We start from the raw sequence: 230,686 nt of genomic DNA on the forward strand, positions 1-230,686 counted from the left end.
TACTCTATCTTCAGGCCTTAACCGCTCGAGTCATCATAAGACAGGACGTTTTGGTCACAAAGACGTGGCCACACAACGTGGCGTTCTTAGTCTTTGTTCCTCAACCAATCGTCTCAACTTTTTAGTCAATCCAGCTTCGACGGCTAGAAGCTCAGGACATAAGCATGACCTCTACAGGAGGAAAGAACACCTCCTTCCGAGCCCCTGTCTTATGCTCCTCGCGGGCCTACAGGATGTAGGTCATGAAGACGTTTCCACAGGACGTGGCGCTTTTAGTCTTCGTTCCTTTTACAGCCCTTCAGCCTTTTATGTAATCCAGCTTCAGGGCCTAACCGCTCGAGTCATAAGTGTAGCTGCTGCGGGAGAAAAAAGCGTTCTCCCTACGCACCTCCTCTTATGCATCCCCTACGTGCCTTTGTCTTATGCTCCTCGCTCCTGAGCAAGGCCCTTCAGCTTTTTATTTAATCTAGCTTCGACTCCTAGTCCCTCGAGTCATAAGGATAGCCTCTGCGGGGGAGGAACATCCCCTCCGAGCCTCTCTCTTATGCTTTTCAGGCCTGGACAGTCGTCTCAGCCTTTTAGTCAATCCAGCTTCGACGGCTAGAAGCTCAGGACATAAGCATGACCTCTACAGGAGGAAAGAACACCTCCTTCCGAGCCCCTGTCTTATGCTCCTCGCTTCTGGGCAAGCCGCCTCAGCTTTTTAGATTACCTGGAATGGATTTGTGTCTATTTCTGATGCGATAAATTCTACCTCATAGCCAGCGTTTTTGCATAGGGAGGTCATTTTTTTAGCGACGCCCTGTTTCATAATTTTTTCAACATTATGGCCAGGGTCAATGATATTCATGCCTTCTTGTTTAAAATCAACGGCTGTATGGTAATAAATATCTCCAGTAATAAATACGTCAGCACCAGCAAATTGAGCTGTTCTTACAAATTTATCACCGTCTCCACCTAAAACAGCTACCTTCTTCACTATCGCGTCCAGATTCCCGATTACACGAACAGAAGTTACATCCAGTGCCTGTTTGACATGCTCTGCATATTCTCTTAAAGACATAGCCTCTGAGATAGCACCTACTCGACCTAAACCAAATTCCTTACCTGACTCGTTTTCAAGAACATACAAATCGTAAGCGACTTCTTCGTAAGGATGAGCTTTGAGCATTGCTTTTACGACTTTGTTTGTAATAGATTCCGGAACAATTACTTCTATTTTTACTTCTTCTACGTGTTCAAACTCGCCAGAAGACCCAATATACGGATCTGCCTCTTGATTTGGCTTAAATCTACCCGTGCCTGATAGGGTAAAACTGCAATGACTGTAATTGCCCAAATTGCCTGCACCAGCTTTTCCTAATGCTTCACGCACTTCAGTTTCAGCTGAAGTAGGCGTATATACGGCTAATTTGTAAAGTTTTTCTCGATGGGTAACCTTCAAAACAGAAGTATTCTCTAGTCCCAATGCATCAGCAAGCATATCATTGACCCCGCCCTCCGCGATGTCAAGATTCGTATGCGCTGCATACAGAGCAATATCATTTTTAATTAATTTTTCAATCGTTCTCCCTGCAGGCTGATCAGGGATGATTTTTTTTAATGGCCGAAAAATTAACGGGTGATGTGCAATTATTAAATCTACACCTTGATTTACAGCTTCATCAACCACTTCTTCCGTTACATCCAATGCCACAATAACTTTCTTTACTTTTTTAGCAAGACTACCTACCTGCAATCCAATTGGATCTCCATCCTCAGCTAAATATTTGGGAGAAAAGCTTTCAAAAAGCTGGATGACTTCATAACCATTCGGTGTTTTCATTATTGAAGCGCCTCCTCTACCAACTCTATGGATTTTTGGATTTCTTCTTTCTTTTCCTGAGTCCGTTCGTTTTCACTGGACTCTATTTGTTTCAAAATCTTATTCCAATGCTTTAACTCCATTGTCCACTTTTTCATAAAGATAGGATTCTTTTCTTTCAATAAAAATGGCCCCATTAATTCTGCTGCTTCAAAAGGTAATTCTCGATAAGACTTCAATGGCTCTCCTTTTTCCGCTACTAAAATTTCATATATTTTTTCGTCCTCTTCCAGGATTTCTTCCGCTTTCAATTCCCAACCCTCGGCAATCAGCCATTTCCGGATAAACTGAGCACCAATATTGGGTTGAAGAATTAAGGTCTCCCGTCCTGATAGTTTAGATTTTCCGTTTTCTAAAATACTCGTTATTAAAGACCCACCCATACCGCATATTGTAATGGATGTTACTTCTCCATGAGATATGACTTCCAGCCCATTTCCTTTACGAACGGATATAGAGTCTTCTAGCTTAGATTCCCTCACCTGGCTTAACGCAGATTGAAACGGACCTTCCACTACTTCTCCTGCAATAGCTTTTTGCACGATGCCTTCTTTAACTGCATAGCAAGGCAAATAAGCATGGTCAGATCCAATATCAGCCAAAACACTGCCCTTTGGCACATAGGAGGTTACTCGCGTTAATCTTTTTGATAATTTATCTACATTCATTACTTCATACTCCACTCTTAATAGGAATTCATTTATTTCTTTAGTATAAGAAAACTCATCCCCTATTGCAAAGGACTTTCTTCAGAACATATTTTTCAGCCAAAATATTCCTCCTTGTTTCAATATTTTGGTTTAATAGAGATAGGAACGTGAAAACTGAAACTATATCAACATCCAAACTATAGTAAAGCAGGTGCGTAAATGAGAAAAAGGTGGGTAACCGGTACAATCCTTATCATTAGTTTACTGACAGCGTTTCTATTACTCGTTGGCTTTATTCAGGGTACCAGGGCAGTTATAAACCCTAAGGAGATTAATCAGTATAAAACGGTAAAAGAGAAAGAGCCGCTTACTAAAAAAGACACCACAAAATTGTCTATTGTTGCTCTTGGCGATTCTTTAACTCGAGGTGTTGGCGATGATAGCGGAGATGGATATGTAAAAAGATTAAGCACCAAATTAACAGAGGACTATAATCAGAAGATTAGCTTGTCCAACCTCTCAATCAGCGGAGCTAAAACAACCGATTTACTAACCCTTCTTGATACTTCAGGCACCAAGCATACTCTTAAGAATGCTGATTTAATAGTTATGACAATTGGAGGAAATGATCTCTTTCCCGGTGTCGAAACATTAACAACCAACCTCGCTGAATATATACCAGATACAAATACTTTTGTTAATAACAGCAAGAAAATTATCGAGATAATCCGGTCAAATAATGCGGATGCACCTATCTATTGGATCAGCCTGTACAATCCCTTTGAAGAATTCAAGGAATTAGGGGACACGTCTAAGTTTGTTATTGACTGGAATCACCAGCTGCAAACATTAGCTACCCAATACCCCGAATTACATATCATTCCGGTATTTGACTTATTTCAGGGTCAAGGAAAAAACTTTTTGTACACGGATCATTTTCATCCAAATAAAAAAGGCTACGAGGCTATATCAGAACGATTAATCCAGTCCATCGCAAGCCAACAACAGTTGGGAGGGGATTGATTAATGAGTCAATCTGTATTAAAAGTAGATCATTTAACCAAAGTCATTAAGGGAAATCACCTTGTTGAAGATATCAGCTTTGAAGTGAAGCATGGAGAAGTTTTTGGTTTTTTAGGGCCTAACGGTGCAGGTAAGACAACTACCATCCGAATGCTGGTCGGTTTAATTAAACCAACAAAAGGAACCATTACAATTGCTGGTTACAACCTGCGAACATCATTTAAGCAAGCCATGCGCCAGGTAGGCTCGATTGTAGAAAACCCCGAGCTCTATACGTATCTGACAGGCTGGGAAAATCTCAAACAGTTTGCCCGGATGCTCGGAGATGTCCCGGATAACAGAATCGAGGATATTATAAGGCAGGTAAATCTTGAAAGCAGAATACACGACAAAGTTAAAACTTATTCTCTTGGGATGAAGCAACGCCTTGGAATTGCCCAAGCGTTACTAGGAAATCCGCAATTATTAATATTAGATGAACCTACTAATGGCCTTGATCCATCGGGAATACGGGAATTACGTGAATTTGTCCGTTATTTAGTTGAAACAGAAGGTATCAGCGTATTTATATCCAGTCACTTATTAAGTGAAATCCAATTAATGTGTGACCGGGTAGCCATTATCAATAAAGGAAAAATGATTACCGTTTCTACGGTTAAGGATTTACTTGATCATTCCAGAGACAGGGTCGAGTGGAAGGTCACTCCTATAAGAGAAGCATATGACCTATTGAAAACAAAAGAAAACATACAAGATCTACAAATAAAAGATAATCTGCTGATTTGCAGTTTACAATCGGATTTAATCAGTACATACAATCGATTATTGATTGAAAATGGGATTAACGTACATTCTGTTTATGAAAAGACATTAACCTTAGAGGATCTATTTATGGAGCTGACAGGGGGAATCAATCATGATTGAGTTCGGTAAACTCGTATTTAACGAAGCAGAAAAAATAATTAAAAAGCGGCGTATTGCCGTTATCATCCTAATCCTGTTAGTTCTGATTCCAATTTTCCTTTATGCTCAAAACCAACAGACAAAAGAAACTGAGAAACGGATGGGTACAGATGACTGGCGCGTTGTTCTTCAGCAGAGAATTGTCGAAGGTCAGAACCGCCTTAGCAGTACCGGGATATCAGAAGAGTGGAAACATTATTTAAGCATTCAGGTTAAACAGCAACAATACTATTTGGAGCATGATATTAATCCAAGCTCTCCGGGTGCTCCAACATTTGTAAGGGAGTTCCTAAAGCAGGGAATCGGCATGTTTATACCTTTACTCGTGATGATAGTGGCGATTGATATAATCAGCGGAGAGCGCAGTGACGGCACAATAAAATTATTACTAACCCGACCTGTGAAAAGGTGGAAGATTCTTTTAAGCAAATATGTGACACTGCTCCTATTTATTTCATTAATTGTTTTAATTGTTATAGCTATGGCTTATTTGTTAGCTGGAATATTCTTTAATTTTTCGGGCTGGAAATTACCGATAGCGACAGGGTTCGAATATGCTAATGGCAACTTGATTACTGATTCCATCCGGCTCATTCCACAGTGGCAATATATTTTAATGTCAGCAGGACTCGTTTGGTATGTCAGCGTTATCGTAGGTACAATCGCTCTTATGGTCTCTATACTGATTCGTAACACGCCTGGTGGTATGGGGGTTATGTTTGCTTCCCTTATTGCAGGCGCTATTTTAAAAGGATTTGCAACGGCCTGGGATGGGGCAAAATATATTTACAGTGTGAATATGGAATTAATCGACTATCTATCAGGTAGTATGCCCATGGTTGATGGAATGACTTTACCTTTCTCCTTGTCCATTTTAGCAATATGGGGACTTGGCGCCCTGCTTGTTTCCTTTATTGTATTTACCCGACAGGATATGCTTAGCTAATGTAAAGAACTTTCCACTTAAGCAAGCTTATTCTCAAATAACAGAAAAAGACAAAAACAGGCTAAGGAAAACGAAATCGTTTCCTTAACCTGTTTTTAAAATAGGGAACCTCTTTTAGAGTCCCGCTCGTATACTTATTTTAAGCCAGCTATAAACTCAACCATATCGTCAACTTTGTCTTCTGGGACAAGTCCGCCAGGCATCATGCCTTTACCATTTACGATACGATCTTTAATAAGCTCTTTATCCGTAACCCCAGTTAGCTTCGGACCTGCTCCACCTTCATAATTACCGCCATGACAAGATAAGCATTGTGCTTTATAAATGTCTTCAGGTTTATCAGCACTTGCTGTTTCTTCTGTTTTTCCACCTTCTTCTTTCTCCTTGGCCATTTTATCAGCATCCCCAAGGCCCTTAATGGATAAGAAAAAGACTAGTGTAAGACCAATCACCATAATTAAAATGTATGGCATAAATGCATTGTTTTTCATAGTAGTTCCCCTCCCCTATGTAAATACTAATTAACCATCAACTTACATTTACCCTTCTTTATTTTACTGTAAAAACCAATTTTGGAAAAGTTATAACTTGCATTTTCTTCAAAGTTTTCTACAATTCAAATCAATTTTCGGGATAACATTCCCAGTCAATGACATGGTATTTCTCTATATTCCACCCCACTGAAAACTCTTTACATACACTCCCCTAAGCCAGTTTATTGATTTCAAACAACATTAATATGTACTGATAAACCGAACCACTCAAGGTCAAAATGAATAGGTCTACTTTATTACAATAAAAAAACAGCTCTACTTAGAAAATCCAGTAGAGCTGTTTTATTTTCAAACCAATTTATGGTATATTCTATTCTAAGAAATCCTTAAGACGTTTACTGCGACTCGGATGGCGTAATTTACGAAGAGCTTTCGCTTCGATTTGTCGAATACGCTCACGTGTTACACCAAATACTTTACCAACCTCTTCCAATGTACGGGTTCTGCCATCATCTAACCCAAAACGTAAACGAAGAACATTCTCTTCACGGTCTGTTAAAGTATCCAATACATCTTCCAGCTGTTCTTTCAATAATTCATATGCTGCATGATCAGAAGGAGATGTGGCATCCTGGTCTTCAATGAAATCTCCCAGGTGAGAGTCATCTTCTTCACCAATTGGTGTTTCTAATGATACAGGTTCTTGAGCAATTTTTAAAATCTCGCGAACTTTTTCCGGTGTTAAGTCCATTTCTTCAGCTATCTCTTCTGGAGAAGGCTCGCGTCCTAAATCTTGAAGGAGCTGTCTTTGGACCCGGATTAGTTTATTAATGGTTTCTACCATATGCACCGGAATACGGATTGTTCTGGCTTGGTCAGCAATAGCACGAGTGATAGCTTGTCTGATCCACCATGTTGCATACGTACTGAATTTGAAACCTTTACGGTAGTCAAATTTCTCAACTGCTTTAATTAACCCCATATTACCTTCCTGAATCAAATCAAGGAACAACATGCCGCGTCCTACGTATCTTTTCGCAATGCTGACAACGAGACGAAGGTTAGCTTCCGCCAGACGTCTTTTCGCTTCTTCATCGCCTTCTTCTATACGCTCTGCCAAAACAATTTCTTCTTCAGCAGATAATAGATCAACACGACCAATTTCCTTTAGGTACATGCGTACAGGGTCATTAATTTTTACACCTGGAGGAACACTTAGATCATTTAAATCAAACTCTTCTTCTTTTTCAAGTTCCTGAGTCCCTGGATTATCATCAGCATCACTTTCATTCACTATATCAATACCCTGTTCTCCAAGATATTCATAAAATTCATCCATTTGTTCTGAATCAAGCACGAAGCTGGAAAGTCTCTCTGCTACATCCTCATAGGTAAGGCGGTTTCGCTTTTTCCCTAGCTCTGTAATAAATTCTTTTACCTGATCTAATGTCATTTCTGTGTTGTTATCTACTTCTTTTTCTTTGGAACGTGCTGACTTTTCAGCCATTTGTTCCCCTCCTTCTCAATCCACTTCTTATTTAAAGTCATAAAGAATTTCTTAACGAGATGAGCTCGATTCCTAATTCGACAGCACGGCTTGTGTCCTGTCTTCTTGTGGCCTCAAGTAGCTCTGCCTCTTTTTCCTTAATGACTAATAATTTTTGATATTTAGTGATTTGGTGGACATAATCATTTAATTCCTGTTCACTCGGATCGTGATTATAGGTCATCATTTCGATTTCTGTTACAATCTTACGTAAATTTGGATCCGGAAGAAAATGCAGAAACAAACTTGTATCAGCTTCGTGGTCTTCTTCATAAAAAGCAAATAAATACGTAATAATGGCCTGGTGATCATCCACTATCATCTGATTTTCTCCAAGCATTTTTTGAATACGAAATGCAAGTTCACGATCATGGAGCATTAAAGCCAGCAAAGTCTCCTCTGCTTTTATATAAGCAGGTTTCATCCGATTATCCCTACGCACAGTAGCAAATGCTTGCATTTGGTTATTCGGATTAGGAGAGTTTTTTGCCTTCTTATTATGTTTACCCACTTTGCTCTGTTGATTAAGCAAAGAATCAAGAGAAAGTGTGAATTCTGTAGCAATTTGCCTCAAATAAAATTCTCTTTCCACTTCACTATCAAGCTTTGCTGTTTCACGAAGGACTTGATCGATGTAGTCCATCTTATCTCCTTCGTTTGCAAAGTTCTTCCCTCTTTTATGGTAAATCATTTTAAAAGAGATATACGTATGAGCGGCCCCTATTATATCATTTTGGAATTTTTCTTCTCCAAATTCCTTGATATAGTCATCGGGATCATACCCATTAGGCATGACTGCAATTTTCACCTGACAGCCGCTCTCCCGAATCAAATCAGCCGTTTTATTTGCTGCCTCTATCCCCGGGGCATCCGAATCATAACAGATGATAATGGTATCTGTACTTCGTTTAAGCAATTGAAGGTGCTGTTCCGTTAATGCTGTACCCATCGTTGCAACACCATTGTGTACCTCTGCACGATCTGCAGATATACAATCAGCAAATCCTTCAAACAAGATAGCTGCGCCTTTTTTTCTTATAAACGGGCGAGCCAGATGATAGTTATATACTATTTTGCTCTTGTTAAATAGAGGTGTCTCAGGACTATTTAAATACTTTGGTTCATCACCGGCTGCAAGCGCTCTTCCAGAAAAAGCAATTGTTTTACCTTGCCTGTCAAAGATCGGAAACATAATTCTATTTCGGAATCGATCGAAATAATTCTGTCCGTCTTCCCGTTTAACCAGCAAACCTGCTTTTTCCATACGTTCGATTGAAAAGTTTCGCTTCTTTAGGAAATTATGCACATAATCCCAGGAATCCAATGAGTACCCTATCTGAAATTTTTCTATGGATTCCATTGTAAATCCACGACTCAGCAGATATTCCAGGGCGTCCTGACCCTGTTTTGTATTTACAAGCAAATGATGGTAAAATTTCCTTAACAGCTCATGTGCTTCCTTCATATCATCGAGTTCATGACGGGGCTTTGTCCCATCCGAAGATTCATTTTCATGAATATCTAATGGTATATTGGCCCTCTCAGCCAAACTTTTTGCAGCTTCTGTGAAGGAATATCCTTCTATGTCCATTAAAAATGTAAATACATTCCCTCCGGCACCACATCCAAAACAATGGAAGATTTGTTTATCAGGGGCTACAGAAAATGATGGACTGTTTTCATTATGAAATGGACATAGACCAAAGTAATTTCGACCTTGTTTTTTTAGCTGAACATATTCACCAACGACATCAGCGATATCATTTTTATTGCGAATTGCGTTCACTGTTTCTTCTGGTATTAATTGGTTTTTCAAATTTTAACACCTGTTTCATAATAAGCATGAATAACTTAATTCTATATCGGTCCCTGAAATCCTTCAATTTTCGACAATATTTTTTGTAATGCTTCCGAAAATTTATTTTTATCAAGGTCCTTTATTTTCCTTGGCCCTTTTTCATACTTGCCGGATCTCCTTGCTTTTGCATTCAAATGCCTGGTTTCAAGAAATGAATCAATTTCATTATCTGTTATCTCTTTACCTCTTGATGTTAAGACGTAAGCATGTTTAGCAAGACATCCTGCAGCCAATCCTATATCTTCAGTAATTACAATATCATGCCGCTTTAAATGATTTAATATATATAAATCTGCCGCATCTCTTCCCGGTTCTACCCATTTCCAGGTAACATCAGGATAACGGTCGGTAGTATTGGTATAGGCTGCCACAAAGTTAATATCTACTTCATATGGTTTGCATACGCTCAAAACCTCTTCTTTAACCGGGCAGGCATCCGCATCTACAAAAACCGTTAAACGACTCTTCCTTTGTATTTCTACATCTCTCATCTTAATCCTTCTTTTTTCCAGGCTGATTATCCATTTGTCGAATTATTTTTTTTAGGACTTCTTGACTTTTTGTTTTTTAAAAGCTTATTCTAGTTTATTCCTTTATAAATAACTCTAAACCTGATGAAAGGTATTTTATCACGATTTTTTATTATAAAATAAATCTTGTCAAATTGCCACACTTTTCACTCGTATAACATAATCCTATATTTTACATGTAAAAAACATGCTTCCGCATGCCTTTTTTATTGTTGTTTATTTACGATATTAACAATAATATTTGCAGTTTCTTCTACGGCCTTATTAGTTACATCAATAACTGGGCAATTTAATTTATTAACAATTGCTTCAAAGTAAGCTAATTCTTCTTTTATGCGATCCATATTTGCATAAACCGCACTATCATTCAATCCAAGAGACTTTAAACGTTCTTTTCTGATATTGTTTAATTTTTCACTGCTAATCGCCAATCCAATGCACTTATTAGGATTTATCTTGAATAATTCTTCAGGAGGTTCAACTTCTGGAACAAGCGGGACATTCGCCACCTTAAATCGTTTATGTGCCAAAAATTGAGATAAAGGAGTTTTTGAGGTACGTGATACACCCAATAGTACAATATCAGCCTTGACAATTCCTTTTGGATCTCTTCCATCATCATATTTCACTGCAAATTCAATTGCCTCAACACGCTTAAAATAATTTTCATCCAGCTTTCTAACCAATCCAGGTTCATTTAAAGCTTGTTCTCCAAACTTATTTTCAAGCGTATCGATGAAAGGTCCAATTATATCAAAGGATACGATCTCTTTTTCTGCAGCTTTTTTAGCCATATACTCGCGTATTTCCGGCTTTACCAATGTATAAGCAATAATTGCATTATCCATTTCAGCTAAGCTCAATACCTCATCAATGGTCGATATATCTTCCACGAATGGTATTCGCTTAAGCGTGATATTATGATTACTAAATTGACTCACTGCTGCCTTTGTCACAAGGTCAGCTGTTTCACCCACTGAATCCGAAACCACATATATGATAGATTGATTCATTGTCTCCTCCAGTAATGAATAATTTCTCTTTTATCTAAAATTGGTTAATGGTCGTCTCTCGCCAAACCAACAAACGCCTTTGTAATGTTTGTTTTAGTTAACCGGCCTGTGACTTCAAAGCCTTTTGGACTCTTTTTAACAACCGGTAGGGCATCAATCTGCTTATCGATTAATTTCTCTGCCACATCAATCAGCAAATCTTCTTTCGTACATATCGTAATATTAGGCATCCTTGTCATAATAATATGTACCGGAATACTGCTTAATTCCTGTTGACCGAGACTAGCTCTTAACAGATCTTTCCTGGAAAGAACACCAACAAGAAGCGACTCTTTATCCACAACAAATAAAGTACCCACATCTTCCAAAAACATGGTGCATATTGCATCATAAACAGATACACCTTCACTGACAACAATCGGTATAGACTGATAATCTCCGACCAATAGCTTTTTAAGATTATCCGTGAGCAATTGGGTTTCCGTCCTGCCTGTGTAGAAATACCCTACACGCGGCCTTGCATCCAAATAACCAGCCATTGTCAGAATCGCTAAGTCTGGGCGCAATGTTGCACGTGTTAAATTTAATTGTTCGGCAATATTTTCGCCTGTAATCGGCCCATTATCTTTAACAATTTGAAGGATCTGTTCTTGTCTTTTGCTTAGTTCGATCTTACTCACCACCCTAAAGTGCCCATATACTTAAATTATATAATTTAATTATAAACTATTTATCCATGAAGTGTAATAAATCCACTTAATTTAAAATAAGCCTGCCCAATAAGGGGACATCGCATTCCTTATTGAGCAAGCTTTACCTTAAAATTTAATTTTTGCTTGTAAAAAGGCTGGAAGTTCTTCGATACTGATACGAGTTTGCTCCATTGTATCACGGTCACGTACAGTTACTTGCTTATCCTCAACTGAATCAAAATCATATGTGATACAGAAAGGTGTTCCAATTTCATCATGACGACGATATCGTTTACCGATAGAACCAGCTTCATCATAGTCTACCATAAAGTCCTCTGACAGTTTGGCAAATACTTCTTTTGCCCCCTCAGAAAGCTTTTTGGACAACGGCAATACTGCAGCTTTGTATGGCGCCAGTGCCGGATGAAGATGCATTACCGTACGGGAAGTACCATCTTCAAGCTGTTCTTCTTCATATGCATCAATTAAGTAAGCCAATGTAACGCGGTCTGCTCCCAGAGATGGCTCAATACAATAAGGAATATACTTTTCGTTTGTCTCAGGATCCAAGTAGTTGAAGTCTTCTCCTGAATACTCCATATGTCTCTTTAAATCAAAGTCTGTACGAGAAGCAATCCCCCAAAGCTCTCCCCAGCCAAATGGGAATTTATATTCAAAATCAGTGGTTGCATTACTGTAATGAGATAGTTCTTCCTCCTCATGGTCACGAAGGCGGAAGTTTTCCTTTTTCATACCTAATGATAACAGCCAGTTTTCAGCATAATCTTTCCAATATTGGAACCATTCCAGTTCAGAACCTGGTTTGCAGAAGAATTCCAATTCCATTTGTTCAAATTCACGTGTACGGAATGTAAAGTTACCTGGTGTAATCTCGTTACGGAAGCTCTTACCAACCTGAGCAATACCAAAAGGCAATTTCTTTCTCATTGTACGCTGTACGTTTTTAAAATTAACAAAAATACCTTGTGCTGTTTCAGGACGAAGGAAGATTTCATTTGTACTTGTTTCAGTAACACCCTGGAATGTTTTAAACATTAGGTTAAATTGTCTAATTTCCGTAAAATCCTTTGCTCCACAATCTGGACATGCAATATCATTCTCTTGAATCAATTCTTGCATTTTATCAAAAGATAAGCCATCCACGATCATTTCTGTACCTTTAGCTTGCAATGCATCCTCAATCAATTTATCCGCACGATGACGAGCTTTACATTTCTTACAATCAATCATTGGATCATTAAAGTTTCCGATATGACCGGAAGCCTCCCACGTACGTGGATTCATTAATATTGCAGAATCAAGGCCCACATTGTATGGTGATTCTTGAATAAACTTCTTCCACCATGCTTTTTTAATATTGTTTTTTACCTCTACGCCAAGAGGGCCATAATCCCACGTATTCGCAAGTCCTCCGTAGATTTCGGAGCCGGGAAAAATAAATCCTCTATGTTTCGCGTGTGACACAATTTGATCCATTGATACTGTCATATTCGTTCTCTCCTTTGTACAAATTAAAAAAACTCTCGTCTCTATGCTTTTTAAGAGCATAGGGACGAGAGTTAACCCGCGGTTCCACCCTATTTGCCGGTTTTCCGGCCACTTTGTATGCGTTACTCCAGACTGCCTTCTTTGGTTGATATGTTCCGGCTTACACCAGCCCCGGACTCGCTTGGCATATCGTAATCCAAATACTACTTTCCTTCGCTGTAACTACATATTAATTTATCTCACATTCTATACAATAACGACCTACATTGTCAATACAATCATATAAAGGAAATGATTAAAAATTCCCTTTAAATTTATTCATTTGATTTAAAAAACGCTTTGCCTTTAATTCTACACCTAAGTACTCGCCATAGTACGCATCCAGGACTTTTCGGATTTCCTGTTTGGTCTCATCTTTAATAGATATGGTACCAAGGCGATTTAAGTCCATGTAATACAAGATACGCAAAATCCTAACGACAGCCGGTGATATCTTAATTTTATAAGGATCAATATGCTCGCATCGATGACATAATAACCCGCCTTCTCTTACAGAAAAGGAAAATGTACCGTCCTGTGCTCCACAATTCACGCATCGGCTTAACTCAGGTCCGAATCCAAAAACGTTTAACATCTTCAATTCGACTATATTCATAATGACTTCCGGATCATATTCCTCATTGATATAATGGAGCGATAAATAAATTAGGTCATATAAGGATGGGTGAGGTTTTCTCTCCTCTGTTCCTTTATCCAGTAATTCAGCGATAAAGGCAGCATAGGCAGTTAAGAAAATATCCTCACGAATGGAACGGAAGGATTCTTTGGTCTCCGCTTGCTGTAATTGACCCAGCCCACGGCTCGCCTGAAATAAATATGTACCATAATGAAACAACTGAGTGACAGCTGAGAAGCGGCTGTTTGGCTTTTTCGCTCCTCTAGCCATCACTCCAATTTTTCCAAATTCTCTGGTATATAACGTAATAATTTTATTTGTTTCACCATAGTCAGTACTGCGAATGACAATTCCTTCGCACTTTGTTAGCACGTCACTCACTCCAATATGACGGCAAGATTATTAAATTATAGGGATTTCCATTTCTTCGTGATCCTCTTTAATCACATCAGGTTGGCCTTCATTCTGTCTTTCAAGTTCCTTAAAAAGAAGATAAGTATCCACACTGCCGGTTTGTCTAAAAACATTCCAGGTAAAGCTAATCATACTTATTCCACCTTTCGTTCATAGAAACGCTAATTGTCTCCCCTTACCTAACATTAGCTTCACCAACCTGAAAAAAATCATGTGATTAAAAATTTACTAATTCCGTTTCCCTATATTGCCGAATAAAATTATTTTTTTTAGTAAAGGCCTACAGGAAGTAGGCCATGAAGACGTTTGCCACAGTCTTTGATCCTTAATTCAGTCCCTACGTCCTTTTATGTAATCGAGCTTCGGCTCCTAGTCCCTCGAGGTCATAAGGATAGCCACTGCGGGGAATAACACCCCTACGTGCCTCTCCTTATGCTTGTCGGGCCTGGGCAGTCGCCTCAGCATCTTGGTTTAATCGAGCTTCAGGGCCTAGGAGCTCGAGTCATAAGCAAATACTCTACGGGAGAAAAATCCTTCCTCCGAGTATTCGTCTTATGCTTGTCGCGGGCCTATAGGAAGTAGGTCATGAAGACGTTGCCACAGGACGTGGCGTTTTTAGTCTTCGTTCCTTAATTGAGCCCTTCAGCATCTTGGTTAAAATCGAGCTTCGACGGCTAGGAGCTCAGGACATAAGCATAGCCACTGCGGGGGAGAACCTTCCCCTTCGTGCCTCTGTCTTATGCTCCTCGCTCCTGACCAAGCCGTCTCAGCATCTTAATAATCATCTTCCCTAAATCCAATGTCCCTTAGGTGGGAGGCTTTGTTTCTCCAGTCTTTTTGGACTTTTACCCATAGTTCTAGGAATACTTTGGAGCCTAGTAGGTTTTCGATGTCTGTGCGGGCGCGCTGTCCTATTTCTTTTAGCATCGCGCCTTTTTTTCCAATAATGATTCCTTTTTGGGAATCACGTTCTACAATCACCGTTGCCATAATGTGGACGGTCTCTGATTTTTCTTTTCGCTCAATTTTATCAATCACTACTGCAAGGGAATGTGGGACTTCTTCTCTTGTTAAATGCAGCGCTTTTTCACGAATCATCTCTGAAATAATAAAACGTTCTGGGTGATCTGTTATTTGATCAGCTGGATAATATTGCGGCCCCTCTGGCAAATAAGCATTAATTTGCTTTAATAAAGTTTCTATGTTATTTCCTTCAAGAGCAGAAATAGGAACAATTTCAGCAAAATCGTATTTCTCTTTATACGTATCTATGATGCTGAATAATTCATCGGGATGAATCTGGTCAATTTTATTAATGACAAGGAAAACAGGTGTCTTACATGTTTTTAACTTTTCAACAATAAATTCCTCACCGCGCCCAAAGCCCTCCTCGGCGTTTACCATAAAGAGAATAGCATCAACTTCCTGCAACGCAGTTGAAGCCACTTTCATCATAAAATCACCAAGCTTGTGCTTTGGTTTATGAATTCCCGGTGTATCAATAAAAATGATTTGACTTTCATTTGTTGTTAATACGCCTTGAACTTTATTACGTGTGGTTTGCGGTTTATCGCTCATAATGGCAATTTTTTGCCCAATAACTCGGTTGATAAAAGTCGATTTACCCACATTTGGTCTTCCAATAATAGATACAAATCCTGATTTAAATGGTTTATTAGTTTGATTAGTCATGCATTTCCTCCGGTGTAAGGCTCCGGATAACAGCTCCTGATCTTTCGAATCCTCTTTTGTCACACCTTGTATTAGCTTAAAATTACCTACCGGCAGCTCCACAAGAAGTAACAGGATGATCAGTATCAGCTGCTATCGCCAATTTTTTTATATTTGGTTAATCCATGAGAAAAAGACTGAAAAAATGCTTCTTGCACAGCCATACATAGAATAAGCTGCACTTTTATGTAACAGCAATGAATCAGTCACCTTTTCCGGCATCTGCTTCCAATAGGGTTAGTGCATATATCTTACCGCGCTTTTTACTCAATAATTAAACCTTGATTATCCATATCTTACTTTCTCTTCTTCAATTAAACAAGCATGCTCCAGATCTTAGGCAGAAAAATTATAAAACCGATAATAGCCGAAAGAATAGCATACACCAATACTGCTCCGGCAGCTAAATCTTTTGCTGCCTTTGCTAGCGGATGATATTCTCCTGTTACTAGATCCACCACTTTTTCTATCGCTGAATTAATAAGCTCTAACGTCAGCATACCGCCAATCGCAATAAGGACAAATAACCATTCTATTTTTGTAATAGAGAAGTAAGAAGCCGCTATACAAACAACTATAGCGGCAGTCAAATGGAACTTGAAATTTGCTTCTTTTTTTGCTCCATAGAGGATTCCCTGCCAAGCATAATAAAATCCTTTAAAAAAACGGTACAATGGTTTCTTATCTTGTGAGTCCATACTGTTCCAACAATTCTCTTTGTCGTGAAAACATTACTTTTTCGTCCTCTTCATTTATATGGTCATAGCCCAGCAAGTGAAGGAATCCGTGGATTGCTAAAAAACCAAGTTCACGTTCATAAGAATGGCCATATTCTTCAGCCTGTTCCTTCGTACGGTCAATAGAAATAATAATATCCCCTAAGACTGCCGGAACGTCCTCTCCGATAATTTCAATTTCTCCCTCTCCCATTTCTTCCATAGCAAATGAGATAACATCGGTTGGCGCATCTTTTTGACGGTACTCTTTATTAATTTCATGAATACGTTCGTTATTTACAAAAGTTAGAGAAACTTCGCTGCCTTCTGTCACCTTTTCCTGAATAGCTGCAAATTCAAGCAATTTTGTGACGAGCTCCTGTTGTTCTGGAGTTACTTGCTCCGTTTCATCTAAGATATCAATGGTTAAACTCATTTCTTTCACCTACTCTATTCTTTTTCTAATTCTGGATATTCAATGCGATTATGAAATATACCAGCTAACGTTTCACACAAAGACTGACTTACTTTATTCAATTCCTTAAACGTTAAATCGCACTCATTCAACTGTCCATCATTTAGTCTATCAGCAATTATGGACTTTACAAGCTTTTCGATTGTAGCCTGCGTAGGAGACTTTAAGGATCGCACAGCTGCTTCTACACTATCCGCTATCCCAATAATTGCTGCTTCCTTCGTTTGTGCTTTCGGCCCTGGATATCGGAAGTTTTCTTCCTTAACCTCGCCCCCTGCTTCACATGCTTTGTGGTAAAAGAACTTTAGCAGGGTTGTCCCGTGATGCTGCTCAACAATATCGACAATCTCTTTCGGCATTTTATATTTTTTCACCAACTCAGCACCATCAGTCACATGGGAAACAATAATTTTTGTACTTTTCTCCGGTGATAGATGATCATGCGGATTTTCAATATTGACCTGATTCTCGATAAAATAATACGGTCTCTTCGTTTTCCCTATATCATGATAGTAACATCCAACCCTCGCAAGCAATCCATTGGCTCCAATCGCTTCACAAGCTGCTTCAGCAAGATTAGCAACCATCACACTATGATGATAGGTACCGGGAGCCTCCGTTAATATTTTTCGCAAAAGCGGATGATTCGGATTTGATAATTCAATCATCCTCATAGAAGAGAAAATACCAAACCCTGTTTCAATAAAAGGAAGAATTCCAATCGTAAAGACAGCAGAGATGACCCCTGAGGCAATCGCCGCGACAAGAATCATAATGTGATTAATACCGTTTCCGCCGATCCAGATCAGGCCTAATACCACTATCAAATTAATGATTGCATTAATCATACCTGCTCTTAATATGCTAGTACGCGCTATCCCTTGTTTTAATAGAAGGATTCCCGAGATGCCGCTTACAAGAATATAAATCCCCATCGTCACATGTACAGTTCCCGCTAATTCCTCTTTAAACATTATACTGCCGATAACGGAAAGGACAATAGTTATTCCCACAGCATAGCGCTCTCTCATGAGGATTGTTACAAGCATTGCCGCCATCGCTGCGGGAAAGAAATAAGCGATTGATTCCTGGCTTAACCCAACAAATATATGAATTATCTTCATAAGTAGTAATGCCAGCAGATAAACAATACTGAAGATGAATAGATTATCCCGATAGTCTTCATGTTCTTCGTTTCTGATTGTATTACCAAACATTACATAGACACCAGCAAAAACTAACACAATGACTGCAGCCAATCCAACATACGGAAGAAGGGAATCCTCACTATTCAGAAGACCAACCAGCTTTAATTGGCGATAAACATCTGCGTCAATTAAATATCCTTCCTCGGCAATGATCTGTCCCTGAAGAATCCTGACAGGTTCAACGGATTCACTTGCATTTTCCCTTGCTCTCTCTGTTGACTCAGGATCAAAAAACACGTTTTGAATGATTGCATACCTTCCTAAATCAATCGATGCAGATTTTAATCGAACAGGGAGACTTGAGTATTTTATCCCCTCTTCGACCTTCATCTTGGCATTTTCCACCTCATTTGCCCTTATGCCATCCTTCATGGTTTCATTAATGCTGGTCATCGTAATATCCTTAGCTATCGATAAGTCAGATAAGGATGATCCCAGTAGATTAATCAATGTTTCATCAGTTAGATCTTTATTAACATTATCAGATAATTTCCCTCTTAAATCAGATACATAATCTGATGGCTTCAAGAGTGTTTGTGCCGTATTTTTCTCATCTTTCTCCACCTCTTGATTTTTCAAACCGGCACTAACCACACTCTCTGCCGATGTATAGATTTCATTTATTAAATTAACTCTCTTTTTCACATATTCTTTATTAACTGTATAAACATCCTCAACACTATTAACTGCTTTTTGCTGCTTTTCTTTTGTTTCGACTGGATCTTCTATTGTCTTCGGAGACCGAATTGTCGTTTCAGCAACATTGTAAAGTTCAACATTAAGTTTTTCCGGTTTAACACTGTCAAACAAAAAAATAAAGGAAATGAACGCCATTAATAAAAGAACACCTATCTGCGAAACTGGTTTGGATACCCAATTTTTAAAAGAGCTGCCTATGGTTTTGAATTTCATACGTTTCCCTTTCCGGCGGAGGATTTTATTTATATATAATTTTCTAACACTTTCTGTAATAATAACAGGTTTTATTGTTCCTTTCACTTACAATTGTAAGAATAACAAATTTATAATAAAAAAAGCCACAGTTGATTCTGTGGCATGTTTCTTAACTTTATTATCACTGTTGAGTTGGTCCAAAATTTTCATATGCCTGAATGATTTTTGCAACAAGCGGATGCCTGACCACATCAGTTTGATCTAGGTGGATAAACTTAATGCCTGAAACATCTTTTAATATTCGTTCAGCTGCCCTTAACCCTGATTGGACACCACGCGGAAGATCTATTTGTGAAGTATCACCCGTAACAACTATTTTAGAGCCAAATCCCAGTCGAGTTAAAAACATTTTCATTTGGGCCTGTGTTGTATTTTGAGCTTCGTCCAGGATTACAAATGCATCATCAAGCGTTCTTCCCCGCATATAGGCTAAGGGAGCTATTTCGATTGTGCCACGCTCAATCAGCCTGGTTGTTTGTTCTAATCCTAAGATGTCATGAAGAGCATCATAAAGAGGTCGTAAATATGGATCCACTTTTTCTTTTAGATCTCCCGGTAAAAAGCCCAAGCTTTCACCTGCTTCGACAGCTGGCCTTGTTAAAATAATTCGTTTAACATGTCCATTTTTCAACGCAGTCACAGCCATAACAACAGCTAAATACGTTTTTCCTGTTCCGGCAGGTCCAATTCCAAATACTAGATCTTTTGCTCTAATAGCAGAGATGTATTCTTTCTGGCCCAATGTTTTTACACGAATTGATTTACCTTTAGCGCTTCTGGCAATTTCCTCATCATATAAATCAGAAAAATACTCCAATGTACCGCTATTGGATAAATTTATGGCATAAACAACCTCACGAGGTCCGATTTTAATTCCTTTTCGTATAATGACTAAAAGCGTTTGCAGAATCTCATCCGCTTTTTCTAAGTTCTCAGGATTACCGGACACACTTATTGTTTCGCCCCTGGAAACAATACTGACTCCAAGCTCGCTTTCCAATATCTTCAGATTACTATCATGTACACCAAATAGTTCAACTGCCTCATTTGGTGATTCCAATTGTAAATTAATCAATTTAGACTTCTCTGACATTCCTTAGTCTCCTTGAATCATCGGTTGTCCGATTGCAATATTTTCTAAAACTTTATAATGTATAGTCATTTTAACTTTACCATTGTCAAGCTGGTTTTTCAAAATTTTTTCATTCAAAATAGTTGCATCATCAGGGGCATTCTTTAGAACATCCTTTTTCCCCATATTCATCGCCTGCTTCTCCGCCTCGATTTTTGTATAGATCCGTGTCACCTTTTCTTTACTGCGATAGATCTTTTTATGAAAGGCAATAGGAACCTCCCACTTCAAAAATTTAAATGTTTTTTCATCCTCTTCCACTTCATATTCTTTGAAGTTATGTTCACCAAATCCCCATATCGGCACATGGGCATTTCCAAAGCTTAGACTGTATTTATTTTTAGCATCACCATTAAACACATATAAATTCGTTTCGAGCGGAACCTCCACGCTTGTTTTATACCAGGCTTCACCCATGACCTTTCCTTTAGCTCCTACAAATTTTTGATTATCCTCTTTACCAATAAAACCGCTGACCAGGATTTGCCCCTTGCTGACAACCTGATGCTTTTCTACTAAGCCTTGTCCTCTTTCAACCATCGTTTGGACAATGGTCGCTTTTTTTGCGGAAATGAGATTCACATATAAATCAGCAGAATTCTTTTTAGGCTGCTTTTTTTCAACAACCTGAAAATGAAAGGTCGTCCCTTCCAGCTGTACGCCAATCCAGGTAATGGACGGTACCCGTTCACTGAGCTCCTTTTGTATATCTTCCATATCCCCAACAGCAAACTGGAGCTTCCCAACTTTTATATTCATATCATCCAATTCTTTACTGATTTGATGTTCAATTGCCGGACTGGCTCCTTCTATTTTTATCCCCCAAATCATATTGGATAGAATAAAAATGATCATAAAAAACATCATCACACCGACCACGAGACCACTGTACCTTTTCAGCTTTAAGGCAAAAAAAGGCCCTCCTCTTCTTTCTAAAAAAGAGACCTTACAGCCGCTGTTTCTTACTGCCTTCCTCAATTGAGGAACGTCAGATAGCTTCATATAAAAAACAACTGTTTCTGTGCCCATATTTTTCGCATCCCAAACTTGAATACCCTCTTTAAGCATTCTGTTTATAAATCGTTCTGTACCTTGTCCCTTTATTTTCACTTTAATATAGCCAGTAATAGTATTCGTCCATTGGTTTTTCATAAGAACCTCCTATTAGGTTATTCTTCGAGGAATATAACTTGATCAATTTTCCCTTCAAGTAAGATTTCTTCCGGAAGAATAGTTTTTAATACAAAAGCCTGACCTTTGACAAGGAGTTGTCCGTTCTTAAGCAGCAATCTTAATTCCTGGTCTGAAAATGTAAGTAAGCCTTTATGATTCTCTATGTAAATATGAATTTGACCCACCATCGTAATCCTTGGCAAATCCATCATGATATCCTGGGGCAGGTCCATTGCGGCCGTGACCCACCTCTTCAAACGATACCCCCATGCACGAGCCATAAGGAAACCTCCCTTTCCGCCGGTTAATATCTTCGTAATCGTTACAGGCTGTTCTGTAAAATCACCTCATAATCATACTTATTCGTTAAGAGGTCATTAAATGCTTAATTAAAACGTTCCGTTATCAATAATCTGACGGAGAGAAGACGTTGTTATCATTTATAATCCGATGTACATTCTAACGTTTACTTGATTAGCAAATAGTGTTGTAGAGTTTGATTGGTCAGATTTCATCTGTTTAAATCAATCAAGTAAAAGCTATGACCAATTACCATAGAAAGAATTGGGATTAAATGTTAAAATATTTTGTGGAAGTTAATTCAGACTATTCAATTAAATAACCTAAATCATGTAAAAGTGGACTTTCAACTATATAATTGAGGGTAAATAAAGGAGCTGACCGGAATGCCAAAATCTAATGCAAGACCTAAAATACACATACCGAAAACAAAAAGTGAGAGGATATGGGATACTATTGGTTATTCATGTTATATTGGATCTTTACTTTTTTTAATCTATATTTGGGGTGAACTTCCAGATAAAGTACCAGCTCATTTTAATGCTAAGGGCGAAGTTGATCGTTGGGGTTCAAAACTAGAACTTCTTATTTTGCCTATTATAGGTGCATTTCTTGCTGTATCAATGCATTTTGTCGAGAAATTTCCAGAATCACATAATTATCCTCAACGATTAAACAAAGAGAACGCTAAAGAATTTTATTTAAATAGCAGAAAAATAACAAATCAATTAAAAGCTATTTGTCTCATTATTTTTACATTAATTATTATTGAATCCGTTTCAATCGCGTTAGAATGGGGCGGCGGACTTGGAGCATGGTTCTTACCAGTATTAATAGTGGGTGTTTCTATCCCCATCATATTAGGCATAATTAAACAAAGTAAGATTAGATAGCCAAATTCTCGATTTCCCTTATTCTTGATAGACGCCAAACTCTCTGCGTTGATCTATGTAATTCTGGAAAAATTTCATTTTTAACAATAAAAAAACTGCAGACGAAAACTTCAAAAAGTTTCTGTCTGCAGGCACTATAAGTAACTTTTATCTAATCTGTTTCCTTTTTGAACGGGGAGGACCCAATATTTCTGACATAACAAACGCTTCCTGCAGGTTGATATTCCGTACATCAAATCCCTGTTTAGAAGGCTTTACATGTCTTTCTGTTGCTTGTTTTACTGCTTTTTGAACTATTGGCTTGAATTCCCTCGGGACAATTACATCAACCGGGGTTTCCTTTATAACAACCGGCTTCTCAGCTTGCTGTACTTTCTTCTTCTGAGCTTCGTACTGCTCCTTTATTGTTTGAGCAAGAGAGGTTGCTTCTCTTTGCAAATCAGGATGCCCGCTTAATTTCTTTTTAATTTCTCTTTCGCGTTCCTGGATTTTTTTCCGGATATCATCATCCTGTTTCCCCCCAATAGGTTGTGATTGTCCCTTAACAGGTTCACTTTTGTTTATTGGAGGAGATGTATATTTTCTATTTTGCGTTTCATCAGGCTTCTCTGTACCTTTATCCCTTTGAAAGAACCAGCTTATTAAAGTTATAATCAAAAACAGGATAATGGGATTATCCCATATAGCTCCCATACTCATGGGCAGGACCTCCTTTCCCAGCAATCAGATAGGGAAATTATTCATCATCTGTATTTCGATCATCCTTGTTGGCTTTGCTTATGGATTCTCTCATATGTGTATCAGATGCAAGGTTTTGATAGTTCATATAATCCATAACGCCCATATTCCCCGCTTTGAAAGCTTGAGCCATTGCAAGTGGTACTTCGGCTTCAGACTCAACAACTTTTGCACGCATTTCTTCTACTCTTGCTTTCATCTCTTGTTCTTGTGCAATCGCCATAGCACGGCGCTCTTCAGCTTTTGCTTGCGCAATTTTTTTATCTGCTTCTGCTTGTTCTGTTTGCAGCTCTGCACCAATATTTTTGCCGATATCCACATCAGCTATATCAATAGATAAAATCTCAAATGCTGTTCCGGCATCTAGACCTTTACTTAAGACAGTTTGAGAGATACGTTCCGGATTTTCCAACACAGTTGTATGACTTTCACTGGAACCAATGGTGGAGATTACACCCTCACCAACCCTCGCGATAACAGTCTCTTCACCTGCACCCCCAACCAAACGCTCAATATTGGCACGTACAGTGATTCTAGCCTTTGCTTTAACCTCAATCCCATTAATAGCAACACCCGCAATAAACGGCGTTTCTATGACTTTAGGGTTAACACTCATTTGTACAGCTTCCAGCACATCACGTCCTGCAAGGTCAATAGCTGCACAACGTTCAAATGTCAAATCAATATTGGCACGATGAGCCGCAATTAGCGCATTAACAACCCGATCTACATTACCACCGGCTAGATAATGACTTTCCAGTTGATTCGTTGTTACATTTAGACCTGCTTTTGACGCTTTAATTAAAGGATTGATAACACGGCTTGGAGATACTCGACGCAATCTCATCCCAATCAATGTAAAGATGCTTACTCTCACTCCTGAAGCGATCGCTGAAATCCAAAGCATAACTGGTACAAAAGTGAATAGTACTGCCAATAAAATGATAACTAAAGCAATGCCCACAAGAGCAAAAATAGATGCTGATGTTAATACCATTTGTTTATAACTCCCTTCATACTTCTAATTATTATGAATCTAATGGTCGTACTACTATACGGGAACCTTCTGTTTTAATTACTTTGACATGCGTTCCCTTCGTTACAAAACTACCTTCACTTACCACGTCAATTCTTTCCCCTTCAAGCGAGAGTGTTCCAGAAGGACGCAGGTCAGTGACAAGAACACCTACTTTTCCAACTAAATCATGACGATTAATATTGGAAACATATCCACTCTCCGTATTCGTAGAATCTGTGAGTATAATCCTATTAAAGGCTGTCATTTTCTTTCCAAATACTTTAATTAATATCACACTTGCTATAAATCCTGCAATCAATGCAATTAATATTGCGATTGCCATATGCTCCACATCCCCCGCAGCAAGAAAGAAGCTTGCTATAATTGCCATAAAACCAATAATTCCTACAATACCGCCAGGAAGGAATAATTCCAGTAATAGGAATGCTATTCCAACTATAAATAAGATTAACGGTTCATATCCGGCCAGACCTGATACCATATGTCCATAAAAAAACAATAACAGAGACGTAATACCGGCAAAACCAGGTAAGCCAAAACCAGGTGAATAAAGCTCAACGACAAGACCTATTGTGCCAATCGACAATAAAATAGGAATCACAATAGGATTCGTAAGGAAACGGGCTACTTTATCAGCAAAGCTTTCACCAAATTGAATTAATTCAGCTTTTTCATATCCCAGCGTTTTTAATAATTCCTTTTGATTTTCAACTGTACCTTCACTATAACCAACCTTTACAGCCTGGTTTGCTGTCAGCGTAAGCAGCTCTCCTTTTTCCGCTCCATACTCTGGCAAATCAATATCCTCATCAGCCATTGCTTTAGCATATAACGGATCTCTTCCACTTGATTCAGCAGCCTTTTGCATATTTGCAAGCCAATAGGATTGCGCTTTTTTATCAGCTGCATTACCATCAGATGTTATGACAGCAGCTGCACCCATTGTTGCACCGGGTACCATATAGATCTCATCAGCATTTAAAGAAATAAATGCACCGGCAGATAGGGCTCGGTTATTAACAAAGGCTATTGTTTTTAATTTAGTATTTGCAAATGTTTCACCGATCTCATCTGCTGCATCTACCGCCCCGCCAGGTGTATTAATATCGAATATAATCGCTTCTGCCCCATCTTTCTCAGCGGTTGCTATTGCTCTTTTCAGGAAGTTAGATAGACCTTTTTCCACCTCATTTTGCAGAGGGACTATGTATACTTTATCAGTATTCGCATTTCCTGACGGCGGACCTGCAATTCCAATTAAAAAAAATGCAAAGATGATCATAATTGACCACCATCTTTTCCTCATACCTGTTCACCCCTCCTTTCTTCTCCATTTTTGACGTCTTAATTCATTATACGTTATTTACATGCATAAGTTTCACAATACTTTGATATTCATCATATAATTAATTTACCGGATATAAAAAACCCGCAATTAAAATTGCGGGTTTTAAACGTCTTATTTTGTAAGATTTTGCAGTACAAGTTTATTGACTAAAGATCCATCAGCTTTACCCTTCACTTTTGGCATGACTGCGGACATTACTTTGCCCATGTCAGCCTTGGAAGTGGCATTCGTCTCGGCAATCGCTTGAGTAACAATCGCATTTAACTCATCCTCGGATAATTGCTGTGGCAAATATGCCTCGACAATCTCGATTTCTGATTGAAGCTTTTCGACCAAATCTTGGCGTCCTGCTTTATCAAATTCCTGGAGGGAGTCTTTGCGTTGCTTTAATTCGCGAGAAAGTACGGTTAACTCTTCATCTTCGGATAATTCTTGTTTACCAAGCTTTATTCCTTCATTTTGAAGAGAAGCCTTCACCATTCGGATGACGGAGAGCTTGTCTTTTTCTCTGTTCTTCATAGCTTGTTTCATATCGCTGTTTAAACGCTCAACAAGACTCATTTAAGGGCACCTCTTTTAGAACTTGCGTTTTCTCGCAGCTTCAGACTTTTTCTTACGTTTTACACTAGGTTTTTCATAGAATTCGCGCTTTCTTACTTCCTGCATAGTACCTTGCTTGGAAACTGTGCGTTTGAAGCGTCGAAGAGCATCTTCAAGCGATTCGTTTTTCTTAACGACTGTTTTAGACATCTCTTTCCCTCCCTCCGAGCACAACAACTCTAATTTCCTACACATAGAAGGAAACCATGTACCTTCAAATTATAATATATGTGTCGTTCAAGGTCAACTGTTATTCCTATAATCGTGTAGGTTAATTGAATGATATTTATAATTGAGATTTAAACTCTCCAATCTTCCTATCTATATATACCTCATTTTAAAAAAATAAAAACGGGCTGACGCAATCTGCACCAGCCCCACTGCCTAATATTATGAATTAACTACAGCTTGTTCGACCATATCATCCATCACACGGACAAATTGTCCTTCATTGTATGGATATCCGGCTTTTGTAATTTTTACTTTCACAATCTTTCCAACCATATCTTCCGTTGCAGGGAACACGACTTTCAAATAGTTATCTGAATATCCTTGATAGAGTCCTTTTGTCTTTCCATCTTCATATAGTTCCTCTGGAATCACTTCTAGAACTTCATTTTCATAGCTGGAAGCATATTCTTTCGCAATTTGCTCAGATAGTGAAATCAAGCGATGCACTCGATCGTTTTTAACATCCTCATCCACTTGATCTTCCATGCGGGCAGCTGGTGTACCAGTACGTTTGGAATAAGGGAATACATGCAGTTCAGAGAAACGATGATCTTTAATGAAATTATATGTTTCCATAAACTCTTCCTCTGTTTCACCAGGGAACCCAACAATCACATCTGATGTAACCGCTAAGTCAGGAAGTACTTCACGCAATCTTTCCAGTCTTTCTGCAAAGAATTCAGTAGAATACTTACGACGCATACGTTTAAGGACCGTATTAGAAGCTGATTGTATCGGAATATGCAAGTGAGGCACTACTTTATCAGACTCACGCAATACTTCAATCACTTCATCTGTTATTTGAGAGGCTTCAATGGATGAAATACGAATTCGTTTCAAACCTGCCACTTTTTGATCGAGTTCTCTCAATAGCATAGCGAGATTATAATCCTTCAAGTCTTCACCATAACCACCTGTATGAATACCTGTCAGGACAATTTCTTTATAGCCCGCTGCGACAAGCTGCTGAGCTTGACGAATAACTTCCTGCGGATCACGGGAGCGCAGCAATCCGCGCGCCCAAGGAATAATACAGAATGTACAGAAGTTATTACATCCTTCCTGAATTTTCAGGGAAGCACGCGTACGATCTGTAAAAGCAGGTACATCCATTTCTTCATAAACTCTCGTTTTCATGATATTTCTTACGCCATTAATAGGCTGTCTTTCAGTTAAATACGTATCGATATAACCTATTAATTTATCACGGTCCTGCGTTCCAACAACTATGTCCACTCCTGGAATTGCCATGATTTCTGCCGGTGAGGTTTGTGCATAACAACCCGTTACACAAATAACAGCATCAGGATTCTTACGCACTGCCCTGCGAATAATCTGCCGGCTTTTTTTATCTCCTGTATTCGTAACAGTACACGTATTAATAACATAAACATCCGAGCGTTGTTCAAAATCGACTCTTTCATATCCTGAAGCTTGAAACAGCTGCCATATCGCTTCTGTCTCATAATGATTCACTTTACATCCTAATGTATGGAACGCTACAGTTGCCATTCCCTTCACCTCGCTAATTCTAATTGATAAGATATGGCTGACAATGCGTATAAAGGAGCAGTCTCTGTACGTAAAATACGCGGTCCAAGACTGCATGTTTGAAAGCCATTTTCTAAAAGTTGATTCACTTCCGCGGTATCCAAGCCGCCTTCAGGGCCAAATACCATTAAAAGAGACTGCCCTGGTACCATCCCTCTAATTGTTTTCGCCAATTGCGAAGATTCCCCTTGCTTAGCGTCTTCTTCATAAGCAACTAGCTTATAATCATAGCTTTCAGCAAGATCTAACAATCTGCGAATATCTACAGGATCGTAAACACTGGGTATTTCAGTCCGATGGGATTGTTCTGCAGCTTCCTTCGCTATTTTCCGAAGCCGTTCTGTTTTCTTTGCAGCTTTTTTAGAATCCCATTTTACAATAGAACGAGTTGCATTAAAAGGGATAAAGGTATTTGCACCCAATTCTGTCCCTTTTTGGATAATCAATTCTAGTTTATCCCCTTTAGGCAAACCGTTCACAATGGTAACTTGAATGGGCAGTTCTTTTGTTCCTTCTATCCAATCAATAATGCGGCCAGTCAGAGCTTTATCTTGAATGGATTCAATTTTGACGATTGCCGTTTTTTTATCAATAACTCCATAAAATGTATCACCTGGATTCATTCGCATGACCCGGGTCATATGGTGAAAATCATCTCCGGTTATCGTTACTTCAAATTGATTTTCTAATTTCTCAATAAAATATCTCTGCATGGCCTGCACCTTTCTATCCTTAAAATCAATAACGACTAAAGCATTATTGCGGCGGAAAAACGTTTAGGCGTCTGCCTAATAATCCCTCACGAAATTCCTGCCGTCCGCTAGAGTCCTTAACTTAAGTATAGTGGGAGTTTGAACTCCCACTATACTCTAACATCCACCTTGATGTGGTGATTTCACTTAAAACAAGTAATACTTATAATTTACGAGCTGTAATGGAGACCCAGTCTTCCATTGTCATGACATCCTCAATTACAAGTCCGGCTTTCTGAATAGCTTCTTCCACTTCCCGGCGTTTTTGCTGGATGATGCCGGAAGATATAAAGGTTCCGCCTGGTTTAAGCACTCTGGCTACATCTTCTGTACAACGTACAATAATTTCAGCCAATATATTAGCTACCACTATATCTGCTTCAAATTCAATTCCTTTTAAAAGGTCATTTTGTTTAATTGTAACTTTATCATGTACCTTATTTAATTTACAATTCACCCTGGCACTGTTCACAGCTACCTCATCCAGATCAAGCGCCAAAATAGACTCGGCGCCAAATTTAGCAGCAGTGATTGTAAGTACCCCTGAACCAGTCCCTACATCAATGACCTTCATCCCAGGTTTGACTGTTTTCTCAAGTGCTTGAATACAAAGTACAGTTGTAGGATGTGTACCTGTGCCGAATGCCATGCCTGGATCCAATTCAATAATTTTTTCGTCTGTATGAACCGGAGTGTATTCCTCCCACGTCGGAACGATTGTGACTTGTTCCGAAATCTTGACTGGATGGTAATACTTTTTCCATGCAGTGGACCATTCTTCCTCATTAACCTCACTGATGGTTACTTTATTATGACCTAGATCGATATCATATTTTATTAGATTATTGATAAGGTCCTTAATGCCATCTACTGTGTCACCAAGGAAACTTGTGACAGGGAGATAAGCTTTAATAAGTACGCCTTCTTCAGGAAAATCAGCAGGATTAAGTTGATAGATTTCTCCGAATACATTCTCCCTTTCACGAACCAATTCAAGCGGATCTTCAATCACTACCCCGCTTGCACCAGCCTCATGTAATATATTCGATATTGGTTCGATCGCTTCATTCGTTGTATGAATACATAATTCGGACCATTTCATTTTCTACCAACTCCTACCTGTTTATTCACCTTTGATTGCTCTTTTAACTTTCGAAAAAAAACCTTCATCATGTTCATCTAATTGTCCTTGACCACTGATTTCAGCAAATTCGCGAATTAATTCTTTTTGTTTATCGGATAATTTGGTTGGCGTTACAACTAAAATACGGATGTGCTGATCACCTTGACCATATCCTCTAACGTTAGGAACACCTTTTCCTTTTAAGCGGAAGCGAGTACCTGTTTGTGTTCCAGCCGGCACTTTCAGTTTCACTTTACCATGCATGGTTGGAACTTCAATTTCATCACCCAATGCAGCCTGTGCAAAGGTAATAGGCATTTCACAGTAAATATCGTCACCATCACGCTCAAAGAATTCATGCGGTCTGATTTGGAACACAACAAACAAGTCTCCCGGAGGGCCGCCATTAATACCAGGTTCACCTTTACCAGGAACACGTAATTGTTGACCATCATCAACACCTGCAGGTACTTTGATTTGAATTTTATTCCGTTTTTTCACAGAACCTTTACCGTGACAGGTAGCACATTTCTGCTTAATAATTTTTCCTGTACCACTGCAATGTTGACATACTCTGCGGTTCACAATTCGTCCGAATGGAGTATTTTGTTCTACATTTAATTGGCCTGTACCATTACAGTGAGAACATGTTTCCGGTTTTGTGCCAGGTTTTGCTCCTGACCCTTTACATGTATCACACTCTTCCTCTTTCGGTATTTCAATGGTCGTTTCTGTACCAAATACAGCTTCATCAAATGATAATGTCATTGTATATTGCAGGTCTGCACCTTGACGGGGAGCATTTGGATCTCTTCTTCCCCCTCCGCCAAAGAAAGAATTGAATATATCTTCAAAACCACCGAAGCCTTCGAAACCAGCTCCGCCTCCACCAAATCCCTGTGTTGGATCTTCGTGGCCAAATCGATCATATCTCGCTTTCTTTTGATCATCGCTTAACACTTCATAAGCTTCCTGGATCTCTTTAAATTTTTCCGTAGCATCTGCTGCTTTATTGAGGTCAGGATGATATTGCTTGGAAAGGCGGCGATATGCTTTTTTTATCTCATCCTTCGAGGCATTTTTGCCAACCCCCAACACCTCATAATAATCCCGTTTGCTCATTCCTCACACTCCTGATTCTATATAATCCGTCGTTTCACATAAAAATCATTGTACCACTTGACTAAGCTGCGGCGCAATATAAACAGAAAATGTCCAATTTGTTAAAAAAAGTCAAAGTCAAGGAGATCCTGACTTTGACTTTTTTACGTTCAATCATTATTTTTTGTCGTCGTCAACTTCAGTAAATTCTGCATCTACGACATCATCAGCCTTGCCCGCACCATCTTGACCTGGTTGTTGTTGCGCAGCTTGAGCAGCTTGCTCATAAAGTTTCACGCTAAGAGCTTGCACAATTTCCTGCAATGCTTCTTTTTTCTCTTTCATTTCAGCAAGATCATTCTTCTCAATTGCTGCTTTTAAAGCATCTTTAGCTTCTGTTGCTTTTTGAACTTCAGCTTCTTCTACTTTACCTTCAAGATCTTTTAATGTTTTTTCTGTTTGGAATACTAAAGCATCAGATTCGTTACGTAATTCAGCTTCTTCCTTACGTTTTTTATCTGCTTCTGCATTTTCTTCCGCTTCTTTAACCATGCGATCGATTTCTTCATCGCTTAAGCTTGTAGCTGATTGAATCGTAATCGCCTGCTCTTTATTTGTACCAAGATCTTTTGCACGTACATTAACGATACCGTTATTATCAATATCGAACGTTACTTCAATTTGCGGGATTCCGCGTGGTGCCGGTGGAATATCAGTCAATTGGAAGCGACCAAGCGTTTTGTTATCTGCTGCCATTTGACGTTCCCCTTGAAGAACATGGATATCTACTGCTGTTTGGTTATCAGCTGCTGTAGAGAAAATTTGAGATTTGCTAGTTGGGATTGTTGTATTACGGTCGATTAAACGAGTAAATACTCCACCCATTGTTTCAATACCAAGAGATAAAGAAGTTACATCAAGTAATACAACATCTTTAACGTCACCGGAGATAACTCCACCTTGGATTGCTGCACCCATAGCAACAACTTCATCAGGGTTTACCCCTTTATGAGGCTCTTTACCAGTTTCTTTTTTAATTGCTTCCTGAACAGCAGGAATACGAGTAGAACCACCAACTAAGATAACTTTATCAATCTCAGCCGGAGACAAGCCTGCATCACGAAGAGCTTGGCGAGTAGGTCCCATTGTTCTTTCTACTAAAGAAGCAGTGATTTCATCGAATTTCGCGCGTGTTAATGTTAAATCCATGTGCAATGGACCTGCTTCACCCGCAGTGATGAACGGCAAGGAAATTTGTGTAGATGTTACACCTGACAAATCTTTTTTCGCTTTTTCAGCAGCGTCTTTCAAACGTTGAAGAGCCATTTTATCTTTAGATAGATCGATTCCATTTTCTTTGCGGAATTCTTCGATTAAATATTCCATTACTGCGTTATCGAAGTCATCTCCACCCAAACGTGCGTCACCAGCTGTTGAGCGTACTTCGAATACACCGTCACCTAGCTCAAGGATGGATACGTCAAATGTACCGCCGCCAAGGTCGAATACAAGGATTTTTTGATCTTCTTCAGTTTTATCCAAACCATACGCTAATGCAGCAGCAGTTGGTTCGTTGATAATACGTTCTACTTCTAAACCAGCGATACGGCCAGCATCTTTTGTTGCTTGACGTTCAGCATCGTTAAAGTAAGCAGGTACTGTAATAACAGCTTTTGTTACTTTTTCTCCCAGGTATTCTTCAGCATAGGATTTTAAATATTGAAGAATAATCGCAGATACTTCTTGTGGAGAGTAATCTTTTCCTTCGATATTTACTGAGTAATCTGTACCCATATGGCGTTTGATGGAGCTGATCGTATTCAGGTTTGTGATAGCTTGGCGTTTCGCTACTTCCCCAACTTGACGTTCTCCGTTTTTAAATGCAACAACAGATGGAGTGGTTCTATTACCTTCTGGATTTGGAATAACTTTTGGTTCTCCGCCTTCTAATACGGATACACAAGAGTTGGTAGTTCCTAAGTCAATACCAATAATTTTACTCATTTACTTTTTACCTCCCATTAATTATGTAGCCTATGTGTTTGATTACTGATTCACTTTAACCATTGATGGTCGAATAACCCGGTCTTTTAATTTATAACCCTTTTGGAATTCTTCCACAATGATATTTGAACCGTATTCTTCGTTATTGTCCTGCATAATCGCTTGATGAACATGAGGGTCGAATTCTTGACCTACTGATTCGATTACCTCTACACCTTCTTCTTTCAAGGCAGATAAAATACTTGTTAAAACCATATTCATTCCTTGAAGAAGCGGTTTTGTTTCATCTGTTTCAGTTGTACTATTTATCGCCCTATCAAAATTATCTAAAGCAGGCAAAAGATTTGTTACAAGAGATTGAGCTCTATATTTTTGCGCTGCTTCAGCATCCAATTTAACACGGCGGCGATAGTTATCAAAATCTGCATAAAGACGAACATATTTTGCTTCAGCTTCCTGCAATTTCTTTTCTAGTTCAGCTACTTTGCTATCCCCATCATTTTCGGAAGCTTCCTCAACAGGTTCACTTGTTTCAGTGGTTTCCTCAGAGGCTGTATCATTCATTTTATTTTCTTCTGCTTCATCAAATATTTCTTCAATATTATCTTGATTTTTTTCAGACACTGCTTCTCACCTCCCTGAAAGTGTTGTTCTATATACGTTAAAGCAGTATTACTACTATTACCGTTACTTTTTATTTTGATACTGTTTTGTCAGCATCTCAGTTAAGTCATTCGCAAAAAATGACAATAAACTCATCACTCTGGAATAATCCATCCGAGTAGGTCCAAGAATAGCTATAGTTCCAAGATTCTCGTCTCCAATGGAGTAGGTAGTGCTGATAATACTGCAGTTTTCAAGCGCCATATTATTATTTTCGGTGCCTATTTTCACATTGATTCCTTCATGTGTTTTACTGACCAACTCATACAAGTCTCTTCCCTGTTCCATGATTTTAAAAATTGCCTTTACTTTTTCAATATCATGAAATTCAGGCTGGCTTAGCATATTCGCCTTACCGCCAAAGAAAAGTTTCTCGTTCTCCGGCAATTGCAGAGATGTTGCTAGCATTTGCAGAACCATATCATAATTTGTAATATGCTGTTTTAATAATACAGCTACTTCCCTGAAAATCTTATCTTTAAGCTGCACCAATGGTACACCGCTCAAGCGATCATTCAGGATATTTACCACTCTCTCCATTTCATTCATATCAAATCCTGGAGGAAGATAAATCATTTTATTTTCAACATGACCAGTATCCGTCACGATGATAGCAATTGCCTTATTTGTATCAAGCGGTACAATTTGGATTCGACGTAAGTGATTTTCTAAAACAGCAGGTCCAAGCATAATCGCCGTATAATTCGTAATTTCGGATAGTATGCCGGCAGAACGTTGCACTATCTTCTCTAACTCAAATAATCTCTCTTTAAAAACAGATTTAAGCTTAAGAACATCATCCTTTTGCAGCTGCTGAGGTGAAACAAGATGATCCACATAGTACCGATACCCTTTTTCAGAGGGAATACGCCCTGAAGAGGTATGTGTTTTTTCGAGATACCCCATTTCCTCTAAATCAGCCATTTCATTTCTGATTGTGGCAGAACTTAGCGAAATGCCTTCTTTTTTGGAAATATTTCTGGACCCCACAGGTTGGGCGGTAGAAATAAAATCATCGATGATCACCTGTAAAATTGCCAGTTGTCTATTTGTTAACATCGATAATCACCCCTGTTAGCACTCTTTACTACTGAGTGCTAAGTCTATAAATAAAGTAACAAAACCGTCGTTATGTGTCAACGGTTATGATTATGTTTTCTCTCTCATTTTTAAACTATAATAAAAATGCCTGGAACACTTCGTTCCCCATTAATTTACCCGGATGTGTCAGTCGGACTCTTCCGTTTACCAACTCCAATAACCCCTCTGAAACCATTCTTTTTATTGTTTCCCCAAATACGTCATTTATGTTTACAGAAAATCTCTTTTGGAAATGTTCCAGAGAAACTCCCTCCATTTTTCTAAGCCCCAAAAACATCTCTTCTTCCATTTGTTCCTTTCGCGTAACGGTTGCTTGCTCAACGATCGGCTTCCTGCCATCCTGAATAGCATTCATATATTTCTTCAAGGGTCCATGATTATGATAACGGACAGCATCGAGGTATCCATGAGCACCAGCACCAAGACCATAGTATTCTTCATTGTTCCAATATACGAGGTTATGCCTGCTTTCAAATCCTTTTTTTGCAAAATTTGAAATCTCATATTGATTGTAGCCCACTTCTACTAAACGTTCCATGACATATTCATACATAGTAGCCTCAGCATCCTCACCCGGTAAGGATAATTTACCTTTATTGAGCATGATATAAAACACAGTCTTCGGTTCAATAATTAAAGAGTAAGCTGAAAAATGCGGAAGATTTAATTGTAAAGCGCGATCTACTGTATCCTCTAAATCACTGAGTGTTTGACCGGGCAAGGAATAAATCAAGTCAATGCTAATGTTGTCAAAACCTTCTTCTCTTGCCATATCAATGGTCTCATACACATCTTTGACATTGTGCGCACGGCCAATCTTTTTCAATAGTTCTTCGTTGAATGATTGAACACCCAGACTTAATCGGTTGACGCCTGCTTCCTTCATAATTCTCAATTTATCCTTTGACAAATCACCTGGATTGGCCTCAACTGTGTATTCATACCCTGGCGCAAGCGTAACTTTTTCTTTCATGGAAAATAACAATTGTTCCAGCTGCAGAGGTTCTAAAGCAGATGGAGTACCTCCCCCAATAAAAACAGTGGATAAGGGTTCATTTTGAGACAGATTATATAAATCCATCTCAGTCAATAATGTTTGGATATATTCATCCACCGGCTGGTTCTGAATAAAAAATTTATTAAAATCACAGTAGTGACATATTTGTGTACAAAATGGAATGTGGATATATAAACTTTTAACCAATTCCAACACCCCTTTCTAAGATCGAAAAAAAACGTTATATCTATCATAATAAAATAGAGGCCAGAACAAAAATGTCTGGCCTGCTTTTCTTACTATTTTATTTTTTTGAATTGGAGTCATCCATCTTCAGAACTGCCATAAACGCTTCTTGCGGAACTTCTACAGAACCAACTTGTTTCATGCGTTTTTTACCTTCTTTTTGTTTCTCTAATAGTTTACGTTTACGTGAAATATCTCCACCGTAACATTTTGCAAGTACATTCTTCCTCATTGCTTTAATCGAAGAACGTGCAATGATTTTATTGCCGATTGCTGCCTGTATAGGCACCTCAAATTGTTGTCGAGGAATAAGCTCCTTCAACTTTTCTACAATAATTTTTCCACGCTCATATGCAAAGTCTCTATGAACGATAAAGCTCAATGCATCAACGGTTTCACCGTTTAATAAGATGTCCATTTTAACCAGTTTAGATTCTTGGTAGCCAATTAACTCATAGTCAAAAGATGCATATCCTTTTGTATTTGATTTTAATTGGTCAAAGAAATCATAAACAATTTCGGATAATGGCAGTTCATAAATGATAGTTACGCGGTTCTCATCAGCATATTGCATATCGATGAAATTCCCACGCTTCATTTGACAAAGCTCCATAATTGCACCGACAAAATCATTTGGTGCCATCAAGGTAGCTTTTACATATGGCTCCTCAATACTTTCAATCTTTTGCGGGTCAGGCATGTTAGATGGATTATCGATATTAATCTCACTGCCATCTGTCATCTTAACCTTATAAATTACGCTTGGTGCCGTTGTAATCAAATCAATATTAAATTCACGTTCAATTCTTTCCTGGATAATTTCCATATGCAATAATCCAAGGAATCCGCAACGGAAACCAAATCCAAGCGCCTGAGAGGTTTCTGGTTCATATTGCAAGGAAGAATCGTTTAGCTCCAGTTTTTCAAGTGCTTCACGTAAATCGTTAAATTTTGCTGTATCAATTGGATATAGACCGCAATAAACCATCGGATTCATACGGCGATACCCCGGTAATGGTTCTGTTGCTCCATTTTTAGCATTGGTGATTGTGTCCCCGACTTGTGTATCGCCGACATTTTTAATGGCAGCTGTCAGGAATCCAACATCTCCTACTGTTAGTTCATCGCATAGAGTTGCTTTTGGAGTATGGACACCCACCTCGAGAACTTCAAATTCCTTACCTGTCGCCATCATTCTGATCTTATCACCCGGTTTTACCGTACCCTCCATCACTCGAATGGATACGATGACTCCACGATATGCATCATAGATTGAATCAAAAATCAATGCTTTCAGAGGAGCTTCGGGATCTCCAGTTGGAGCAGGTACTTTTTCCGCAATTTGTTCGAGGATTTCTTCAATCCCGATACCAGCTTTAGCAGAGGCAAGAACAGCTTCAGATGCATCCAGCCCAATTACATCTTCAATCTCACCACGAACGCGTTCCGGGTCAGCACTAGGCAAATCTATTTTATTAATGATTGGCAAGATCTCCAAATCATTGTCTAATGCCAAATAAACATTGGCCAAAGTTTGCGCTTCGATTCCCTGTGCAGCATCGACCACTAGCACAGCACCTTCACAAGCTGCCAAACTTCTGGATACTTCATACGTGAAATCCACGTGTCCCGGAGTATCAATTAAATGGAAAATATATTCCTCGCCGTCTTTCGCCTTATATTTCAATTGAACAGCATTCAATTTGATTGTTATTCCGCGCTCTCTTTCCAAATCCATGGAATCAAGAAGCTGGTCTTTCATCTCTCTGGAAGTAAGAGCATTCGTTTTTTCTAATATTCTGTCCGCTAATGTCGATTTCCCATGGTCAATATGAGCAATAATCGAAAAGTTACGGATTTTACTTTGTCGTTTTAGCCGTTCCTGATTATTCATTCTGTTCACTCCTGTTACTTTCAAAACACAGATATTACTGATTATAGCAGAAATAAATTCAAACCGTAAACGGTTTAGGAGAAATGAGGGAATTAAATAGATAAATAAAGAAAGCTCGCGGAGTTTTAATCAGCTCCGTACGAGCTCGCTTGGATTATATTATTCATCTGAAATCATTCCTGCCATCCCTTTAAATAAACTTGTTAAGGTATCAGATATGCCTTTCCCTGCACTGGATAAAACATTAAATGCCTTCCATTCTTCCATTTCCTTTTTCTTTTCCTCCAGGTCAGTTGTCGAAACCTGATTTCCGAGAACCGTAGCGTTAATGTCTCCGTCATCCTGTTTATCAATTGTAAAGGCTTCATACATTTTTGGATCATCATATCCCTGCATTTTTTTCATATTTTGATTGGCCAGCTGCATTCCCAGGATGACCCCAAAGAGAAGGAGGAAAAGAAGCATACTTATTTTTAAAATAAATTTACCCATCTTGGCATTCTCCTTTATTTATTTCTCACTCTGCAGCATTTCCCTGTACTGGCTCGGCATCCCAATAATGCTCAGCTAATACATCAGCTAACACTTCCATTGAAGCATTTAATTCGTCCAATGTATTATCCACACCGCCAGCTTCAACTAACATGGCATTTCCGGATAAATCTTGATTAAACTTCCCATTCGTCCCCGCACCTCTTTTTTCAAAGACACCGCGACTTAAACCAGGATATTTTTCTGAAATTTTCTTGTGCATCTCCTCTGCCAACTTTAAGTTCTGTTCATAATTTGGATTTTCACCACCAATAATGAAGCATAATCTAGCATAAGCTTTTCCGTTAATTGAAATAGTCGTCACTTTTTTTCGCTGCGAATCACGGTGAACATCAATAAAATATTTCAAGTTTTTGTCGTTAGCCATAACCTCTTGGACAAGACTTCGCGATTGGCTGTATGAACTGCCATATTGCAGCCCTTTCTTGTTCAATATGGCATTAACATCTGTTTTATCTACCTTTGTCCCAATGCCTTTCGCTTCAAGCGACTTCTTGAGCTTCTCACCGACAAGCGTGACATTTGCTTTTGAATGAAAGGCAGAATTAGGATTTGTCACACCTTTTAATAAAGGAAGATACGATTCCCTTGTATGTGAGAAATAGATGTACATCACTTCTTCTTTCGTTTTCTGAGTACCAGCCTGTTCTGGTTTAACAGGTTCTTTTTCATCCACGATTTCCTCAGTCTCTGTATCTTTTTCCATAGCTTCCTCTGATGGAGGAGACTCAATTGGCATATTTGTGTAATTAGTACCCTCACCTGCCACTAAAATCTCCCCATCAAACAAGGAATATCCCGGTAGCTCATGTCCCAATAAACTCCGTGGATCATTTAATGAGATATTTGTCAGTGATTGGAAAATCTGCCTCGAAACAGACTCTGTCTCCTCTTCGGGGAATGATTGCAAAAAGTACTTATTCCCTTGCCCTAAATACTTATATAAAATTTTACCGGGAACTTGTCCAGTCGCTTCATTCACCGAATCTGAACTTGGTCGAAATTCTGGTTTAAGCGATGTCAATAATCCGGTTATCAAAAATATAAAAACCATCGTAACAAGTATAATCAGTATGAAACGAATGATGGTGGCTGCTTGAAGTGCAACTACAACAAAACTAGGTTTTTTTGCTTTCATGGTTCCACCCTTTCAGAAGCATTCTAGTAAAATGTATGCTTTGATAGAGTAACTAGAACCATACTCGGAGATTAATGTGTGTAATAGCCTGTATTATCTTGATTTATGGCCTCATGCAGAGCTGCATTCATACCATTGGCTATCAAGTTTGCCATTTCCTCTATGAATACATCCACTTCCTTAGGCGTAACCATTAAATTATGTCCCAAAGGAGCGAGCACTTCACGAATCAGCATTCTCTTTTCCTCATCGGATAGTGTGCCTACAATACCAAGAAATGTCTTTTTGTGCTCTTCTTCCGGTAAGTCTTCTTCTGTTAATTTACGTTTCTTTCCAAATGTCATCCCGGCCGGAGCAAGAGCTCGGCGAGGACGGTCTCCCTCTTTTAATTCACGTCCAAAATGCTTCAATATATAATCAATTGTATCAGAGGTAATCGATACAGCATCCACCACTGTTGGTACACCAATCGAGATAACTGGCACTCCCAATGTTTCCTTACTAAGTTCTTTCCGTTTATTGCCCACACCAGATCCAGGATGAATTCCGGTATCTGTAATTTGAATGGTAGTATTTACACGTTCAATAGAACGAGCTGCCAGTGCATCAATAGCAATGATGAAATCAGGATGAATATTGTCTACGATTCCTTTAATAATATCGCTGGTTTCAATTCCCGTCACACCCATAACCCCTGGTGAGATGGCACTGACCGGACGAAATCCTTCAGAAACAGATTCAGGCTGAAATTTAAACAGATGCCTAGTTACGATTAAATTATCCGTTACCGTAGGACCAAGAGCATCCGGTGTTACATGCCAATTTCCCAATCCTACAACAAGACAATGTGCATCTTTTTTTAATCCAACTCGGTCTATTAGATAGGCCAGTTGTTTAGCAAACACAACCTCGACTTTTTTTTGCAGCTCAGAATCCTGCTCACGAATTCCTTGAACTTCCAGTGTTATGTAAAAGCCAGGCTTTTTTCCTACCTGTTTTTCGCCTTCTTTCGTTATTTCAACATGCGATAATTTAATCCCATCCATCTCTCGCTCTTTAAAAATTACACCTTCGATATTCGATGTGTCCGGTGCGTCAGATAGCGGAATAGCCAGTTCCCTAGCCTCAATAGCCAAATCAGTCCTTATTTGATACTGACTCATATCTAAATCTTTATTCAAATGATTACCCCCATGAAATGATCTTTAGGAGCTATTTTCCCCGTATTTCTTTCTTCTCATTCTTTTAATATGTAAAGAGCTTTGTTTAAACAGAAAAAACTACTTATCACTATGGTTTTTTTTGATTTGATGCATCTGAGTATTGCATAAAGACATACATTTTGATAGAATATCATATGTTGTGAATGTTATTTGATTAGAATATCGAGTTGACATAATCTCGGTTCTTCTGGAGGTGAAAAGAATGGCTAATATCAAATCAGCTATTAAACGCGTTAAAACTAACGAAACTGCTAGAGCTAACAATATTGCTCAAAAATCTGCTGTACGTACAAACGTTAAAAAAGTAGAATCTGCAATTGCTCTTAACGATGCTACTGCTGCTAACGAATCTATCGTTGCTGCTGTTAAAGGACTAGATAAAGCTGCAACTAAAGGCTTAATCAGCAAAAATGCTGCTGCTCGTAAAAAATCTCGTCTTATGAAAAAAGTAAACAAGTTGAACGCTTAATGAAACGTACCCTCTAGAGGGTCGTTTTTTTTTGTGTGATTTATTATGAGAATATGGATTCTTTCATTGATGGGAAATCACTTTAGAGATGATTACCAGTTGAATTTTGGGAGCTTGAACGAAATTAGTACACAACAGAAAGCTGCAGGAGCAGCATTGCAGCTTCCATTTTAACTTTTATAAAGACGAACCCTGTATAACACCCTCACTTTTTCAGGCCTAAAAAAAAGGAGCCTGATAGCTCCTTCCGATAAAAACTCTATTTAGCCTTCAACACTGTCTTCTACAGTATCTGTTTCCGGTTGCTTTGCCTGCATATATATTACTGTTGCACAAACTAGTAATAAGATTCCAATTAAGCTAAATTGCGTGGATATAGAAGCTGGTATTAATCCGAGACCTGATGATCCGGCAACAACCCCTAATGAAAATAACGCATAAAAATATCCATATGCCTTCCCGCGCATCCTTTTAGTAGTCGATTGAACCAATAATGAATTTACGGCAGGAAATAAGAAAGCAAACCCAATCCCGTATAAAACCATTATAGAATAAAGAACCATTAGCTCACTTGATTGCCCCAGTAAAACTTGGCTGATCCCCATACATGCTAATCCAATCGAAAAGCTAACCAAGGGCGGAATTCGATCAAAATATTTATTCGTCGGCAGAATAAATATAGCAACAGCAACCAATCCAAATATACTCATTAAAGTACCGCTTAATCTTGAACTATAACCTAATACATCAATGTGCAAGGGCAGCAAATACGCAAGTGCCCCTTGTGAAAACATTAAAAAGAATGCTCCGGTGTAGGCTTGGAGTATCCCTTTATTAAAGATAAGTTTTCCCCTCTTCTCCGTCTTATGCTGTTTCGATTCAGAATGAGTTCTCAAAAACAACAATGTTGCAAGCAAAAGAATAATTCCACACGCAGCAATGGTCGTAAAAACAAATGGCACAGATGTCCTGCTAGCCATAATACCGCCATATGCAGGACCGCAAATAGCTGCGATTCCAATAAATGAACCTGTCACAGCACTTTGGCTGCCTTGCTTCTTACTATCCATTTGGTTAGCTAAGTACGTAAAAGCAGCAGGTACAATTAATCCACCAAGGAAGCCATGGAGGAAACGTACGATGATCAGTTCAGGTACATCATTTACAAAATTATAAAGCAGTAAAGAAATGCTCGTCATAAGCAAGCCTGTACAAAGTACAATAAAAGATCCATATTTATCCGTAAAAATCCCAGACAATATATTCCCAAAAGTATTCGTCAATGAATACATTCCCACAACAACCCCTGCAATCATTACACTTGCGCCAAGCGAAGTAGCATATGTACTCATAACTGGTAGCTGTGTAAATAAATCGATAAACGTAAACATGATAATGGCATATACAATCCACAGCTTCGGTAAGGGTTTTACATCGTACAATGATTGATGCTTTTTCAGCCACACATCAAAACAAAAATTACCGAATGGGATGAAAGCAACAAGGAAGGCTAACAGAGACCAGCCTATTTTCCACTGTATTCGAATTTGAGTATAAATAATGGAAGCTATATATCCAATAAATATCCCACCGTGGATTGAACCCGCAAGAGTAACGGCAAAGGGTAAATCTGCCCAGTATTTAAGCGGCATGGCTATGCCCAATAATAAAAGCAGTGAGATACCATCCAGTATTCCCGTAATCCGTAGTATGGTAATGGGATGCAATCCCTTATACTTCTTATTTAACACAATTTCACTCCTCTATGATGCAACAAACTTCACATTTAAATTATAGTCTATTTTTTATACCAAATTAATTCGAATAGCAAACTTCCATGTTCTAAATATGAACAAATAAAGAACTTTCTATTTTATCCTCTTGCATAGACCAATATCCATTTTGGTTATTCTTATTCCTTCCTCTACATACATTTAATATAATTAGCCACCGAAAGGAGAAAAGAAATGCAAATACATGTTGTCAGACAAGGAGAGAGTATCTATTCCATTGCGCAGACCTTTAATACTACTCCTGAACAAATTATCTCTTCAAATCAATTAGAAAATCCAAATGATTTGGTTATAGGTCAGGCACTTGTTATTCCGATTACAGGGAGCTATTACTTTGTGCAACCAGGAGATAGCCTATATACAATTGCCCGGAGGTTTGGAAGAACTGCTCAAGAAATTGCAGAAGTAAATAATATTTCATTAAACACACCATTAACTGTAGGATTAAGGCTGTATATCCCTCCAATCCCTAGACGTGAAGCTGAATTTAATGCCTATGTGGAACCAAGAGGAAATACTGTTTCTCCCAATCTGGAACGAGAAGCAAGGATTGCGGCACCTTACCTTACATACTTATCACCATTCAGTTATCAGGTTCAGCGCGACGGCACGTTAAAAGCCCCTCCCTTGGGTGAACTTCCGTCCATAGCTAACAATGCAAATAATGTGCTGGTCATGGTCGTGACCAATTTAGAGAATGATGCGTTCAGCAGTGAACTCGGGGAGGTTATTTTAAACAATACGGATATTCAAAATAAATTACTCTCCACGATTGAGGAAACAGCCCGAGCCCAAGGATTCAGAGACATTCATTTTGATTTTGAAAGCCTCCGAGGTGAGGATCGGGAAGCATATACGAATTTTTTAAGAAGGGCAAAGGAAAGATTTTCACCGCAAGGCTGGCAGGTTTCAATTGCGCTGGCGCCAAAAACAAGCGCCACTCAAACAGGCAAGTGGTATGAGGCACATGACTACAAAGCACAAGGTGCAGTGGTAGATTGGGTGCTCATAATGACGTACGAATGGGGCTACAGCGGTGGGCCGGCTCAGGCTGTATCTCCTATAGGACCTGTTCGGCAGGTGCTTACCTATGCGATTTCAGAGATTCCTTCACGTAAAATTATGATGGGGCAAAATCTGTATGGCTATGATTGGACACTCCCCTTCGTACAGGGAACTACGGCCAGAGCGCTCTCCCCTCAGCAGGCCATTGACCTGGCACGACGTAATAACGTACCAATTCTTTATGACAATAATGCTCAGGCACCTTATTTTAGATACAGGGATGCCGAAGGAAGAGAACACGAGGTATGGTTTGAGGATGCTCGCTCCATACAGGCAAAATTTAATCTACTAAAGGAATTAAATCTTCGGGGGATGAGTTATTGGAAATTAGGATTATCGTTTCCGCAGAACTGGCTCCTAATAGAAAACAACTTCACAACCATTAAAAGATAGGATTACAAAAAAGGTATCATGCACTCGCCATGATACCTTTCGTTTTACCAGGTACTGTTATGATTTTAATATAAATAGCTCTAAAAGGATTTCTTTGTCTCCGGCACCGCTCTTCATTTTATAGTCCAGCTCTGCCAATTCAGAGAGAGCACGCATCAATTTCATTTCTGTAAAATCATTCACACGCTTCAGTGCAAGTTTTACCGGATAAGGGCTCATTTTTAATTTAGATGCTATTTGCTGGGCATTGTAGCCCTGTCCTGATAGTTTTTTAACCTGAAGTATAATCCTGTATTGCCGTGCAATGGCTGCTAATATACGAATTGGCTCTTCCTTTAAAATCAGAAGCTCTTTATATAACTGGATAGCTTCTTTTTTTTGGCCATTCATAATATAATCGACCAAATCAAATACATTTTGGTCAAAGGTCTTGGGAACAAGTTTATTTACCATTGCCTTGTCAATTTCCTGTTCGACCGTCGCATACAAAGCGAGCTTTTCTAACTCACTTGCAGCCATCATTAAGTGATTCCCCGTCAGAGATAATAAAGTTTCTACCGCCTCAGGTGTAATTTTCACTCCTAAGGATTTAGCGTTGGCAGTGATCCATTTAGATAATTCCTTTTCGTATAGCGGTTTCGCTTCCAAGACTGCAGAATTTCTCTTTAATTCCTTCGTTATTTTCTTACGCTCGTCCAGCTTTGGATATGGAGCTATAAAGATGGCAATTGATGTCGGTGAAGGATTAGCCAGATAGCTTTCCAATCTTTTTAGATCATGCTCAACCTTTTCCTTCTTTCTTTCGGCTGTCAAAAATATGGGATTATGTAATATAACAACCCTGCGCTCCCCGATAAACGGTAAGGTTTCCAATTCCTCGATTGCCAACTCTACAGGTGTTTCCTCCAGATCAATAGTAGCCAAATTAAACTCTGCTTCATCCTCTGATAAAGCATGCTCGCAGATTAAAGCCTTTGTTTTTTTTATAAAATACTCTTCTTCGCCAAATAAAAGGTAGACAGGACTAAACCGTTTACTTTTAATTGTATTCCATAAATCCATTACCAATATAATCGCCTCTGTTTATAAATTCCTTCTTTCATCCTAATCCCCACCATCAATTTTGACAAGTCTTTCAAGAGGAACCGGAAAAAATAACCGGTTCCCAGAATCTATATCAACGCCTTCTTGCCGGACCCGGGATACCTAACAAAAAAGCGAAAAAGCGCTATAGATCAGTTACCATTTAAATGACTCTTTCATGTACTGAAATGTTTATTTGGAAAATAGCAGGATAATAATTATATAAATTTGGAGATTGTGGATTTTTTTTACTAAATGTTCTATGATAAAAGAGGTCGGGGGGTGGATTAATGAACGAGTTTGAAAAGAATGTACAATCAAAAACAAATGACGTATCAGATTCCATCATGGGATTTGTTGTATCATTTGGTTTTTTCGCTACCATGTTTATTATTGCCATGGTCATCCAATTAATCGGTGCATAGTTCATTTTTTCAAGCGGCCTCATGGCCGTTTTTCATTTCTTACACATACTATGGACTTTGAATAGAAATCGTTCCATCTTTTTTGTTCGTATACGTATATTGAATACTGCCCTGTAAATCTGTTCTGTAAATAATAATATTTTCTTTATCAAGCAAATGAATGACTTCCTCATGCGGGTGGCCAAAACGATTATCTCTTCCCGATGAAATGACAGCTATTTTAGGATCTACCTCTCTTATAAAATCTATTTGGGAAGAGTTTCTGCTGCCATGGTGTCCCACTTTTAAAATATCAGCCCTTAGGTTCATTTTATTTTGCAAAAGCTTGTCTTCTCCGAGTTCACCTAAATCTCCAACAAATAACCAATCTACCTGATTAATACTTGCTTTTATAACAATTGAAGACTCATTCTTTTCCTCCACTTTCTCTACTGGCGATAAAATGGTAAATTTAGCATCTCCCGCAGTCCACCCCATTCCTGCTTGAACCTCTTTAACGGGGATTTTCTGATCAATCGCTTCCTTTATTACTTCCGTCTCTCTAAACTCCTTACGCTGTTCAAATGGTATCAATATCTCACCAATCTTCAATTCCTCAACAATGGCTCTTGCTCCTCCGACATGGTCCTGATCAGCATGCGTAAGGATTAGTTTATCAATGACTTTAATTCCTTTACTTTTTAAAAATGGTAATATAGTATCTTTTCCAGGATCGAACTGGCTATTATGTACTGCCCACTCCTCCTTTCCAAACAGAGTGGCTCCACCTGTATCAATAAGATATGTTCCATTATCACCAGGTAATTGAATGAACGTTGAATCCCCCTGCCCTACATCTATAAAGGTTATCTCTCCATTTCCTGAAAAAAACTGACTGTTATATTGATAAAAGAGCATTAAAATCGTGATTAGACACGTATTAAACAGGTGTTTCGAGCGGATTTCTATTCCATTAAGAATAGAGATAAAACAAACCACAATACATACCATTACCAGTTTGGATGGCTTACCAAATATAAGAGTGGAGGAGGGCAAGGCAGACATAAGCTCTGTAGATTTCTCCAATAAAGAATAAATAAAATTGAGCATCAGCAATCCCGGCTCAACAAGAATTTCAAGGATTATCAGCAAATAAACACCAATGGTTAAAGGAAATAATAAATAAGTAAACAACGGTACATAAAGTAAGTTAGAAATAAAACTAATGAGGGAAATTTCATAAAAATGATAGATGATGATTGGCGTGGAGATGATTTGGCATATTGCCGTCATAATAAAAAGACTGAAAACAGGTGAATGCGGCGATTTTTGAAGGATTTTTGTTGAAAGTATTAACCCATAAGTCAGCAAAAAGGATAACTGAAAACCGATATGGAAAATTTGATACGGATTAATAAGTAGATATCCCATTAGACAAATCGTTATTGTTTTAAAAGCTGTCAACCGCAGTCCGATAAACTGACCAAACATAAATATGGAAGCCATCATGCATGCTCTGACAATCGAAGCAGACAATCCGGTGATGACCGCATAAAAAGGAAGTAAACAAGCTAGCAGCAAAAAGGTTTGCCTCCGAGTAAAGCCGATTCTTAAGAATCCATAAAATAAAATAGCAGCCACTAATGCAACTTGCATCCCTGACAAAGCCAAGATATGGACAATCCCCAGTTTCTTAAATTGGTTATACATATCCTCTGATATACCACTTTGTTCACCAAATATGAGTGCTTTAGTAAAGCTGCCAGCGGTTCCTAAGTATAAATGATCAATCCGCTTAATTTCCCGCTCTCTCATTTGTGCCAGTTTTACAAACAAATTGCGGCTATCTTTGGATATATCTTCTTTATTTTCGATTTCCAAAATCCAATGCGCTCTATTAAACCTTAGATAGGTTCGAAAATCAAATCCATTCTCGACCGTTGCACGAGTTGGTTTTGTCAGATTTCCGTTTACGCGAAAGGACTTTCCCGTTAGAATCGTATTTTTTAAGACATTTGCCTCCTCTTCATTGTTAATCCGGTAAGTAATCCATATTTTCTCGTTATCTGAGAGTTCAGCAAGACCACTAACCCGGTCCCCTTTAATCTGGGGATAGGATGTAAAATGGATTAAAAGCTGAGTTTCAGCCCCGGTCAACTGGCTGGTATTTGAACGATCCCAAAAAAAGCTATGGACACAAAATATTGAAAAGATAATATACAGGAGAATCGATTGCTTAATTGGAAATTTGTTTAGAATGTAACAAAATACGAGGACTATTAGCAGAAGAAAAGTTTTACTTAAGTAAATGGGTGCTGTAATCCCTGAAATAGCAATTACAGCACTATAAAATAAAAATCGGTTGCTCATATCAGTCAAATTGCGGAAATAAACTTGCTGCATCTTTCAGATAGCGTGCAAGATCAGATTCAGAAGCTCCTCTTTCTTTTAGCTCATTAATAAGCTCCATGACAAAATTCATTTTCTTTTCATCATGGAAATCAACCCACTTTTCATCAACAATCACCTGTTTAACACGCACACCTGCCTGTTCAAATAATTCTTCAGCATATGGATGATTCTTATAGGATTCGGCATAATAGATTGTTTTAATTCCTGCTTGAATTAAGGCTTTACAGCATTGCAAGCAAGGGAAATGAGTAACATAAATCTCAGCCCCCTCAGTTGGTACACCAAATTTAGCACATTGCAACAAGGCATTCATTTCAGCATGGATGGTTCGAACGCAATGGTTATCAATAACATAGCATCCTTCGTCCACACAATGCACACCTCCAGCAATTGATCCGTTATACCCGCCGGCAATAATGCGATTATCCCTTACGACTGTCGCTCCAACCATTAACCTTGTACATGTGCTTCTTAATGCAAGTAAGTGGCTTTGCGCCATAAAATACTGATCCCATGAAATACGTTCCATTTCTCTCTCCTCTTTCAATGAACTTTCCTTCACTTTAACAAGAATTGTATCCTTCCTACAACTATTCTTTTCTTACTTAACAGTTATTAATTCCCTGAGCTTTTCAAATGTTTTATCACCTATGCCTGTAACTTCCTTCAAATCTTCAATCGTTTTGAATGATCCAAGTTCTTCCCGTTTTTGTAAAATCGCTGTCGCTTTACTCGGACCGATTCCCGGAAGTTCCTGTAGTTCTTCAGATGTTGCTTTATTCAAATTAATTGTACCATCCCCCTTGGCCGCTGAGACTGTATTCCCTGAACTTTCCCCAGCTGTATGATTAGAAGCCTCTGCTGTCTCACCCTTGATTGGGATATAGATGACCATTTCATCCTCTACTAATTGCGCCATATTCACTTGCTTACTATCAGCCCCATTTTTCAATCCACCTGCTTTTTGAATGACATCCGTTACTCGATCCCCCTTCAAAAATTCATATACACCAGGTTTTTGAACGGCACCCTTCACATCAACCTTATAAGTAGCACTCACCTCAGGTTCTGCCACCAGTTTTTCCGTATCTTCATTCTTTTTTTCTATTGCACTCTCCTCCGTCCAATTTATTTCACTTTGTTCGATTTGCCCATCTTCAGATTGCATATTCCAAAAGAAGAGTGCAGCACAGGCTACGCCTGCACCTGCTAGTAGGATTCCATTTCGCCTGATAAACTGTACGATTTTCTCATTCATTTAATTTACGCTCCTCTTCATATTTGATATTTACTTGCATAAATTTGTTATAAGGAATAGTGGATATCGTGATATTTATCCAATAAGGAGGATTTATAATGATTACCGGCATAATTGGCACAGGTAATATGGGAACCATCTTAATTCAAAGTTTAATTGAGTCTTCGGCCGTTGCAGCAAAGGATGTAATCATCATGAACAGGACTAAACACAAAGCCCAATCCCTGGCTGTTGAATTACCAGGAATCCATACAGCACACACAAGTATTGAACTTGCAAAACAAGCGGATTTAATCTTTTTATGTGTAAAGCCGCATGAAATGTATCCATTAATTGAAATTCTTGAACCTCATCTAAGTTCGGATAATTGCATTGTTTCCATCACAAGTCCAATCTCCATCAAACAATTGGAAGCTGTCGTCCCCTGCTCATGCGCTAGATTTATTCCATCTATTACCAATCGCGCCTTGGCAGGCGCAACACTGCTGACATTTGGTGAATCCTGCAGTCCATATTGGCGGAACCAACTTCAGCAGATGGCAGCAGCAATTTCAAAGCCGCTCGAAATCGACAACAAATATACCAGAGTATCCTCAGATATTGTTAGCTGCGGTCCGGCTTTTTTTAGTTTTATTGCAAGAAACTTTATCGAAGCTGCGGTTGATCATACGGGAATAAGCACTGAAGAAGCCACCCAGCTAACCGAATCAATGCTGATTGGGCTCGGTGAATTATTACGTCAGCAGCATTTTTCATTGCCTGCTTTGCAAGAAAAGGTGTGTGTGAAAGGCGGTATTACAGGTGAAGGTATCAAAGTGCTGGAAAGTGAATTAGGTGAGGTTTTTAGTCATGTTTTTCAGGCTACGCATCGAAAATTTGAAGAGGATTTAAAGGGAATTGAAAATCAGTTTGGGGTTTCATATCATTAATTCTAATCATATTATAAAAGTCCTTTACGAAAACAAAGGTATTTATGAAAACATTGTGTCAATATAACTAAAAAACCAGGAACATCACGTTTCCTGGTTTTTTTACATTATTTCCTTTTACAAACAAAGAAGATTCGATCGGCCTCATCAAGGGAATTTCCTCCGAAGTCACCCATCAGTTCCACAAGCTCAAATCCACTCTCATCAAGCCAAGTTTTATACATATCGATCGGGTATGTACGTTGAAAATGATCTTCATCAAACCGGTTATACGCATCAAGCTCATGATCATAAACATAGAAAGTCAACTCATGTACGACACTGTAAGGAATATCTGTCCCTTTCCACGCATTCCAGATATAGGAAATATCATCTCCATTATCTGCATAGGTTTGATCACTAAAAAAAGTGGACATTTTTTTCACAGAATGAACATCAAAGATAAATAAACCATCCTCTTTCATATGGTTCAAAACACCTTTAAAAGTATCCTTTACATCATTCTCATCACCAAGATAATTTAATGAGTCACAAAAGATGACAACTATATCATATAGATTCAATCCTTCTAAAGCTCGCATGTCCTGGTGATAAAACGGGATGTCATGCTGATTCTCGCTTGCTTTTTGAATTGCCACAGCCAGCATTTCTTCTGATAAATCAACGCCGGTTGGCTGGAAGCCTGCTTCTTTCAAACGAATAGCAAGCTCACCAGTCCCACATCCAATATCAAGAATTGATTTTTCATTTAATTGATATTTTCGGGCAATTTTTTTTAAAAACTCAACCCATTCCTGATAGGGAGCATCTTTCATTAAGTAATCATAAACATAAGCAAAGTTTTGATAACTTACATTCATATATTAAGTTCCTGCAATGATACTTCTGGGGCATCTCCCCATAATCTTTCCAATTTATAGTATGAACGATCATCTTTATGGAAAATATGCGCTACAACATCGCCCATATCAACTAGAACCCAACGCGCTTCATCAAAGCCTTCCATTCGGCGGACTGTCGCTCCGTTTTCTTCGACTTTTTCCTTCATTTCGCGTGCAATTGCTTGTACTTGTTTGTCTGAGTTACCGTGGCAAATAATGAAGTAATCAGAAATCAACGAAATTCCCTTCATATCCAAAACGAGTATCTCTTCTGCTCTTTTGTCATCAGCTGCTTTTGCAGCTACCTCTAATAATTCTTTACCATTCATTTAATTGTTCCTCCCTATCTGCTTTGCAAGATCGTTATAGGCATGGAAGGTATCCGGATAGATTGTTTGATTTTTTTTAATCAAAAATGTGATTGTATTTCCCATTGCCTGAAGCACAGCTTTATCCAGGCTTAGTAAGGACAACGCTCTCACTTCATCTACTCCAGGGAAACTTCTCCCAGGCTCTATATAATCAGCCAAATAAATGATCTTATCAAGCATACTCATTCCGACACAGCCCGAAGTATGGTTTTTGATTGCTGAAAGGATTTCTTCATCACGAAGATTTGCTTCTTTCTTAACTAAAACCGCTCCAACCGGTGCATGCCATAATTCAGTATTATATTCCAATAAATCCTGGGGTAATTGCTCATTCTTAATGATTTGTTCCATCTCATCCAGAGGACGATATTTGGCATAATCATGAAAGATTGCTGCCAATTTAGCTTTTTCTATATCTGCACCGTACCGTTCTGCCAATTCCTGAGCACTTTCCAATACACCCAATGTATGAATATATCGTTTATCAGGTAATTGCTGCCTAACGATTTCCAATGCTTTTTGTTGATCCATATAACTGATTCTCCTCAATATATATCTTTACCGCATCAGGAACCAAATATTTGATTGTCTTTCCATTGCTTATTTTTTCACGAATCCACGAAGAGGAAACAGCGATTTCCGGAATATCCACCAATGTGACAGGATAGGATGTCTCAGTACTGTAACCAGGGCGTTTAACACCTGTAAAGCGGACTAATTCACTCAATTCATCTATTTGTTTCCACTTCGGTAAATATTCAATCATATCAGCACCGATAATGAAATAAATTTCTGAGTTTGTATCCCGTTCTTTCAGGAGTTTAATGGTATCTATCGTATATGATGGCCCATTTCTTTCCCATTCTATTGTATCAATCATAAAACATGGATTACTACCGATTGCTAATGTAAGCATATCCAAGCGCTCTTGATTAGACGTTGAAGTTTTGGTTTTATGCGGGGGCACATTATTAGGCATAAAACGTACCTCATCCAAATCTAATTGCTCCCTAACCTCATTTGCAATAATTAAATGACCGATATGAGGGGGATCGAATGTTCCGCCTAAAATACCAATTTTTTTCATATAGTGTGCCCCCTTCCCTAAATAGGAATTTAATTATGATGGAAGAATAATTTGTTTGTTTTCTCTTGATTCTTTATATAAAACAATCGTATTACCAATGACTTGAACCAATTCCGCACGTGCACCTTTTGAAAGCTGTTCAGCCACCGTATCACGGTCCTCTTCGCAGTTTTGCAAGATGCTGACCTTGATAAGCTCACGAACTTCAAGAGCCTCACCAATTTGTTTAATCATATTTTCATTCACTCCGCCTTTTCCAACCTGGAATATCGGTTGAAGGGAATGTGCCTTCGAACGCAAAAATCTTTTTTGTTTACCTTTTAACATTTATGATCCTCCTAATTGTTGTAAAACTAATTGTTTCATTCTTTCTGTATCCGGCATAACACCTGTCCATAACTCGAAAGCCAGTGCTCCCTGGTTTACAAACATATCCACACCGTTTTGAACCTTATTACCACGGTCTTTTGCCTCTTTTAAAATTTTGGTTTCAAGAGGGTTATAAATAATATCACACACAACCGCATTTTGATTTAGTTCTGTCAGAGAAAGTGGTGATGCATGTACGTCTGCTAACCCAACCGAGGTTGTCTGAATAATAATATCATATTGGCCGAGAGAGCTCTCTGCTTCTTTCAGGCTAATTGCTCTCGAATTTATATTCCCATGATAATCTGCCAGCAACTGTTCTGCTGAAATATAAGTCCGATTGGCGAGATCGATTTTTGCTACACCTGTTTTAGCCAGTGCAAAATAAATTCCTCTTGCCGCACCGCCTGCACCAATAATCAAGACATTTTGACCATCTATACGATCGGTTATAGTCAGCAGTCCTTTAATAAACCCAGGACCATCCGTATTGTACCCATATAACAGTCCATCCTTTATGACAACAGTGTTAACAGCACCAACTTCATTTGCAAATTCGTCTAAGACATCGATATAAGGAATAATGCGACTTTTAAAAGGTACCGTTACATTAAATCCGCCGGCCCCCAAAGCTTTCATTCCCTCGACTGCCTGTTGTAGCTCATTATCCTCAACATAAAACGGCAAATATACTCCATCTACAGAATATTTATCAAATGCGTCATTATGAATAAGCGGAGACATTGAATGCTCAATTGGATTCCCTAATACCCCGAACAGCTTCTTCATTTTACTCTCCTTTAAATCAATGATTTACGGATCGTCACTTGCACTCCTTTAGGAACATGTGCGGAAATCACTGCTCCCGGCTTGTTAATCGTTACCCAGCCCAGGCCAGAAAATACGATGTCTGTCTTCCCTTCTTTTATAGAGAATTGGTGAGCTACTAGCGGTGGAAAATCATCTAATTCAGAAGGATGCGGCGGTACCAATAATTCGCCTACATGTGTTTTGTACAGCTCGTCTGCTTTTTCTAATTTCGTCCGGTGGATATTTAACTCATTGGACAAATAACAAGTAAATGAATTCCGTTCACCCTGAATAAAGTCAAATCGAGCCAAGCCACCGAAAAAGAGAGTTTGGCCAGCATTCAATTGAAAAACTCTTGGTTTAATCTCTTTCTTTGGAGTAATCACTTTTAAATCTTCTTTACCCACAAAGTGAGCCATTTGATGGTGATTAATGATTCCAGGCGTGTCTATTAACGCTCTTTCATCATCCAGTGGAATTTCGATAATATCCAGAGTTGTTCCTGGGAAGTATGAAGTCGTAATCACATTTTCTTCACCACTGCCCTGTTTAATAATACGGTTGATAAAAGTGGATTTACCGACGTTTGTACAGCCCACGACATATACATCACGTCCCTCACGCAATTCCTCTATACGCTCCATTGCTTCTTCAATTCCATGTCCTTTAGCACCGCTGACAAGCATAATATCAACAGGATGTAAGCCAAGTTCAACCGACATGTGCTTCATCCAGGTAATCAGCTTATTAGGCTTGACTGATTTCGGTAATAAATCACTCTTATTACCGATTAAAACAACTGGATTATGGCCGACAAATCGTTGAATTCCCGGCAGCCAGCTTCCATTAAAATCAAAGATATCCACTAATTTGACGATTAAAGCATCCTTACTTCCAATTCCATTCAGAATTTTTAAAAAGTCGTCATCCGTTAGGGATACATCTTGTACCTCATTATAGTGTTTAAGTCGGAAACATCTTTGGCAAATGATTTGTTCTTTTTGAAGTGAGGAAGATGGTGCATATCCTATTTTTTCAGGATGCTCCGTTTGAATAGTCACACCGCATCCCACACAGCTAATTTGTTCTTTTTCCAAGTCTAGTCCTCCCATGTTATCTGTCCTTTTTTACGGAACCATGTTAATATTCTGCGTTCAATTTTACGATTTATTTTAGTTGTCCAGCCATCTGTTTGAGCAACAGGAACGACAAGGATTGTTTGAAACCCGTTACGATTGCCGCCCAACACATCGGTTAAAAGCTGGTCACCGATCACGACTGCTTCTTCTCTTTTAATACCCATAATCTCTACAGCTCTTCTGAATGCAGCTCCCATAGGTTTTTTCGCTCTAAAAATAAAGGGGATTTGAAGTGGATCAGCAAAGGACTTTACACGTAGTTCACTGTTATTGGACACAATTGTCACTTTAATACCATGTTGCTTCATCATTTCAAACCAAGCAATCAGTTCTGGCGTGGCAAGAGGACGATCCCATTCCACAAGGGTATTATCAAGGTCTGTAATAATCCCCTTTATACCATTATCTTTTAATTCCTGAGGTTTGATTTCATAAATACTTTTAACATGCTTGGAAGGTAAAAATGCTTTTATCACTCTATACACCTCTATTAATTCTTTTTCACCGCTATCCATCATAACGGATATTTTAATTTATGTCATAGCCAAATAGCTAAATTTGATGAAAAGTGCAGTCGAAATATAAAACCTTTCGACACATTGCGCCATTATTTAAATCTGTGGATAAGTTTATGCACATCACTAACAGATCATTTACCTTTTTATACGATACGTTTTCCCGATAAAAATTATAGATACACACAATTTACCCACAAGTTATACACCTATCCCTGTGGATAACAGAACGGTTGTTCCATCCTCTTGATTCTGTTAAATTAAGGGTACACCAAGGCAAACTACTAATATATTGTCGTTGCCACCCATTTAGAACAGTAAATTGGAGGTGAAGCCGCAAGGCAAAATAATGCAAAAACTACCAGATGATCTTTTAATTGAATCATATTACAAAGCCAGGCATTTAAACTTAAGCCAAGAATTTATCCGTCTAATTGAAAGAGAAATTGACAGGAGATCCTTATCTTATAAAATATTTTAAGCAGAGCCAAACTCATTTGTATCATGCGCCCTGGTTAAGATCCAGGGCAATTTTTTTGTATTATTATTTTATATACCCTATTGTCTCACCGACATGTACTGGTTGCGGCAAAGCACCTGTTATGTATGGAGTAAAGGTTTCCTTCTCAAATAATAGAACCACGGTTGAACCGAAAGAAAAATACCCGATTTCTTCCCCTTTATGTAGAGTATCCCCCGAATGTGTTCTCTCTATTGAATTAACAAACATGGCACCAACCTTTACAACAGATAGAAATCCTCCGGCATGCTGGATTTCTGTGATTTCACGGTAATTTTTTGATAGAGGGTATTTACCTAATGTCATCCCCCACTTGTTGACTGGATATGACTTTCGTCCAAGAGTACTTTTCCGTGTAACCAATCCCTCAACTGGAGAGTGAATACGATGATAATGGCTTGGACTTAAATATAGTACCATATATCTGCCGCCTAGATATTTTTCTGTATCTTTTGTGTTCCCAAGCATTTCCTCAACTGAATATACCTTCCCTTTCACCTGGAAAGAAGAATCTTCATGGATGGGCCCACTATCCTCCAATACGGCATCTACAGGACTGACAACAGTCCCCTCCTCATGATTAATTTCGCGCGCTCCATTTATTAAAGCCCTTGTAAAAAAGTCATGCAGGGATGTGTATTCCTGAATGGGACGATCCATCTCAGTCAAATTAATTTTGTATTGCTTTGCAAAAGATGGGATTATCCGCCTGCTTGCTTTAGAGTTTGCAAATTTTCTTAAAAGGGAAGAAGTCCATCTGCCATTGGTTAATTCGATTAATAATTGATATACCTTTTCCTTCACTTTCTTCACCTATTTTCTTGTTATATAGCTACTCACATTTAGCTATCTTTCGATTGGATATAAAATTAACAAAAACACCCATGACGATTGAGGGTGTTTGTCTCTACTTAGTTTACTATTCCTTTAAAGGAAGGGAAAGATTTTTCTTACTGATACAGTCAAGTATATCATCATTTCAATTTAAATCGTCTCTTCATACTCGGAAACCACCAATTCCATTTTCCCATCATTTTCAAGAGGATTGGAACAAGGATTAACCTAATAATCGTCGCATCCAATAAAACAGCAATCGCTAAAGTAAAGCCCAGCTGTTTAATTTCTAATACTCGTGTCAGGATAAATGAAATAAAAACAATGATCATAATTAAGGCAGCCTGGGTAATAAAAGGACCTGTAGATTCGATTCCCCTTGCTATTGATTCTTCATTATCGTGGGATGATTCCCATTCTTCTTTAATCCTTCCGACTAAAAATACCTCATAGTCCATAGAAAGTCCGAACAAAATTGCGAAGGTTAATACAGGCAAATAAGACTGTATAAATCCTGGAGAAGTAAATTGAAGATACTCTTCTCCCCATCCAAATTGAAAGACTAAGACTGTCATTCCGCATGCTGCTGTTACACAAATAATATTTAATAGAATTGCTTTTATTGGAATAAAAATGCTCTTAAAAGCAATTACCAAGAAACAATAGGAAATCATTAAAACAACCACAATGACGATGGGTGTTTTTTTTGCTGTTTCTTCATGCAAATCATTCACTTGAGCTGTAAGCCCTCCAATATAAAGGCTCCCTTCATTCACCTGTTTCTCAAACCGCTCATTTAGCTTAGAGACAAAAGTTTTTGCTTCAGTAGAATCTGGGGCATATTTCAACGTAATCATTACAGGGGCTACATTAAAATCGTCATTAATCAAAAAACTGGTATATTCCTTAAGTTCAGGTAGTTTTATTAATTCTGCTACCTCATTGTATGTATCATCATCACCTAAAAGATTGTCAGTCAATTCTGTAATGGATGAAACCATTTGGACCTCATCAAAGGTTTTGAGGATATCTCCAACAGTCGAAATTTCCTTAAGCTCTTCCATACTGAACCGACTACCTGAAGCCTTCTTTACCAGGAGAACCGGTGAGTATAGACCGGACACAAACTTATCCTCTAAAAGCGTATTTCCTCTTCCAGATGGATAATCCTTTAAGGCATCTTGATTAAGCCCTATTCCCAAATGCATCTGCAATAATGGAGCGGTCAATGCTGCTAGAATAAGCAAACTCCCAATTAAATAAGGAAGTGAGTACTTCATGATATGCTTTGTCCATCGATACAGATATTTTCTCTGATTAGTCTTCTTTTTATATGGTATGGAGAAACTGTTCAGACGATGTCCAAGCAAACATAATAATGAAGGTAAAAAGGTAAGTGTCAGCAACAATAATATAAATAAAACAGCAAATGTGCCCACTGTTAAATTAAGAAATAATTTTGCATGAACAAGAGGGAGTCCGATTAATGAAATCATAACCGTCAACCCAGATAAAAATATAGACTTTCCGCTTGTGGCAATGGCTATGGCGATTGCCTGATGAGAATCATTTTGTTGAAGTTCCTCCCTATATCTAATAATCAAAAATAAAGAATAATCAATTCCTATTCCCAGTCCAATCATCGTGACTACACTTGGTACAATAATGTCAAAATCCTGATATCCCGAAAGACTTAAACATGCAAAGGTAAGAACTACCGCCATTCCTCCTAACATAATCGGGATTAAAGCCGCTGTAAGAGAACCAAATGCAAATAAAAGAACCACAAGAACAAAAGGCATGCCCAATTTTTCCGCAAAGGTAAGATCCCGCTTTTCCATATGGGTCAAATCCTTTATTGTCGGAGTGGCCCCTGTCAAATATAGTTCAAGCCCACCCTTCTGCGCATCCAAATATTCACTAAGTACATCAATCGTTTCTAAAACCCGACCTTTATTCCCTTCAATAAAAAGTAACGCGTAACAAGTGTGCAAATCCTTTGAAACTTGATTCTCCCCCTCCAGCAGAGGGTTCTCCATCGGATTTGCAACTACAGTTACCCCTTCTATCTTTTGGATTTCAGCCAGAACATTATCTACCGGTTCGTAAAATTTTTGTTCATTTACTTTCCATTGATTCGAATGAAAAACAAGAAAATTTTGTTCACCCATATCATCTGCAAAGTTATGCTCCATTAATTTTTGAGTTAGTTCTGATTGTGAACCTTTTACATTTAATTGCGGTGGTGAAAGATGGTTAAAAAAAGATGGTATTAGCATTATTCCGCCAAGAAACAGTAATCCCCAAACTAGCAGGATAACTTTATAATATTGAATGACCTTACAGCCAAAACGGTAAAAATAAGAAGAATTATGTTGGGGTTTAGATTCGTGCATATTGACACCTCAATTTTTTGAGCGTGACAATATTATTTCCTTTTAACGAAAAAAACGGACAAGTATCTTTTGCCCGTTTTGACTATTTTTTCTTCCTTTTTTCTTTCTCTGCTCGATAAAATTCATGGAACATTTTCATTAATGCTCTCTTTTCAATTCTTGAAACATAGCTGCGAGATATACCCAGTTCTTTCGCTATCTCTCTTTGTGTCTTTTCCTTTTTTAGATCTAGGCCAAACCTGCCAACAATAACCTCCTTTTCACGGTCCTCAAGCACATCAATATACTTCTTCACTTTTTCAAGTTCCATATTAAGCTGAATTGTGTCAATTACATCCTCAGACTCAGACTTCAATATATCAAGCAATGAAATTTCATTTCCCTCTTTATCCTGGCCAATCGGGTCATGCAACGAAACATCTTTTTTTGTTTTTTTTATCACTCTTAGATGCATCAAAATTTCATTTTCTATACAGCGGGCCGCGTATGTAGCAAGTTTCGTGCCTTTACCTGAGGAATAAGATTCGATTCCCTTGATTAAGCCAATCGTTCCGATTGAAATGAGATCCTCAGTATCTTCCCCAGTATTTTCAAACTTCTTTACAATGTGAGCTACAAGCCTTAGGTTATGTTCAATTAATAAATTCCTTGCTTCCGCATCTCCTTCCGCCATTCTTTCAATACATTCCCTTTCTTCCTTTGCTGATAATGGTTGAGGAAATGCATTGTTTTTAACATAGGAGACGAGAAAAACCAATTCTTTAATAAAATAGCCAAACGTTGCTAAAACTCCTGCCAATTAAATCAGCTCCTCACTGTTTCCAACCAGTTAGACTATTAGATATGTATGACAGCAGCCTCTATCCCTTGCCTGTCCTTCTGAAAATAAGATATTTGATTTATGCCCAACCATATAAGCAATCATCCCATATTATAATAATAATCTACGGTATATAAGGAGGTGCACCTATGTATCCTTATCATTTTGGAGGACCCAGTTGCGGTTGGGGCTATCCTCCTCCACCATGCCGAAATGGGTATGGCGCCGGATTTGCGATCTTAATTATTCTATTCATTTTATTATTCCTCTTTGGCTTTTGGGGTTTCTGGAGCGGGGGATACCTTGGTCCTAAATAAAGAAAAAAACTTATGCTCTGCATAAGTTTTTTTCTTCTTTTTATAATTCTATAGTTGTGATATCAGCTACAATGACAAATGTGATTGTAACGGCAGTAGCAACCCCCATTACGAATAATAACATGGTAACCAACCCCTTATTCTTCCCATTTACCTAAATTTAACATAATAAAGGGGTGTCCCAAGCGACGGGATGTGAAGAATAATTGACTAATTCTTTACAGGAATGTGAACAGTTCGTTATGCACTATCCTTATTAATCCAGAAAAATTTTGATGTCTTTACTATCATATTGCTAGTCATATCTATCGCCTTCCTTCCGATTGAGCAAATTTTTTTGGACCGGTCAACCTTCGCATACTCGAGTATGGAATATAATTAATAGAATTTATTAATTATAGTTGTTTTTCGATCAAGTATTTCATTTTCCGCCTGACGTATTGAAACGTATTCAGACCTGCCCAATTTATTTGACTTGATTGTAACCGTGAACAGAATCATATTAAAGGTCATGCAATTACCTCCTTAAGCTTCAAATCATCGGTGTTTTTAGCACACTTTATCAATATATTCATCACACCACCAATATAGAACTAAAATTGTATAAAAATCCTATAGTTTAATTTACTATTTTTCACCAAAATATAGACCATTACAGACCTTTAGAAAACCAGAATGGGTAAGTATCTACATATCATAAATTTTAAACAAAGCAAAAAGCCGCAGAAAATTATTCTGCAGCTCTAATGCCAGGCTTATATCATGTTTTGTCCAAGTTGTTCATGAACCGACAAGTGTTTAAGTGTGTCTTGATATCATCCCACTGCCTATATTACACATTCTTACAATGCTGGCATTCCATTTCGTTTATTTGTCCATTGCTCACTTCAAAAATACGGTCTGCCATAGCCAGTACCTCCGGATGATGGCTGATGAGAATAACAAGTTTATCTCCCGCATGGGCTTTAATGGCCTGAAGAATGGAGGATTCATTCAACGCATCAAGATTGGTCGTAGGTTCATCCAGGATGAAAACCGAGGCATCATCCAGGAATAATCTGGCCAACGCTAATCGTTGGAGCTGTCCACTTGAAAGATTTTCACCAAATTCCTGAAGATGTGTATCCAATCCTTCTGGAAGACTTTTTATAAATTGATACAATCCTGCTTTCTCACAAGCATCCCAAATTTCTTCATCCTTATATTTTTTATACATCGTCAGATTCCGGCGCAATGTATCCGAAAATACAATTGTATGAGCATCAACCATACTGAAATGATTCCGGTAAGAATCGGCATCATACTCCTCGGCTGGCACTCCATTTAATAGTATGGTACCTTTCGTAACTGGAATATCCCGCAGCAGTAATGAAATCAATGTTGATTTTCCCGTACCATTATCTCCCCTGATGCCAATAATTTCTCCTATTCTCCATTCAAAATTAACGTTTTTATATAAATGTTTGCCTTTTTCATACTCAAATTGAACATCTTTATATTTAATATTACCAATATGGACGAGTTCACGACTGCCTCCCTCATTTACCTCAGGAGTAATATTCATGATTCCTAAGACACGTTTAGCACTGGAAAATGTATGAACAAGGCTCGAGCTAAGCTGCGATAAAGCTAGTGCAGGACCAAAGGAAGAATAAAGCAGCAGCATAGCTAAAAGCCCTGTACCTGCATCCACTTTACCAATTCCGTATAAATAAATAGATATACCAATTTGTATAAACACTGAAAGGTATAATGCCCCATCCGTCAATGCCTTGAGTAGACCTTCATGTTTCTTAAGGGACAAAGTAGAATTATTTAATTCCTCACTATATTCGTCAATTTGATTAATTGTCTGTTGCTCCTGTCCAAAAATGTACAGTTCCTTCAACCCTTTTAATCGATCAAGGATATATTGACTTTGCATGCCAAATTGAACACGATAAGCTTCTCCTGCTTCTTGTCCGCTTCTGTACACACTTTTCGGAACAACATAGCTTATTAACAAATATGAGAACAACGCTGCAACAGCATAAAATGGATGAAAAGACCAAAAAATCGCCAGATAAACAATTCCTGTGATAAAGCTAATACAAACAGGAGCTACTGTGTGCGCATAAAACACTTCAAGCATTTCTACATCCTTAGTAATAACATTCATAAGCTCCCCTTTTTGAAAGCTCATTAATTGCCTATTCCCAAGCTTTCCAAGGGATCTAAAGATATGAAACCGGATAGTAGCCAGAAGCCTAAATGCAATGTAATGGGTCATATATTGCTCGCACAGACGAAAAACAGCACGCATTATACCTGCTGTAATAATCATAATCAGCAACAGTCTTCCATTTCCAAAGTCCTTAAGGCCCATTACATCCAAGAAAGCCATCCCTCCTATAAGACTTATGGCTGAAACCGCCAAATAACCTAATGTACCAAGAAGGATTGTCAGCATCATATGTGGAATAAGCGGCTTTAATATTTTCATTAATTGAATCAAATTCTTTCCGCTGCTAATCATACTGCACACCTTCCGATTGATTGTTGTTCTTCAAATAGCTCTGCATAAATGTTCCCATTGTTCATAAGTGTTTGATGATTGCCTTGTTCAGCTATTTTTCCATTGGAGAATACATAGATTTGATTTGCATCTACTAAACGCTGCAAGTGATGGGTAATCATGATAACCATTTTTCCCTGACGGCTGATTCTTTGAATAATATCAAGAATATCATCTTCACTACTACGGTCGATATTGGCAGTAGCTTCATCAAAAATAAACACTTTAGGATTCTTTAACAGCACTCGGGCAATTGCTAATTTTTGGCGCTGTCCGCTTGAAAGATTCGTCCCTCCGCTTTGAATTTTATAATGAAGGTTAGCAGCAAATTGATCTAGCTTCACAAACCTAATAATCTCTTCTGCCTCTTCTACCTCCAAAGTTGGTTTAGCCATCATTAAATTAGAAAAAATCGTACCTTCAAAAATATAGGAACGGTTACTGACACAGCCAATCAATCGATGCACCTGATCAATAGGCAGTTCCGCTAAAGATGTCCCACCGATTTCAATTGTTCCATTTTCCGGTTCAATGAAACGTTGCAGAATATGTGTAATAGTCGTTTTTCCTGCACCAGAAGCACCTGCAATTCCCGTCACCTCGCTTTGCTTGATGACAAGATTGCAATCCTGCAAAGCCGGTTTTTCAGCATATGGATAAGTATAGGTTATATTTTTAATGCATAAATCTCCTGTGATATCCTTATGAACAGCTGGTTCTTCTTTTTGCGAGTCAATTTTTAAAATGGAGGATAATAAATTCAAGGCACTCGTACCATTCATACCTACATGAAAATAGGATCCCAACAGTCGAAATGGTACAAAAAATTCAATCGCCAGCAGAGAAAAACAGATAAAGCCAGTTAAACTTAAGTTTCCATTTTTATAGGCAATCACTGAGCAGACCATTCCCAAAGCTGCTCCTAAATAGGCGATTAAATCCATAATGGTGATAGATTGCAATTGCATCCTAAGCACCTTCATCGTCATATAGCGGAATTCCTCTGCTTCCTTATTCATAATCTCTCCGTATGCCTTTTCTCCGTTATAAATTTTTAAGGTGCGCAGTCCCTCTACACCTTCAACGAACTTTTTACCAACATCCAAGTATTTATTCCAATATGTTTTAAAAATTCTCTTTCCAATTTTTACGCCGGCCACAATGGCAACCGGAATTAAAAAACCACTGATTAACAACATAAGCGCAATTTTCCAATTCAATTTTGCCATTACCACAAATAGCAGGACAGGAGTCAACAGGCTATAAAAAAATTGCGGCAGATAACGACTGTAATAAACATCAATATTCTCGATACCTTCTACCGCGAGCTGGCTAATTTTACTAATTTCCAGTTTGGTAATCTCTTGAGGGGTCAGTGAAAGAAGCTTTTCAAACAGTTCTCTCCGCACCTTATGCTTTAGCTCAAATGATGTATAATGTGTGAGCTTTGTCGAGTAATAATGACAGCCGAACTTTATAGCTATAATCAATCCAATATATAAAATGTAGTACATATCCATAACGATATTATGAACATAGAACAAGGCAGAAAATAATTCCGCAATCTCAAATACAATCACTATATTTATAACAACATTCAATAATTGCAATAATGTAACTTGAACCAAAACAGGGATGATTCCATACTTTTTTGCATAAATCATCATTTCTTTTTGAATCATATTTGTTGCACTTCCTCTTGATTATTAATCGTAGGAATTTTTATAAAAACAATCAATTTAACAACTGCCAACACGCATAGAACAATGCGAACGTGCAAATGATTGACCATTAAACCGCTGATTAGAAGTAATAAATACACGGTTAGTAAAATCGTTAATTTTCTTCTTAAAGTAAGACCACCATCCCTTTGGTAGCTCACTACATATTTTTCGTAAAATGACTGTTTCTTCAGCCAGTTTTCACATTTAACTGAATTACCAGCGAATAAAATTGCTGTCAGTAATAGTAAAGGTGTCGTTGGTAAAATAGGAACTGCGATTCCAATTAAACCAAACAATAGAGATATCCATCCCAATCCCAGTAAAATTAGTTTTTTCATCTGTCTTCCCCCACTAAATATGTATCAATACAAGCCATACTATAGAGCCTAACCCTCCAACTATATGAACGGCCGTACAATTTTTTTGTTTCTTTAAAAAAGGAATTATTGCTGTCAGAGCAATGATAAGCATATAAATGATATAACCAAATAAATTAGAACTCATTTGAAATAAATATATAAATATACTTATCAAGGCTATACAACCACTCCATCTATGAGTAAGTTTTATCGGTCTATTCTTTTTAAACAGGTGTAAAACCCCAAAGAATAAGCAAATAAAAAAAGAAAGTTTATGTAATGTCAACAATATCATTAGAAACCACCCGTACATTATTATTTTGATATATTAATATTATTGATAATGATTATCAATGTCAATGATAAATTTATCAAGTACCTGTAAAGATTCTTGATTAAAAGATTATAAAAAAAAGCCAACTCATTAAATGAGTTGACCTGTATTTTATAGAATCTATTCTTCGTCTTGTATTAACTTCCCGTATTTCTTGGATAAAGCAAAAAACAATGCGGATAACGCCAATACTCCGGCAGTAGCAAAAGTTAAGTATTCCTTTACTACTTCACTCATACCTTCCTTTGGCAATATGGATCCTAAAAAAAGAAATACAGCAAACATAAGGAGAGTTGTACCAAAACGTTTATAATCTATCATTTTCTCTTTCAAGGAAACTACCACCTTTCAAATAAACTAGTAATACAGTAACACGATATTCCTCCCTATGCTAATGTAAATAGTGGCAGGCGAACCACTAAAATAGATGGACAAAATGGTAGTAATATTTATGAACAATCTTATTATTTTTTAAAGAAAACAAAAAAAGTTCTGTCTCAGTATTTCGACAGAACTTCAAAATTTTATTTTAATTCTTTTACAATTCCCATTGCCAGTTGAGCTGAATGCAACGCAGCCTTTTCCAGGAATTGATCAAATGATAAATCTGACTCTTTGCCAGCAATATCACTTAATGCGCGCGTAACTACAAATGGAACACTAAACTGATAAGCCACCTGAGCAATAGCGGCTGCTTCCATTTCAACTGCCTGAAGCTGTGGAAACTTCTCTCTTACAAATCGAACACGTTCAGGATCAGACATAAATACGTCACCGGTTGCGATTAACCCTTTTCCAACTCCAACCCCGTCTATACCTGCAGCCACTTTCTCTGCAAGTGATACAAGCTTTTCATCAGCAATAAATGCTGCAGGTAATTGTGGAACCTGTCCGTATTCATAATCAAACGCCGTAACATCCACATCATGGTGACGTACCTCAGTTGAAATGACCATATCTCCTACATTTAATTCTGGGTTATAGCCACCTGCTGAGCCAGTGTTGATGATAAAATCAGGCTTGAACTTTTCAAGAAGGACAGTTGTTCCCATGGCAGCATTCACTTTGCCAATACCGGATTTTAACAAAATAACATCCACACCAAACATCTGTCCAGTTGTATATTCTGTATTAGCAATGACAACAGACTCGGCACTTTCTATATTCTCACGCAAATAAGCAACTTCTTCTTCCATTGCGCCAATAATAGCAATTTTCATCAGTATAACTCCTTTATTACAAAAATTAAAATGACATGTACCATTTTACCATAAATCATCTGCATAAACAGACCACTAATCCTTTATTGGAACTAGAGTATTCCAGGCATTTTTGGTAGACTTAGTTTGAAAATGAAGGAGGCAAAAAAAGTGGAATTTAAATTAGAACTAATTGAAGACAAAGTTGAATTTTTCGAGGCATCCTCAATTCAAAACCTTGAAAAACAAATCCAACAAAAAATAGATCAAAACAAAGCAATCATGCTATCCGTACACCACATATCCCACCAAATCCACACCACCCCCGAAGGCAAACCCATATACACAGCCGTAGTACACTATAAACTAAAAAGCTGAAGGGCCTTGTTCAGGAGTGAGGAGCATAAGACATAGGCTCGAAGGGGATGTTTCTCCCCCGTAGAGGCTATGCTTATGTCCCGAACTCCTAGGCCCTGAAGCTGGATTAACTAAAAAGCTGAGACGACTGTTCAGACCCGAAAAGCATAAGACGAATACTCGGAGGGAGACGTTTTTCCCTCCCGCAGAGTATTTGCTTATGGCTCGAGGGACTAGGAGTCGAAGCTGGATTAACTAAAAAGCTGAGACGACTGTTCAGGCCCGAAAAGCATAAGACGAATACTCAGAGGGAGACGTTCTTCCCTCCCGCAGAGTATTTGCTTATGACTCGAGGGACTAGGAGTCGAAGCTGGATTGAATAAAAAGCTGAAACGGCTCATGTTAAGGAACGAAGACTAAAGGCGCCACGTCCTGTGGCAACGTCTTCATGACCAACATCCTGTTGGCCCGCATAAGACATAGGCTCGAAGGGGATGTTTCTCCCCCATAGAGGCTATGCTTATGTCCCGAACTCCTAGGCCCTGAAGCTGGATTAGATAAAAAGCTGAAGGGCCTTGCTCAGCCGCGACAAGCATAAGAGGAGTTGCGTAGGGAGAACGCTTTTTTCTCCCGCAGCAGCTACACTTATGACTCGAGCGGTTAGGCCCTGAAGCTAGATTAACTAAAAAGCTAAGACGACTGTTCAGGCCCGAAAAGCATAAGACGAATACTCGGAGGGAGACGCTCTTCCCTCCCGCAGAGTATTTGCTTGTGTCTCGAGGGACTAGGAGTCGATGCTGGATTGAATAAAAAGCTGAAGGGCCTTGCCCTAGATTAACTAAAAACCCAAAAACGGGTATATTAAGGAACAAAGACTAAAATCGGCACGTCCTGTGGCAACATCTTTATGACCTACATCTTTTAGGCCTCTGAAGCATAAGAGGAGGCACCGTAGGGAGCTTATTAGGGATTAAAGGCCTAAGTACACTACTTGGTGCGGCAACGCCATGATGACCTACAGAAATGAATAATAGGAGGTGCTATATATGGGGAGAGAAATAAAGTTTGATGACGATAAGCAGGAACTGGTTTTAACTCTTACAGGTTTGACAACTTTTTTTGCTTTAAAACAAAAGATTCAAATGCCCTACCCTCTAATAAAAAATGTTTTAGTAGATTATTTCGATGCTCCTACATGGATGATACGGATGCCTGGTTCTTCTATTTCATTCTTAAATATTTATGAAGGAAGTTATAAATATCAGAATGAATGGTATTTTCTTTCATACAGCGGTAGGATACCGTTGGTCATCATAGAATTGCAAGGACATAAAAAGTATAGATATATTATTTTCCAATGTGAAAATCCCACAAAAACCGCATCCGAGATTCGAACACATTTAAGAGATATTGACTGACATGATACATCCTTTTTGAAATGGCTACGATTACCTCTTTGTATTTCCACTCTTCAAATTATCTGGATTTCCCTTAAAAGTAACAATCAAAAAAGCTGCCAAACACGGCAGCTTTAAAAGTATTTTTATTTGGTTAACTAGCTTTGTCATTCTTTATAAGTTTTTCTACCTTTGTCGGTTTCCATCCTTCACCATCAACCCATTCGATATATACACGATACGTGCTTGATCCATCTTTAGGTGATACAGTACCAATTGCCTTATTCGGTTCACCGCCATTTTGTAAATACCATAAGGTCATATTACTTTGATCTATGCCAGCTCCATAGGCAATGGCTTGCTCCATTTCATTCCAATCAGTGGAACCTTTCTCGTATTGTGTAACATGCTCTCCACTTTGTTCCGTACCTACTGGCTTCCATGAAGGATCAGAATACGCTTCTTCCACATTTCCATCAGAAGCTGTTTCTTCAACTTTCTCAGACTCTACTGCATCTTCAGATTCAGAGGAATCTTGATCAGCGTTTTGGTCTTGATCTTGGCCCTCTTCGTCCTCATTCTCAGATGCTTGCTCATCTTCATTCATTGCAGTTTCTTCTTTGTCAGCTTCCTCTTTGTCAGCTTCGTCTTCTTTATTGGTTGCCGATTGATTACTTTCAGGATTGGTATCAGCCTTCTGACTTGCCGGTTCATCATTATTACCTAAAAATATAGTAGCTCCCACAACGACAATAAGGAGAACGACAACTGTAATCAGTATATTGTAGACTTTGTTTACCTTTTTATCCTGACGTTTATCCATACGCGAAGGATATTTATCTTGCCTATCCATATACACTTCCTCCTCAAATTTATAATAAAGATTATTTTAACATGGATAGGTAATCACTAAAAGTTATTCAATTTTTCGTCATATTTTTTATTCCAGGCCTCTTTTTTGATTAATTGCATGTATCCCATTGACCATTTGTAAGTATAAAGGAGTTACCGCACCCGACTTGCTCGCTGTATCCAGATTTACAATCACCATCGCATATTTAGGTTTTTGAAAAGGAAAATAACCTGCAAACCATTTATTGTACATCTGTTTTGTTTTATCTTCCTTGGCCCCAATTTCTGCTGTTCCTGACTTACCAGCAACATCGTACTTGGCTGTATGTAGATTACCCGCAGTGGCATATTTCCCTGTTGTTGTTACTACTCCTCTTAATAATTGCTGTAGCTTGCTGGCTGTTATTTTTGAAATGGCTTTACCTTCTATAGGCTGCTCTTTGAAGGTGGCAATGGTTAATCCGTCATCATCGACCGCTTTAGTGGCAGCTCTAGCCATCATTCTTTCACCGCCTCTGGCAATCGTGGCCATCATATTGGCGATGGCAAGCGGAGTTACTTTTACATTTAGTTGACCAATCGATGTATTCGCCACAAAATTCTCATCCTTCTTCATGGAGGATTCTGTCCATATGACCCCAGATTTTTCTTCCGGCAGTTGTTTAATGAGAGATGTATGGAATACACTTCCATTCCACCCAATTGGTTGAATTAAGCCAAGCCGCTCAGCATACTCTTCAATAAGATTCGGATTTTTATCTGCCAATTCCTTTCCCAGAACTCCAAAAACTTGGTTGCTGCTTAATGCAAACCCTCGCTTAAAATCAACCATTCCTAGCAATCTTCCTGTATTTTTATCAACAGGTCGCCCTAAATGATCCAAATTACCGTTAAATTCTCTTCCATTCAGGTTTAGGCCTTCTTCTATGGCAGCAGCTGCTATAACCGTTTTAAATACGGAACCAGGAGTCTGTGGAGTAATCATTTGATTATGGTTACCCTCATTGTTTACATCTTTATTTACAAGCGGTGTGGAAAACATAGTCAGAATATCATTAGTCTCAACATCTAAAATGATGATTCCGCCTTTTTTCAGCCCACTATCATCAGCAACTTGTTCTGCAAGTTTTTGATAGTCCTGATCCAAAGTAGTCTGTATATTAATTCTTTCACCAGATTGACCTTCGTCCAAATAACGGATATCCACTCCAAACATTGGCAGTCCATTGGCTGCTTTGTGATAAACTAGTTTTTTACTGCCATTACCCTGCAGGAAGATCTGAAAGGCTTTTTGCAATCCTGTTTTCCCTACTTTTGTTTGATAATCAACCGGTGTATAGCCTATTTTATTAGCTTCATCTATTTCATTCTTATTTAATGTCAGGGACCCTAGAAGATGGCTTGCTGAAGGATTTGCTATAACCTCTCTCTTCTTTACACCTATAATACCTGGAATATGAAGATTGTTAATTTGCGCAATTTGGCTATCTGTTAATTCTGTTATACCTTTATTTTCATAAATAAATGGTTCCTCTTCACTCTTTAGCCTTTGTAGTAGTATTTCTTTCTCTATCTCAAGAATGTCTGCCACTTTATCTGCAGGCCAATCTAAATGTTTAACAAATGGAAAGAGTACTAACACCGATTTGTCCTGATAGGATATCGACTTACCTTCTCTATCAAGAAATCCACCTCTCCCATCATCCAAAGTGATTTCGTCAATTCTTTGTCTCACACTATTCTCTAATAAATTTACCCGGTGTTTGGAATATTCCTTTGGCTTCACTATCTGTATATGTACCAGCTTGGCTATTAATAAAGTAAACAGCAATAGAAAAATAATTCCTGTCCCCAATATTCTTTTTTTCATTTAACACACCCCTTACTGTTACCAGTTTCGACGGGGCTTGCCTATTTCAAACTATAATTGAACAAATAAAAAAGGCACCTAAAATAGGCGCCTTGCTGGTTCTTTCTTAAATTTCAAATTATTGAACGGATACGATTACGACTTCCATATCTCCACCTGGAGTAGAAACCGTTACTTCATCACCTGGTTTTTTTCCCATTAAACTGCGGGCAATAGGAGAATCATTTGAAATTTTATACTCAAATGGGTCAGCTTCTGCAGAACCGACAATTATATAAGTTTCTTCTTCACCATCAGGTAATTCTTTAAATGTTACGGATTTTCCTAATGTAACCGTTCCATCCTGAGATGCACCTGACTCAATAATTTGTGCATTTCTAATCATATTTTCAAGTGTAGTGATTCTTCCTTCAACAAATGCTTGTTCTTCTTTAGCAGAGTCATACTCAGAGTTTTCGGATAAGTCACCGAAACTGCGTGCAATTTTAATTCGTTCTACAACTTCTTTACGTTTAACCGTTTTTAAAAGTTCTAATTCTTTCTCTAATTTTTCTTTTCCCTCTTTAGTCATTGGGAATACTTTTTCAGTAGCCAAAAAATTTCACTCCTTCTGTACTTTCACCATGCAGCACCAACCGCTCCATGTGATCATGTGTATATATATGCACTTAATAACTATGTATATACCTTTATTGGTATAGGAATTGCGCGTTCTCAATCGAACGCGCAATTTACACTCATTGTTAGCTTAATTTCTTTTTATCGATTTGTCTATTAATTTTATCAAAATTTTTTCAAAAATGAGTAACTTTTTTGTTATTTTTATGGAAATTGGTGTAAAAACAAAATATTCCTATAAAAGGGATTTTTGCTCCAAAATCGTTTGGATTTTAGTACCAATTACATCAATAGCCACGTAATTGTGTCCGCCTTCAGGAATAATAATATCCGCATAGCGCTTAGTAGGCTCAATAAATTGGTTATGCATAGGACGTACCACAGATGTGTATTGTTCAATGACTGAATCAATTGAACGGCCCCGTTCTTTTATATCACGCATTAAACGACGTATTATACGAAGATCTGCATCGGTATCAACAAATAGTTTAATATCCATTATATCGCGTAATCTCTCATCTTCAAGTACCAAGATTCCCTCGAGAATAATAACGTCCTTAGGTTCAACAGGAATTACATCCTCAGAGCGTGTATGCATAGCATAATCATAAACCGGCTTTTCAATTGCTTCATAACGAAGCAATTTGTTGATATGCTCCAGCAATAGATCATTATCAAAAGCCAATGGATGATCATAGTTTGTCTTTAGTCGTTCCTCAAAAGGAAGATGGCTTTGATCCTTATAATAATAATCTTGTTCTAGAATCATGATGGAATGACCCTTGAATTTTTCATAGATTGCTTTTGTTACACTCGTTTTCCCTGAACCCGAGCCACCTGCAACCCCAATTACAATTGGCTTAGTCATTTTTAGTTGTTCTCCTTCCTCATCATATCATATGGATGAACCGGTTGATCGACTTTTAAGCGGACAGTCATAAGCGGATGTCTTGCAGCATCTAATTCATTGCCGTCCTCATCCCAGATTGTTCCGACTGTTTGCGTAAAGTTTTCGATATTAGGTCCGAAAAATTCAATTTCGTCTCCCGGTTTAAAGTAATTTCTTTGCTGTAACGTGACTATAGATGTATTTTCATCATACGATAAGACAAGCCCGGCAAAGTCATGCGTTGTTTTGTTATTATGATTGCCAAACATTTGCTCCTTATGGCTTGGTACACCTTCAAAGAATGCGGGAGCTGTTTCCCGATTCGCACACTTATTGAGCTCTGTAATCCATTCCTCTTTGAAAACAAAATTGTCCGGATCCGCACAATAAGTATCTATAACCTTGCGATAAACACTGACAACTGTTGCAATATAATGAATGGATTTCATACGGCCTTCGATTTTTAAGCTGTCGATTCCCATCTCTATCATAGTTGGGATGGATTCAACCAGTTTCAAATCTTTAGGACTCATCGCAAACGGTTGGTCTTCATCTTCAAATAATGGTTTTTCACCATCTTCCGTATTAGCGAATAAATGATAATCCCATCTGCATGATTGGCAGCAGCCGCCTCGATTAGAATCACGGGCTGTCATATGGTTAGATAGCGTGCAGCGCCCTGAATAAGCAATACACATCGCCCCATGAATAAAGGTTTCAATTTCAATATCAACCTTTTCTTTCATTAGCTTGATTTCTTCTCCACTCGTCTCACGTGCCAAAACAACACGATCCAGCCCTTCTTCTTTCCAAAACTGTACAGCTTTCCAGTTTGATAAGGATTGCTGTGTACTTAAGTGGATTTCCAGCTTTGGAGCAGCCTTTTTACAGGTCTCAATTATTAACGGGTCAGCTACTATAATACCTGTTACTCCAGCTTCTTCAATCCCTTTTAAATACTCCGGAAGTCCATCGATGTTCTCATTATGAGCAAAAATATTAGTGGTCACATATATTTTAGCGCCGTATTGTTTAGCAAACTCCACGCCTTCTTTCATTTCTGCCAATGAAAAATTTCCGGCATTGGAGCGCAATCCATATTCCTGACCGCCAATAAATACTGCGTCGGCACCATAACGGACAGCGATTTTTAATTTTTCCAGGTTACCGGCAGGAGCCAGTAATTCCGGTTTTTTTACAATAACGCGTTTTCCGTCAATAATCTCGGAAATTTTATTTTCTGACACGGACATTCGGTCATCCTCCATTCCCTGTTAATAAACAGTCTCCTTGAAAAAGAAGCCTGTATCCAGCGATCTGTTTGCCGGTTGAATTTCTTCAGCTTTCTGCAGCAGTTCTTCCTTCTTATCTTCGTATAGATCCGGATTCTCTGCATATAAATCAATTGCCTCGCGATACAATTTGGTTACTTCAATAAGATAGTCAGAATCCTTTAAGATTCCATCAATTTTAAAGGAGTCTACCCCAGCATCGAGCATTTCTGCCAATTCATCAATAATGCAAATATCATTCGGACTCATAATATGAGTGCCGTTTTCATCTTCAAAGATTGGATATTTAGCGTTACGCTCAGGATCGTGCAGGAATAAGCTTTTTTGATCCTCCAGGCTATCCACTTTCATATTGCGGCCTTGGTAATTAAAGTAATTCCCGATAAGCGTCCGTTTTGACTGAAACATGGCTGTCATTCCATGCACCTGTACTTCAATCTCGACTTTGGCATGTTCTTTAATTTCAATGATAGCGTCCATATTAATTTCCCGGGCAAGGACTGCACGCTTAGCTCCTTTTGTTCCCCAGTAATTACACGTGAACCAGTTGGTCGCTGTTGTTTCTGTATTCCAATGCAGTGGCAGGTTCGGAGCTGCTTCACGAGCAGCCATCAAAACAGCTGGATCTCCAAAGATGACAGCATCAGCTTGATTGGCATCTAAGAAACGCAAATAATCGGGCAGCTCGTCCACTTTCTCATTATGGAAGATGGCATTCATAGCCACATATACTTTCTTTCCTTTTGAATGGGCTAGCTGGATTGCTTCTTTAACAGCCTCTCTGTTAAATTCTCCAGCCAGTCTCAGTCCATAACGTTGTTCCCCTATAACAAATGCATCTGCACCTGCATCAATTAATGGGATGATATCTTCAACCTTAGTAGGTGTTAGTAATAGCTCAGGGGTTTTCATGCCTTTTCACCTCGTTTAATACTGATAGCCAAACCATCCCCGACAGGGATAATGACAGTATCAAAGTTTTCCTTATTCATGAGCCATTCATTATAGCCTTTTATTTTATTAACTAAATTTTTTGTTCGTTTAGATTCAATCTCTTCCTGTTCAAGAGCCACCAAGCCTTTAAAGAGAACATTATCGGAAAGGATAATTCCTCCCTCTGCCAAAGACTTTTCATATATTTCAAAGAAACGTTTATATTGTCCTTTAGCTGCGTCGATAAATATACAATCAAAAGGTCCTTCTGGAGAGACAGCTGATTCTGTCTCAAGGGCGTCACCTTTTATAATCTTTATTCTACTCTTCATGTCCGCTCTTTCAATAAAATGATGAGCTTTTTCAATACGTTCCTCATCTCTTTCAATTGTCAGTATTGAAGCTTCTGGCAGCGTATACGCCATTCGTAAAGCAGAATAACCAATTGCTGTTCCAATTTCTAAAATTTTTCGCGGCTTTTGGATTTTTAGAATCTGTAACATAGACTCCATACCGGTTAATTCCATAATCGGAACACCATTTTCCCTTGCATACTCTTCCATTTCACTTAATAAATCATTTCGGGAAGGTACAAGAGTCTGTAAATAGTGATTAAGATTCTTATTCATCCTTATTCCTCCAAACCCTGTACTTTGCTTAATTCAAAAAAATGAGAAAGCCAGGTGGCTTTCTTTAAATACATACACTATTTTTATGCACTTCGAATATTTTAGCATATTTAGGGGAAAGAAGCGAAACGTTTCTTCTCTTCCATAGTTCCCCTCCAAATGCTTAATTATTCGTTATATGTTTTGCCTTATCTTTATTATGTTCTTCTAATGTTTTATTAAAGATGACTTCTCCCGATTTAGTAGCAAGGAAATATAGGTCATCAATATCTGCAGGGTTTAATGCCGCCTGAATAGAGGTTTCACCTGCATTGGCAATTGGTCCAGGGGTTAACCCCTTATGTCGATAAAGATTATATGGTGAGTCGACTTCTAAGTCTTTGTATGTCACCCGATCTTTATGCTCTCCCAATGCGTACAGAACAGTTGGATCAGTTTGCAATCGCATATCCTTCTCCATCCTGTTTTTAAACACAGCAGATATTTTATCCCTATCCACCTTCTCAGTTGCTTCTTCTTCAATTAAGGATGCCATTGTTAATAGTGTATGCGGTGTCCATTTATCCTTGGACATTTCATCCTTATACTTCGCTAAGATTTCGTTGGTTTTTTTTACCATATCGCTAACAATTGACTCTATTGTTGGATCTTCCTCATAAAATGAATACGTTGCTGGATATAAATATCCTTCCAATGGATATCTGACATTCTCGGCAAGAATATCATCCGTTAATAAATCAGGATACTTATTCATCATTTCTTTAATAAATCCATTTTTATTTATAACGGCTAAGACATCTTTTGACTTTTTGCCTGTTTTCTTGGCAATAATTTCTGAAATTTGTTCCAGATCTCTTCCTTCCGGAATAGTAATTCGATAGGTCTCAGCTACAATTCCATTTTTGATTTGATCGATGATTTCCTGAATTGTCATAGATGGTGATAAATTATAGGTTCCAGCCTGGAAACCAGATTCATTTTTAAACTTGACATAGTATTTAAATACTTTCGCGTTTTTAACGACTCCATTATCCTCTAATGTTTGAGAAATCAAACTAATTCCTGAACCACGAGGGATTTCCACCTTGATTGCATCTTTATTATCTGGGTCAACAGGTTTTAATGCGGAGGAGATATACAAATACCCACCAAGTCCAACAAGCGTCATGACAAGGATGACAGCAACTAACGAAACAGTAACAATTTTCCGTACCACTCTAGCTTCACTCTGTCTTTCAAGTAGCTTTATTTTCATTTGCTCTTTCTTCCAATTTTTATCATTATCCAAAAGTGATGCCCCCCTAAGGCATTTTATTACAAGCCCTCTTTATTTATTGCAAACATTAGCGGAATCTGTCAATGATTATCATAAAACTTTTTCTTAAACCGCTTGATTATATAATAAATTTCATGAATTGACCATTACTTTTTTATAACATGCTCTATTTTTCGGAGAATTTACCTAAAATCTCTTGAATAATCATCCTTTCACCATTCCTTGTAAAACCATTTCATCATTATTCCACAATACTTAAATCTACACATAAAAAAACTCCCCCGATAAAACCGGGAGAGCTATATTTTCAGTTTATTCTTCTTCGTCGAAGAATGTATTAATGACTTCTTCAACTAGAGCCCATTCTTCATCATCTTCTATATCATTTAATGTTCCGACTTCACCTGTTTCATCAGGAATATAAGAAGCTACATGGATGAGGTCTTCATCTTCTTCGCCTTCGTTTCCTACTGGTGCAAATACAACGTATTGCTTATCATAATCATCCAATTCGAACGTAAGTAATATTTCGTGTAACTGCTCGTTACCATCTTCATCAACAATTGTTATCATATTTTCTTCCATGTCTGATCACCTCTAAATTATTTGCCGCCACTATCTAAATATCCTTGCAGAATTAAGACAGCGGCCATTTTATCTATAACTTTTTTGCGTTTTTTACGGCTTACATCTGCATCTAATAAAACCCGTTCTGCGGCCATTGTGGTTAAACGTTCATCCCACAAAACGACCGGAACCTTATATCGTTTTTCAAGCTTTGAAGCATAATACTGACTTGCCTCGCCTCGCGGACCTACAGTTCCATTCATATTTTTCGGCAAACCTACGACAAATTTATCGACTTTATAAGGTTTAAGGATTTCATCTAAACGTTTCAGGCCAAGCTGATTTTTTTCTTCGTCAATTGCTATGGTTTCCAAACCTTGAGCAGTCCAGCCCATTTCATCACTGATGGCGACTCCCACAGTTTTACTACCCACATCAAGACCTACAATTCGCATATTATCCCTCTCGTTGCTGCTCTAAATAAGATTTGACCAGAACTTCTATAATCTCATCTCTTTCAAGCTTTCTAATAAGATTTCGTGCATCATTATGACGCGGAATATAAGCAGGGTCTCCTGACAAAAGATAACCTACAATCTGGTTAATAGGATTGTAACCTTTTTCATTTAGAGCATTATAGACTTCCATTAAAACATGGCTAACGTCATGCTCAAAAGAATCCTCCGGGAAATTAAATTTCATTGTTTTATCAAATGAACTCATTCCAACGCACCCCGCTTTCATTCAAAAAGCTATATTTCCATTGTTCCTCTTATTGTACACTACTTAAACCTAATAATAAAATTCGAATGATAGTTTTGGCTAGTCAATACTATCCATGCCAAAATGATTAGATTCAAAAAGAAGGGGGGCAAATCCTTTGCCCCGTTTTTATTTGTTAACCAAATCTTTTACCAGTTCAAGTGCTGCTTCTAAATCAGCAGGGTTCTTACCGCCGGCCTGAGCCATATCAGGACGTCCACCTCCGCCACCACCGCAGCGTGCCGCTACCTCTTTAATGATTTTACCGGCATGGTATCCTTGGTCTATTAAATCTTTTGTAACTGCAGCAATTAAGTTTACTTTTTCTCCTTGCGCACTTCCAAGGACAATGATGGAGGACCCTAGCTTTTGCTTTAAGTCATCAGCCATATTTCTTAAATTATTCATATCCTGAGCCTCTACCTTCGCTGATAAAACCGTTACACCATTAATTGTTTCAGCTTTGGATTGAATATTTCCTGCCTCGATATTGGAAAGCTTGGCTGCTAATGATTCATTTTCTTTTTGTGCGTCTTTTAATTCGCCTAATAGGGAATCAATTTTAACAGGCAAATCTTTTGGATTAGCTTTAACTTTAGCTGCTGCTTGGCGAAGAACACCAATTTGTTCTTTTAATTGAAGATACGCAGATTCGCCCGTTACTGCTTCAATCCTTCTGGTACCAGCCCCTATTCCACCTTCAGAGACAATTTTGAACAGCCCGATAGCAGAAGTATTAGGAACGTGGCAGCCACCGCAGAGCTCAAGGCTATAATCTCCCACTTGGACAACACGTACGATATCGCCATATTTTTCACCGAATAGAGCCATTGCCCCCATTGCTTTTGCTTCTTCAATCTGTTTATTTTCAATCGTTACATCAATACTCTTCCAAATTTTATCATTCACGATTTGCTCAACCTGTTCTAGCTCTTCTTCTGTAACTTGTCCAAAATGAGAAAAGTCAAAACGAAGTCGGTCCGGTCTTACTAAAGAACCCGCTTGGTTGACATGCGTGCCCAGTACATCCTTTAATGCTTGATGCAGTAAATGAGTTGCCGTATGGTTTTTAATGATTTTACGGCGATTTGCTTCATCTACAACCGCTTTCCCATACGCACCTTCCTTCAGTAATCCATATTCTACGATAACTGTATGCAGGTTTTGGCCATTTGGAGCTTTTTGAACATCCTTCACGAATACTCGTAGGTCTTCAGATTCAAAGAATCCTTTGTCCGCAATTTGTCCGCCGCTTTCAGCATAGAAAGGTGTTTGGTCAAAAATGATTTGAACTTCTTCTCCCGCCATGGCATCGTCCGCTTTTTCACCATTTTTAATGATTACTTCCACTGTTGCCGGGCATTCAAGGGTTTCATATCCAACAAATTTACTTTGTACTTTTATGTCACCTAAAATACCGCTTTGTACTTGCATGGAGTCTACATCCTGGCGAGCAGCACGTGCACGTGTCCGCTGAGCTTCCATCTCTCTTTCGAAACCTTTACGGTCGATTTTCATGCCTTCATCTTCAGCATACTCTTCTGTTAATTCAACTGGGAATCCATAGGTATCATAGAGACGGAATACATCAAATCCGTTTACTATATCGCTGCCCCTTTTCTTCTCAGCCTCAATAACTTCCGCAAGTATAGCTAACCCGTCATGAAGAGTTTCATGAAAACGCTCCTCTTCATTACGAACAACCTTCGCTATGAAGTCCTGTTTCTGTTTAACTTCTGGATAATAATCTACCATGATATCCGCCACAACTGGAACCAATTCATACATAAATGGCTTATTGATACCAATTTTCTTAGCAAAACGAACAGCTCTGCGCAGCAATCTGCGTAAAACATATCCGCGTCCTTCATTGGAAGGAAGTGCTCCATCACCTATTGCAAACGCAACCGTACGGATATGGTCAGCAATAACACGAAATGCTACATCTTTATCCGCACTTGTTCTATATTGTTGACCTGAAATTTCTTCAGTTTTATGGATAATCGGCAGGAATAAATCCGTATCAAAGTTCGTGTCACCATTTTGGAAAATGGATGCCATCCGCTCTAATCCCATCCCTGTATCAATATTTTTCTTCGGTAATTCAGGATACTCACTGCGCGGTATTTCTGGATTTGCATTAAATTGAGACAATACGATATTCCAGATCTCAATATAACGATCATTTTCGATATCTTCTTCAATTAAACGAATGCCGATATCTTCAGGATCAAATTTTGTACCGCGGTCAAAGAAAATTTCAGTATCAGGTCCGGATGGGCCTTCACCAATTTCCCAGAAATTGTCCTCAAGCGGAATTAAGTGACTATCCGGTACGCCTAAGCTTTTCCATACCTTAAGGGTATCAGTATCTGCTGGATAGTATGTGATATAAAGCTTGTCTTTTGGCATAGCAAACCAGCGTTCATCTGTTAATAGCTCCCATCCCCATTTGATTGCTTCCTCTCTGAAATATTCTCCAATAGAGAAGTTACCCAGCATTTCAAAGAAAGTATGGTGTCGAGCTGTTTTTCCAACATTTTCAATATCGTTTGTTCTAATCGATTTTTGGGCATTCGTAATCCTTGGATTTTCAGGAATAACTCGTCCATCAAAATATTTTTTTAATGTTGCAACTCCGGAATTAATCCATAACAGTGTCGGATCTTCCACCGGTACTAACGATGCACTCGGTTCAATTCTGTGACCTTTTTCCTGAAAGAAATCTAAAAACATTTGGCGAATTTCTGCCCCAGTCATGTACTTCATAAGATTGAATCCTCCTTTTTTATACACAAAAAAGCCCTCATCCCTAAAAACAGGGACGAGAGCTTGACTCGCGGTACCACCCTGATTACGAAACATCTAAAAAGTTTCGTCACCTCAGAAACCTTAACGCGGTTTAAACGGCGGGTTTTTGCCCGCACTCCGGACTAGCTTTCTGTCTCTCTTCTTCCAAAGTCTCTTTCAGCCATGGAGACTTCTCTCTTTCATGTAAATAGGATTTACATTCGGAAGGGCTTAAACATACTCGGTCCATCAACATATTTCAATATATTCCGTTATAAGTTGGATTATAGTCATAAGTGTTTTCTTTGTCAATGTTTCAGGAATTGTTTAAGGGTTATTCCTTAATATTTTACTATGAGTAATAGCAACCTTCAAAAAGGCTAAAATAGGGACAGCAAGAATCAGGCCTAGTATTCCGCTAATCTCACCACCGACAAGCAAAGCAAAAATGATAATAAGCGGGTGCAGCTTTAACGTTTTCCCCATGATAATTGGTGAAAGGACATTCCCCTCCAGAAATTGAATCACAATAATGATAATGGCCACCTTGATGACCATGCCCGTTGACATAGTGATCGCTACGAGCAATGCCGGAACCGCTCCAATCAGAGGTCCGAAATAGGGAATAATATTCGTTACCCCAATAAAAAGGCTCAGCAATAAAGGATACTTCATACCAAATAACCAGAAAAGTATAGCGGCAAAGGATCCTACAATCGTACAGACCAAGAGCTGTCCGCGAAGATATCCGCCCAAAGAATGGTCGATATCCTTCAAGAACTTTTTCGTTGTGTCTCTGCTTTTTTTAGGAAATAATCTTAAACCAAAATCAATAATCTTTTCAGCATCCTTCAGTAAATAAAAGGATATGAGAGGGATGAGTAACACAAAGATGAAAAAATCCGACAGCCCACTTAGCGCTTCTATTAATACAGTTATAGAAGAACTCAGTTTCATTTCTATAGAGCTGATGATTTGCTCCAAACGATCATGCAGACCAAACGGCCAGCTTGAGGTTTGTGAATGAAAACGAGCTATGTAACCTCGATATAACTCTGCCATTTCTGGTGCTCTTTCTGCAACATCAATCATTTGGTTAATGAATACTGGAATTCCTTTATACAATCCATAGCCGACTGCCCCAAAAAACACCAGATAAATCAAACCGATTGCCAAACCTCTATGCAAACCTTTCTGATGAACTTTTTCCACCAGGGGATGAAGGAGGTAACTAATAAGAGCGGCTCCAATAAATGGTGATAATGCAGTTAGAAAAACCTGTATAACAGGAAACCATATTGGTCTGAGCAAGTAAAACACAAATAATACGATAAATAATAATAATAGAAATCCAAGTCGATAAAACCACTTTATCTGTATGTTCAAAAATCCCACCTCTGTACTATTTTCTTTATGTTAAAAGAAAATATGTATGGGGATTCTGCAGGCATACACTAAAAAAGGTTTAAAAGGCAGAGAATCTACCTTTTAAACCCTTAACTTCCAATCAAAATGACTTCATGATTGTTCGTTTAATCTTTCTCATATTACGGCCGGATAGCATTCCATTATTGGACATACTCCGATAGATCGCCATTCCCGCTCCTAAGGTTATTAACGACGAAACCATTTTATTCATAGCAACTCACCTCATAATTTAGGAAGTACGAATCAAAGACTCATCTGTCGGTCTTCTTCGCTAAACAAATCATCTAAAGAACTTAACACTCCATCCTCTTCCACCTGATGGACATGCATAATTCCTTTTTGGATAGATAATTCCACAAAACAATTCCAGCAATAATATTGATTCACGCCAATCTTGCCGATATCTTTGCTGGAGCAATTCGGACATTTCATAGCAATCACCTCATAAAAAAATATCTCTGTAATTGCCAGTTTGTCCATTGTATGCAGAATTCATTCAGCTTAAAGACCGACATTTGTATTTTAACCGCGTATCATAAAATCATAAGGCGTAATGTTTTCCATCCCAATCATTGGATCTGTTTGGAATATTTTTTGCTCATACGTCAAGCCGTCTTCATTGGAACTTTCATTTTCAGTAACTGGATTTTCAGGTTTGGAGATAAGTTCCTTATCACGGAACCCTTCCTGCAGTTTTTCAAGTAGAGTTGTTCGCCGTTCCTCCTCACCACTGCGACCGACGCCGTATCGTAAGGCTTCCTCTTCACCGCATACAATCAGGAACTGTTTGCTCCTTGTTATAGCCGTGTAAATTAAGTTCCTCCTTAGCATGCGGTGATAGCTCTTAACAACTGGCAATATGACGATTGGGAATTCACTTCCCTGGGATTTATGAATGGAACAACAATAAGCATGAGTTATTTGATTGAGCTCCTGGCGTGTATACTTCGCTTCAATGCCATCAAATGAAACAAAAATCTGATCCTGCTTATCTTCATTTTCCTTTGCATAGATAATCGCAATAATTTCACCCATATCACCATTGTAAATCCCATTTTCAGGCTGATTCACTAATTGGAGAACCTTATCTCCAACCCGATAAACCACATCCCCAAAAGTCAATTCCCTTTTCTTCTTATCGCGATTATCATTAAGAATGCCCTGCAGGAGGACATTGAGGGAATCAATTCCGGCACTCCCTCTGTACATTGGAGCCAAAACCTGAATATCACGGGCTGGGAACCCTTTTTGGCGGGCATTGGTTACAACCTGCCTAATCACATCTGCTACTTGATTAGTGGAACAAGAGAAAAATGAACGATCGCCCTGCGGTTTCCGAATATCTGGCGGCAGCTGTCCGTTTTTTATCGCATGCGCGAGCTGAATAATGGAAGAACCATCTTCCTGTCTGAATATCGATTCCAGACGGGTTACAGGAATAACGGAAGAGGCAAGTAAATCCTTCAATACCTGACCTGGTCCAACTGAAGGCAACTGATCCTCATCACCAACGAGGATGACTTGCATATCATTCGGCAATGCTTTAAAAAGCTGATTGGCCAGCCAAATGTCTACCATAGACATCTCATCTACAATTAAAAGCCTTCCGCTGATTGGATTATCTTCATCACGCTGAACATCCGACCCATTCCAGCCCAATAAACGGTGGATAGTTACGGCGGGAAGCCCTGTGGATTCCTTCATCCTTTTTGCCGCGCGTCCTGTTGGAGCTGCTAAAACAAATGGAAATGGATTTTCATTATTATAATCTTTTGGATTAAGGGACAAACCATGTAATTCTGAATATAATTCAACGATTCCTTTAATAACGGTTGTTTTACCGGTACCAGGACCTCCTGTCAGGATCAGCATCGGAGAATGTAAGGCTTTAAAGATTGCATCCTTTTGCTCCTCAGCGTACTCCATCCCAATTCGCTCTTCTAGTTTGCCTAGCTCCAATAAAAATTCAGATTCAGGAAATTGATCGGCATATGAGTCCTGAGACATAATCCGTTTAATATTCGTTACAATCCCTTTTTCAGAAAAGTAGAGGGACGGCATATAAAACCTTTTCTCTTCTCCAATGATTTTTCCCTCTTCACCGAGTTGGATAAGTGATTCCGTAATTTGCTCAAAAGTGATGGTCACATTTTGATTTTGTTCCAAGAGAGTTTTTACGCTGATCAACAGTTCCTCAGCCTCGGTATACGAATGCCCGTCCTGTACACAAGATCTGTCAAGTGTATAGAGAATCGCTGCCTTAATCCTGGATGGATGGCTTCCTCCAATGCCGAGCTGCAGTCCGATTTCATCTGCGCGAGTAAATCCAATTCCCTCAATCGTTTCGACTAGCTGGTATGGATTTTGCTCAATGATGGAAATCGTGTCCTCTTTATAAGCCTGATAAATTTTCATCGACAGCTGAGGTCCAAACCCCAGGCTGGATAAATTAATCATGATTTGCTCCAGGCCCTGATTGGCTGCCAGAGTATCATACAATTGCTTTGCCTTTTCACCGCTTAGCTTAGGAATTTGATCGAGCAATGATGGATTCGCTAAAATTTTGGAGATTGCCTTTTCGCCAAGTTTTTCGACAATCGATTCTGCAATCTTTTTACCAATCCCTTTAAAAAGAGATCCGGATAAATAAGCAATCACACCCTCCTTTGATTCAGGAACTTCACGCTGGAAGGTATCTACATGAAATTGAATCCCAAAACGGGGATGTTCTTTCATTTTCCCATAAAACGTGTATATTTCTTCCTCATGAATAGGGGGGAAATACCCGGTAATAACAGCTTCTTTTTCATCGTAATTCAAATTCGTTTCTTTCACTCTGATTCGTACAACCGAGTATAAATTTTGTTCATTATGAAAAATGGTAACCAAATGTGTTCCTTTGATGAAAGGTTTGTCATTGTCGGAGAAGACGAACGACTCTTGTTCCACAAGAAGCACCTCCCGTTTATAACAGTTCTTTCATTTGTTTTAACCCATTCAAAGCAAGGATGTGATCAGGCTGGATTTCAACCGCTTTTTCAAAATAAGCGATTGCTTTATCTGCATCTCCCTTAATCCCACCGTAGGCCACACCCAGGTTAAAATACGCATCTGCATGTGACTCATCAATTTCAAGCGTCTTATTCCATGCATCAATCGCCATATCATACATTTCAGCACCTGCCAAAGCCAGTCCATAATGGAACTGAGCTTCTGCATCCGACGGATTTAATTCAACACTTCTTTGGAAATAAGGTAATGCCAGCTTCGGCTGGTCTAAATGAAGCAGACATAATCCCAGCATAAACATCACATCTGCTGTTTCAATTCCTTTTTTGATAGCCAGCTCAAACTGATCCTTCGCCTTCACTAAATCATCGAGCTCATAATAAATGCTGCCCAATCCATAATAGGCAGTCGCAGCTTCCGGATCCAGTTCAATAGCTCTTTCAAAAAATTTAATCGCACGTTGATTGTCGTTCATCGATGCCAATACATTGCCGAAATTGATAAACCCTACTGGGTCATTTGGATTTTCTTCAATCATTTCGGTGAATACTTTTGCAGCATCCTCCCATTTTCCTTGTTCCATATATTGAATACCTAATTTATTTTTATCCATACTATTCACTCCTACATTCCTAACTGAATGGAAATAGTATACCACAAAGTGATAGTCCGTTGTCCCAGAGACAAGCATCTGGGCTAGCAGCGCGCCATCATTTATAAGTTATAGTAAATCCCACCAGTTTACCTTCCTATTTATGACTAGGTTACTCTCTTAATCATATAGATTAAAATATTACACTTTTTGTTAAAATTCTTTGATTTTAGGGTAGAAGTATATCTATGGGAGTGAGAGATATGAAGAAACTACACTATGCAGCTGGACTTTTACTAATAATCGGACTGATTTATATCGGATATACCTTCTTTTTAGATGAAAAGATAAAAGCCGATCAGGAACATGTCATTATGGCTTTAGGTGATTCCTTAACCTATGGGGTGGGCGATCGCCATGAGGAAGGCTATGTCGGTCAGCTTGAAAAAATTTCAGAAAGCGAATCCTCAAATAAAAATTATAAAATCAATAATTATGGAATTCCGGGTCAGGAGTCAGAGGGAGTTATCAAACAATTAGCGAATCCTACAATAAGTGAGAAAGTGAATGAAGCTGACTATATTATCTTATTTATAGGCACTAATGATTTGCGTACAAGTTTGGGCGGTGATTTTCAAACCATCAATCAAGCCGCTATAAAGAAAGGGAAAAAAGATTATCTTGATAATGTAGATGACATTTTGAAAAGCATTCGCATGGTTGACCATGATGTCCCCTTTATTGTTGTTGGATTATATAATCCATTTCCTAATGACGACCGCCTTGACGAAATTCTAGATGACTGGAATCACGATCTAAAAGAAACGGTCAGTAACTACTCATCTATCACCTTCGTACCAACAGATGATTTGTTTCAGGATAAAACAAAAAAAGACTATTTCAGTGATAGCCTCCATTTAAATGACAAGGGATATCGCCTGATTGCTAATCGAATCAGCGAAGAAATATAGAAGGCTATGGAGCTTAATCCATAGCCTTTCTTTTTTCATAGTATCTTAAGAAGCCCTTAACAATTTCATTTACGACAATGGTTCCAATTGTACAGAAGAAGATTAGGATCCATTCCCTTAAGCCTATCGGTTCAATCTTGAGTAATTTGGCAAAAGGTTCGATATAAACAACTGCCAATTGTAACAAGATGACACCTATGACAGACCAATTTAAATATTTATTGCTAAACACATCTGTTTTCCAGATTGGTTTACGTAAATGTCTGACATTATATACTTGCATGTAGCTAATAAAGGTTAGTGCCATAAAGGCAACCGTTTGTCCGACTCTCAGTTCATGGTCTGTAAGCTGATTAAATTGTAAATCAAATATGGAATCAATTCCAGCAGCCCATTTCAACCCAATTAGGAAGGCTAGGAGAGAAGCTACACCAATCAACAAACCATTTAAAATCAGGAAGATGACTGAATCCCTCGTGAAAATCCCTTCTTTTTTAGGCCTTGGTTTATCCAGCATAACATCCTTATTCTTATCTACACCAAGCGCAAAGGCTGGAATAGAATCACCAACTAAATTCAGCCATAAAATATGGACGGTCAGTAACGGTGTCGGCCAGCCAAGCAAGATGGCAAAAAAGAGCACTAGAACTTCACCAAAGTTACTTGTAACAAGGAAAAGCACAGATTTTCGTATATTAGCAAAAATATTTCTACCCTCTTCAACCGCTTTTATAATCGTGGTGAAATTATCATCCATTAAAACCATATCAGAGGCACCCTTGGCAACATCTGTCCCAGTTTGTCCCATAGCAACCCCAATATCAGCTGTTTTTAAGGAAGGAGCATCATTAACACCATCACCGGTCATTGAAACAATATGCCCATTTTCTTTGAAGGCCTGAACGATTTGGACTTTATGCTCCGGTGATACCCGGGCGAATACACGAGTATCGACTGCTGCTTCCTTCAATTCTTCAGGTGTCATTTGATTCAATTCGGCACCCGTGATAACTTTATCGGATTCCGTTATCCCTAAACGGTGCGCAATCGCAATCGCTGTTTGCGGATGATCACCTGTAATCATCGTTACTTCAATTCCTGAACGATGAGCTCTTTCAATTTGAAGTTTTGCCTCCGGTCGAGGCGGATCCATCAAGCCTACCATTCCAAAAAACGTCAAACCATTCTCTATTTCTTCTTCATTCAGTTCAGAAATCGCTTCGGCCGAAACTCTTTTTCCCGCCAAAGCCATTACACGAAGAGCGCGGTTGGACATCTGCATCACAGCTTGATTAATTTCAGTTATGTATTCCGGCGTCATTTTTACTATTTCGCTATCTAGTTGAATAGTGGTTATTCTCTCTAGCAGGATATCTACTGCACCTTTTGTCAGTACAATGTATCCATCGCCATCTTTATGTATGGTAGTCATCCTTTTTCTCGTTGAATCGAACGGAATTTCGGCTACACGCGGAAATTCTTTATCTAAATCAGACTTTGTGTAACCATTCACATGTGCTGCTTTAACAAAAGCCACTTCTGTCGGGTCGCCGGTTTCTTCCGGTTCATAAGTGGCATCCGAGCATAATGCCAATTGATTAATCAACCTTTGGTCATCCGCAGAATATGGTACATCTTCCTCTATAACTTTTAAATTAACATAACGCTCAACGACACTCATTTTGTTCAAAGTCAGTGTTCCTGTTTTATCTGAACAAATCATGCTAACCGAACCCAAAGTTTCAACTGCCGGAATTCTTCGTATAATTGCCTTTTGCTTAATGAGGCGCCTTACCCCTAGCGTTAAAACAATTATGACCATTGTCGATAAACTCTCAGGTATAGCCGAAACAGCAAGACTTGTGGAAATCATAAACATTTCTCCAGGATTCCGTCCCTGCATTAATCCTACAATGAACATAACGACACAAACGATAATGGCACAATAACTTAATTTTTTCCCAAGCTGATCAAGATTTTTCTGCAAAGGAGTTTTGCTGGATTCAGTGCTGTGAAGCATTTCAGCTATTTTCCCAACCTCTGTATTCAACCCGGTTGCAGCCACAATTCCAATCCCTCGGCCATTTGTAACTTGAGTAGACATGAATGCCATATTAAGATAATCACCAAGTGGCTGATCAGGATTTTCCAAATTCCAATTCTCGTCCTTATCTACTGGAAGGCTCTCCCCCGTTAAAGCAGACTCTTCAATTTTCAAGGAATGGGATTGAATGATACGAATATCAGCCGGTACTGTCCTTCCGGCTTCAAGTAAGACGCAGTCACCAGGTACGAGCAAGGATGCATCTATTTCCCTGACATTTCCTTCTCTTTTTACCAAGGCTTTCGGTGCTGCTAACTTTTTTAGTTCGTCCAATGCATTTTCTGCCTTTTTCTCTTGGACTACACCAATAATGGTGTTGATAATAATCACAAATGTAATAATTAAACCGTCACTCACTTCACCCACTATAAATGAGAATAAAGCGGCAACCATCAATATGTAATTAAGTGTGTTATGTATTTGTAAAGCAATCATTTTTAACAATGAATTTTTTTGCTCCACTCCGAATTCATTTTTTCCATAGTCTTTTAATCTCGCTTCAGCTTCTTTTTCCGTTATCCCCCTTTCTGCATCAGTTTCAAATACTTCTAATACCTCTTTCTTGGAAAGTGAATAATCGTACTTCTTCACATCCATCTTCATCACCTGCATATGTATATTTTACAGAACGTAAATAGCCTGTTTCTCTACGAAACAGACTATCCACATTCAATTGGCTATTTTATTTACCCAACATAATCAAGTTTTAAACCTTTTTTATAAACTTTATCGATGGTACCTCCACCCAAGCAGACTTCACCATCATAAAATACTGCAGCTTGCCCAGGAGTCACCGCTCTGATTGGCTCAGCAAAAATTACTTCTGCCTGATTGTCATCCAATACTTTCACTGTTACCTTATTATCTGCCTGGCGATATCTGAATTTAGCTGTACACTCAAAAGTATCACCTGGTTTCCTTTCGGAAATCCAGTTCATTTTGTCAGCGATAATAGAATCAGAATAGAGGCTGTCATGGTGAAAACCTTGCTCTACTAATAGAACATTGTTTTCTAAATCTTTCCCAACCGCAAACCACGGTTCACCGCTTCCGCCAATTCCAAGTCCATGACGCTGTCCCAATGTATAATACATAAGGCCGTCATGCTTACCCTTCAGTTCACCACTCATCGTTCTCATCTCACCAGGTTTAGCCGGCAAATATTGCCCAAGAAATTCCTTAAAGTTACGCTCGCCGATAAAACAAATGCCTGTAGAATCTTTTTTAGTAGCCGTTGGCAGGCCAGCCTCCAAGGCAATTTCTCTAATTTTTGGCTTATCATACTCACCAATCGGGAACATAACCTTGCTTAATTGCTCCTGAGTTAATTGGTTTAGAAAATAAGTTTGATCCTTATTATTATCCAACCCTCTAAGCATTTTATATTCTCCGTCTTGGTAAGCCACACGCGCATAATGGCCTGTGGCCAAATAATCTGCACCTAGATCCATGGCATGCTCAAGAAATGCCTTAAATTTAATTTCTTTATTACACATCACATCGGGATTTGGTGTACGTCCCGCTTTATATTCCTCAAGGAAATAAGAAAACACTTTATCCCAATACTGTTTTTCAAAATTGACTGCATAGTAGGGAATTCCAATATGATTGCAGACACGGATGACATCTTCATAGTCCTCCGTAGCTGTACAAACACCATTTTCATCTGTATCGTCCCAGTTTTTCATGAAAATTCCTACAACGTCATAGCCCTGCTCTTTTAAAAGATAAGCTGCAACAGAAGAATCCACTCCACCGGACATTCCGACAACAACTCTAGTTTCCGCCGGGGATTTCATTATACACTTCACCTCATACCTATTTACTTCACTAATCGATTTATCACATTTACAGCAATCTTCGCTGCTTTTTCTACTTCTTGTTCCGTATTGCCCTGCCCAAAGCTGAAGCGAATTGAATTCTTTGTCCGCTCTGAATCTTTTCCAAACATCGAGACAAGAACATGCGATGGTTCAATCGATCCAGCTGTACAGGCAGAACCGCTTGAAACAGCCACCCCTGCCAAATCCATATTGACTAAGAAAGCCTCAACACTCGTTCCTGGAAAACTAATATTCAATACATGCGGCAGTGAATCATCCAGCTTTCCATTGATGGAATAATTAATACCGGCTTCGTCAAATACATGGAGCATTATTTCTTTAAAGGCTCTATACTGCTTCGCTTTCTCCTCACGTGTGTTAGACATCAGCTCAGCCGCCTTTGCAAAGCCTGCTGCCCCAGGCACGTTTTCAGTTCCTGCCCGGCGTTTTCTTTCCTGCTCACCGCCAAGTAGCAATGGCTTAAATGGTACGCCTTTTCGCGCATATAAGAAGCCAATACCTTTCGGACCATTAATTTTATGTGCAGACACACTTAAGAAATCCACAGCTAACTCATGAACCGATATAGGAATGATTCCGTATGCCTGTACCGCATCTGTGTGGAACAATGCCTGATGGTCAGCCAAAAGCCTGCCAATTTCCTGAATAGGCTGAATAGTGCCCACTTCATTATTTCCGAACATGATTGTCACTAAAACTGTATCATCTCGTAATGCTTCCTGAACAGCACTCACAGTTACCTGTCCTTCTTCATTGACAGGCAAATACGTAACCTCGTATCCCTCTTTTTCAAGAGCCTGGCATGTATGCAATACGGCATGATGTTCAATTTCTGACGTAATAATATGTTTGCCTTTATTCTTCATAGCTTGTACACTGCTATAGATTGCGGCATTATCTGCTTCTGTACCACCGCTCGTGAATATAATTTCATCTATTTGTGCACCAATACTTTCAGCCAGCACTCTTCTTGCATCATCAATTAGCTTTCTCGATTCTCTGCCGAATTGGTGAATGCTTGATGGATTTCCGTAAGTCTTCTTCATAACCTCCGTCATCACATCAATAACTTCTGGATGCATAGGCGTTGTCGCTGCATGATCCATATAAACCCGTTCCATGGCCTATACCTCCTTTGCCTAAACAAAATTACTTTATATTAAATGTAGAACATATATGATTGAGTGGAGTCGTCCTCTTCTTCATAGGATGCCAAGTCTTCCAAAGTTGTATTATCCAAAACATCCTTTACAGCATCTCTGATTTTAATCCACAATTGCCGTTTAACAGGTTCTTCGTCCTCAATGCCTTCAACCGGTGTAATTGGGCCTTCAAGCACCTTGATCACATCACCTGCTGTAATTTCATGTGGATCTTTCGTTAGTTTATAGCCGCCATAGGCACCCCTTACACTTTTAACAAGTCCTGCATTACGCAAGGGGGTAACCAATTGTTCCAAATAGTGTTCGGACAAATTATTTGATTGTGCTATCGATTTTAGGGAAGTAGGACCTTCTCCATGTTTCTTAGCTAAATCAATCATAATGGTAAGTCCGTATCTTCCTTTGGTAGATATTTTCATTACTTAGCACCTCAGCCTTACATTTAGTCTACAAAAGTATACCATACATTAAATCATTGCCTATTTTCAATGACTCAGTACAATTCTTCTTAATTTTTTATTTTCTATTTAATCATAGTAAAAAAAAACAGTTTCGACTACAGGAAATCTCATGAAAGGATAAAATTCGCAGCTCTTACGCAAAAACGAAAATATAGGAATGTGAAGCGTTTATCGATATAATGAAAGCATCCTGAAGCTTATTTGTGGAGGTTAGTTAGTTGAATACTGAACCACTCGCATTTCGAATGCGACCTAAGAACTTAGATGAAATTATTGGCCAGAACGAAATCATCGGCAAACAAACCAGTTTATATAAAATGATTAAAAACGGGCATGTCCCTTCTATGTTATTATATGGTGAACCTGGCATTGGAAAAACATCCATTGCTTATGCAATTGCGGGAACCACCAAAATACCGTTCATTGCTTTAAATGCAACTACAGCCGGGAAGAAGGATATCGAAGCAGTTGTTGATGAAACACGTCTGACCGGGCAGGTTATCCTCTTTCTTGATGAGATTCACCGATTCAATAAAGCTCAGCAGGATTATCTTCTGCCACATGTAGAACGAGGCGATATCATTTTAATCGGTGCCACAACGGAAAACCCATTCCATGATGTCAATCCAGCTATTCGGAGCCGCTGCGGCCAAATCAAGCAGCTTACCCGCTTATCTGTCGAAGAAACCATCACACTGCTCCAAAGAGCCCTTTCTGATGAAAAAAATGGTCTGGGAAAAATGGATATCCAAATCACCGAGGAACAAATAAAAAAAATTGCCCTTCACTCAAATGGAGATGCAAGAAAATCGTTAACGCTGCTGGAATCAGCAGTTTTCTCATCAACCAGGGATGAGGATACGTATATCATAGAAGATGAAGTCATTGACGATTTAGGCGGGAATGTAGGAGTTTATGGAGATAAAAAAGGCTCAAACTTCTATAACCTGTTATCCGCCCTGCAAAAAAGCATAAGAGGAAGCGACGTTCATGCTTCTTTATATTATTTAGCTCACCTTCTTGAGGTTGGTGATCTGGTTGCAGTCAATCGGAGACTTTTAGTGATTGCTTATGAAGATATCGGACTGGCAAATCCCTCCGTCGGAAATAATGTGTTGGCAGCTGTTACCGCCAGTGAACGTCTCGGTCTTCCCGAGGCGCGTATCCCGCTTTCAGTGGCTGTTGTGGAAATGTGTCTATCCTCCAAATCAAATTCTGCTTATAAGGCATTGGATCAAGCCATTTCGGATATTCGAAGCGGCAAAGTCGGGGATATCCCTAAGCATTTACGTGATGCCCATTATTCAGGCTCAAAAGACCTCGGGCATGTTGGTTATAAATACCCGCATGACTACCCTATCGGCACTTTCGGTGGCTGGGTCAAACAAGATTATCTCCCAGGCAACTTAAAGGGAACAAAATACTATGATCCGATTGAATCCGGCGAGGAGAAACGATTAGCTGCTATATATGAAAGACTGGAACAGTTTAAAAATAAGCAGTAAAAAAGATTGGCTTCTATTAGCCAATCTTTTTTACATGCAGGTAACAATTCACCCATAACGTTAATCATTCACTCGTTTGATTTTAATTTCCTTCAATGCTTCTCTTACTACCCAGCTTGCTGCAATCAATCCTGCCGTAGATGGTACAAACGCATTAGATGAAGGCGGGAATTTAGCCTTACGAATATCTGCATCCTGGTTGCCCACCACTTTTGTCACTTCATCAAAAGGCACAATTGGGCTCTCATCGGAGAAAATGACTGGAATCCCTTTTCGAATGCCTTCTTTCTTTAATTTTGTACGGATCACTTTAGCTAATGGATCTGTATGTGTTTTAGATATATCCGCGATTTGAAAGCGGGTTGGATCCATCTTATTGGCTGCGCCCATGCTTGAGATGATAGGAATATTCCTTATCAAACATTCTTTCATCAAGTGAATTTTGTAAATAATCGTATCGGAGGCATCGATTACATAATCCGGTTTATAGGCGAAGAAATCCTGATATGTTTCCTCTGTATAGAACATTTTTAAAGCAATTACTTCGCAATCTGGATTGATGTCAAAAATACGCTTTTTCATAGCATCTACTTTTTGCTCTCCAACAGTGGATAATAACGCATGAATTTGTCTATTCACATTTGTTATATCTATATCGTCCTTATCTACCAAGATTAACGTGCCCACCCCGGATCGCGCTAAAGCTTCCACGGCAAAAGAACCCACTCCGCCAATACCTAGAATCGCCACAGTTGTATTTTTTAATATTTCCAAGCCATCTTTCCCGACAGCCAATTCATTACGTGAGAATTGATGCAACATGAATAGCTCCACTCCAATTTCATTTTGTTAGTAAATGTAATTACCTATTTTTATTTTCCTAAACATTTCTGTTCATCTATACGCGCTTAACTCTTTGATTGTATTTTAAACGAAAGCATTTATCGATGTAAAATACAGTTTCAGCTGATTCAGCAGCAGGCCACGATTATCTACCAATCCCTTTACTTGCTATTCTTTCGCTTAGACAATTGAGATAAACCATTGATTAACAGCCACTGCAGTATTGTATCGTTCTAAAATTATGTACCTTTTCTTCATTAGCTGTTCCGTCGTTTCGATTTATGATACCATACTTTCCTACTAGGAATGAAAGGATATATTTTTCATCGATAAAAATAAAAAACTCATTGCAGCAGCTGCAATGAGTTATAACAATTCTTCATAAGTATAGACGCCCCAAATTGTGCCGTTTGATGCCTAGTGCTTTGGCCCGCCCTCGGCAGGTGGGTGTCCTGTTCCACTTTGTTGCAAGTCCTTCACGAAAAAGGCATTTGCGCAAGCGGTAAACTCCGGACTCCCGTTAAAAGAAATGTTCGGTCAAAACAAAAAGGATGCATAACGTACACTTCAGGACGTCTATTAATTGATTTAATCATATCAAAAGCAGGTTACTTTTTCAAGCCCGATTCCATTTTTGAGACCTTTAGACTAAGCTCTTTAAGCTGGCTTTCAGATACTTCACTCGGTGCATCTGTCAACAGGCAGCTCGCGCTTGCAGTCTTAGGAAATGCAATCGTATCACGTAAGTTTGAACGGCCGGAAAGTAACATGACTAAACGATCCAATCCCAAGGCAATTCCACCATGTGGTGGAGTACCATATTCAAAGGCTTCCATTAAGAAACCAAATTGCTCGTTAGCCTCTTCTGGTGTGAATCCGAGGACCTCAAACATTTTTTCCTGAATAGCACGTTCAAAGATACGTAAGCTTCCTCCACCCAATTCATAACCATTTAACACAAGGTCGTAAGCAATTGCTTTTACTTCACCAGGGTTTTCGTCAAGCAAAGAAATTTGTTCTCTAACAGGCATTGTGAATGGGTGATGAGCTGCATAATATCTTCCATCTTCTTCTTTATATTCAAGAAGCGGCCAGTCAGTTACCCATAAGAAATTAAATTTACTTTCATCAATTAGGTTTAATTCTTTTCCTAATTTATTTCGTAAATTACCCAATGCGTCTGCGACTACGGATTTCTTATCAGCAACAAAGAGCAGCAAGTCTCCAGCTTCAGCACCAGTAACCTCGATTAAACCTTTTCCGTCTTCATCCTGGAAGAATTTTGCGATTGGTCCTTTTAGACCTTCTTCCTCCATCTTCATCCATGCAAGCCCTTTTGCACCGTAGCGGGCAGCAAATTCACCCAATGCATCAATATCTTTTCTGGAGTAATTAGAAGCAGCACCTTTTACATTCAATGCCTTAACCTGTCCGCCGGATTCCACTGCACCTGTGAAGACTTTAAAGCCTGAATCTTTAACGATATTGCTAACGTCAATTAATTCCATCGCAAAACGAGTATCAGGTTTATCAATACCATATCGGCTCATCGCTTCATCATACGTCATTCTCGGTAGTGGTAAAGAAAGCTCGATTCCTTTGACTTCCTTCATCACTTTAGCCATCATGCGTTCAGTCAAATCCTGAATATCCTCTTGGCTCATAAAGCTAGTTTCAATATCGATTTGTGTAAACTCAGGCTGACGGTCTGCACGTAAGTCCTCATCACGGAAACAACGTGCCACTTGATAATAGCGTTCAATTCCAGAAACCATCAATAATTGCTTGAAGATTTGAGGCGATTGCGGCAATGCATAAAATTCACCTTCATGCACACGGCTTGGTACTAAGTAATCACGCGCGCCTTCTGGAGTGCTCTTAGTTAAAATAGGTGTTTCAATATCAAGGAAGCCTTCTCCATCTAAGAAGTCACGGATTGCTTTAGTCGCTTTATGTCTCATTTTAAACGTTTCGAACATAACCGGACGACGAAGATCTAAATATCGGTAAGATAAACGAAGGTCCTCAGATACTTCTTCGTTATCTGTAATCGCAAATGGAGGTGTTTTGGATTCATTGATAATGATTACCTCTTCTGCCTGAACTTCAATACTACCTGTTTTAAGGTTTTTGTTTATCGTTCCCTCTTCACGCGCTACCACTTTTCCCCGTACGCTTAATACATATTCACTTCTGATTTTTTCAGCTAGACCTAGGGCTTCAGGTGATAAATCTGGGTTAAATACAACTTGGACAATGCCTGTACGGTCTCTTAAATCGATAAAAATTAACCCGCCAAGGTCACGTCTTTTTTGGACCCACCCTTTGACAGTGATTTCTTCTCCGATTGCTGTTACCGGTACTTCTCCGCAAAAATATGTTCTTCCGTACACTGTAATTCCTCCTATTATCTTCCCAGTTTAGTTTTTAATTCTGTTACTAACTCAGCGAGCCCCACTTGCTGTTGCTCACCGGTTTGCATATCTTTTAAAGAAATTTTATTTTCTTTCAGCTCATCTTCTCCAAGTACAGCCACGAATTTGGCATTTACACGATCCGCCGCCTTAAATTGGCCTTTTGCTTTGCGATCGGAATAATCCTTTTCAGCTGAAATTCCGTTGCTGCGCAACTCATCTACCAGTTTCACAGAGTAATCCTTTGCTTCGTCGCCAAGTGAAACAATAAAACAATCTACACTTTTTTCAATCGGAAGCTCAATATTTTCGACTTCAAGTGCAGATAGCAATCTTTCAATACTTAAAGCAAATCCAATCCCAGGGGTTTCAGGACCGCCCACCTCTTGAACAAGTCCGTTATAACGGCCGCCTCCACAAAGAGTAGTAATTGCCCCAAATCCTTCAGAATCGAGCATGATTTCAAAAGCTGTATGATTGTAATAATCAAGTCCGCGAACCAAGCCTGGATCCACAACATAAGCAATTCCGATCGCATCCAAGTACGCTTTTACTTTGTTAAAATACTCGGTAGACTCTTCATTTAAGTAATCGATAATGGACGGTGCGCCAGACATTAATTCATGATTACGGTCCTCTTTGCAATCTAGTATTCGTAATGGGTTACGTTCTAAGCGATTTTTACAATTTGGACAAAATTCCTCAATCCGGGGCTTAAAGTGCGCAATCAAAGCTTCTCTGTGTTTTGCACGGCTTTCCTTGTCTCCAAGACTGTTAATCACTAGCTTCAGATTCTTTAACCCTAACTTTTTATATATATTCATGGCTAATGAAATTACTTCTGCATCAATTGCCGGATCGGAACTCCCTAAAGCTTCCACACCAAACTGTACAAATTGTCTGAAACGCCCTGCCTGTGGACGCTCGTATCGGAACATAGGCCCAATATAGAACAACTTAACAGGTTGAATAGCATTCCCATACATTTTATTTCCCACAAAGGAACGAACTACCGCTGCCGTACCTTCCGGACGCAAAGTTAAACTGCGGTTTCCCTTATCCGTAAATGTATACATTTCTTTTTGTACAATGTCTGTTGTATCTCCCACACCTTTTTCAAATAACTCGGTACTTTCAAAAATTGGTGTACGTATTTCTTGATACTGATACACTGAGCAAATTTCTTTTGCTACGTTTTCGATATACTGCCACTTTTCTGATTGACCAGGAAGGATATCCTGGGTTCCCCTTGGTATTTGAACGGCCATATCAAAATTCCTCCTTAAAATGCAATCTATAACCATTTCCAATTGGCATGGCTTGGTAATTTTAGGTAAAATAAAAACAACTCCCAGTCCCATGCATATGCAAGGGACGGGAGTTGTTACCCGCGGTGCCACCCTAGTTGGAGCATAAAAAGCTCCCACTTTTACAGTTAACGCCTGTTTAACGTTCATCCCCTACTAGAAACTAACGTTTTTTCAGGGCGAAACCTACGGTGTGTTCGTTCATATGGGCACATGCAGAAGTGTTTGCAGCCTAAGACACTTCTTCTCTGATCATGTGTGATCTATATTACTCTTCACCATCATTGGAATATAATATGTATTTTTATTTAATTAATATTACGAAGTAACTTCCTAGTTGTCAACCCTTAAGAACGTCCAAGTTTCTTTTTTAGTTGTTTCACGTCTCTGACGGACAGGCCAAATTCCGAAGCAAGCTCCACCATGGAATTATTCTGTTCTTTAACCAAAAAATCATGAAAATCCACTCCGAATATTTGTTTACCGGCATTTTGTGTGATTAATCCCTTTTCACTGTATCTCATATCATGAACACCCCTTATTTATTTAAACTACAGATTGTCTTAATCAGTATTCCCGACTGTGTAAAGTATCTTTCATAAAAAATATTTTTTCTTTAACAAACGCCTGGCCCTGATTTTTAAAGAAGGAGCGATTATTATCTTGCTAAAAAAAATTTTGGTTTTTCTATGTGTAACCCTACTGCTTGCGCCGATGAAAAATTCTATACCAACCGCACATGCAACGATCGATAAAATTGTGGTTAATGAGCCATCTATTTATGTCCGGGAGGAGGCAAATATAAAGGCATCCATCATCGATGAAATCCAGGCGGGGAGTGTTTATGATGTCCTGGAAATAGATGAAGATTGGATTAAACTAAAGCTCAGTGACAAAAAAACAGGATGGGTAGCCAGCTGGCTCGTTACAGGCTATAAAGAAGCGGATCTTACCTCCGATTCCGGTATTGTTACTGCAGACGGTCTACGTGTTCGAAAAGGCCCAGGCACAGAGTTTAAGGTACTCGGCAATCTTCCTATCGGAACAGTAATTCACATAATAGAGAAACAGGATAGCTGGATTTCTTTCACCTATGAGGACCATATAGGCTGGATCCACAGCAACTACATACATCGACATCAATTACAAAAACCCTCAAAGAGAATCCGTATAACAGCTTCCGTACTAAATGTACGAGCATCGGATAAACCAGATGCTTCAATCATTGGAACAGTAAAAAAAGATGAGGAATATACCGTTCTCAAAAAAATTAGAAACATGCTTAAAATTGAACTTCCATCTAAAAAAGAAGGATGGATCCCAAGTTGGTATACAAAATCAGAGAGTGAACGGAATTCAAGTCTTCAAAGGAATGAGTCATTAATGGGGAAAACGATTATCCTTGATGCCGGACATGGAGGCACTGACGGCGGAGCATCCGGACCAGCTGGCACTTTAGAAAAAAGTCTAACGCTTCAGACCGTTAAACTGGCATACGAGAAGTTACGAACAGCCGGAGCGAACGTGGTCATGACTCGTTCCAGCGATCGGTATGTAGCGTTACATGCAAGGGCCAATCTTGCAAATATGAATAGAGCCGATGCCTTTATCAGTTTCCATTATGATAGTAATCAGAATGGAGATAAAAGTGGTATTAAAACATATTATTATCATTCCTATCAAAAGCAACTAGCCTTAACTATTCAAAAATATTTATTGCAAAACGAGACACCGTTAAATGACCAGGGAGTAAAGCAGAACAACCTGCACGTTTTACGAGAAAATCTTCGGCCGGCTGTTTTATTGGAATTAGGCTATATAAATAATCCTGCTGAGGAAGCTCTTATCCAAACAGAATACTATCAGGAGACCATCACAGATGGTCTTGCAAATGGATTAGCTGCCTACTTTTCTGATTTAGAAATTTAGCGTCCCGAAAAGCTATGATTTATGAAACACGTTGTAAAGATCAACAGATTTATTCTTAATAACTTGGATCCTCCCTTTATGCTTTTAATTGATAGCATAAAGGGAGTTTTTATGGATAATTCTTTGGGTGGAGAATGTAAATTACTTAGAGGTATTGGCTGGTTGAATTATTGGTGTGTTTGGCTGGATTATTGGTAGAATCGGCTGGATTATCGCCCAGTTCGGCGGATTTTCCCCATGTACCGGCTGTATGACTTAGTTCGGTTCCTTTCTTTTCTGCTCTGGCTGGATTTTTGCTCAATTTGGCTTGTTTCTTTCCTGAATCGGCTGGTTTCTTGCTCAATTCGGCTGATTACTCTCTCGAATCGGCTGGATTATCGCTCAGTTCGGCCTGTTTTTCTCTGTATCGGCTAAATCGCTCAGTTTAGCTGATTTCAATCCTGAAATATAAATTCAGCTAGATCACTAATTATTGATTTACAAAAAAAAAACACCTCCATATGTCTGAAATAACTCAGATATATGGAGGTGTACGGTATTAAAGAAAGCTACTGCGCTGCTTAACTTTTAGTTTTTGCTTTCGAGAATAAGCGTCACAGGTCCGTCGTTAATGAGCTCGACATCCATCATCGCCCCGAATCTGCCTGTTTCCACTTTCAACCCTTTTTCTCTCAGCATTTCATTAAACATATCATACAATTTTTCAGCTTCATCGGGCTTGGCTGCTGCCATAAAGTTTGGGCGCCTTCCCTTGCGGCAATCACCATATAAGGTAAATTGGGAAATCGATAAAATTTCACCGCCCACATCAAGCAAGGAATGGTTCATCTTCATATTCTCGTCTTCAAATATGCGCAGATGAACGATTTTATCAGCAAGGTAACGGCAATCCTCTTCCGTATCCTCATGAGTAATTCCAACTAATAACACAAACCCGGAGGTAATGGCGCCGATTGTTTCACCATCGACACGCACTGATGCTGCCTTTGAACGTTGCAATACCACTTTCATTTTTTTACCCCTAACTCATAATTCTTCTGACAGAATAAATATCGGAAATTTGCTTAATCCGTTCAACTACTTTATGCAAATGACTTACATTATAAATTGATATAGACATGGTAATTGTCGCACTTTTGTTCCTGTCTGTACGACCTGATACAGCCGTGATATTGGTCTTCGTTTCACTAACAGCTTGAAGCACTTCATTTAACAAGCCGTTCCGGTCAAATCCATTTATTTCGATATCAACATTGTATTCTTTTCGAACGCTCTGACTGCTTTCCCATTCTACCGGGATAATCCGTTCTTTACTTTCTTCATCCAATACATTGACACAGTCTGCCCGATGGACCGAAACACCGCGTCCTTTTGTAATGTACCCAACTATTTCATCACCAGGAACAGGATTACAGCAGCGTGATAATCTGATTAACATATTGTCAATCCCTTTTACACGGACCCCGGAATCCTTCTTCTTCGTTTTCGGAATCATACGCAACTCAGAGACTGCATCAAGCAAGCTTACTTCCTGATCTTTTTCTCTCTTTTTACGAAGCTTATCTGTTAACCTTGTCGCAATTTGAGCAGCTGTTATTCCGTTGTAGCCCACTGCTGCATACATATCATCTTCATTGGCAAAATTGAATTTTTCAGCGACTTTCCTCAGGTTCTCAGTAGTACAAACTTCTTTCACATCATATTCCATTGCCTTGACTTCTTTATCAACTAATTCTTTGCCTTTTTCTATATTTTCTTCTCTGCGTTGCTTTTTAAAGAATTGTCGTATTTTATTTCGCGCTTGTGAAGTTTTTGCCAGCTTCAGCCAATCCTGACTTGGGCCATAGGAATGTTTAGATGTTAATATTTCAATAATATCGCCGGTTTTCAGCACATAATCAAGCGTAACCATTTTGCCGTTTACTTTAGCGCCAATCGTTTTATTGCCGATTTCTGAGTGGACGCGGTAGGCAAAATCAATCGGTACAGATCCTTTTGGCAGCTCATACACATCACCTTTTGGTGAAAAAACAAATACCATATCCGCAAATAAATCCAGTTTGAGAGATTCCATAAATTCCTCTGCATTGGTAGAGGCATCCTGGAATTCAACAATCTCTCTGAACCAATCCAGCTTTTTATCCATTCGTTGTGTCGATGTTAGATCTTTGCCTTCTTTATAAGCCCAGTGTGCCGCAATCCCGAATTCAGCTGTTCGGTGCATTTCTGTCGTACGAATCTGTACTTCCAAAGGTTCACCCTTTGGACCAATAATGGTCGTATGAAGAGATTGATACATATTTGCTTTCGGCATAGCTATATAATCCTTGAAACGACCAGGCATTGGCTTCCAGCATGTATGAATGATACCAAGAACTGCATAGCAATCTTTAATACTATTTACAATAATACGGACTGCCGTTAAATCATAAATCTCTTCAAACTGTTTATTTTGAAGAGCCATTTTCCGATAGATACTGTATATATGCTTTGGTCGTCCAAATATATCAGCCTGAATAGAAACTTCCTTCAGCTTTTCCTTCATTCGGTCGGTGACATCTGATAGATACTCTTCTCGCTCCGCCCTCTTCTTTTTCATCAAATTTACAATTCGATAATATTGCTGAGGATTTAAATAGCGGAGAGCTGTATCTTCAAGTTCCCATTTAATCGTTGAAATACCGAGTCTATGCGCAAGCGGTGCAAATATTTCGAGCGTTTCATTCGCAATCCTACGCTGTTTTTCAACAGGTAAATGCTTCAGAGTACGCATATTATGCAGCCTGTCAGCTAATTTAATCATGATTACACGAATATCCTTAGCCATTGCGATAAACATTTTACGGTGATTCTCAGCTTGCTGCTCTTCCTTTGACTTATATTTAATTTTTCCCAGCTTTGTTACACCGTCAACCAAAAGGGCTACTTCTTCGTTAAAGGTTTCCTTAATGTCTTCCAGTGTTACGGAAGTATCTTCTACAACGTCATGCAAAAATCCGCCCGCTACTGTAAATGTATCCATCTCTAAGCCCGCCAGGATGGCAGCAACTTGAATTGGATGGATAATATACGGCTCACCGGATTTACGATATTGCTCCTTGTGAGCTTCTTTGGCGAATTCATACGCTTTTTCTAAGAATGCCACATCTTTATCATTCATATAGTTTCTTGCTTTATCAAAGACCTGCTCAGCGGTATAAATTTGCTCATTTGCCATGAAATCACCTTTTACTCCGTATTTCCACGTTTTTTGCTTATCGTTATCTATGTTAAACCATATAGGTTAATCGTTAAAAAGAGGATTGTTTCTATTATCATCAAAAAAAGTTTTCTTGTAAAGTAACGAACAAGATTTAATCTGTTGTTTCGCTATTATTCGCAATTTGATAATATAAAAAGCGCTCTAATAATTAGAACGCCATTACTATATGCTTAATATTCCATTAATGTGAGTATATCATAGCCGGCAAGTTTTTTCCTGCCCTCAAGGTACGTTAACTCAACTAAAAAAGCTAATCCTGCTACAACTCCGCCAAGCTCTTCAACCAATTTAATAGTCGCTTCCATTGTTCCGCCTGTAGCCAATAGGTCATCAGTAATCAATACTCTCTGACCTGGTTTGATTGCATCTTTATGAATGGTTAACACATCTTTACCGTATTCCAAACCGTATTCAACTTTAAAGGTTTCTCTAGGCAGCTTGCCTTCTTTACGCACTGGCGCAAAGCCAACTTCCATTGCATAAGCTACAGGGCAGCCGATAATGAATCCACGTGCTTCCGGTCCTACAATAATATCAATTTCTTTCTCTTTAGCAAACTTTACAATTTGATCTGTTGCATATTTATATGCCTTCCCGTTATCCATAAGTGGGGTAATATCTTTAAATTTAATCCCTGGCTTAGGCCAATCTTCTACGATCGCTATATATTGTTTTAAATCCATTGCTCAGTTTCCTCCTTGTTTTCCATGTGGGATCGAATCAACTTGCCAAGGTATTCATAAAGCTGATTGAATGAAGCGTATAGAAGCTCTTGTTCCAACGCCATTCTTGCTTGTCTTTCTTGATAGGTTTTAGATTCTTGGAGATCCCGTTTCATACTGGTCCTTACCAAATCAATGAGTCCGTTATTTATTGTAACAAACTCGAGCTCAAAAAACACCTTTGTCATAAAATCAATATTTTCTTTTGACCAGCCTTTATGAATATTCAGCATGGAACGCAGTTCTTTATATGAAATAGGTCCTTTTTTTGCCAACAAGGCATAATACCATTTAAATTGGTCTCTTGTTGGAAACGCTGAGAAATAATCATTTTGAGTGGTACGAAAGTAAACATACACTCTTTTAGGCAATTTTCCAATAAAAAGTGCTTCAAATATATCTTTTTGTGAAGGTAAATCTGCTAAAACTACATGATAGCCGTCTAAAGTTTCCTGTTGAGCTGCTTCTAAAGAGGTAATATGGATAATTTGATCATTCTCTTTAGTAAATTCCGTCAGCCACACCCTACTCTCTTCCTGAAATAAGATGATTTTGCGTGGAGACGGCACTGTCTGAACATGTATTTTCCCCTTATCGCTGCGACAATCAAATAACTGCCACCCTGGTACAGAAAGATCCTGTAAAAACAATTGGGGCTTTTTTATATTATTCCATTCATTTATCGCCAATTCCCCAATTACAGATACCTTGGCCTGCGGAGATAAATGATCAAGGAACTCTCCTAATCCAAACCCAATGCTATCTAACCCAGCGTCATTTTGTTCGAGCTGAAGTTTAAGATGAGTTTTATCTGCCCCAATTTTCCTGGAAGTTGTTATTGAGGCATCCTCAATCAAAATCCTCGGTTTTGGGTTTTGCATCCCGTACGGTGCAAGCTGGGACATTTGCTGAATAAGCGTTAATGAAATTTCATCAATCGCAACTAAGCTATCTATCTCAGTAACAGGCTGGAAATCTTCTTCTGTTAGAATTTCATTAGCCTGATTGATCAATCGTTGTCTCAATTCCTCAACATCTTCTATTTTCAATGTCATACCAGCAGCCATAGGATGGCCCCCAAAATGAGGCAGCAGTTCTCTGTTTAAAGATAAGTTTTGAAAAAGATCAAATCCTGGAATACTGCGTGCAGATCCCTTTGCTGTTCCTTTCTCACGATCAATACTTAATACGATCGTCGGACGATAATACTTTTCTACAAGCTTACTGGCTACAATCCCTACTACACCAGTATTCCATCCTTCACGGGCAATAATTAGGACCGGATTGGTTTCAGGTGGATAGTTATTCTCCACTTCCTCAATCGCTTCCTGGGTCATTTCTTTTACGATTGATTGCCGCTCTTTATTCAATAAATCTATTTCGTCGGCTATCGAATCAGCTTCTTCCTGACTTTCTGTAAGTAAAAGCTCTACAGCTGGATCTGCCGATTCCAATCTTCCTACAGCATTTATTCTCGGTGCCAATCCAAATCCAATGGAATCCTCATTTAAGGAATCGCGCTGAATACCTGCTTTTTGACAAAGGGCAAGGATTCCCGGTCTCGTTGATTTCTTTAATGCCTGAATCCCTTTAATCGTAATTAATCTATTTTCATCATGAAGAGGAACCAAGTCAGCTACTGTTCCAATTGCAGCAATGCCAATCAACTCATCAGGCAACTCACCAAGTAAAGCATGGGCCAATTTCATTGCCACACCTGCACCTGCCAACTCTGAAAACGGATAAGTTTCACCCGGCTTTTTGGGATGAAGGATAGCTAATGCCTGCGGTAACTCAGGACCCGGTTCATGATGGTCCGTCACAATATAATCCATTCCCAATTCTTTCGCCACTTGAGCCTCATGAATGGCCGAAATGCCACAGTCTACTGTGATAAGTAACGTAGTTCCCTGTTCTTTTATGAATCGAAAAGCCTCTTCATTTGGGCCATAGCCTTCTGTAAAGCGATTTGGAATATACCATGACACATGTTCTGCTCCCATTATTTTAAGCGTGAGCATTAAGATGGTCGTACTGCTGACCCCATCGGCATCATAGTCTCCGAATATAGTAATCTTTTCGTTGTTTTTTACAGCTTTCACAATCCGTCTCACAGCTTCTTCCATACCTGATAGTAAAAACGGATCATAGAAATCCTGCTGGGCTGCATACAAAAAAGACCGCGCTTCTTCTACGGTCTTTATTCCTCTGTTGACCAATAATGTAGCCACAATACGAGGCTGTTCAAGTTCTTGCATGAATAGATTTATAATGGTTTCATCAGCTTTTTTTAAAAGCCAACGTGTTTTTGATTGTAACATATTGTCACCCCTGACCTATCTATTATAAAAAATATCTATCAAAGGTTCAATGAGTGATTCTAAATATTTATGATTTTGGGTGAGTGTTAAGATCATTGTCAGCCAATTCATTATAAGCGATCCGTTCATTTGTTAGTTCTTTTATCTGCTTAGTCAGAGAGATAATACGGACTGCCATTACAGAACCAACAATGATTCCACCCATGGCAACAGATCCTAAAATAACCAAAATCAAGGGCCAATGAGCCGTTCCAAATACATAATTAACATCCACCTTATCCACATTAACAACAGCAAAAATAGCAACGATAAGAGCAAATACTATCCCAAGAATCACGTACCACTGAAGTTTTTTCATATTCCTACTCCTTTATAAAGTATTATGAAAAATTTTAATAAATCATGTATATAGTCTTAATCCCCTTATCTTACAAAGAAAAAACGTACTCCATGTTTGTTAGTCTATTGTTTACCTTTACTAGATCTTGCATACACAGCAAAAAAAGCACACAAAATAATCAGTTATAACACATAAAGTCTTTTTGTGAACTGGTGTAAGCTACCATAAAAACAGCCCGCTTCTCAAGAAAAAGAACCGGGCTGTTTTGTATGAAACATCATTAAACTTGTGGTTGATCGTTGTTTACGCGCTTTTCTTTATATGTTTTGATAACACCTTTCTTCTTCAGCTCTTTGCCTTTTAGGATTCCATAAATAGGGGCTGCAAGCAGAATAGAAGAATACATACCAGTTACCAAACCGATTAATAGAGCAAGGTTAAAATTAAAGATTGATTCGCTTCCAAGGAACATCATCGCCAACACAGTAACTAACACAGTTAGAACAGTATTGATAGACCTGACCATTGTTTGGCGAACACTGATATTGATAATCTCATTAATTTCTTCCTGAGTCTTAATGCGTTTTTTCATTTGCATATTCTCACGAATACGGTCAAACGTAACGATTGTATCATTGATCGAATACCCAATGATGGTTAATACAGCGGCTATAAAGGTTAAATCCACTTCGATTCTAAAAATACTAAATATCGTTATTATCATAAACGCATCGTGCAGGAGCGCCAATATAGAAGGTAGAGCCATTCTCCACTCAAAGCGTAGGGTCGCATAAATAACAATACCAATTGAAGCAATCGCTACCGCAATCAGCGCATTTTTGGCTAACTCCTTACCTATTGTCGGGGATACCGTACTTATATTCGGATTATGCCCATACTTGGAATCAAAGTAATTGTTTAGCTCTGCAATTTCATCTTTTGAAAAGACATCTTTCGTCCGCACAACAGCCGACTTGTTACCCTCACCTGCCATAACGATATCTTGCGAATCAATTTCGTTTTCAGTAAGATCTTTTTGGATTTCATCTACTGATAGTTCTTTATCAGCATTGATTTGAATTCTGGACCCACTGGAAAAATCGATACCTGTATTTAAACCATTTACAAATAAGGATCCTACTCCAATTATGGTTAATATAATAGAAAAGATAAAGAATTTCTTTGCAGGCTTAATGAAATCCCATTTATCAAACTTCGTAGGTAAATATTTATCCTTTTTAAATTCGTTTAAATCATGAATGTCGCTTTTCTTAACCCCAAACCAGCCTGGGCGATTGTTAAGGAAGTTACTGTTCACCCATAAGGACATAATCAATCTTGTACCATACACAGCCGTTATAAAGCTGACTAATATACTGACAATCAAACTGGTCGCAAAGCCTTTGACTGAACTGGTTCCAAAATAAAACAGAACAGCTGCTGCAAGTAAAGTGGTAATATTGGCATCCATTATTGTAGACAAGGAGTGCTTATTCCCCTCTTTATAGGCTGCCTTAATGGAACGTCCTTTACGAATTTCGTCCCGGATCCGTTCATTTGTAATAATGTTCGCATCGACCGCCATCCCCACCCCAAGTATGAGGGCTGCTATACCTGGCAATGTAAGAACAGCATTCATCCAATCAAATACGAGAATGATTAAATAAATATAGGCAGACAATGAGACAACTGCAATCGCGCCTGGGAATCGGTAATAAGCAACCATAAAGATAAAGATAGCCAGGATCCCAACAATTCCAGCTAATAGCGTTTTATTTAATGCTTCTTCACCGAATTTAGCACCTACAGATGTTGAATAGATCTCATTCAGTTTAACCGGCAGGGCACCTGCATTTAAAATTTCAGCGAGGTCTTTAGCCTCTTCTACAGTAAAGTCACCTGAAATAACGGCTGTATCTGAATTGATCACTTGATTCACGTTTGGTGCTGAAATAAATTTAGGATCTTCTTTTGTGATTTCTTCTTTATAGGAATCTTTTCCTTCTTCAAAATCCAGCCAAATAGCTAGTTGATTCTCTGGCGCCATGGCTAAAATATCCCTTGTAACTTGTCCAAATTTATCTGCATCTTTTAATTGGACCTGTACAATAGGTTGATTGGTTTGGCTATCAAAAGATTGGCTGGCTCCTCCTTCTTTTAAATCCCCGCCATCCATTCTTACTTTATCGTTCACATCACGGAAAGTTAGATTGGCTTGCGTTGATAGAAGTTCCCTTGCTTTCTCCTGATCATCTACGCCTGCTAGCTGTACACGGATCCGATTATTGCCTTCAACTTGAATGCTCGGTTCACTGACACCGAGAACATTAATTCTTCGGTCCAATGCGCTTGCAGTAGCCGCCATTGCTTTTTCATCAATTTTTTGTCCATCTTTTGCTGGCTCCACTTTATAAAGAACTTCAAACCCGCCCTGTAAATCAAGGCCCAGCTTAATGTTTTGCATGATATTAGATGTTGTACCAACAAAGGTAACTCCTAATACGATTACAATAAGGAAGAAAGCCAGGATTCTACTTCTCTTAACCATTATGTAAATAGCCCCCTAATCATAATATCCCGATTGAAGCAGCATGGAAGGACGCTACTTTAATAAAACGTGATTATCCGATTTACTCGGTTCCTATGTTTTATTCCAGTTGTTTCAATCTTTTAAAATTTGATTTTACCGTTCTTATTATGAAAGATAGAATACAAAGTGTCAATTTGATTTCATATGAATTGGAAATTAATGCATGGATATATACCGCTTATATTTCTATAAAATCATGAAAATAAATCTTTGAATTCTTCAAGCCCTGAAGCCATATTTTTCTTCATAGCCTCACCTTCTTTTAATGCCTCTATTGTCGCATAATTCATATAATGTGCCACTTTGACACTCATAATATCTTGAAAAATTTCATATGCCCTTATTTCAGGATTAGGTTTCTTCCATTTTTTATTCGTTAAATACATCCAAATATCGTTTCCCTGAACCTCCGGATAACCTAACAATTGAAATTCTTCTTGTTTACTTTTTAAAGCTGGTAACATTTCTGAACGAAATTTCTCATACGGATGCTGTCTGTCCAATTTAATCGTCCTCCAACCCTCATTTTTCATAGATATTCACTTTTTCTGTGAAGCTTGTCATGGTTAGTCCATTTGCATGCATATAGATAATTGTATATGATTGCTGCTTGTTTGAGAAGGAGGGGAATTGAATGTCCAAGTTTATAAGGGGAACTGTTATCTTATTGATTGCAGGATTCATTACGAAGATCTTAGGATTTATTAATCGAATTGTGATTGCCCGCTTTATCGGTGAAGAGGGCGTCGGTCTATATATGATGGCATTGCCATCATTATATCTAGTGATTGCAATCGTTCAGCTTGGAATGCCCATTGCAATCTCAAAATTTGTGGCAGAGGCAGCAGCAAAAGGGGATCATCATAAAACAAAGAAAATACTGGTTGTGTCCTTATGTGTGACCGGAAGTCTTTCTCTAATTTTCACCCCATTACTATTTATGTTTGCTCCATACTTATCAACTCATGTATTCACAGACTCCAGAACTTTACTGCCTTTATTGGCGATTGCACCAATTGTACCAATAACGGCTGTTTCAGCTGTCTTGCGCGGATACTTTCAAGGGAAACAAAATATGAAGCCCTATGCGATTTCAAATATTATTGAACAAATTGTACGTATTTCAATGATAGCCGCATTGACGAAAGCCTTTTTGCCCTATGGAATTGAATATGCAGCTGCCGGTGCCATGGTAGCCTCAGTCATTGGAGAAATTGCCTCTTTGCTATATTTAATGTTGATGTTTAAATTTAAAAAGAGTTTCAGAATGAGAAAACAATTTTTCAACTATGTTTCATCTGGTAAAGATACATTAAAGGAGCTTTTATCCATTGCCATTCCTACTACAGGAAGCAGGATGATCGGATCTATTACTTGGTTTTTTGAACCGATTGTTGTGGCAAGGAGTCTTTTGGCAGCAGGGGTTGCGACTGGCGTCGCTACTGCACAATATGGTGAACTGGCAGGGTATGCCGTACCATTACTTATGCTTCCTTCCTTTATCACCCATTCACTGGGTACATCATTAGTCCCTGCTGTCAGTGAAGCCTATTATAAAGGAAATATCAAACAAGTGATTCACCGGCTGCAGCAGTCGCTCCGATTTGCTTTTTTAAGTGGCTCCCTAGCCGTGGTCACTCTATATGTACTTGCTGAACCAGTCATGCAGGTCATGTATCATAATGACCATGCCAGCATATATGTACGATTTATGGCACCCTTTTTTCTGCTCTTCTTTTTTCAAGGTCCTCTTCAGGCTACGTTGCAGGCTCTTAATATGGCCAGAGCGGCTATGTTTAACAGTCTAATTGGATCAATAACAAAAATCATCTTAATCCTCACACTCGTAACACAGCCGAATATCGGGATTATGGGAGCTGCTATTGCCATCTGTGTATCTACTGTGCTTGTTACTCTTTTACATTTCGCTACTGTTATGAAGAAAATCCACTTAACCATTTACTTGCATGAATACATCATGGCTCTTGTCGTCATGTCCATCTCCGGATTAATCGGACACATGCTCTATGAACAATGGTTAATCGGAATCCCTATGATTCAGCGTTTGATTATTTCGATAGCCGTTATCGTAATTGTTTTCGCAATCGGTTGTTTATTGACAGGCTTAATACGAAAAAAGGAAATCAGGAGAGTTCCTATTATTGGCCCTCTATTATCCAAGATTGCATTATTTCCATAACAATGAACTACTCACTGTTATTAATATATAGGTCGTCATCTTCTAAACTGCAAAACAGAATTTGTTTTACGTCTGTATAACCTTTTTTAGCTAATTCCTGAATTAGCCAGCTCTCTGATTTTCCAATCTCTCTAAGATTTTGCTTTTGTATCACTCCATCTTGAATGAGAGCAAAGATTGGACCTGGCTGTTTATTTTTTTTAATTGATTTTTTCTTGTAAATCGATAATTTCCCGGAAGGCTCAAAAATGGCAAATTCAACATCACTCATTTTTTCTACTTCTTCATCGCGTAACTGTATAAGCAAATCATCAAAATTATAACGCAGCATTCTCATTGCATTTTTGTCAATTTTTCCATTATGTATAATAATAGATGGCTTTCCATCAATCAGTTTGCGGATGAATGGCACTTTAAGTGATATAAAGGCAAGTATAATTTGAATAATGGATATGACTGCTATCGGCAAAATCGCTTTCCACATACTATCATCAGGATTTTCAATAGCTATAACAGCTATATCCGCCATCATCATAAAAACGACTAAATCTAGAAGACTTAGCTCTCCTATTTCCCGTTTCCCCATGATCCGAAAAACCAACAAAATAATAACATATAAAAGACTAGTACGCCCTATAATTTCCAAATATTCAAGCAACCTATATTCCCTCCAATCAAATACATCTGTTAGTTTGCTGTTAAATAGAAAAAAATAGTCATTTGATTGACTGGTTGTACAAAAATACATTCTAAATAAAAATAAACAGAATAAATTATTTATAGAGATCCAATAGAAGATAAGGAGGTTGACCATAATCGAAACAAAAAACATAGGTTCTGCCATTTTGTACGGAGTTGTAACCATCTTTATTATGGCTGCTTTGTTCAGCTTATTATTTTCTTTGCTACTTAGATTCACCAGCATTTCTGAATCTTCTCTAACGTATATCATCATGGCTCTCTCTTTTTTAACTTTGTTTATTGGGGGATTTATATCCGGTGGAAAGGGGAAAAAACAAGGATGGCTGCTCGGAGGCAGTACAGGCCTAATCTATACTTTAATTGTTTTCCTCTATCAATATCTGGGGCTTGAGACCGTATTTACATCCACGCAGCTAATCTATAATGGCTGTTTTATTATCACGGCTATGATGGGTGGAGTACTGGGGGTAAATATGAACGGCGGATCACGAAACTAAAAAAACCTAGCCATTCGGCTAGGTTTTTTCATATTAATCTTCTTTCGTTGTTGTTACTGGACTTTCTTTTTTCTCAACTACTTGAGAAACAGATCTTCTATCAAATGTTAGACGAGAACCGTCTGGACTCTTGATAATTACTGTACCTTCATTAATAGAATCAACAGTTCCGTGAAGACCGCCGATCGTCACGACTTTATCTCCTCTTTGTAAGGCAGCTTGCATTTGTTCAGTTGCTTTTTGTCTCTTTTGCTGAGGACGGATTAAGATAAAGTAGAAAAACACCAACAGCAAAATCGGTAGCAAAAATTGGGATAATACCATATTATTTTCACTCCTTTCATTACATTAGTAAGAATGGTTAGAAGTTTTTTGCATTTGGTTTATTGAACCCATAATTCTCAAAAAATTCTTCCCTAAAGTCTCCAAGCCGGTCTTCCCTGATGGCTTGTCGAACTTGCTCCATTAAGTTTAGCAGAAAATATAGATTATGATAAGAGGTTAAGCGAATTCCGAATGTTTCGTCACATCTAATAAGGTGGCGAATATACGCTCTTGAATATGTTTTACAAACATGACAGTCACAATTCGGATCCAATGGACCAAAATCCATAGAATATTTGGCATTCTTAACGACTAGTCTTCCTTCAGAAGTCATCAGTGTACCGTTACGGGCAATTCTCGTTGGCAATACGCAGTCAAACATATCAACTCCACGGATTGCTCCATCAATTAGGGAGTCCGGAGAACCAACACCCATTAAATAACGTGGTTTATTGGACGGCAATAACGGAGTAGTGAATTCAAGAGCACGATTCATGACATCCTTCGGCTCCCCTACACTTAATCCGCCAATAGCATATCCCGGAAAATCCAAAGATACTAAATCGCTGGCACTTTGGCGGCGAAGATCTTCATATTCTCCACCCTGTACGATTCCAAATAGCCCTTGATCATTTGGTCTTTCATGCGCATTCAGACAGCGCTCTGCCCATCTGGATGTTCTCTCAACGGATTTTTTCATATATTCATGTGTTGCTGGATATGGAGGGCATTCATCAAATGCCATCATAATGTCAGATCCTAAAATATTTTGGATTTCCATAGCCTTTTCAGGAGATAAAAATAATTTATCACCGTTTAAATGGTTACGGAAATGCACGCCCTCTTCTTCAATTTTTCTGAATTGACTCAGACTGAAAACCTGGAAACCGCCGGAATCAGTTAAAATTGCACGATCCCAGTTCATAAATTTGTGTAACCCACCTGCAGCCTTAATGACCTCTGTACCTGGTCGCAGCCACAAATGATACGTATTGCCTAATATAATATTGGCACCCATTTGTTTCAATTCTTCTGGTGACATCGTTTTAACTGTAGCCAAAGTTCCTACAGGCATAAACGCGGGTGTTTCAAAAGTTCCATGAGGTGTATGAACCCGTCCCAGTCGGGCTCCTGTCTGTTTACATGTTTTAATTAATTCATAACGGATTGCTGTCAATCGTGATACTCCTCTCAAAAATCTTACTTAATAAACATTGCGTCGCCAAAGCTGAAAAATCTATATTTTTCACGAACGGCAGTATTATATGCATTTAATACATGTTCACGCCCAGCAAGAGCGCTAATCAACATAATCAACGTGGACTTAGGAAGATGGAAATTCGTAATCATTCCATCAATAGCTTTAAATTCAAATCCAGGATAGATAAAAATATTAGTCCATCCACTTGCCTCAGCAAAGCTTCCATTGTGATCGCGGGCAATCGTTTCAAGAGTACGTGTGGAGGTAGTTCCCACCGAGAATATATTACCACCCTCTGCTCTAACCCGATTTAATAGCTGAGCTGTTTCAGCATTCATTTGATAAAACTCAGAATGCATATCATGCCCTTCAATTGTATCGGATGAGACAGGTCGGAAGGTTCCAAGTCCAACATGAAGCGTGATAAAAGCTAAATGTACACCCATTTCTTTAATCTCTGCAAGCAGTTCTTCCGTAAAATGCAGTCCGGCTGTAGGGGCAGCTGCTGAACCTTCTTCCCGTGCATATACAGTTTGATAGCGGTCTTTGTCCGATAACCGCTCTTTAATATACGGAGGCAAAGGCATTTCGCCAAGTTCCTCTAATACTTCATAAAAGATTCCGTCATATTTAAATTCAAATTCCCTGCCGCCATGCTCCATCTCTTTTACACAAACAGCTGTAAGCTGGCCGTCACCAAACACAACCTCTGTTCCAACGCGAATACGTTTCGCTGGTTTGGCAAGCGTTTCCCATACGTCCCCTTTAATTTGCTTCAAAAGAAGAAGCTCTATATGAGCACCTGTATCCTTCTTCTCGCCGTGCAACCTGGCCGGCAATACCTTTGTATTGTTTAGAACGAGGCAATCTCCAGGTTTCAAGAATTCTTTAATATGCTTAAATTGCGTATGATTCACATCACCTGTCTCTTTATCAAGGACCATCAATCTGCTTTCTTCGCGTTTTTCAAGCGGAGTTTGCGCAATTAATTCCTCAGGCAGATGAAAATCAAATAAATCTACTTTCATGGTGACACTTCCATTTCTTTAACTAGTAATCATGCAGCACACTCAAATGGCGGAATTTACATCTCTATCTATGACGACAACATTTAATTCATTTAAAACGGCTGATGATATAAAAAAATACTGATAATAAGATACTGACAATAATAGACGTCATAATAGGAAAATAAAATGTAGTATTTCCTTTTTTTAATAAAATATCACCCGGAAGCCGTCCAATTTTAATGAATTGCATTAAAAAACCAACCACAAAAATGGCCACACCTATCATCATAATCGTTTTTGGTAAATGATTCATGAATTTGGCACTTCCAAATTGAAATGGCGATACACATGTTCAGTCACAATCCGGCCGCGAGGGGTACGCTGCATAAATCCAATCTGCATCAAATAGGGCTCATACACATCCTCTATCGTTCCGGATTCTTCCCCAATTGTAGCTGCAATCGTATCCAGCCCTACAGGTCCGCCTTTAAACTTCTCTATAATTCCAAGCAATAACTTTCTATCAATCTGGTCAAGTCCAACCTTATCAACCTGCATTAATTCCAAAGCATAATCAGCTAAACCAAACTGAATATCTCCGTCGCCACGTACCTGTGCAAAGTCACGCACTCTTCTAAGCAATCTATTTGCAATCCTTGGCGTGCCCCTGGACCTGCGGGCAATTTCGCTCGCCGCTGATTCCTCAATAGCCGTATCCAGTACCTGGGCTGTACGTGTCACAATTTCCCGCAGCTGTGACTCAGTATAATACTCCAACCTGGATATGACACCGAAACGGTCACGTAATGGTGCTGATAAAGCACCTGCTCTTGTTGTGGCTCCCACAAGGGTGAAAGGAGGCAAATCCAATCGAACAGAACGCGCTCCCGGTCCTTTACCGATTACGATATCGAGGCAAAAATCCTCCATCGCTGGATACAATACCTCCTCAACAGATTTTGGCAGTCGATGGATTTCATCAATAAATAAAACCTCACCAGGCTGAAGAGAACTTAAGATAGCAGCTAAATCGCCAGGGCGTTCAATAGCAGGTCCAGATGTAGTCCGAATTTCCACTCCCATTTCATTCGCAATGATTGTGGCCAATGTCGTTTTACCAAGTCCCGGTGGGCCATACAGCAGCACATGGTCAAGCGCCTCTTCTCTCATTTTGGCTGCTTCAATAAATACACGTAAATTCTCTTTTACTTTATCCTGCCCAATATATTGTTCAAGTGAATGGGGTCTCAGACTATATTCAAACGTCTCATCCTGATTTTGTGCATGCAGGTCCATGATTCGCTCTTCCAAGTTGTCCACCTCCTATTTCAACATAAGCTGTAATGCACCTTTTATATATTCTTCCGTTGTTTTCTCCTCTTTTTCAAGCTTCGGCACCAATTTCTTAACTTCTTTCTCGGAGTAACCAAGTGCCTGCAAAGCAAGCAATGCTTCTTCCAATGCAATATTCTTGGTGGAGTAGCTCAATTCTTTTCCATCTGCTGTTTGGAATAAATCAGGGAATGCATCTGGAGAAACATCTTCAAGCTTCCCTTTTAGGTCAAGGATCATTTGTCTTGCGGTTTTCTTTCCAATGCCCGGAAATTTAACAAGAAACTTCTCATCCTCAGATTCAATGGCTTCCACAACCTGATCGACTCTTCCACTCGCGAGTACAGCAAGCGCACCTTTTGGCCCGATACCTGTGACATTTAATAATTTTATAAACAGTTTCTTTTCTTCTCTTGAACTAAAACCGTACAGTGCCTGTAAGTCTTCACGTACATAGTGATGTACGTATATTTTCTTTTCCTCGTTCGTTCCGGAAAATACAAATGGATTTGGCGCATGAATTAAATAACCAATCCCGTTATTCTCGACTACTATATATTCAGGACAGACATAGTCTATCCGACCTTTTATAAAATCGTACAACGTTTACCTCTCCTCTAATTCGACTGTAAACCATTGTACCATACTACATTTAACCATTATACACTACCAGCACAAATGTTTGATTTTTTGATTTTTAAGAAAACAGCCAAAAGAGCTGTCGCAGGCAAACGATCAGCTCTTTTATAAATTATTGAAGCGTTTTAGACGTCGGTGTTGAATAAGATTTATAAACTTCCAAGAACTTAAGATATCTTTCTTTATTTACGATTCTAACACCATTCTGCAATTCAGATTTTTCAGTGGATTCCAGCTTCTTTAAATCAATTTGATAGAAAGATTGAATGATTTGATCCCTGGCAGGCTTGCCGTTAAAAATAGTAATCGTTCCATCAGATTTAATCCCAAAATACCCATTTCCCTTTAATAAGGGAGAAATATCATCAACATACGTTTGGAATACAAGCTGCTGATCGTTTTGGTCCACCAATAGCCACTTATCATATTTTCTCCAAAAATCATCCATGGAAATAATCGTTTCCTCGATTTTTTCTTCACTCATCTCTCCATCCAAATATACTCGCTGAAGAATGACTGTTCGCTGGATTGGAGTAATTCCAAGGACCGGACTATCCTGACCGGCATCGTTTCTAACCGCAACACCTACGTGATCATTCATACCTGGAATGACTATTAAACAAAACAAACAAGCCACCAGGAAAAAGTACCGTCCATTCATCTAACCCACCTCACTAAGATGTAAATCAACTCTCCACCAGTATCCCCAAAAAATTGAAATTAATACGAAAAGCTGAGGCGACTGTTCAGGAGCGACAAGCATAAGTAAGAGGCACGCAGGGGACGTCCCTTCCCCGAAGTGGTTATACTTATGACTCGAGGGCCTAGGAGCCGAAGCTGGATCTCACGAAAAGCTGAGACGACTGCACTAAGGACCAAGGACTAAGAACGCCACGTCCTGCAGCAAAATCTTTGTGACTATTGTTTTCTAGAGAGCGGTCCGCTCTTTGTTTATATGTTACCGAATGACATCTTCGTAAGTTACTTGACCTTCTTTTATTCTAATTACATTAACCTCTTAACAAATCTATTTCATGAGAGCAAGCGCAATTAAATACATAGGTGTCACCTAATTTGTCCGCTCCAAAATCTTCATGAATATGACCACCTAAATAAATGAGGGGGTTCAGGTTCTCTATCTCCATGCGTAACGACTGGCTTCCCACTCGCTCCCCTCCTGTTATTCTGTCCTGTTTCTCGAATAGCGGAGTATGAGCCACGATAACCAACGGTTCTTTACTTTTTAGTTGTAAGGTGTTTATTTGCTTACGAAATGCTATTTTCAGTTGATCCTCAGAAAGCTCTCGATTTGTGAAAAAAGGTGTTTCCTTGATATATTCAAAGCCCGTAAAGTGAATACCCATATGCTCAACGACTTTACCGTGTAAATTTATGCCGCTCTTTATTTCCGAGTCTACCCAGTCATCGTTTCCTAACACATAATATATTGGAATATCCAAATGTTTAAAAAGACTCGAGATTTCTTGGGCAGATTCCTCCTGGATTGCTTTAAACATCTCAAAAGTGACACTAAATGGTTTTGGATATAAGTCACCCGGGAGAATTAACACATCAACATCTTTTTCTCTTATGACTTCTATGATATGTTTATAGATGTTTCTGTTACCGTGTATATCAGCGACCGAAAGTATATTCATATTGATTCGTTCTCCTCTATCTATTCTAATCATTTGGTTTATTATACTGATTTCAGCTGATTACTGCGGTCTTTTCTGCTCATATTCATTAGTAAGTATCCTTAGCCTTCAGACAGATATCGCTTCTTTCCAAGCTCATGACAAAAAAGATGAACATCCACGACGCTCATCTTTCAATTATCTATTGGTTATTTCACTATTCCTTACATTTTTGCACGATTAATTTTTACAAAAGCCCTATCTTCGACTTCAATTCTCTAAAAAAATAGATTCTCTTTGGTAAATCTTCCACGGTAATATCCCAAAGGGAGTCGAGACGACGGTTGGAACTCCATAATTGATCACGGCAGATGCGATTCCATTCTCTATAAATATCTGTTGGAAAACTAAGCCCAATCAAAAAGAAAGGATTATCCCGATATTTTTTAAACTGAGGAAAAGTAAGAATCTCTTTCAATGAGCAATTATTAAAAATTAGCAATCTGTTGGCATACTGTAAATAATCTATCATAGGCGGTGCTTCAGCCATCAAATCAAAATCAATAAGGAGAAGCTCACCATCATCTTTTCTAAAAAAATTGTGATGTGCCAGGTCGCCGTGAATGATAACAGGATCTTCATCCACTTCCTCAAGCTCGTATGAACCCAGCTTATCCAATGCCCATTCTCCCATTCTTAAATACTCGGTCAGCATCGAGTCGGGAATAACTCTGTTGAGCATATTCCTATTAGATGTAAATTCTCCTAATCGTTCTCTCCATTTTGACACTTGTGAAAAAGTGTGTTTTTCCACTGTCAAATCATTGATGATCGTAGCAGAGGCCTCATGCATCTTATTTAACAATGTCAAACCTTCTAATCGCTCCGAATAATTTTCATACGTAAAGCTTCTTGGATGCTTCGTTAAATATTCTATAAAACCGATTGATTTACCTTTGCATCCAAACGGTTTAATTTCATCGGAAAACACATAAGCTCCATTGAACCCTGCTTTTCGCAGCTTTTTTAAAAATTCGAGTTGCATGAGTAATCTTTTTTGATTTACAAATTGTTTGGCGATAAATATACCCTTATTTGTACTAACCTTAATCAATCTTGGTTTGATAGCTTTCATCTCATAAACTACGATATTTTGTTGACTTAAATAAGCAAGGAGGCAGTCTTTTAGACTGCCTCCCTCCTGCTCCCTCATCATGATTGACCTTCTTGCTCACTGCTTTCTTCCTGTGTCCTTGGCATATCAAATGCTGCCGGCTCGATATGCGGTATCACATGCTGGCCATCGGGATTGTAGGAAGGAGATCCTGTTTCAAACTGCTGACCCCCATACCTTTGATGAAATTGGGAATCCTGAAAAAACGGTTGTTGAGCAGCATGCTGATACATAGGGTGACTCATGCCTTGCTGGTCATACTGACCCATTTGTTGACCCATTCCTTGTTGGTCATACTGGCCCATTGAATGACTCATACCTTGTTGGTCATACTGACCCATTGGCTGACTCATACCTTGTTGGTCATACTGACCCATTGGCTGACTCATACCTTGTTGGTCATACTGGCCCATTGAATGACTCATACCTTGCTGGTCATACTGACCCATCGATTGACTCATACCTTGCTGGTCATACTGACCCATCGATTGACTCATACCTTGCTGGTCATACTGACCCATTGGCTGACTCATACCTTGTTGGCCATACTTGCCCATTGAATGACTCATACCTTGTTGGTCATATTGATTCATTGGCTGATAAAAAGACCCCTGTGCTCCTGTATCAGAACAGCCGCAGCCTTTCGGTATATACCCATCAAATGGAATATATTGCTGTTGTTGCTGTTGCTGTTGATAATGATGATCCATCATATGGCTTGACGATTCCATTCCATAGTGTGAAGATTCAAACCCATAATGCCCAAATCCTGGATGTTGATAGTAGCCTTGTGTTCCCTGTACAGGGAATTGGCCATACGGGGACATCGTTCCGCCTTGATGATACCCTTGCTGCTGCGGATAATAATCCCCATGGTGGCCTCCCATCTTATGGCTTGATTCGTGGTGCCCATAGTGAAAGCTTGAACTGTCTTCCATTCCGTCTCCATGACCCCAGTAAGGCTGGTGGAAAGACGGTTGGTGATAAGACGGTCCAGTCATATATGACTGATTAAAATAAGGCGTTGGATAGGCCATGCATGGATGCATCATAACTGGCGGGCAGCATGGATCATAATATGGAATCATAGGCGGACAATATTCCGGCATATACTGCGGCATTGGCTGCGGTTTCGGCATTGGCATGGGCTGTGGCTTCGGCATTGGTTTTTCCATTTTCTTCGGCTTTTCTTTTATGATTGGCTTTTCTTTTATGACTGGCTTTTCTTTTATGACTGGCTTCTCTTTAACTTTAGGTACCTCCTTAATAATAGGCATAGGAGGAGGTGTTTGCATTTCCATTTTGGCCATATTCATTAAATAATAGTTGTTGATATCAATTTCTGGTACAACAGGTTTTACAATGGCCTGTGGGGCGACATACGGCATTTTAGGCATTTCTTTAACAGGCTTTTCTTTTTTAATATCCATCGGTTGTATTGGCATCTCCTTCACTGCTGGTGGTGGTGACACAATCGGCATCTCTTTCGGTTTACTCGGAACTGTCTCGGTCTCTGCTTTTATACTTTCCTTCACATTTGAACTCCCACCTGAAATAGGAACTTCCTTTACGGTTCCAAAATTAATCTTTGTATTGCCTCCTTTTTTTACAGATGGAGACGTATTATCGGGTATTTTAATTTTCATGCCAGGCATCAGCATATCCGGATTGCTGAGCTGTGAATTCATTTTCTTTAATGTTTCAAAATTCACTCCATATTTCTTAGCAATCTTCCATAATGTGTCGCCCTTTTGGACGATGTGTATTTTCACGCATAATCCCTCCCTACGCATATGTCCATATATACTATGATTGATTGGGCAGATTGCTATTGATTTAAGAAAATTTATGCGGAATTATTCTGGTTTATGAAGGAAATCCCTCTATGTTACAATAAAGACAACCAGTATTTTAAAATAACACCTAAGCAAGGAGGGCATAAGTGATGACCCAGAAAAAATATACAACAGAAGAACGGCGTAAATATATCCTATCCATTTTAAAAGAACGTCATGAACCGATTACAGGAAGTGAGCTCTCTATTATTTGCTCAGTCAGCCGCCAAATCATAGTTGGAGATATTACCTTGCTTAAAGCACGGAATGAACCAATCATAGCCACGCCAAGTGGGTACATTTATATACATCAAATCGATCCAAAATTGGAACGGAAAACAAGGATTATTGCGAGTTTCCATGCACCTGAACAAGCAGAAGAGGAACTACTGCTTTTAGTGGACTGCGGTGTTACGGTGAAGGATGTAAAAGTGGAACATCCCATTTACGGTGACTTAACAGCATCCATTATGGTCAGCACCAGACAAGATGTCCGGCAGTTTATCGCCAATCTAAAAAATACAAATGCCTCTCTCTTGTCCCAGTTAACAAATGGTTTACATCTTCATACCATTGAAGCTGCAAGTGAAGCGGAGCTCGAGCAAGCAGTACAGGCATTAAGAAATGCAGGTTTTTTGAAAGAATAAAAAGATATGCTGCGCAATTTTAATTATGTAAAAGAATAAATAGGACCCCTGCTGAATATAGCAGGGGTCCTTCGTTTAATCTTGAGTGATGATTAATAACTATAATAACTGCCCATAACCGTGACTTGGCAACCCAAGGCTTCCATTTCGGCAATGGCACCAGGCAACAGAATATCATCCATCTTTTGTTCGATATCGATAATGAAGAAATAGTTGCCAAGTCCTGTTTTTAATGGTCTGGACTCGATTTTGGAAAGGTTAAGCTTCCTCCACGAAAAGGCTGATAACACTTGATGGAGAGCTCCGGCATGGTCAGCTGGAAGCAATACCATAATCGTTGTTTTTTCTCCTTTTTGTTGAATAGGAATCATTTTTTCCGATAACGGCTTATGGCCCAGAATAACAAATCGTGTACGGTTATGAGAATAATCGTGTATATCCCATTTAACAATCGAAAGTCCATATTCTTCAGCAGCCATTTCATTTGCAATCGCTGCTGTCAACTCATCCGGATGCTCTTGAATATAGTGAGCGGCTGCAGCAGTGGAGGTAATACTTTCACATCGTACGCCTTTCATATCCCCATGCAGGAATTTGTGACATTGGGCTATCGCATGACTGTGCGAAATAATCCGATCTATCCTGGTTAACTCATTGACATGAGAAGGATGAACCATTAAATGCTGGCGAATAGGGGCGGAAAACTCTGCAACTATCGGAATCGGGACTTCATGAATCAAATAATCCAGTGTGATATTGACTGATCCCTCCAAAGCATTTTCTAATGGAACAACCGCATAATCAACCAGCTTAGCTTCCACAGCATCCATACATTCAGGAATTGTCATAAATGCCTGCCTTTGTCCATAGGAAAATAATTTTGATGCTGCCAAATCACAAAATGTAGCTTTTGGCCCTAGATAGGCAATACGTATGTCCAAAGTGTTCTCCCCCTGCTCTAAACCTCTCTGTTTCTCTATCTATGTATTTATTTTTCAAGCTCCTGAGCCTAATATTTCAACCTTATCCACGAATTCAAGCCTTTTTAAACGGTTTATAAATTCGTTCATTTCCATATGCATCTCACCTGTATTTAACGATAAGGTTACATTTGCACGTCCCTGAATCGGAATGGTTTGATGGATGGTCAGCACGTTGCATCCCGAGGATGCAACGATACCGAGTAATTCAGAAAGCGTGCCTGACCTGTCTTCCAAATGGAAAAATAGCGTAATAATTTTTTCTTTTACCACTGAATGAAAAGGAAAAACTGTATCTCTGTACTTATAAAAAGCACTTCTGCTTAAATCGACGCTTCTAACAGCCTCCCAAACAGAAACAGCCTTTCCTCTTTCAATCATTTCTTTAGCCTGCAAAGTTTTTTGCATCGCCTCAGGCAATACATCTTCCCTGACTAAATAAAATTTCTTATCAGCTTTATTATGCAAGCAAGTTCACCCTCTTTGGAACCATCCTTAAACTTTGTGCTTAATCTACAAATTCAAATTCATATTCCATTAAACGAACAATATCTCCGTCAACTGCTCCGCGCTGTCTAAGAGCTTCATCCACACCCATTGCTCTAAGCTGGCGGGCAAAGCGTTTAATAGATTCATCACGGCTGAAGTCTGTCATCTTGAATAGTTTTTCAAGCTTATCGCCAGTAACAACAAAGGTACCGTCCGATTCTCGTGTAATAACGAATTCTGCTTTTTCTGCCTCATGTTTATAGAGAACACGATGAACACCGCTTGTCTCTTCTTCATGCTCAAGCGGGAATTCCGGAGTTTCCTCAATTTTATCGGCAACAGCAAACAGTAATTCACGCAAGCCTTCATGAGTAACCGATGAAATCGGGAAGACTGGTACATCATCTTCTAGCTGTTCTTTAAAAGCCTTTAAATGCTCTTCAGAATCAGGCATATCCATTTTACTTGCTGCGATAATTTGCGGCCTTTCCGTTAGGCGTAAATTATACTCTTCAAGTTCCTTATTAATTGTCACATAATCTTCATAAGGATCACGGCCTTCCTGACCGGACATATCAATGACATGGACGATTACACGCGTACGCTCAATATGGCGCAGGAATTGATGACCCAGCCCAACACCTTCATGAGCCCCTTCAATCAGTCCAGGTAAATCTGCCATGACGAAGCTGCGTCCATCTCCGGTTTCAACCACACCTAGATTAGGGACAATCGTAGTGAAATGGTACTCAGCAATCTTTGGCTTGGCAGCTGAAACAGACGATAGCAATGTGGATTTACCTACACTCGGAAATCCAACCAAGCCTACATCTGCCAGTAATTTCAATTCCATAATTATATCACGTTCAACCCCTGGTTCACCCTTCTCAGATAGTTCAGGAGCTGGGTTTGCAGGTGTAGCAAAACGAGTATTACCACGTCCGCCTCGTCCGCCCTTCGCAATAATGGCACGCTGGCCGTGTTCGGTTAAATCTGCAATAATTTCACCAGTATTGGCATCTGAAACAACTGTGCCCGGAGGAACTTTGACAATCATGTCAGCTGAATTCTTACCATGCTGATTTTTAGACATTCCATGTTCCCCTCTGGGTGCTTTAAAATGCCTTTTATATCGGAAATCCATTAGTGTGCGAAGTCCTTCTTCTACTTCAAATACAACATTTGCTCCATGGCCTCCGTCTCCACCGGCCGGACCGCCCTTAGGTACATACTTTTCTCTTCGGAAAGCGACCATTCCATTGCCGCCATCTCCACCTTTAACGTAAATCTTGACTTGATCCACAAACATGGGTGGTAACACCTACTTTCTGCTTTTGCAACTCTTTGATTGTTATCTTACCGTTATTTCAAAATAAAAAGAATTAATATCCTCTGTAATGCCCGATATTTTTAAAGGCTCTTTTACCTGAAACATTTTTATTAATTCTTCTTTATTGTTTACTGGTCCCTGAAAATCAAAACCAATCTTTAATGAATCCTCATCTGTTTTGCTGAGCAGGATGGTTAAATGCAGGATATCTAATGCTTCTATTTGCCTATTCACTTCATTGAAAAACTTCTTCATCCAATTGGTTATCAATTCATCCAATTCCGGATAGCCTTTTATATCATCCATAATTTCATATGTAATATGGAATTTGTAATGAAGCCACTTACCTGTCAATAAAAGTTCGGAAAGCATCGGCATATTCATATTTGAGATTTTCGCTTCCTGTTGTGCTTCAATAATGATTTCATCTACAAGACCAGATACTCTATCCATTTTACCTAATGCCATATTTCCTTTAATCAGCTGTATTTTGTTTAACCAATCATGACGTGCATGCCTCAGTAATTCTACAGTCGTCCATTTTGTTTCCATCTTAATACATTCTCCTGTCGGATTGGAATAATGAGGTCCTGGAAAAATCGCAAATCATCTATTACAGTATAACAAATTTAGCGGAGTTTCAGGAGAGGAATATATTCGCCAGCAGTAAATAACTTGGGGTACATACGGAAGTATAATGGTTTTAACCAAAAAAACTCATATCTAAAAAAGAAAACTCCAACCAACAAGGTTAGAGCTTCTTTTGACTGTTACTTATTATGCTTCTTGTGCTACTGGGTAAACGCTGACTTGTTTCTTGTCACGACCCAAGCGCTCAAATTTAACAACTCCGTCAATTTTAGCGAAAAGAGTGTCGTCTCCACCACGGCCAACGTTCAAACCTGGATAGATTTTTGTACCACGTTGACGGTAAAGGATAGAACCACCACTTACGAATTGTCCATCAGCACGTTTAGCGCCAAGACGTTTAGAAATGGAGTCACGACCGTTCTTTGTAGAACCTACTCCCTTTTTGGAAGCGAAGAACTGAAGATCCAATCTTAACATGTATTCCACCTCCTGTTAGCTAAGAATAATTTTCATGTATCTACCATAGTCACGTTCAATCGTTTGTAAGGAAACAAGCATGCCTTCGAGTAACAATTGTACCTTGTCATCGCTATCCGTTTCCGGAAAATGGACTTCAAGAAAACCGCCATCTTTACCTGCCTGTTTAATGATGGGTTCAACAGTAGTTAAACTCATCACGGCATTTACAGAGCCAAAAGCTACTGCAGATACCCCTGCACAAACGATATCCTGACCTTTTTGTGCAAAATCGGCGTGTCCTGATATACTGAACGAAGAAATTCGCTCATCAGCTCGCACTACCTTTACTTTAATCATACGCGTCGCCTTAGAAGCTAATCTTTTCGATTGTTACTTTTGTGTAAGGCTGACGGTGACCTTGTTTTTTACGGTTGTTCTTTTTCGCTTTGTATTTGAAAACGATGATTTTCTTTTGTTTGCCGTGTTTTTCAACTTTACCTGTTACAGTAGCGCCTTCAACAACAGGGCTTCCAACTTTCACATCTTCTCCACCTACAAAAAGAACTTTATCGAAAGTAACGATGCCACCTTCTTCAACGTTCACTTTCTCAACGTAGATAGATTGACCTTCTTCTACTTTCACTTGCTTTCCACCAGTTTCAATAATTGCGTACATACCTGCACCTCCTTAATTGTCTAAGACTCGCCGACGACAGGCGCCATAATGGACTTATTACCTGACGTGTGCGGTTGTAGCATGGGTGCTACAAACTTAACATAAAAATACTATCATAATCAGACAAACATTGTCAATCATGATTTACTAACATACGGATAATAGGCTTGTTTTTTATTCCTTCCTCTGTACGCTTCAAACGCTCTTCAAGATCCTTCTTATTTCCGAGGGCTCGAATTTCAAAACGATTGGCCCCTGTCATTCTTCCCTCCGTCACAAATATATTTTTAGTGCCTGACAGGATATGTATTTTCACCGCATGAATATTGTCCTTGATATACGTGTAAAAGGATGAATCAACCACAACCCATACAGAATCATCCAAGCTGTATTTTAATGCCTCTAACTGACGTTCCAATTCATATATCGCGCTCTGACGGCTTTTTATTAATCCTGTTCCGCTGCATTCCAAGCAGTCTTCTTGAAGAATTTCATATAAATCCGGACCTTCTTTTTTTCGTGTTATTTGCATGAGTCCTAGTTCGGTAAACCCAATGACCACAGAACGCAGCGGATCATCTTTTAAGGCTGTTTCCATTGCTGCCTGTACTTGATGACGATGCTCAGGGGATTTCATATTAATAAAGTCAATTACAATAATCCCGGATAAATTGCGCAGAATCATCTGTCTTCCTACTTCTGTTGCGGCGAGTATATTTGTATCCAAAATTGTTTTATTTATGTCGTGCTTTCCAGTAAACTTACCCGTATTTACATCTATCACATGCATGGCTTCTGTTTTCCCAAAAAGTAAATACGATCCGTTCGAAAGCCAGACTACCTTTTTGACTGCTTTCTCCAATTCTTCAGTAACGCCGTGGGAATCATACAGACCCACTTTATCCTTTTGAAGCTTTGCTTCCCATGTTTCAGGTAGTACAGAACGGAGTAATTGCATTCCTTCTGCAGAATTAGTCCAAAGGTCCCCAGTTGTCCCTGTTGTCCAGCTTTCTATCAGATTCAGAATGCGATTTTGATCGCTTATAAGCGCTGGAGCTTTACTTTTTGACGCTTTTCTTTGTAATTGCTCATAACGTTCACGCAACTCGCTAAGCTTCGAGATAAAGGATTCTTCATCCGCATCCAAGAATGATGTACGAACAATCACACCTTCATCTTTTTGCAGATTCTTGGCTGTTATATGTTTCCACTTCTGAACAGTCTTCCTATCTGCTTTTTTAGAAGTACGGACAAAATGTTCCCCCTTTATATAAACAATTTCAGGCGAAGAAACTTCAATTAACGCACTTATTTTAGCGCCTTTCGTTCCTTCTGGGTCCCGCAGAATGCGTACAAGCAGCTTTTCACCTTGCTTTACATATGTTTTTGCCTCAGGGTCTAAATGGTAGTTCGGCGTTTCTTCAAATGGCAAATAGGCATTTTTATCAAACCCAATATCCACAAAAGCTGCGTTCATACCCGGTACAATTTCCCGAACAATTCCAATGTAAACATTGCCGGCAAATGGGCCCTGCCCTTCTCTTTCAATATGTATCCTCATCAGCTTATCATCTTGCAATAAACCGAGACGTCGTTCCGTTCCTTGAAAATCAAGCACTATTTTTTTCATTAAAAAAATCCTCTCGTTGGCTCATTAATCTTACTTTAACGAGTCAGGAGAGGAGCGTCAATAAGGATACAAAAGTTCTCCAATAGGCCGATATGCCAATTTTGATGTAAAACAGGCATGTAAAACCTCCGCTTCATCCAGCTTCCCTAATTCTTCATCCTTGTTTTTCACGATTATAATATGCTTATTGTCTCTACGGAAATCCTCAAGTATTTTATAAATCTTTATATCCTTTTCCGCTTCCAGCCGTGATATCGCTCTAATATCCTTATTATGTCCATAATGTCTTTCCATCAAAAAGCGTAAAAATACAAATTGACGGTGTTTCCACTCCTTCCATAAAGAAAAGATCAGAAAGCCAACAACCATCCACCAATTCATATTTAGCGGATTAACAGCGACCAATCCGATTAAAGCAAGAAACAGACTGACACCGGAAATGATAATAATTAGACGGTGCGCATGCAGGAAGGGCATCCGCTTGCTTAATAAAACAAACAACGCTTTTCCTCCATCCAGGGGCCAGATAGGGGCTAAATTTATAAATAAAACAATAAAATTATATAGAATTAAACTGGTATAGATATAATCTGATATAAAGCCAATTGTGTAAAAAAGATAAGTCAGCAGCAAAATCCAAACATGCTGCAAAGGACCGGATGCCAACACAATTAATTCCTCATGCCATGGCCGGTTTCCATGCTCATCTGTCTCCAGCTCTCCGCCAAAAGGCAAAAGTGTAACTGATTTTATCCTCCAGCCAAATAACTGCGCAGCAATAGCATGACCCAGCTCATGACATAATACGATTGCAAACATTAAAAGCAATTCAGTAAACCTGGCTGTCAACACACCAAGAGCAAGTAACAACCAGGTTAATGGATGAATGCGTATTTTCGTAAGCACAGGCCATATTTTATTCAAACGAGATCACCTCATTAGGATCAATAAACTTTCCATTGGCTTTCAATGCAAAGTAAAACTCCCCCTTGTCCGGCTCATCCGACGGCGATACTATTCCTACCTTCGTTCCTTTCTTAATTTGTTCATACAAATTGACGTTTATCTCCTGCAGGTGAGCGTACCATGATTCACTCTTATCCGGATGCTGGACAATAACTGTTTTTCCGTGTGTCTCCTTCTCACCTGCGTAGATAACGACCCCCTCTTTAATCGTGTCAACCGATGTATTATTGGATGTTTTGATTAAGACCCCCTGTCCATCCTTCACAAAGCTTTTCATAATGGTGCCTGTTGCCGGCGTGGCAAAACGATTATCAGCAGCATTATTATTTTTAGATTCATTCACCGATTCCTCAGGCAAAAAAGCAAATGGCTTTCCGACTGTATCCTCAAACCAGCTAGATACTGACGCAAATTGAAATTCCTTCTGATAGACTTGGTCAAGGGTAGTTTTCGCTGTCTGGGTCCATGGAGCAGAAGTTCGATAAATAATGGCCATGCACAAAACCAAACAAACAGAAGCAAGGATACGAAATAAGATCCAATCTTTGTTTATAATAGGCGGCTTTTTATGCTCACTCACCCCTTCTTCATATACGAAAACATTTTCAGAACCCCATTCTTTCTCATCTTCCATTTCCGGCCATGTCGGTCTTTCATTCCTCTTACTGGCATTCATCATTCTTTCCCGATTTTTTCTTCTCTCGGCAATGCGCTTACGAACTTCTGAGCTACTTTGGCTGCCCATCCTTTCACCTCTCTTATACAGCTCTTTTCTAAAAGATATGTATAGTCGGTCCAAGCTATGCCATGCAGACATACAAAAAAGGACCTCTAATCAGTTTGATTAGAGGTCCTCACTTACTATTACTTAACACCAAATAATTTTTTTATCCGCTTAAACATTCCTGTTTTCTCATCTTCAAGTGGTTTTAGCGGAATGGATTCACCTAAAATACGTCTCGCAACGTCTCGATAGGCAACAGATGCTCGATTATTCGGGTCAAACACAATCGGCTCTCCCTGGTTTGAACCCTTAATTACGTCATCATCATCAACTACAATCCCAATCAAATCAATGGATAGATGAGTAGTAATTTCATCAATATCTAGCATATCGCCCATTTTTAGCATATGATTTCGAATACGGTTGATGACTAGTTTTGGAGATTCGACATTTGGTTCCTTCTCCAATAACCCGATAATCCGGTCCGCATCTCTGACTGCAGATGTTTCAGGTGTCGTTACAACAATTGCTTTATCAGCGCCAGCCACTGCATTTTTGTACCCTTGTTCGATACCGGCTGGACAATCAATAATGATATAATCAAAATCTTGTTTCAAAGTATCAATTAACTGCTTGACCTGTTTTGGATTTACGGAGGTTTTATCCGCTGTCTGTGCTGCAGGCATTAAATAAAGACGATCATCAAAACGCTTATCTTTCACAAGCGCCTGATGGATTTTGCATCTTCCTTCAATCACATCTACCAAATCGTAGATAATACGATTTTCAAGGCCCATTACTACATCCAGATTTCTCAAACCTATATCAGTATCGACCAAACAGACTCTTTTCCCCATTAACGCTAAGGCAGTTCCGACATTGGCAGTAGTAGTCGTTTTCCCTACTCCACCTTTACCGGATGTTATTACTATGGCCTCTCCCATGGCTATACGCCCTCCTCAAATAAGGATAAATTAGGTCTCACTTTACATAAAACTTGTAATCTATCAAAAATCATCTCACCAGATTGATCTAAATAAGCACATTCCATTTTGTGGTCATCCTGCTCATCATAATCAAAAGAGTTATATAAAACATCTCCAATAACGATTTGGGATGGCTTAAACACAGATGCAGACACGACACATTCTTTATTGCCGTGTATACCTGCCAGCGCCTTCCCCCGCAGTGTACCCATAATAAAGATATTACCGCCGGCTTTAACGGTCGCACCGGGATTTACATCTCCTATTAAGAGCATGTCACCCTTCACTTCCAAAACTTGACCCGAACGGACAATCCTCACGATTTTTGTCACAGCCACTTCTTCAGCCAATCTTTTGGCTTCTTCATGCAAAATAACATTAGATTCAACATTATTTACAACCATGTATCCCTTTTTTTCTACTAAATCGACCAAAGCTTTCGCTTGTTCGTCCGTTAAATAACGATTACCGGTATGTATGGTGACATGAATACTTGATGTTGTTTCAATCGTTGAATTATGAATAGACAATTTTTCATCCAAATCTCTTAAAGCTTCAGAAATAGATGAATGATCATCAATCACAATCGTTAAACCTTGTTTACTTCCTTTGATCATAACATGCTGAATATTCTTCTTTCCCATGACGTCGTGCTCACCTCAATGCAATTTAATTCGACATGAGCGCTGACAATTCCTTTTTTTATAGAATCAATACCGTTTAATTATCTTCTTCAACAGTCCATTTTTTAATCCACTTAGCAAATACATAAGCGAACAGGAGTAGGAAGATTAGATTCAGAATTAAGGTAGGCAGCAATCTCATACGTGCAAATTCAATGAACGTCAATGAAGTATAACCAATTAAGGTATTCACCTCATAGACGATAATTTCTAAAATAGATATAGCAAGCAAACATACAGTTGAGACTATCCCAAGATTAATTTGCAGTACTTTCATCAGTTGAGTTGAGAAGTACACCATTAACGGCAAAGTGAATAAATAAACACCCAATACTTCTGTATAGACGACATCATAGAAGATTCCCATAACAAAAGCATATATGATTGCCATGTTCCTTTTTCCGTACACCCCTAAAAACACTAGAAAGATAATAATAAACCTTGGCACCAAGATGTAGGGTGTTGTATATAATTTCGCCGAAAATATTTCAACAAAAATCCCTTCAGATATAAAAACAAGGACAGCTAAAAGGAAGATTTTAAACCTTATCACAGGTCATCCCCCTCAGTGCTATCTGTATCTACAGTAGTCATTGTACGTTTTACAATCATTACGTTATTCAAATCATAGAAATTAGCTGCCGGCTTAACCAAAGCTGTTTGGGTTAATCCGTATTGATCGATAACGACCTCCTTAACCGTACCTATGACTAAACCTTCTGGGAACACCCCTCCAAGACCGGATGTTGTCACATTCTCACCTTTTTTAATTTTAGCATCATAATGGAGACCTGTTAATAGCAAGGCTTGCTTATCTTCATCATATCCTTGGATAAATCCATATGATTTTTCTTTACTTTGCACCATTGCTGAAATACGGTTTTGCGGATCAAGAGCCGTCATTAATTGTACTGTAGAGGTAAATTGAGAAACACTTTTGACCTTTCCAATCAATCCCTCAGCAGTAATTACAGCCATATTTTTCTCAATCCCATTTACACTGCCCTTCGAGACCGTCAATGTTTCATGCCATCTCTCCGGACCTCTGCCAATGACAGTTGCATGAGAAACTGTATGATCACTTAAATCTTCTTTTTTCTTAAGTATATTGCTTAATTCCTCATTTTCTTTTTTCAAATCATATATCTCTGTTTCCAACTTCACATATTCTTCCAGGCGTGATTTAAGATTCTTATTTTCTTCATATGTATTCCTTAAATCTGAAAGATTCTCAAAAAAGCCCGCTACAGCAGAAGCGGGCTTATGGAAAATTGTTTGAACAAAGCCGGCCGAGTCCTTCATAAACTGTTCAGGCCAGCTCAATTCATCCCTTTCCCGAAGTGAGAACCCAATCAAAGCCACCAGAAAGATGATGCTAATCAGCAAGATAATCAATTTTTTGTTTAAGAAAAATTGTGGCATATCCTTGCTCCTCTATCATTATTATCCTCTTTCAGGATTTTTGCGTTCTATTATATTATCTTGAATCTTTTACTTTTGATTTGAACAAATGAATATGATCAAGTGCCTTACCAGTACCAATTGCTACACAATCCAATGGATTTTCAGCAATTAGAACAGGCATTTTTGTTTCTTCACTGATCACTTTATCCAGGTTGCGTAATAATGCGCCACCACCTGTTAGAACGATTCCGCGATCCATGATATCAGCAGCAAGCTCAGGCGGAGTTTTTTCAAGCGTATTTTTAACCGCATCTACAATCGCATACACTGTGTCATGAAGAGCTTTTGCAATTTCATCAGCAGTGATTTCAATTGTTTTTGGTAAGCCTGTTAATAAGTCACGGCCGCGAATCTCCATGTTTTCAATATCTTCAGGATCACCAGCTGAACCGATTTCAAGCTTAATAGCTTCAGAAGTTCGATCACCAATCATCAAATTGTAGTTTTTACGGATATAGTTAATAATCGCTTCATCCATTTCGTCTCCTGCGATACGAATAGATTGGCTAGTCACAATACCGCCCAAAGAAATAATCGCGACTTCAGTTGTACCGCCACCGATATCTACAACCATGCTGCCTGTTGGTTCCCAAACAGGTAAGTTTGCTCCAATAGCAGCTGCAAACGGTTCTTCAATTGTATAAGCATCACGTGCCCCGGCTTGTCTAGTTGCGTCAACAACAGCTCTCTCTTCAACAGCTGTAATTCCGGATGGAACACATACCATTACATATGGCTTACGTGCAAATAAACCTTGGTTTTTTAACGCTTGTTTCATATAATATTTCATCATGGTTGCAGTCGTATCATAATCAGCAATAACGCCATCTTTCATAGGGCGCAAAGCCACAACATTACCAGGTGTACGGCCGATCATATTTTTCGCATCATTACCGACAGCAACAATGGATTTTGTATCTGTTTGAAATGCAACAACGGAAGGCTCACGTACTACAATGCCTTTTCCTTTAACATAAACAAGTGTATTGGCGGTTCCTAAATCAATTCCTAAATCTCTATTTCCAAGCATCTTTTAATATCTCCCTTTCTGAAACATATTCCATATTAGGTACGAGTTTTTTTATTTTCTTTTTCATATCATAAAGTTAAGTTCTTCAGTAATGTAATGAAAAATAAATTCTTTAAAAAGCATACGTAATATTATAGCTCATCCTCATGTGAATTCCTAGTATTATAAATATCCTTTTTCTTTAAGACTTACATATTTTTTCTCTCCGATAACCAAATGGTCTAAAAGTTCTATTCCCATAATTTTCCCACATTCAGCTAGACGTTTGGTTACTTCTATATCTTCTCGACTTGGAGTGGGGTCTCCTGAAGGATGGTTATGCAAGCATATTATAGATGCTGCTGATCTGCGGAGAGCTTCTTTGAAGACTTCACGGGGATGGACAATTGAGGCGTTTAAACTGCCGATAAAGATTGTTTGTTTATGGAGTATTTGGTTTTTCGTATTTAAATATATACATACAAAATGTTCCTGTGATAAAAAACGCATATCATTCATACAATAATTGGCACAGTCCTCTGGCGAACGAATCACGTACCTCTCTTCATTCGTCAAATTGCTGATTCTTCTTCCTAATTCCATAGCTGCAGCAAGCTGCACAGCTTTTGCTTCCCCAATACCTTTAATGCTAGTCATTTCTTCAATACTTGCCTCTTTCAAAAGACGCAGCCCGCCAAACTTAGCCAAAAGTTGGTTAGCCAGATTCATCACTGAATCTTCCTTTGTTCCAGTCCTTAAAAGAAGTGCCAGTAACTCTTGGTTTGACAGACTTTCCGGTCCAAATTGGATAAACCGTTCTCTTGGGCGATCATCCTTTGGATAGTCTCTTATCATGATTTGCGTTGTATCCATCCATATTCTCCATTCCATTGACGGAGTGAGGCTATTCTTAAGGATGTACTAACTTTTCAAGTTCCCTCTTAAGTCTGGAAACCGGGAGCCCTACAACTGAGAAGTAGTCACCTTCGATTCTCTTAACCAGCAAGGAACCAAATCCCTGTATCCCGTAGGATCCCGCTTTGTCAAACGGTTCTCCGGTCAATACATATTGTTCAATTTCTTCTTTTTTTAATGGCCAAAATTCTACATCTGTTTTTTCATAAAACAAGATAGAATCTTGCCCTCTTAATAAGGCAACTCCTGTATAAACCTGGTGTACATTACCGGATAAACGATTCAGCATGGAAATTGCTTCATCTTTATTTTTCGGCTTACCAAGGATGTCACCATCCATTACTACAATCGTATCTGCGCCTATCACAACGGAATCACGGTTAGTTTCAGCGATAACAGTTGATTTTATGCGTGCTAATTCCATCACTATTTCGTGAGGTTCCATTCCATCCTGATAGGTTTCGTCTGCATAACTTACTTTCACCTGAAATGGTATGTTCAGCATTTCAAGCAATTCTTTTCTCCTTGGGGAAGAAGAAGCCAAGATTAAATCCAATCCTTTTCGCCACCTGCCATAAGAATTTATATAGATAGGGAGATACATATTCATCCTAACAGAATACGACACCATTCTCAATTCTTAAAACAAAATAAAAAAGAGTACCCCGAAATGTGAAGTACCCTTTTAAACACAAAATGTATTTTTTATTTCCCGGAAAATACATTATAATCTATACCATTCATCAAAAAATTGAAGTATACATTTTTGAAGCTGCATTAAGGATGCTTCTTCTGGTTTAGATTGATAGGTAGACCAAGTTTTATTCATACTTTCACTTAAATTATGGAGATTTTGCAATTCTTTCGGAATATTCTCCAAATTAATAGACTTTATATCTGGCTTTTCTTTCGTTTCACTTTGTAATAGGCCCTCTGAAGCCAATTGTGTGTATTGACCGGTGTTGTGAATCATATTATGGATGACCTCTGTTTCTTTTGGTGTGTAAGCTTTTTTTGTTTGGCCCTGAAAACGGATTTCCTTCCAATACGTATCGACACCTTCTCCTCTATATAAAAGTGCCAATTTCTTTGTATCCTGCAACGTAGCCGCTGCTCCTATATAAATAAAATATTTATCCTCCTGTTTAAGAATGATAGCAGGAATTCCATCCCCTTCAATAAGCGAGGCACGTTGTTCTGCAGCCTGTTTACTCGAGTAGACGCCGCCCTGGACGACAAAAGCATTCATATCCTTGACCATTTGCTTCTCCTGAGGCGCTTGTTTATTGGAACCAAGCAGAGGAACAGAGTCCGGTACTTTAACAGTTTCCTCTCCGCCGCCGAATAGGACAATTTTTAATATTACAACTCCAAATAATGTCCCGATTATAAGTGCTACCAATACAGGAATTCCCGCTGCAAGAACTGGTAATTTATTCATTTTTACATGGTCAAGAAAAGCCGTTTTTTGTGCCAGCTTTGTTTTTGCCTCGTTTTTTTTAACAGATTTTTCTTCGGGTACTGCCCAAAGAGACGGTTCTTGTTCATCCTCAACCGTGCTGGCAATTTCTTGGATCGTATCCAAAGTATCTGGATCTTCACTTGGAATCCATTTGTATTCCTTTTTTTCGCCATTTATGTTTACGATGATTGTTCGTTCCCGGGTTGGCTTATCCATTCCTTTGCCTCCGCGTTTTTTGTTCATCTTATCATTCCGTAAAAAAAAAAGAACAAGACTCTTGTCGTCTTGTCCAAAAAGGTTTCGCCAAATTTCTAGGATTCTCTATCCTCAACATTCTCTTCACGTATTTGATCAAGAGGCAACGGCAAATAACCTTCACCTTGCTTTTCACCGCATAATTTACGTTTCATTCCAATTAAACAGATGGATACCGCTTTCCCATCCTTAAATAGTACATAGGAATCTGTATGATTTAATCCCCATTTATCTCCTGTATCCGGACCAATGATGACATCCAAAAAACCTGAGGTAACAAGTTCGTTATATGTTACTGGATTTACTAACGGTTCTTTATTGAATTCTTTATTCTTATAATAAACCGTACTGGCATTACGCATGATATAGGCCTTAGAGACGAAGGCCTGCTTTCTCGCCTTTTGTATGACATCACCAATCACCAGGACAGCCATTGAAGCTATAATACCCAATATGACAATAACCCGCCAATAACTCAATTAAGGTAGCTCCATTTTCATTAGACTTCCTATTTATATTCCTTATCATTTAACTCACAACCTGAATGCTTCTATTAAACTACTCATCATCTTTTTTTGAATCCTCATATACATCCGGTGCAATGCTTAATGGATTATCTTTATTAGCTGGAGGAGGCACCTCTATATCCGGCAATTGGTTTTGCAAATCTAATCGCATTCGTTATGATTTCAGTTGATGATAAATCCTTTAGATAATAGGCCGCTTCTTCTGCTTTATCAAACCGTACTTCGAGTTTAATAGCACCATTTTCCGCATAAGAAAAGGTTTCAATAAATCCTCGTTCCGACAAAAATCCAATCAAATGTTTTAAAAGAAGTACTGTTTTAACAGGGTATTGGTTTGCCCATTTAACCTTTTCTGTTAATTGAGCAACAGAATTGCTATTCTCCTGAGATACAACCTTCTGCTGTTCCACTTCAATCATTTGAGCAGTCATTTCATATTCTTGTTCTAATGCATTCAACTGGCTTTGATTGCTCTGATATTGCCAAAAGTAAAGGATTCCGCAGAGAATACCGAGAAACACTGCAGATAAGATAATCAGGAGTACACCACGGTTTTTGCGCTCTTTTTTTGGCAGCAAGTTAATTTCTACAAGCATCATCTCACTCCTTTAAGAGCCAATCCCCCGGCTAAAAAAAGGACTCCGGCAATTCAGGTTCCTTATTGGTTTGTATATATCCCTTTGGAATACTCACCACAGTTTGATCATATCTATTTTTTATGTCAGTGATCACTTCAGTTAGATAAGGATGATCACCGGTTATGATTATTTTAGTGACCTGATGCTGCTCATGGCTTAAGGAATATTGATAAAAGCTTAGCACCCGATCAATTTCTGTATAAGTATCCTCCAACAATTGCATATAATCTTCTTTGTCACTGGAATATTCCATAATTTGCTGATCTTCATTTATACGCAATAGTTCCCATTCACTACTTTGCCCTGTAATAGGGATATTTTTCATAAAGATCGGCTTATCATTTACAAAAACACTTGTGTTGACGGTATGCAAATTAAATTCAATCAGTAAGAGATGGTCTTTCGAATCTCTTTTTCCTGCATGAAAAAACAGCCTGTACAGCGACAAAGGCGAAATATCTGCTTCTATAGGATAAAGCTGAGATTTTTCAAGCAAAGTGGCGTACTCCGATACCACCTCTTCTTCAGCAGCGAATAACAGAATTTCCTTTTTTCCTCCGTCTCTTCCAACAGAACCACATCAAAAATGGGTTCCTCAAATGGAAGATGTATACTCGTTCCCATTTCCAAATATAAGTAGCCCTTGATTTCATCATCTTTAATATCCTTTGGAATGGCAACCTTACGAATGACCAAACGGGAGTCTGGTACTAAAAACCGCACCTGACGTTTCTGTATTTTTCATTTAACAACACAATCACCTAAAATATCCTTTAGAAGGTCAAAATCAGTAATAATGCCATCCTTTATAACACCGGCAGGTAAAAAATGCTCACCGCATTTATGAACAATCGGTGGGTCCAGCTGTTTAAGTTCTACATAACGAATCACATGGTCTTTTAATACCAGGTTCACAACCCGATTGCTGCCTGAAAATAAAGTAAAAGCCATTATAACTTCTCCCTTCCAAATCAATCACAAAAATTGTAAATACCAGTCTAGCAAGAACTCTCCAAAAAAGTAGGCCACCAGTGTACCAACGACGATGAACGGTCCAAATGGAATCGGCTTCCGCCGCTTCACAAGACCGATTAACATCCCAATGACTCCAAAGACAGCTCCAAAAAAGGTGGAGAATATAAAGGCGAGAATAACTCCCTTTACTCCCATCACAAATCCAATTAAACCGAATAATTTAATATCTCCGCCACCCATGCCGCCTTTGCTGATTACAGCGATAAAAAATGGGATTCCAAACCCGACAATAGCACCAGCTATACCGTCCCACCATGGGTCCAAAGGAATAAATACCCGAATAAACAAAAAAACAACTGTAAAAAACAGCAGAATTTTGTTCGGTATAAGCATGTACGTAATATCCGATATAAAAATAATGATCAGCAGGGAAATAAGTGCCCATGCCACAAACAATTCAGCAGTCCAGCCCAGCAGCATCGGAGCTGCCATAAATAGAATAGCCGTTGTCAGTTCCATCATCGGATAAATAGGTGAAATGCCCGCCTTACACTTACGGCACTTCCCCCCTTGAAACAAGTAAGACAATACAGGGATAAGCTCTATCGGTGTCAATGTATGGCCGCAGGCCGGACAAGCCGACCTCGGAGCCACAATCGATTCCTTCGCTGGAATCCTCAAACCTACCACATTATAAAATGAACCAAAGATGAGACCGGTGAGGAAGATTAAGAGATAGAGAGTAAACATTACAATCATGTAATATTTTCCATCTAATTCTTCTCGAAGTGCTACAAATTTTTTCATTGGCGTTGACGTATATTCATATTGGGTATCCCCTAAAAGATCCTCAAGCTTTGTCGGGTAATAATTTTTATTATCGTAAATCTCCAAAACTCTTATTTTTGGAGTGCTTTCCGCTCCATGTGTTACGTTAGGAGCCTGCAATACCGTTGGAAATAAAATAATAATAGCAATTGCTAGTTTTAGCCGTCTTTTCATATACCCACCCCTCTACCCTGTATTTTAAATAGAATCTATTCTTCACTCATACAAATTACCTATATTATCACTTATTATACATTCTTTACCATTATATTGTATATTTTTCAATAAATTATCTGCTCTATTTATAAATATTAACCTTATAGGATATTGTTGATTTACAGAGATAGGTAGATTTAACCTCATCTTTTTATCAAAATAGTAATAAATCCTTGAATTACTTCGATTTCTCTTTCAAAACTTTTATCAGCTGTTCCATATATGAAACTCACTTCCAAACAAGTAGCTTTAGTCTATTTCTCTTGAACAAAAAAGACGTATTCCTCCTCTCTAGTAGTCGGAATACGTCTCTTTTATTTAATATATTGCGCCACTTTGTTACGTCCGGCGCGTTTTGCTCCTGTATACATAGCCCGGTCTGCATGACGGATTAATGAGTGAGGATCATCCGCATCAATTGGAGCGGTTGAAACTCCAATTGATGCAGTTACTCTTACATGAACCCTCCTGCTTTCACTACCTAAATCAGATACTAATTCATACGGCTTTGTTCCAATTTTTTGACGTACCAGTTCGGCAAATTTATAGCCTTCCTCCACTCCTGCACCAGGGAGGACAAGCACAAATTCTTCACCGCCATATCTGGCTGCAATCCCTTTAAATTGTACGAGTGAAGACAAACGTTCTGCTACCTGGCATAAAACTTCGTTCCCACCCAAATGTCCGTAAGAGTCATTTATTGACTTAAAGTGATCCAAGTCTATTAAGATAAGAGTTAATGTATCCAGCTTTCTTCCCCTTATCAGGATAAATTGTTCTTTTAAGTAATCTTCCAGAAAATAGTTGTTATATAGATTTGTTAAAGAGCAGCGTTCACTTTTGGCTTTTGTTTCTTCATAATGCTTCGCATTTTCAATAGCTGAAGCCAGATATGTAGAAAGAATATCTGCAATCGTTATCTGACTGTTTTCAAAAAAGTTTCTTTTCGAAGATATATGAAGGACAATCCCTTCCATTTGCTCTGCATTTAAAACCGGAACAATCAAGACGCTTTCTGCCCAATCAGGAATACCATGGTTTTCGTATTTCTTCAGGGAGGCAGAGCTCTGAATCAGCAATGTTTTTTTTGATTTCCATACTTCTCCTAACAAGCTGTCTGTTGCCGAGATTAAATTCAAATGGGGCATACCAGTCTCATTTTTACTTTCATAACGAACCATACGAAGGCGATTATTGGCTTTGCTATCCACACTAAGAATATAGGTTTCGTCCACTGGGAAAATCCTTGAAATTTCACCCAAAAATAAATCCAGTACTTGCTTGACTTCTAATCTTTCTGTCAATCTGTGACCAATTTGGCTCGCTTTTTGCAAATCTTCATTCATATGGTCAGCCCGATAATACAGTCTCATCACAAGAGCCAAACTCACAAGCGGTACGCCAACAATAATAATGGCTACCACCCCCAGCTCCTGATAGGTTGAATACAATAATAAACCGATTGGAAAGATGATAATACTGGATACGATATCCGCAACCTGATCTTTTGCAACAAACTCTACTTTTGCCTTATATACAAACACATCTATGAGTAAAGCACAAATAAAATTAGATAAGAACCAGACAATTTGGTGGATTACAATTAATGAAAATACACTTATATCCGATAAGTCCAAATTAGAATGCTGACCGCCAAGCAAATAATAGATTAATCCGCTTGTTAATGAATTAATAAAAAACATTAAAGAATTCATCGGAATGCGGAAAAGCTCATCCTTGCTTATTTTTATTCTATAGAGCAATGTTATTACTCCGATTTGCGAAAGGATTATTTCAACAAATAATCCGTACTCAAGGAATAGAGCCAAGGATACACCCTGAAGGAGAAAAATTGGCAATCCATTTATCATAATAGGGTAATACGTAATAATACAAAGCAGTAATAGGAACAGAAGAATATCAATCGAAAAAAAGCTTCCTAAAATAGGATACTCCGTATATGAAATATATAAACTTGCAGGGACGATCAATAACCAAAGTATCCAAATAATGAAGCGTTTTTGTTTTGTAACCATTACCGCCCCTCCGTTCAGGAATTTCATCCATCTTATGTCAAATTTTATCAAAAATTCTGACATATGTCACACAAGTATTTACAAAAACAGGTCTTATGGAGGATTGTCATGAACATCATTACTTTTACATGAATTTAGTTATGACTTTCGAATAATTTCATTGACGATATATGGACGAATAGACGCCAAAAAATATAAAGAGCCTGTGACCAATAGCATATCTCTGTCTTTCATTTTGGCTAATATCTCATTTATTCCTTCTACCCAATCTTTTTTTACATCCTTATGAGGGTGTCGGCTATGTTTAAAAAGCTCCTCTGCCTCATTCATTCGTTCTAATGGAATCTCCGTAAAAGTTATACTTGCTGCCTTTTGTTCAATCATCTGAATCATCTTTGTATAATCCTTGTCCTTTAAGGCCGCAAACAAAATATGTATATCACAATTTGGGTAACGATCATCAATCGTTGAAAGCAGAGAGTTTATACCTGACACATTATGTGCGCCGTCCAGGATGATTAGCGGCTGGTTCGACACAATCTCAAAACGCCCTTTCCATCTGGCAGATGCCAGTCCTTTTCTGATACTTTCTTCCCGAATCGAAAAGCGATACGTTTCACTAAGTAATATTGAACTGATGACAGCAAGCGCTGCATTCTCAACTTGATGGCTTCCAAGCATGCTAATATGTAAATTCTCCAGTAAGTATTCTCGCCATTTAACCGTGAAAACTTCCTGATTTTTAGGGTGAGAGCGGTTCAAAATCTTAAATTCTTTTCCTAGCGTATATAAAGCAGCATTCATTTTCTCTGCCTGTTTTGTTAGGGGCTCTAATGCTTCCTCATCTTTTACACCTGTAACAACTGATGTTCCATTCTTGATAATACCTGCTTTCTCTGTTGCAATTTCACCCAAAGAATTTCCGAGAATGTTGGTATGCTCTAAAGAGATGCTGGTAATGATCTCCAAAAGCGGTTCAATTACATTAGTGGAATCAAGTCTCCCCCCAAGTCCGGTTTCAATAATAAGAATATCCGGTTGCTCATTTTTAAAATGCAGAAAAGCTAATATAGTCGTTACTTCAAAAGCAGTTAGATAATCCCCTTTTTGCTCTGATTCATTTATTACAGGGAGGAGGTAATTTAATAATTCAACTAGCTTATTGTCCGAAATCATTTCCTCATCAATCATAATTTGTTCGTTCAGCTTTTCAAGATAGGGAGATGTAAAGGTACCTACCCGGTAGCCCTCTGCCACCAAAATATGTTTTAAAAATGTAAGCGTAGAACCTTTGCCATTTGAGCCTGCTATATGTATACAAGGAATGCTGCGCTCCGGATTTCCCAATTTACGTAAGACTCTTTCCATTCTTTCCAGGCCAAAATCCATCCCAAGTTTTGCTGTACGGTCTGCAAGAAACTTCTCTGCCTGTTGATAATCCTGTATCATTTTTTTCACTCCTCAACCATTGCGCTATGTATTAGTATGACATGATTGAACAAAAACACCCTGTTCAAATGCTTCGAACAGGGCGCAATAAAATGTCTTAAGCCAATTCTTCTAAATCCTTCAGGCGGCTTTGTACAGCCTCACGTTTTTCAACATAGTCTGCCAGCTTCGCTTTTTCTTCTTCAATCACCTTTTCAGGCGCTTTTTTCATGAAGCCTTCATTGGATAGCTTTTTCTCAATTCTTTCTACTTCTTTTTTCCATTTTTCAAGTTCTTTTTGAAGACGTTTTTGTTCCTCTTCAATATTTAATAGACCTTGCAATGGAAGAATTAATTCAACACCCGTTACGATAGCTGTCATCGCTTTATCATCAGCAGGGATGTCTGTACCAATTGTTAATTCCTCTGGATTACAGAAGCGCTCGATATAGCTGCTGTTTTTCTCAAGAACAGCTTGTGTTTCTGCATCTTTCGCCTTCAAAGAAAGCTTGATTTTTTTGCTGAGCGGCGTGTTCACTTCTGCGCGAATATTACGTACTGTACGAATGATTTCGACAAGCAATTTCATTTCATCAGAAGCTTTTTCATCCGTTAAGTCCGGATTTACAACAGGCCAAGATGCTGTTGTGATGGACTCCCCTTGGTGAGGAAGGTTCTGCCAAATTTCTTCAGTGATGAATGGCATAAATGGATGTAACAATCGCATCGTTTGATCCAATACGTACGCAAGGATAGAACGTGTTGTAAGTTTAGCTTCCTCGTCTTCTCCATATAGAGGGAGCTTCGCCATTTCAATATACCAATCACAGAAATCATCCCAAATGAAGTTGTATAATGCACGGCCAACTTCACCGAATTCATATTTATCTGCCAGTCTTGTTACAGTTTCAATCGTTTCGTTTAGACGAGTTAAAATCCATTTATCCGCAACTGATTTTTTGCCTGTTAAATCAATCTCTTCATATTTCAGCCCATTCATATTCATCAAGCAGAAACGGGATGCATTCCAAATTTTATTGGCAAAGTTCCAAACAGATTCTACTTTTTCATAGCTGAAACGTAAATCCTGACCTGGTGAGCTTCCAGTTGTTAAGAAATATCTTAATGAATCCGCACCATATTTCTCAATAACCTCCATTGGATCTACACCATTACCAAGAGATTTACTCATTTTCTTGCCATGCTCATCACGTACAAGTCCATGAATCAATACATCTTTGAATGGACGCTCTCCAGTGAATTCAAGTCCCTGGAAAATCATTCTTGATACCCAGAAGAAAATAATATCGTATCCAGTCACAAGAGCTGCTGTTGGATAATAACGTTTAAAGTCTTCTGAATCTGTATCAGGCCAGCCCATTGTGGAAAACGGCCATAACGCAGAACTGAACCATGTATCCAATACATCTGTATCCTGCGTCCAGTTTTCGATATCTGCAGGATCTTCCATTCCTACATGTACCTCGCCTGTTTCCTTATGGTACCAAGCCGGAATGCGGTGACCCCACCAAAGCTGTCTGGAGATACACCAGTCATGGATATTATCCATCCAATTCAAATATGTTTTCTCAAAGCGTTCCGGTACGAATTCTACTTTACCTTCAGTGGATTGCATTTCAATTGCACGCTCTGCCAATGGTCCCATTTTAACAAACCATTGTGTAGATAAATAAGGCTCTACAACAGATCCGCTTCTTTCAGAGTGTCCAACCTGATGGATATGCTCTTCAATTTTGAACAACACTCCCTGATCCTGAAGATCTTTCACAATTTGCTTACGGCAATCGAAACGGTCCATACCTTCATATTTGCCAGCCTTCGCGTTCATCGTTCCGTCTTCATTCATAACTAGAATGCGTTCAAGATTATGACGATTACCTACCTCGAAGTCATTAGGATCATGTGCTGGTGTAATTTTTACAACGCCGGAACCAAAATCCATCTCTACATAATCATCGCCAACAATCGGAATTTCTCTTCCTACGATTGGCAGGATAACCGTTTTTCCAATCAGGTGCTTATAACGGTCATCTTCCGGGTGAACTGCAACTGCTGTATCGCCAAGCATTGTTTCCGGACGAGTTGTCGCAACTTCAATATGCCCGCTGCCATCTGCAAGTGGGTAGCGCATATGATAAAAAGCACCCTTAACCTCTTTATGAATTACTTCAATATCAGAGATCGCTGTTTTTGTACTTGGATCCCAGTTAATAATATATTCACCGCGGTAAATAAGGCCTTTTTCATAAAGTTTTACAAACACTTCACGAACAGCTTTTGAAAGTCCCTCATCTAGAGTAAAGCGTTCACGAGTATAATCAAGGCCCAATCCAATTTTTGCCCATTGCTCACGGATATGAGATGCGTATTCCTCTTTCCATTTCCATGTTTCTTCAACAAATTTCTCACGTCCCAAATCATAACGTGAAACACCTTGATTGCGCAGTTTTTCTTCTACCTTCGCTTGAGTTGCGATTCCCGCATGGTCCATACCTGGCAGCCATAATACGTCATAACCCTGCATTCTCTTCATTCTTGTCAAAATATCCTGAAGCGCAGTATCCCATGCATGACCTAAATGCAGTTTACCCGTTACGTTTGGAGGAGGAATTACAATCGTATAAGGTTCTTTTTGTTTATCCTGTCCCGCTTCAAAGAATTTACCCTTTAACCACCAATCATAGCGTCCTTTTTCGATTGATTGAGGATCGTATTTGGTTGGCATACCAATATCCGTTTGTTGCTCCATTTTTCATTCTCCTTTACTTTCATAATTGGTGAAAAACGCAATAAAAAAACCGCTTCATCCTCTATATAAAAAGGACGAAACGGTATGTCTCGCGGTACCACCTTTGTTCCAATACAAATAACTGTTGTATCGGCACTTCATTTCGTTAACGGCTCTTCACCGGTTATCCGCTACTATTGACGTTCACGGAAACAGCTCCCGGGCGACCTTCTGCGATTACGGTTACTGAAGGAATCTTACAGCCGATGGATTCCTCTCTCTTACAGTCTTAATCACATACTCTTCCCATTCAAAGCTTTTCATTGTTATTTTGGTTTCTCATAATCGGAAATCATTTTTTAATACTGTTATCATACATAAGTATGCATCTACTCGTCAATCATTGTTTCCCATTTTTCTATATTTTATTCAAGCCTATGTCCAAGGTGTCATCGTCAATTCTCATTCTTAGACGCTTTAAATAATGCTGTACAGACACCCATTCAGGGGTAATTTTATATTCTATCATAAAGGGGGAATTTACATGCGAAAAAAGGTAACTCAATACAATATGCCTCCGTGGATTCGAAATACAAGAAATGTCTTACAGCAATTCTCCATTCCCTTTGCCGTTTTTCAAGGAATCCGGACATTCTTTTTTCCGACCACTTTTGATTTATTTCTGCTATTATTACTGATTGGTCTTGCTTTAGCCTTCCACTTTGATATTCTGTAATCTTTTATAACTATTCATTTAGACCAGGTAGGTTTGCCTGGTTTTTGTTTGATACAGCCTATCATTTTATTATGTTGATGCCATATCTTTTATTTCTCTTCCTTCGCCTTTTTGCTTTCTTCTATTTGTTCCATCCTCATAATAATATATTCAATGTTTTTTAATAACCAATACTGCCTTTGGAATCTTCGGCAAAATTGTATTTCATCCTGTTTACCTTTTTTTCTGGAGTATTGTTCTACTACCTTGATACAATTAGCCGGATAGGCTAAATAGGATAAGAATAAACGCAGCTCACCCTCCTTGTAGGGAAAATACTTCAGATAAAGATAGATCCACTCAACTATTTCTTCACCCTGGATTGGATAAGTTTTTAACTGCTTAACGACAAAAGGCAATAAGTCGAAATAGGCAGGTGCGGTTTTACTCTGTTCAAAATTGATAAAATGGCCATAACCATTTTCACTATATAAGAAATGATGAATTGAGATATTTCCATGGGTCACCACACTGCGTACTTTTTCTTCTTCCTTTGTTAGGTCAAACCACTCCTTCAGTTTATTTAAGGAATACGTCAGAGCCTGAGACAAGTCATAAAAGCACATACTAAACAACTGCTCAAACGGAGACATATACCACTTCTTTTCGATGGTTGTTACCATTTCACGAATAAATTCCTTTTGCTCCTCCCACTCCTTGACTGTTTTTTCATAATGCTCTTCCCGTTCCTCTTTCGTAATGTTAATTTCTTTGCCAGATAGCGTATGCATTCTTGCCAATTCCCTGAACATCTGCTGGTGTCGTTCTGCCCGTTCCTCTATATGTTCATCCGGCAGCCAAGGCATAAGGTAACTGATTTTATCATGAGTTAATACTCCATATCTGCCATCAACTGTTGGAAAAATCGGAACAATTCGGTTATATCCATTTTGATATAGGTTCTGCACATTTTTGATAAAATCAATGCCTTTGGTTGCCGGGATGGTTTTAATCGCAAATATACCATTGTTCGTATATACTTTTTTTACTTTTCCAAAATCCTCGTAAAATTCAAGTTCCAATTGATAGTTTCTTAGAAACTCAGATATCCACTCCTGATCTTTTCTTAACATTCCTCTGGCACCCTTTCTGCATGTGCCCTTTTTGGAAACCAATGAAATCTATTTCAGCTGCCCTATCATAAGTCATTATTTTTTAATGAGCTATGCAGCCATGTTTCTCACAGTTAAATTGCATTGTACTATTCCTATTAAAAAAGCAGAGCATATAATGCTGTGCTCTGCTGTTAACTAGACCTATTATTTATAAGAAGCAGCAGCTTCAGGAATATAAATTACCTGACCAGCTTTTAGATCGGATGTTAATTCCAACCCGTTTATTCTCGCGATATGCTGAACGCTCGTTTTATATCGATCTGCCAGAACATCAATATTTTCTCCATTTTGGACAATACAGACTCTTACTTTTGATTGTTGTGATTCTTCCTCCTCTGTAAATAAATCGTATAACAAAGATTTAGACTTACCTTCAGTTTGATCTTCGTTCTCCTTCCCATTCTTTCTTTTAGAATCAGACGATTGATACTTTTTCTCTACATACTGATTGGATGTTTGTTCTTTTTTCTGTTGACGTATGCGAGAAACATTTGTTTCCGGTTCTACTGCAGCTTTATTCAAATCTGGTGCTACATTCGCTTGAGATTGGTGCGGCTGTACTCTGTCATATTCAGGACTTTCCTCTTTTTCATATTCTGAACTTTCCTCTTTTCCATACTCGGCAGTAAAAGGAACGACTTCCATTAATTCCGGAGGACCCTCATCAAATCTATTATCATATGGAATGGAAAAAGATTGGTTTTCATCTTTTTGCTTTTGTCTGTCAACTAATTGGTCCGGTTCAAAAGCAAAAGGGCTATAGTCCTTGTCTGTATGATCTGACTCATCATTCGGCTGTGTTTCTTCATAATCGGCTGGTTGATGCAGTCGGGGTGACAATTTAGTTTCAACATAAAAATGGTCATCCTGGTTATGATTACTCTCTATATAAGAAGTTGGGTTCTTGAGATAAATCTCAGGCGAATCTGCCAAATCCTCCTGCTCCTGATCCTCATCCTCAGAATTTTCCCGATATAAATGCACCTCTATCTGTTCTTCCTCTTGCTCATTATGGACTTCTGCCTGAATAGTAATCTCCTCTGCTGACTCCTCAAAATCTTCGTTGATTTTATTCCATGTATGAGTATGATGCTCTTCCTGAAATCGCCCGGATGTTCCATTTTGATAGTTTGAAGTCTCTTCCCGTTCCTCTGTCTCTGTCACTTGCGTCTGCTCTTCAGGCAAATTATCGTAAACTCCACCAATCCATAAATCTGCTCTAATTTGCAGATATCCCTTTTCTGGCAGCTTATAATCAAAGGTATGCACACCTATATTAAGCTCATCCATTTCCCGAACTCTTTCTGCAGGAATCGTTATATCTACAGGAAATTGCTGATGGAATTCAAATAAATGATGCTCCCTTTGTTCGATTACAGAAACATAGCGCCGAAACGGATCTTCTGCTCCTTCTTCCTGTCCTGTTGCCTCAGTGGCCTTATATTCCCCCATTAAATCCAGAGTCCCTTTAAGAATCACATACTGTTCTACTTGATGAGCTGAAACATTTGGTTCAAGCGAAATGGAATACAGTTCCTCAACTTCCTGTCCCCTTTGAAACCACACACTCTCTTCTAATGAAAATCGTAATGACGATGCATGATCCTCAGACACCCAATTTCCTCCCTTCAGCCCTTTTCATCTAAATGCCATTATCAGCCTATGCTGCAGATACAGAAAATATGTGCTTTGTTAAACGTATGTCTGGAGAATAAAAAAATTCCCCCGAGAGCATACTCGGGGGAATCTACTAATCACTTTATCTCATTCAAATTGGAGCATGGACTCTCGCCTAAAACAAAGGTAAGCAGCAGTAAGAAGTCGATTAGTTCAACTAATGCTCCGTGTGGAATGAAAGTAATTCCTCAACGGACATTGTTTCACTTTATCGTTTAATTGCTTTAAACGCTTTTTGGGCAGCCTGTATAGTCTTTTGAATATCTTCATTACTATGTTCAACTGAAAGAAAGATTCCTTCAAATTGAGAAGGCGGCAAGAATACACCATTTTCCGCCATTTCTTTATAATAATTCGCAAAAAATTGAAGATCTGATTGTTTTGCAGACTCGTAATCTTTAACCTGTTCATTAGTAAAGAAGAAGCCAATCATAGACCCTGCTCGATTACACGTTAAAGGTACTTGGTAGGTTTCAGCTGCTTCCTTAAACCCTGCCTCTAAGAGATCTGCTTTTTTAGTAAACTCTTTATACGTATCCTCATTAAGCTGGATTAACGTTTCATAACCGGCTGTCATCGCAATCGGATTTCCTGATAATGTACCGGCTTGATAGATGGAACCGCTTGGCGCAATTTGGCTCATGATCTCTTTTTTACCGCCGAATGCTCCTACTGGAAGTCCTCCGCCAATTACTTTTCCTAGACAAGTTAAATCTGGAGTAACATCGAAATGACCTTGCGCACATTGATAATCAACACGGAAACCGGTCATAACTTCGTCAAAGACTAATAAAGAACCGTGATTTTCAGTAATTTCTCTTAATCCCTGCAAGAAGCCTGGCAGTGGAGGGACTACTCCCATATTTCCCGCAACTGGCTCTACAATTACAGCTGCTATATCTTCGCCATATTGGTCAAAAGCAAGTTTTACACTCTCAAGATCATTGTATGGAACTGTAATGGTATTTCGCGCAACGCCCTCTGGAACACCAGGGCTATCTGGCAAACCAAGTGTAGCAACTCCTGAACCTGCTTTGATAAGCAATGAATCTCCATGTCCGTGATAACATCCTTCAAATTTAAGGATCTTATCTCGTCCTGTATATCCTCGTGCCAGACGAAGTGCGCTCATGGTTGCTTCTGTACCGGAGGAAACCATCCGTATCATTTCAATTGATGGGACACGATCAATTACAAGCTGTGCCAATTTATTTTCCATTAAAGTTGGAGCACCAAAGCTTGTACCAGTTTCAGCAACCTTTTTAATCGCCTCTACTACCCGGTCATTTGCATGGCCAAGAATCAGCGGTCCCCAGGAAAGAACATAATCAATATATTCATTGCCATCAATATCATAGATTTTTGAACCCTTTCCTCTTTCCATAAAAATCGGATCCATATTTACAGATTTAAAAGCACGGACAGGGCTGTTTACGCCGCCCGGCAATAAATTGATGGATTCCTGGAATGCTTTCTTAGAATTTTCATATGAACGCATATGCTGCAATCTCCTTTATATATGGAATTAATTTGATTCTTTTAACCATTTTGCTGCATCTTTTGCAAAGTAAGTAATGATTAAATCTACACCGGCACGTTTCATACCAGTTAGCATTTCCATCACAATAGCTTTTTCGTCAATCCAGCCATTTGCACCAGCTGCTTTAACCATGGAATACTCTCCACTTACATTATAAGCTACAAGAGGCAGATTTACTGTATTCTTCACATCGCGAATGATATCGAGGAAAGCAAGAGCTGGCTTCACAATGATAAAATCCGCTCCCTCCTGAACGTCTGATTCAGCTTCACGCAAGGCTTCAATACGGTTGGCATAATCCATTTGATAGGATTTTCTATCACCAAATTGAGGTGCTCCGTTTGCTGCTTCACGGAATGGACCATAAAATGCGGATGCATATTTAACGGCATAGGACATGATTGGGATGTGCTGATAGCCTGATTCATCAAGACCCTGGCGAATCGCAGCCACAAATCCATCCATCATATTGGAAGGAGCAATAATATCCGCTCCTGCTTCCGCCTGGCTGACAGCTGTTTTAACCAAAAGCTCCAGACTTTCATCGTTTAAGATTTCATCATTTTCAACCATACCGCAGTGACCGTGGCTTGTATATTCACATAAACATGTATCAGCTACAACAAGAATTTCAGGATAGTTTTCTTTTACAAAACGAATCCCTTTTTGGACAATCCCATGTGTATGAAAAGCACCTGTCCCACATTCATCCTTATTTTCCTGATCCGGTACTCCAAAGAGAATGACAGATTTGATACCAAGTGAAGCCACTTCATCCATTTCCTCTTTCAAACGATCCATGGAAAATTGATAGATTCCTGGCATAGAAGTAACGGGGTTCTTTTCATTTGTACCTTCCGTAATAAAAATCGGATAAATAAAGTCTTCTACATGTAAATGTGTTTCACGCACAAGCGCTCTCATAGATTCATTTCTTCTTAATCTTCTGTGTCGATTAAATTCAATATTGGCCATTTTAAGGTCCTCCTATATTACGAATAATACTGCCTTAATTCTTTCATCATTTCATCTACGGTATATTGCTCCGGACATAATGTGACAGCCACGCCCAGTTCTTCGGCTCTTTTCCTCGTGACCGGTCCGATTGCAACTGTCACTTTATCTATCAAACAGTCAAATAAATGATGTTTTTTCACGGTCTTCATAAAATGATTTACTGTCGAAGGGCTCGTAAATAATAGAATATCTATCTTTTTATTTGTAAGTACATCCACCAAGGCTTGTTCACTGTCTTCTGGCATACGGTTGCTGTAAATAACGGACTCCTCTGTATGTATACCTGTAGCTATCAGCCCATTAAATAGATAATCTCTCGCCAAATCACCCTTTATAATGAGCACAGATTCGCTCGTATCCACTACTTCCAGAAACGCAGGCAAAAAAGATTCAGCTACATATTTCGGTGGGATAAAAGTAGGCTGCAGACCATGTTCCTGCAAGGCTGCTTTCGTTTTTTTACCAATGGCTGCTATTTTAGGATAGATTCCTTCAAATTCCATTTCGTTCAGCATCTCACAAAATAGATCAACACCCGGCTTGCTTGTGAAAACGATCCAATCAAAAGATTCCAGCCTGCTCAGCTTTTCTTTTACTGATTCAAGCCTATCTGCATCAACCTTTTGAAACGAAAGAAGAGGCACCTTAATTGGTACCCCTCCATGCTCAGCAATCATGGCACACAATTGTTCGGCCTGCGCTTCTTCTCTTGTAACCAATACGCCTTTACCCGAAAGAAACAAGGAATGCTTCATTTAGCTTTCCATCTCCTCTTTAACCTTTTCAATTAAAGTCTTTGCTCCCCGTTCGATTAGGCGATTGGCAGCTGTTATACCTAAGCTTTCAGGATCATCTCCTGAAATTTGTTCACGATAAATGGTACGCCCATCAGGCGTTCCGACGAGTGCCTGGAATTGTAAGGTCCCTTTTTCGTCTTTATATGCAAAACCTGCAATTGGAACCTGACAGCCACCCTCCATTTTATTGAGGAAGACACGCTCCGCTGTAACAGCTTCTTTTGTATCCTGACAAGTTAATTTAGCTAATTCCTGCAATAGCTCATGATCGTCTGCTCTGCATTCAATCGCCAGCGCCCCTTGGCCAACTGCAGGTATGCAAGTATCTTCATCAAGGAAATCACTGACAACATCCTTTTTCCAGCCTAATCTCGAAAGACCTGCTGCCGCCAATACGATTGCATCATATTCTTCATCTTTTAATTTTTGAATACGTGTATCCACATTCCCTCTAATCCACTTGATTGTTAAATCCGGACGTTTTGCCAACAATTGAGCACTTCTTCTTAAGCTGCTTGTACCGACAATCGCACCTTCCGGAAGTTCTGCAAGCGTTAGATTATTTTTTGAAATCAACACATCACGATGATCCTCACGCTCTGGAATACAGCCAATTGTTAACCCTTCTGGAAGCTCTGCCGGCATGTCTTTCATGCTATGAATGGCCATATCAATTTCCCCATCTAGCATGGCTTGTTCGATTTCTTTTACAAAAAGACCTTTTCCTCCGACCTTAGAGAGAGTTACGTCTAAAATCCTGTCACCCTTTGTCACAATTTCTTTCAATTCAAATTCAAACGGTAATCCCAGATTTTTCAGCTGGTCAATAACCCAATTAGATTGTGTCAATGCTAATTTACTTCTACGTGAACCGATAATGATTTTTCTCATGATTTACCCTCCATCAATAGACATGAAATGCTGATATGCTGCCGAAAAAGAAGAAATTCACTAGCACTAACAAGAATGAACCAATATTCCAATAAGCGAGTGATTTCCCATAAATCCGGTTGTTAACTTTAAGATATAAATAGATTCCATATATAATTAGGCAGGCAAATGAGCCAAGAATTTTACTATCATACCAATTAATATCCGAAACGATTATATAGGCCCATTCAAGACCTAGTATTAATGATAATAATAACAGAGGTACACCGATTGCTACCAGTATATAAGACAGCTGTTCCAGTTTCGCCAGATCTCCCAGCCTGTTCAGCCTTTTCCCCCATTTCTTTCGCTTTAATAAATCGTACTGTATTAGATACAAAATTGAAAAGACAAAGGAAAGAGCAAACGCTGCATAAGATAGAATGGCAACTGTAATATGAATCATGGATAGCTCAGATAACACCTTAGTTTGCGCTTCTGCCGTAGAATAGGATTCTAATGTTGAGAATATATGAATGACCATCAAACCAAACCCTATTACATTTGTAAAAAACATAAAAAAATCTGTCCGTATTATCCGGTTTAGGATGAGTGAAAAGGTAATCAATATCCACACGTAAAAATATAATCCTTCAAATAAGGTAAGAACCGGGAATCTTCCCACTTCAAACATATATAGACATAAAAAAATTGTTTGCATCAACCAAACAATCGAAAGAAACCAGAAGGCTGCCTTATGAGCCTTCCGATTATTTTGTAAAAAATCTATGAAATAGAATAAGACACTAAGTCCATATAATATAATTGTAATTTCTTGCAATCTATTTAAATTAATATCAATCATATATCCCATCCTTGCTTAATATGGTTGTGACACCACTTTCAAGACAGGTCTATTTTGCTGGACCGATGTTTTAGATTGGAATGGCATTGCCGCCTTAAATTCCTGTTCTTCTACAAGCTCCTCAATATTGAAGATCGAGACAAATGCCTGTAAAGCAGCCTCTGGATTCTTCATTTCTGCCATATCTTTTGCATAAAGAATCGGATCTTTAAGCATCTGATTAATGATGCTCTTCGTATGCTTATTAATAACCTTCCATTCTCTTTCACTTAGGCCTGGTAATTTACGCTGCATACTCTCCATTGTTTCTGCCTGAATATCTAATGCTTTCTCGCGCAATGCAGAAATCACAGGAACAACACCAAGCATTTTGATCCATTGATTGAATTCAACCAGCTCACTTTCAATCATGATCATAATTTGTTCTGCTGCTTCTTTTCTTTCTGCCAGGTTCGCCTGAACGATACCTTCTAAATCGTCTATATCATAAAGAAAGACGCTGTCCAGTTCCATTAGTTTAGGATCTAAATCACGCGGTACGGCAATATCAACCATAAAAATCGGACGGCCTTTTCTTAAAATGTTGATATTTTCCATCATTTCTTTTGTAATTACATATTCCTTTGATCCAGTCGAACTGATTAATATATCTGCATCAAGCAGGGCACATTGCAATTCCTGAAGCATTTTTGCCTGTCCAGAGAATTTAGATGCCAATATTTCGGCTTTTTCCAAGGTTCTGTTAATTACCGTTACTTGATTGGCACCATTGCTATATAAATTTTCAATGGCAAGCTGGCCCATTTTCCCGGCACCGACTACGAGGATTTTCTTATCCTGAAGCGAACCAAAGATTTTTTTACCAAGCTCAACCGCTGCATAGCTGATTGATACCGCATTTTTATTGATTTCCGTTTCAGAGTGAGCTTTTTTGGCAAGCGTAATCACCCGTTTAAACAGATTATTAAACAATACTCCGACGGTATTTTCTTCCTGTGCCTGCTGGAAGCTTTTCTTCACCTGTCCAAGTATTTGAGTTTCTCCCAATACCATGGAGTTCAATCCACAGGCAACCTGGAATAAATGATTAACTGCTCCGTCCTGCTCATAAACATATAAATAGGAGGAAAGTTCATTTTGGTCAACCGCGAACCACTCTGCTAAAAATTCTTTAATATAATATCTGCCCGTGTGCAGCTGATCCACTACTGCATAAACCTCTGTCCGATTACAGGTGGAAACAATGATATTTTCAAGGATACTTTTTTTCTTACTTAATGATTTCATCGCTTCCGGCAGCTGTCCCAATTCAAAACTGACTTTTTCACGGATTTCAACAGGAGCAGTTTTGTAATTAAGACCGACAACAATTATATGCATTTCCCCTGTCACACCCCCATCTGAGCATATTCTTTTGCAAGTATATCATTGGTGTATATGAAAAATTTTCCACAAATTGTGAACATTATCGTAACTCTATATCAATTAAACATGTAAATGAGAAATTCTCATGAAATAAAAACCTGATATAATTAATGTATAATAGGTTAAATCTTAATTGCCAAAATGTTTCTCTGACAGTATTATGTGTAAATTAAATCACTAATTGTACATTATCAAAGATTAGAATAATTATCAATAATAATAAACCGGGAGACTACATATGAAAGAATATCGTTATTTTTCAAGCACTATTTTGATTGGCTTTGGTCTTTTTTATTTTTTAAAATCAATTAACTTTTCCCTATTGTCACCTTATTATTCATGGGGATCTCTTTGTATTATTATCGGATTAGCCTTTCTTGCTGAAAGCAGGTTTGGCAGTCATTCTGATTTTATACTGCCTGGAATCTTGCTCACTGGATTCGGTTTACACCAATACATAGCCGTCCATTTGGAAAACTGGCCAGCTGAGCATACAGCCCTATTTTTATTTATTAGTTTGGGTCTGTTATTGCTTCATCTAAAAAAGGGAGTTGGTAAAGGCCCGGGGATTTTATTCCTCGTTGTTTCTATCATCTTTATCTTCCATGAGAGAATCTTAACTATACTGGGCTTGGTTCATTTTGTTGATTTCTTTAATCACTACTGGCCTGTTCTTTTAATGCTCATTGGCGGATTCATTCTATTTAAGAAAAAATAAAAGCAGATAGCATGGCAACCCTACCTATTGTGGTCAGGGTTGCTGCATTAGGCTATCTGCCTTTCTTTTTTATAATCTCTTTTCGTAACTTGTTACTATTAGAAAAAAAGAGAGACAACTTTTACTGTCTCCTTGTTTCACTAAAGCCCTCATAGTTTACGTACAATTGTTCATGATATTTGGTAAGCAATAGGCTGCATTCTTAAAGATTTCGTTTCCATTCTCTTACATCTATCTAGATGAAAAAGCCGCTTCCAAAAAGAAGTGACTTTCTTGTTATTCCGCTAAAGCCCCCATTAGTTTAAGTACATTTTTTCACTAACTTTGTTGATTTTCAATATTATTATTCATTGCTTGACTGCTACACCGTTAGCATCATATGAAATAGACTGTTTGGACTATCACTCTCATCTATATATTCAGTCAGCGATATTAAAGTCCAAGATATGGTCCGTATAAAGTGCATAGGATTCTACCCAATCTCACAATAGATTGGGTAGAATCCTAAAATTAATCTTCTAGCTCTTCAATCATTTCCGCATAACCGGATAGTTCAGGGTCTGTTTTAAGTTTTTTTAATGCTTTAACTAGAAGAGAAGGTTCTATGTTACCACCTCTTGCGGCCAGTTAGAAGTATAAGCCAACTGAGTTTCTTATATCCCAAGGTTTACTATCTATTAAAGGCAATACGTAATTGTCGGTAATTTTCTCATTAGGATAATCTAAAAGATTGAAAAGAGCAGCATCAAGTGTTTCATCCTTAGTTGATTGGAGCATACTAAGTAGCTCTTCATCTGATAGTTTTAATGACAACTTTTCTTTTTCATCGGGCTCGAAAGAATATAAACCATCTTCTTCGATATATAATCTTCCAATAAAATCATCAAAACTATCCGCTATGGTAATGTATTCCTTTGAATCATTTTCAATATAAACAACAGATGGTTCATCTTTGTTATTACGATAATCAAGAGCAATCCATATGTGCCCGTCACCATTTAATAGAATGAGTTCTTTAGGCATATCCCACTCTTCAATCATTTCAGGAGAATCTAAGATTCCTGGATCTTCCCCTACCCCTTGTATGTAGCTGCATTCAATAAAAGATTCATCATCTATTGTGATTCCATCTTTTAAGCGGTAAGCATTGAATCGAACACTGCCGCCATTCTGTTCTAATAAAAGCTTTCTAAAAGTTTTAGGTAATTGGTATCCTAACTCTTTTTCTGCTTTTCGAAGTTTGGCCTCCGTTAAGGGTGCCTTCCGATAATAGTCTTCTTTTTCTTTCAACCAAAATTTCATACTTATCCCCTTTTCTTAATTATCAAGGTATTTCAGCAAAGTGATGACTATTTCTTATTGAACTAATCTTTCCTGTTATTTCCATAATGATTTCGACAAAAAAGCGGAAGAATCCTTCTTCCGCTAACCTGCCCCATTTGTCTAATAACGACTAGAACATACTGATATCTATTTACTGTTTATTTTCTTTTTGGCATCCACATACCCAACTATTCCAACTATTGTGATTAAAATCAAAACATACATATCTGTAGTCAGTATGCCTTTCGTTACCAATGACAGTTCATCGTATATTCTAATCAAGAGACCAATTAGCGGGAAAATAAGAAGCGACAAAAAGAACTTTTTCCTGACTTCTAAATCTTGCATAATAATCCCCCTTAAAGCATTATTTTCCTTCTTCCGCTAACCTGCCCCTTTAGCCGCATAGCAAAATGGAACTGATCAAAACCTTTATTATAGGAGAGTAATGCCACCAATAGTCTAAGTACATAACTTCACATTCAGTTATTAAATGTAATGTCTTGACTTGGGGAAACATCAGCAAACCAACGTAATACTCCGTTATGATGGTTTATAATTTGTTGAGCAGTAATGACTTCTGAATCCCACGTGCTGTGTGTATCTGAGGCTAAAGTGACTTTATATTTCATACTAAAAGCTCTTCTACAAGTGGTATCAACACACGCTTCTGTTTGAATCCCCGAAATTATTAAATGTTCAATTCCTTGTTTTTTTAATTCAGCATCTAAAGAGGTATTAAAAAATGAATCTGGAGTAGTTTTTTGTATGATGATATCTTGATTGTTTGGAGTAATTTCAGGATGAATCTCCCAACCCTTTGTTCCATACTCTAAAGGTTTTCCAGTAGGTGCATTATGCTGTATATAAAATATTGGTGTCTCCGAAAAGCGTGCCTTAGCGATTAGTCCTTTTAAATTTTTTAGTAGACTATCCCCTCTATACACAACGTTATCTTTTAGGAACATCCCATTTTGAACGTCTATAACCAGTAGTGCTTTTTTCATTATTCTCCCCTTATCGTTTCTTTAAATAGGTTCTACTTCTAATCATTCCAATTTCTTCCTCTGCTAAACTGCCCCATTTCTACAATAAGGAATTCAACATAATAAGGCATTAATCCTTCTTGGATCAATGCCCCCGTAAATTTAATAAGAGATGATTGAAATGTTTAATGATAATAGAGTTATTTAAAAATGAAACTGTCCCGCCTACCCTTTATCGTGTACAGTTAAAAAAAAAAACTACAAGAAATAAGTCGATTGACTACAGTTACAGTTTTAAAATAGAATTATTTACGCTACTGCATTTACCGCGGCAAAATTAAATAAGGATGGTAATGCATATGATTGAAATGAACGATTGGCTTGAGCAATTTAGTCAAAAACTTATTCAACATTTTGGCGAGGAGATTGTCTTTATAGGATTGCAAGGAAGTAGAGCGAGGGAAGATGCAAAGCTAGACAGTGATATTGATGTAGTGGTCATTTTTAAAGAACTGACGATTGATCGATTATTATCGTATGAAGTCGTTACCCATACGATGCCAAACCGTCATTTACTTTGTGGTTTTATTTCGGGTGTAGACGAACTCCATGCTTGGGATAAATCGGATTTATTTACCTTTGTCTATGATACAAAAGCAGTTTACGGTAACTTGGAATTTTTAAAGACACATATTCAACCGGAAGATATCAAGCGATTTGTTCGAACAGGTGCAGGAAATAGTTATCATATGACTTTGCACAATTATTTGCACACAAAATCAGTAGAGGCAATTAAAGCTATATTTAAAAATGCACGTTTCGTAATACAAGGAAAGCAATTTTTAAAATCAGAAATATTTCAATCAGATATAGGGGAGCTTATTTTAAATGCAGAAGAGCTTGATCGACAAGTATTAAGCCGTTTTTTAGAGATTCAACAAGGTATGCCTGTTCATTTACAACAAGATACAACGTTAATTTTTCATTGGGCAAAGGAAACGTTACAAGCAATGAAATGATAAAGACAAAATTGTGCGTTTTTGAACAAATTTTAAAAGCCTTATTACATTTTATGTGTAGTAAGGCTTTTATTTTTCTGTATTAAAATTAAACGACTTTATTATCTTTGTACATATAGTTGCTTATAATTCATAATAAAGTCGGTTGGTAATGGTAACATTCACTAGTGGTTTTCTCTTATTGAGCTAAACTACCCCTTTAACAGTATAAGAAAAAAGAGCTGATCACAAGCCCTTGATATGGAGTAATGCCCCTGTTAGCGGAATAAGCAATCTATCTAAAATCTTTAATTCCATTTTCAAAGGCTTGTTTATCATCATTCTCAATCCCGTGTAGTGCTTCTTGTAAAGCAAATGTACTTTTATAAAAATTAACCCGTTCTGAAATTTCACTACCGCTAGGATATAAGCTAATACACATATCAAAAAAATCTCTACCATAACTGGAGAGTATTCCAGCAAAATCATATGCTGGGTCTCCTAAACCAGAACCCCCAAAATCTATTATCCCTGAAATCCTACTTGTTTCTGGATTTCACAAGATGTTAGATGCCCCGAAATCTCCGTGTATGAGTTTTATATCTAATTTTGAGAATGCTTCCCCATTTAGGAACGTTTCAAAAGAATGTGATATTTCTTTTTGAGCTTCCTTTCTCATAAAAGTAAATAAATTATTTCGTATCTTATCATACAGGTTATCCATTTCTTCAAGAGGATTACAAACCTCTAGCTTCAACTCTCGACTTGCTTTTTCTTTCGAAATAGAATGAAGTTCTACAAGAAAAGACACAAGTTGTGTAGCTACCCCTTTAACCAATTCAATATCCTTAATACCTCTTAAACTTTCCATCCACAAGGGAACACCATCTATTAGTTTATAGCCAGTAAAGGCCTTACCTGGTTCTAATTCTTCAAAATACTGATAAATTGGATTCGGAATTGGAATGGAGACGATGCCTTTAATGTATTGCAGAATTTCCGTCTCTTCTCTTAATTGAATTATTCCATTTTTATATTTTGGGAACCGTTTACAATTAACACATTATTGTTCTGTCCTATATCATTAGGATAAAAGTCTTCTATGGAAAGATCAGAATAAACCGATTGAATGTTTTCAATAAAGTTATTTTTCATTTAAAATATCCCCTTTTTTGGGTCTCTTTATATTTTTTATTTCCAAAACTCTTGCCACAATAGCATTAAAATCCTTCTTGTACGCGTTGCCTTTCAAAGGATTTAAACCCTCACCAGTAATCTTTACTATCGTTATGTAAATAAAATAAAAAATGGTTTCCTGGTCTGGAATCCATTTTTGTAGTTGACCATATGGTGTTACCAATTCGTTTCTCTCTTTAACGCAAAGAAGATAAACAATTACTATTCGCTGTCTCAGATTATATAAAAAATTCTTAAAGATAGAGGTGAGATTGATTGTTTTTTCTTCTAGAAATAATGACTTAAATAATATATTGTATACCTAAAACAATGAAAGCCCTACCTCTCTTTCATCCTTACGGCTCCTTGTCCGTGCCAGTGTGAATCAGGATTGCAAAAATCAAGTGACTATTTTATCGAGTTATTTGATGAAACTTCAAACGTTCGTAAAAGAAATTTAAATAATAAAATTGGATTAGATTGTAGAAATTACAAAAGAGGTTAATGCTCTAAAGGTGAGTTGGAGAAGTTGAATGTCTTTGAAATGATTTATTTTTAATAATAAACATATTTCCAAAAAAATCAGGATATTTTCGGGAAATGTAATCAATTTTCTTAAATTAACCTTAACAGAAACTTTTTATTTGATTTTCAGTAATACCTTTAATTAATCCCAGTTCACTAATCAAAAATTCATGTGCGTTATCTAACATTTTTTTTTCGCTTGTATTAAGTGCTTTTTCTTTCTTCATACGCATTAAATCACGTACAACTTCAGTACATTCTTGTATTTTACCCGTTTTTATTTTGTCCGTGTTCACTTTATACCTTTGTTTCCACGGCAGTAATCTATCTGATTCTCCATGATGAAAGATGTTTATGATGTGTTTTAATGCAATTATGTCAGTAACAGGGCGTATACTTGAACTCTTACCCGTAGGAATCATGACTTGCATATTACCGATTAACATTTTTATGACATAATACTGTTGTTTTTCCTCTGAGATTTCCTTTTCTTCTATGGCTTTAATTAAACCTACTCCATGCATTGGATAAACAATGTTATCGCCAATTTGAAACAAATAATCCACCTCCATAAATGGTAACCTTCTTAACCTTAACATATATATCATTTTTTAGCAAATATTTAATAATATCATAATTTATTTTTCATTGTCAACTACTTTTTTCTTAAAGATCAGAAAAAGCACAAACAATAGGAATCATGTCGGATTACCAATAAAGGGAAGGTTGATTTTCCCACGTATATTCTGAAACCTCTACTAACCTTAATATTATTATTCTTTATAAAACCTTCCTGCGCAAATAACACAAAAAGCGACTGCCTTGTTTTGCAATCACCTCCGTTAGCTTAATAAAGGTATCCTAATAAATCTAACTTGCCATTTTCCCATTTTATATTACCTACTTCTTTGATCATAAGCTCATTAATCTTTTCATGTCCTATTCCGTAAGTTGATTGATTTTCATCGTCAATTTTTAACCATTTACATTCATTATTTACAGACTTGAATCCTGCGTTTAAGTACAATTTTTTGTTATCTGCAAACAAGAGTAAAAAATCAACTAACTTCCCTTCACAGAAATCATTTATTTCAGAGAGCAGTAATGAACCTATTCCCTGTGAACGCTTGTTTTTTGATACACATAAATCGATGATACCAAGAACTCTTATTGGTTTCCCGTTTAAATTCATTACTCTATAATCCAAGCCCACATGACCGACAAGTTGATTAGTATCATCAATTACAATGAACCTAAAATGAGGTAACTGCTTAAAGTAAATTCTATCTTTTGGATATACATCTGTAAAACATTCTACTAATAACTGCCGTAATTTAGTTTCCAATTGACCATTAATTTCATATTCGTAAATTTTTACAATTTTCAATTCAGTTTCTCCTCATCAGTTTATCATTGGGATTAAAACTTATATTATATTTTTTCTTGAATAAACCTTCCCCTTTTACTTCAATAAGAAATTCAACATAAAAAGAGATTAATCCTTCCTGGATCAACGCCCCCCGTTTGTTTAAGTACATACTTTCACAAGCTAAATCAAGCCATCCAATTATTTAACTGCTTTCCAAATAGTCCATCTATCTTTTTCAACTATGTTACATTCAGTAGAAAATGATTCATCTATATAATTCACCAGTAATTTTAATTCTTTATTGTTTAATTCGTGTAAAATACTTCTTCCTGTTCTCTCGCTTAAGTCTTTTAGTAATTGCTTTTTATCAATGTACACTTTTCTTGTTTCCCACAACTTAACTTCCTCAATTTCTAGAAACCCCACTTCTTTAAGTGTTTCTATTACTAATTGACTATTGTGTCTGCGATTAGTCTCTTTTTCAATTAATTTTGGAAATAATTCAAAGAAGTACCCTCTAATATGACTATCATTACCTTTTAATAAACAATCTTCAGGTGTTCGGTCTTGAATAATGTAATATCCTTTAAGTTTTAATAATCTATATGCCTCTTTAAAGCATTTTTGCAAATCATCTATATGATGTATCAATGCTCTTTCAAGCAGTAAATTAAAATTATTACTTTCTAATCCAGTATGAAAAGCGTTACCTTGCTTAAAAGATATATTTTGGTGTTCTTTGCAGTTTTCTCTTGCACCTTCAAGTATTGCTTTGGAAAAATCGACGCCAGTAACAGAATATATCCCCATATCAGACAGTGCCTTAGAATAAATACCACCGCCACATCCTATATCCAATGCCTTGGTTATATTTTCGATTGGTACAAGGTCTTTAATAGCGTCAATCCACGAATTATCGGCATTTCGAGTTGTATAAGTATTTTGATTTTCCTCATTATGAAAATCAATTCCCACCTAACATCCCCCATTTCACATTTAGTTAGTTTCACCAGAATTATTTGAGTAAGATTGATAATTAACTAACAGCAGCGACGTGTGTACTTCCCACCCTTATTTTATGCCATATATTTCCGTGATAAAATTTCAAAACAATTATTAGCACTCATAAGTTTTCCATATGATACTGTTCCACTAACCTGACACTTTAGTCTATTAAGAAAAGACCGTCATTTTGACAGCTTTGATCTTCTGATAATACACCGTTTGATCATTGAAAATTCTCTAAAATTATTTATATTCTTTTGGTTTTCTTATACTTAAATATCCTCCTAAAATTAAACCTAACGCTGATAATCCATAAATAACAGATTTAATATCAGTATGAATATCTAAGTTAGATGTAACCAAAGCCAGTATAAGTGAAATCAATGTTAATAGATAAGATTTGGATTTCAATTTTTCATTCTCCATTTCTAAAAAGAACTAACTATCACTTAAATAATTTGACTAACCTGCCACTTGAAGTTCTCATTATTCTGTAGTGCTATATTTATTAGTTTTTGCATCGATGATCTTTTTTGAAATTCCAACAGAAAATCCAAATATCCCAATTATCAATACACGATAGTTATTAGATAATTTATCTCCAACAAATACATAGAATATCGCAGAAATAGTTCCGACTAATATTAAAAGAATTATGTCCATTCTTGTAAGTTTCATAAAACCATCCCTCCTTTTATTTTTAATCACTATACTTTGCAATCTTATACAACACATCTATCTTAATTAACGTCTACATTGACCAATAACTCATCTTTAAATACCTTTATTAATTATTCGATATGTTATATTCATATTCTTCTTCCGCTAAACTGCCCCATTTCTACAATAAGGAATTCAACGAAAAAGAGCATTAATCCTCCTTGGATCAATGCCCGTGTTTGTTTAAATTGAAATTTTTTATAATTAGGCTTTTGAATCATTCGACGTATAGGATTGACCAAAGCAAAAAATATAAGGACTATAAAATTATCAACATTTATAACTCTCTCCCAGAAAAGAATTTACTCAGACTCTAACTCAAAGGATTCTTGTTTTTCATTATCCCATTTAATTGTAACTTTGATTGGAAGGTCTTCCTGCGATACAGCACCACCCGAACTGGATAAAGAAAATCGAACCGTGGATCCTCTAGTACCATATTCTTTATATTTTGTTTCACCGTTATTAATTACTACCTCTATGTTCCTAAAAAAGGTCTTGCTCGATCCGTTTTTATAGCTAAATACAAAATCTCCTTCTTCTCTTGTTCCATTTTCAGAGATGATTGCAGAGTATTCCCCTTTCCAGTTGTCACTTTCTCCTGAGAAAGAAAGAGGTTTACCATTTCCATTAGAAAGAAATGTTTCATTACATCCAATAATCAATAAAATAAAAGGAATCAAAAACAGTAAGCGTTTCATCATATCGCCCCTAATTAGCCTATTACCTATATTTATTCCTCTTTAAAAGAATTTATTCTTCTTCCACTAACCTGCCCCGTTAGTTCAATATGAAACAGTCCCAAATAGCTTCCTCCACTACAAAATATTCTTCGTGGGAGCATACAGCTAATATGCATTATCATTATGGTAAAACATTAAGTCTTCTGGTAGTTCAGGACTAATCCAATCAAAAAGGGAATGACAACACTCTTTCAAAAAGTCTCTTGTAGCATTATTCATACTAAAATAAAAAACGTAGGCTGTATCTTCAGAAAGTCTTGTGGTTTCCCATTTTTTGTATTCGTCTTTCGATTAAATATTCTTCAATATCGATTATTAAATTATCAATAAAGGCAAGACGCTCCTTTTCAAACTCCAATAAACGTCCATCTTCTACAAAAGCAAAGCGATTATAATTCCTTGAGAGTAAGTCTATTAATTGCTTATAACGTTTGCCCTTTATATTTTTATGTACCCATATCATATTAATCTCACCTGAACGCTACAATTTACCGTTTTTGGGTTTCTATATGTATTCATCTTTAATATAATTCAATAAAATATTAATAAATTCCTTCTTCACTAACCTATCCCATTCATTCAAGAAGGTAATTCCCACCCAATTTTACCGCAAATGGATAGCAGCTCCCTTTTTATTCAAAGCAACAATATTTACGAAAAAGCCTTTTATAGAGATCTCAGCCTATTAACAAAGGATATTTACAATTAATTACATATGAATTATGCTTTATTTACAGAGGAGGTGTTAGAGATTGAGCACAAACACATTTTTCATTCGATTTTCCATCAGCATACTTCTTATTTTCGGAGGAACATTTACAATCCGTTATTTTAGAACAGGTGAGCTTTTAATCGATCAAATAACGGGAATAGCCGCCGGTTTACTTATTTTAATTGCATCCCTCGTATGGAGAAATAAATCCAAGCAATCCACATAATAGACGTTTGAAAGATTTACGCATACAATCCATCCTTAAAAAGATTCTCGAATTTGATGATTCTACTTCATTTGTTTACTTCAATTCTCATCTTCAGACCACTCATTTCTTTCGCTTTTTATAAATCAATTCTTAGCATATTAATAAAATTACGTTATTTCTCTGACATGTCATAATAATTTGGAAAAATCCTTGGAGGAAACAATGAAGAAAGTAATAAATAAGATTAATCCCAAGATTGAAGTAGCCGGAGTGTCATTAATTGAATTAAAGAAAACAGAACGAACACTTGGCGCTACCTTTCCAGAAGAATACAAGGAACTCTTTCTAGAAACAAATGGTGCAACATTCGGAGAATGGTCTTTGTACTCGATTCAAGCTAATGAACAATTAGCCTTTACAATGGATATTGTTAGGCAAAATCAAGAGAACCGGCCTAAAAATATGCCTGATGAATTTATTTGTATTGGTGACCATATCAATGGAAATAATCTCTGCTATCGAATTCGAAAAAGATTTATGCAAGAGCTGATTTTTCTATGGGATGATAAAAAGGGAAAATGCGAATGTAAGGCTTCAACTTTAAGTGAATTTATTGACTGGTATGTACCGAAAAAGACAAATAAGCCTAAAATCTTAGGCACATTTACAATCGAAAGTGGGAAGTTAATTGTTACGGACCCATGTTACGATAAAGATGAAGAAGACCTGCAAGTCTTACTTCTAAATGTGAAAAATGGAAAGTGGACAGCATATGTTACACACACTGATGAGGAAGCAGTACAAAATTTGTTCGTATATTATGGTGAAAAGAAACCAAGCGGGAGATGGCATGATTGCGCTCAAGCAATAGCGGTTGATTCAGCACAAGCAGGAATCTTTGATTTTGACGTTTTTCAAAAAGATGAAACAATCCCATATGAACTGATAAATACCCATGATATAGAGATAGATGAGGCTAGCTCAAAATACTATGTAGTATGCTGTGATATGACTGATACAGATGAACAAGCCGGAGTGGTTCCTGGAGGTGCGGTTTCTATGTCTGGCTATGGTGATGGAATGTATGAAGTCAAAGTGAAATATAATATTTTCAAACAGGTTGTTGGCGTAATGATTACTTTTGAGGATGAGGAATAATACAAAGGTCAGACCATCTTATACAAGTATAGGGAGATAAAGTGATTACTGATCAAAAAAGAGAAGTCGCCAGGATATGGTTCGATGAATACTTTACGAAAGGTAATCTTGAACTCTTAGATCAGCTTACAGATTCACATTTTATATTCCACTCAAGAAATACAGATAACCCAAAAAATGATATGAGAGAATTTATGAACTAGTATAGGAATGTTTTTCAGGATGATGAATGGATAATAGATGATTTAATAGAACAGGGAGAAAAGCTAGTTGTCCGTTATACCGGCTGGATGACCTATAAAGGTGGTTGGTTTAACATTCCTTCAGATAACCAACGAATCAAAGAAACAGGTATCATGATATTTAAATTTAGGGAAGGAAAAAATAGTGATGCTGCCATCCTTTATGAATTAGGGGCTTTACCAAAAAATACTCATCAGAGCTTCTGATATTAGAATATACATATGAAAAGAGCTGCATAACTAATATGCAGCTCTTTTCACATCAATTTTTATATTCGCGCCTGTATGGCATTCCAGGCCGTATCTTTTCCAAGCCCAGTCTCTGAAGAGAACAAAATCACTTCGTCACTTTCGATAATATTCAGTGTGTCTTTCACGACTTTTAGATGCTTTTGCCATTTACCTTTTGGAATTTTATCCGCTTTGGTTGCAATAATGATACAAGGTATCTCATAATGCTTAAGAAAATCATACATCATTACATCATCCACAGACGGTTTATGGCGCAAATCAATGATTAAGAGCATAGCACGTAAAGGCTCACGTGTCGTAATGTATGTCTCAATCATCTTACCCCATGCTTCACGTTCGGACTTGGATACTTTCGCATATCCATATCCCGGTACATCGACGAAAAATAATTGCTCATTAAGCTTATAAAAGTTCAATGTTTGTGTTTTACCCGGTTTAGATGAAGTACGGGCCAAACCTTTCCGATTGATCATTTTATTAATAAAAGAAGATTTTCCTACATTTGAACGTCCAGCAAGAGCGAACTCCGGAAAACCATCTGTTGGATATTGTTCCGGTTTAACAGCACTCATCACAATCTCTGCTTGAGTAATTTTCAACTTTCTCCACCTACCAATGCATGTTGCAGCACTTCATCAAGTTGTGATACAAATACGAATTCTAATTCTTCACGAACACTTTCAGGAATATCATCAATATCTCTCTCATTATCAATCGGACATATAACTTTCTTTAGTCCTGCACGATGAGCACTCAATGACTTTTCCTTTAATCCCCCAATCGGCAATACACGACCACGCAAAGTTATTTCACCAGTCATCCCTACTTCCTTACGGATCGCTTTACCCGTAAGCGCTGAAATTAAGGCAGTCGCTATAGTAATACCTGCGGAAGGACCATCTTTTGGAACAGCTCCTTCAGGAACATGAATATGAATATCATATTTCTCATAGAAATCCTTGTCAATCCCAAAATCTTCAACCTTGGAACGAACATAGCTGAAAGCAGCCTGCGCGGATTCTTTCATGACATCTCCAAGTTTACCCGTCAACACAAGTTTGCCCTTACCTGGTGATAAAGAAACTTCAATTTGAAGGGTATCACCGCCAAATGTAGTATAAGCAAGTCCAGTTGCTACTCCAACCTGGTCTTCACGCTCTGCTTCGCCATGACGGAAATACGGTTTACCCAAAAATTCAGCCACTACTTTTTCTGTGACAATAACTTTTTTCTTCTCACCTGAAACAATAATCTTGGCTACTTTACGGCAGATTGCCGCCAATTGCCTTTCCAAAGTACGAACCCCAGCTTCTCTTGTATATTGCCTGATGATTTTGATAATCGCATCATCCTTCATTTGAAGCTGGCTTCTTGTCAATCCGTGAGCTTTGATTTGTTTTAGCATCAGATGATCTTTAGCAATATGGAGCTTTTCAATTTCCGTATAGCCGGAGAGATTAATAATTTCCATCCGATCACGTAGAGGTGCCGGAATCGTTGCTAAATCATTGGCTGTAGCAATAAACATTACATTGGAAAGATCGTAGGTTTCCTCAATATAATGATCGCTGAAAGTATTGTTTTGCTCCGGGTCAAGAACTTCAAGCATAGCTGAAGATGGATCCCCCCGAAAATCGTTGGACATTTTATCAATCTCATCCAATAAGAAAACCGGATTAATGGTTCCCGCTTTTTTCATCCCTTGTATAATACGGCCAGGCATAGCCCCCACATACGTACGGCGATGTCCGCGTATTTCTGATTCATCTCTTACTCCACCAAGAGAAACCCGGACGAAATTACGGTTCAAAGACTTAGCTATGGATTTTGCCAAACTAGTCTTACCTACCCCTGGAGGTCCCGCAAGGCAAAGAATTGGTCCTTTTAAGGAATTCGTAAGCTTCTGAACAGCCAAATATTCAAGCACGCGCTCTTTCACCTTTTCAAGACCATAATGGTCTTTGTTTAAGATGTTCTCAGCTTTTCTAATATTCAGATCATCCTTCGTTGCTTTCGACCAAGGAATTGCAATCAGCCACTCAATATAATTACGAATGACCGCACTCTCTGCAGATGTTGCCGGAATCTTTTCATAGCGGTCCAGCTCCTTAAGTGCAGTTTCCATGACATGAGCCGGCATGCCCGCTTCCTTTATCTTCTCAGCAAATTCAGCAATCTCAGCAGCCTTACCTTCTTTGTCACCGAGCTCTTTTTGGATTGCTTTCATTTGTTCGCGTAGATAATATTCCTTTTGTGTTCGCTCCATTGATTTTTTGACACGCAGACCGATTTTCTTTTCGAGATTCAATACTTCTTTCTCGTTATTGATTAAACTGATTACTTTGTTTAATCTTTCCTTGACATCAATGGTCTCAAGTATTTCCTGCTTGTCCTTCAGCTTAAGCGGCAAATGTGATGTAACAATATCGGCCAGTCTGCCGGGTTCTTCTATATCAACAGTTGAATTATATGTTTCTGTTGTGACCTTTTTTGAGATTTTTATGTACTGTTCAAAGTAATTTAATAAAGTTCTCATCAAAGCTTCTGTTTCAGGATCCTTCTCTACTGGATCTTCAATAATTTCGAGCTTCGCTGTAAGAAAATCACTATCATCCTCATAGGAAACCATTTGTGCTCTCGATAAACCTTCTACCAACACTCGAATTGTCCCATTTGGGAGTTTAAGCATCTGTTTTACTTTAGTGAGTGTACCCATTTCATACAAATCATCTTCACTGGGCTCATCTGTAGAAGCTTCCTTCTGAGTAGTTAAAAATATCAAATGGTCATCTACCATCGCTTTCTCTAGCGCCTGAACAGATTTTTCCCTTCCAACATCCAGATGGAGAACCATCGTTGGGAAAACAAGCAATCCGCGAAGCGGCAGGAGGGGAACGTTTTTGTCCATAGTGTTTGCCATTTGTTGCACCTCCAAAACATGCTAATATATGTATTATTCATTGACCTTTTACCAATTTTATCGTATTTACTGGTTTGTGTCTATTTGGGACGATAAACGAAACCATGTTACTTGTTTTCCCTAAATTTAAGTGGATGTAACACCTTTCAATCAATTTTTAAGGTAACAAAATTTCCCACTCTCATTATTAGTAAGACAAAAAAAAGGCTCGCTCTGATGCAAGCCTTTTAATTTTGTTCCCTCAGCCGCTTTCCCGTTCAGAAAGTGGCATATTTTCAATAATAGTATCAATGGCCGCTGTACGATCGAATACTAGTTGAAATACTTCCTTTAAGTTCCTGACAGGTTTAATTTCAATATTTTCGACTTGGTTTAACAGGGCTTGTATATTTTCTTCCGGAATCAGAACTACATCGGCTCCCGCTAACTTAGCTGCTGTCACTTTCGTAAACACACCGCCAACCGGCTTAACCTTCCCGTGAATGCTGATTTCTCCTGTCATTGCAACATTATTTTTTACCGGTATTTGATAGATAGCTGAGTAAATCCCAACGGCCATAGCAATGCCTGCCGAAGGACCATCAATCGGTATACCGCCCGGAAAATTAACATGGATATCAAATTTGTCAGCTGGTACGCCAATCGTTCTCAGGACAGTCACCACATTTTCAATCGATCCCTTAGCCATGCTTTTTCTTCTGATGGATTTTCCTGCACTATTAATACTTTCTTCTTCTACGATTCCAGTTATATTAACTGATCCCTTATCAACCGCATCAATAACCGTAACTTCAATCTCAAGTAACGCCCCTGAGCTTGGTCCGGTTACAGCCAGACCATTTACAACACCAACGGCAGATTCTTTCGCAATAAAGCTTTGATATCTAGGAGACATTTGGCTGGATTGAACAATCCATTCAATATCTTCATCTTTAATATAATCTCTATTTTCTGTAATGGCTAAACCTGCGGCACTCTGAACCATATTTACAGCTTCCCGTCCATTGCTGGCAAAATTACCAATGACATTAAGCGCCTCATCACTAATCTCTAAGGACACCCGTTCAACTGCATTTTTGGCCACCTTTTTCAGTTCCTCCTGATTTAATTCACGAAAAAAAATCTCCATGCATCTGGAACGAATCGCAGGCGGAATTTCAGAAGGTGTTCTCGTTGTAGCCCCAACAAGCCTAAAATCAGCAGGCAATCCATTTTGAAAAATTTCATGTATATGTTTTGGTATATTCGGATTCTCTTCATTATAGTATGCACTTTCAAAATGTACTTTCCGATCTTCCAATACCTTCAATAATTTGTTCATTTGTATATTATGCAATTCTCCAATTTCATCAATAAATAAGACACCGCCATGAGCATTTGAAACTGCCCCCTGTTTTGGCTGTGGAATACCTGCCTGGCCCATTGCTCCGGCGCCCTGATAGATTGGGTCATGAACAGAGCCTATAAGTGGGTCAGCAATTCCTCTCTCATCAAATCTGGCTGTTGTGGCATCCAATTCTACAAATGTTGCGGTTTGCCTGAATGGAGATTTCATATTTGCTTTAGCCTCTTCCAGCACCAGTCGCGCAGCGGCCGTTTTCCCAATTCCAGGCGGACCATAAATTAGTACATGCTGTGGATTTGGCCCACAAAGTGCTGCCTTTAGTGCCTTGATTCCATCCTTCTGACCAATAATATCATCAAACCGTGCTGGTCTTACCTTTTCGGAAAGCGGCTCAGTTAATGAGATAGACTTCATTCGATGAAGCTGATCCATCTCCTTCTTAGCCTCTCGATCAATCGAAACCTTTTGTACCCTTTGACCCTTTAACAAATTTAAAAAATACATGCCAATCACTATTCCAAAGAACAGCTGGATAACAATAACCACACCAGTCCAACTCATATAAGCACCCTCCTGAAATCACATCGTTGAGATACAAGCTAGTATCTCCCTAGAAAGGATGGAATAAACATCAAAAAGCTGAGCCGACTGATCAGCTTCGACAAGCATAAGAGGAGGCGCACAGATGTGTTCTTTCCTCCCGCAGTGGGTGGCTATCCTTATGACTCAAGCTCTATATATCTACACCAAAACCTGCCATCTACTTTAGCGTTTGGCTGGAATTTGAGCTGAATTGGCTGGATTAGTGCTGAATTTGGCTGGATAAAATCTAAAATTGGCTGGATTAATGAAGGAATCAGCTGGATTCCTACTCCAATCGGGTCAATCTCTTATTATTCTTCCTATAAAAGCAATTGTTTTCTTCTAACTCTCCAAACATGTATCCATTTAAGAATAGATAACCTGTAAATTACGTCATTTGCAATACAAAAAAGGCCAATCAAGATTTTGATTGGCCTCTTCTACAACTTATATCTTTATCAAGCAGATGTTTTCTTTTCAACTGTTTCAGTTGTTCCATCAACAAGAATTATTTTTGGAGATTCGCCTTTAGAGATCACTTCAGCTGTAATGATACATTTTTTAATATCATTACGGGAAGGAAGTTCAAACATGACATCCAGCATAATTCCCTCAATAATGGAACGAAGTCCACGTGCACCTGTTTTACGCTCAATTGCTTTTTTCGCAATTTCTAACAACGCTCCGTCCTCAAATTCGAGTTCTACGTCATCAAGTTGAAGCATTTTTTGGAATTGCTTAACAAGCGCATTTTTTGGCTTAGTAAGGATTTGGATTAATGTATCCTCATCTAATTGCTCAAGTGTAGCAATTACCGGCAAACGTCCGATAAATTCTGGAATTAATCCAAAACGAAGCATGTCTTCAGGAAGAACTTTAGTTAACAAGTTTTTATCTTCAACTTCTTCTTTAACTGATCCAAAACCGATAACTTTTTGGCCAAGACGGCGTTTAATAATCGGTTCGATTCCATCAAATGCACCACCGCAAATGAATAGAATATTCGTTGTATCAATTTGGATGAATTCTTGATGAGGATGCTTTCTTCCTCCTTGTGGCGGAACGCTTGCCACTGTGCCTTCAAGAATTTTCAGCAACGCCTGCTGTACACCTTCACCTGAAACATCTCGTGTAATGGATGGGTTTTCAGATTTACGTGCAATTTTATCGATTTCATCAATGTATATAATGCCTTTTTCAGCTTTCTCTACATCGTAATCAGCAGCCTGAATTAGCTTAAGTAAGATATTTTCAACATCTTCACCCACGTAACCAGCTTCAGTTAATGACGTAGCATCTGCAATGGCAAATGGTACATTTAATAATCTGGCTAAAGTTTGAGCAAGAAGTGTTTTCCCGCTTCCAGTAGGCCCGATTAAGCAAATATTGGATTTAGATAATTCTACATCTTCAATTTTGCTATTAGAATTTACACGTTTATAGTGATTATAAACGGCTACTGCCAAGGATTTTTTAGCACCTTTTTGACCAATAACATATTCATCAAGGATTTCTAAGATCTCCATTGGTTTTGGTATATCTTTTAACTCAACTTCTTCTTCAGTACCCAGTTCTTCTTCTACAATTTCAGTGCATAACTCTATGCACTCATCACATATATAAACACCTGGACCCGCTACGAGTTTTCGGACTTGTTCTTGAGTTTTCCCACAGAAAGAACACTTCAATTGCCCTTTCTCATCATTAAATTTAAACATAGTTTCACCCCTTGGTATTATGAACTCTATCATGAAATCTGCAATTCTTTACGATCCAGATTAACTAATGAAGGGTATGTAAGGATTGTAACATACATTGCCCCATATAAGGTAAGAAAAAGGCCGTACTCATTTGCCAAACTAATTGTTCCTTATGTATATGTACATAATATCCATTCTTGACTCCTTTCAATCCTGGAAATCAAAAATGGAAGAGTTTTAAATCCTATTTATTTAGAATTAATCTACACTTAATTCATGAAAAAAGCAATTATGTATGTGTTAAAATATTTCGATTCTAAAAGTCGAATCTTCTCGAAACTTTGGCCCTGCAATTAGTATGTATAGTATGTATAAAACAAGGTACGATAAAATCGCACCTTGTTTTGTTATTTAATATGTGTATTAAGCTTCTACTGTTTTGCTGTTATCAACTAATACGTCGATTGCTTTTCTTACTAATAAGTCACCTTTAACACTTTCAGTTCCGCCAAGCGCTTGGATGATTTGTTCAGCAGTCAGGCCATATTGCTCAGACATTGCTTGTACTTCAGTGTTGATTTCTTCTTCAGTAACTTCAAGGTTCTCTGCTTTAGCGATTGCTTCAAGAGTTAAGTTGATGCGTACACGCTTTTCAGCTTCCTCTTTCATTTGACCTTTAAGAGCATCTTTGTCTTGGCCAGAGAATTGGAAGTACATGTCAAGAGTCATACCTTGAGCTTGAAGACGTTGTTCAAATTCTTGAATCATACGATCTGTTTCAGTGTCGATCATTGCTTCTGGAATATCGATTTCTGCAGTTTCTGCCGCTTTTTCGATAACTGTGTCTTTTACATGGTGCTCTGCTTGATGGTTTTTAGACTCAACTAAACGAGTTTTGATTTTTTCTTTAAGTGCTTCCAATGTTTCTACTTCTTCATCAACATCTTTAGCAAATTCATCATCTAACTCAGGTAATTGTTTTGTTTTGATTTCATGAATTTTCACTTTGAATACAGCTGGTTTTCCTGCTAATTCTGCAGCATGATATTCTTCTGGGAAAGTAACTTCAACATCTTTTTCTCCACCAACTTCAAGACCAACCAATTGCTCTTCAAATCCTGGAATGAAAGAGTTAGAACCAAGTTCTAAGGAGTAATTATCTGCTTGTCCGCCTTCGAATGCTTCGCCATCAACGAATCCTTCAAAGTCTAAAACTACAGTATCACCAGTCTCAGCTTGTCCTTCTTCTTTGATTACAAGCTCTGCGTTACGCTCTTGTAAAGTTTTGATTTCTTTTTCGATATCTTCATCAGTTACTTCAGTATCAAGTTGTGTAACTTCAATACCTTTGTATTCGCCAAGTTTAACTTCTGGCTTCACAGTAACAGTTGCTTTGAAAATAAGAGCTTCGCCTTTTTCCATTTTTTCGATATCGATTTCTGGACGATCAACCGGCTCGATTTTAGTTTCTTCAATTGCATTAGCGTATGCTTCTGGAAGAATAAAATCTAATGCGTCTTGGTAAAGAGACTCAACGCCAAATTTCTTTTCAAATAATGCACGAGGCATTTTTCCTTTACGGAATCCTGGCACTTGTACTTGTTTAACCACTTTTTTGAATGCTGAATCTAAGCCTTCGTTTACTTTTTCAACCGGTACTTCAACAGTTAATACACCGCTGTTCCCTTCAAGCTTTTCCCATTTTGCAGACATGGTTTTCCCTCCACTATATATATTTCCTAATAATCGTTTTCTCTTAACACGATATTATGTGCAACTAGATTTATTGATCTTAGGCAGTACAGCCTTACTGTACCAATGCATATTGCAACCACTATATTATAACATAGGTTTCCTACGTTTCAAGACTTGGACCCTCAAATAACAGGGAAAGTCATCCCCTCTAGATTCCTGATTTCCTCTATAATTATATTTATCCTTTCATCAGGCTCCTTCAAATCGATTCCATAGGCTTCCGACACAATTCGATAATAGCCTTCTGCCCATCCTTCGAGATTCGGTATATTCAATGGATAAAGCAGGATATTATGCCTTTTAACCATTTCCATTGCCTGTTCGAACATGATAGGATTATTATTTTCCAACCTGTCACGTAAGGTTTTATGTATGTCAGATAAAAAATGCGTTTCTTCAACAATTGGTAAGTCTACTATATTCACTGTAATAGTTTGACCGAACTTATCCACCTCTACAATCTTATCCACTTCCTGCTCTTTTAATATGGATAAAGTAAAGGTTTTTAAAAAAGGATGTTTTTCTTCTATTAAATATTGGCAAAGCAGCCCTACCCACGGTCTAATATTTTGCCCTGCAAGTGAAGATAGCATAAAAAATTGCTCTTGCATCGTTCCGGTTTCCAAAATAACTTTTATTTCTTCCTCCTGAATTTGAGGTGATTCGACTTTAAATTCAGGAAAATCATCTGAATATTCCTGTTCGCTGCCCTGTTCCACAATTCGTTTACTCATAGCCAATAGATGTTCTAATGATTCAACTCTGCCTTCAGGTACTTGATTTTCTTCCAATAACGCTTCGACTACCGATATAATCTCGCGATGTTCATTTAATTGCAGAAGGATCATTAAATAAATATTGATGACATGAAAATACTCTCCAATTCCATTTCCCATCATCGTATTCACTATAGCTTTTGCATCTTGGTAATTCCCGAGCTCTACAAGTGACAGAGCCAATCCGATATTGATATCTTCATCTTCCGGTTCCAATTCATACGCCTGGCCAAATAATTCACGGGCATTTTTGAATTTTTTCTCCTCCATGGCTTGCATACCTTTTTTGAGGAGCAATTGTGCCAGATTAGGAAAAGGAATTACCTTTTCATCCTTTCGTTCACTTTTTGTGTTCTTCATAACAAACCGCCTTGATTTTTTTGAATTAATTGTCGTTAGTTTAGCATGCCTTTCCATGAAAAACAAAAAATCTTTCTGTTATTCACTCAATAAACAATGAAACGCAAAAAAACATAGACTATATATCTTGTAGTCTATGCCAGTATTCTCTGTTCGTATTGAATGATTTCTTCATTATACTGAAGCGTTAGTTCAATTTCATCCCAACCATTAATCAGCATGTTCTTCCAATATGGATGAATATCAAATCGAGCAAGTACGTTTTCTTGTGCTCTCAATTCTTGATTAGGTAGATCAACCGTTAGATCCAACGGTGTTTTACGTATAAATTCCTTTAGTGAAGCAAGAGTCTCTTTTTCTAAGGTTATCGGCAGTATTCCATTTTGCAAACAGTTTTGATGAAAAATATCTGCAAAGGAGGAAGCTAAAATTACTTTAAACCCATAATCCCCCAGTGCCCATGGGGCATGCTCACGAGAGGATCCACATCCAAAATTTTCACCTGCCAACAAAATGGTCGCACCTTTAGCTTCAGGCTGATTCAGTTCAAAATCGTCTCGCTCGGTTCCATCTGTATGAAAACGCCAGTCAAAAAACACATACCTGCCAAACCCGGTACGCTCAATGCGCTTTAGGAACTGCTTCGGTATAATCTGATCTGTATCGACATGATCGCGTTCAAGAATAACAGGTTTACCTGTATAGACTGTCATTTTTTCCATTTTAGTGACCTCCTTTTCCAGAAATCATAGGATTCACCGCTTCTCTGATATCTACAAACTTTCCGTAAATCGCTGCCGCTGCTGCCATGCGCGGAGATACTAAATGCGTTCTTGCTCCAGTGCCCTGTCTTCCTTCAAAATTACGGTTCGACGTGGAAGCACAATGTTCACCTGCCGGCACCACATCTGGATTCATACTTAAGCACATGCTGCAGCCTGCTTCTCTCCATTCGAATCCAGCTGCTTTGAAAATCGTATCCAGACCTTCTTCCTCTGCCATCTTCTTAACAGCCTGTGAGCCTGGAACGACCATTGCTCTCACTCCTGCAGCAACCCTATTACCATCGATAATTTCAGCCGCTTCCCTTAAATCTTCTATCCTGGAATTTGTGCAGGAACCAATAAATACATGCTGAACCGGTATATCTGTAATTGCCTGACCTTCTTTAAGACCCATGTATTCTAGCGCTCGCTGTAATGTTTTGGCTGCTGCTGGCTTCATTGAATTTGAATGAGGGATATTCCCAGTTACCGGGCTGCACATCCCAGGATTGGTACCCCAACTGACCATAGGAGAAATATCATCTCCATTCATGTAGATTACTTTGTCATAATATGCATCAGCATCACTGGCCAATTCTGACCACCGCTTACAATATTCCTCGAATTCGTCCGGCACGGGAGCATATTTCCGGCCCTTCATATAAGAAAAAGTAGTTTCATCCGGGCTAACCAGACCGGCACGAGCGCCGCCTTCAATAGACATATTACACATAGTCATGCGCTCTTCCATCGACATATTACGTACTACATCGCCTGCATATTCCAAAATATAGCCGTTACCAAAGTTCGTTCCATTTTGAGTGATGATAAATAAAATGACATCCTTTGCAGTAACCCCATTTTGGAGTGAACCGTTTATTTCAATTTTCATCGTTTTCGGTTTGTTTTGCCAAATGGTTTGCGTCGCTAATACATGCTCCACTTCGCTCGTGCCAATTCCAAAGGCCAATGCACCAAATGCACCATGTGTAGATGTATGACTGTCGCCGCAAACAATGGTTTTTCCCGGCCAGGTTAAGCCTAAATCAGGTCCAATCACATGGACAATTCCCTGGTCTTCACTATCAAGGCCTGCTAAAGGTACTCCAAATTCCTGGCAATTCCGTTCAAGTGCTGTCAATTGCCTTTTCGCCACCTCATCTGTTATTACAAAACGATTAATGGTGGGGACATTATGATCCATTGTTGCAAAGGTCAAATCTGGTCTGCGTACCTTTCTTTTCTTTAGGCGAAGACCCTCAAATGCCTGAGGAGAAGTCACTTCATGAACGAGATGCAGATCGATGTATAATAAATCTGGTTTTCCCGCCTCCTTGTGCACTATATGATTTTCCCAGATTTTATCCACGATCGATTTACCCACATAGATCCCTCCTCATTTTATTGATACCTTTAATTTTTTTTACGCGTACGCTTCCATAATGTGAAAAATAGCGTCCTTCTGCAAAATTTCTTCCTTAATAGCCCTGGCCATTTCCGTAGTTGACAGCACTTTTCCATCTCCTGATATATCTATTGTATGTTTGCCGGAGTCCAGTACATTTTTCACCGCTTGTTCCACTATACTTGCCTCTTCTTCCATTTGGAAGGAATGGCGAAGCATCGATGCAACAGACAGAATCATTGCAATTGGATTAGCTTTATCCTGGCCTGCGATATCCGGGGCAGAGCCGTGAATTGGTTCATATAAATGCAAACCATTTTCAGAAAGACTTGCTGAAGGGAGCATTCCAAGTGAACCAGTTAAGACACTTGCCTCATCGCTCAAAATATCACCAAACATATTTTCAGTCACCAATATGTCAAATTGCCTTGGATTACGGATAAGCTGCATCGCTGCGTTGTCTACGAGCATATGCTCAAGCTTCACTTTTGGATACTCACTGGCTACTTCTTCTGCCACCTCTCTCCACATTCGGCTTGATTCTAATACATTTGCCTTATCAACGGATGTTACCTTTCCTTTTCGTTCCTTTGCCAATTCAAAAGCGAGTGTGATAATCCGCTTTACTTCTTCGCGTTCGTAATACAGAGTATCGACAGCAGATTCCATGCCATCATGATAATTACGCTTACTCGGTTTGCCAAAATATAACCCGCCCGTTAGTTCCCTCACGATTAAAAAATCCGTACCATCAATGATTTCTTTTTTCAAAGGTGATGAATCCTCGATGCTGGCATAATAACTGATTGGACGCATATTTGCGTATAAATTTAACTCTTTGCGGATTTTTAACAGCCCTTGCTCAGGTCGCATCTCCGGGGGATTATGATCCCATTTCGGACCGCCAACTGCTCCAAGTAACACGGCATCATTTCGTTTACAAAGGTCAATCGTTTTTTCAGATAAAGGGGTACCCTCCGTGTCAATCGCTGCCCCGCCAATTTGCCCATATTCAAAGACGAATTCATGCCCGAATCGTTCACCAATAGCATTGAGGATTTCGAGGGCTCCTATCATAATTTCTGGTCCAATTCCGTCACCCGGCAATACAGCAATGTTTTTTTTCATATCGAAGAAATCCCCCTTATTGATTAATTCGTGATCACCATTGATTGGTGCTCTACTGTTAAAATCACTCGGTTAATAGCATTTAAATACGCTTTGGCCGACGCTTCCAACACATCCTGGGCTAATCCCCGTCCGCTTGTTTCCACTCCCTGATAAATAATTCTTACAAACACCTGTGCCAACGCATCTCTGCCGCCGCCAACTGATTGAATACGGTAATCCTGCAGCTTAACTGGTTTCTGGATGCAACGCTCGAGCGTATTGTATAACGCTTCAATACTCCCTGCTCCAGTGGAGGCCTCCTGTATTCTGTCGTTATTTACCCCTGACAATGTAACGGTTGCTGTAGGAATCTGATTGGTTCCGTATTGAACCTGAATGGAAATTAATTCATAATAGTTATCCTCTTTTGTTACTTTCTCTTCCAGTACTAACGCGACAATATCATCATCTGTCATTTCTTTCTTACGATCTGCGAGATCCTTGAATACTTTGAAAAGGTGATTAACTTCTTCATCCGACACAGGGAAGCCTAACTCTTCTAATTTTGTACGGAATGCATGCCGGCCTGAATGCTTACCAAGCACCATGGAGTTAGAACTTAATCCAACTAATTCAGGTTCAATTATCTCGTAGGTTGTTTTCTCTTTAAGCACACCGTCTTGATGAATGCCGGATTCATGTGCAAAGGCATTTTTACCTACTACAGCTTTATTTGGCGGGATTACCATACCTGTCAGTTTACTGACCAATTCACTTGTACGTTTAATTTCACTAAGAACCAAGCCGGTTTCTGCCTGATAAAAATCTTTTCTTGTATATAGGCCAAGCGCTACTTCTTCCAGTGCAGTATTCCCGGCCCGTTCACCAATTCCATTAATGGTACCTTCTATCTGAGTCGCTCCGGCCAGAATCGCTGCCATAGAATTGGCGGTCGCCAATCCTAAATCGTCATGGCAATGGGCAGACAACGTAACCTGATCTATAGATGGAACGTGGCTCACTAGATATCGGAAGACTTCACTGTATTCTTTCGGTGTGATATAACCAACCGTATCCGGGATATTGATGATCTTTGCTCCGGCTTTGATAGCTTCTTCCACAATCCGAGCCAGGAATGGAAGCTCTGTTCGGCAAGCATCTTCAGCTGACCATTGAATAACCGGGAAATACTTCGAAGCATAACGGATCGAAGCCACGGCAGCTTCAACTACCTGATCCTCCGTCATTTTCAGCTTATACTGCCTGTGTATGGGTGATGTAGCAAGAAAGACATGTATCCTCGGGTCGGCCGTTTGCTTTAAAGCTCCCCACACTGCATCAATATCACTTTCCACAGATCTTGCCAGTCCTGTTACCGTTGAATTTTTGACTAAATCAGCAATTTTCTTCACTGATTCGAAATCTCCTGGAGAGGCTGCGGGAAAACCAGCCTCAATGATATCTACACCCATTTTTTCTAATTGTTTGGCTATCTCCAGTTTTTCGGTCAAATTAAGAGTGACTCCGGCAGATTGTTCTCCATCACGTAAGGTCGTGTCAAAAATATTAATTTTTCGCACTGCCGACCACTTCTTTCTGTTTCTTTTTTTGCTGTTGAATAAATGGCATCATTTGACGAAGTTCTCTGCCTACCTGTTCAATTGGATGTGCATTTTCCTGTGCCTGTGTCGCGTTAAATACAGGTCTGTTCACTTGATTTTCAAGCAGCCATCCTTTTGCAAATGTGCCATTCTGAATTTCTTTTAACACTTGCTTCATTTCTTCTTTAACAGCCGGGCCAACTACGCGGGGACCTGAAACAAAATCACCCCATTGAGCGGTATCAGAAATGGAATAGCGCATCCCTTCCATGCCGCCTTCATACATGAGATCAACAATTAATTTCAATTCATGTAAACATTCAAAGTAAGCAAGCTCAGGCTGATAGCCAGCTTCCGTCAGCGTTTCAAAACCTGCCTTTACCAAGGAGGTAAGTCCCCCGCAAAGTACTGCCTGTTCTCCAAATAAATCTGTTTCGGTCTCTTCCTTGAATGTAGTTTCAAGAGCTCCTGCCCTAAGTGCTCCAATCCCTTTTGCGTAAGCCAATGCAACTTCTCTTGCTTCACCTGACACATCCTGATAGATGGCAAATAATGCTGGAACACCTGCCCCTTGTTCAAATGTCCTTCTGACTAAATGGCCCGGTCCTTTTGGCGCCACTAGGGATACATCTACAAATGCCGGAGGAACAATTTGATGATAATGGACATTGAAACCATGAGCGAACATCAGTGTATGACCTTTCCGCAAGACTGGTTCAATCTCTGCTTTATATACTTTTGTTTGATGTTCATCCGGTAAGAGAATCATGATTACATCTGCTTCCTCGCTTGCTTCCCTAACAGATTTAACATCAAATCCATCTTCAACCGCCTGGTTCCAAGATTTACCCTCTCGCAATCCAATAACTACTTCAAATCCGCTTTCCCGTAAGTTCTGTGCATGGGCATGCCCCTGTGATCCATATCCAATAACTGCTACCTTTTTATTTGATAAAGCTGCTTCATTTGCTTCATTTTGATAGTACATTTTTGCCATAATTGTTCTCTCCCTTTTTCATTTTTATTTAGACAATTGAATAATTCTTTGTTCCCTGGTTGCCCATTTGAGTGGAGCGGGCAAAAGCGGTAGTGCCTGTTCTAGCTAATTCCTTAATTCCGTACGGCTTGACTAATTCGATAAAAGCTTCTATTTTATTTGATTCACCGGTTATTTGAATCACAAGACTTTCTTTGCCAATATCAATAACCGAAGCTCTAAAAGGCTCAATGAGTGAGTAAATCTCACTTCTCGATTGGGGAGTGGCTGTTACTTTTACTAACGCAAGCTCCCTGGCTACAACGGATTGATCTGTTATGTCCTGTACCTTTATGACATCAATCTGTTTATTTAATTGTTTGGTAATTTGTTCTGCAATTTGCACGGATTCGACGTTTACAACACAAGTTATTCGCGCTCTCTCCTCCATTTCGGATTGCCCTACCGTAATACTTTCAATATTATAATTTCGTTTCGTAAATAAATTGGTAATCCGGTTAAGGACACCCGGTCTGTTTAGAACGGTTAAAGTGATGATCCTTTTCAATTTTTCTTCACCCCTACCATTTCATTAATTCCCTTTCCAGGTGCAACCATTGGGTATACATTTTCTTTAGGTTCTACAAAAATATTGATTAGTACTGGACTATCTTTACTAAATTCTTCGTTAAATACCCTTTCAGCTTCTTCCTCCGTCCGGATATCGAATCCCTTTATTCCATAAGCTTCAGCCAGCTTGCTGAAGGAGGGCTGGGAACGAAATACACTTTCTGAGTATCGGGATTCATAAAAGATTTCCTGCCATTGGCGTACCATTCCAAGAGAACCATTATTGATAATGATAATTTTTACTGGCAAGTTCAGTTCTGCGATAACAGCAAGTTCCTGAATGGACATTTGGATACCCCCATCACCATTTACGGAGATAACCAAATCATCTGGTTCAGCAATTTGTGCTCCAATCGCAGCCGGTAATCCAAACCCCATCGTACCAAGTCCTCCGGAGGTTACCCATGCATTCGGACGCTTAAAAGGATAATACTGGGCAGCCCACATTTGATGCTGACCAACATCGGTTGTCACGATGGCATCCCCATTACTCATTTCATAAATCATTTCCATAATTCTCTGTGGTTTCAGGTGCTGACCGTTCCCCTTGTCATAATAGAATGGTGCATCCTCCAGCCAATTCTGAATTTGCTTCCTCCAGCCCTCGTTATCTGGCTGTTTGCCATTCTGCTTGATTAAATGCTTCAGAGCATGCCTGGCATCTCCTACAACCGGGATAGCCGTCGGAACATTTTTACCGATTTCAGCAGGATCAATGTCTATATGGGCAACCATTGCATGCGGTGCAAATTTTGATAGATTACCTGTTAAACGATCGTCAAACCTGGCACCAATATTGATTAATAGGTCACATTCAGACAGTGCCATATTGGCTGCGTATATTCCGTGCATCCCTCCCATTCCGATGTAAAGCGGATGACTCGGAGGAAAACTGCCAAGTCCCAATAATGTATTAACGACTGGGATTTGCTGTTGCTCAGCATATTCAAGTAAGTACTTTGAGGCTTTCGCATGAAGGATACCTGCACCAGCCAAGAAAACGGGTTTCTTAGAAGAACTGACTGCTTCTACGAGTCTTCTAATCTGCAAATAATTAGGTTCATACTTTGGCTGATATCCCGGCAAATGGATTGTCTCAGGTTCCTCTTCTATTGCTACGAGCTGAGCCATATCTTTCGGAATATCAATGAGGACTGGCCCTGGCCGTCCTGTTGAAGCAATATGAAAGGCCTCCTTCACGATTCTTGGAATATCTGCCGTATTTCGAATTTGATAATTATGCTTTGTGATCGGTGTTGTAACTCCTAAAATATCTGCCTCCTGAAAAGCATCTGTTCCGATTACTCCTGTACCAACCTGACCGGTAAAAACGACTAAAGGCAAGGAATCCATCATGGCATCAGCAAGACCTGTGACAATATTGGTTGCTCCGGGACCAGAGGTAGCAATTACCACTCCAGGCTTTCCACTTATCCTTGCATATCCTTCAGCCGCATAGATTGCGCCTTGCTCATGTCTTGGCAACACATGCTTCAATCCCGATTTATAAAGTGCATCATAAATGGGTAGAACGGCACCTCCGGGGTATCCAAATAAAACCTCCACTCCTTGCTTTTTCAGGGCATTGACCAACATCTCGGCTCCGCTGATTTTTATTTCAGTTTGTAGGCTTTTCTTCTCAGCAAGAGCTGTTTTCTCCAACATGGAATCTACCTCCTGTTTAGTGATAGGCTTATTTGCCAGGTCTTTTTTAAAAATAAAAAAGCCTTTTCATCACATACGTTTCCCAATTGAAACGCAGGGATGAAAAGGCTTGTTGTCCTTTCCATGGTACCACCCTAATTCATAATTGATTTCATCAATCATGCACTCTTTACTTTTGATAACGGGTTGATCGGTCAAACCCGGTCTGTATTACTGGAGAGTTCATACAGACGCTCAAAGGGGAGTTCATACTTGGAAACAGTACCGATTCTCAGCACCATCGGCTCTCTGTAACTGTTCAGCCCACTTACTACTTATCCTTATCATCGCTTCTACTTATTAAATTCTTGTTATTAGTTCCACTATTATAAATCCAAATAATTACTAATTTGTTATCTCGTTGAAATTTATAATACGACCTTCCAGACACATAGTCAACTGATTTTTCTAAATTATTAGACTATTTAATTAATTCTGAATAATTGTATGCGCTTTCATTGTTTTTGCTAAGCGGTTTTCCTATTTTTAAATTTTTATCATCGCAATATCATTTGTAATTAAAAGAAATAAATGAAATTTCATCTCTATTTTTTACACAAAAAAAGAGCCTATAAGCTCTGGAATTTATTGTGACACTCTGATTCTGGGTATAAATTTCACTAAAATAATAAATACAATAGCTGCTAAAAGTGTATAAGGCAAGTATTTCCCAAACAGGTCGGTAAAACGGAACGGTGCTTCATGGATAAACTCGGCTTTCTTCCATTTTTAGTTACCGATTTCAACAGCAATGGCAGAATCAGAAGATTGATTATTCAATTTATAATACTTAGTGCCTACAGGGTATATGTTAGAGCCATTCCCTTTATATTGTCCGGTATCGTCATCTGCTATTGACTCCACCTTGCCTATGTATTTACCAATTTTCCGAGGATCTATTGCCTCATCTTCCTTCATTTCATATACCTTACCCTCCCAAACAACAAAGTATTTATTCCAACTTAATACTTGGGCCAATGATAGATAGATGAATGAAAGGACAAATAGTATCAGGGTCGTCTTTTTTTCAAAGCAATCGAACTCCTTCTTAAATACTATTTTAATAGTAGCATATAATTTCCATATTATTTACATATAATTCAATAAAAAATCCTGCGGATCAATTACCACAGGATTTCACATTATGAAGTCTGGATATTTTTATACTGGCTATCATACATTTCACTGTATCGACCTTTATGACGTAATAATTCTTCATGCGTTCCACTCTCTTTGACTTGGCCGTCATCAATGACCATAATCTTATCTGCCTCGCGAATCGTACTGAGCCTGTGTGCAATCACAAAGCTGGTACGTCCTCTCATCACTTTACGCATAGCATTCTGTATGGCAAGCTCTGTTCTCGTATCTACACTGCTCGTTGCCTCATCCAGGATCAGGATTGCTGGATCCTTTAATATTGCCCGGGCAATAGCTAGCAGCTGCTTGTTCCCTTGGCTGAGATTCGAGCCATTTTCTAGAAGCATCGTATCGTAGCCATTTGGAAGTCTTGTAATAAAATAATGAGCATTTGCCGTTCTGGCAGCTTCAATCATTTCTTCATCTGTAGCATCCAACCGGCCATATTTTATATTCTCTTTAATGGTTCCCGTAAACAAATACGTGTCCTGCAGCACAATCCCAAACGTATCTCTTAAGCTCTCTCTTGTATAATCACGAATATCTACCCCATCGATTAAGATGCTCCCTTCAGATACCTCATAAAATCTGGTTAAGAGATTCGTAATGGTTGTCTTCCCTGCACCAGTTGGTCCCACTAGCGCATTGTGGCTGCCCGTTTTTGCTTCAAAACTGATATTTTTTAAGATGGGGTGATTTGCGTCATATCCAAATGAAACATTCTTAAACGTTACATTTCCTTCTGAATGCCGGAGTGGAACCGCATGCTCGCCATCTTTTGTCTCTTCATTCTCATCAATCACCTGGAATACCCGTTCAGCACCTGCAACTGCAGACTGAAATAGATTGAATATATTGGCCAAATCATTTAACGGTCTCGTAAACTGCCTTGAATAGCTGACAAAACTGGCGATCACCCCAATCGTTACAGCTTCATTTACAGCCAAGATACCGCCTACAATTGCAATCGCGGCCAGTCCAAGATTATTAATTGCATTCATTAATGGCATTAAATAACCTGACCAGATTTGTGCCTTCCTTCCTGATTCAAATAATTTACCATTGATTTCTTCAAACGTCTCGACCACTTGATTTTCTCTATTAAAGGCTTTAATAATAAGCGTTCCGGATATCGTTTCTTCTATATGTCCGTTCAATTTGCCTAAATGTTTTTGCTGTTCCCGAAATAAAACCCGTGTCCGTTTAGCAATCATTTTCGTCAGCAAATACATAAATGGTATCGTAATACATGCAGCAACCGTCAAAATGGGGCTCAATATTAGCATCATAATAAATGATCCCGTTATTGTGATGACTCCACCCATCAGCTGCGTAGTCGATTGAGAAATACTACTGCTGACATTATCGATATCATTTGTAACTCTGCTCATCATATCGCCATGGGCATGCGAATCAAAATAACCGATTGGTAATTTAAGCAGCTTATGAAATAGCTTGCTTCTTAAAGATTGAACAACCCGCTGAGAAACTCGGACCATCATCCAGCCCTGGAGCAAACTGGATATTCCATCTGTTACATAGACCACAGCCAAAATTAGAATCATCGTATGTAATAAGTTCAGGTCAACTGATTCCTTCGCAATCGTATCGACCGTTCTTCCAATCCAATAGGGAACAAATAAGCTGATAGCTGAACTAATAACAACAAAGCCAAAAATAATCCACAGACTTCTCTTTTCAGACCCAAAAAATCCCCAAATCCTTTTAAGAGTTCCCGTAAAATCCTTAGGTTTTTCTACAGGAGCAAATCGGCCCGCACCATGGCCATGGCCTCTTCCCCCTGGTTTCGGCATTTGCGGCTGTGAGGGCTTGCTTCCATTCTCCGATTTATTTGCCATGGCTAACCATCTCCTCACCTATTTGCGAACGTATAATTTCCTGATAAACCGGATTATGTGTTTTTAACTCTTCATGATTTCCAATACCTACTATTTTCCCATTATCCATAATGATAATTTTGTCGGCATCCATAACAGAGGTTATTCTTTGGGCAATCAAAAAAATCATCGACCCTTTCGTTCTTTCCCCTAATGATTCCTTTAATTGCTTCTCCGTGACCGCATCAAGTGCGCTGGTTGAATCATCAAGAATTAAAACAGATGATTTTTTCAACAGGGCTCTGGCAATCGATAATCTTTGCTTTTGGCCACCGGAAAGATTAATTCCGCCCTGTCCAAGATGAGTATCATACCCATTGGGCAAAGCCTCTATGAATGTATGGGCACAGGCTGCCTTGGCTGCCTGTACCACCTCTTCCATACTGGCATTCCCATTTCCCCAAAGTATATTTTCTTTAATCGTTCCCGTAAATAATATAGATTTCTGAGGCACATATGCCACAGACTCTCTCAATAAAGCTGGGTCCATCATTTGAATGTTTACCCCATTCATATAAATAGCACCTTTAGAAGGTTCATACAATCTAGGAATCAAGTTAACCAGACTGCTCTTTCCTGATCCGGTTGAACCTATTATCCCAACTGTCTCTCCCATATTTACATGAAAGGTAGCATCTTTTACTACAAAGTCCTTCGTTCCAAAGTATGAAAAACCAACTTGATTAAAAAAGATACCTTCTTTATCAATAGCTTTTCCAGATGTATCAAGTGTTGAAGGAGGCTCCTCAGTATTAAATACTTCTCCAATCCTTCCGGCAGATACCCTTGCCCGAACAAAGAAATTAAATATCATTGAAATCATCGATAAAGATACTAAGATTTGAGTCATATAGTTCACATAGGCAACAATTTGTCCAACCTGCATCTGTCCATTATTTATATTCCAACCGCCCACTAAAAGGACGAGCACAATTCCAAAATTCACGGTTAGCATGATTCCAGGACTAAATACAGACATTACTCGCATAGCTTTAATAGAGGTTTCTGCCAAATCATCATTCCGTTCTTCAAAACGCTCCTTCTCAAACTTAGAACGATTGAATGCCCTGATCACCCGTATGCCGGATAAATATTCTCTCATTACCCCGTTCAAGCGATCTGTCACTTTTTGAACGCGGATAAAGAAAGGAAAGCTAAGTTTCAGATTCAGCATAATGATACCCGCTACAATCGGAATAATAATTAATAGAATCCATGATATAGAAGCATTTAAACGGACTGCCATGATAATGCTCCCTATACAAATCAATGGAGCCTTCACCATAATTCTCATCAAGCCGTTCACAAATACTTGCACCTGCGTTACGTCATTTGTAAGCCTTGTAACTAGAGTCGCTGCTTCAAAACGGTTCATTTGCACGAGTTTTAAAGACTGTATCTTTTTATATAAATCAGAGCGAAGTTCGGCTCCCATTTTTTGCGAAATATTACTGGAGATTATATTCCTGCTTATCGCACCCAACGCACCTACTGCCGTAACAACTAACATCACTCCGCCCATTTCCAATACAAAAGAAAGGTCTTTATTTGCTACACCTTTATCAATCATCGTTGCTAATATCGTAGGCAGAAGCAAATCACAAATGGCTTCAACCATTAAAAATAGAATCGCAACCGTAAATAAAACTCCATATTTCTTTATATATTTTCGTAAATACCCCATACCTTCACCTTTTTTCGTTACCGACATATGACTACATCCTTATTTTGCTAAAACCTTTTCAATCATACAAGTAAAAAGCCCAATTTACCTTTCCTTTTAAAAACAGTTTAGGAGCTTTATATATAGATAGATAAAAAAACACACGGAATTTCCTAATCGGAAACCCGTGTGTATTCATATTTACATATTTGATTTTTTCAGATAGAGATATACAGGATAACCCAATGCGGTAATCGCTAATCCAATTAAAGAATATAAGGTATCGGTAAAAACCGTACATACCAATATATATACTCCACCAATGATTCCGACAAGCGGAACAAACGGATAGAAAGGAACTCGATAAGTCGGAACTAAGTCCTTACGCTTTTTACGAAGGATGAAAACCCCGTAAATGGCCATTACAAAGAAAATCCATGTGGCAAATAAGGCCAGAGTAGACAGTGTATTAAATGATCCAGATAAAATATAAATAATCGATAAGACCACTTCAAAAATAAAGACATTAATCGGTGTACTTGTACGGCTTTCAACACGTCCCATAACATGATGGAACGGGAAGATCTTGCTTTGTGCCATCGCAAATGGCACTCGGACACCTGTCATCAAATATCCGTTCAATGTACCAAATATAGAGATTAGAATCCCTATCGAGATAATCGCTGAGCCGCCGCTTCCAAAAAGAATGAGAGCAGCATCCGTTGCTACTTTTTCTGTCGAAACAATCTCCTGAACAGACATAACAGAGAAAAAGGCTACGTTTATTAGGACATAAGCTGCAATAATAATTGTCATTCCAAATAAAATAGAGCGTGGTAAGTCGCGCTGAGGATTTTTCATTTCTCCAGCCATATTTCCAACACTCACCCAGCCTTCATAGGCAAACAAAGTTCCTAGGATTGCAGCACCAAAGCTAGTTAGGGTAAAGCTATGAACAGATTCTCCCGAGAATAGCGATGCTGTTTCTTTCCCCATTCCATGAATAATTCCAAACACGATAATGGCAATAATTGGAATCATTTTAGCTATCGTAGAAATGAACTGAATCCTGCCTCCAAGTTTAGTTGAGATGATATTTAGTGCGGCCACAAATACTAAAATACCAATCGCTAATAATTTTTGCTGGAGGTCTGTCATAGGCATAAAATATGTTGCTTGTGTGGCAAAAACGATGGATAGCGCCGCCAGAATGCCTGGTATATAGATTAACGCTTGTACCCATCCAAATAGGAAAGCAAATTTTTCTCCATAAAGCTCCTTCAAATAAGCGAATACCCCACCTGTCTCCGGTATAGCTGAGCCAATCTCAGCCAACGTCAGAGCAGCTGCAAGAGTAATTAATCCCCCAAGTAACCAAGCTATAATAGCCGCAACTGGAGAACCGGCGCTTTCCAATACTGGAGTAGCTTTAAAAAATATACCTGATCCAATTACAACCCCAACTACAATGGTTAAGGCTTCTTTCAAACCAATCTCTTTCTTTAAAACAGCTCCCGCTGCATAGATGTTCTTCTTTTGATGTTTTGACATGGCTTAATTAATCCTCTCAAAATAAGTTCCTTATTTCACATATTAAAAATGTTATCCGAAAGAGAGAAGTTATTCAAGACAATTATTGATTTATTAATCATATTAGTATAGCGAAAATTGAATTTATTAATTGATACACTCCTAAATTATCCTATTTTATTTAATAATTACTTCACTAATTATTTGCTCACAATATTTTATAGGAGTATGGTATGTTCTAGTTTCTAATATCTCTTGATGACGAACTAGCTTCCTTTCCAAAACCTAGTCTTGAAACCGTTATTTTTTATGGATATACATAAGCATTTGAGTTTTATATTTTAACCTCTTATATAAAAGTTTAGAATTTGTTCTGAATCTTCATATAGTTAAATTTTACCACTAATCAAAAAACATTTATAATAAAAATTGAATCATATAAGGAGGTTGGAACTATGACGAAACAAGTATATGTCATTACAGGCGGATCTGGCGGAATGGGGAAAGCAACTGCTGAATTAGTCGGCAAGAAGGGGACTGTCCTTTTAGCAGACGTTTCGCATGAACGCTTACTTCAAACAAAAGAGGAATTGGCTGGAAAAGGGATTACAGATGTCCTCATTCAAGTCGTTGATATTACATCTAAGGAAAACGTTGCAGACCTAGCTGATAAGACTGCTGAGCTGGGTACATTAAAAGGATTAGTTCATACAGCAGGCCTTTCTCCTACTATGGCGGATTCAAAACGGATTACAGAAGTTAACCTGGTTGGGACAGGCATTATTCTAGAAGCTTTCCTTCCACTTGCTACAGAAGGAACAGCGGTCGTTTGCATCTCTTCCATGAGCGGTTATATGGCTCCCCGTCAAGGCCCTTATATGGAAGTACTAAAACAGCCGTTAGCTGAAAATGCCGTGGAAACAATGGAGCAATTTGCCCAAGGGAATCCTGGGGCTGCCTACAGTTTATCTAAATTAGGCGTACAATTAATTGTTGAGGACCAGGCATGGACATGGGGAGAAAAAGGCGCACGTATAAATTCTCTCTCTCCTGGAACAATCAACACACCAATGGGACGTCAGGAAGCCTCAAAGCAAGCAGAAATGAAGAAGATGCTTGAAATTACACCTTTACTTCGTGAAGGGGAATCAAAAGAGATTGCAACAGCTGTAGAATTTTTATTAAGCGATGCGGCTTCTTATATCACAGGTATCGACTTACGCGTAGATGGCGGTACTGTAGCAAATCTAGCAAAACATAAATAAACAATCCTACAGTAATAGTAAATACTCTATTGCACTCTGAACATTAGGTTTCAAGCTTAACTTTCAGGGTGCTTTGTATGAATGCCTTCCACTACGTCTTCTCCATATCGCCGCTCTATTAATCTGACAATTTATCCTTCTTAAACCTATACATCATCCAATATCCAATATCTGCGAAGCCAATTCGTTTATATATAGCGCCAGCATTTAGATTATCATAAAACAAGCATATTTCCTTTCCCTCACTAAGAAGCTGCTTGCATAACTTGACCATACATTTCGTAGCATAGCCTTTTTTCTTATAATCTCCTAAAGTAGCGACAGCGACTACCATAGCTGAGCAGGAATTTTCCGCTGTAGTCGAAGCGGATGAAACTACTTTCCCATTATCGGTAATATAAGCACAACGCGAAAAACCATCCTTTAAACTTTTACGTTTTTCTTCTACCGACGTACATGAATTTTTAAATTCCGGGATATTTTGCAGCAATTCAACAATTCGTTCTGCATCATCAGGTGCAGCATACTGTACTTCTGTCGTATCTACATAGCCAGCCTCAGCGTTTAAAACTTGGCATTTCGCATAAAATGTTTGCCTTTTATTTAAAAGTCTCTGCTGTAAATAGGGTTCAATATTCTCAGTGACTTCCTTTAGACCGGACATCATGGAAAATTCAGGATCATTCAGCATAATATCAGCAAATCCTTTGGCATCAAATAGATCATTCACAGCATATGGGATATAGTTTTCTTTGTATTTTAAAAGAACGGCAATCAGATTCCCATTTGTATCAAACTCTCCCCAAACCTTTTGGAAATCTTCCTCATATCCATACGCTTCAATATCCCCAATTAAAAATAAGTTTTCAGAAGGCTTCGTATGAATAAAAGACACACAAACATCATGATCTTTTTCGCTTAAACGCTTAATCATTCTCCCTCACTCCCATACAAAAAAATATTGAATGCTTTAATATACAATTTAGCCCATCCACCGACAAAGAACTCGTAAAACTATGTTTTTGAATATTTTAACATAATTATTCTATGTATATTTACGGTTGCTTAATAAAATCCTTACTGCCACATTTCCTTCTTCATGTTATCACTTTTCAACTGAGCTCGACGGAACAAATAGGATTGCAACGACACAATACATTAATAAAAAATCGCATCCTCACGGTTAAATATGTACCGTCGGATGCGATGTTTTTTCATTATTGACCTTCAACCACTTCTTTTAGTATTTCGTAGGACCGCTTTTGTTTATCTTGATCATAGATATAGGAAACAGCCATAATTTCATCAGCATTATATTTTTCCTGGAAGCTGATTAGCTGCTCGCGTATGGATTGTTTTGAGCCAAGCAACGTGACACTGGACATGGATTTTGCCATTTGTTTTTCAGGTCCATTCCATAATTCATCCATGTTTTTGATTGGAGGGCTTAACAAATTTTTTGTCCCACGAACAACGTTTAGGAAAAATTGTTGCATGGTTGTAGATTCTATCTCAGCCTCTTCATCACTTTCCGCTGCAATAACATTCAAGCAGACCATCATATAAGGAGCACTTAGATATTCAGACGGCTTGAATTGATTACGGTAAATTGAGATGGCTTCTTCCAAATAAGTTGGAGCAAAATGGGCTGCAAATACATAAGGCAGACCCAATTTAGCAGCAAGAACAGCTGATTCCGTAGAGGATCCCAAAATATAAATTGGTATATTGGTGTCGACACCCGGGTACGACCTTACATAACCCTGATTCTCTTCCGGTCCCAAATAGGTTAACAAGGATTGCACATCTGAAGGAAATGTATAAACGGAATCCTTCTGTGAACGTCTTAATGCACTCGCCGTCATCATATCTGTTCCAGGCGCTCTTCCCAAGCCCAAATTAAGGCGATTTGGATAGATAGTTGCCATCGTTCCAAACTGCTCCGCCACAACTAATGGGGAATGATTAGGCAGCATAATGCCACCGGATCCGACCTCTATTTTATCTGTATGCTCCAAAATATGTTTAATTAAAATAGAAGTGGCTGAGCTAACCATTGTAGGTGTATTGTGATGCTCGGCAACCCAATATCGCTTATATCCCATCTTCTCTGTAGCCTGTGCAAGCTCAACCATTGAATCAATTGCTCCCTTTGCATCTTGGCCTTTGCGAATAGGGGCTAAATTTAGTACAGAAACAGGAACATTTATATTAATACTTTTATTTGTCATATAGTTTGGATCCTTCCATCATAAAGTTTCCATTTAATAGTAACAAGTAAGTGACAATAAACAAACATTCTTGCTTGATCAATCCTTTTTCTAAGCTTCGCACCTGGGTATTAATAGTTGTTTTTCCTATCAATAATGGATATACTAAGCGGACAAGTAAATCGTTAAAGGAGTAATCAAATGGCGAAAATTGAAGTGGGAGAAATCCTTGTATTAGAAGGCGAAAATGGACAGGAAGAAGAAATTGAAGTACTAGGTACATTGGATGTAGACGGAGCAGAATATGCTGTTACCGCACTCGTGGAAGAAATCAAACTCGAAACAGAAGAAGATATGGAAATATTCTTTTTCCGTGTTGACGAAGACGGTGAACTTCACGAAATTGAAAGCGACGAAGAATTCCAAAAGGTCGCAAGTGTACTTGAAGAGAATATGAAACACTCTCATTAATTTACAGGTAATAGGTTGTCCCAAATGCATTAATAGCATAAGGGACAACCTTTTTTTGTGAATTCAGTCAAGATCTACATATAGACCTAGGTGTTGACTGTGAATATACTTAAATCCCAGCCATTCAAGGCCCATTCCGTTTTCATCCTTCAATTTCCCACGTACAGAAAATCTCTTAGTTATTTTTTCTTTAATAACAGTATTTCTCCTCTATGCTTGTATGCCACATTTAAATTGTAAAAAAAGTCAAAATGATTGTATAGTTAAATAGATAAAGATTGTATCTACCGCTCTCATTATGACATTTAATAAATGTTTTTATCTAAAGAAACCTACTCTGACTACGTTTTATCAACCAAAGAAAACTCCTCTTCCAGATTCAAAGAATCTTGCACACATAATTATTCCTAATACATTTTGAGCCATTTGCTTCAGAATACGAAACCTCTAATCATCATAAAATTATTTTTGTATTAAAAGACTGATTTGAATGGAGGATCATATGAAGGATACGATGAAGAAACGGATTGGTGTTATTCTATCAGCTGCGCTTCTTTTCTTACCATTCAGCCTGCCTACAAAAACCTCAGCCGGCAAGCTGAAACCACCTGATGAAACCTTTACGCCAGGCCAATGGTTCCTGGGTGAACGGCCGCCGAATTTAAATCCAGCTAAACCTCCGATTGTTTTTGTCCAAGGGAAAAATGGCAGTTCAACCAGTTGGTACGGTGAAACAGAATATCATGGCGTGAATGATATGTATACAAAGGCGTATGAAGCCGGATATCAAACCGCCTTTGTCCAGCTTTATGATGCAGCCGGAAACGGGTCGGAAAATCAGTATACGAACGGAGAATTACTTGCATCGATGCTAGCCGATATCTCCCGACACTTCAATGGCCAGAAAGTCAACATCATCGCTCACAGCAAAGGAGGACCAGATACTCAAGCAGCCCTAGTACACTATGGAGCCCACCCCTATGTCGGCAAGGTTATTACACTAGGTTCACCACATCGTGGTTCAGAGCTGGCAGACCTGGCATATAGCTGGTATGCTGGGTGGCTCGGAGATTTGCTTGGCCAAAACGATGCTGGTACCTATTCTTTGCAGCTTGGGGAAATGGCGAGATTCCGCTCTGTAACGGATGGGCATACGAATAGAAACAAGAATAAGTACTATACCGTGGCAGGAACGGATCATGGACCTGCTTTCTCCGCTCTATCCTTGGGAGGCGCCTATTTATCTTCATACGGGGCTAATGATGGATTGGTCACTGAAACAAGCTCCAAACTATCCTATGGTACACATCTGTTTACAGACAGCTCAATTGACCATGATAATATTCGGATGGGCTCCAAGGTGTTTTCGCGGATTGAGCCTTACTTGCGTTCTGCTACTGTCACACAAACTAAAACCACAACAAATCTTCCCAATCAATATGAATCAGCTATCCAAAACACATCGTCCCACTATATTCATGGGGATGCCTTAGCCCAAAATCAACTTGTAAAAAAAGAGATCTATATTCCTGAAAAAACTACCGGTACAATCTCGATCTATACGGCCCACTCAACAACAGGTGTCGAATTGATTTCACCAGATGGTACCATCATCCCCGCCTCTAAGCCGACTGTCGATCAGATACTTTTTTCCGGTGCCAGCTTATATACCTTTTATAACAAAGAATTCACTCCTGGTACATGGACGGTACAAATAAAGGCAACGGAAGCTGATGATGCCTATCTATTAGCCTCTACCTTTAACGAAAAGGAAATATATAAACTGGAGATGGCCGGAACAGGCAAAGCAGAGCTGACGGACTTCACCATCCGTGCCCCTAAGCATTCCGGAACAGCTAGCTTCTCAATTAAATTAATCGACAAAGACGGTATCGAATTGACGCAAACCGTCCTCCCTAAGACAACCAACGGAATAGATTTCTCTGCCAAACTGCCAAAAGTGCCGAAGCCAGGTGTCTATAATATGACAGTCGATATCAAGACCAAGCATCCTAACGGAAAAGAATCTGTTCGCACGTTGGTGAGATCTGTTTATATTGATTAATGTGTATATACACCCCTCTTATGTTTCTTTAATAAGAGAGGTGTTTCTTTTTTGCTTATTCAGATTATAAAGTGGTCATAATATATTTTTTAAGCTCTCGCTCCATCCAATAATCTTACACTTTGATACAGGTATACTTTCATTTCAGCAGGGAATTCTATTTCAAATCACCTCTATAAAAGGAGCACGGATTATGAACCTGCAGAGCGGCAAATATTATTGGCAAACAACTTATCCTAATCCTCCTGTATATCCATCGTTGGAGGAAGATATACTTTGTGATGTTCTTATTGTTGGGGGAGGAAGTTCAGGGGCACAGTGCGCCTACCTTTTAAGCGACAAAGGACTTAAGGTGGCTGTAGTTGATAAACGAAGGATTGGTACCGGCAGCACAATGACCAACACCGCCCTCCTTCAATATTTAGGAGATAAGATGTTGTTTGAGTTGATCAATTCCTTTGGGGAAGAATCAGCCATTTACCATACAAAATTATGCGAGCAAGCCATTTCTGAAATTGAAGAAACATCGAAAAAACTAAATTTAGATTCCGAGTTTACACGAAGGGATAGCCTCTATTATGCCAGTGATCCCCAAGGAGAGACGAAGTTACAAAGGGAATACGATTATTTGATCAAGCACCACTTCCCTGTCGATCTGCTTAACGAAAGCCAAATTAAAGAGCGTTACCCATTTTCTAAGCAATCAGCCTTGTATATCCATAATGATGGGGAAATCAATCCATTTAAATATAATCATGGCCTGATTCAAGCAGCCCATCAAAAGGGTGTACAAATATTTGAGGATACAAAAATAACCGGTAAAAAATTCAATAAGGAGTATGCTACATTTTTTACAGACCGTAATCATTCCATCACAGCAAGAAAAGTCATCATTGCTGCTGGATATGAAGGGCTCGAATTTAAAAAAGATAAGGATTGTCTTCTGACAAGTTCATATGCTGTTATCACCAAACCGGTTGAAAATCTTCAGCAATCTGAATGGTATAAGCAAACATTAATTTGGGAAACAGCACGCCCATATATCTATATGCGCACAACTGCAGATAATCGGATTATCATTGGAGGACTTGACGAAAACACAATCTATCCTGAGGATCGTGATTCAAAAATTAATCATAAAAAGACGAAGCTTATTGAAGAATTTAATAAGCTCTTTCCCGATATAAAAGCTGAACCCGAATTTTATCTTGGAGCCTTCTATGGCGGGACACACGATGGACTTCCTCTTATCGGTCAATATGACGAATTTCCACACTGCCATTTTCAATTTGCCTATGGAGATAACGGACTTGTCTATAGCACTGTCTTGTCTAAAATCATCACGGATATCATCACAAAAGGTTCTCATCCAGCCTTTAACTTATATAGTCAGAAACGGAGGGAAAGGTAATCCAAATAGGTTATTTGTATAATTTCAATATTAAATGTAAAAAAAGGCAAAACCAACTTTAAAAGGTTTTGCCTCTTTCTTTAATTAACGGACTTGGATGAGAATTTGTCTATACCATAGATTTAATCATTCTAGCTTCATACTTATTAGATTTAGAAACAAAAAACCTCTTATGAAAATAAGAGGTTTTTTTTACTAGCGTCCCAGGAGAGATTCGAACTCCCGACCGACGGCTTAGAAGGCCGTTGCTCTATCCAGCTGAGCTACTGGGACATGTTTTTAATTTTTTTACGTTGTCCTTAACGACATTTATTATTATATAATCACTTTATTTATAAGTCAATAACTTTTTTGAAAAAGTTTTTTATCTTTTTAAAAGTGAAGGGAAGGGAAGGGAACTCACAAATCCTGATCTGTATATTCCCTTCACTTACTATACAACTTTTTTTTGATTTAGGAAAGTGTTGTTTTCAATTGCCAGCCTGGTAATTTTTCCCCAGACATTGTGTAAAAATCAACGATTGCATTCTGACCTTGTTTTTCGAGAATCACATAGGTTTTATACTGACTTCCTCTCGGTAGACGTATACTGCCGGGATTAATATACAGGCAGTTATCAATTTTTTCTGCACCTGCTATATGAGAGTGGCCAAAACAGATAACATTCGCACCAACCTCTCTCCCTTTCAAGCTAATATTCATCAACGTAGATTTGATATTGTATAAATGCCCATGTGTAACAAGTATTGACCAGTCTTCAAGATGTGCAATTAAATCCTCCGGAAAGTCCTCTCCGAAATCACAATTACCTCGTACAGTTTGATAATACTGAATTACTTGATCATCACGAGATAATTCTGAATCCCCGCAATGTATAAACAGATCGACCTCTTCTTTATGTCTTTCATGCAAAACGTCCAATTCTTCCAGTAAGCCATGGCTATCACTGACAATTAAACATTTCATAGGAATTCCACTACTTTTTCATTTAGTACTTTCTCTAATTCTTTTAAAGCATTCGCTCGATGGCTGATTCTGTTTTTCTCCCCTGCTTCAAGGTTCGCCATCGTTGTTTGTTTTTCCGGCACAAAGAAAATAGGATCATATCCGAAGCCATTCTCGCCATCCGGCGCGTCAGCAATGATTCCCTCACATGTTCCGGAAACTGTAATAGGGTCCATCTTCGGACCGACAAGTGCTATTGCACAATAAAAACGGGCAGTTCGTTTTTCTTTAGGTACACCCTCTAGCTCATTAAGAACCTTTTCATAATTAGCTCTATCATCTTTTCCTGGACCTGCATACCTTGCCGAAAAAATACCCGGACGTCCATCCAATGCATCAATGACCAAGCCAGAATCATCAGACAAAACAGGCATATTCATAAGCTCGGAAATAGTGTTAGCCTTCAAAAGAGCATTTTCTTCAAATGTGCTTCCTGTCTCTTCAACATCAATCGCATTCTCAATATCTAATAGGGTAATAACCTTAATCCCTTTTGGGGAAAATAATGCTTCAAATTCTTTTGCTTTACCTTTATTTTTGGTTGCAATTAAAACGGTATTCATATTCAACTTCTCCTCCCAAGAGAAAAATCGTATAAATTGGTACGCTTTACTGAATTTTAGCTGCTATATCTCCCAATGACTCTTGCTGTACAGTAAATAATTGCTGTAAACCTTCACTTGCAAGGTCAAGTAATTCATTCAATTGATGTCTGGAGAAAGTCGCTTCTTCTCCGGTTCCCTGAAGCTCCACAAATTCCTCTGCGCCTGTCATAATGACATTCATATCCACTAAAGCCTTAGAGTCTTCATGATAATTCAAATCAAGAACCACTCCAAGCTCCTCAATCATCCCGACTGATGTGGCAGCTAAATAGTTTTTAATCGGATAAGAGCTAATTTTCCCTGCCTCCTGAAGCTTATCGAGCGCAATCGCCATTGCAACGAATGCACCTGTAATCGAAGCTGTTCTTGTTCCTCCATCTGCCTGAATCACATCACAATCAATCCAGATTGTTTTTTCTCCAAGCGCTTCCAAATCGACTACCGCACGTAAAGCGCGCCCAATCAAACGCTGGATCTCCATCGTACGTCCAGTAACTTTCCCTTTAGTTGATTCGCGCATCGTCCTTTGCTCTGTTGCACGAGGCAGCATTGAATACTCTGCCGTAATCCATCCTTTTCCTTCTCCGCGCATAAATGGCGGAACACGGTCATCTACACTGGCTGTACAAATCACCTTTGTATCACCGATACTGATTAACACCGAGCCTTCCGGGTGTTTAATATAATTTGTTTCTATATGTACGGGTCTTAATTCATTCTTCTTTCGACCATCAAATCTCATAGGTACCTCCTAAATGTATACATCATGCTTAGTTTAGCATACCCTAAATCAATAAAAAAGCACCCTGTCCAAACAATATTGCCATTTATGTCCAAATTAAAAACAGGCAAGCTCCTAAACGGAACTTGCCCATCTTTTTCACTATTAGTATTTACCTGTATTGACGGTTTCAGGTCGTGTTACCGGTTCCGATAGCTTCTTGCCATCTTCCTTCAGAAGCTCACCCTCTCCATTTACCTGAATCGCCACTTTCTTTATATCTTTTTGCTCAGTAAGAGAAAGCACCAGTTCATTTAATAAATGGCCGGATACTATTTTCTCCTCCCCATCAAAGCTTGAATAAATAGATTCATTAAAATTAAGTGTAACCACGCCATCCTCTATTTTAGGTTCCTCGACTAATGCAACATCAGGTCTGAACTCCGTAACAAGCGGAGAGGAATAACCCGGACCTTTAATCAGGCTGCTGACTACGGCTTCTACATGGTCATTTTCCTGATTACTGATTCTTTTTGTCACTGGTACATAATAATAGTTATCTGTTTCACCGGACATATAATAAACCGTAACAGGACGTGTATTCATAATATCGGTCGTGTCTGTATGATCGTTATTAATTCCCATTAATCTTGATGTTCCGTTTTGTATTGCTATTTTATTAACGGGCATCTCCTTTAATGCTTGCCCTTCGATTTGCAATTTTACTTTCTCCACTTTATCAAATTGCGTTAAAGTCCAAGTCACTGACTCCAGAATTTTCGTTTCATCCTCTTTTTTATATTCCTTAAACTCTTTAGAAAAATCTACGGTGGCTACTCCATCCTTAATGTCTACACTTTTAACAGCAGTATCTGACGGCAAAACAGCTTTGAATCCATTCGGAAGCATTTGTGATACCGGGCCGTTCGTCACTAAATATTCCACCGCCTGCTTAGCTACACTTTCTGTATTTGGCAATGGAATGGTTTGTGGCACAATATATCCATTTGCATCCATTAAGTATAATTCCGTTTGAACCTTTAATGCCTCTTCATTCTTTCCTGCCTCTTCGTTGGTGTTAACACCCTCCTGATTGACAACTTCTTCTTCACCCTCTGCCTGCTCCTTCAAATAAGTAACATCCTGTGGCGGATCAATTTCTTCTTTTTTTGGTAAATCGAACAAGCCGCAGCCTGACACTAAAACAGATGATATAAGTACCGAAGCAACCAATGTTGATTTTGTTCGTAAAGGCATACACCATTCCTCCTAAGACTGTTTGTACTACATATATACGGGGCTTGGCTCATTTTATACCTTTATAGGCAGAAAAAAATTATGGATTAAAAAAACCCTTGCACAATTTTAGCGAAGTATTTTCATACTTAAAATTGTGCAAGGGTTTTTATAAGTTGCTTTACTAGTCTCCATCTACCAACTGATTAAGCGTAGCATGTTCAACCGTTTCAACTGCTTCACCAAGCCAGGCGTAAGCAATAGATTTAAACATTCTTCTGGAGCCGGTAGTATAGAAATTGTAGGTTGGCTGAGGGGTTTCCTTATTTAGCATGCCAGCATGCTCCAATAGTACACTTGCCTCTCTGGCCGTTTCTTCCCCTGATGATATAACCGTCACATAGGATCCCATATAATTTGATATAGGTTCTGTTAGCAATGGGTAATGTGTACATCCCAAAATCAATGTATCCATGCTCCTATTTTTCAAAGGCTTTAATGTTTCAGCAACAATTTTTTTAGCAATTGCACTGTTCCATTCCCCGCTTTCTACCAGAGGGACAAATTTTGGGCATGCCAAACTTTCAATGTGTACCTTTGGATGAATGCTTAATAACGCCTTATTATATGCTTTACTGCGCACTGTTCCTTCCGTACCAATAATACCGATGTTTCTTGATTTTGATACATCAATCGCTGCCCTAGCTCCCGGCTGAATAACACCCAAAACCGGAATTGGCAGGCTTGCCCTCATTTCCTCAAGTACGGCAGCCGTCGCGGTATTACAAGCTATAATTAACATTTTAATATTCTTCTTCAAAAGGAAATGAGCCATTTCCCATGTAAACTTTCGAACTTCTTCCATTGGTCTGGGCCCATATGGACATCTGGCTGTATCACCAAGATATATTAAATTTTCATTTGGAAGCTGCCTGATAAATTCTTTAAAAACCGTTAATCCGCCAACTCCCGAATCGATAAGTCCTATTGGGTTTTCTCTATCCAAATCAGATCGCCTCTATCTATCTTTTGCTTGCAGCATTTTGCTCTATTATTTAAACCGGACTGTATATCACTTTATCATTAGTTTATTTCTTTTCCAATCCATCACTTGGGCATAAAAATAGAGTAGTGATTCAAACCACATACTTTACATTTTACAATGACGTGTATAGTGATTTGATATTCGCTACTCTTCCTAATTTATGGACTCATAAAGGAATTGTCAAGAACAATGATAAATAGATCAATTGCTAGGCGAGCTTCTAAAAAGATCATTGAATGATCTTATAATTCTAATTCACCCATTCGAAGTAGTTCTACGACCGCTTGGGAACGGCCCTTTACGCCCAATTTTTGCATCGCATTAGATATGTGATTTCTCACAGTTTTCTCACTAATAAAGAGGTCCTTAGCGATATCTTTTGTTGTTTTGTCCTGTACCAATAACTCAAATACTTCTCTTTCTCTTTTTGTGAGTAAAGGTTTATGAGTGAAATCGTTCTCCTTCAACTATTGTAACCCTCCTTGCTACCAGCCATAACCTTAGGATTGGGTATATATTTAGTCACGATAGTGTATGTGACTGGTCTATAAGGAGTGACTATATTTAGATAAGAATGAACGTGTTTTTATGATTGAGGTTGCTTCTTCAATCCGTCATTAAACAATTCCTTCATCTCTTCTGTCCAAGCTACCGGCTTACCGCTTAATCTGGAAATTTGGACAACTGTTCCTCGACCGGTGAAGCAGGGAACCCCATCCTCTCGTAGACCAAGATAATGGATATCAACCGATGAATTGCCTATTTTATTTGCCTTAACTTTAATATTGAGTTTCTCATCGAAAAAAACCTGGTGGAGAAAATCACATTGAAGATCAGCTACTACAGGAATCGTTTCATGTTTGGTATCCACCCAATCCTGCATCATGCCAAGACTTTTAAAATATTCAATCCGTGCCTGTTCAAAATACGTAAAAGGCACTGTATTGTTTAAATGCCCAAACATATCTGTCTCTGAAAATCTAACTTTAATAGAATAAGAAAAAGTAAATTCTTCTTTCCACTCTTCCATGTCTTTAATATATGCAATTTTACCCATTGGGAACACACCTCTCCATAAATATGAATGACTATTCATTCATTATACAGAAAAATCGACGAAATTGTAATTATTTTACTGGTGGATAGCATGTTTTTTGGACCATGTCCTTTGCTTAGATTACAAGTGAATAAAAATAAAACTTTATTGTATGATCACAAATGTAGTACTAACCTATTTATTTATATTTCTACAAACATAACACAATCGCTAAACGGAAAAGGCCGTCTGACTATTACAGACGGCCTTTTCACTTGCTATATTACATTTATTTACATCCATCTAAGGCTATCAAAATGAAAAGACTTAGATTTTGTCACTTCCAAAGAAATTTTTGAAAGCTTGGACATTCGTGTCCCGATTTAATGCAGCAATCGAGGTTGTCAAAGGAATACCTTTCGGACAAACTTGAACACAGTTTTGGGAGTTACCGCAATCCTGAATTCCTCCGTCACCCATTAACGCATTCAGACGTTCTGCTTTTTGCATTTCACCTGTTGGATGAGCGTTAAATAGACGAACCTGTGACACAGGAGCAGGTCCGATAAAGTTGGACTTATCATTTACATTCGGGCAAGCCTCCAGGCAAACGCCGCAAGTCATACATTTAGATAATTCATATGCCCACTGGCGTTTTTTCTCAGCCATACGAGGTCCCGGACCTAAATCGTACGTACCATCGATAGGAATCCAGGCTTTAACTTTTTTAAGTGAATCGAACATTCTGCTACGGTCTACCTGAAGGTCACGGATAACCGGGAAAGTACGCATTGGTTCCAGCACGATTGGCTGTTCATATTGATCCACTAATGCCGTACAGGATTGACGTGGCTTTCCATTAATGACCATGGAACAGGCACCGCAAACTTCTTCCAGACAGTTCATATCCCACGTAACCGGGCTTGTTTTCTTGCCTTCCTTTGTAACCGGGTTACGACGTATTTCCATTAGTGCAGAGATGACATTCATATTTGGTCGATAGGACAACTCAAATTCTTCAAAATAGGGCTCAGAGTTCGGGTTATCCTGGCGTTGGATCTTAAACAGTACTTTACTTTCTGTAGCCATAATTAATTTGCCCCCTTGCTCTTAGAGTAGTCACGTTTACGCGGCTTAATAAGTGAGACATCAATCTCTTCATAATAAATATTTGGTGCAGATTTTCCATCAACAAAGTCAGCCATTGTCGTTTTCATGAACTCTTCATCATTTCGTTCTGGGAAATCCGGTTTGTAGTGAGCACCACGGCTTTCGTCACGCTGCAGGGCACCTAATGTGATAACGCGTGCCAGTTGAAGCATATTGTATAGCTGACGTGTGAATGATGCTCCCTGGTTGCTCCATTTTGCCGTATCGTTAATATTAATGTTTTCCCATCTTTCAAGCAGCTCCTGAATCTTTTCATCTGTTTTTTGAAGCTTATCATTATAACGAACTACTGTTACATTATCGGTCATCCATTCACCCAATTCTTTATGGATGGAATAAGCATTTTCTGTTCCATTCATGGACATAATGCGATTCCATTTTTCCATTTCAGCCTTCTCATGCTGTTCGTATAAAGAATCCGGTAGGGAATCAGCGTTTCTAGCAAGTCCATTTACATAGCGTACCGCATTTGGTCCTGCAACACTTCCTCCATAAATGGCGGATAGCAGGGAGTTCGCTCCTAAACGGTTAGCTCCATGCTGTGAAAAATCACATTCACCGGCAGCAAATAATCCAGGTATTTTAGTCATTTGGTCGTTATCAATCCATAGTCCACCCATGGAATAGTGAACAGCCGGGAAGATTTTCATAGGCAATTTGCGCGGATCTTCACCAGTGAATTTTTCATAGATTTCAATAATACCGCCCAATTTAATATCAAGCTCTTTAGGATCTTTATGAGAAAGATCCAAGTAGACCATGTTCTCACCGTTGATTCCCAGCTTTTGATTCACGCACACATCAAAAATTTCACGTGTTGCGATATCACGAGGAACTAGATTTCCATAAGCAGGGTATTTCTCTTCAAGGAAGTACCAAGGCTTTCCATCTTTATAAGTCCAAATACGTCCGCCTTCTCCACGCGCAGACTCACTCATTAATCGAAGTTTATCATCCCCAGGGATTGCCGTTGGATGTATTTGAATAAATTCACCATTTGCATAGGTAGCACCCTGCTGATATACAATCGCAGCTGCTGAACCAGTGTTAATGATGGAATTCGTAGATTTACCAAAAATAATTCCAGGTCCTCCGGTTGCCATAATAACTGCATCCGCACGGAAAGATTTAATTTCCATAGAGGTTAAATTTTGTGCTACAATTCCGCGGCATATCTGTTCATCATCCAGCACCGCTCCAAGGAATTCCCAACCCTCATATTTCTGAACAAGACCCGCCACTTCATAACGACGAACCTGTTCATCCAATGCATAGAGCAATTGCTGGCCAGTAGTTGCGCCTGCAAATGCTGTTCTATGATACTGTGTACCGCCGAAACGTCTGAAGTCGAGCAATCCCTCAGGCGTACGGTTAAACATAACGCCCATACGGTCAAACATATGAATGATCGAAGGAGCCGCATCACACATTGCTTTTACCTGCGGCTGGTTAGCCAGAAAGTCACCGCCATACACGGTATCATCAAAGTGCTCCCAAGGAGAATCACCTTCACCCTTTGTATTTACCGCTCCATTAATTCCCCCTTGGGCGCAAACAGAATGGGATCTTTTAACGGGTACGACTGAAAAAAGTTCTACTTTATGTCCTACTTCAGCGATTTTGATGGTAGCCATTAAACCAGCAAGACCGCCGCCGACTACGATTATATTACCTTTACTCATAAACCGACCCTCTCCTTATTAAACTAGCAGACTCACCTGCTAAGCTATTGCAATTGTTTAAGCCATGTTGATAAACGCCAGCAGCGTGCGAATGGATATAAAAGCTAAAAATACAAAAACTCCAAGAGTTATATATGTAAATATTCTTTGGGATTTTGGTGTTACGATAAGTCCCCATCTTAAAGCAAATGACCATAACCCGTTTGCAAAGTGAAATATTGCTGAAAGTACACCTACCATATAGAAAGCAATCATAAATGGATTAGAAAAAATTTCAACCATCATATCCGCATTTGCTGTATCACCCAATGCGACCTGCACCCTCGTTTGCCATACATGCCAAACGATAAAAACTACAGTCACGATACCTGTGATTCTTTGTAAAGCAAACATCCAGTTACGGAAATAGCTGTAACTTCCCACTGAATATTTCGCCGTAAATGCAATATGAAGACCTAATACAGCATGGAAAAGGATTGGCAAATAGATGACAACAATCTCCATTAAAAGCCTAAAAGGTAAATCATGCATAAATTCAGCTGCTTTGTTGAATGCTTCAGGCCCTCTTGTCGCAAAATAATTGACCATTAAATGCTCAATCAAAAAAAGCCCGATTGGTAATACCCCTAACAACGAATGTAACCTACGTAAATTAAACTCGCGACGACTCTCCATAGTTACCCTCCCTCTGAAAATGAAAAAATAAAAGTATAGCCTTGGATAAGGACTATGCCTTAAATAATTGCAAGCAGGTCTTCAACATAGCTGCAATCATCTAACCCACCACCCATCTAAGATGCCAAAAACATTTTTCTGCAAAATTAATAGATGAATAGTATAAAAACAAAAATAATTCCACATATTCTTACAATTATGTGACGGTTTTATTGTACTCCTTTCAACCAAAATGCGTCAAGAAAACGGATACAGAGATTTCCTATTTCTACCGATAATTTGTAAATAACTGATATTTTTCTATTTCTATATATTACCTGGAAAATACTTAATAGAAAATACAACTTTACCCTTGCATCCACTCCCATATATATAGCTATAATAATGTAAGGAAAGAGGGGAAACTATGACAAAAGAAGATAAGTTAGAGTCAGTAGAAATGGCACCTGTCACTGAAAATGAGCCGTTAATACCTGCATTTGGGTATGAAATAATAAGAGAATTCCTTTTGGAAGATTTATTGGGAAAGGAAGGCCCTCAAATCCTTTATTGGGCTGGAAAGCAACTCGGAAGAAGATTTCCATTATCTAGTACAGAAGAAACCATCACGTTTTTTCATGACGCCGGTTGGGGCGACCTTACGCTGGTAAAGGAAACAAAAGATGAATTAAAGTGGGAGCTTACAGGTGAATTAATTAACCGCAGATTTTCAATCAACGAAAATACCCATTTCCAATTAGAAGCAGGTTTTCTTGCCTACCAAACAGAACATCAGAGAAAAGTAGTTTCTGAAAGCTATGAAGAACAAAAAAAACGGGCAAATAAAGTATACTTCACGGTGAAAACCGACAATAAAGATACCATTTAATGTAAATTGATTAAAAAGGGTAATTCCATATATGAATTGCCCTTTTTCTCTATGATATCTGTTTACCTTCAATAAAAAACCTGCACCATAAAATTAAAGGTGCAGGTTTACTGGTTAGTCATTTTTTTGTTCTTCATTTAGTTTATCCAATAAAGCCTTGGTGCTTGCTTCAGGGATTCCCAATTTTATAAATTCCTCTGATGTGGCTTCTTTCATCTTTTTAATCGAGCCAAAATGCTTAAGCAGTACTTTCTTTCTTTTCTCTCCTATACCAGGAACTCCATCCAGGACAGATTGGAAGCTTGATTTTCCTCTAATTTGTCGATGGAAGGTAATTGCAAATCGGTGAACCTCATCCTGTATACGCTGCAAGAGGTAAAACTCTTGGCTGGTTCTGCCCAATGGAATTATTTCTAAAGGGTTTCCGTATAGCAATACGGAGGTCTTATGTTTATCATCCTTAGCCAATCCCGCTACAGGAATCTCCATTCCGTATTCATCCTCGATTACTTCGCGAACTGCCTCAATATGTCCTTTGCCTCCATCAACTATGATTAAATCCGGCCAAGGGAGATTCTCTCGAAGTACGCGGGCATATCTCCTTCTGACGACTTCTCTCATGGAATCGTAGTCATTCGGGCCGATTACGGTTTTAATTTTATATTTCCGGTATTCCTTCCGTTCAGGTTTCCCATCAATAAATACAACCATAGCAGAGACAGGATCAACACCCTGAATATTCGAGTTATCGAAAGCCTCGATTCGATGCGGTGTATGAATCCCCATGATTTCTCCTAAGTTTTCAATTGCTTTTATCGTCCGTTCTTCGTCTCTTTCGATTAAAGAAAACTTCTCCTGCAAGGCGATTTTTGCATTTTTAACAGCAAGTTTCACCAGGTCTTTCTTTGGTCCACGTTTAGGCTGTGCCACTTTCACGTCAAGAAGTCCTTCAGCCAATTCTATATCTATATCATCAGTGAGGAGTACTTCATGTGGTTTAAAATGATTTGGCTTAGAATAAAATTGCCCCAAGAAGGTCAATAGCTCATCAGCAGGATCATCATATAAAGGGAATAACGAGACATCTCTCTCAATCAGCTTTCCTTGCCGAACAAAAAAGACTTGGACACACATCCAACCTTTATCAACTGCATATCCAAATATATCCCGGTCCGTTAAATCGCTGAATACAATTTTTTGTTTTTCCATTGTTGCTTCAATATGAGCGATTTGGTCCCTTAATTCCTTGGCCCGTTCAAAGTCCAATTCTTCTGATGCTTTATACATGTTATCCTGTAAATCTTTCTTGATATCCTTAAAACCGCCATTTAAAAACTTTGTTATTTCATCTGTAATTTGTTTATATTCATCTTCCCTGACCGTCTTTTCACATGGTGCAAGGCATTGTCCAATATGATAATACAAACATGCTTTAGCCGGTAAGGTTGTACACTTCCTGAGCGGATACAGCCGGTCTAACAGCTTTTTAGTTTCATTGGCTGCATATACATTTGGATAGGGCCCAAAGTACTTACCTTTATCTTTTTTTACGTTTCTTGTAATGATTAATCGAGGATGCCTTTCCGAAGTGATCTTGATAAACGGAAAGCTTTTATCATCCTTCAGCATGATATTGTATTTTGGATCATATTTTTTTATTAGATTCATTTCTAATATGAGTGCCTCCATATTAGAAGAGGTTACGATATACTCAAAATCCTCAATCTCCGATACAAGGCGCTGGGTTTTCCCATCATGAGAACCAGTAAAATAAGAACGTACCCTATTTTTTAAAACTTTGGCTTTTCCCACATATATAACAACATTTTGTCGGTCCTTCATTAGATAACATCCCGGCTGATCGGGTAACAAGCTAAGCTTATCTTTTATATGTTGATTCAAAAGGGTCCCCCCTCTACTTAAAGTTTAAGTTTCTATATATTATAAACGGATTTTACAATTAAAGGAGGTTTTAATACTTTCCAAAAGAAAAAAGACTCCGGTCGTCCGAAGTCTTTTTTACGTTAAACCTTAAGAATGCTTGGAAATCAAATTAACAAGTGCTTCTTTTGGTTGGAATCCGATCACTTTATCTACTACTTCTCCATCTTTAAAAAGAACAAGTGTAGGAATGCTCATGACACCGAATTTAACAGCTGTTTCTTGATTCTCATCTACATCAAGTTTAACGATTTTAACTTTACCATCTAACTCTGCATCGATTTCTTCCAATACAGGTGCGATCATTTTACAAGGTCCACACCAAGGTGCCCAAAAATCAGCTAAAACCAAGCCTTCGCCTGTTTCAGTTACGAATGTTTGATCCGTTACATTAGAAATTGCCATGAATTTTACCTCCTAAAGCATACATTAAGTAAACTATAAGTGGAGTATACCACTGTTCTATATAGGATGGCTACTGTCCTGCTTAATTATCCTGAATTTCAAAGAAATGGGTTTGTACTAATTTTACCTTTATGTTGAAAAACAGGATGGCTTTTGCCACCCTGTTTACCCAAAATATGAACTTAAGATTTCACAAGAAGATTTTTGAACTCTTCTGTTAATAAAGGAACTACATCAAATAAATCGCCAACAATACCGTAATCAGCTACTTTAAAAATATTAGCCTCTGGGTCTTTGTTGATTGCTACAATTACTTTGGAGTTAGACATACCGGCTAAATGCTGGATTGCTCCGGAAATTCCACAAGCAATATACAGATCCGGTGTCACGACCTTACCTGTTTGGCCAATTTGCAGAGAATAATCACAGTATTCGGCGTCACATGCTCCGCGAGATGCTCCAACAGCACCTCCAAGAACGTTGGCCAATTCTTTTAGTGGTTCAAAACCTTCTTCGCTTTTTACTCCCCGTCCACCGGCAACAATTACTTTAGCTTCTGACAGATCAACTCCCTCAGTTGCTTTACGTAATACTTCCTTAATAACGGTACGTAAATCCTTGATATCTACAGATATAGTTGAAACATCCCCCGTACGGGAAGGATCATGCTCAAGCGGATCAATATTATTTGGTCGAATAGTAGCAAATACTAGTCCATCTGTTACAATTCTCTTTTCAAATGCTTTACCGGAGTAGATTGGACGTGTAAAGACGATATTTCCGCCTGCCTCTTCTACACCAATCGCATCTGAAATTAGTCCGGAACTTAATTTACCAGCAACACGCGGCGCCAGGTCTTTTCCCAATGAAGTATGGCCGAAAATAAGTCCGTCAGGAGATTCTTGATCAATCACAGCTAACAAGGCCTGAGTATAACCGTCTGATGAATACTGTTTTAGCTGTTCATTCTCAACAGCGATAACACGGTCGGCTCCATAATGAATTAATTCCATCCCAATCTCTGTAACAGACTCTCCAAGTATAACGCCTACAACTTCTCCGCCCTCAGCAACTGTCTTAGCTGCAGCGATTGCTTCAAAGGATACATTACGAAGAGAAGACTCTCTTGTTTCACCTAAAACTAAAATCTTTCTAGACATAATTTTACCTCCCGTTATTTTTCCCTTTGTGTTCGTTGCTATCTATCACTATCACCGTTTATTTAAATTAAATTACCTTTGCTTCAGTACGAAGCAGATTAACCAGTTCCTTTACTTGGTCAGGAATTTCCCCTTGTAAAACTTTACCGGCATCTTTCTTAGGAGGCAGATAAATTTCAATACTCTTTGTTTTAGCTTCTACATCATCTTCTTCAAGATCAAGGTCATCCAGTTCCAATTCCTCAAGCGGTTTTTTCTTCGCTTTCATAATCCCTGGTAAGGATGGATAACGCGGCTCGTTCAAACCTTGTTGAGCTGTAATTAATAAAGGCAGAGAAGTTTCAATAATCTCAGAATCCCCTTCAACATCTCTGGTAACGGTTACATTTTCGCCGTTAATTTCAAGTTTAGTAACAGTAGTTACATAAGGGATATCGAGTAAACCGGCTACACGCGGTCCTACCTGACCGGAACCTCCATCAATTGCCACATTCCCTCCAATAATCAAATCAACCTCTTGTTCTTTTAAATACTCAGCTAATATTTTAGAAGTTGTATATTGGTCTCCATCTTCCACATCATCTTCAATATTTATAAGAACTGCCTTATCAGCTCCCATTGCAAGTGCAGTTCTTAGCTCTTTCTCTGCATCTTCTCCGCCGACTGTCACAACAGTCACTTCGCCGCCCTGTGCATCACGCACCTGGATAGCTTCCTCCACTGCATACTCATCGTACGGGTTAATGATAAACTCAGCGCCATCTTCTTGAATACGGCCGTTTGATAATGAAATTTTCTCCTCTGTATCAAATGTCCTTTTTAGCAAAACATAGATATTCATGTATTGCCCTCCTATAGTTCGTATTAATTTTGAAGATTGAGAAAACTAAATATATATAACTCCTACTCTCTGAAGCTCCCACTCAAAGAGAAGAGGTTACTCACAAAATGATTCGCTATTGACCGCCTATTTTCCTTTAAAAATCGGCAAACGTTTTTCTAAAAATGCATGAATCCCCTCTTTAGCATCTTCAGTGACAAAGATTTTGCCAAATTGGATAGCTTCCTCATCTACTCCTTTGTAATATTGTTCATGCTTAGAGTAGTTAATAAGGTGGATGGCTTTCTCTAGTGCAATTGGACTTTTTCCTGCAATTTTACCGGCAATCTCTTTTACGGCATCCATTAACTCTTCATCCTTGAAGGATTTATTTGCAAGTCCTGCTTCAACAGCCTCCAAACCAGAAATAGGTTCAGATGTGAACATCATCTCTGCAGCTTTGGATGCTCCCACAAAACGAGTGAGCCTTTGAGTACCAGCAAAACCGGGAATAAGACCCAGCTGCAGCTCTGGCAATCCAAGCTTAGCCCTTTCAGTTACGTATCGCAGATGGCAAGACATAGCGAGCTCAAGTCCGCCTCCCAATGCAGCGCCGTGAATGGCCGCTATGACCGGTTTTTTGAACCGTTCAATCCTTTCAAATAAATCCTGTCCTCTTTTAGAAAGAGCAGAAAAATCTCCTTCGGATGTAACTGTCGTGAATTCTTTAATATCTGCACCAGCTGAGAAAAATTTCCCCTCTCCATATAGGACAACAACCCGCACATCCTCGTTTTCTTCAATCGAATCAAACATGGCGGATAAATCTTCAAGAAGATCAGAAGCCAGTGCGTTAGCTGGTGGCCTATCTATAGAGACATAGGCCACCTGATTCTCCTCATATACACGTAATGTCTTCATTTGTATTACCCCTTTTTTGTATCATGGTTATCTCATTCAAGCACCCAATCCTTTGATTATTAAATGGTGAACTGGTTCAGCTTGCTTATTAAGATCATATTTTTGCTCGTTCATCACCCAAGTCGTAACGATTTCATCCAGCGTACCAAATACCATATGACGAGCCAGACGAACATCAAGTTTATCTTGGAATTCCCCTTGTTCAATTCCTGTAACTAAAATGGAATCAACAAGCTTTAAATATCCTTTAAGAACATCATTAATTTTATAACGTATCTCTTTATTGGATTGCCGTAATTCCAACTGTGTAACGATAGCCAAATGCTTATCCTCAGAAAGAATCTCAAAATGCTTGCGCACCAGCACCAGCATTTTTTCAGTTGCACTGGATACCCGTTCCATCTCTTCTTCAATACTGGATATGAAACTTCCCAGTTTATCCTGGAACATGGAAATCAAAATATCTTCTTTATTTTTGAAATACAAGTAAATCGTACCATCCGCTACACCCGCCTGCTTTGCTATCTTGGAGACTTGTGCTTGATGGTAGCCGTTTTCTGCAATAACAATCACGGCTGCATCAATAATCTGTTTGTATTTTGGGCGGTCTTTTTTCATTATCATTCTTCCTCCTCTAAAAATGAATGAATAGTCATTCATAATTTCATATTAGAGGGGAAAAATAATAAAGTCAAGCTAAATCCCTTTTCAATCAAATGGTTTTGCGAAGAGCTTTCTTCAGAATCGATTAAGCCTCTCTTTTATCAATTGTTTGTTGTTTTTGTTTCTCTTCATCAACCAATACACGTCGTAGAATTTTACCAATCGCGGTTTTCGGAAGCTCATCGCGGAATTCATATAGACGAGGTACTTTAAAGGCAGCCAAATGCTTACGGCAAAATTCATTTAATTCCTGCTCGGTCACTTTTGCTTGATCTTTCAATACTACATACGCTTTAACGGTTTCTCCGCGATATGGATCAGGCACACCCGCCACCACGGCTTCCTGAACAGCCTCATGCTCATATAATACCTCTTCAATTTCCCTCGGATAAATATTGAACCCGCCTGCAATAATGATATCTTTTTTACGATCCACGATGTAGAAGTATCCTTCTTCATCCATATAGCCCATATCTCCCGTTAATAACCATTCACCACAGAAAGCGTTCTCTGTTTCCTCTGGACGATTCCAATATCCTCTCATAACTTGGGGGCCCTTTATTGCCAGTTCACCGACCTCACCTGGAGGTAACGGCTCTAAGGTTTCAGAGGATAGAATTGCTGCTTCCGTACTTGGCCATGGTAAACCAATACTTCCCTTCACACGCTTGTCACTCCATAAAAGATTAGCATGAGTTACGGGTGATGTTTCTGTCAAACCGTAGCCCTCAACCAATTTACCTCCAGTGAGTTTTTCAAATTTCTCCTGAACTTCCACTGGGAGTGCTGCTGAACCACTTATACAGGCATCAATGGATGATAAATCATACTTCGAAATATCCGGATGATTTAATAAGCCAATATACATGGTAGGAGCTCCTGGAAATAGAGTTGGCTTCTGTTTCTGTATAGTCTTCAAGGTCGTAACGGCATCAAACTTTGGCAATATAATCATCTCATGGCCCTTCATGATAGAAAGGATAAGAACGGTAGTCATCCCATAGACATGGAAAAAAGGCAATATTGCGAGGACTTTTTCTTCTGCTTCTTTATATTTATAGAGCCAGGCATCACACATTTTTGTATTGGCTACCAGGTTATTATGTGTCAGCATAACTCCCTTAGGAAAACCAGTTGTTCCACCGGTATATTGCAGTAAGGCAAGATCTTCTTCCGGGTTGCCTTCATACTCGACCTCGGTTTTCGGTGATGTTTTTAGGATTTCAGACATGAGATGATGATTGCCTTTATGCTCAACATTGACGACAATGCCATATTGCTTTTTCTGGATAAATGGATAAATTAAGTTCTTTGGAAAAGGTAAAAAATCTTTGATGGGAGCAACGATGATATGCTGTAAATCTGTTTTTTTCATGACACTCATGACACGGGGGAACAAAATATCTAAAGTCAGGATAACTTTGGCACCTGAATCCTGCATTTGGTATTCGATTTCTCTTTCCATATACAGAGGGTTCGTTTGAACCACTATAGCACCTGCTATCAATGATCCATAATAACCAATGACTCCCTGCGGCGAATTTGGTAGCATGATAGCTACTCGGTCACCTTTTTCAACGCCTAGCTTTTTCAAATAATGGGCAAATTGCAATGCATACTCATACAGTTTCTTGTACGTAATTGATGTTCCCATAAAATGAAGGGCGTTTTTAGTTGGGTATTTGTAAGCAGACTGTTTTAAATAATCCTGTATTAAATTATGTCCATACTCGATGCTTTTCGGGATTTCTTCTGGATAATGCTTAAACCATGGTTTTTCTTCTAACAATGTAAAAACCTCCCTTAAAAAGCTATTTCTCCTAGTTAATTATAGTATAATGAATTTTATGTGACAATATTTTACTAATATTCTGTTAACTTTATTTGAATTATCTAGTTCTTAACTCCTAAAGAATGATTTTGGAAGTCCTGAATATCCAATAATCACTTTTTTGCTTTCAATGTGTACTTAACTTGCCGGCAGGATATAAAAAAGAGCCTAAACAGCGGGACCCCCCACCATTTAAACTCTTTCACTCACGCACTCACGCGTAGAAGGCCATATATATGATCCCGACAATGATAAATAAAGCAGATACCACCAACAAAATCTTCCCCAGTGTTTCCATGGTCTCCTCCTGTGTTCTCCCTTATTTCAATTCAACAATCGTCACGCCAATTCCACCTTCAGAAGCTTCCCCAAACCTCATTGATTTGACTGAACGATGATTTTTCAAATACTCTCTGACTCCTTGTCTCAGTGCCCCTGTTCCTTTCCCATGAATGATGGAAACACGCGGATAACCGGCAAGCAAGGCATCATCAATATATTTCTCCACTCTAGACAATGCATTTTCGTAACGCTCACCACGGAGATCAAGCTCTAGATTAACATGAAAATTTTTACCTTTAATCTTGGTGATCGTTTTCGTCTCGACTGGCTTTGGACTTTTCTTAAATTCGAGATCTTTCTCATCCACTTTCATTTTCATGATTCCCATTTGAACATTCCACTCATGATCGGATATCTTTTCTATTAATTGACCAATTTGTCCCCAAGTGAGAACCTTAACTTCATCGCCAGGCTTAAGCGTCCTTTTGGCTGACGATACAGCGGCTTTTCTTATTTTTTTGGATTCCTCAGGTTTTGCTTCATTAAGCCTTCTCTTCGCCTCTATCAATTCATGCTCTTTGACTTCAGCACTCTTTTCGATTCGCATCTGTCTCAGCTCACGGATAATTTCCTCCGCTTCTTTTTGAGCCTTTTCTACGAGTTGCCTTGCTTCCTGCTTGGCTTTTTCGATTAGCGTATCTTTTTTATCCTCGTACTCCATTAATTGTTTTTGTAAATCTTGATGAAGGATTTCAGCATCCCTCAAATATTCTTCCGCTTCCTGCCAGTCTTTTTCAGCTTCCTTTCGTGAAGTTTCCAAAGATGCAATCATGTTTTCAACCTTATTGGAATCGGCTCCAATCATTCCACGAGCGTTGCGAATAATCCGTTCAGTTAAACCCAGCTTCGTAGAGATTTCGAACGCATTACTTCGACCAGGCACACCGATAAGCAGTCGATAGGTTGGACTGAGCGTTTCTACATCAAATTCCACACTTGCATTCATGACGCCTTCTTTATTATATCCATAGGCTTTCAGCTCAGGATAATGGGTTGTAGCAATAACCTTAGCTCCACGTGAATGTGCTTCATCCAGAATTGAAATCGCTAGTGCCGCTCCTTCCTGAGGATCTGTTCCAGCTCCAAGCTCATCAAATAATACGAGTGATTCAAAGTCCAAGGTTTCTAGGATTTCCACTATATTCACCATATGAGATGAAAATGTACTCAAGCTTTGCTCAATCGATTGTTCGTCACCGATATCTGCATATACAGATTTAAAAACTGCTAATTCTGATCCATCCATTGCCGGTACCTGCAAACCTGCCATAGCCATTAATGTACAAAGACCGACCGTTTTTAATGTGACGGTTTTACCGCCTGTATTCGGTCCTGTAATGACCATCGTCCCATAGGTCTCTCCAAGAATGATGTCGTTGGCAACAACCTCTTCTTTTGGAATGAGCGGATGTCTTGCCTTCTTAAGCTTAATGATTCCCTGATTATTCATAATCGGCATGGATGCATGAATAGCTTTTGCATATTTTGCTTTTGCAAAGGCAAAATCGAGCTTAGCCAAAATAGAGACATTCAGTAATATATCATCTGCATACTCGCCTACAGCATTGGAAAGTGCTGTTAGTATACGTTCTACTTCCCTACTTTCTTTTACGCGAATATCCTGTAATGTATTATTCAATTGAACAATAGACTGCGGCTCAATAAACAAGGTTTGCCCTGATGCAGATTGATCATGGATAATACCGCCATAATGATTTCTATATTCCTGCTTTACAGGTATGACAAAACGATCATTCCGAATCGTCACAATCGTATCTGATAACATTTTGGCGGCATTGCTTGAACGAATCATACTTTCAAGCTTTTCTCTAACTCTTGCTTCATTCGTGCGCAATTGCTGACGCAACGTCCGGAGCGTATTACTGGCAGAGTCCAGAACCTCACCATGGTCCCCAATTGCCATATTGATGTCTTTTTCCAGATCACTCAGATTCACTAATTGGTCTTTATATTCATAGAGAATAGGAAGTTCGATTTCATTTTCCTGCATATCCTCCAAAAATCTGCGTAGAGTCCGTCCTGCTCTCAGTGTACTTGATGTTTCCATCAATTCAACAGGACTGAGAACACCACCAATCCGAGCTCGTTTTATATGGGAGCGAATATCAAATATCCCTCCAAGAGGCACATTGCCCTTTAAGCGATATACGGTTGCAGCCTCGTCTGTTTCATATTGAGTACGTTTAACCTCTTCCAAATCGGTATTGGGCATTAACTGTTCACTTAGGCTTTTTCCCAGACTGGAAGAAGCATGTTTTTGCAATTGTGCAATGATTTTTGTAAACTCGAGTGTTTTTAATACTTTGTCTTGCATGGAGAAAAATCCTCCTTACTTTTTCTGTTAGTCTCTATTGAGGAAAGCCAAAAAATCGTCCTCATTTTGGGCGTTTAATACAGTCTCTTTCTTGATCCAGCCACGCTTGGCGTTTGACACACCTACGTCCATATTCTCCAGCATATCAATGCTGTGAGCATCTGTATTAATAACGATTTTAACTCCTGCATCCTGAGCTTTTTTAACATTTTCCGCTGCTAAATCGAGACGATTTGGATTGGCATTCAACTCTAATACCGTATCAGATTCTTTTGCAAGCTGAATCAATAAATCCATATCCACTGCGTAACCGTCTCTTCGCCCAATAACCCGCCCAGTTGGATGTGCGATAATATCGACATGTTTATTGGTCAATGCTGTTTTCAAACGCTCCATAATCACTTCCTGCGGTTGTGAGAAAGAGGAGTGAATAGAAGCAATAACAAGATCTAATTGTTCTAGAATTTCATCATCAAAATCAAGTGTACCATCCGGAAGGATGTCCATTTCGATACCGGACAGGATCATGATGTCATCATATTCCTTATTTAACTTCCTGATTTCTTCTTTCTGTTTTAAAACTCTTTCAGGTGTCAGTCCGTTTGCCACTTTTAAATATTGAGAATGATCGGTTATGGCCATATAGCGATACCCCTTGGCACGGCAAGCTTCTACCATCTCTTTTAACGTATGGGAGCCGTCACTCCAGGTTGTATGCATATGAAGATCACCTTTAATATCCTCCAAGGAAATTAAACCGTAATCAGCTTGATATTTATCGATTTCAGTACCATCCTGCCTAATTTCCGGTGGAATATACGGCAGACCAAAATGGCTATATAGGTCTTCTTCGCTCTCAAATGTTTTGACTTCACCAGTTTCTAAATTTTCAACGCCATATTCACTAACCTTTTCACCGCGATCCTTAGCCAATTGGCGTAAACGGACATTATGGTCCTTAGATCCAGTAAAATAGTGTAAAGCCGTTGCAAACTCAGCTGGCTTTACCATCCTGAAATCTACTGCTATTTCATAATCATAGGCTAAAGCAAGAGATACTTTTGTATCACCGGCTGCAACGATATGATCAATATTGGTTAACCCTAAGATTTGTTCTTTGACACTCAAGGGATTGTCAGTAGCTATGATGAAATCAAGGTCTTTTATCGTTTCACGTCCGCGCCTTACACTGCCAGCTCTTGAAAAGCGAATAACATCTTCCATTGCCTGCAGTTTTGCCTCAATGTCTTCCACAATCGGCAGCATAACAGCAAGAGGCAGACGATCCGGTTTTGTTCCCATTGCTTTGATGGCATCAAGTATGTTTTCTTCAGACTTTTTGCCAAAGCCGGCAAGTTTACTGACTTTCCCTTCTTCACACGCTTTCTGCAGCTCTTCCGCATTCGTAATAGCTAACTCTTTATATAGCTTGGCAATCTTTTTCCCACCGAGTCCTTGTAAGCGAAGAAGAGGAATTAACCCCTTCGGCACTTCCTCCTGCAATTCTTTAAGGACCTCTGATGATTCCATTTCGATATATTCATTTATGACAGCTGCCGTTCCTTTGCCGATCCCGCTCAGCTTGGTGAAATCATCAATCTCCGACAGGCTGCGTTCATCTACTTCAAGTGCCTGTGCAGCTTTGCGAAAGGCAGAAACCTTAAATTGATTTTCTCCCTTTAATTCCATATATATTGCTATTGTTTCCAATAGTTTAATGACATCTTTTTTGTTTACGCTCATTCCGGCCACCTACCCGTCCTATTTCATTTATTAGATACCTTTATCCTTCATTATATACAAGCTCAATCGGATACTAAAAAAGAATGACTTCCCTATTGGAAGAGGAAGTCATGAAAATGGATGGAACCACAAATTTGTCACCCAATCAGATAAAAATGGGGTGTTCATAATGATTGTTTTCGCTAAGGATGAGTTATGTATCATTTCCTGCAGTGACTCAATGGGTAGCATAGCACCAATAAATAGGATAATAAACATACCCAAATACATTTCTACAAATCCTAAAGCCCCGCCAGCCAATTGATTAAACTGCTTCAAAAGGGGCAGCTGAGCAAGAAAGTCCAGCATGGACCCAATAATTTGCAGGACAATTTTTACGCCAACAAAAATAATAAAGAATGCAATTGCATTGTAAAAAGCAGAATCCAAATCTGTAATATTAAACAGCATATTAAGACTTGAGTCAGTATCCGCTGATGACGGAAAAGGAACCCACATTTCAAGCTTAGGACCGAGGTCTTTATAAAATAATTTAGCTACAATCAAGGCAATAATAAAACTTAATAAGTGTACAAGCTGCAAGATTAAGCCTCTTCTTAAACCTATTAAAAATCCTATGAGTAAAGCTACTAATATGAATAGTGTAACCATAATATCCTCATTTCTTCTGTTGATTTATTTCTATTTCCAAGGCTTCTATCTTTTCTAACAATTTATAGTATTCATGCATCGTATTAACTGCAGTTAATACAGCTAATTTAGTCGTATCCAGACTCGGGTTTTTTTGACCAATTTCGCGCATTTTATCATCCACCGAGTGGGCAACTTGTCGTAAATGAGAAGTTGATTCATCGCCTACAATGGTGTATTGTTGTCCATATATCTCAACGTTTATCCTGTTTTTATCAGACAAGGCGGTTGCCTCCAATCATAAAAATCCTGTCTACTATCATAACATGAAAACCAATTTCTTGGTATTCCTAGATAAAAACTACTATCAATCGTAAAATATCATATACACAAATTTCCGTCCTATTAACAAGAGGACGGAAATTTGGCGTAAAGAGGAGTAGAGTAGAAAAATGGCGAATACTGTTATTACAGTAACAAAAGAAACGATTCTAAAAATGAAATCCTATTATTTGAATTCTTTATTGCCTAAAACACCACCCGGAGCTGTTTTCTCAGCGAAAATGAACGGGATGACGATTACTGCCTATAATTCAGGAAAAGTATTATTCCAAGGAGCCGTCTCAGATACAGAAGTTCAAAAATGGAGTAGCGGACCAACCAATGCTGCTGCCCCTCAAAAAAAATCACCAATTAAAAAAAGAAGTGTATCAGACCATATCTACCGTCCTCCTCATACAATCAATGAGTTGAGTATCATTGGTACAGATGAAGCGGGAACGGGCGATTACTTCGGACCCATAACAGTTGCGGCAGCCTATGTCAGCAAGAAACATATTCGGGAACTTGAAAATATGGGCATACGGGACTCAAAAACGATTCGCGATCCGCAAATATTAATTCTTGGCAAAAAGATTACAGCAATGATTCCGTATAGTCTGCTTGTCCTGAAAAACGAAAAATACAATAGCCTTCAGCAAAAAGGAATGAGCCAGGGTAAAATGAAAGCCATGCTGCATGAACAAGCTATTCATCATTTGCTGGCCAAATTGGAAGGAACCAAGCCAGATGGTATTCTCATAGACCAATTTTGTGAACCTGATATATATTTTCGCCATACCGCCACGAACGGAAATCGTGAAGTTCCCTTGTATTTCAGCACAAAAGCTGAAAGTATATCCACAGCGGTGGCAGCCGCTTCTGTCATTGCCCGCTACGCTTTCTTAAAACATATGGATCTACTCAGCGAACAGGCAGGGATGACGATTCCTAAAGGCGCCAGTTCAAAAGTGGATGAAGCTGCCGCTGTCTTTATCGCTAAAAAAGGTGAAAGTGAATTAAACGCCTTTGCCAAGCTTCACTTCGCCAATACAGAAAAGGCACGCAAGCTCGTAAAACGAATTGGATTATAATCAAACACTCAGCTTGGGAGCTGATCTGCACCCCAATTGTTAGACACACGGTCTAACAATTGGGGAGATCACATCTGGTCTGAGTGTTTTTATTATGGAGTAAAGTTGTTTTCAACAAGATTCTCCATTTAACAGGGCCTCGTAGGTTGTATTTACGGGAATCAAGCCGACTTTATTCAAAATCCGGCCGAACTTAGAAGGAATTCAGCCAATCTTGGTAATAATCCAGCCGAGTTTGATTGGAATCCAGCCAAACTACCCCTAAATCCAGCCGCTATCCTCAGCCAATTAAAATGATGTTTAAATGCAATGAAAAACTTACCAGTTTACCGCATTTTCTGAGGGGAATAAAATAATCGGAATTTTTTCAAAGAGATGAGGTAAAACGAGAATGGAAAATGTTTTGTTAAGTTTTTTCAAGGTTGAAAGCGAAGCATATCAGGCTTTATCTGAGCTAAAAAGAACTCATACATCCCAGAAAGATTTCGTCCTCTCACAAGTAGTTTTACTAAAAAAAGTTGATGGGGAGATTATCACAAAGGATAGCTTCAACACTGGCAGTCAAACAAGTGATGACACTTTATTAGGCGGACTTATTGGAGGAGCTCTCGGGTTACTTGGCGGTCCGATAGGTATCCTTTTAGGAATGGGGATAGGTGCCGGCTTCGGTTCTTTATTAGATATGAATGATGCCAAGGAAGAGGACGGTATGCTTTATACGGTTTCTACAAGAATGAAAGACGGAGATATAGCCCTTATAGCTGTTATACAAGAAGAAACAGAAACATCCTATAATGAGATCATTAATCAATTTAATACAGTAATCGTTAGATACCGTGCCAGCGTTATTCAGGAAGAACTAGACCATGCGCGTAAGATACAAAAGGAATTAGAACACGAAGCAAAAGCCAGAATGAAAGAACAGCGCTCAAAAGAAAGACGAGAAAAAATCGACGAATATAGTACGAAATTAAGAGAAGAATTCAAACAGATTAAAGAGAAATTATCATAAACCAACACAGTCATCATACATTAACAAGTTAATTCATACATAAAAAAAAGATTGCTTATATTATAGCAATCTTTTTTGCATTAAAATTATACAGATATAATCTTTAATTAAGGGAGATGGCTTCCACCACTCCCTCATTCAATTATAAGTGGCTGCAAAGGCCAACAGGATGTTGGATGAAGACATTGCCACACGATGTGGTGGTCTTAGTCTTTGTTCCTTTTTGAGTCGTCTCAGCCTTTCGTTAGATCCAGCTTCAACTCCTAGGCCCTCGAGTCATAAGGATAGCCACTACGGGAGGAAAAAACGCCTCCCTTCGTGCCTCTCTCTTATGCTTGTCGGAGGCCAACAGGATGTTGGTCACAAAGTCGTTGCCACACGATGTGGCGTTCTTAGACTTTGTTCCTTTTTAGTCGTCTCAGCTTTTCTAGCCTCTCAGCTGTGCTCCTGCTTTTTCTTCTACGGCGAAGAGGACTTTGCTGTGGGCTTTTGTTACTTCTTCGTCTGTTAGTGTTTTTTCAGGGTCGAAGTATTTTAGGGAGAATGCTAATGATTTTTTGCCTTCTTCCATTTTTTCTCCTTCGTATAAGTCGAATAAGTGAACTTCTTTTAATAGTTTGCCGCCAGCTTCTTTGATAATCGTGCTGATTTCTCCCGCTACTGCTTCAGAGTCCACAACCAATGCAATATCACGTGTAATAGAAGGGAATCTTGGAATAGCTGTATATTGAATTGGTTCTTGATCTACATGTAAAAGGTCTACTAGAGACAATTCAAATACATAGGTTTCTTTTAAGTCTTCTTTCTTTTCAACTTTCGGATGAACTTGACCTACGAAACCAATTAATTCTCCATCTAAGAACAATTCAGCTGTGCGTCCTGGATGCATTCCTTCAACGATCGCTTGTTTCCACTCCATGCGGTTTTCTAATCCAAGTTTGCGGAATAACCCTTCAAGGATTCCTTTTACAACGAAGAAATCTACTTTCTTCTTCTCTCCCTGCCATAGGTTTGTGTTCCATAGACCCGTTACAGCACCTGCAAGATGCTCTTTTTCTTCTGGAAGCTCTGTATCAGAAGTTTTAAGGAAAATAGCGCCTGTTTCATAAACAGCCATATTTTCATTTTGGCGAGCTACATTATGCTTTAACACATCCAGCAAGCCAGGAATCAGGCTCATACGAAGAGTGCTTCTTTCTTCACTCATCGGCATCGCCAAACGAATGCTTTCACGTTGCTCTAATGTATACATGGCTGCTTTTTCAGCAGATGTTAGAGAATATGTGATGTTTTGCATTAAACCGGCTTCTTCTAGATAACGACGTACAACTCGACGCTTCATTTGGTATGGAGTTAGTACACCTGGCTTAGAAGCACCAACCGGCAATGTTTTTGGAATATTATCGTATCCGTAAAGTCTTGCTACTTCTTCAATAATATCTTCTGGAATGGTAATATCTCCACGGCGTGTCGGTACCGTAATTACAAAGTCTTCTCCATCCACTTTCACTTCAAATTGAAGGCGCGTTAAAATATCCTTCACTTCGTTAACAGATAATGACGTACCCAATACTTTATTGATTTTTCCAAGACCAATACTGATTACGGCTTCTTCAATCTTCATCTCATTAAATTCTGCTTGACCTTCAAGCACTGTACCGCCTGCAAGCTCTGCGATTAATTCTGCTGCACGTTCTCCGGCAGCACGAACGCGGTTTGGATCCACACCTTTTTCAAAGCGTGCGCTTGCTTCTGAACGAAGACCAAAATCTTTGGAAGCTTTGCGAACAGGACCGCCTGCAAAATAGGCTGCTTCCAGTAATACAGTTGTTGTTCCATCAACAACCTCAGAGTTGGCTCCTCCCATAACACCAGCAAGTGCAATAGCTTCTTTGCCATTTGTAATGACCAAATGATCACCGCTAAGCGTACGTTCAGCTTCATCCAATGTAGTCAGTTTTTCACCTTCATGCGCCATACGAACGACAATTTCTTTAGATTGTAAACGATCATAATCGAACGCATGCAATGGCTGACCATATTCAAGCAAAATGAAATTCGTAATATCGACCACATTATTATGCGGGCGGATTCCGCTCTTCATTAATCGGCTTTGCAGCCATAATGGAGATGGACCGACTTTTACATCTTTAATGATTTTCGCGATATAAAGAGGATTTTGCTCAGGTGCGTCCACTTTTACGCTTACATAGTCTTCTGCTTTCTCAGAGCCTGATTTTACAGTTACTTCTGGTACTTTAACTTCTTTACCCAAAATAGCTGCTACTTCATAAGCTACACCAAGCATACTTAGGCAATCAGAACGGTTTGGTGTCAATCCAAGCTCAAGAATATGGTCATCGAGCCCCAGTTGTTCAAGCGCATTTGTGCCAGGAACAACATCTTCAGGGAATACAAAAATACCTGTACTGAACTCTTTTGCCACTACTTTCGCTTCGATTCCCAATTCCTGCAGGGAACAGATCATGCCGTGGGATGCTTCTCCGCGAAGCTTGCTCTTTTTAATTTTGAAATTCCCCGGTAAAACAGCTCCTACTTTTGCGACAGGAACTTTTTGTCCTGCTGCCACATTCGGCGCACCGCACACGATTTGAACCGGTTCTTCTTCACCGATATCCACTTTACAAACACTTAATTTATCAGCATTCGGATGCTGTACTTTTTCAAGTACATGTCCGATTACCACGTTTTGAATCACCTCAGCAGGAGATTCTACACCTTCTACTTCGATTCCGCTTCTTGTAATTTTTTCTGCCAACTCATTAGCATTGATTCCATCTAAATCAACATAATCCTGTAACCATCTATATGATACAAACATCTTATTTCCTCCCTCTAATTCTTACTCGTGACGATGAAACTGGCTTCCGAAACGTACATCATTTGTATAGAAATGACGGATATCGTCAACACCGTATTTCAGCATGGCAATCCTTTCAACACCCATACCAAATGCAAATCCAGTGTACTTCTTGGAATCAAATCCTGCCATTTCAAGTACATTCGGGTGAACCATACCTCCGCCCAGAATTTCGATCCAACCTGTTTGTTTACAAACTGAACAGCCTTTTCCACCGCAAATTTTACAGGAAATATCCATTTCAACTGAAGGCTCTGTGAATGGGAAAAAGCTTGGACGAAGGCGAATTTCACGATCTTCACCAAAGAATTTTTTCGCAAATACTTCAAGAGTTCCATTTAAGTCAGCCATTGTAATGTTCTCATCCACTACAAGACCTTCAATTTGCATAAATTGGTGAGAGTGTGTGGCATCGTCATTATCACGGCGATACACCTTACCAGGACAGATAATTTTAACCGGTCCCTTCCCTTCATGCTTTTCCATTGTACGAGCTTGTACAGGGGATGTATGGGTACGCATTAAGATTTCCTCAGTAATGTAGAAGGAATCCTGCATATCACGGGCAGGATGGCTCTTAGGAAGATTCAATGCTTCGAAATTATAGTAATCCTGTTCCACTTCCGGACCTTCAGCCACTGTGTAGCCCATTCCAAGGAATAGGTCTTCTAATTGTTCCGTGATTTTTGTTAAAGGATGGTGGTTCCCTTTATTAACAGGAGCTCCAGGAAGAGTGACGTCAATTTTTTCCTTTGCCAATTTTTGATTAACAGCTTCTTCCTCTAATGCGTGCTGCTTTTCTTCAATTGCAGATGCAATCGCACCTCTTACTTCATTGGCAAGTGCCCCTACCTTTGGACGTTCTTCTGCTGAAAGACTGCCCATTCCTCTCAATACCTCGGTGATCGGTCCTTTTTTGCCAAGGTACGCAACACGGACATCATTCAAGCCTTTGAGGTCAACAGCAATCTGTACTTTTTCCAAGGCTTCCTGCTGCAATGCTTGTAATTTCTCTTGCATAATTAAATCCTCCTATGTGATTTTTGATGAAAACCAATAAATGAAAACAACAAAAAACCCCGTCCCCAAAAAGGGACGAGGTTATCATCGCGGTACCACCCTTGTTAGCTTCCTATTCATTATAGGCTCGCTCGCTTCATTCAATAACGACATTTCTGCCGGCTAACCTTTACACAAACGTTTTGTCTGTGGTCCCGGTTGCAGCTCCGGGGGTGAATTCACTTGTTTGCCTTTTTCCATAAAAACGCTCTCAGTCTCAGGCGTTTTTTTCCTGTAAGGCGGTCAAACAGCTACTTAGTCCCCATCTATGCTTTTCATCATCCAATTTTATTTACTCATTATAATCTAAATTGCCCCGAGTTTCAAACGTTCATTTCCTCTTTATTTAAGGCCATACATCAAAATGCCGGCAGCTACTGCCACATTTAATGATTCACTTTTTCCGTATATAGGAATATACACATTTTGATCTGTTTGTTCTAGCAGTTCTTTGCTGACGCCGCTGCCTTCATTGCCGACAAGTATAGCGAACCGTTCTGCTTTACTTATCTCCTTATAAGGCTTTGCTCCCTGCAAGGCAGTCCCATAAACCTTCATACCTGATTGTTGTAATTTATCCACCCAAGTTTCTAGGCTTCCTTTAAAAGTTGGGATATGAAACAGGCTGCCCTGTGTAGAGCGAA

General features: G+C 38.7%; 218 protein-coding genes, 1 tRNA gene, 1 other RNA gene, 1 pseudogene and 4 other annotated features (1 of these 225 only partly in view). Of the genes and pseudogenes, 30 read left to right on the forward strand and 191 right to left on the reverse strand.

The annotated features are described in order from the left end of the window. Positions 1 to 703: 703 nt before the first annotated feature. Positions 704 to 1,825 carry a Nif3-like dinuclear metal center hexameric protein gene (locus AC4BHA_RS07450; RefSeq protein WP_490558386.1) on the reverse strand — a complete coding sequence of 374 codons (1,122 nt, stop codon included), beginning with the start codon at positions 1,823 to 1,825 and terminating at the stop codon, positions 704 to 706. After that, the gene (locus AC4BHA_RS07455) at positions 1,825 to 2,532 is read right to left on the reverse strand and encodes a tRNA (adenine(22)-N(1))-methyltransferase (RefSeq protein ID WP_066105189.1); all 708 of its coding nucleotides are present in this window, start codon (positions 2,530 to 2,532) and stop codon (positions 1,825 to 1,827) included. Before AC4BHA_RS07455 ends, AC4BHA_RS07450 begins: the two co-directional genes overlap by 1 nt. 201 nt (positions 2,533 to 2,733) lie before the next feature. Between AC4BHA_RS07455 and AC4BHA_RS07460 the strand changes: the two genes are divergently transcribed. Genes AC4BHA_RS07460 through AC4BHA_RS07470 form a run of 3 tightly spaced genes read left to right on the forward strand, consistent with a single transcriptional unit; the run spans position 2,734 to position 5,446 of the window. After that, positions 2,734 to 3,537 (forward strand): GDSL-type esterase/lipase family protein, encoded by an 804-nt coding sequence (locus tag AC4BHA_RS07460; protein ID WP_490558387.1) that lies wholly within the window; start codon positions 2,734 to 2,736, stop codon positions 3,535 to 3,537. A 3-nt stretch (positions 3,538 to 3,540) separates the two neighbouring features. Beyond that, on the forward strand, positions 3,541 to 4,461 hold the full coding sequence (locus tag AC4BHA_RS07465) for an ABC transporter ATP-binding protein (RefSeq protein ID WP_066105192.1): 921 nt from the start codon (positions 3,541 to 3,543) through the stop codon (positions 4,459 to 4,461). Beyond that, entirely contained in the window at positions 4,454 to 5,446 is a 993-nt protein-coding gene (locus tag AC4BHA_RS07470; protein WP_066105195.1) for an ABC transporter permease, read from the forward strand. The genes AC4BHA_RS07465 and AC4BHA_RS07470 overlap by 8 nt, the downstream gene beginning before the upstream one ends. Positions 5,447 to 5,580: 134 nt before the next feature. Here AC4BHA_RS07470 and cccA read toward each other — a convergent pair whose 3' ends face one another. The 16 genes from cccA to yqfC all read right to left on the reverse strand — a co-directional run bounded on the left by cccA (position 5,581) and on the right by yqfC (position 21,848). Then, positions 5,581 to 5,937, reverse strand: coding sequence for a cytochrome c550 (gene cccA / locus AC4BHA_RS07475; protein WP_066105198.1), 357 nt, complete (start codon positions 5,935 to 5,937; stop codon positions 5,581 to 5,583). Positions 5,938 to 6,310: 373 nt separating this feature from the next. Further along, positions 6,311 to 7,447 (reverse strand): RNA polymerase sigma factor RpoD, encoded by a 1,137-nt coding sequence (gene rpoD, locus AC4BHA_RS07480; protein ID WP_066105200.1) that lies wholly within the window; start codon positions 7,445 to 7,447, stop codon positions 6,311 to 6,313. Positions 7,448 to 7,484: 37 nt separating this feature from the next. Next, entirely contained in the window at positions 7,485 to 9,302 is a 1,818-nt protein-coding gene (dnaG, locus tag AC4BHA_RS07485) for a DNA primase (protein ID WP_139892589.1), read from the reverse strand. Positions 9,303 to 9,343: 41 nt separating this feature from the next. Beyond that, positions 9,344 to 9,835 (reverse strand): YaiI/YqxD family protein, encoded by a 492-nt coding sequence (locus AC4BHA_RS07490; RefSeq protein WP_066105206.1) that lies wholly within the window; start codon positions 9,833 to 9,835, stop codon positions 9,344 to 9,346. A gap of 245 nt (positions 9,836 to 10,080) precedes the next feature. After that, complete coding sequence (locus AC4BHA_RS07495) at positions 10,081 to 10,887, reverse strand: pyruvate, water dikinase regulatory protein (RefSeq protein WP_066105209.1); 807 nt, start codon at positions 10,885 to 10,887, stop codon at positions 10,081 to 10,083. Between the two features lie 44 nt (positions 10,888 to 10,931). Next, the gene (gene ccpN / locus AC4BHA_RS07500) at positions 10,932 to 11,570 is read right to left on the reverse strand and encodes a transcriptional regulator CcpN (RefSeq protein WP_066105212.1); all 639 of its coding nucleotides are present in this window, start codon (positions 11,568 to 11,570) and stop codon (positions 10,932 to 10,934) included. A gap of 135 nt (positions 11,571 to 11,705) precedes the next feature. Continuing rightward, a complete protein-coding gene (locus AC4BHA_RS07505) occupies positions 11,706 to 13,088 on the reverse strand; it encodes a glycine--tRNA ligase (protein ID WP_066105215.1) in 1,383 nt (460 codons plus the stop codon). 295 nt (positions 13,089 to 13,383) lie between these two features. Beyond that, the gene (gene recO, locus AC4BHA_RS07510; protein WP_066105218.1) at positions 13,384 to 14,136 is read right to left on the reverse strand and encodes a DNA repair protein RecO; all 753 of its coding nucleotides are present in this window, start codon (positions 14,134 to 14,136) and stop codon (positions 13,384 to 13,386) included. A 30-nt stretch (positions 14,137 to 14,166) separates the two neighbouring features. After that, positions 14,167 to 14,310: a YqzL family protein gene (locus AC4BHA_RS07515; RefSeq protein ID WP_066105219.1), complete on the reverse strand. Its 144-nt coding sequence runs from the start codon at positions 14,308 to 14,310 to the stop codon at positions 14,167 to 14,169. Positions 14,311 to 14,952: 642 nt separating this feature from the next. Further along, positions 14,953 to 15,870 (reverse strand): GTPase Era, encoded by a 918-nt coding sequence (era, locus tag AC4BHA_RS07520; protein WP_066105222.1) that lies wholly within the window; start codon positions 15,868 to 15,870, stop codon positions 14,953 to 14,955. A 353-nt stretch (positions 15,871 to 16,223) separates the two neighbouring features. Continuing rightward, positions 16,224 to 16,607, reverse strand: a complete 384-nt coding sequence (locus AC4BHA_RS07525; RefSeq protein ID WP_066105225.1) for a diacylglycerol kinase family protein — start codon at positions 16,605 to 16,607, stop codon at positions 16,224 to 16,226. Further along, the gene (ybeY, locus tag AC4BHA_RS07530) at positions 16,591 to 17,061 is read right to left on the reverse strand and encodes an rRNA maturation RNase YbeY (RefSeq protein WP_490551117.1); all 471 of its coding nucleotides are present in this window, start codon (positions 17,059 to 17,061) and stop codon (positions 16,591 to 16,593) included. The genes AC4BHA_RS07525 and ybeY overlap by 17 nt, the downstream gene beginning before the upstream one ends. Positions 17,062 to 17,075: 14 nt before the next feature. Beyond that, positions 17,076 to 19,220: an HD family phosphohydrolase gene (locus tag AC4BHA_RS07535; protein WP_066105230.1), complete on the reverse strand. Its 2,145-nt coding sequence runs from the start codon at positions 19,218 to 19,220 to the stop codon at positions 17,076 to 17,078. Positions 19,221 to 19,383: 163 nt separating this feature from the next. Continuing rightward, entirely contained in the window at positions 19,384 to 20,355 is a 972-nt protein-coding gene (locus tag AC4BHA_RS07540; RefSeq protein ID WP_066105233.1) for a PhoH family protein, read from the reverse strand. A 3-nt stretch (positions 20,356 to 20,358) separates the two neighbouring features. Beyond that, positions 20,359 to 21,546, reverse strand: coding sequence for a sporulation protein YqfD (gene yqfD / locus AC4BHA_RS07545; protein WP_066105236.1), 1,188 nt, complete (start codon positions 21,544 to 21,546; stop codon positions 20,359 to 20,361). Positions 21,547 to 21,563: 17 nt separating this feature from the next. Further along, entirely contained in the window at positions 21,564 to 21,848 is a 285-nt protein-coding gene (gene yqfC, locus AC4BHA_RS07550) for a sporulation protein YqfC (protein WP_066105239.1), read from the reverse strand. A 405-nt stretch (positions 21,849 to 22,253) separates the two neighbouring features. On the opposite strand from yqfC, the gene AC4BHA_RS07555 reads away from it, so the two are divergent. Then, entirely contained in the window at positions 22,254 to 22,760 is a 507-nt protein-coding gene (locus tag AC4BHA_RS07555; RefSeq protein ID WP_490551114.1) for a DUF1648 domain-containing protein, read from the forward strand. 147 nt (positions 22,761 to 22,907) lie between these two features. On the opposite strand, the gene AC4BHA_RS07560 is transcribed toward AC4BHA_RS07555, so the two are convergent. From AC4BHA_RS07560 to gpr, 17 genes are all read right to left on the reverse strand, one after another. After that, positions 22,908 to 23,459: a YqfB family membrane protein gene (locus AC4BHA_RS07560; protein WP_490551113.1), complete on the reverse strand. Its 552-nt coding sequence runs from the start codon at positions 23,457 to 23,459 to the stop codon at positions 22,908 to 22,910. 37 nt (positions 23,460 to 23,496) lie between these two features. Then, positions 23,497 to 24,495, reverse strand: a complete 999-nt coding sequence (floA, locus tag AC4BHA_RS07565; protein ID WP_066105247.1) for a flotillin-like protein FloA — start codon at positions 24,493 to 24,495, stop codon at positions 23,497 to 23,499. Positions 24,496 to 24,526: 31 nt separating this feature from the next. After that, a complete protein-coding gene (locus AC4BHA_RS07570; RefSeq protein ID WP_490558388.1) occupies positions 24,527 to 25,843 on the reverse strand; it encodes an NfeD family protein in 1,317 nt (438 codons plus the stop codon). A gap of 153 nt (positions 25,844 to 25,996) precedes the next feature. Further along, a complete protein-coding gene (locus AC4BHA_RS07575; RefSeq protein WP_066105252.1) occupies positions 25,997 to 26,446 on the reverse strand; it encodes a GatB/YqeY domain-containing protein in 450 nt (149 codons plus the stop codon). A 15-nt stretch (positions 26,447 to 26,461) separates the two neighbouring features. Beyond that, on the reverse strand, positions 26,462 to 26,635 hold the full coding sequence (gene rpsU / locus AC4BHA_RS07580; protein ID WP_066105253.1) for a 30S ribosomal protein S21: 174 nt from the start codon (positions 26,633 to 26,635) through the stop codon (positions 26,462 to 26,464). Between the two features lie 240 nt (positions 26,636 to 26,875). Next, a complete protein-coding gene (mtaB, locus tag AC4BHA_RS07585; protein ID WP_148630182.1) occupies positions 26,876 to 28,228 on the reverse strand; it encodes a tRNA (N(6)-L-threonylcarbamoyladenosine(37)-C(2))-methylthiotransferase MtaB in 1,353 nt (450 codons plus the stop codon). A 5-nt stretch (positions 28,229 to 28,233) separates the two neighbouring features. Further along, a complete protein-coding gene (locus tag AC4BHA_RS07590; RefSeq protein WP_066105259.1) occupies positions 28,234 to 28,980 on the reverse strand; it encodes a 16S rRNA (uracil(1498)-N(3))-methyltransferase in 747 nt (248 codons plus the stop codon). A gap of 202 nt (positions 28,981 to 29,182) precedes the next feature. Beyond that, positions 29,183 to 30,121, reverse strand: a complete 939-nt coding sequence (gene prmA, locus AC4BHA_RS07595) for a 50S ribosomal protein L11 methyltransferase (protein ID WP_066105262.1) — start codon at positions 30,119 to 30,121, stop codon at positions 29,183 to 29,185. 21 nt (positions 30,122 to 30,142) lie between these two features. Then, positions 30,143 to 31,264, reverse strand: a complete 1,122-nt coding sequence (dnaJ, locus tag AC4BHA_RS07600; protein WP_490558389.1) for a molecular chaperone DnaJ — start codon at positions 31,262 to 31,264, stop codon at positions 30,143 to 30,145. Between the two features lie 156 nt (positions 31,265 to 31,420). Further along, positions 31,421 to 33,247: a molecular chaperone DnaK gene (gene dnaK, locus AC4BHA_RS07605; protein ID WP_066105268.1), complete on the reverse strand. Its 1,827-nt coding sequence runs from the start codon at positions 33,245 to 33,247 to the stop codon at positions 31,421 to 31,423. A gap of 42 nt (positions 33,248 to 33,289) precedes the next feature. Further along, positions 33,290 to 33,871: a nucleotide exchange factor GrpE gene (gene grpE / locus AC4BHA_RS07610; protein WP_066105271.1), complete on the reverse strand. Its 582-nt coding sequence runs from the start codon at positions 33,869 to 33,871 to the stop codon at positions 33,290 to 33,292. Between the two features lie 63 nt (positions 33,872 to 33,934). Next, positions 33,935 to 34,969, reverse strand: a complete 1,035-nt coding sequence (hrcA, locus tag AC4BHA_RS07615) for a heat-inducible transcriptional repressor HrcA (RefSeq protein WP_066105273.1) — start codon at positions 34,967 to 34,969, stop codon at positions 33,935 to 33,937. 115 nt (positions 34,970 to 35,084) lie between these two features. Continuing rightward, positions 35,085 to 36,215, reverse strand: a complete 1,131-nt coding sequence (gene hemW / locus AC4BHA_RS07620) for a radical SAM family heme chaperone HemW (protein WP_066105276.1) — start codon at positions 36,213 to 36,215, stop codon at positions 35,085 to 35,087. 97 nt (positions 36,216 to 36,312) lie between these two features. Beyond that, positions 36,313 to 38,148 (reverse strand): translation elongation factor 4, encoded by a 1,836-nt coding sequence (lepA, locus tag AC4BHA_RS07625; RefSeq protein ID WP_066105279.1) that lies wholly within the window; start codon positions 38,146 to 38,148, stop codon positions 36,313 to 36,315. A 159-nt stretch (positions 38,149 to 38,307) separates the two neighbouring features. Beyond that, positions 38,308 to 38,640 carry a DUF3679 domain-containing protein gene (locus AC4BHA_RS07630; RefSeq protein WP_066105283.1) on the reverse strand — a complete coding sequence of 111 codons (333 nt, stop codon included), beginning with the start codon at positions 38,638 to 38,640 and terminating at the stop codon, positions 38,308 to 38,310. Positions 38,641 to 38,665: 25 nt separating this feature from the next. Continuing rightward, on the reverse strand, positions 38,666 to 39,838 hold the full coding sequence (gene spoIIP, locus AC4BHA_RS07635) for a stage II sporulation protein P (RefSeq protein ID WP_490558390.1): 1,173 nt from the start codon (positions 39,836 to 39,838) through the stop codon (positions 38,666 to 38,668). A 71-nt stretch (positions 39,839 to 39,909) separates the two neighbouring features. After that, entirely contained in the window at positions 39,910 to 41,001 is a 1,092-nt protein-coding gene (gene gpr / locus AC4BHA_RS07640; RefSeq protein ID WP_175354282.1) for a GPR endopeptidase, read from the reverse strand. A 262-nt stretch (positions 41,002 to 41,263) separates the two neighbouring features. Between gpr and rpsT the strand changes: the two genes are divergently transcribed. Next, positions 41,264 to 41,530: a 30S ribosomal protein S20 gene (gene rpsT, locus AC4BHA_RS07645; protein WP_066105290.1), complete on the forward strand. Its 267-nt coding sequence runs from the start codon at positions 41,264 to 41,266 to the stop codon at positions 41,528 to 41,530. A gap of 263 nt (positions 41,531 to 41,793) precedes the next feature. Here the strand turns inward: rpsT and AC4BHA_RS07650 are convergent, their stop codons facing one another. Further along, on the reverse strand, positions 41,794 to 43,281 hold the full coding sequence (locus tag AC4BHA_RS07650) for an MFS transporter (RefSeq protein WP_139063838.1): 1,488 nt from the start codon (positions 43,279 to 43,281) through the stop codon (positions 41,794 to 41,796). A gap of 216 nt (positions 43,282 to 43,497) precedes the next feature. Between AC4BHA_RS07650 and AC4BHA_RS07655 the strand changes: the two genes are divergently transcribed. Beyond that, positions 43,498 to 44,781, forward strand: a complete 1,284-nt coding sequence (locus tag AC4BHA_RS07655; RefSeq protein WP_490558391.1) for a glycoside hydrolase family 18 protein — start codon at positions 43,498 to 43,500, stop codon at positions 44,779 to 44,781. Positions 44,782 to 44,838: 57 nt separating this feature from the next. Here AC4BHA_RS07655 and holA read toward each other — a convergent pair whose 3' ends face one another. After that, on the reverse strand, positions 44,839 to 45,843 hold the full coding sequence (gene holA, locus AC4BHA_RS07660) for a DNA polymerase III subunit delta (RefSeq protein ID WP_077248089.1): 1,005 nt from the start codon (positions 45,841 to 45,843) through the stop codon (positions 44,839 to 44,841). Positions 45,844 to 46,154: 311 nt separating this feature from the next. Between holA and AC4BHA_RS07665 the strand changes: the two genes are divergently transcribed. Next, positions 46,155 to 46,289, forward strand: coding sequence for a YqzM family protein (locus AC4BHA_RS07665; RefSeq protein WP_066105296.1), 135 nt, complete (start codon positions 46,155 to 46,157; stop codon positions 46,287 to 46,289). 48 nt (positions 46,290 to 46,337) lie between these two features. Here AC4BHA_RS07665 and AC4BHA_RS07670 read toward each other — a convergent pair whose 3' ends face one another. From AC4BHA_RS07670 to AC4BHA_RS07680, 3 genes are all read right to left on the reverse strand, one after another. Further along, entirely contained in the window at positions 46,338 to 48,671 is a 2,334-nt protein-coding gene (locus AC4BHA_RS07670; protein ID WP_139892598.1) for a DNA internalization-related competence protein ComEC/Rec2, read from the reverse strand. Continuing rightward, entirely contained in the window at positions 48,640 to 49,209 is a 570-nt protein-coding gene (locus AC4BHA_RS07675) for a ComE operon protein 2 (RefSeq protein WP_066105301.1), read from the reverse strand. The genes AC4BHA_RS07670 and AC4BHA_RS07675 overlap by 32 nt, the downstream gene beginning before the upstream one ends. Positions 49,210 to 49,281: 72 nt before the next feature. Then, positions 49,282 to 49,938, reverse strand: coding sequence for a helix-hairpin-helix domain-containing protein (locus AC4BHA_RS07680; protein ID WP_077248068.1), 657 nt, complete (start codon positions 49,936 to 49,938; stop codon positions 49,282 to 49,284). A 98-nt stretch (positions 49,939 to 50,036) separates the two neighbouring features. Here AC4BHA_RS07680 and comER point away from each other — a divergent pair, with 98 nt between their 5' ends. Then, positions 50,037 to 50,867, forward strand: a complete 831-nt coding sequence (comER, locus tag AC4BHA_RS07685; protein ID WP_490558392.1) for a late competence protein ComER — start codon at positions 50,037 to 50,039, stop codon at positions 50,865 to 50,867. A 107-nt stretch (positions 50,868 to 50,974) separates the two neighbouring features. On the opposite strand, the gene AC4BHA_RS07690 is transcribed toward comER, so the two are convergent. The 8 genes from AC4BHA_RS07690 to AC4BHA_RS07725 are packed head-to-tail and all read right to left on the reverse strand — an operon-like array spanning position 50,975 to position 56,039. Beyond that, a complete protein-coding gene (locus tag AC4BHA_RS07690; protein WP_490558393.1) occupies positions 50,975 to 51,727 on the reverse strand; it encodes a class I SAM-dependent DNA methyltransferase in 753 nt (250 codons plus the stop codon). After that, positions 51,724 to 52,077: a ribosome silencing factor gene (gene rsfS, locus AC4BHA_RS07695; RefSeq protein WP_066105311.1), complete on the reverse strand. Its 354-nt coding sequence runs from the start codon at positions 52,075 to 52,077 to the stop codon at positions 51,724 to 51,726. The genes AC4BHA_RS07690 and rsfS overlap by 4 nt, the downstream gene beginning before the upstream one ends. Then, on the reverse strand, positions 52,078 to 52,650 hold the full coding sequence (gene yqeK / locus AC4BHA_RS07700) for a bis(5'-nucleosyl)-tetraphosphatase (symmetrical) YqeK (RefSeq protein WP_490558394.1): 573 nt from the start codon (positions 52,648 to 52,650) through the stop codon (positions 52,078 to 52,080). Then, positions 52,619 to 53,206: a nicotinate-nucleotide adenylyltransferase gene (locus AC4BHA_RS07705; protein WP_490558395.1), complete on the reverse strand. Its 588-nt coding sequence runs from the start codon at positions 53,204 to 53,206 to the stop codon at positions 52,619 to 52,621. Before AC4BHA_RS07705 ends, yqeK begins: the two co-directional genes overlap by 32 nt. A 33-nt stretch (positions 53,207 to 53,239) precedes the next feature. Continuing rightward, positions 53,240 to 53,533: a ribosome assembly RNA-binding protein YhbY gene (gene yhbY, locus AC4BHA_RS07710; RefSeq protein WP_066105322.1), complete on the reverse strand. Its 294-nt coding sequence runs from the start codon at positions 53,531 to 53,533 to the stop codon at positions 53,240 to 53,242. Further along, on the reverse strand, positions 53,534 to 54,364 hold the full coding sequence (gene aroE / locus AC4BHA_RS07715; protein ID WP_490558396.1) for a shikimate dehydrogenase: 831 nt from the start codon (positions 54,362 to 54,364) through the stop codon (positions 53,534 to 53,536). A gap of 11 nt (positions 54,365 to 54,375) precedes the next feature. Then, positions 54,376 to 55,497, reverse strand: a complete 1,122-nt coding sequence (yqeH, locus tag AC4BHA_RS07720; RefSeq protein WP_375138417.1) for a ribosome biogenesis GTPase YqeH — start codon at positions 55,495 to 55,497, stop codon at positions 54,376 to 54,378. Further along, entirely contained in the window at positions 55,485 to 56,039 is a 555-nt protein-coding gene (locus tag AC4BHA_RS07725; protein ID WP_175354283.1) for a YqeG family HAD IIIA-type phosphatase, read from the reverse strand. The genes yqeH and AC4BHA_RS07725 overlap by 13 nt, the downstream gene beginning before the upstream one ends. Positions 56,040 to 56,388: 349 nt before the next feature. On the opposite strand from AC4BHA_RS07725, the gene AC4BHA_RS07730 reads away from it, so the two are divergent. Then, positions 56,389 to 56,520 (forward strand): sporulation histidine kinase inhibitor Sda, encoded by a 132-nt coding sequence (locus AC4BHA_RS07730; protein WP_066105330.1) that lies wholly within the window; start codon positions 56,389 to 56,391, stop codon positions 56,518 to 56,520. Between the two features lie 63 nt (positions 56,521 to 56,583). Here AC4BHA_RS07730 and AC4BHA_RS07735 read toward each other — a convergent pair whose 3' ends face one another. The 3 genes from AC4BHA_RS07735 to sigK form a co-directional block, all read right to left on the reverse strand. Continuing rightward, positions 56,584 to 57,363 carry a phosphatidylserine decarboxylase gene (locus tag AC4BHA_RS07735; RefSeq protein WP_066105333.1) on the reverse strand — a complete coding sequence of 260 codons (780 nt, stop codon included), beginning with the start codon at positions 57,361 to 57,363 and terminating at the stop codon, positions 56,584 to 56,586. 170 nt (positions 57,364 to 57,533) lie between these two features. Further along, on the reverse strand, positions 57,534 to 59,789 hold the full coding sequence (locus AC4BHA_RS07740; RefSeq protein WP_490558397.1) for an MMPL family transporter: 2,256 nt from the start codon (positions 59,787 to 59,789) through the stop codon (positions 57,534 to 57,536). An 82-nt stretch (positions 59,790 to 59,871) separates the two neighbouring features. Then, the gene (gene sigK, locus AC4BHA_RS07745; RefSeq protein WP_066105338.1) at positions 59,872 to 60,588 is read right to left on the reverse strand and encodes an RNA polymerase sporulation sigma factor SigK; all 717 of its coding nucleotides are present in this window, start codon (positions 60,586 to 60,588) and stop codon (positions 59,872 to 59,874) included. 170 nt (positions 60,589 to 60,758) lie between these two features. On the opposite strand from sigK, the gene AC4BHA_RS07750 reads away from it, so the two are divergent. Then, positions 60,759 to 60,926, forward strand: coding sequence for a hypothetical protein (locus tag AC4BHA_RS07750; RefSeq protein ID WP_180350008.1), 168 nt, complete (start codon positions 60,759 to 60,761; stop codon positions 60,924 to 60,926). Between the two features lie 378 nt (positions 60,927 to 61,304). On the opposite strand, the gene AC4BHA_RS07755 is transcribed toward AC4BHA_RS07750, so the two are convergent. The 6 genes from AC4BHA_RS07755 to mtnN form a co-directional block, all read right to left on the reverse strand. Then, positions 61,305 to 61,439 carry a YrzI family small protein gene (locus AC4BHA_RS07755; RefSeq protein WP_077248070.1) on the reverse strand — a complete coding sequence of 45 codons (135 nt, stop codon included), beginning with the start codon at positions 61,437 to 61,439 and terminating at the stop codon, positions 61,305 to 61,307. A 319-nt stretch (positions 61,440 to 61,758) separates the two neighbouring features. Beyond that, positions 61,759 to 63,441: an amino acid ABC transporter ATP-binding/permease protein gene (locus AC4BHA_RS07760; RefSeq protein WP_490558398.1), complete on the reverse strand. Its 1,683-nt coding sequence runs from the start codon at positions 63,439 to 63,441 to the stop codon at positions 61,759 to 61,761. Beyond that, a complete protein-coding gene (locus AC4BHA_RS07765; RefSeq protein WP_490558399.1) occupies positions 63,438 to 65,162 on the reverse strand; it encodes an ABC transporter ATP-binding protein/permease in 1,725 nt (574 codons plus the stop codon). Before AC4BHA_RS07765 ends, AC4BHA_RS07760 begins: the two co-directional genes overlap by 4 nt. After that, positions 65,159 to 65,542: a DUF454 family protein gene (locus AC4BHA_RS07770; protein ID WP_066105347.1), complete on the reverse strand. Its 384-nt coding sequence runs from the start codon at positions 65,540 to 65,542 to the stop codon at positions 65,159 to 65,161. Before AC4BHA_RS07770 ends, AC4BHA_RS07765 begins: the two co-directional genes overlap by 4 nt. Before the next feature lie 475 nt (positions 65,543 to 66,017). Continuing rightward, positions 66,018 to 66,230 (reverse strand): YrhC family protein, encoded by a 213-nt coding sequence (locus AC4BHA_RS07775; RefSeq protein WP_077248071.1) that lies wholly within the window; start codon positions 66,228 to 66,230, stop codon positions 66,018 to 66,020. Between the two features lie 191 nt (positions 66,231 to 66,421). Continuing rightward, positions 66,422 to 67,117 carry a 5'-methylthioadenosine/S-adenosylhomocysteine nucleosidase gene (gene mtnN, locus AC4BHA_RS07780; RefSeq protein WP_140461990.1) on the reverse strand — a complete coding sequence of 232 codons (696 nt, stop codon included), beginning with the start codon at positions 67,115 to 67,117 and terminating at the stop codon, positions 66,422 to 66,424. A 150-nt stretch (positions 67,118 to 67,267) separates the two neighbouring features. Between mtnN and AC4BHA_RS07785 the strand changes: the two genes are divergently transcribed. Continuing rightward, entirely contained in the window at positions 67,268 to 67,474 is a 207-nt protein-coding gene (locus tag AC4BHA_RS07785; RefSeq protein ID WP_066105356.1) for a DUF2536 family protein, read from the forward strand. A 1,025-nt stretch (positions 67,475 to 68,499) separates the two neighbouring features. Next, positions 68,500 to 68,871, forward strand: a complete 372-nt coding sequence (locus tag AC4BHA_RS07790; protein WP_490558400.1) for a hypothetical protein — start codon at positions 68,500 to 68,502, stop codon at positions 68,869 to 68,871. 133 nt (positions 68,872 to 69,004) lie between these two features. On the opposite strand, the gene AC4BHA_RS07795 is transcribed toward AC4BHA_RS07790, so the two are convergent. The 17 genes from AC4BHA_RS07795 to AC4BHA_RS07875 form a co-directional block, all read right to left on the reverse strand. Further along, a complete protein-coding gene (locus AC4BHA_RS07795) occupies positions 69,005 to 69,703 on the reverse strand; it encodes a YrrS family protein (RefSeq protein WP_225983610.1) in 699 nt (232 codons plus the stop codon). A gap of 87 nt (positions 69,704 to 69,790) precedes the next feature. Continuing rightward, positions 69,791 to 71,572: a penicillin-binding transpeptidase domain-containing protein gene (locus AC4BHA_RS07800; protein WP_066105371.1), complete on the reverse strand. Its 1,782-nt coding sequence runs from the start codon at positions 71,570 to 71,572 to the stop codon at positions 69,791 to 69,793. A 118-nt stretch (positions 71,573 to 71,690) separates the two neighbouring features. Beyond that, a complete protein-coding gene (gene greA / locus AC4BHA_RS07805) occupies positions 71,691 to 72,167 on the reverse strand; it encodes a transcription elongation factor GreA (protein WP_066105374.1) in 477 nt (158 codons plus the stop codon). Between the two features lie 258 nt (positions 72,168 to 72,425). Continuing rightward, entirely contained in the window at positions 72,426 to 73,058 is a 633-nt protein-coding gene (gene udk / locus AC4BHA_RS07810) for a uridine kinase (RefSeq protein ID WP_066105382.1), read from the reverse strand. A gap of 2 nt (positions 73,059 to 73,060) precedes the next feature. Continuing rightward, positions 73,061 to 74,332, reverse strand: coding sequence for a peptidase U32 family protein (locus AC4BHA_RS07815; protein ID WP_066105385.1), 1,272 nt, complete (start codon positions 74,330 to 74,332; stop codon positions 73,061 to 73,063). Positions 74,333 to 74,353: 21 nt separating this feature from the next. Next, positions 74,354 to 75,283 (reverse strand): peptidase U32 family protein, encoded by a 930-nt coding sequence (locus AC4BHA_RS07820; RefSeq protein ID WP_490558401.1) that lies wholly within the window; start codon positions 75,281 to 75,283, stop codon positions 74,354 to 74,356. Then, positions 75,280 to 75,933, reverse strand: a complete 654-nt coding sequence (locus AC4BHA_RS07825; RefSeq protein ID WP_490558402.1) for an O-methyltransferase — start codon at positions 75,931 to 75,933, stop codon at positions 75,280 to 75,282. Before AC4BHA_RS07825 ends, AC4BHA_RS07820 begins: the two co-directional genes overlap by 4 nt. Positions 75,934 to 76,096: 163 nt before the next feature. Next, entirely contained in the window at positions 76,097 to 77,221 is a 1,125-nt protein-coding gene (gene mltG / locus AC4BHA_RS07830) for an endolytic transglycosylase MltG (protein ID WP_225983611.1), read from the reverse strand. A 300-nt stretch (positions 77,222 to 77,521) separates the two neighbouring features. Then, positions 77,522 to 77,794, reverse strand: coding sequence for a DUF1292 domain-containing protein (locus AC4BHA_RS07835; RefSeq protein WP_066105394.1), 273 nt, complete (start codon positions 77,792 to 77,794; stop codon positions 77,522 to 77,524). 17 nt (positions 77,795 to 77,811) lie between these two features. Further along, the gene (ruvX, locus tag AC4BHA_RS07840; protein WP_066105397.1) at positions 77,812 to 78,231 is read right to left on the reverse strand and encodes a Holliday junction resolvase RuvX; all 420 of its coding nucleotides are present in this window, start codon (positions 78,229 to 78,231) and stop codon (positions 77,812 to 77,814) included. A gap of 1 nt (position 78,232) precedes the next feature. Further along, complete coding sequence (locus AC4BHA_RS07845; RefSeq protein ID WP_066105399.1) at positions 78,233 to 78,499, reverse strand: IreB family regulatory phosphoprotein; 267 nt, start codon at positions 78,497 to 78,499, stop codon at positions 78,233 to 78,235. 168 nt (positions 78,500 to 78,667) lie between these two features. Further along, complete coding sequence (gene alaS, locus AC4BHA_RS07850; protein WP_066105403.1) at positions 78,668 to 81,307, reverse strand: alanine--tRNA ligase; 2,640 nt, start codon at positions 81,305 to 81,307, stop codon at positions 78,668 to 78,670. Between the two features lie 348 nt (positions 81,308 to 81,655). Next, positions 81,656 to 82,723 carry an AI-2E family transporter gene (locus AC4BHA_RS07855; protein WP_306821560.1) on the reverse strand — a complete coding sequence of 356 codons (1,068 nt, stop codon included), beginning with the start codon at positions 82,721 to 82,723 and terminating at the stop codon, positions 81,656 to 81,658. A gap of 112 nt (positions 82,724 to 82,835) precedes the next feature. Next, positions 82,836 to 82,967, reverse strand: a complete 132-nt coding sequence (locus tag AC4BHA_RS07860; protein WP_077248072.1) for a YrzQ family protein — start codon at positions 82,965 to 82,967, stop codon at positions 82,836 to 82,838. Positions 82,968 to 82,999: 32 nt separating this feature from the next. Further along, the gene (locus AC4BHA_RS07865) at positions 83,000 to 83,188 is read right to left on the reverse strand and encodes a YrzR-like zinc ribbon domain (RefSeq protein ID WP_066105409.1); all 189 of its coding nucleotides are present in this window, start codon (positions 83,186 to 83,188) and stop codon (positions 83,000 to 83,002) included. A gap of 90 nt (positions 83,189 to 83,278) precedes the next feature. Continuing rightward, positions 83,279 to 85,705 carry an SF1B family DNA helicase RecD2 gene (recD2, locus tag AC4BHA_RS07870; protein WP_225983612.1) on the reverse strand — a complete coding sequence of 809 codons (2,427 nt, stop codon included), beginning with the start codon at positions 85,703 to 85,705 and terminating at the stop codon, positions 83,279 to 83,281. Positions 85,706 to 85,721: 16 nt separating this feature from the next. Continuing rightward, positions 85,722 to 86,378, reverse strand: coding sequence for a tetratricopeptide repeat protein (locus AC4BHA_RS07875; RefSeq protein WP_066105415.1), 657 nt, complete (start codon positions 86,376 to 86,378; stop codon positions 85,722 to 85,724). Positions 86,379 to 86,620: 242 nt separating this feature from the next. On the opposite strand from AC4BHA_RS07875, the gene AC4BHA_RS07880 reads away from it, so the two are divergent. Next, a complete protein-coding gene (locus tag AC4BHA_RS07880) occupies positions 86,621 to 87,328 on the forward strand; it encodes a DUF459 domain-containing protein (protein WP_175354277.1) in 708 nt (235 codons plus the stop codon). Between the two features lie 13 nt (positions 87,329 to 87,341). Here the strand turns inward: AC4BHA_RS07880 and AC4BHA_RS07885 are convergent, their stop codons facing one another. The 4 genes from AC4BHA_RS07885 to cymR all read right to left on the reverse strand — a co-directional run bounded on the left by AC4BHA_RS07885 (position 87,342) and on the right by cymR (position 92,858). Next, positions 87,342 to 90,029: a cation-translocating P-type ATPase gene (locus AC4BHA_RS07885; RefSeq protein WP_066105420.1), complete on the reverse strand. Its 2,688-nt coding sequence runs from the start codon at positions 90,027 to 90,029 to the stop codon at positions 87,342 to 87,344. 89 nt (positions 90,030 to 90,118) lie between these two features. Continuing rightward, the gene (gene mnmA / locus AC4BHA_RS07890) at positions 90,119 to 91,234 is read right to left on the reverse strand and encodes a tRNA 2-thiouridine(34) synthase MnmA (protein WP_066105682.1); all 1,116 of its coding nucleotides are present in this window, start codon (positions 91,232 to 91,234) and stop codon (positions 90,119 to 90,121) included. Between the two features lie 20 nt (positions 91,235 to 91,254). After that, on the reverse strand, positions 91,255 to 92,397 hold the full coding sequence (locus AC4BHA_RS07895) for a cysteine desulfurase family protein (RefSeq protein WP_066105423.1): 1,143 nt from the start codon (positions 92,395 to 92,397) through the stop codon (positions 91,255 to 91,257). Positions 92,398 to 92,435: 38 nt separating this feature from the next. Then, positions 92,436 to 92,858 carry a cysteine metabolism transcriptional regulator CymR gene (gene cymR, locus AC4BHA_RS07900; protein WP_066105425.1) on the reverse strand — a complete coding sequence of 141 codons (423 nt, stop codon included), beginning with the start codon at positions 92,856 to 92,858 and terminating at the stop codon, positions 92,436 to 92,438. A 260-nt stretch (positions 92,859 to 93,118) separates the two neighbouring features. Between cymR and AC4BHA_RS07905 the strand changes: the two genes are divergently transcribed. Further along, a complete protein-coding gene (locus tag AC4BHA_RS07905) occupies positions 93,119 to 94,405 on the forward strand; it encodes a replication-associated recombination protein A (protein WP_066105428.1) in 1,287 nt (428 codons plus the stop codon). Positions 94,406 to 94,465: 60 nt separating this feature from the next. On the opposite strand, the gene AC4BHA_RS07910 is transcribed toward AC4BHA_RS07905, so the two are convergent. From AC4BHA_RS07910 to AC4BHA_RS07930, 5 genes are all read right to left on the reverse strand, one after another. Further along, on the reverse strand, positions 94,466 to 95,227 hold the full coding sequence (locus AC4BHA_RS07910; RefSeq protein ID WP_066105431.1) for a tRNA threonylcarbamoyladenosine dehydratase: 762 nt from the start codon (positions 95,225 to 95,227) through the stop codon (positions 94,466 to 94,468). Positions 95,228 to 95,637: 410 nt separating this feature from the next. Next, a non-coding RNA gene (gene ssrS / locus AC4BHA_RS07915) (6S RNA) lies at positions 95,638 to 95,825 on the reverse strand. Positions 95,826 to 95,856: 31 nt separating this feature from the next. Continuing rightward, positions 95,857 to 97,641 carry an aspartate--tRNA ligase gene (aspS, locus tag AC4BHA_RS07920; RefSeq protein ID WP_139892609.1) on the reverse strand — a complete coding sequence of 595 codons (1,785 nt, stop codon included), beginning with the start codon at positions 97,639 to 97,641 and terminating at the stop codon, positions 95,857 to 95,859. Between the two features lie 14 nt (positions 97,642 to 97,655). Then, on the reverse strand, positions 97,656 to 98,930 hold the full coding sequence (gene hisS, locus AC4BHA_RS07925) for a histidine--tRNA ligase (RefSeq protein WP_066105436.1): 1,275 nt from the start codon (positions 98,928 to 98,930) through the stop codon (positions 97,656 to 97,658). 99 nt (positions 98,931 to 99,029) lie between these two features. Continuing rightward, positions 99,030 to 99,263, reverse strand: a binding site (T-box leader). A gap of 53 nt (positions 99,264 to 99,316) precedes the next feature. Next, complete coding sequence (locus AC4BHA_RS07930) at positions 99,317 to 99,493, reverse strand: hypothetical protein (RefSeq protein WP_175354278.1); 177 nt, start codon at positions 99,491 to 99,493, stop codon at positions 99,317 to 99,319. A gap of 139 nt (positions 99,494 to 99,632) precedes the next feature. Here AC4BHA_RS07930 and AC4BHA_RS07935 point away from each other — a divergent pair, with 139 nt between their 5' ends. Continuing rightward, the gene (locus AC4BHA_RS07935; protein WP_490551092.1) at positions 99,633 to 100,898 is read left to right on the forward strand and encodes an N-acetylmuramoyl-L-alanine amidase family protein; all 1,266 of its coding nucleotides are present in this window, start codon (positions 99,633 to 99,635) and stop codon (positions 100,896 to 100,898) included. A gap of 145 nt (positions 100,899 to 101,043) precedes the next feature. Here AC4BHA_RS07935 and AC4BHA_RS07940 read toward each other — a convergent pair whose 3' ends face one another. The 8 genes from AC4BHA_RS07940 to AC4BHA_RS07975 form a co-directional block, all read right to left on the reverse strand. After that, a complete protein-coding gene (locus tag AC4BHA_RS07940) occupies positions 101,044 to 101,241 on the reverse strand; it encodes a hypothetical protein (protein ID WP_140461980.1) in 198 nt (65 codons plus the stop codon). Positions 101,242 to 101,465: 224 nt separating this feature from the next. Further along, the gene (gene dtd / locus AC4BHA_RS07945) at positions 101,466 to 101,909 is read right to left on the reverse strand and encodes a D-aminoacyl-tRNA deacylase (RefSeq protein ID WP_066105443.1); all 444 of its coding nucleotides are present in this window, start codon (positions 101,907 to 101,909) and stop codon (positions 101,466 to 101,468) included. A gap of 10 nt (positions 101,910 to 101,919) precedes the next feature. Further along, a complete protein-coding gene (locus tag AC4BHA_RS07950) occupies positions 101,920 to 104,115 on the reverse strand; it encodes a RelA/SpoT family protein (RefSeq protein WP_066105445.1) in 2,196 nt (731 codons plus the stop codon). A 215-nt stretch (positions 104,116 to 104,330) separates the two neighbouring features. Then, positions 104,331 to 104,843: an adenine phosphoribosyltransferase gene (locus AC4BHA_RS07955; protein WP_066105448.1), complete on the reverse strand. Its 513-nt coding sequence runs from the start codon at positions 104,841 to 104,843 to the stop codon at positions 104,331 to 104,333. Further along, positions 104,834 to 107,203 carry a single-stranded-DNA-specific exonuclease RecJ gene (recJ, locus tag AC4BHA_RS07960; RefSeq protein ID WP_490551091.1) on the reverse strand — a complete coding sequence of 790 codons (2,370 nt, stop codon included), beginning with the start codon at positions 107,201 to 107,203 and terminating at the stop codon, positions 104,834 to 104,836. The genes AC4BHA_RS07955 and recJ overlap by 10 nt, the downstream gene beginning before the upstream one ends. A 67-nt stretch (positions 107,204 to 107,270) precedes the next feature. Further along, positions 107,271 to 107,561, reverse strand: a complete 291-nt coding sequence (locus tag AC4BHA_RS07965) for a LapA family protein (RefSeq protein WP_066105454.1) — start codon at positions 107,559 to 107,561, stop codon at positions 107,271 to 107,273. Positions 107,562 to 107,823: 262 nt separating this feature from the next. Further along, on the reverse strand, positions 107,824 to 110,091 hold the full coding sequence (secDF, locus tag AC4BHA_RS07970; RefSeq protein ID WP_066105457.1) for a protein translocase subunit SecDF: 2,268 nt from the start codon (positions 110,089 to 110,091) through the stop codon (positions 107,824 to 107,826). A 236-nt stretch (positions 110,092 to 110,327) separates the two neighbouring features. Continuing rightward, positions 110,328 to 110,636 carry a post-transcriptional regulator gene (locus AC4BHA_RS07975; protein WP_139063839.1) on the reverse strand — a complete coding sequence of 103 codons (309 nt, stop codon included), beginning with the start codon at positions 110,634 to 110,636 and terminating at the stop codon, positions 110,328 to 110,330. A 131-nt stretch (positions 110,637 to 110,767) separates the two neighbouring features. Here AC4BHA_RS07975 and spoVB point away from each other — a divergent pair, with 131 nt between their 5' ends. Beyond that, positions 110,768 to 112,333, forward strand: coding sequence for a stage V sporulation protein B (gene spoVB, locus AC4BHA_RS07980; RefSeq protein ID WP_066105462.1), 1,566 nt, complete (start codon positions 110,768 to 110,770; stop codon positions 112,331 to 112,333). Between the two features lie 7 nt (positions 112,334 to 112,340). On the opposite strand, the gene AC4BHA_RS07985 is transcribed toward spoVB, so the two are convergent. Then, complete coding sequence (locus tag AC4BHA_RS07985) at positions 112,341 to 112,991, reverse strand: DUF421 domain-containing protein (protein ID WP_066105465.1); 651 nt, start codon at positions 112,989 to 112,991, stop codon at positions 112,341 to 112,343. Between the two features lie 148 nt (positions 112,992 to 113,139). On the opposite strand from AC4BHA_RS07985, the gene AC4BHA_RS07990 reads away from it, so the two are divergent. Then, complete coding sequence (locus AC4BHA_RS07990) at positions 113,140 to 113,532, forward strand: TIGR04086 family membrane protein (RefSeq protein WP_306821561.1); 393 nt, start codon at positions 113,140 to 113,142, stop codon at positions 113,530 to 113,532. Positions 113,533 to 113,565: 33 nt separating this feature from the next. Here AC4BHA_RS07990 and yajC read toward each other — a convergent pair whose 3' ends face one another. From yajC to safA, 10 genes are all read right to left on the reverse strand, one after another. Beyond that, positions 113,566 to 113,856: a preprotein translocase subunit YajC gene (gene yajC, locus AC4BHA_RS07995; protein ID WP_066105468.1), complete on the reverse strand. Its 291-nt coding sequence runs from the start codon at positions 113,854 to 113,856 to the stop codon at positions 113,566 to 113,568. A 37-nt stretch (positions 113,857 to 113,893) separates the two neighbouring features. Then, complete coding sequence (tgt, locus tag AC4BHA_RS08000) at positions 113,894 to 115,033, reverse strand: tRNA guanosine(34) transglycosylase Tgt (RefSeq protein ID WP_139892612.1); 1,140 nt, start codon at positions 115,031 to 115,033, stop codon at positions 113,894 to 113,896. Between the two features lie 23 nt (positions 115,034 to 115,056). Continuing rightward, a complete protein-coding gene (gene queA, locus AC4BHA_RS08005; RefSeq protein ID WP_148630204.1) occupies positions 115,057 to 116,085 on the reverse strand; it encodes a tRNA preQ1(34) S-adenosylmethionine ribosyltransferase-isomerase QueA in 1,029 nt (342 codons plus the stop codon). An 88-nt stretch (positions 116,086 to 116,173) separates the two neighbouring features. Continuing rightward, positions 116,174 to 116,380 (reverse strand): DUF2905 domain-containing protein, encoded by a 207-nt coding sequence (locus AC4BHA_RS08010; RefSeq protein ID WP_066105478.1) that lies wholly within the window; start codon positions 116,378 to 116,380, stop codon positions 116,174 to 116,176. Next, the gene (gene ruvB, locus AC4BHA_RS08015) at positions 116,377 to 117,378 is read right to left on the reverse strand and encodes a Holliday junction branch migration DNA helicase RuvB (RefSeq protein ID WP_066105481.1); all 1,002 of its coding nucleotides are present in this window, start codon (positions 117,376 to 117,378) and stop codon (positions 116,377 to 116,379) included. The genes AC4BHA_RS08010 and ruvB overlap by 4 nt, the downstream gene beginning before the upstream one ends. Before the next feature lie 12 nt (positions 117,379 to 117,390). Further along, positions 117,391 to 118,002: a Holliday junction branch migration protein RuvA gene (gene ruvA, locus AC4BHA_RS08020; protein WP_066105483.1), complete on the reverse strand. Its 612-nt coding sequence runs from the start codon at positions 118,000 to 118,002 to the stop codon at positions 117,391 to 117,393. A 148-nt stretch (positions 118,003 to 118,150) separates the two neighbouring features. Continuing rightward, a complete protein-coding gene (locus tag AC4BHA_RS08025) occupies positions 118,151 to 118,699 on the reverse strand; it encodes an intercompartmental signaling factor BofC (RefSeq protein WP_262365988.1) in 549 nt (182 codons plus the stop codon). 349 nt (positions 118,700 to 119,048) lie between these two features. After that, on the reverse strand, positions 119,049 to 119,696 hold the full coding sequence (locus AC4BHA_RS08030) for a metallophosphoesterase family protein (protein WP_490558403.1): 648 nt from the start codon (positions 119,694 to 119,696) through the stop codon (positions 119,049 to 119,051). 226 nt (positions 119,697 to 119,922) lie between these two features. Further along, the gene (locus AC4BHA_RS08035; RefSeq protein ID WP_139892615.1) at positions 119,923 to 120,891 is read right to left on the reverse strand and encodes a phosphotransferase; all 969 of its coding nucleotides are present in this window, start codon (positions 120,889 to 120,891) and stop codon (positions 119,923 to 119,925) included. Continuing rightward, positions 120,888 to 122,621, reverse strand: coding sequence for a SafA/ExsA family spore coat assembly protein (gene safA, locus AC4BHA_RS08040; protein WP_490558404.1), 1,734 nt, complete (start codon positions 122,619 to 122,621; stop codon positions 120,888 to 120,890). Before safA ends, AC4BHA_RS08035 begins: the two co-directional genes overlap by 4 nt. A gap of 170 nt (positions 122,622 to 122,791) precedes the next feature. Between safA and AC4BHA_RS08045 the strand changes: the two genes are divergently transcribed. Further along, entirely contained in the window at positions 122,792 to 123,331 is a 540-nt protein-coding gene (locus AC4BHA_RS08045; RefSeq protein WP_490558405.1) for a transcription repressor NadR, read from the forward strand. Positions 123,332 to 123,423: 92 nt separating this feature from the next. Here the strand turns inward: AC4BHA_RS08045 and pheA are convergent, their stop codons facing one another. The 26 genes from pheA to AC4BHA_RS08175 all read right to left on the reverse strand — a co-directional run bounded on the left by pheA (position 123,424) and on the right by AC4BHA_RS08175 (position 147,368). Next, positions 123,424 to 124,266: a prephenate dehydratase gene (pheA, locus tag AC4BHA_RS08050; RefSeq protein WP_139892651.1), complete on the reverse strand. Its 843-nt coding sequence runs from the start codon at positions 124,264 to 124,266 to the stop codon at positions 123,424 to 123,426. 60 nt (positions 124,267 to 124,326) lie between these two features. Next, entirely contained in the window at positions 124,327 to 124,779 is a 453-nt protein-coding gene (locus AC4BHA_RS08055; RefSeq protein WP_066105503.1) for an ACT domain-containing protein, read from the reverse strand. A 40-nt stretch (positions 124,780 to 124,819) separates the two neighbouring features. Continuing rightward, positions 124,820 to 126,109 carry a GTPase ObgE gene (gene obgE / locus AC4BHA_RS08060; RefSeq protein WP_490558406.1) on the reverse strand — a complete coding sequence of 430 codons (1,290 nt, stop codon included), beginning with the start codon at positions 126,107 to 126,109 and terminating at the stop codon, positions 124,820 to 124,822. Positions 126,110 to 126,151: 42 nt separating this feature from the next. After that, positions 126,152 to 126,682, reverse strand: coding sequence for a Spo0B domain-containing protein (locus AC4BHA_RS08065; RefSeq protein WP_066105512.1), 531 nt, complete (start codon positions 126,680 to 126,682; stop codon positions 126,152 to 126,154). A gap of 225 nt (positions 126,683 to 126,907) precedes the next feature. Beyond that, complete coding sequence (gene rpmA, locus AC4BHA_RS08070; RefSeq protein ID WP_066105513.1) at positions 126,908 to 127,198, reverse strand: 50S ribosomal protein L27; 291 nt, start codon at positions 127,196 to 127,198, stop codon at positions 126,908 to 126,910. A 15-nt stretch (positions 127,199 to 127,213) separates the two neighbouring features. Beyond that, the gene (locus tag AC4BHA_RS08075) at positions 127,214 to 127,537 is read right to left on the reverse strand and encodes a ribosomal-processing cysteine protease Prp (RefSeq protein WP_066105516.1); all 324 of its coding nucleotides are present in this window, start codon (positions 127,535 to 127,537) and stop codon (positions 127,214 to 127,216) included. Between the two features lie 10 nt (positions 127,538 to 127,547). Then, positions 127,548 to 127,856: a 50S ribosomal protein L21 gene (gene rplU, locus AC4BHA_RS08080; RefSeq protein ID WP_066105519.1), complete on the reverse strand. Its 309-nt coding sequence runs from the start codon at positions 127,854 to 127,856 to the stop codon at positions 127,548 to 127,550. Between the two features lie 13 nt (positions 127,857 to 127,869). After that, positions 127,870 to 127,942, reverse strand: a sequence feature (ribosomal protein L21 leader region). 47 nt (positions 127,943 to 127,989) lie between these two features. Then, complete coding sequence (locus tag AC4BHA_RS08085) at positions 127,990 to 129,486, reverse strand: ribonuclease E/G (protein WP_490558407.1); 1,497 nt, start codon at positions 129,484 to 129,486, stop codon at positions 127,990 to 127,992. A gap of 57 nt (positions 129,487 to 129,543) precedes the next feature. Then, entirely contained in the window at positions 129,544 to 130,410 is an 867-nt protein-coding gene (locus tag AC4BHA_RS08090; RefSeq protein ID WP_066105525.1) for a M50 family metallopeptidase, read from the reverse strand. Further along, entirely contained in the window at positions 130,403 to 131,197 is a 795-nt protein-coding gene (locus tag AC4BHA_RS08095; RefSeq protein WP_181162035.1) for a M23 family metallopeptidase, read from the reverse strand. The genes AC4BHA_RS08090 and AC4BHA_RS08095 overlap by 8 nt, the downstream gene beginning before the upstream one ends. Positions 131,198 to 131,316: 119 nt before the next feature. Continuing rightward, positions 131,317 to 132,120, reverse strand: a complete 804-nt coding sequence (gene minD, locus AC4BHA_RS08100; protein WP_066105532.1) for a septum site-determining protein MinD — start codon at positions 132,118 to 132,120, stop codon at positions 131,317 to 131,319. A 2-nt stretch (positions 132,121 to 132,122) separates the two neighbouring features. Then, complete coding sequence (minC, locus tag AC4BHA_RS08105; RefSeq protein WP_066105536.1) at positions 132,123 to 132,806, reverse strand: septum site-determining protein MinC; 684 nt, start codon at positions 132,804 to 132,806, stop codon at positions 132,123 to 132,125. A 76-nt stretch (positions 132,807 to 132,882) separates the two neighbouring features. Continuing rightward, on the reverse strand, positions 132,883 to 133,398 hold the full coding sequence (mreD, locus tag AC4BHA_RS08110) for a rod shape-determining protein MreD (protein WP_066105539.1): 516 nt from the start codon (positions 133,396 to 133,398) through the stop codon (positions 132,883 to 132,885). Next, positions 133,395 to 134,267, reverse strand: a complete 873-nt coding sequence (mreC, locus tag AC4BHA_RS08115) for a rod shape-determining protein MreC (protein WP_066105543.1) — start codon at positions 134,265 to 134,267, stop codon at positions 133,395 to 133,397. The genes mreD and mreC overlap by 4 nt, the downstream gene beginning before the upstream one ends. A 55-nt stretch (positions 134,268 to 134,322) precedes the next feature. Beyond that, positions 134,323 to 135,339 carry a rod shape-determining protein gene (locus AC4BHA_RS08120; RefSeq protein WP_066105546.1) on the reverse strand — a complete coding sequence of 339 codons (1,017 nt, stop codon included), beginning with the start codon at positions 135,337 to 135,339 and terminating at the stop codon, positions 134,323 to 134,325. Positions 135,340 to 135,501: 162 nt separating this feature from the next. Then, the gene (gene radC, locus AC4BHA_RS08125; RefSeq protein WP_139892620.1) at positions 135,502 to 136,191 is read right to left on the reverse strand and encodes a RadC family protein; all 690 of its coding nucleotides are present in this window, start codon (positions 136,189 to 136,191) and stop codon (positions 135,502 to 135,504) included. Between the two features lie 37 nt (positions 136,192 to 136,228). After that, a complete protein-coding gene (locus AC4BHA_RS08130; RefSeq protein WP_257469172.1) occupies positions 136,229 to 136,837 on the reverse strand; it encodes a Maf family protein in 609 nt (202 codons plus the stop codon). 120 nt (positions 136,838 to 136,957) lie between these two features. Further along, on the reverse strand, positions 136,958 to 137,911 hold the full coding sequence (locus AC4BHA_RS08135) for a hypothetical protein (RefSeq protein WP_139892622.1): 954 nt from the start codon (positions 137,909 to 137,911) through the stop codon (positions 136,958 to 136,960). Positions 137,912 to 138,006: 95 nt separating this feature from the next. Beyond that, complete coding sequence (locus AC4BHA_RS08140) at positions 138,007 to 138,429, reverse strand: type II secretion system protein (RefSeq protein ID WP_490558408.1); 423 nt, start codon at positions 138,427 to 138,429, stop codon at positions 138,007 to 138,009. Between the two features lie 143 nt (positions 138,430 to 138,572). Next, on the reverse strand, positions 138,573 to 139,076 hold the full coding sequence (locus tag AC4BHA_RS08145; RefSeq protein WP_139892623.1) for a hypothetical protein: 504 nt from the start codon (positions 139,074 to 139,076) through the stop codon (positions 138,573 to 138,575). Positions 139,077 to 139,104: 28 nt separating this feature from the next. Beyond that, positions 139,105 to 139,611, reverse strand: a complete 507-nt coding sequence (locus AC4BHA_RS08150; protein ID WP_077248078.1) for a type IV pilus biogenesis protein PilM — start codon at positions 139,609 to 139,611, stop codon at positions 139,105 to 139,107. Positions 139,612 to 139,856: 245 nt separating this feature from the next. After that, positions 139,857 to 140,066, reverse strand: coding sequence for a type IV pilus biogenesis protein PilM (locus tag AC4BHA_RS08155; RefSeq protein WP_077248080.1), 210 nt, complete (start codon positions 140,064 to 140,066; stop codon positions 139,857 to 139,859). 24 nt (positions 140,067 to 140,090) lie between these two features. Then, on the reverse strand, positions 140,091 to 140,840 hold the full coding sequence (locus tag AC4BHA_RS08160) for a prepilin peptidase (protein ID WP_066105695.1): 750 nt from the start codon (positions 140,838 to 140,840) through the stop codon (positions 140,091 to 140,093). Positions 140,841 to 141,448: 608 nt separating this feature from the next. After that, positions 141,449 to 143,170 carry a sensor domain-containing diguanylate cyclase gene (locus AC4BHA_RS08165; RefSeq protein WP_180350012.1) on the reverse strand — a complete coding sequence of 574 codons (1,722 nt, stop codon included), beginning with the start codon at positions 143,168 to 143,170 and terminating at the stop codon, positions 141,449 to 141,451. Positions 143,171 to 143,308: 138 nt separating this feature from the next. Next, a complete protein-coding gene (locus tag AC4BHA_RS08170; RefSeq protein WP_148630217.1) occupies positions 143,309 to 144,619 on the reverse strand; it encodes a bifunctional folylpolyglutamate synthase/dihydrofolate synthase in 1,311 nt (436 codons plus the stop codon). Positions 144,620 to 144,716: 97 nt separating this feature from the next. Further along, positions 144,717 to 147,368: a valine--tRNA ligase gene (locus AC4BHA_RS08175; RefSeq protein ID WP_490558409.1), complete on the reverse strand. Its 2,652-nt coding sequence runs from the start codon at positions 147,366 to 147,368 to the stop codon at positions 144,717 to 144,719. 67 nt (positions 147,369 to 147,435) lie between these two features. Beyond that, positions 147,436 to 147,670, reverse strand: a binding site (T-box leader). Positions 147,671 to 147,891: 221 nt separating this feature from the next. Between AC4BHA_RS08175 and AC4BHA_RS08180 the strand changes: the two genes are divergently transcribed. Next, positions 147,892 to 148,083, forward strand: coding sequence for a YszA family small membrane protein (locus AC4BHA_RS08180; RefSeq protein WP_066105566.1), 192 nt, complete (start codon positions 147,892 to 147,894; stop codon positions 148,081 to 148,083). 89 nt (positions 148,084 to 148,172) lie between these two features. Here the strand turns inward: AC4BHA_RS08180 and ysxE are convergent, their stop codons facing one another. The 8 genes from ysxE to hemA form a co-directional block, all read right to left on the reverse strand. Beyond that, complete coding sequence (gene ysxE, locus AC4BHA_RS08185) at positions 148,173 to 149,195, reverse strand: spore coat protein YsxE (RefSeq protein ID WP_140461961.1); 1,023 nt, start codon at positions 149,193 to 149,195, stop codon at positions 148,173 to 148,175. Positions 149,196 to 149,381: 186 nt separating this feature from the next. After that, positions 149,382 to 150,851: a LysM peptidoglycan-binding domain-containing protein gene (locus AC4BHA_RS08190; RefSeq protein WP_066105571.1), complete on the reverse strand. Its 1,470-nt coding sequence runs from the start codon at positions 150,849 to 150,851 to the stop codon at positions 149,382 to 149,384. A 271-nt stretch (positions 150,852 to 151,122) separates the two neighbouring features. After that, positions 151,123 to 152,412, reverse strand: coding sequence for a glutamate-1-semialdehyde 2,1-aminomutase (gene hemL, locus AC4BHA_RS08195; RefSeq protein WP_066105575.1), 1,290 nt, complete (start codon positions 152,410 to 152,412; stop codon positions 151,123 to 151,125). A gap of 27 nt (positions 152,413 to 152,439) precedes the next feature. Continuing rightward, entirely contained in the window at positions 152,440 to 153,429 is a 990-nt protein-coding gene (gene hemB, locus AC4BHA_RS08200; protein ID WP_066105578.1) for a porphobilinogen synthase, read from the reverse strand. Positions 153,430 to 153,446: 17 nt separating this feature from the next. Then, positions 153,447 to 154,226 (reverse strand): uroporphyrinogen-III synthase, encoded by a 780-nt coding sequence (locus AC4BHA_RS08205; protein ID WP_490558410.1) that lies wholly within the window; start codon positions 154,224 to 154,226, stop codon positions 153,447 to 153,449. After that, on the reverse strand, positions 154,227 to 155,159 hold the full coding sequence (gene hemC / locus AC4BHA_RS08210) for a hydroxymethylbilane synthase (protein ID WP_066105588.1): 933 nt from the start codon (positions 155,157 to 155,159) through the stop codon (positions 154,227 to 154,229). A gap of 13 nt (positions 155,160 to 155,172) precedes the next feature. Further along, a complete protein-coding gene (locus AC4BHA_RS08215) occupies positions 155,173 to 156,003 on the reverse strand; it encodes a cytochrome C assembly family protein (protein WP_066105591.1) in 831 nt (276 codons plus the stop codon). Between the two features lie 15 nt (positions 156,004 to 156,018). Further along, on the reverse strand, positions 156,019 to 157,383 hold the full coding sequence (gene hemA, locus AC4BHA_RS08220; RefSeq protein ID WP_066105594.1) for a glutamyl-tRNA reductase: 1,365 nt from the start codon (positions 157,381 to 157,383) through the stop codon (positions 156,019 to 156,021). Positions 157,384 to 157,666: 283 nt separating this feature from the next. Here hemA and AC4BHA_RS08225 point away from each other — a divergent pair, with 283 nt between their 5' ends. Next, positions 157,667 to 158,146, forward strand: coding sequence for a hypothetical protein (locus AC4BHA_RS08225; protein WP_066105598.1), 480 nt, complete (start codon positions 157,667 to 157,669; stop codon positions 158,144 to 158,146). Between the two features lie 627 nt (positions 158,147 to 158,773). Here AC4BHA_RS08225 and AC4BHA_RS08230 read toward each other — a convergent pair. The 3 genes from AC4BHA_RS08230 to AC4BHA_RS08240 form a co-directional block, all read right to left on the reverse strand. Then, complete coding sequence (locus AC4BHA_RS08230) at positions 158,774 to 159,448, reverse strand: SMI1/KNR4 family protein (RefSeq protein WP_490558411.1); 675 nt, start codon at positions 159,446 to 159,448, stop codon at positions 158,774 to 158,776. Positions 159,449 to 159,616: 168 nt separating this feature from the next. Continuing rightward, positions 159,617 to 159,817, reverse strand: a complete 201-nt coding sequence (locus tag AC4BHA_RS08235; protein WP_490558412.1) for a hypothetical protein — start codon at positions 159,815 to 159,817, stop codon at positions 159,617 to 159,619. 134 nt (positions 159,818 to 159,951) lie between these two features. Further along, positions 159,952 to 160,476: a cysteine hydrolase family protein gene (locus AC4BHA_RS08240; protein WP_490558413.1), complete on the reverse strand. Its 525-nt coding sequence runs from the start codon at positions 160,474 to 160,476 to the stop codon at positions 159,952 to 159,954. Positions 160,477 to 160,814: 338 nt separating this feature from the next. Here AC4BHA_RS08240 and AC4BHA_RS08245 point away from each other — a divergent pair, with 338 nt between their 5' ends. Continuing rightward, positions 160,815 to 161,474 carry a nucleotidyltransferase domain-containing protein gene (locus tag AC4BHA_RS08245; RefSeq protein WP_490558414.1) on the forward strand — a complete coding sequence of 220 codons (660 nt, stop codon included), beginning with the start codon at positions 160,815 to 160,817 and terminating at the stop codon, positions 161,472 to 161,474. Positions 161,475 to 161,748: 274 nt separating this feature from the next. Here AC4BHA_RS08245 and AC4BHA_RS08250 read toward each other — a convergent pair. The 8 genes and pseudogenes from AC4BHA_RS08250 to AC4BHA_RS08285 form a co-directional block, all read right to left on the reverse strand. Continuing rightward, positions 161,749 to 162,477 (reverse strand): annotated as a pseudogene (locus AC4BHA_RS08250) (phosphotransferase family protein). Continuing rightward, complete coding sequence (locus tag AC4BHA_RS08255; protein WP_490558415.1) at positions 162,474 to 162,608, reverse strand: hypothetical protein; 135 nt, start codon at positions 162,606 to 162,608, stop codon at positions 162,474 to 162,476. The pseudogene AC4BHA_RS08250 and the gene AC4BHA_RS08255 overlap by 4 nt, the downstream one beginning before the upstream one ends. Before the next feature lie 647 nt (positions 162,609 to 163,255). Beyond that, a complete protein-coding gene (locus tag AC4BHA_RS08260) occupies positions 163,256 to 163,726 on the reverse strand; it encodes a CarD family transcriptional regulator (RefSeq protein ID WP_066108620.1) in 471 nt (156 codons plus the stop codon). 275 nt (positions 163,727 to 164,001) lie between these two features. Then, positions 164,002 to 164,541, reverse strand: coding sequence for a GNAT family N-acetyltransferase (locus tag AC4BHA_RS08265; protein WP_066108626.1), 540 nt, complete (start codon positions 164,539 to 164,541; stop codon positions 164,002 to 164,004). Positions 164,542 to 164,721: 180 nt separating this feature from the next. Next, on the reverse strand, positions 164,722 to 165,498 hold the full coding sequence (locus AC4BHA_RS08270; protein WP_490558416.1) for a class I SAM-dependent methyltransferase: 777 nt from the start codon (positions 165,496 to 165,498) through the stop codon (positions 164,722 to 164,724). Between the two features lie 516 nt (positions 165,499 to 166,014). Then, complete coding sequence (locus AC4BHA_RS08275) at positions 166,015 to 166,206, reverse strand: hypothetical protein (RefSeq protein ID WP_490558417.1); 192 nt, start codon at positions 166,204 to 166,206, stop codon at positions 166,015 to 166,017. A 344-nt stretch (positions 166,207 to 166,550) separates the two neighbouring features. Continuing rightward, a complete protein-coding gene (locus AC4BHA_RS08280) occupies positions 166,551 to 166,952 on the reverse strand; it encodes a hypothetical protein (protein WP_490558418.1) in 402 nt (133 codons plus the stop codon). Positions 166,953 to 167,238: 286 nt separating this feature from the next. After that, positions 167,239 to 167,454, reverse strand: coding sequence for a hypothetical protein (locus AC4BHA_RS08285; RefSeq protein ID WP_490558419.1), 216 nt, complete (start codon positions 167,452 to 167,454; stop codon positions 167,239 to 167,241). A gap of 289 nt (positions 167,455 to 167,743) precedes the next feature. Here AC4BHA_RS08285 and AC4BHA_RS08290 point away from each other — a divergent pair, with 289 nt between their 5' ends. Both AC4BHA_RS08290 and AC4BHA_RS08295 read left to right on the forward strand, forming a co-directional pair. Further along, complete coding sequence (locus tag AC4BHA_RS08290) at positions 167,744 to 167,929, forward strand: hypothetical protein (RefSeq protein WP_490558420.1); 186 nt, start codon at positions 167,744 to 167,746, stop codon at positions 167,927 to 167,929. A gap of 204 nt (positions 167,930 to 168,133) precedes the next feature. Beyond that, a complete protein-coding gene (locus AC4BHA_RS08295; protein WP_490558421.1) occupies positions 168,134 to 169,069 on the forward strand; it encodes an SMI1/KNR4 family protein in 936 nt (311 codons plus the stop codon). A 511-nt stretch (positions 169,070 to 169,580) separates the two neighbouring features. Here AC4BHA_RS08295 and yihA read toward each other — a convergent pair. The 17 genes from yihA to AC4BHA_RS08380 form a co-directional block, all read right to left on the reverse strand. Next, on the reverse strand, positions 169,581 to 170,162 hold the full coding sequence (gene yihA / locus AC4BHA_RS08300; RefSeq protein WP_066108642.1) for a ribosome biogenesis GTP-binding protein YihA/YsxC: 582 nt from the start codon (positions 170,160 to 170,162) through the stop codon (positions 169,581 to 169,583). Further along, a complete protein-coding gene (lon, locus tag AC4BHA_RS08305) occupies positions 170,159 to 172,483 on the reverse strand; it encodes an endopeptidase La (RefSeq protein WP_139892829.1) in 2,325 nt (774 codons plus the stop codon). The genes yihA and lon overlap by 4 nt, the downstream gene beginning before the upstream one ends. A 241-nt stretch (positions 172,484 to 172,724) precedes the next feature. Further along, complete coding sequence (gene lonB, locus AC4BHA_RS08310; protein ID WP_066108648.1) at positions 172,725 to 174,389, reverse strand: ATP-dependent protease LonB; 1,665 nt, start codon at positions 174,387 to 174,389, stop codon at positions 172,725 to 172,727. Positions 174,390 to 174,868: 479 nt separating this feature from the next. Then, positions 174,869 to 176,128, reverse strand: a complete 1,260-nt coding sequence (gene clpX, locus AC4BHA_RS08315) for an ATP-dependent protease ATP-binding subunit ClpX (protein WP_066108651.1) — start codon at positions 176,126 to 176,128, stop codon at positions 174,869 to 174,871. A 405-nt stretch (positions 176,129 to 176,533) separates the two neighbouring features. Next, on the reverse strand, positions 176,534 to 177,823 hold the full coding sequence (gene tig / locus AC4BHA_RS08320) for a trigger factor (RefSeq protein ID WP_490558422.1): 1,290 nt from the start codon (positions 177,821 to 177,823) through the stop codon (positions 176,534 to 176,536). A 164-nt stretch (positions 177,824 to 177,987) separates the two neighbouring features. Beyond that, positions 177,988 to 179,001: a tetratricopeptide repeat protein gene (locus tag AC4BHA_RS08325; RefSeq protein WP_490558423.1), complete on the reverse strand. Its 1,014-nt coding sequence runs from the start codon at positions 178,999 to 179,001 to the stop codon at positions 177,988 to 177,990. Between the two features lie 134 nt (positions 179,002 to 179,135). After that, positions 179,136 to 179,723, reverse strand: coding sequence for a 3-isopropylmalate dehydratase small subunit (gene leuD, locus AC4BHA_RS08330; RefSeq protein ID WP_490558424.1), 588 nt, complete (start codon positions 179,721 to 179,723; stop codon positions 179,136 to 179,138). 1 nt (position 179,724) lies between these two features. Beyond that, positions 179,725 to 181,149 (reverse strand): 3-isopropylmalate dehydratase large subunit, encoded by a 1,425-nt coding sequence (gene leuC, locus AC4BHA_RS08335; protein WP_490558425.1) that lies wholly within the window; start codon positions 181,147 to 181,149, stop codon positions 179,725 to 179,727. A gap of 39 nt (positions 181,150 to 181,188) precedes the next feature. Beyond that, entirely contained in the window at positions 181,189 to 182,298 is a 1,110-nt protein-coding gene (gene leuB, locus AC4BHA_RS08340) for a 3-isopropylmalate dehydrogenase (protein WP_066108663.1), read from the reverse strand. Positions 182,299 to 182,321: 23 nt separating this feature from the next. Then, positions 182,322 to 183,860, reverse strand: coding sequence for a 2-isopropylmalate synthase (locus AC4BHA_RS08345; RefSeq protein WP_490558426.1), 1,539 nt, complete (start codon positions 183,858 to 183,860; stop codon positions 182,322 to 182,324). Continuing rightward, positions 183,847 to 184,878, reverse strand: a complete 1,032-nt coding sequence (gene ilvC, locus AC4BHA_RS08350; RefSeq protein ID WP_066108666.1) for a ketol-acid reductoisomerase — start codon at positions 184,876 to 184,878, stop codon at positions 183,847 to 183,849. The genes AC4BHA_RS08345 and ilvC overlap by 14 nt, the downstream gene beginning before the upstream one ends. Positions 184,879 to 184,906: 28 nt before the next feature. Continuing rightward, positions 184,907 to 185,425 (reverse strand): acetolactate synthase small subunit, encoded by a 519-nt coding sequence (gene ilvN / locus AC4BHA_RS08355; protein WP_066108669.1) that lies wholly within the window; start codon positions 185,423 to 185,425, stop codon positions 184,907 to 184,909. After that, positions 185,422 to 187,152 carry an acetolactate synthase large subunit gene (ilvB, locus tag AC4BHA_RS08360; protein ID WP_148630947.1) on the reverse strand — a complete coding sequence of 577 codons (1,731 nt, stop codon included), beginning with the start codon at positions 187,150 to 187,152 and terminating at the stop codon, positions 185,422 to 185,424. Before ilvB ends, ilvN begins: the two co-directional genes overlap by 4 nt. Positions 187,153 to 187,244: 92 nt before the next feature. After that, positions 187,245 to 187,488: a binding site (T-box leader), on the reverse strand. A gap of 432 nt (positions 187,489 to 187,920) precedes the next feature. Next, positions 187,921 to 188,109, reverse strand: a complete 189-nt coding sequence (locus tag AC4BHA_RS08365; RefSeq protein WP_066108679.1) for a hypothetical protein — start codon at positions 188,107 to 188,109, stop codon at positions 187,921 to 187,923. A gap of 224 nt (positions 188,110 to 188,333) precedes the next feature. Beyond that, on the reverse strand, positions 188,334 to 190,190 hold the full coding sequence (locus tag AC4BHA_RS08370; RefSeq protein ID WP_490558427.1) for an ABC transporter ATP-binding protein: 1,857 nt from the start codon (positions 190,188 to 190,190) through the stop codon (positions 188,334 to 188,336). After that, on the reverse strand, positions 190,180 to 191,913 hold the full coding sequence (locus tag AC4BHA_RS08375; RefSeq protein ID WP_066109241.1) for an ABC transporter ATP-binding protein: 1,734 nt from the start codon (positions 191,911 to 191,913) through the stop codon (positions 190,180 to 190,182). The genes AC4BHA_RS08370 and AC4BHA_RS08375 overlap by 11 nt, the downstream gene beginning before the upstream one ends. A 180-nt stretch (positions 191,914 to 192,093) precedes the next feature. Then, positions 192,094 to 193,443, reverse strand: a complete 1,350-nt coding sequence (locus AC4BHA_RS08380) for an APC family permease (RefSeq protein ID WP_490551068.1) — start codon at positions 193,441 to 193,443, stop codon at positions 192,094 to 192,096. Between the two features lie 434 nt (positions 193,444 to 193,877). On the opposite strand from AC4BHA_RS08380, the gene AC4BHA_RS08385 reads away from it, so the two are divergent. Beyond that, positions 193,878 to 194,687, forward strand: coding sequence for an SDR family oxidoreductase (locus AC4BHA_RS08385; RefSeq protein ID WP_490558428.1), 810 nt, complete (start codon positions 193,878 to 193,880; stop codon positions 194,685 to 194,687). A gap of 118 nt (positions 194,688 to 194,805) precedes the next feature. Here the strand turns inward: AC4BHA_RS08385 and AC4BHA_RS08390 are convergent, their stop codons facing one another. Continuing rightward, positions 194,806 to 195,621 carry a GNAT family N-acetyltransferase gene (locus tag AC4BHA_RS08390; RefSeq protein ID WP_490558429.1) on the reverse strand — a complete coding sequence of 272 codons (816 nt, stop codon included), beginning with the start codon at positions 195,619 to 195,621 and terminating at the stop codon, positions 194,806 to 194,808. 283 nt (positions 195,622 to 195,904) lie between these two features. Then, on the reverse strand, positions 195,905 to 196,918 hold the full coding sequence (locus AC4BHA_RS08395; RefSeq protein ID WP_066108694.1) for an LLM class flavin-dependent oxidoreductase: 1,014 nt from the start codon (positions 196,916 to 196,918) through the stop codon (positions 195,905 to 195,907). Between the two features lie 180 nt (positions 196,919 to 197,098). Here AC4BHA_RS08395 and AC4BHA_RS08400 point away from each other — a divergent pair, with 180 nt between their 5' ends. The 3 genes from AC4BHA_RS08400 (at position 197,099) to AC4BHA_RS08410 (ending at position 200,844) form a co-directional block, all read left to right on the forward strand. Then, on the forward strand, positions 197,099 to 197,368 hold the full coding sequence (locus tag AC4BHA_RS08400) for a DUF1292 domain-containing protein (RefSeq protein WP_066108697.1): 270 nt from the start codon (positions 197,099 to 197,101) through the stop codon (positions 197,366 to 197,368). A 502-nt stretch (positions 197,369 to 197,870) separates the two neighbouring features. After that, positions 197,871 to 199,433, forward strand: coding sequence for an esterase/lipase family protein (locus AC4BHA_RS08405; protein WP_490558430.1), 1,563 nt, complete (start codon positions 197,871 to 197,873; stop codon positions 199,431 to 199,433). Positions 199,434 to 199,626: 193 nt separating this feature from the next. Continuing rightward, a complete protein-coding gene (locus AC4BHA_RS08410; RefSeq protein ID WP_490558431.1) occupies positions 199,627 to 200,844 on the forward strand; it encodes an NAD(P)/FAD-dependent oxidoreductase in 1,218 nt (405 codons plus the stop codon). 199 nt (positions 200,845 to 201,043) lie between these two features. Here AC4BHA_RS08410 and AC4BHA_RS08415 read toward each other — a convergent pair. From AC4BHA_RS08415 to AC4BHA_RS08465, 11 genes are all read right to left on the reverse strand, one after another. Further along, positions 201,044 to 201,117, reverse strand: a tRNA-Arg gene (locus tag AC4BHA_RS08415). 180 nt (positions 201,118 to 201,297) lie between these two features. After that, entirely contained in the window at positions 201,298 to 201,810 is a 513-nt protein-coding gene (locus AC4BHA_RS08420) for a metallophosphoesterase family protein (protein ID WP_066108704.1), read from the reverse strand. Next, a complete protein-coding gene (locus AC4BHA_RS08425) occupies positions 201,807 to 202,412 on the reverse strand; it encodes an XTP/dITP diphosphatase (protein ID WP_490558432.1) in 606 nt (201 codons plus the stop codon). Before AC4BHA_RS08425 ends, AC4BHA_RS08420 begins: the two co-directional genes overlap by 4 nt. Positions 202,413 to 202,458: 46 nt before the next feature. Next, complete coding sequence (gene rph / locus AC4BHA_RS08430; protein ID WP_490558433.1) at positions 202,459 to 203,196, reverse strand: ribonuclease PH; 738 nt, start codon at positions 203,194 to 203,196, stop codon at positions 202,459 to 202,461. 144 nt (positions 203,197 to 203,340) lie between these two features. Continuing rightward, on the reverse strand, positions 203,341 to 204,432 hold the full coding sequence (locus AC4BHA_RS08435; protein WP_490558434.1) for a GerMN domain-containing protein: 1,092 nt from the start codon (positions 204,430 to 204,432) through the stop codon (positions 203,341 to 203,343). A 163-nt stretch (positions 204,433 to 204,595) separates the two neighbouring features. Next, positions 204,596 to 205,417, reverse strand: a complete 822-nt coding sequence (gene racE / locus AC4BHA_RS08440) for a glutamate racemase (protein ID WP_066108716.1) — start codon at positions 205,415 to 205,417, stop codon at positions 204,596 to 204,598. A gap of 281 nt (positions 205,418 to 205,698) precedes the next feature. Continuing rightward, complete coding sequence (locus AC4BHA_RS08445) at positions 205,699 to 205,923, reverse strand: helix-turn-helix domain-containing protein (RefSeq protein ID WP_066108719.1); 225 nt, start codon at positions 205,921 to 205,923, stop codon at positions 205,699 to 205,701. Between the two features lie 119 nt (positions 205,924 to 206,042). Beyond that, complete coding sequence (locus AC4BHA_RS08450) at positions 206,043 to 206,513, reverse strand: acyl-CoA thioesterase (RefSeq protein WP_066108722.1); 471 nt, start codon at positions 206,511 to 206,513, stop codon at positions 206,043 to 206,045. Between the two features lie 306 nt (positions 206,514 to 206,819). After that, complete coding sequence (gene sdhB, locus AC4BHA_RS08455) at positions 206,820 to 207,581, reverse strand: succinate dehydrogenase iron-sulfur subunit (RefSeq protein WP_066108725.1); 762 nt, start codon at positions 207,579 to 207,581, stop codon at positions 206,820 to 206,822. A 2-nt stretch (positions 207,582 to 207,583) separates the two neighbouring features. Continuing rightward, on the reverse strand, positions 207,584 to 209,344 hold the full coding sequence (sdhA, locus tag AC4BHA_RS08460; protein ID WP_066108728.1) for a succinate dehydrogenase flavoprotein subunit: 1,761 nt from the start codon (positions 209,342 to 209,344) through the stop codon (positions 207,584 to 207,586). 57 nt (positions 209,345 to 209,401) lie between these two features. Further along, positions 209,402 to 210,019, reverse strand: coding sequence for a succinate dehydrogenase cytochrome b558 subunit (locus AC4BHA_RS08465; protein ID WP_066108731.1), 618 nt, complete (start codon positions 210,017 to 210,019; stop codon positions 209,402 to 209,404). A 406-nt stretch (positions 210,020 to 210,425) separates the two neighbouring features. Between AC4BHA_RS08465 and AC4BHA_RS08470 the strand changes: the two genes are divergently transcribed. Continuing rightward, positions 210,426 to 210,887: a YslB family protein gene (locus AC4BHA_RS08470; RefSeq protein WP_066108735.1), complete on the forward strand. Its 462-nt coding sequence runs from the start codon at positions 210,426 to 210,428 to the stop codon at positions 210,885 to 210,887. Positions 210,888 to 211,001: 114 nt separating this feature from the next. On the opposite strand, the gene uvrC is transcribed toward AC4BHA_RS08470, so the two are convergent. From uvrC to zapA, 11 genes are all read right to left on the reverse strand, one after another. Next, the gene (uvrC, locus tag AC4BHA_RS08475; protein WP_066108740.1) at positions 211,002 to 212,789 is read right to left on the reverse strand and encodes an excinuclease ABC subunit UvrC; all 1,788 of its coding nucleotides are present in this window, start codon (positions 212,787 to 212,789) and stop codon (positions 211,002 to 211,004) included. 129 nt (positions 212,790 to 212,918) lie between these two features. After that, positions 212,919 to 213,233 (reverse strand): thioredoxin, encoded by a 315-nt coding sequence (gene trxA, locus AC4BHA_RS08480; protein WP_066108745.1) that lies wholly within the window; start codon positions 213,231 to 213,233, stop codon positions 212,919 to 212,921. A 182-nt stretch (positions 213,234 to 213,415) separates the two neighbouring features. Further along, the gene (locus AC4BHA_RS08485; protein WP_490558435.1) at positions 213,416 to 214,393 is read right to left on the reverse strand and encodes an electron transfer flavoprotein subunit alpha/FixB family protein; all 978 of its coding nucleotides are present in this window, start codon (positions 214,391 to 214,393) and stop codon (positions 213,416 to 213,418) included. Positions 214,394 to 214,460: 67 nt separating this feature from the next. Continuing rightward, positions 214,461 to 215,234 carry an electron transfer flavoprotein subunit beta/FixA family protein gene (locus tag AC4BHA_RS08490; RefSeq protein ID WP_066108751.1) on the reverse strand — a complete coding sequence of 258 codons (774 nt, stop codon included), beginning with the start codon at positions 215,232 to 215,234 and terminating at the stop codon, positions 214,461 to 214,463. Positions 215,235 to 215,360: 126 nt separating this feature from the next. Next, entirely contained in the window at positions 215,361 to 216,134 is a 774-nt protein-coding gene (locus tag AC4BHA_RS08495) for an enoyl-CoA hydratase (RefSeq protein WP_139892815.1), read from the reverse strand. A 36-nt stretch (positions 216,135 to 216,170) separates the two neighbouring features. Further along, positions 216,171 to 216,752: a fatty acid metabolism transcriptional regulator FadR gene (fadR, locus tag AC4BHA_RS08500; RefSeq protein WP_066108759.1), complete on the reverse strand. Its 582-nt coding sequence runs from the start codon at positions 216,750 to 216,752 to the stop codon at positions 216,171 to 216,173. 130 nt (positions 216,753 to 216,882) lie between these two features. Continuing rightward, positions 216,883 to 218,586: a long-chain-fatty-acid--CoA ligase gene (locus AC4BHA_RS08505; RefSeq protein ID WP_490558436.1), complete on the reverse strand. Its 1,704-nt coding sequence runs from the start codon at positions 218,584 to 218,586 to the stop codon at positions 216,883 to 216,885. A gap of 361 nt (positions 218,587 to 218,947) precedes the next feature. Next, positions 218,948 to 221,305 carry an endonuclease MutS2 gene (locus AC4BHA_RS08510; protein WP_490558437.1) on the reverse strand — a complete coding sequence of 786 codons (2,358 nt, stop codon included), beginning with the start codon at positions 221,303 to 221,305 and terminating at the stop codon, positions 218,948 to 218,950. Between the two features lie 27 nt (positions 221,306 to 221,332). Continuing rightward, entirely contained in the window at positions 221,333 to 223,048 is a 1,716-nt protein-coding gene (polX, locus tag AC4BHA_RS08515) for a DNA polymerase/3'-5' exonuclease PolX (protein ID WP_490558438.1), read from the reverse strand. A 108-nt stretch (positions 223,049 to 223,156) separates the two neighbouring features. Further along, positions 223,157 to 223,699, reverse strand: coding sequence for a CvpA family protein (locus tag AC4BHA_RS08520; protein WP_066108772.1), 543 nt, complete (start codon positions 223,697 to 223,699; stop codon positions 223,157 to 223,159). A 7-nt stretch (positions 223,700 to 223,706) separates the two neighbouring features. After that, a complete protein-coding gene (gene zapA / locus AC4BHA_RS08525; protein WP_373925507.1) occupies positions 223,707 to 223,976 on the reverse strand; it encodes a cell division protein ZapA in 270 nt (89 codons plus the stop codon). A gap of 154 nt (positions 223,977 to 224,130) precedes the next feature. On the opposite strand from zapA, the gene rnhC reads away from it, so the two are divergent. Both rnhC and AC4BHA_RS08535 read left to right on the forward strand, forming a co-directional pair. After that, a complete protein-coding gene (gene rnhC, locus AC4BHA_RS08530; protein WP_490558439.1) occupies positions 224,131 to 225,090 on the forward strand; it encodes a ribonuclease HIII in 960 nt (319 codons plus the stop codon). Positions 225,091 to 225,481: 391 nt separating this feature from the next. Then, positions 225,482 to 226,102 (forward strand): hypothetical protein, encoded by a 621-nt coding sequence (locus tag AC4BHA_RS08535; RefSeq protein WP_490558440.1) that lies wholly within the window; start codon positions 225,482 to 225,484, stop codon positions 226,100 to 226,102. Positions 226,103 to 226,529: 427 nt separating this feature from the next. Here AC4BHA_RS08535 and pheT read toward each other — a convergent pair whose 3' ends face one another. From pheT to AC4BHA_RS08550, 3 genes are all read right to left on the reverse strand, one after another. Further along, positions 226,530 to 228,944, reverse strand: coding sequence for a phenylalanine--tRNA ligase subunit beta (gene pheT / locus AC4BHA_RS08540; protein WP_140462239.1), 2,415 nt, complete (start codon positions 228,942 to 228,944; stop codon positions 226,530 to 226,532). A 21-nt stretch (positions 228,945 to 228,965) separates the two neighbouring features. Continuing rightward, a complete protein-coding gene (gene pheS / locus AC4BHA_RS08545; protein ID WP_066108785.1) occupies positions 228,966 to 230,003 on the reverse strand; it encodes a phenylalanine--tRNA ligase subunit alpha in 1,038 nt (345 codons plus the stop codon). A 381-nt stretch (positions 230,004 to 230,384) separates the two neighbouring features. Next, positions 230,385 to 230,686 carry the 3' end of a TrmH family RNA methyltransferase gene (locus AC4BHA_RS08550; RefSeq protein WP_490551629.1) on the reverse strand. The gene runs 430 nt beyond the window's last position, so the window shows 302 of its 732 coding nt (coding positions 431-732); its start codon lies beyond the right edge, outside the window; it ends in the stop codon at positions 230,385 to 230,387.

It is taken from the genome of Pradoshia sp. Z3_51 (genome assembly GCF_058215915.1).

Coding starts and splice junctions, on each gene's coding strand:
- AC4BHA_RS07450 (WP_490558386.1), bottom strand. CDS start 1,825: ATGAAAACACCGAATGGTTATGAAGTCATCCAGCTTTTTGAAAGCTTT.
- AC4BHA_RS07455 (WP_066105189.1), bottom strand. CDS start 2,532: ATGAATGTAGATAAATTATCAAAAAGATTAACGCGAGTAACCTCCTAT.
- AC4BHA_RS07460 (WP_490558387.1), top strand. CDS start 2,734: ATGAGAAAAAGGTGGGTAACCGGTACAATCCTTATCATTAGTTTACTG.
- AC4BHA_RS07465 (WP_066105192.1), top strand. CDS start 3,541: ATGAGTCAATCTGTATTAAAAGTAGATCATTTAACCAAAGTCATTAAG.
- AC4BHA_RS07470 (WP_066105195.1), top strand. CDS start 4,454: ATGATTGAGTTCGGTAAACTCGTATTTAACGAAGCAGAAAAAATAATT.
- cccA (WP_066105198.1), bottom strand. CDS start 5,937: ATGAAAAACAATGCATTTATGCCATACATTTTAATTATGGTGATTGGT.
- rpoD (WP_066105200.1), bottom strand. CDS start 7,447: ATGGCTGAAAAGTCAGCACGTTCCAAAGAAAAAGAAGTAGATAACAAC.
- AC4BHA_RS07490 (WP_066105206.1), bottom strand. CDS start 9,835: ATGAGAGATGTAGAAATACAAAGGAAGAGTCGTTTAACGGTTTTTGTA.
- AC4BHA_RS07495 (WP_066105209.1), bottom strand. CDS start 10,887: ATGAATCAATCTATCATATATGTGGTTTCGGATTCAGTGGGTGAAACA.
- AC4BHA_RS07505 (WP_066105215.1), bottom strand. CDS start 13,088: ATGACAGTATCAATGGATCAAATTGTGTCACACGCGAAACATAGAGGA.
- AC4BHA_RS07515 (WP_066105219.1), bottom strand. CDS start 14,310: ATGATTAGCTTTACCTGGAATGTTTTTAGACAAACCGGCAGTGTGGAT.
- era (WP_066105222.1), bottom strand. CDS start 15,870: ATGACTAATCAAACTAATAAACCATTTAAATCAGGATTTGTATCTATT.
- AC4BHA_RS07525 (WP_066105225.1), bottom strand. CDS start 16,607: ATGGACTCACAAGATAAGAAACCATTGTACCGTTTTTTTAAAGGATTT.
- ybeY (WP_490551117.1), bottom strand. CDS start 17,061: ATGAGTTTAACCATTGATATCTTAGATGAAACGGAGCAAGTAACTCCA.
- AC4BHA_RS07535 (WP_066105230.1), bottom strand. CDS start 19,220: ATGAAATTCAAAACCATAGGCAGCTCTTTTAAAAATTGGGTATCCAAA.
- AC4BHA_RS07540 (WP_066105233.1), bottom strand. CDS start 20,355: ATGTCAGAGAAGTCTAAATTGATTAATTTACAATTGGAATCACCAAAT.
- yqfD (WP_066105236.1), bottom strand. CDS start 21,546: ATGAAAAACCAATGGACGAATACTATTACTGGCTATATTAAAGTGAAA.
- yqfC (WP_066105239.1), bottom strand. CDS start 21,848: ATGGCTCGTGCATGGGGGTATCGTTTGAAGAGGTGGGTCACGGCCGCA.
- AC4BHA_RS07555 (WP_490551114.1), top strand. CDS start 22,254: ATGCCAAAATCTAATGCAAGACCTAAAATACACATACCGAAAACAAAA.
- AC4BHA_RS07560 (WP_490551113.1), bottom strand. CDS start 23,459: ATGAGTATGGGAGCTATATGGGATAATCCCATTATCCTGTTTTTGATT.
- floA (WP_066105247.1), bottom strand. CDS start 24,495: ATGGTATTAACATCAGCATCTATTTTTGCTCTTGTGGGCATTGCTTTA.
- AC4BHA_RS07570 (WP_490558388.1), bottom strand. CDS start 25,843: ATGAGGAAAAGATGGTGGTCAATTATGATCATCTTTGCATTTTTTTTA.
- AC4BHA_RS07575 (WP_066105252.1), bottom strand. CDS start 26,446: ATGAGTCTTGTTGAGCGTTTAAACAGCGATATGAAACAAGCTATGAAG.
- rpsU (WP_066105253.1), bottom strand. CDS start 26,635: ATGTCTAAAACAGTCGTTAAGAAAAACGAATCGCTTGAAGATGCTCTT.
- mtaB (WP_148630182.1), bottom strand. CDS start 28,228: ATGGCAACTGTAGCGTTCCATACATTAGGATGTAAAGTGAATCATTAT.
- AC4BHA_RS07590 (WP_066105259.1), bottom strand. CDS start 28,980: ATGCAGAGATATTTTATTGAGAAATTAGAAAATCAATTTGAAGTAACG.
- prmA (WP_066105262.1), bottom strand. CDS start 30,121: ATGAAATGGTCCGAATTATGTATTCATACAACGAATGAAGCGATCGAA.
- dnaJ (WP_490558389.1), bottom strand. CDS start 31,264: ATGAGCAAACGGGATTATTATGAGGTGTTGGGGGTTGGCAAAAATGCC.
- dnaK (WP_066105268.1), bottom strand. CDS start 33,247: ATGAGTAAAATTATTGGTATTGACTTAGGAACTACCAACTCTTGTGTA.
- hrcA (WP_066105273.1), bottom strand. CDS start 34,969: ATGTTAACAAATAGACAACTGGCAATTTTACAGGTGATCATCGATGAT.
- lepA (WP_066105279.1), bottom strand. CDS start 38,148: ATGAATAATCAGGAACGGCTAAAACGACAAAGTAAAATCCGTAACTTT.
- AC4BHA_RS07630 (WP_066105283.1), bottom strand. CDS start 38,640: ATGGGTAAATTTATTTTAAAAATAAGTATGCTTCTTTTCCTCCTTCTC.
- spoIIP (WP_490558390.1), bottom strand. CDS start 39,838: ATGAAAGCAAAAAAACCTAGTTTTGTTGTAGTTGCACTTCAAGCAGCC.
- gpr (WP_175354282.1), bottom strand. CDS start 41,001: ATGAGTCAGTATCAAATAAGGACTGATTTGGCTATTGAGGCTAGGGAA.
- rpsT (WP_066105290.1), top strand. CDS start 41,264: ATGGCTAATATCAAATCAGCTATTAAACGCGTTAAAACTAACGAAACT.
- AC4BHA_RS07655 (WP_490558391.1), top strand. CDS start 43,498: ATGCAAATACATGTTGTCAGACAAGGAGAGAGTATCTATTCCATTGCG.
- holA (WP_077248089.1), bottom strand. CDS start 45,843: ATGGATTTATGGAATACAATTAAAAGTAAACGGTTTAGTCCTGTCTAC.
- AC4BHA_RS07665 (WP_066105296.1), top strand. CDS start 46,155: ATGAACGAGTTTGAAAAGAATGTACAATCAAAAACAAATGACGTATCA.
- AC4BHA_RS07670 (WP_139892598.1), bottom strand. CDS start 48,671: ATGCAGCAAGTTTATTTCCGCAATTTGACTGATATGAGCAACCGATTT.
- AC4BHA_RS07675 (WP_066105301.1), bottom strand. CDS start 49,209: ATGGAACGTATTTCATGGGATCAGTATTTTATGGCGCAAAGCCACTTA.
- AC4BHA_RS07680 (WP_077248068.1), bottom strand. CDS start 49,938: ATGAATGAGAAAATCGTACAGTTTATCAGGCGAAATGGAATCCTACTA.
- comER (WP_490558392.1), top strand. CDS start 50,037: ATGATTACCGGCATAATTGGCACAGGTAATATGGGAACCATCTTAATT.
- AC4BHA_RS07690 (WP_490558393.1), bottom strand. CDS start 51,727: ATGAATGTAAGTTATCAAAACTTTGCTTATGTTTATGATTACTTAATG.
- rsfS (WP_066105311.1), bottom strand. CDS start 52,077: ATGAATGGTAAAGAATTATTAGAGGTAGCTGCAAAAGCAGCTGATGAC.
- yqeK (WP_490558394.1), bottom strand. CDS start 52,650: ATGGATCAACAAAAAGCATTGGAAATCGTTAGGCAGCAATTACCTGAT.
- AC4BHA_RS07705 (WP_490558395.1), bottom strand. CDS start 53,206: ATGAAAAAAATTGGTATTTTAGGCGGAACATTCGATCCCCCTCATATC.
- yhbY (WP_066105322.1), bottom strand. CDS start 53,533: ATGTTAAAAGGTAAACAAAAAAGATTTTTGCGTTCGAAGGCACATTCC.
- aroE (WP_490558396.1), bottom strand. CDS start 54,364: ATGAAGAAGCTGTTCGGGGTATTAGGGAATCCAATTGAGCATTCAATG.
- yqeH (WP_375138417.1), bottom strand. CDS start 55,497: ATGGGAGGACTAGACTTGGAAAAAGAACAAATTAGCTGTGTGGGATGC.
- AC4BHA_RS07725 (WP_175354283.1), bottom strand. CDS start 56,039: ATGGATAGCGGTGAAAAAGAATTAATAGAGGTGTATAGAGTGATAAAA.
- AC4BHA_RS07730 (WP_066105330.1), top strand. CDS start 56,389: ATGCAAAAACTACCAGATGATCTTTTAATTGAATCATATTACAAAGCC.
- AC4BHA_RS07740 (WP_490558397.1), bottom strand. CDS start 59,789: ATGCACGAATCTAAACCCCAACATAATTCTTCTTATTTTTACCGTTTT.
- AC4BHA_RS07750 (WP_180350008.1), top strand. CDS start 60,759: ATGTATCCTTATCATTTTGGAGGACCCAGTTGCGGTTGGGGCTATCCT.
- AC4BHA_RS07755 (WP_077248070.1), bottom strand. CDS start 61,439: ATGACCTTTAATATGATTCTGTTCACGGTTACAATCAAGTCAAATAAA.
- AC4BHA_RS07760 (WP_490558398.1), bottom strand. CDS start 63,441: ATGATTAGCAGCGGAAAGAATTTGATTCAATTAATGAAAATATTAAAG.
- AC4BHA_RS07765 (WP_490558399.1), bottom strand. CDS start 65,162: ATGATTCAAAAAGAAATGATGATTTATGCAAAAAAGTATGGAATCATC.
- AC4BHA_RS07770 (WP_066105347.1), bottom strand. CDS start 65,542: ATGAAAAAACTAATTTTACTGGGATTGGGATGGATATCTCTATTGTTT.
- mtnN (WP_140461990.1), bottom strand. CDS start 67,117: ATGAAAATTGCTATTATTGGCGCAATGGAAGAAGAAGTTGCTTATTTG.
- AC4BHA_RS07790 (WP_490558400.1), top strand. CDS start 68,500: ATGGGGAGAGAAATAAAGTTTGATGACGATAAGCAGGAACTGGTTTTA.
- AC4BHA_RS07795 (WP_225983610.1), bottom strand. CDS start 69,703: ATGGATAGGCAAGATAAATATCCTTCGCGTATGGATAAACGTCAGGAT.
- AC4BHA_RS07800 (WP_066105371.1), bottom strand. CDS start 71,572: ATGAAAAAAAGAATATTGGGGACAGGAATTATTTTTCTATTGCTGTTT.
- udk (WP_066105382.1), bottom strand. CDS start 73,058: ATGACTAAGCCAATTGTAATTGGGGTTGCAGGTGGCTCGGGTTCAGGG.
- AC4BHA_RS07815 (WP_066105385.1), bottom strand. CDS start 74,332: ATGTCCGTGTCAGAAAATAAAATTTCCGAGATTATTGACGGAAAACGC.
- AC4BHA_RS07820 (WP_490558401.1), bottom strand. CDS start 75,283: ATGAAAACCCCTGAGCTATTACTAACACCTACTAAGGTTGAAGATATC.
- AC4BHA_RS07825 (WP_490558402.1), bottom strand. CDS start 75,933: ATGAATAAGAATCTTAATCACTATTTACAGACTCTTGTACCTTCCCGA.
- AC4BHA_RS07835 (WP_066105394.1), bottom strand. CDS start 77,794: ATGGAAGAAAATATGATAACAATTGTTGATGAAGATGGTAACGAGCAG.
- ruvX (WP_066105397.1), bottom strand. CDS start 78,231: ATGCGAATTGTAGGTCTTGATGTGGGTAGTAAAACTGTGGGAGTCGCC.
- AC4BHA_RS07845 (WP_066105399.1), bottom strand. CDS start 78,499: ATGAGTTCATTTGATAAAACAATGAAATTTAATTTCCCGGAGGATTCT.
- alaS (WP_066105403.1), bottom strand. CDS start 81,307: ATGAAGTACATGACTGGGGCAGAAATTCGCCAAATGTTTTTAGATTTC.
- AC4BHA_RS07860 (WP_077248072.1), bottom strand. CDS start 82,967: ATGAATAAAATGGTTTCGTCGTTAATAACCTTAGGAGCGGGAATGGCG.
- AC4BHA_RS07865 (WP_066105409.1), bottom strand. CDS start 83,188: ATGAAATGTCCGAATTGCTCCAGCAAAGATATCGGCAAGATTGGCGTG.
- AC4BHA_RS07875 (WP_066105415.1), bottom strand. CDS start 86,378: ATGGATAAAAATAAATTAGGTATTCAATATATGGAACAAGGAAAATGG.
- AC4BHA_RS07880 (WP_175354277.1), top strand. CDS start 86,621: ATGAAGAAACTACACTATGCAGCTGGACTTTTACTAATAATCGGACTG.
- AC4BHA_RS07885 (WP_066105420.1), bottom strand. CDS start 90,029: ATGGATGTGAAGAAGTACGATTATTCACTTTCCAAGAAAGAGGTATTA.
- AC4BHA_RS07895 (WP_066105423.1), bottom strand. CDS start 92,397: ATGGAACGGGTTTATATGGATCATGCAGCGACAACGCCTATGCATCCA.
- cymR (WP_066105425.1), bottom strand. CDS start 92,858: ATGAAAATATCTACCAAAGGAAGATACGGACTTACCATTATGATTGAT.
- AC4BHA_RS07910 (WP_066105431.1), bottom strand. CDS start 95,227: ATGTTGCATCAATTCTCACGTAATGAATTGGCTGTCGGGAAAGATGGC.
- hisS (WP_066105436.1), bottom strand. CDS start 98,930: ATGGCCGTTCAAATACCAAGGGGAACCCAGGATATCCTTCCTGGTCAA.
- AC4BHA_RS07930 (WP_175354278.1), bottom strand. CDS start 99,493: ATGAGATACAGTGAAAAGGGATTAATCACACAAAATGCCGGTAAACAA.
- dtd (WP_066105443.1), bottom strand. CDS start 101,909: ATGAAAGTGGTATTGCAACGTTCAAAGGCAGCATCAGTGCGTGTCGAT.
- AC4BHA_RS07950 (WP_066105445.1), bottom strand. CDS start 104,115: ATGGCAAATGAGCAAATTTATACCGCTGAGCAGGTCTTTGATAAAGCA.
- AC4BHA_RS07955 (WP_066105448.1), bottom strand. CDS start 104,843: ATGGATTTAAAACAATATATAGCGATCGTAGAAGATTGGCCTAAGCCA.
- recJ (WP_490551091.1), bottom strand. CDS start 107,203: ATGTTACAATCAAAAACACGTTGGCTTTTAAAAAAAGCTGATGAAACC.
- AC4BHA_RS07965 (WP_066105454.1), bottom strand. CDS start 107,561: ATGAAAAAACTTCAGTGGTACGTGATTCTTGGGATAGTATTTGCTCTT.
- secDF (WP_066105457.1), bottom strand. CDS start 110,091: ATGGTTAAGAGAAGTAGAATCCTGGCTTTCTTCCTTATTGTAATCGTA.
- spoVB (WP_066105462.1), top strand. CDS start 110,768: ATGTCCAAGTTTATAAGGGGAACTGTTATCTTATTGATTGCAGGATTC.
- yajC (WP_066105468.1), bottom strand. CDS start 113,856: ATGGTATTATCCCAATTTTTGCTACCGATTTTGCTGTTGGTGTTTTTC.
- queA (WP_148630204.1), bottom strand. CDS start 116,085: ATGAAAGTAGATTTATTTGATTTTCATCTGCCTGAGGAATTAATTGCG.
- AC4BHA_RS08010 (WP_066105478.1), bottom strand. CDS start 116,380: ATGAATCATTTACCAAAAACGATTATGATGATAGGTGTGGCCATTTTT.
- AC4BHA_RS08025 (WP_262365988.1), bottom strand. CDS start 118,699: ATGAATGGACGGTACTTTTTCCTGGTGGCTTGTTTGTTTTGTTTAATA.
- AC4BHA_RS08030 (WP_490558403.1), bottom strand. CDS start 119,696: ATGAATATACTTTCGGTCGCTGATATACACGGTAACAGAAACATCTAT.
- AC4BHA_RS08035 (WP_139892615.1), bottom strand. CDS start 120,891: ATGATGAGGGAGCAGGAGGGAGGCAGTCTAAAAGACTGCCTCCTTGCT.
- obgE (WP_490558406.1), bottom strand. CDS start 126,109: ATGTTTGTGGATCAAGTCAAGATTTACGTTAAAGGTGGAGATGGCGGC.
- AC4BHA_RS08065 (WP_066105512.1), bottom strand. CDS start 126,682: ATGGAAACAAAATGGACGACTGTAGAATTACTGAGGCATGCACGTCAT.
- rpmA (WP_066105513.1), bottom strand. CDS start 127,198: ATGTTAAGATTGGATCTTCAGTTCTTCGCTTCCAAAAAGGGAGTAGGT.
- AC4BHA_RS08075 (WP_066105516.1), bottom strand. CDS start 127,537: ATGATTAAAGTAAAGGTAGTGCGAGCTGATGAGCGAATTTCTTCGTTC.
- rplU (WP_066105519.1), bottom strand. CDS start 127,856: ATGTACGCAATTATTGAAACTGGTGGAAAGCAAGTGAAAGTAGAAGAA.
- AC4BHA_RS08085 (WP_490558407.1), bottom strand. CDS start 129,486: ATGAAAAAAATAGTGCTTGATTTTCAAGGAACGGAACGACGTCTCGGT.
- AC4BHA_RS08095 (WP_181162035.1), bottom strand. CDS start 131,197: ATGGGCAGCCAAAGTAGCTCAGAAGTTCGTAAGCGCATTGCCGAGAGA.
- minD (WP_066105532.1), bottom strand. CDS start 132,120: ATGGGAGAGGCCATAGTAATAACATCCGGTAAAGGTGGAGTAGGGAAA.
- minC (WP_066105536.1), bottom strand. CDS start 132,806: ATGGGAAAGAAGAATATTCAGCATGTTATGATCAAAGGAAGTAAACAA.
- mreC (WP_066105543.1), bottom strand. CDS start 134,267: ATGCCACAATTTTTCTTAAACAAAAAATTGATTATCTTGCTGATTAGC.
- AC4BHA_RS08120 (WP_066105546.1), bottom strand. CDS start 135,339: ATGCTTGGAAATAGAGATTTAGGAATTGATTTAGGAACCGCCAATACA.
- radC (WP_139892620.1), bottom strand. CDS start 136,191: ATGGATACAACGCAAATCATGATAAGAGACTATCCAAAGGATGATCGC.
- AC4BHA_RS08130 (WP_257469172.1), bottom strand. CDS start 136,837: ATGTATCTCCCTATCTATATAAATTCTTATGGCAGGTGGCGAAAAGGA.
- AC4BHA_RS08135 (WP_139892622.1), bottom strand. CDS start 137,911: ATGGATAAGCCAACCCGGGAACGAACAATCATCGTAAACATAAATGGC.
- AC4BHA_RS08145 (WP_139892623.1), bottom strand. CDS start 139,076: ATGATGCTTGTAGAAATTAACTTGCTGCCAAAAAAAGAGCGCAAAAAC.
- AC4BHA_RS08155 (WP_077248080.1), bottom strand. CDS start 140,066: ATGGCTTTTACTTTATTTTCAGGCAGCAATCGGGTTGTGAACCTGGTA.
- AC4BHA_RS08160 (WP_066105695.1), bottom strand. CDS start 140,840: ATGTTTACTCTCTATCTCTTAATCTTCCTCACCGGTCTCATCTTTGGT.
- AC4BHA_RS08165 (WP_180350012.1), bottom strand. CDS start 143,170: ATGGTTACAAAACAAAAACGCTTCATTATTTGGATACTTTGGTTATTG.
- AC4BHA_RS08170 (WP_148630217.1), bottom strand. CDS start 144,619: ATGATACAGGATTATCAACAGGCAGAGAAGTTTCTTGCAGACCGTACA.
- AC4BHA_RS08175 (WP_490558409.1), bottom strand. CDS start 147,368: ATGGAGCAACAAACGGATATTGGTATGCCAACCAAATACGATCCTCAA.
- AC4BHA_RS08180 (WP_066105566.1), top strand. CDS start 147,892: ATGCGAAAAAAGGTAACTCAATACAATATGCCTCCGTGGATTCGAAAT.
- ysxE (WP_140461961.1), bottom strand. CDS start 149,195: ATGTTAAGAAAAGATCAGGAGTGGATATCTGAGTTTCTAAGAAACTAT.
- hemL (WP_066105575.1), bottom strand. CDS start 152,412: ATGCGTTCATATGAAAATTCTAAGAAAGCATTCCAGGAATCCATCAAT.
- hemB (WP_066105578.1), bottom strand. CDS start 153,429: ATGGCCAATATTGAATTTAATCGACACAGAAGATTAAGAAGAAATGAA.
- AC4BHA_RS08205 (WP_490558410.1), bottom strand. CDS start 154,226: ATGAAGCATTCCTTGTTTCTTTCGGGTAAAGGCGTATTGGTTACAAGA.
- hemC (WP_066105588.1), bottom strand. CDS start 155,159: ATGAGAAAAATCATTATCGGTTCACGTAGAAGTAAATTAGCATTGACA.
- AC4BHA_RS08215 (WP_066105591.1), bottom strand. CDS start 156,003: ATGATTGATATTAATTTAAATAGATTGCAAGAAATTACAATTATATTA.
- hemA (WP_066105594.1), bottom strand. CDS start 157,383: ATGCATATAATTGTTGTCGGTCTTAATTACAAAACTGCTCCTGTTGAA.
- AC4BHA_RS08225 (WP_066105598.1), top strand. CDS start 157,667: ATGAAAGAATATCGTTATTTTTCAAGCACTATTTTGATTGGCTTTGGT.
- AC4BHA_RS08230 (WP_490558411.1), bottom strand. CDS start 159,448: ATGAAATTTTGGTTGAAAGAAAAAGAAGACTATTATCGGAAGGCACCC.
- AC4BHA_RS08235 (WP_490558412.1), bottom strand. CDS start 159,817: ATGCAAGATTTAGAAGTCAGGAAAAAGTTCTTTTTGTCGCTTCTTATT.
- AC4BHA_RS08240 (WP_490558413.1), bottom strand. CDS start 160,476: ATGAAAAAAGCACTACTGGTTATAGACGTTCAAAATGGGATGTTCCTA.
- AC4BHA_RS08245 (WP_490558414.1), top strand. CDS start 160,815: ATGATTGAAATGAACGATTGGCTTGAGCAATTTAGTCAAAAACTTATT.
- AC4BHA_RS08255 (WP_490558415.1), bottom strand. CDS start 162,608: ATGAAAAATAACTTTATTGAAAACATTCAATCGGTTTATTCTGATCTT.
- AC4BHA_RS08260 (WP_066108620.1), bottom strand. CDS start 163,726: ATGGAGGTGGATTATTTGTTTCAAATTGGCGATAACATTGTTTATCCA.
- AC4BHA_RS08275 (WP_490558417.1), bottom strand. CDS start 166,206: ATGAAACTTACAAGAATGGACATAATTCTTTTAATATTAGTCGGAACT.
- AC4BHA_RS08280 (WP_490558418.1), bottom strand. CDS start 166,952: ATGATGAAACGCTTACTGTTTTTGATTCCTTTTATTTTATTGATTATT.
- AC4BHA_RS08285 (WP_490558419.1), bottom strand. CDS start 167,454: ATGATATGGGTACATAAAAATATAAAGGGCAAACGTTATAAGCAATTA.
- AC4BHA_RS08295 (WP_490558421.1), top strand. CDS start 168,134: ATGAAGAAAGTAATAAATAAGATTAATCCCAAGATTGAAGTAGCCGGA.
- lon (WP_139892829.1), bottom strand. CDS start 172,483: ATGGCAAACACTATGGACAAAAACGTTCCCCTCCTGCCGCTTCGCGGA.
- lonB (WP_066108648.1), bottom strand. CDS start 174,389: ATGAGTTGGACTGGTGTGGTTATTGTTATCCAGCTGTTCTTTGGAATA.
- clpX (WP_066108651.1), bottom strand. CDS start 176,128: ATGTTTAAATTTAATGATGAGAAAGGGCAATTGAAGTGTTCTTTCTGT.
- tig (WP_490558422.1), bottom strand. CDS start 177,823: ATGTCTGCAAAATGGGAAAAGCTTGAAGGGAACAGCGGTGTATTAACT.
- AC4BHA_RS08325 (WP_490558423.1), bottom strand. CDS start 179,001: ATGAAGAACACAAAAAGTGAACGAAAGGATGAAAAGGTAATTCCTTTT.
- leuD (WP_490558424.1), bottom strand. CDS start 179,723: ATGGAAAAAATGACAGTCTATACAGGTAAACCTGTTATTCTTGAACGC.
- leuB (WP_066108663.1), bottom strand. CDS start 182,298: ATGAAAAAAAACATTGCTGTATTGCCGGGTGACGGAATTGGACCAGAA.
- ilvC (WP_066108666.1), bottom strand. CDS start 184,878: ATGGCAAAAATGTACTATCAAAATGAAGCAAATGAAGCAGCTTTATCA.
- ilvB (WP_148630947.1), bottom strand. CDS start 187,152: ATGTTGGAGAAAACAGCTCTTGCTGAGAAGAAAAGCCTACAAACTGAA.
- AC4BHA_RS08365 (WP_066108679.1), bottom strand. CDS start 188,109: ATGAAGGAAGATGAGGCAATAGATCCTCGGAAAATTGGTAAATACATA.
- AC4BHA_RS08370 (WP_490558427.1), bottom strand. CDS start 190,190: ATGGCAAATAAATCGGAGAATGGAAGCAAGCCCTCACAGCCGCAAATG.
- AC4BHA_RS08375 (WP_066109241.1), bottom strand. CDS start 191,913: ATGGGGTATTTACGAAAATATATAAAGAAATATGGAGTTTTATTTACG.
- AC4BHA_RS08380 (WP_490551068.1), bottom strand. CDS start 193,443: ATGTCAAAACATCAAAAGAAGAACATCTATGCAGCGGGAGCTGTTTTA.
- AC4BHA_RS08385 (WP_490558428.1), top strand. CDS start 193,878: ATGACGAAACAAGTATATGTCATTACAGGCGGATCTGGCGGAATGGGG.
- AC4BHA_RS08390 (WP_490558429.1), bottom strand. CDS start 195,621: ATGATTAAGCGTTTAAGCGAAAAAGATCATGATGTTTGTGTGTCTTTT.
- AC4BHA_RS08395 (WP_066108694.1), bottom strand. CDS start 196,918: ATGACAAATAAAAGTATTAATATAAATGTTCCTGTTTCTGTACTAAAT.
- AC4BHA_RS08400 (WP_066108697.1), top strand. CDS start 197,099: ATGGCGAAAATTGAAGTGGGAGAAATCCTTGTATTAGAAGGCGAAAAT.
- AC4BHA_RS08405 (WP_490558430.1), top strand. CDS start 197,871: ATGAAGGATACGATGAAGAAACGGATTGGTGTTATTCTATCAGCTGCG.
- AC4BHA_RS08410 (WP_490558431.1), top strand. CDS start 199,627: ATGAACCTGCAGAGCGGCAAATATTATTGGCAAACAACTTATCCTAAT.
- AC4BHA_RS08420 (WP_066108704.1), bottom strand. CDS start 201,810: ATGAAATGTTTAATTGTCAGTGATAGCCATGGCTTACTGGAAGAATTG.
- AC4BHA_RS08425 (WP_490558432.1), bottom strand. CDS start 202,412: ATGAATACCGTTTTAATTGCAACCAAAAATAAAGGTAAAGCAAAAGAA.
- rph (WP_490558433.1), bottom strand. CDS start 203,196: ATGAGATTTGATGGTCGAAAGAAGAATGAATTAAGACCCGTACATATA.
- AC4BHA_RS08435 (WP_490558434.1), bottom strand. CDS start 204,432: ATGCCTTTACGAACAAAATCAACATTGGTTGCTTCGGTACTTATATCA.
- AC4BHA_RS08450 (WP_066108722.1), bottom strand. CDS start 206,513: ATGGGTAAAATTGCATATATTAAAGACATGGAAGAGTGGAAAGAAGAA.
- sdhB (WP_066108725.1), bottom strand. CDS start 207,581: ATGGCTACAGAAAGTAAAGTACTGTTTAAGATCCAACGCCAGGATAAC.
- sdhA (WP_066108728.1), bottom strand. CDS start 209,344: ATGAGTAAAGGTAATATAATCGTAGTCGGCGGCGGTCTTGCTGGTTTA.
- AC4BHA_RS08465 (WP_066108731.1), bottom strand. CDS start 210,019: ATGGAGAGTCGTCGCGAGTTTAATTTACGTAGGTTACATTCGTTGTTA.
- AC4BHA_RS08470 (WP_066108735.1), top strand. CDS start 210,426: ATGACAAAAGAAGATAAGTTAGAGTCAGTAGAAATGGCACCTGTCACT.
- trxA (WP_066108745.1), bottom strand. CDS start 213,233: ATGGCAATTTCTAATGTAACGGATCAAACATTCGTAACTGAAACAGGC.
- AC4BHA_RS08485 (WP_490558435.1), bottom strand. CDS start 214,393: ATGTCTAGAAAGATTTTAGTTTTAGGTGAAACAAGAGAGTCTTCTCTT.
- AC4BHA_RS08490 (WP_066108751.1), bottom strand. CDS start 215,234: ATGAATATCTATGTTTTGCTAAAAAGGACATTTGATACAGAGGAGAAA.
- AC4BHA_RS08495 (WP_139892815.1), bottom strand. CDS start 216,134: ATGAAGACATTACGTGTATATGAGGAGAATCAGGTGGCCTATGTCTCT.
- fadR (WP_066108759.1), bottom strand. CDS start 216,752: ATGAAAAAAGACCGCCCAAAATACAAACAGATTATTGATGCAGCCGTG.
- AC4BHA_RS08510 (WP_490558437.1), bottom strand. CDS start 221,305: ATGCAAGACAAAGTATTAAAAACACTCGAGTTTACAAAAATCATTGCA.
- polX (WP_490558438.1), bottom strand. CDS start 223,048: ATGAGCGTAAACAAAAAAGATGTCATTAAACTATTGGAAACAATAGCA.
- AC4BHA_RS08520 (WP_066108772.1), bottom strand. CDS start 223,699: ATGGTTACACTATTCATATTAGTAGCTTTACTCATAGGATTTTTAATA.
- rnhC (WP_490558439.1), top strand. CDS start 224,131: ATGGCGAATACTGTTATTACAGTAACAAAAGAAACGATTCTAAAAATG.
- AC4BHA_RS08535 (WP_490558440.1), top strand. CDS start 225,482: ATGGAAAATGTTTTGTTAAGTTTTTTCAAGGTTGAAAGCGAAGCATAT.
- pheT (WP_140462239.1), bottom strand. CDS start 228,944: ATGTTTGTATCATATAGATGGTTACAGGATTATGTTGATTTAGATGGA.
- pheS (WP_066108785.1), bottom strand. CDS start 230,003: ATGCAAGAGAAATTACAAGCATTGCAGCAGGAAGCCTTGGAAAAAGTA.